The organism is Cyclobacterium sp. SOCE241 (assembly GCF_056867545.1).
This window is the reverse complement of the sequence record NZ_CP149779.1, coordinates 2710554-2941239: the sequence shown is the minus strand read 5'-3', so window position 1 is coordinate 2941239 and position 230686 is coordinate 2710554. Positions and strand designations below refer to the sequence as shown.

The window sequence follows — 230686 nt, the reverse complement described above, 5'->3', positions numbered from 1 at the left end:
AATACTATAGAGATATATAATGCCGGTATTACAAATTTCTCTATTGCCGCTACCAAGTAGTCATCGAAATTTGTCGATGTTTTTTCAGTCAGAGATTTAATTTTTGAAGTAATGTTTTCTTAAATATTCGGACGATTAAAATACCAATAACGATGATTCCCGTCGCTATTAAGTAATCTTTCGCCGTATTGTTCCAGAATTCGAGTTTGAGGTATTCTTCTAACATATTAAAATTAGTTTTAAAGTTTAAATCAAAAGAATTTTGGGCTCTTTGTAATGATTTTTAAATCGAGTTGTTTTGGGTTAATGTTATTGGGTTTTAGTAAAAATCCCTAAAGTTAAATTTGCTCTTTTTAGACAACCTTACTGTAATAGTTTTGTCCGGCCAAATTGTAACCATTCCAAATCAAGTGTTACCGCTTGTATTTGGATTTAAAAACATTTTTAAAGGTCGATTTTCTAATGAATAACTAACAAGTCAATAATTTCTGCTTAGAAAATCTTAAAACAAAAGGAGGCACAATAAATGTGCCTCCTTTTGTTTTAAGAAGATTTTTATTCTTAGGCAGGACTTACTGCCTCAGTTTTTTTAGAATTCTTTTGCCAGAAGAAGAAGATGGTAAACAATACTATTAATAATATTGGGAAAAATGCCATATTCTGAAGAGTTGCTTGGCCGGCTGCCAGCTCTAATGCATCTCCTGATAATCCTTCAGCACTTTTCTCGGCTCGTGAAGAATCAATCCACCCACCAATGATAGGTTGGAAAATAGCGGTAGAAAACATACCAATCCCCCCGATAATGGACATGCCTAGAGCCCCACTTAAAGGGACTCTTTGAGCTACTGCCCCAACCATAACTGGCCAGAAGTAAGCAACGCCCAAGGCGAAAATAATAGCCACAACATATGCTATAGGACCTGTAACCACACTAAAGAGCAATATTCCTATCGTGGCTAGGCAGGCTCCGGTTAACAATACACCTGTTTGTCCCAGTTTTTCAACTACAGGACCTGCAAAGAATCTGGCAACAGCCATTACTCCTGTGGTCATTGCCAATATGATCATTGCATCAGCACCACTGCTTGCTAAGATAATATTTACCCACTGCTGTGGACCAAACTCTGATATAGCAGTAAATGCCATACAAACAAAAAGAAATATAAAGACTGGGCTAAACAATGCTTTGAAATTGTTAAGCAAAGAAGTTGCTCCTTCCACTTTGGCTTTTGGAAACGTTTTGCCAAAAAATAACACCGCATAAATTACTGTTGGAATCATTGTAACCCACATCTGTGCTTCCCAACCTAGATTCAATCCTGTCATAAAGCTAGAGATCAGTGCTCCAACCATAATTCCTCCCGGAAACCACATATGAAACCTGTTCAACATTTTATTCATTTTTACTCCGGAGTACATGTCCGCAATCATCGGATTACATGCAGCTTCAGTACAACCGTTACCAAATCCAATAAATAAAGTTGAAATGAGTAATGTAGTATAACCTCCGGCATATATTGTTAACAAAATGCCAAGAGTATGGGCTACAAATGCAACCCTCATAATATTTTTTGGGCCAAATGAGTGGTAAACGATGCCTCCAATTATCATTGAAATTGGAAAACCTAAAAACCACATAGAGTTAATGAAACCTAATTGAGCTGCAGAAAGACCGAAATCTTCTCCTAGCTGTGGTAGAATTCCAGCACGAATACTAAAGGTAAAAGCGGTGGTAATCAGTGCGAAACAGCTCCCATTAAAGAGCGCACTTTTGTTAATGTTTTCGTTCATTGAATTTGGGTTTAGAAGTTTTATACTTTTTTCAGATGGTTGATCAATTTAATTGGACAATATATAAAAAATGAATTTACCTTTTGCCCTTTTATGTAAATTATCCTTAAAAGTTTGGTATATATCCCTTTAATAGCTTGAATTTATGTTCTTTAGGGTACTTTGTCAATTTTTACTTCGGAGGGCATTTATTAATTGTCTTGCTGAGTAATAGCTTCATTAGCGTAGATTTTCTTGTTTATTTTTAGCCCAATAGATTGATTGCCAAATATTTTAAAAAATAATTGACCCTAAATAATGCTAATCCGGTATTTTTTTATAGATTTGAAATGATATCAAAATAATATTAAAATAATATGGAAAAGACAATCAAACCCCAATCCGGCTACTTTATGGTATTCGTGGCCTTCTGCCTCTTGGCTCTTATTGCTTTTAGTGTATTTGGCAAAGTTGTGTTTCTGCTAATTCCAGCTGTGCTGATTTTTGCCTTTATTATTTCCGGTTTTTTTATAGTTGAGCCTAACAAAGCCATGGTGCTTCTTTTGTTTGGTTCTTACAAAGGAACAGTAAAAGACGATGGGTTCTTTTGGGTGATTCCTTTTATGACTAAGAAAAAATATCATTAAGGGTCCGAAATTTTGAAAATAAACCCTTAAAGGTCAATGATAAAATAGGTAATCCGGTGATGGTAGGAACGATTGTGGTTTGGCAGGTAGCAGATACTTTCAAAGCCTCCTTTGATGTGGATGATTATGAGAATTTTGTTCATTTACAAGCCGATGCGGCCGTTCGTAAGATGGCAGGTACTTATCCTTACGATAATTTTGAAGATGAGCATGCGGAAATAACGCTTCGTTCCGGGGTGGAGGATGTGAATAAATCTCTTGAAGATGAGATAAGTGATCGGTTACAGCATGCGGGAATTAAGGTTATTGAAGCTAGAATTTCGCATTTGGCCTATTCTTCTGAAATAGCTTCTGCCATGTTGCAAAGACAGCAAGCGACTGCAATCGTTGCTGCCAGAAGAATGATCGTTGACGGTGCTGTGGGAATGGTGGAAATGGCCTTAGAAGATTTAAAGATAAAAGGGATTATCGATTTTGAAGATGAAAAGAAGGCAGCCATGGTTAGTAACTTGATGGTGGTCCTTTGTTCAGATAAAAATGCCAGCCCTGTAGTGAATGTTGGTACCTTAAATCAATAAGTATGGTATATAATGAGTCACAAACATTGAAAGATTCCTGGTTTGTACCAGTATTTTTTGGCATTCAGTTGTTGGCGACTGCTGTTGCATTGGTTTATGGTGTGGTAGATGTAGAGGGATTTACTAGCACAGGACTACTCGGGTTAGTTTTGTTTATTTCTTTTCTGATTGGTTGGTTGATGGTAAGTATGAAGCTTCAGATTAGGTTGGACGCTACTGGGCTTTCATACAAAAGTCCTCCATTCATTAATTCTTGGAGAAAACACAAATGGGAAGAAGTGAAACATATACAGCAAATTAAGAGGAGATCGATTTTGAGTGGGGGAGGATTAGGAATACGATACGACCTAAAAGGGGAGTGGAAATACCTATTCAGTACATGCCATGTAGTGAGAGTTTCATTGAAAGATAGTAGTTTTGTTTGGAGTACCCGCAATCCGAAGAAAATTTTGGAAGCTTGGGAAGAATGGGGAAGTGAAAGGTAATATTTATGGCACAGAAAAAACCTTTTGCCTTGCGAATAGATGAGCGACTGATGAAAGCCGTGGAGAAGTGGGCTGAAGATGAGTTCAGAAGCACCAATGGACAGCTGGAATGGTTGATTCATGATGCGTTAAAGAAAGCAGGCAGGTTACCAAAATCAAAGGATGAAAAAAATAAGTAAGATTGCTAAGCTTAACTCCGACGTGTTGGAGAGCGCTTAATTGGGCTTAATTTTTAGGTAGTAATAAAGGCCAAATACGAAGAGAACAAAGAAAATTTTGCTTAATTTGTTTCGTTAAAATGATAAAACAGAAGATTAACTTAAAATATGGACAGTACCGAAAAAAGTCATATAGATCGATTAATTGAAAAATTACTCGACAAATCAAATGAGGATCCGATGAAATTTGGGGATCAGTTGGTACGAATTGGAGGAGAGGAAATTCAAGAAAAGTTGATCCAAGTACTTAAATCAGGAGAAATGGATGATGCCTTTTTGGCAACTAAGGTGCTTTCCATGATGGATAATAAAGAACTTGCCTTAGATGCCTTATTTGAGGTGATTCACCGGCCTGCAAACCAACATCAAAATGGTGGCTTGGTCTCACTTGTGGAAGAGTTTGACATTATTGATAAATTTGTTGATTTGTTTAGGGTTTACCTTTTTGGGAATTTCAAATCGTCTACACTGGCGAAGGTTCATCTGGATTACGCAGAATTTGACATTACGCCAAGAACACTCAAGAAAGCCCAGAAACATTGGAATCATTTTCTCAATAATTCGTCTAACGGAGACGATTTTGAATTGAAAAAAGCTGAAGCAGGGACGATTTTGGCAGAATTAAAAGAATTGCTTGATGATGAGGAATGAAATTGAAAATTAAATATATATTTTAAACCTAAATTCAGTTATAAAATACAAATCTGAATTTCTAATCATAATAATTAAATGAACCCATTCAAGACCAAATTTTACATTTTTTCACTTCTAATATTATTTGGATATCAATCTTCTTTTGCCCAGCAAAGCTGGAAAGAAATTAGCACGATTAAAGAGTTATACAAGGCCTATCCGGATTTGGTAAAAGGTGTTTTTGATCATATCGATTTAGAACACAAAGGGTTGGAAAAGGTAAAGTTAGCCGCTTCAGAAGAAGATTGGGTGCTTGCTGCCAATGAATTGCTGGCTTATTATAGAATTTCCGAAAATGCCAAGGGTCTAAGGAAAACTTTACCCCGGGCTTCATCAGAAACGGTAGCAGTTGCTGATACCATCCTAATGGATGTATTTACCATTCAAAATGTAAAAGGGAAAGTTCCCTTACTAGAAAATGGTCACAGAGATTGGTATTATAAGGGGCCAAATAATGACAGGGAATGGGCTTGGCTCTCAAATCGACATAGCCAACTTTCTTATGTGATGGGGGCTTATTTTCAAACTGGAAATCCAAAATATGCTCAATATATGGACCTGTTTTTAAGGGATTTTATTCTTGCAAGCATGCCTTATCCGGCTGAAAAGAAATCAGAATCAATTTGGAGAGGACTTGAGGTAGCAGCAAGGGTTAAAACTTGGACCAGGGTTTTTTATGGCATGTTGGAAAGTGAATATATCTCACCGGCTACCCGGTTTTTGATTTTGAGTAGTTTACCGGATCATGCTCATTACAATAAAAACTTTCATGGTGGTAACAATTGGTTGACGATGGAAATATCATCTTTGGCCACCGTAGTGGCTTATTTCCCGGAATTCAAAGCTACTGATGAATGGATGGATTATGCAGTTACCGCCATGACAGAGAGCATGCGAGGCCAGGTCTATCCGGATGGAGTCCAAACCGAATTGTCCTCCCATTACCATAATGTTTCATTGAATAACTTTGAACTTTTTAAGGCTTTATGTGATGAAGCAGGTCGAGAACTTCCCGAATATTTTACCCAAACCATAGAAAATATGTATGGCTATATTGCCAAAGCAATAAGGCCTGATGGACATAGGATTTTGAACAATGATGGAGACCGAGGCAGTGATAGGGATTACATTTTAAAAGCTGCAAAAAAATACAATAAGCCGGAGTGGGCCTATTTAGCCAGTAATGGGAGCGAAGGAACAAAGCCTTCTGATGGTCCTTCCTACTTTATCCCTTGGGCCGGACAATTGATTTCCAGAAGTGGTTATGATGCCATGGCCCATTGGTCCTTTTTTGATATTGGTCCTTGGGGAAGTGGTCACCAACACAATGATAAATTGCACTTGTCTCTTTCCGCATTTGGAAAGGACTTTCTTGTAGATGCAGGTAGATATGCTTATACAGGAGAGGTTGCAGAGAAGTTTAGACCTTATGCCCTAAGTAGCAAAGGTCATAATTTGGTACTAATTGATGGCAAAGTTCAGGAGGATGGTCCTAGATTGGCGGAAAAGCCCGTAGATAACAAAAGGGTACAACTGACAGCTGACTTTGACTTTGCTTCTTCCTCCTTTGATGATTTCATTGATTTAGAGGGACAGGCAAGTCACAATAGAAGCCTATTTTATGTTAGAGGAGAGTTTTGGGTGGTGGTAGATCGAATTAACACAAATCAGCCTAGGACAATAAGCACGTTGTGGCATTGGCATCCTGAGGCAGATGTCAAGCAATATGGGGATGCTACAGTGGGGAGTTACCCCGAAGGTAGTCTGGAAATTGTGCCTGTTGGTGATGCTTCTTTTGATATTCAAATGATCAAAGGGCAAGAGAATCCTGAAATTCAAGGTTGGTACAGTCCTGAGTATAATTTATATGAAGCTAACGTTGCAAGTATTTACAATAGTGATATAAAGGATACTACTACATTTGTTTGGTTGTTAATTCCATCAAAGGGTAATGCTGAAAGGCAAATAAGTCGTGCTAAAATTATTAGAGAAAATCAAAATGCCATTGAACTTGAAGTATATCACAATGGAAAAAATTATGAGTTATCCATCCCTTTTGAGGACAATAGTTTTGTTAAATTTAATAAAAAATAAGGGATTTGTAGATCCGTATTTTTCCACGAAGTATTTTCAATAAACCTTAAGATTCAATTGTATAAAAAGAGGCATGTTACTTTTCAGGAACATGCCTCTTTTATCGTAGTAATATACAATTTATACCCAAAATAGATGCTCTAATTCGGAATGAAATCACTTCAAAATTAGCCGCTTCTTTTCTGTTTTTACACTGCCTATCTTTAGGTTGGTTCACCTGATACTATGCTAAAATCACCATAGTAACAGATTCTCTCGCAATAAAATCATCATTACGAATCTTGGTACATAATCAGGATTAACCTATTTTTTCTTTAGCTACTCTAAAGCCTAAAGTGACCTTAGATCAAAGACCTGTATAATTAAAAGGAGTAATTTTCTTTAATTCCTTTTTTATGTCCTCAGCCACATCGAGGTTATTGATGAATTCACCGATTGAGTTTTCAGTGATTTTTTCATTTGTTCTGGTAAGTGCTTTCAGTGCTTCATAAGGTTTAGGGAAACCTTCTCTTCTAAGTACTGTTTGAATGGCTTCAGCCACGACGGCCCAGTTTTCATCAAGGTCTTTTTCTATCGCAGCTTTATTTAATTCCAGCTTATCTATTCCTTTATCCAATGAAAGGAAGGCAATTTGCATATGGGCCAATGGAACACCTATCACACGTAAAACAGTACTGTCAGTCAAATCCCTTTGAAGTCGACTGATAGGGAGTTTTGCCGCTAAATGTTCCAATAAAGCATTGGCTATACCCAAGTTTCCTTCTGCATTTTCAAAATCTATTGGATTGACCTTATGTGGCATTGCTGATGAACCTACCTCACCTGCTTTGATTTTTTGCTTGAAATAATTCATGGCTACATACTGCCAAATATCCTTACTGAAATCAAGTAAAATGGTGTTAATCCTTTTTAGTCCATCGAAATGCGCAGCAAAATGATCGTAGTGTTCAATTTGGGTCGTTGGATAACTTCTGCTTAGTCCTAGATTTTTAGAAACCAGATTGTTGGCAAAGGTGTTCCAGTCAATTGCCGGAAATGCCACATAGTGGGCATTCATGTTTCCTGTTGCTCCTCCGAATTTAGCTGCAAATGGAATGTTGCTTAATAAATCCAGTTGGGAAGAAAGACGGCTTACAAAAACATCAAACTCTTTACCCAAGCGAGTAGGGGAAGCAGGCTGTCCATGTGTTTTTGCCAACATAGGTACTGTAGACCACTCCTCAGCCCTGGATTTGATTTTATCAAGTACTTGATTTAAGGCAGGGAGGATTACTTCATTGATGCCATCTCTGTACATCATTGGAACGGCGGTATTGTTAATATCCTGTGAGGTTAATCCAAAATGGATAAACTCTACTACCTGTTCTAGCCCTAAAGCGGTAAATTTATCTTTCAAAAAATATTCAACAGCCTTTACATCATGGTTGGTGGTTTTTTCAATGTCTTTAATTGCCTGAGCATCATCCTCAGTAAAATTTCTTTCTATCGATCGGATAGCCTCAAATTTTTCCGGTTTTACGCTGCGTAATTGAGGAAGAGGTAATTCGCACAAGGCAATGAAATATTCAATCTCCACTTTAACCCTATACCGAATCAATGCATATTCAGAAAAATAGGCCATTAAGGGGCTAGTTTTAGAGGCATATCTGCCATCTACGGAAGAGATTGCGGTAAGCGGATTAAGTTTCATCATTAGTCTGTAAATCAATTGAGGCACAAAAATAATTGTTATTATTCAAAAGACGAGCCCAAGATTGAAATAATATAAAATAAAAGGGGACTCTGTTTCCAGAATCCCCTTAAAAATAAACATTGTTAAGTTAAATTAATAGTTGGGATAATTTCTTATCAATTGTAGGCGAAGTGCATCAGCAGAGTTGCTATCAGCTCCTAATTTTCCTCTGATGACAACAGTATATATTCTGCCTTCTCTAAGATGAATATCATTTAAACGTACGAGTTCATTTTGGTTATCCGAGACAGCTTTAAGGATAAAGTCTGTTTCACCTATGTCTACATTGACAAAATCTGTAGCTTCTAAAAAGGAAAGACTTTCCAAAACTGCATCTTCATGATTTCTTTGAAATAAATTTACTTCAGGCCCATCAGAAGCCAAATGCACCAACCTTACCAAAGCTTTCCCATTCACAGGGTTCTCCAAACTATCTTCTATAAATAAGGTAGTGTAATCATCTCCAGTCTCCGTAAGGAAAAACGAGTAGGCTTTTTCAACCCCTAAAGTTACAGCCGTGTCCAGTAGGGACTGATCTGATCCATTATCAACAAATGAAAAATTTCTTTCACCTGTGTAGAAATACCAATAATCTATGAATTCACCGAAATCGAATGATTTCCGATCATACACCGTGCTGTCTACCTCAATTTGGATATCCGATGATTCATTCGTTCCATTATAGAAAGAAACATAGGCGGTTGGTTCATACGGCGAATTGTTTGGCCCCTCATCATCCAAACAAGAAAAAGTAAAAGGAAGGAGCATTAAAATAAATAAGTACTTTCCTTTTTCCGAAGCTTTTTCTTTAAATAATTGATTTTAGTATTCATGATATTATAGTTGTTTTGTTTTCTAATGCCAGTACGAATGGATTCACCTAAGTGCTACAATGGGGTATAGAAATCTTTTGAATTTGGAGGAAATTGAGGATTTTAAGCTAAAGTTTGCTAACTATTTTTTCACGCAATAGGTAATTGAGAAAGAGTATGTTAATTTTGTGTGAATTGCTCATCAAACTATTCCTTTTATTGTAATGCTGTTTAAACTATTTAAGAAGAAAAAAGATGATCTCGAAAAGGATGATCATTACCTTACCCTTAGAATTAGGGAAACTGTCCAAGAAACTTCTGATACTGTAACCATATATTTTGACCAGCCGGATCCCATTATGGATTACCTTCCGGGTCAATTCCTAACCATAATTGTTGAAATAAACGGAAAACAAGAGAGAAGAGCCTATAGCTTGTCGACTTCACCTTTTGTGGATCCTTTTCCGGGTATCACCGTGAAGCGCTTAGAAGGAGGATTGGTATCAAATTTCATTAATGATACTTTTGTTCCAGGTAAGCGGGTAACTGTCATGAAACCTTTAGGTAATTTTACCGCTGACTACCATTCTCATAACAAGAGGAAGTATGGTATGTTTGCCGGTGGAAGTGGTATTACTCCAATTATGGGGATTATCAAGTCCATATTAATTAATGAGCCTAAGTCTGAAGTGAATTTGCTTTATTGCAGTCGCTCCCAAGACATGATCATTTTCGAAAAGACACTCAAAGAATTGGCCGATAAGTACCCGGGTAGACTAAATGTGACCCATAACCTTACCCAACCCAAAGCCGGATGGGAAGGGGCTTCTGGGAGATTAAACCACGAAAAAGTCAGCGAGTTTTTTGCTAATTATTTTAATCATTTTGCTGAAAACCAACGGTTTTTTGTATGTGGGCCTGAGGGAATGATGGAAACTGCTCAAGAAAGTTTGGGTAGATTGGATGTCAAAAAAGAATTTATTCATAGTGAAAGTTTTTATCTTGAAAAAGATGAAAATCAAGAAGATGATCCTATAGAAGGGGTTATTAACAGACCTGTGAAAATTTTATTGGAGGGAGAAGAGTATTCCTTTGACGTCGGACCGAGTAAAACAATATTGGAGGCCGGATTGGATGAAGGGTTAAACATGCCTTATTCTTGTCAAAGTGGACTTTGTACCGCATGCCGAGGAAAGCTACTTTCAGGAACAGTGGAGATGGAAGAAGATGCAGGTTTAAGTGAAAACGAAATAAAGGCCGGATATATTCTTTGTTGTTCTGCAAAGCCCACCAGCGCGGAGGTTAAGATTCAGATCGACTAATGGCTGCAGACAATCAAATTAAGGAAATGAAGAAAGATTTTCGCTTATTAGAGCGAAATGTATTGCTATTGATTGCAATCCCTTTACCCATTTTTTCTTTTGCCTATTTATATGTGACAAGTGGGAATTTGGATTTTAACTTGCCTGCCTTACCGGAAATGTTTAACTATATTCTCCTAGGCTTGGTAAGTGCAATGCTTGTATTCCAACAATTTGCTTTTACCAAACGCATTAAGGAAGTCAAAAAACCGGAGCTCCAGTCAATCAAAAATTAAAAGGTTATGCCAAGGCCACCTTTTTGAGGTATTGGCAATTGTTTTGGATAGGGGTTTTGTGTGCATTTGGTTTGTTTTTCTATGATAATCAGGGTTTTACAATTGTGTATGCTGTCACTTTACTGTTTGTCTCTTTGGCTAAACCAATGCCGGCTAGGATAGTAAGTGCCTTGCGCCTTAAAGGGGAAGAAAAAGACCAAGTAATGGAAATTCAAAAAAGAGTAATAAGCTTTGCACTAATAAGCAACCACCAACCTTTTGGGTAAATTATCTGCAAGGGTTGGTGGCTGAGTTCTTTTTATAGAGGTTGAATAGAAATATTCCCTGAACCAACCTTTCCGACGACCGTTCCGTTTTTACCATTGTCTATATAAACGGTGCTTTTACCCGATTGCGTTCCTACCCTAATATTTCCACTTCCTGCTTTCAAATCAAAATTATAATCCGATAAATTACTGCCGGTATAAATTTGAATATTCCCTGAAGAGGCGTTCATGTTGGTGTTCAAGCCAAGACCTGCATTATCTGCCCTGATATTTCCGGAGCTTACCTCCAGACTCCTAATTCCCCCACTTGATTTAATTTTATATTTCCTGATGTGAGTTTTGCATTTAATAAGCCTGATAAGGAATTGATTTTTAGTTGTCCACTTGTAGCCTTAAAATTCATGTTTCCGATTACATCTTCAATTGTAGCGTTCCCTGAAGTAACTTTGCAGTCTAGATTACCTGTTAAGCCTGCCAGTTGAATATTTCCTGATGATGCTTGTAAAGTTAAGTTCCCTTTGATGTCATAGGCCTTGATCTGTCCTGAGCTTGCCTCAATCTGATGGGAGTTTGCATTTATTCCGGAGATGTAAATTGCCCCGGAACTTGATTTTATTAGCAATTGAATATTCGATGGGCCCGTTAATCTAAGGTATCTTATGTTTTTAGGATTTGAATTGGTTCTACCATTAACAGCAATTTTTAAGGTGTTACCTAATGTAACCATGACAAGGTCATTGTCGGCATTTTCTTCATTTCCTAAAAATGCTTCTAAAGCTACTTCGGTTAAATTACTTTGTCCCTCATATTGGATTTCTACTGCTCCGGATTTAATTTCAAGGATTTCGATACCGGAAAATGATTTGTTGATGCCTTGTTGCCCTTTGGAGGATGATAGTCCTGCAAAAATCAGGACCATAAGGAGTAGCGCGTGTTTTAAATTGTATTTCATAGTTAATTGGGTTATATATTGTTAGAAAACCAATCCGAAAGAAAATGGGCTAAGGCTTGGACTAAGGGGTTTCTGGAAAAATGGGTTGAAATCATAAGTGCTATAAAAAGTAACACTTCTGAAACCAATTTCACCTCTAATACCATACCTGAAATTACTGAGGTAGCCCCCTGCAGAAGTTTTGTCTTTTTTCTTCCTGATCCGCCGATCTCTCTATACACAAACTTGCTTCGGCCACCCAACCTGTATCCAGCATAAGGACCGATAGCAGCTCTTAAGCCGTTTTTCCCACTGTCATTTAGCTTACCAAAGTCTAGCTTATACATGGTTAAAACATTTAAATAGGAGGCAGAAACTTTGCTTTTAAAACCATTCACATCTGTTCTGTTTACAAAAGAAACTCCGTTTTCAGTTCCTAAAATTTGATAGTTGGCATTGTCCAATTTGAAATTGTACCAACTTATACCAAGCCCAAAATCCCAATACTTTCCCTTGGCGAGTTTTTGGCTGGCCATCCAGTTCCAACCTATGTTCCAACTTCCCCAACCTTTTGGGCTATGGGGCTTTATAGCTCCCGGGATATTTCCATTTTCAAAAAAGTGTTGATACCCAAGTCCATATTTATATAAGTCCTAAAATCAGGGTCTTTTTCTTTCTTGGGTCCGGTGATAAGTCGAACCTTGGTTTTTGAGCCTTTTTCATCAACAATTACTTTATATCTTCCTACGGTAACTTCTGTTTCCTCCTTGTCTTCATAGATGGTGACAATTTCTTTGTTTCCTTCTTTATGCTTGATTTCTACAACTGTGAGTTCACCATCTTTAGTTGTTTCAGGGAGGTCGAGCTCTTTGATGATTTGGTTGATGTCCATATTTCTCAATCTTTCAAAATCGTCCGGATTATCAATAACAAAAACCATCTTTCCTGAGTGGCCAAACTCGACAATGATGCTATCATTTAAGGGTTTTTCATTCGGGATTTCCGGATTTCCAAAAACCATTTGGGCAAGTGCCATAAGTAAAATGACAATAATGTACCTTTTCATATCATTAAATATCTAGTTAGTTTTTCTTTTTATCTCGCTTTGTGGTCAGTGAGGCAAAGAGGTTATTTTTTGCATCCCGAAGACCTCCAAAGCCTTCGTCCACTTTCGTGAAAAAGCCACCGATTTTATTTTCAAGCTCATCTACAAATTGCTCTTTTTCAGGTTGTATGGCAAATCCATTGGATATTATCCTCACTTTATAATCCTTATTAGGTTTTTCGGTTGTTTCATCTCCTTTTATAGAGGGGCTTAAAGTTATTGGTTTACTTAAATTCACCATTAATTCATCATTATTAATCGGTTCAATTTGGGCCAATGCTTGAGGTAATTGTTCTATGACTCTTTTTTATCGGACCAATTTACTTGTGGTTGATGCTTGTCCGATTTTTCTTTAGTCAACTCTCTACTTTCTCCAATTAGTTCCTTAGGGGTGTTTTTTGTTGGACTTTTAATTTTTTCTTTTCCGATAAAAGGGCTGGTGGGTGGAATGCTGAAAGGATTTATTTCTAATAGCTGAGTGTCTTGGACAGCCAAGGAAGTATCCTGAACCGCTACATCAAATAATAGATGGAATAGCCCAAATGCAACCAAAACTACAGCTACCCCTGCTACCCACCTCCAAGGAATAAATAGTGTCCCTTTGTTATTATTGTCCAAAGTAGCCGACAGTTTATCCCAAACTTCCGGATCCGGATTTGAGCTATGGTTGCTTAAGGCATTTTTGAACAATTTGTCCAATTCATCTATATTATCTGCCATTGCTTTTTTGTTTAATTGTATAAGGGGCAATTTGCTTTTGCAAAAGTGATCTGGCCCTGCTCAGTTGGGACTTTGAGGTGTTTTCTGCAATGCCTAGCAAATTGCTAATTTCACTGTGGCTATAACCTTCTATGGCATATAAGTTAAAAACGGTTCTATATCCTACAGGCAAGGAGGCCACTAATTTCAACAATTCATCCGCTTCTATTTTACCAAAAACTAAGTTTGGAGAAGTAATATGATCCTGATCATCCCAATCCACTTCCATTAATAATTTCTTATTTTTTCTGAGCGTTTGTAAAGCTTGGGTTACCATGATTTTTTCATCCAACCTTCAAAACTTCCTTCTTGCCTATAAGTGTCTAGTTTTTCAAATATTTTCATAAAACCCTCTACCAATACATCCTGAGCCAAGTCTTGATCTTTGATATACCGCAAACAAATGCTTAGAAATTTACCCGAATAAAGCTCATACAAACCTCTTTGGCTTTTTCTGTCTCCTGCGAGGCAACCCTTGATTAGGCCGAGCACTATTCCAGTATGGTTTTCTTTGATTGGCATTTATTATAAGTCTTCGATAAGGTAGATACCCAAAATATAAAAATGGTTGCATGCCAAAGTTAAAAAAATTAACAAATATTAATATGTGTTTTTAATTTATTGTAATTCAGAGGATTGTGATTAAAATGTAGCTTCGTAATTGATGGTTATTGTTACCTTATTCCATTCACCTTTTTTCACCTCTACAGGGTGAATATAGCTGTCAAGATCAAAGACGCTTGCGAAATAACCATTTTCTTCAACTGTGAAAATGGAATATTTTCCCGGAGGAAGTTCAATAGAAAATTCTCCCTCTTCATTGGTTTCTATGGATGCAACGAGGGGAGTCTCTATGCTTCCGAAAAGGTAATCCCCTAGGCTTGCCTGGTTAATATGGGTCAATTGATGGATATGTATGGTTCGTTTAACGGCCTTTTCAGCTTTGGGAAAAAGGCTTGAAGCTTCTTTTTCCGATGCTTGGGGCATTTGATTTCCTTCAATCCAATATACATTCCCTTGAATTCCTTGATTATTCATTTTTTGAGGTTTGCAAGAGGCAAAAAGTATCAATCCGAGTAAAAATACATAGGTCAATTTAAGCAAGGTATTCATTGATATTTGATTTGGTTTAGTTTTGCATTTGATCCAATGAAATACGCCCTCTATATGCCTGAAAATAATAAGAAAGATTCCATATAATGTGGGCTGATTGTATTCCATTTTAGTTTGTCTTTCAAAATTCCGGCCAATTCCTCTCTGGCCTCAGGTTCTCCATGTATTAGAAAGGTGAATTTTGGTTTTGAAATAAAATTGTCACACCAATCCACAAGCTCAGTCTGGTCGGCATGGGCAGACAAGCCATCTATATAGTAAGGCTTAGCTTTTACCGGAACATCTATCCCGTAAATTCTACAAGTCTCTTCGCCTTCGAGGATCCTTCGTCCCCTTGTTCCTTCAGCTTGATACCCCACAAAGAGGATGCTGTCCTCTTTATTCGGCAGCCTGTTGTAAAGGTGGTGTAATATTCGTCCTCCTGTAGCCATTCCACTTGCCGAAATAATAATGGCATTGTTTTTTATAGTATTTAGGCTGATTGATGATTCCTGATCTCTATAATAATGTAGGTTTTTATGAAAAAACGGGTTGGCATTTGTGTTTTCTAATGAAGGGCCTAAATGATGGCATTCGGGGAAGTCTTTGTATAGACCAGTCACATCAATTGCCATGGGGCTGTCTACATAAATAGGGATTTGAGGGATAAATCCCTTCTGTTGAAGTCGGTGCAAATAAAACAATATCATTTGAGTCCTGCCAACAGCAAAAGAAGGAATTAAGGAAACACCTCCATTGTAATAGGTGTCCCGAATTACCTTTCCTAACTTTCTGTCAATTCCGGTAGCCTCATTGACCCTGTCTCCATAAGTGGTCTCTAAAAACAAAACATCTGCAAAAGGAATTTCTGCCGGCGGGTTTAAAATGGGGTCTTTAGTCCTACCTAGATCTCCGGAAAATACAATGCTTTTTCTTGATTGTCCCCTTTGATCTGTAATTTTAATATCGCAGCACCGAGAATGTGCCCAGCGTTGTATGCTGTGATACTTAGCTGATCATTAATTTTAAATGCTTGGTCAAAGGATATGGGTTTGAGTTGAGGGAATACGTTTTCTGCATCCTCCCGTGAAAACAAAGGTTGTGGGTTAGAATGTTTCGAATAACCTTTCTTTCTGGCAAACTTTGCCTCCTCTTCTTGCAGTTTTCCAGCATCCAATAATAAAATTTTCACTAATTCTAAAGAAGCTTCAGTCAAATAGATGGGGCCTTGAAATCCTTCTTTTACTAACTTAGGCAAATATCCTGAATGGTCTATATGGGCATGAGTCAGTAAAACAATGTCAATTGATTCAGGTTCAATAGGAAATGGATCCCAGTTTCTTAGTCGGTTTTCTTTAAGGCCTTGAAATAGGCCACAATCAACAAGAACCCTGAGGGATCCGATTTCTAAAAAACCGAGAACCGGTAACTGTTCCTGCAGCACCTAAAAATTTAACTTTTACATCCATAGTGGTAATATTTGGGAGTAATTGAAATTGTTTAACCTTGTAAAATTCAGTTGAACTTATATTCAGTTAAAGTATTGCTTTACATACTATAAACCTAAAATTTATATGGGATTTTTTTTCAATTTTAGCCATGGAATGACCGTTTTCGCAGATTGGATGCCATTGTTTGGAGCATCTAATAGGGGAGAGCTTGAGGATAGGTTATGTATACCCGATCCTTCCCTAGAAAGCTGATTGGGATGAATCTGATGGAAGGTGTCATTTATTTCTATTAGGAAGTATTGAGGTGGTAAAAAAAATACCCCCGCCTATTTTAATTATTGAATAAGCAGAGGTATTTCCATAAACAGTTGAATAAGTAATTACTAGCTTATCCTTTTATTATTTCATGATATAACTTTCACTGAACAATGATCTGGAAAGGCTGTCGGTCGAAGATTGTTTATGGTCATCGATGCAATTCAAGCAAAGCAAACCATTTTCATTGTACACCCAATAGTTTTGACTGTTGATATCCCTGTTTTTATAGCCGTCTTTTCCCAAAGTGTTTCTTAAGATGGAAAGTAATTTCCGGTCCATTACAAAAGCTTTATTATAGGGGATAAATAAAGTCTGCTCTAAGTGTTGCATCCTAAACTTTGCAGTGTCGGGAAAGGTCAAGGATTTGTCAAAAATCAAGAGGCTGTCAGTAAGTTGTAATTCATAAGCTACCTCCGAAGCATTTTCTATGGCATCACTTCTATTTGATCCTTTGGAAATAAAATTTTGCTTCACAATCAAGTCATCTTTTTCATGCCCTTTCAGTTGTAGCTTTACAAACCCTAGTTCACCTTCATCTATGCCATTATTATCAGCGCTTATTATAAGTGTGCTTTCAGGAACCTCAAGTTTTTGGTCAACCGTGAAACTTCCTTCACTTTTAAATTGACCAATTTTTGGGTGCCTGGAAGGCGCCTAAAAGAATGCACATGATCCAGATGCCGAAGATAACAAGGCCAAACCTTCCATCTATCAGGTTCCTTTTGATCAATACACTGATACCCAAGAGAACCAATACTATACTTGGTATAAAAACGATCACAGATAGAGCAATTGCCAACCACACGGGTAACAGCTCAGCAATGGTATTGATAGGAAAACCATCCCACATATATGCCCAATCATTGTTAATGATCAATTCACTGTAAAGCCCTAAGAATGCGAGAGGGATAATAAGGATTACCAGTCCTAAAGTGAAAATAAGGAGTCCGAAAAACACCCTGATTACTGCCAATAAAAATGCACCGAATGGGCCAAGTGCTTTCCCTATAGCATTAATTGCTTTTCCCAAGAACCTAAAAGGAGCGAGCACTATTCTTTTTGAAGTAGATTCTACCTTGGAGCTCTCTGTAGTTAGATTTTGTTGAATAGTGGTCTCAATATTGCTTAAAGTAATTGCTCCCCCTTTCATCTCAATCCTTTCCGTAATGGATTTGGCCATAGGGGTTATGATCCATAAGATAAAGTACAATACAAACCCTGAACCTCCGGCAAAAGTAAGGCCGAAAAAGCCAAGCGTACCCAAATGACATCTATGTCAAAATAAGCCGACAAGCCACTGCCTACACCACCCAATACCCGGTCATCAGGATTTCTGTAAAGTTTCTTGATATTTTTATCTTCCGGTTTGTCATAGGAGACCGGTAAAATAATCCATAGTAAGGCATAGGCAATTACCGTCCACCAGCCGATGGCAGTATTTAAATGAAAGCCTTCAGAAAGGAAAGGTAAGCTCAGCGCATTTAAATTTAAGCCACCGCTAAACAGCATTAAAATGGTAATAAGCCTGGTCCAAAGCGGGTCAATGGAGAAATAGTTTGCAAATCCGGCACACACCCCTCCGAGTATTTTTCCGTGAACAAGGCGGGTTAGTTTTTTGTATCCTTTACCTGAGTTTTGATTTGGAGGAGTTACATATTTATAAAAATCATTGTTTGCATCCTCTGCAGGTTTTTCTTCATCCAAGTCTTGTTCCACAGCTTTAAAATCTGCTATGGTACCCATTTTTGGATTAGGTTAGAAACATTGTCCGCCGTAATAACCTGTTTGTTGTTTTTCAAGTTACTAAGAAAAATTTCAGCGATCCTATTCTCAATGTCGGTAATAATTTCTTGATTATCTTCGTAATGAGAGAAATGCTGATTGATGGCATCCAGATAATTTTTTAATGCGGTATATCCATCCTCCTCAATATGGAAGAGAATGCCACTGATATTTATGCTAATTGTCTTTTTCATGATTTAAATGACTAAGGTCAAGAAAATATATATTAATAACTTGATCGTTCCTATTCGTTTTTGCTTTCGCTATTATTTGATTGACGGATGTATCCAGGTTCTCCCATGTTTGCTGTAGGTCGTTTAAGAAATCCAGCCCTTGAGGAGTTATAGAATAATATTTTCTTGGTGGACCTGCTTCCGATTCCACCCATTTGTAAGAAGCCAGTTTGGCATTTTTCAGCCTGTTCAAAAGTGGATATAAGGTGCCTTCTACAATGATCATCTCCGCACTTTGCAACTCTTCTATCAGGTCGGTTGCATAGACTTCTCCTCTGGAGATGATATGTAATATGCAGAATTCCAAAATCCCTTTCCGCATTTGGGTTTGGGTGTTTGAAGCTTTCATGTTTTGTTGTTCAAAGAAATATACTAATTCACAAATATTTTTTACGATTGAAAATACCTATTGGAAAAACAATACCAACTTTTTGCCTACTAGTAGGTATTACCTAATTCCATGGTATGCAAAGATCGAAGTAATGCCTAATTTTGTTCTAAAATGCGTTATTTTTTGTTTTAAAAGCAGATTATGGTGGGGCTAATAAAATATTAAATTTTTGCGTTTTTTTATTCCGGAAAGAACCATCATCAAGCTACTTTTTTTGATGTCACCGTACAGTTTATTGTTCACATGTGAACAATTCCGAACAAAGCATTCAATATTTTTTTAATTTCAGAATATTTACAATGGTATTTTCTTTTTACTTTGCGTTAGAATTATTATTTAAACTCATGTTTAGTAGGGTAAATTTTTATGTGTTGGTGGGGATTTTGCTATCGGGAGCCGTCAGAGCTCAAGGGATAGCCCCTAAATATTCCAACGAGTTTATGAACATTGGTATTGGAGCTAGAGCATTAGGAATGGCAGGTGCTCAAGTGTCAGCAGTCAATGATGTTACCGCCGCGTATTGGAACCCTGCAGGTTTGTTAGGAATTAAGCATGAGCATGAATTCTCTCTAATGCATGCCGAGTATTTTGCAGGAATTGCAAAATTTGATTATGCAGGTTATTCTACCAACATACAGGAAGACAATCAAATAGCCGTTTCTCTTATTCGATTTGGAGTAGATGATATCCCTGATACCCGATTCTTATACGATGCCAATGGGGCTTTGAATTATGACAATATTCAGTTTTTTAATGCAGCGGATTATGCATTGCTATTGTCTTTTGCCCGAGATGTAAGTGATTATTTAAAAATAGGAGTAAATGCAAAGGTTATTCACAGAAATGTAGGTAAGTTTGCTAAAGCATGGGGTTTTGGATTGGATTTTGGCGCTATCTATATGGAAAATGGTTGGCGAATAGGCTTAATGGCAAGGGATATTACCACCACTTTCAATGCTTGGTCTCACAATGCTGATTTGGTTAGGGACATTTATGCCCAAACCCAAAATCAAATTCCAATTAATAGTATCGAGCTAACCCTCCCAAGGGCTACCCTGAGTTTTTCTAGAAATTTCGAGCTTACAGAAGAGATTGATTTTTTGACGGTTTTGGATTTAGACCTAACCTTTGACGGAGAAAGAAACGCATTGTATGGAAGTGATCTGTTTAATGTTTCCCCCAAAATTGGTATGGAGTTGGGATATCGACAGAGTGCATTTTTAGGATTGGGGCGGGAAATATGCAAACATTGAAAGATTTTGATGGTTCAAAGTACACCTCTTTTCAGCCCGGATTTGGCTTGGGATTTAAAGTCAGTGAGGCCGTCTTAGTGGATTATGCACTTACTGATATCGGTAGTATTTCTGAAACACCTTATTCACATGTGTTCAGTGTTAAAGTTTCTCTTAACCCATTAAAGTCTGGTTTTAGATTATATGATGGATTATAAAATATATTATTTTAAAGCCTTGCGTTTAGCCTTCCTTTTTGGGGCATACTGCTGCACTTTTTTGTTTGTGGGCAGTCAAATGATTGGATAAATTATGACAGAGATTATTATAAAATACCAACAAATTCCGATGGCGTTTATCGGATAAGCTATACCACACTCTCTGCTTCAGGCTTGGCGGTTGATGATTTGGATCCACGTGAAATCAAAGTTTACCACCGGGGAGAAGAGGTGTCTGTGTACATTAGTGGGCAAGAAGATGGCTCATTTGATCAAAATGATTACCTGGAATTTATTGGGAAAAGGAATGATGGAACATTGGACAAATTATTGTATGAAGATGAATCTTGGATGACCAATCCTCATTACAATACGCACAATGATACCACAGCTTTCTTTTTTACAGTGGATAGCGGTAGTTTTGGTAAAAGAATTTCAGCCCCCACTGCAGGAGAAGGTCAGGAAGAGATTGAGACTTATACGTTAGAATCCCTTCAGCATTTTGCTGAACAATATGCCTTAGGAAGGGAATATTTCCCAGCGGTGCATTTATCCTTATATGACCAAGGTCAAGGCTGGACTTCTGCCACTATTTCTAGGGGAAGAAGTAGGACATTAACCTTTGAAGGTTTAGGAGAGGTAGTGGAGGGAAATGGTAGCCCCGGACTGGAGCTTAGCATAGCCGGGAGGTCAGAAACTTCACATAAAATGTCGGTCGAGATAGGACCTACCGTCAATAACTTAAGAGAACTGGGGCAATATACTTTTGAAGAATTTGAGATCTTTATACTATCAGAACAAATTGAACTGTCTGACTTTTCAGCCGGAGGAGAATGTTATATCCGAGTAACTTCCATGGGGGTTGACAACAACCTTGACAATATATCTATAAATTATGCACAGTTAAATTATAGTAGCAAAGGTGTTTCAGGTGATTTTGAGGCGCAAACTTTTACTTTTAATGATGAGGATAAAACTTTAGTTATAAATGATGTCAATGAGGATTACATAGCTTATAATATAACAGATATTACTAACCCGGTAAGACTGGATGTAAAAAAATCCGGTACTGATCTTTACCTTCCCACCGGGACAGCAGGTCGTGTAATGATTCAAAATCAAACAAATATTGTTGAATTAAATGTTTTAGAGAAGGTTAGGTTTAGGGATTTACTCAATCAACCGGCAAATTTTATCATTATATCCCACGAATTATTGAGGGAGCCTGCTGACAACTACGGCGACCCCGTAGGAGCATATGCTGCTTATAGAGCCACACCACTAGGAGGAGGATATGATACCTTAACAGTAAATGTTCAGGATTTATACAATCAATTCTCTTTCGGGGAAAAATCCCCTTTGAGTATCAGAAGGTTTCTATCCCTTTATCAAGAGCATTATGTTCCTGAAAATGTCCTTTTGGTAGGTAGGGCTTACGGTATTTTCAATACAAAAAGATCTTCAGGGGTAACCTATTTTTATAGAAATAACCCAGCGGTTTTTAGTTTTCAAGAGTTGGTTCCCACTTTTGGGTATCCATATTCAGACAACCGATTTGTAATTGGGTTAGATCCATCAAAGCCCTTAGAAAGAAATATAAGCGTTGGCCGAATTCCTGCCAGAACACCTAATGATGTTGCAGCTTATTTAGATAAAATTAAGGAAAAAGATGCCTTGGGAGTGTCAGAAACCTGGCAGAAAAATTTGATACACCTGAGTGGAGGGAGATCGGCTTTTGAGTTAGAGAGGTTTTATAATTTTCTAAATGGGTTTAAGGTGATCGCTGAGGACGTATATCTTGGAGGGAATGTGGAGACAGTAAGAAAAAGATCAAATGAAACGACTGAATTAATAAATATTTCAGATCAAGTGAATGAAGGCTTGAGTTTGGTAACCTTTTTTGGTCATGCAGCGCCTTCCACTACTGACATAGATATTGGTTTTGCCAGTGTCAATGAGATGGGATATAGAAATAAGGGCAAATATCCCGTTTTACTTTTAAATGGCTGCGACGCAGGAAATGCTTTTGGTGATGCTTATACTTTTGGTGAGGATTGGATCATAACACCTGATCGAGGAGCTTCAAATTTTTTGGCCCATGCAGATGTGGGTATAGATGTGTATTTAAGGAGATTTAGCGAATCCTTTTATGCCACAGCCTTTTCAGATTCCAGTATGATTTACCAAAATCTAGGAAGAGTTAAACTTCAAGCGGAAAAGTTGTTTTTTTCCAGGTATGGAGATTCTGAAGTAAATCAATCTCATGCCAATCAAATCATTATGCTAGGGGATCCGGCAGTTAGAATTTTCCCGGCCAATAAAGCAGATTATGCGCTATATGCAGATAATATTGAGTTGGGAGGGATTAATGGCCAAGTTTTAAATTCGCTTTCCGACACGTTGGAGTTAACCATACCTATTAGGAATTTAGGGATTGTAGACCTTGATGAAGTTGACGTGGATGTCAGCCGACAACTACCGGATGGGACTGTAATTTCATTACCTACAAGCACAATACCTCCTGTATTCAGGTTAGATACTTTGATACTTTCTATACCTAACTCGGGTATAAATTCTTTTGGAGACAACTTGTTTACCATTACTGTAAATAAAGGCAAAGAGATAGAAGAAATGACCTATGCTAACAATACAGTATCGGTTTCATTCTTTGTGCCTTTAAGCGGGACCCTAAATTTATTTCCTCTAGATTTTGGGATTGTTAATGAAAGAGAAGTGGAGTTAATTGCACAGATTCCAGGATTGGCCACAGAGCAAAGAAACCTAACCATCCAACTTGATACTGCTTCAGATTTTTCAAGTCCCAGAAGGAAAGAAGTAAGAATAACAACGAGTAATTTGGCTAGGTGGAAAGTGGATTTATTTGAAGATATTCCTCAAGTAGATTCCTTGACCTTTTATTGGAGGACTAAATTTTCTTCCCCAAGGGAAGGGGAAGATGTAAGTTGGAAAGGGAGCAGCTTTTCCTATATAGAAAATGGACCGGAGGGCTGGACCCAAAGGAAAATGCCTCAATTTTTAGAGAATCAGCTTTCCAATATCAGTATTTCAGCTTCTGATCAACATTGGCAATTTCAGGAGACTGCCTTAAATATCGATGTATTTACTTTTGGTTCAGAAAATGAAGATTATAGCGTGGAAAACACACAGATAATGTTGAATGGTGTAGCATATATCTTAGATACTTTCAATCGATTTTGCAGCAATGGAACCCTTGGTTTAATGGCATTTGACCATCAAACCCTGGAGCCATACTTGCCGGTCCCCTTGGTTACGATTGATGTATTGGACTCTAGGTCATGTGGCAGAGTTCCTCAGGTTATACAGAGTATATCTAATGCCAACATAACCGGAGAAGGAAATACCATGTTATTGGACTTTGTAGATGGCATGAAAGAAGATGATTATGTAATTATTTTTTCGGTCGGGCGGGTGACATTTTCTGATTGGCCGGACGAAGCTTATATCAAACTAAAAGAATTAGGAGCAAATGAGGCCACATTAAGAAACTTAGAGACCGGAGACCCTTATATACTTTTTGGTAAAAAAGGAATGCGTCCGGGCGAAGCCATTGAGTTGGTACCTTCAGTAGATGATGAGATTGAAAGAGATTCCCAAGTTATTTCTTTTGAAACAGATATTCAGGGATATTTTCCAACTGGTAATATACTCTCTCCAAAAGTAGGACCTGCATCAGATTGGATTAGTTTTTTTAATGAAGTGAGAGGTAAAGATTTATTTCAGCCGGAAAATAGTTCCATGGATGTAATAGGGGTGACTCCTGATGGGGGAGGTGTCTTTGTTACAAGATGTGACATTGGAAACAATGGATCTTACCGGTTTTGATGCCGGCAGCTATCCTTACCTTAGATTGCGCTATTCTTTGGAAGATTTGCCTGATCAAGAATTGCCACAATTGGCCAAATGGCAGGTAGATTATACCGGGGTACCTGAGGGAGTGTTGATCTTAAATGATCAACGAAGCGAAGTAATTTTAGATGAAGGGGAAGAGGATCAATTGACTTTTGAATTTATAAATATTTCAAAACATGATTTTCTCGACTCCATTCAGGTAGATTATTCATTTCTGAATGTAGACCAAAGGAAAGTCACAGAGCATACGATTAAAATACCGGCTGTGAAAGGTGGGGAATCAGCAACTTTTACCATTCCTTTTGATTCCAAAGGTAATGGAGGTGATAATTCCTTAAATGTGTTTGTAAATCCAAGAATATTAACGGAACAAGTTTATAGAAATAATGTAATGGATTTGCCTGAATACTTTAAAGTAAATGGTGATAATTTAAACCCGGTCTTAGATGTTAATTTTGATGGTAAATACATTATGAATGGAGATATTGTTTCTCCTACAGTGATTGTTTCTGCAAAGGTGAAGGATGAAAATAAGATTGCTCTCAAGCAAGATACGACGGGGATGGAATTGATGCTAAGAGCACCATGTGAAACTTGTGATTTTGAAAAAATCAGTTTCAGCAATGAAAGGGTAAAGTGGTTTCCTGCCACCGAAAATGCAGATTTTACCATAGAATTTCAGCCGGGACCATTGGATGATGGGGTCTATACTTTGAAAATAAATGCAAGTGATGCGGCAGGGAATATGGCAGGAACCGTTCCTTATGAAGTTAGCTTTGAAGTGGTCAATGAAAGTCAGATTACTAATTTTTATCCCTATCCCAACCCGTTTAGTAGTAGTGTGAGGTTTGTGTTTACGGTTACAGGAGCAGAGATTCCTGACGAAATTAAAATCCAGATCATGACCATTACAGGGAAAGTGGTTAAAGAAATTTTTCAGGATGAATTGGGACCTATATCAATAGGGAACAATATTACAGAATATGCTTGGGATGGTAAAGATGAATTTGGCGACCAACTGGCCAATGGCGTCTATATTTACAGGGTTTTGGTAAGGAAAAATGGACAATTTATGGAGCATAGAAACACCGCCGGAGATAAAGCCTTTAAAAAAGGATATGGTAAAATGTATTTATTGCGATAAAGAATCCAAATAATATATTACCAGTCCATTTTCTTTGTGCACACGTACATAAGGCCTGCTATCCAAACCATCGATTTCCATTAAGTGAAAAAGGACAATAATTCCTGAACCATTTAATAATGCTTCTATACTTCTCTTACGCGCTAACAGGCTTTCCTCCTCACTTAACAGATAGTTTTTTCCTTCAATAAATCGGGTTCTTGGGTCGATTTGGTTGACCTCATTGTATAAAAAGGAAAGCATGATTTTTTCGGGAGCATCAGTATAAATTTGCTGTTGTTTTCCATTTAGTAAATTGTCAATGGTTTGCTTTTTGTCACTGTTATGAAAGCTTTTTGCTGCAAATAAAGAATAAACATCATTTCTCTGCCATGTTAAGTAATGGCCTATTAGAGTATGACCGGTAATAAGAAAGACAAGTGTTACTAGAGCCACTATTTTTCTTTTTTGAATGAGGACTAGCCAAAGTGCCAATGACAACACCAGAAGGTGTGGGAATAAAGTTCTGAAGTTGATTTCTTTGTATCCGATCCACTGTTGAAAGCCAAGGAAAAAAATGCTATATACCAAGCTAACTAAGACTAGTTTATAAATTGGATCATTGTATTTTAGACGGAATTTGACAATATGTTTACTTAACAGAACAAAACCTAAGCAGCCGAGGACAAAGGCTAATGGTAATGGGATATATTGAGTGATGAAGTCAGAAAATATTAACCCTAAGCTTACCTGTGCCCAGGTAGCTAAATTTTCGTAAAAATGCTTAAAAGGATTTGTTGGAGTCATTTCTAACACCACCTGATTGGAGAGGTGAATTTCGAGTATATTTTCCGGGAGTACGACTTGGTACACAGCCCATGAGCAAAGGATGGATCCTATCACGATTAGCCATTGCTTTTCTTTACTAAGCAATATCCAGACAACCAAAAGAGGCACTAAAAATAAGGTGTTCAGTTTAGACCATATCATCACAGCCGAAAGAAAACTCATCAGAATAATATTCCATTTCTCATCTGCCTTTTTCCATACAAATAGATATAACCATAGCAGTAACAAGACATAAAAATGACTGTCTGCATGTGCCCTCCCTAAAATGCGGAAGGACCACCATGAAAGTAAACTGCAGCCCAAAGCATAAAATAAACTTATGTTTTGATTTTTTAATTGCTGGCAGAACTTAAAATTGAAAAGCATTGCAAGTAAAAATACTGCTATTGACGAAACAGTTGCTCGATCAAAAATGGAAAGAAAATTAAATGGTGGTAAGGAAAGGACAAAAGAATAAAAGGGTGACAATACACCAAGATCCTCATAATTCCCGTGAATCATTTTAAAATATCCAACTGTATCAGGTGTGAAATATGGGCCATATTTCCAAAAATCCAATATGGTACCCGTCAGAACAGCTAAAAAAAGTAATGTTAAAACAGTAATGACAGTGAATTTACTGATGGATAAATTTTGACCATATATCTTTCTAAAAGAATTAAACATAAACATCATTTATTTTGAAAGAATACAGAAACTTCAAAAGAGAGAGCAGTGTGTCAGGTTTGATTGACTTGTAAAGTAAAAATCTAATTCCATAGAATGGTTAAAGGTAAAAATATTATTTAGCGATTTGAAGAGCAGATGTATTAAAGAAGTTTATGTCAACATGGTCTAAGCTACCTAACCTTGGGTTGTCTTCCATTAATCGAAGTGAAAATATTTATATTTTAGGTGTATTCTTATTAGGTCAATAAAAAAAATGACCCCTATTATTCCCTTAAATTTGCCATTAATTTTTGTAGTTTTATGGGGTTAGACGGTTTTTAAACCAAAATATGCAATAGATTTTCTTGGGAGAAATCACTACGAAACACATTGCAAATTTCGGATTGTACTGATTATTTGACCGTAATATTAGATACCAATAAATAAGAAGTGAATAAATGGAGGTTAATAGAAGAAATGTTCTCAAAACAATGGGGTTAGGTACTTTGGCTGCTATCCAGCCAATGACTACATTCGCTGCACCCAAAAAGAAAGGTAAATTCACTTATTGTTTAAATACCAGCACCATTAGGGGCAAAACCCTGGATTAGCCAAGTACATTGAAATTGCAGCTGAGGCAGGATATGACGGGATTGAAATCTGGATTCAGGATTTACAAAAGTACCTCGCTGATGGTAACAGCACTTCTGATTTGGCCTCGATGATTAAAGAAAGTGGGTTGAAAGTAGAGAATGCAATTGGTTTTGCTCCTTGGATGGCAACTGATGAAGAAAAAAGTAAGCAAGGATTTAAGCAAATGGAAGAGGAAATGAATTTACTTGCAGCCATAGGCTGTCATAGAGTGGCTGCTCCTGGAATAGGTGCAGAAGCTCCGGTAGATCTTTTTTCTGCCGGCCAGAAATTTAAAGAATTAATTAAATTAGGTAGAAAAACTGGTGTCATGCCTCAATTGGAATTTTGGGGTGCTTTCAAGCCTTTTCATCATTTAGGGCAAATCCTAATGGTGGCGGCAATAGCGAATGATCCGGATGCTCGTTTGTTGCCGGATATTTATCATTTATTCAGAGGTGGTTCGGACTTTGAAGGATTGAAATTGATTGCAGGAAATGCCATAGAGATTTTTCACATGAATGATTTTACAGCAAATATACCTAGGGAAGAACAAGCAGATAAAGATAGGGTTTACCCGGGAGATGGTGTAGGTCCTTTGGTCCAGGTGGTCAAAGATTTGCAAAATATGGGAGGAGATAAAGTATTGTCGCTTGAATTATTTAACCCTGAATATTGGAAACAAGATCCCTTACTAGTAGCTAAAACGGGACTTTCTAAAATGAAGTCCATAGTAAAAGAGGCTTCTTAAATTCAGAATAGGTATTTACCAACAATTAGGTGATGGAATCATTTTAAATCAAGTGTTTTTTTCCGGCTGTTAACCTCAATAATGCGATGACCCATCCTTCAAAAAGCTAGATTTCATGTGATTACACTATCACTACAAATCTTATTGCAGGGTTCAGGTTAAAAAGTAATTTATGGAATAAAAAAAAGTGCAGCTTGAATTTTAAGCTGCACTTTTTTCTGTTTAATATAAGTTGTCGTGACAAATTCATCCCTTAAGTGACTTTATCTTCTTTAAAGTATTTAAGGTTTAATTACCTCTTGTAGACCTACTACTGGACCTTGTAGCTGAAGAAGAACTTCTAGAACTTCTGGAAGAACTACCTACGGTACTTCTGGTCTGGGATCGGCTACTATTGTTGGAGGACCTTACCCTTGAGTTTGTTGATCGCTGCGGTGCTTTTTGAACACGGCTGTTATTTCTTGTAGAAGGAGTAACAGTACGTGAATTTGAGTTATTTCTAGGTGTGTTTCTTATTTCCCTTCTCTGCGTAGGAGCACTTGGCTTTTTTATGCTTGGTTGGTTGATAACACCACTAGATCTACTACTTGAAGATGATGGTGAAGTTCTATTTTGAATCACCTTATTCCTATTGGTAGCAGCATTACCACTACTTCTACTTGCATTGGGGGTTCCAATTGACCTGTTCGTTCTATTAGGAGAAACTGTCCTTTGATTGGTGTTGCCACTACTAGGACTAACAGTACTTCTCGCAGATCTCGAAGCCGGACTGTTGCTGTTTTTTAAAGCTTCAGACCTTACATTATTGCTTCTTGAATTTGTTACAGAAGAAGATCTCCTATTTGAAGGACTTGCCATAGTTGATCTTGCATTACTATATTCTCTTGCACTCACATACTTTTTTGGTCTAACGTTATTTGAACTTCTAGATGAAGATCTTGGAGAAACTTGAGGTTTATATAGATTGATGCTATTATTTCCTACCGAAGCTCTACCGGGCCTTCTACCTTGTTTTACAGTAAAAACAGGTACATTTCTATTGGTAGCTCTTTGCAATTCAGCCCTGCTTGGGCCTGCATTGAATCTTACATTATTGTGAACATAAGTATTGTTGATTATAGTAGTTTGATTATAAATTACATTGACATTTCGCCCATGCATAAAATACCTATGGATTTTTCTACTTAATAATCTACGTCTTGGGACAAAAATCCAATGTGAATATCCATAATGTCTTGCTGTGCGGTAAAAATGCCTTTGTGGACCCAATGGAACCCATCCGTAATAACCTCTACCTGATCTCCAACTAACCCATGCAGGGCCCCATTCGTATCCGGGGATCCAAGCCCAACCATAGAAATCACTAAAAAACCATCTACCGTAATGAAAAGGTGCCCATCCCCAATTGTATTGAGACACCCATGTATTGCCATAAGTGGACATTACCCAGTGGCCATTCGTACTGTATGGTTGAAATGATTGATCTACATAAGGCACCCATATGAATCCGTAATTAGGATCTTCAATCCAGTCTCCATATGGACTTAACTCATCATAAAATACTTGAAATGAAATAGAAATTGGGGTTGCATTGACATTTTGCCTACTACCCACAAGGAATAATAGTAAACCTAAACTAATAATTTTAAGGGATGCTATATACCTTGACCAGTTGCTTTTTGAATTCTTCATGGCACATAATTATTGGTGACAGTAATCTGTATTACAATAAATGTTCCAAGTTTTGTTTCAGGTAAAAAACAGAATCCCTCTCGTGTTTATGAGGCTATGTTAATTTTGAACTTGTAGATTTACAATTAATAAAACAACCTTTTGTATTGCACAACTAAGATTGCTGAATTTTTATTTTGTCAATCTTTTTGGCAATTTCTTCTGCTTCAGCCATTAATTGATCTGAAAGTTTCCGGTCGTGATGAGAAGCTTTGTGCGCTTTTTCAAGAAAAGATTGATATTGTTCCTGAAGTTTTTCTAAGGGTGATTTCTTTTTAAATAGACCAAACATCGCTTTTATTTAAATAATATAAAAATGATCAATTGGTTTTAAGATTACTCAAAATTTTGAAATAAGTCACTTTCTTCAGGGATTTCATCAGGTAATACTTCATCATCATCAAATTGAATAATGTCTTCGAGATTTCCTGAGCGGGTATAATATTTCCACGCTCCTTCTTTTTACCTTCCACCATTTTGCCTTCAGAGGCTAACCTTCCGTTGTCATGATAATATTTCCAAATCCCTTCAGGCTTACCGGATTGATAGTTACCTTCTGATTCTTTGGCCCCATTGATATAATAAGTTATTCGGGTGCCATTTCCATCCTTTAAAGTACCCGGATTTAAAGTTTTACTGCCATTGTAATTATTGTATTGGCTAACATTTAACAATCTGCCAAAATCCCAAGTTTCTTCCTGAGTCAGCTGCTTGTTGTCATAAAAAAGACCCCAAATGCCATCTTCCTGACCAAGTAAGTAACTTCCTACAGACTTCAATTGTCCGCCATCGTAATAATAGAACCATTGTCCATGTTCATTGCCCAATTGGTATTTACCTTCGGCAACAAGGATTCCTATTTTATTAAAGTATTTCCAAAGTCCTGATTTCAAGTCATTTTTATATTCACCTATTGAATATAGATTGCCTTCAGGATAGTAACTTTTCCAAACTCCGGATCGAAAACCATTTTCATACTGTCCTCGTACTGAGGGTTTTCCGTTACTATGATTTTCAATGTATTTACCGGTGGGTACCCCTAGGTCATAAATAACTTGTTTGGATAATGATTTATCTGTGAAGAATTCTTCCCATTTCCCAACGGGGATATCATTTTCGTATCTTTCTATCCTTGCAGTTCTTTTGTTCTCATAGAAATAGGTCCAAGTACCGGTTTTGTGCCCCGATTTATCATAGAATTTTTCCGATTCCACAATATTGGAATTTGGGAAATAACTTGTCCATTTCCCAACCCTTCTACCGGATTTGTATGCTCCCGATTCCTGAATCCGACCATTGGGTGAGAATCTCTTGAATTCACCATCCGGTTGGTTATTGGTGTAATTTGTCTCAACGATCAATTGCCCAAAGGGGTCATATTCTTTATAGGCGCCAACTTTTAATCCATCTTTGTAATTAATTTCAACCGCCTTTTTTCCATTGTCATAGTAAAAAACCATTCACCTGTCTTTTTACCATTGATGTAATTGCCCTCAGTTTTAACTTGTTTGGGATTGGCATAGCCTGACCTACTTTGGTTTCCATAGTATTCTTTGTAAGGCCCTACTAAAACACTATCCTGATAGACTGCGTTTTTGATCAATGCACCTCCTAAATCATACTCTAAAAATGAACCATTTCTTTTATTGTCCTTATATTCTGCTACAATATGTTTTTGCTGGTTAGAAAAATAAATGGTCCATATTCCATCTTTAAGGCCATTCTTAAAATTCCCTTGTTGAATTAGACGGTTGGTTTTGGGGTTGATGAATTTCCATAGGCCATCCATCTTGCTGTTAATCATGACTCCATTACCCATAAGGGTGGAGTCTTGGTTATATAGGTTTACTACTTGGCCTTGTCCAAAAGAAGAAGACACATAAAAAATCATCAAAAGCCAGGTAAATGTATATTTCATGAGTTTTTTATCGATTTAGTAAAGTCATACGAAATGCATACAATCTTGGTTCCAATTTACATTATATAGTTAAAAAATTATATTTAGTTCGCTTAAAGTTTAACAATATTTCTATAAATAACCTATGTCGTCTTAGTTCGAACCTGGAAACTAAATTTTATTTTCAAGATGAAATGCATACAATTCTTCCCATTCTGCTATTAATTTGTAATGGAGAGAGTTATAGTTTTCGAATGAGATCGGTTTAATTATTTGAAATGACAATTCCCCTCAAGGTGGTTTTTCATCAGTTCTAATGTTAAACTATTGTTTGAAATTATTTTTTTTTGGTCGATTATTCCTTGGTAGTCCCAAAGTCCCGTATTACACAAATCAAAAGATTTTACCTTTAACCATTTGAATAGTTTACTTTGGTTTGCCAGCAATGGATGGTTTGTACCGTAAAAGACAAGTAAATAGGCTCCTCGTCCCCACCAATATAGGACCCTTATATTTAATCCGGTGTTGAGGTCAAAGTCCCTAACAATGTCTAGAACCTGATAGGGGCAACTTTGCAGTTCATTGCCTTGGCTTATTTTTATGCCTTTGTGTGGACCATGGATATTCTCAATTTTATCATAAGCAATGCTGTTTCCTACCAGAGAAAATATATGAATAAAATCTCTTTTTGCACGGCTTATCTTTTCAAACAACTCCCGTTCTTGAGTGATTTTTATTAAAGTGGAAATTGAATCAATATCGTCATTTTCGTTTACCATTTGATCAGGGCTGATGCCCACGAAAAGCCACTGCCAAAGGCTGCCAAACAAACCAGATCACCGGAATTAACTTTTCCTTGCTGCATAACTTCGCTAATAGCGATTGGAATAGTGGCGGCAGTAGTATTTCCATAATGCATGATGTTATTAAAGACTTGCGCATCGCTTAATCCCATTTTATCTTGAATATATTGACTAATTCTCAAGTTTGCCTGGTGAGGTATTAGCAAATCAATATCAGTGCTTTGGTAGTTGTTGGCATTTAACGCTTCCTCAATCACCTCTTTAAACCTTAATACCGCATGCTTAAAAACTGTATTTCCATTCATTGATAAGTTGAAGGAGCCACTTTCGATTAACGGGGTAGAAAGTCTAACCTCTCTGCTACTTCCGGGGTCTTTTACGTATAATTCCTCTGCATAATCTCCATCTGCATGCAAGTGTGTGGAAAGGATACCTCTGTTTTCATCCTCCGTAGCACTACAAACTACTGCTCCGGCACCATCAGCAAAGATGACTGCACTGGACCTTCCTTCATCATTTTTACTTAATGCTGAAGACTGTATTTCTGCCCCTACAACAAGAATATTTTTATACATGCCAGTCTTAATAAATTGATCAGCAATGGAGAGGGCATAAATAAAACCTGAGCAAGCATTTCTCACATCCAATGCACCGATACCTTGTAAACCAAGTTCCCTTTGTAGTAATACTCCATTTCCAGGAATAAAATAATCTGGAGTAACAGTGGCAAAGATGATAAAATCAATAGCTTTGGTTTCAATTCCGGCGTTTTGAATGGCCATAATAGAAGCATTTTTTGCCAAGCTTGTAACAGTGTCTACACCAGGTGTAAACCACCTTCTCTCTCGAATACCAGTTCTCTCTACAATCCACTCATCATTGGTATTCATCATTTTAGAAAGGTCATCGTTTGTTACGACTCTTTCCGGCAAGCAATGCCCGGCGCCTGCGATAATCGATTTCAGCATTTTACTATTGATATTAGTTGGACAACAAATATGTTGAATTTAATTGAAAAATCAATTTTAGGTCTTTTGAGGATTTCGGAGGACTCAAAGTTGCACAATTAATAGATGAGTGAAAAAATATTGCCTAGTTGAATTGTAGGCACAGCCATAGGTAGATCCCATGTTTAGGTATCTTCCTGTTTGAAAATTAACTCGTTTAATGAATTTCAGGTACTTAATCTTCAATAATTATTTTCTTTTTCATGACTAAAGTGGTTCCTGTGCCAATCAGTCAAAACTTTAGAAATAACTCCATAAACATGGGTCCATATTAATGTATTTTGAAAACAAGAAAACTTATTATGATATCTAGTTTATTGCGCATTTTTGGATGTATGTAAATCAAAAGAGTAGGTGTAAAAATACCAAATGCGATATGTCATATGTGAATAAGATAAATTTATATATAAATTTATTTATCTATTCAATATATATCTTATATAAATTGAATTAGGAAATTAAGTTGTAGTTGAAATTTTGATGTTATATACTTCTAAAATATTGTTGGGAAACGCATTTAAGTGGTGCGTAATTCTTGTCTTTGTTGTGGTTGTTTTTCAATCATTTCTCGGTGCTTGATCGCAATATTTTGGCATAATTAACGCTTGTTCAGTAGTGGAATATTGTGATTGGTTAATTGGGTTTTCTTTCTGGAATTTCTATTTTGAGTGGAATAAAAACCTTATTAAAGGCTTTATATCCGTATTTGTTAGTGATAAAAGGGACTAAGTGATTTAATCGATACTTCTATTTTTGACAAATACAACCTTGATTTTTCTCCAACTTCCTGATGCTGGTAGTGCTTATAATAAGTGTTTAAGACACACTTGATTTCGCCTGTCTTTCAGGGTTAGGTTTGCTATAAATTTGCTCGATTTTTTTAATTAGTATTATTAGTTATATATATGTTAAATATAATGTATTTATTAATTTAATTACAGAGATTTTATAGCAAAATGAATTTGTTGAAAATCAAGAAAAATGAATTTAGTATAATATTTACTTTGCTAAAATTGTATTTTAAATTAACCAAAATGCCTTGTACATTAAAAATTTTTTATTCTAATTTTTAAGGATAATATTTGTTCAAAATCAATGATAAAATTACTGTTCGAAACAAAAAGTAATGAGTTGTTGATTTCTGAATATTTAAGATTTAGTTACCCAAATTTCTCTAAATATTTGACAAGGACGATTTAATTAATCTGACTTGTTATTAATTATTTAGGTCAACATCTAGGGTGTTGGTCAATGGAATTTCTATGTCTTTAGTTTTTAGGGGTCAGCCATTCTCAATCTTCTGTTTCGGAATACTTTTCAATTATTTAAAGTGTTGTGGATATGGAAAATGTCATAATTAAAACTGCTAAAGCCTATGGCTTATTTTTATTGTTAGTAGGTCTTCCCTACTTTTTAAACGTCAATGTGGCAATTGCATTTCAGGAAGGTTTCAGTTCGAAAAACCTTACCGTGGAAGAAACTTTTGAAAATGGGGATGCTTGGACAGGTGATTCTTATGCCTACCAACAATTTGCTGAAGATCACTCTTTCAAGGTTGTTAAAGACCCGGTGTTTGATGGTGATTATATAGGTAAATTTGAATTACAGTATGGAGACCCCATGGTTACTAAAAATGGAGGGCCCAGATCCGAAGTTCTATTTGGAGAGGCAGAAAGCAGCGAAATGTGGTATTCATTTGCTGTATATTTTCCTTCCTATGGCTGGAAAACAGATAATGATGATGAAATTATTTCACAATGGCATGCAAGTAATGGTACCCCTCCTTTATCATTGAGGGTTAAAAATGGTAAATTAAGATTGAGGGTGGGGAGAACAGAAGGAACTTCTGTGAAATTCACTTATTTGGAATTCGGAGATGTTCCAAAAGATGAATGGAATGAATTTGTTTTCCATGTGGTTCATTCCAAGGATTCAGATGGCTTAGTAGAGGTATGGAAAAACGGTGAAAAATTTGCTACCCATAAAGGTCCCAACCTATACAGTGATGGTAAACATACCCGATGGAAAATAGGGATTTATAAATCTACCTGGGGGAAAAAGTCTACAGATATCAATTTAAGGGTTACTTATTTTGATAATGTGCGAATAGGGGAGAAAATGCCTCTCTTAATGACATGATTACTTCTACGAAAAGCACTTACACACCAATTCCGGTTACCGGCATTTCTTCTACACCCAATGAGATTACCCTACAGAAAGATGATAAAATAAAGATTAGCGCAAATATATCCCCTGCAGATGCAGATAATAAAAATGTAAGCTGGTCATCCTCCAATACCAGTGTAGCAACAGTCAATAGTGCAGGTGAAGTTACTGCAGTAAAGGCTGGTGATGCAGTTATCACAGTTAAAACAGAGGATGGTAATTTTTCCTCAAAAACCTCCGTTACAGTTTCTGACGACGCTCAACAACTAAGTATTGGAAGTTTTGCCCTGGTAGATGCAAGTACAAACAACAATATTCAAACTTTGTCTGACGGGGATCAATTGGATTATGATAAATTTAAAGATATGAGCCTGAATTTTCGGGCGATTACAAGTCCTACGGTGTTAGGCAGTGTGTCCATATCATTGTCAGGACCTGTTAGCTCTGCTAGGACTGATAATGGTTCTTCCTATGATTTATTAAATAAAGAAGGACTTCAACTTAGCCCAGGAAAATATTTACTTCAAGCCACTCCTTATTCAGAAAGGGATAAAGGTGGTGTTGAAGGTAAGGAATTAGCTATTGAATTTGAGCTTGTAGAGGAAGTTAAATTGGCCATTCCTGCAAGTCCGACACCTATAAGCCCGGATAATGGGTCCAATGGTGTTGTATCGAAAGTAAGCCTTCAATGGAGTGCTCCTGAAAATACTGAAGAATTTGAGATACAGGTTTCGGAGGATAAGGATTTTAGTGAAAAGCATGTTGTTTTAGAAGGAGTATCTTCCGACCATACTGAGGTGGATGAACTCAGCGCGGGGAAAACATATTTTTGGAGAGTAAAGGCAATGAACAATAGCGGGGCTAGTGATTTTTCTGAACCTTGGTCTTTCTTAACCAATAAAGAAGTGGTGGCAGTTACAGCTTTGGATTTAGATTATTCAACGCTTCAACTGGAACAAGATAGCACCTCAATTCTAAAGGCTACAGTTTTCCCTACTAATGCAGATAATAAAAAATTATTCTGGGCGACCTCTGATGCAAGTATTGCAAATGTAGATGAGAATGGAAAAGTTATACGCAGTTGGTGAGGGAACAGCCAGCATCATTGCAAAATCTGAAAATGGCGGTTTTACAGCCGAAACAAAAGTGACTGTCAGTGCAAAGGCAGAATTATCAGTTCAGAGCTTTGTGATGGTGGATGCAAGTACTAATAAAGAGTTGGGGAAATCTCAGATGGAGATCAACTGGAACTCAGTGAGATTGAAGGTTTAAGTGTGAATTTTCAGAGCCCTTACTTCACCGGAAACAATAGGCAGTGTATCCTTTTCTTTGGAAGGTCCAGGTTAGTTCTTCTCGTACAGACAATGAAGTTTTGCTTATGAGTTGTTAAGTAATAAAGGCTTAGGTTATTGGAAGGTGATTACAAACTATCGGCGACACCTTGCAGTAAGAAAAGGGAGGAGATAAAGGATCAATACGATTGTTCTCTATTGTAGCACAAAACCAGTGATTCTAGGAGCACCTCAAATGATAAGTCCTTCCAATGAAAGTGTAGAAATTCCTACAGAAGTTGTATTAACTTGGGGAAAAGTTGACCTGGCTAAAACATATGAGTTACAGGTGGCAACTGATAGTGCATTTACTGATTCAACAATTATTAAACAAGGTATTGAAGGAACCGGCTGGTCAATTAGTGGCCTTGAAGAAGGTACAGCGTATTTTTGGAGAGTAAGATCCACAGGAGAAGCAGGGCAAAGTGCTTGGTCTAGTATGTTCTTTTGAAACTTTGTTACCCGTTCCGGAAGTTATTTCGGTAACTGGTTTAGAAATAAATTCTTCAACGCTTCAATTGGAAATAGATAGTACATCAATTCTGAAGGCATCAATTTCTCCTTTCAATGCAGACAATAAAAAAGTATTTTGGGCGACCTCTGATGCAAGTATTGCAAATGTAGATGAAATGGAAAAGTTACCGCAGTTGGTGAGGGAACAGCCAGCATCATTGCAAAAACTGAAGATGGTGGTTTTACAGCCGAAACAAAAGTGACTGTCAGTGCAAAAGAAGTAGAATTATCAGTTCAGAGCTTTGTGATGGTGGATGCAAGTACTAATAAAGAGTTAGGGAAATCTCAGATGGAGATCAACTGGAACTTATTGAGATTGAAGGTTTAAGTGTGAATTTCAGAGCCCTTACTTCACCGGAAACAATAGGTAGTGTGTCCTTTTCTTTGGAAGGTCCGGTTAGTTCTTCTCGTACCGACAATGGTTTTGCTTATGAGTTGTTAAGTAACAAAGGGCTTTCGTTATTTGGAAGGTGATTACAAGTTATCGGCGACACCTTATACAGTAAGAGAAAAGGGAGGAGATAAAGGATCAACCACTTGATAAGTTTTCTCTATTGTAGCACCAAAACCAGTGATTCTAGGAGCACCTCAAATGATAAGTCCTTCCAATGAAAGTGTAGAAATTCCTACAGAAGTTGTATTAACTTGGGGAAAAGTTGACCTGGCTAAAACATATGAGTTACAGGTGGCAACTGATAGTACATTTACTAAATCAGTAATATCAGAACAAGGTATAGAAGGAACTGAATGGGCGAAATCCGGTCTTGAAGAAGGTACAGCGTATTTTTGGAGTAAGATCACAGGAGAAGCAGGGCAAAGTACTTGGTCTGAAGTATTTTTCTTTTGAAACTTTGTTACCCGTTCCGGAGATTATTTCGGTAACTGGTTTAGAAATAAATTCTTCAACGCTTCAATTGGAAATAGATAGTACATCAATTCTGAAGGCATCTATTTCTCCTTTCCAATGCGAAGACAATAAAAGTATTTTGGGCGACCTCTGATGCAAGTATTGCAAATGGTAGATGAGAATGGAAAAGTTACCGCAGTTGGTGAGGGAACAGCCAGCATCATTGCAAAAACTGAAGATGGTGGTTTTACAGCCGAAACAAAAGTGACTGTCAGTGCAAAAGAAGTAGAATTATCAGTTCAGAGCTTTGTGATGGTGGATGCAAGTACAAATAAAGAGTTAGGGGAAAATCTCAGATGGAGATCAACTGGAACTCAGTGAGATTGAAGGTTTAAGTGTGAATTTCAGAGCCTTACTTCACCAGAAACACTGTTCAGGCAGTGTGTCTTTTCTTTGGAAGGTCGGTTAGTTCTTCTCGTACCGACAATGGTTTTGCTTATGAGTTGTTAAGTAACAAAGGGCTTTCGTTATTGGAAAGGTGATTACAAGTTATCGGCGACACCTTATACAGTAAGAGAAAGAGAGGGAGGAGATAAGAGGATCAACCCATACGATAAGTTTCTCTATTGTAGCACCAAAACCAGTGATTCCAGAGCACCTCAAATGATAAGCCCTTCCAATGAAAGTGTAGAAATTTCCTACAGAAGTTGTGATAACTTGAGGAAAAGTTGACCTGGCTAAAACATATGGTGAATTGGCAACTGATAGTACATTTACTAAATCAGTAATATCAGAACAAGACATAGAAGGAACTGAATGGGCGAAATCCGGTCTTGAAGAAGGTACAGCGTATTTTTGGAAGTAAGATCCACAGGAGAAGCAGGGCAAAGTACTTGGTCTGAAGCATGGTCTTTTTATACTGAAAGCATTCCAGTGGATGAGCTAACTGAGGCTACGATGAAAATTGCTATCACCTTAGAGGTTGGGAATAAATTATCACTTTCTACTTTAGTTTCTGAAGATGCTTCCATGGAACAATCCATAAATTGGAGCTCATCTAATGAAGAAATCGTTTCTGTAAATTCGGTAGGAAAAATCGTTGCCTTGAAACCTGGTGAAGCTTATGTTACAGCGAAGAATTTGGATACTGGAGTTAGTTCTTCCATTAAAATAGATGTAGCAGATGTAACCACTTCCTTAGAAATCAAAAACATCCAGATGATTGACCTTGGTACCGATAAGGCGATCCATACAATTACGGATGGTGAAGTGATTAATATCAACCAAGCTAGCAAATTGGATTTAAACTTTAGGGCCACAATTTCTTCAATGGAAGTGAAAAGTGTATTTTTCGTTTTGTCAGGACCTATTTATTCATCTCGTACAGATAATGGTGCTGAGTTTGAGTTACTGTATAAAGAAGGGTTAAATTTACCTGCGGGTAATTATTCTTTAACAGCCATTCCGTATAGCGAAAAGAATAATGGCGGACAAAAGGGAGAAGTCTTAAATGTTCAGTTTACTATTTCCGGTGAGAATTTACGATTAGCAAACACTAGTCCCAATTTAATAAGTCCAATCAATACGGATACGGTTTCACAAAATGCTATTCAATTTTTGTGGATTGATGAAACCAGTGCTGACCTTTATGAATTAGAAATTTCTAAGAATGCTGATTTCAGTGGTAGTGATTTGATTAAGTCTGAGGCTATCAAAACCAACCAATTCGAGTTGGTGGGATTGGAAAATGGAACGGAATATTTTTGGAGAGTTAGAGCCCAGAATGGGGGTGTATGGGGGGAGTATTCTTCAGTATGGACATTTCAAACAACTGGGGAATTAAATACTGATCTTAAAAATACACTAATGGAAGAAACTCAAGTAGTGGAACCTACTAAATTAAATGAAGTATCTGAAGTTTTAGCAAATTTTAGGAGTGGTGAAAAAGAGTTGACTGTTTCCATGTTTCCTAATCCCTCTCAGGATATAGTTAACTTAAAACTAGGGAATGTTTCTGATGATATGGTTCAGGTTTCTCTATCAGACTTAAACGGAAATACCCTCTTTTCAAATGTATTGGAAAATTATGATGGGATGACTACTTTGAATCTTTCAAGTATTAAGCCTGGGATATATTTGATTTCTGTTTTAGCTGATCGACAACGTAAGGTTATGAAATTAGTGAAAAACTGATTTTCAAATTAACATTCATATATTAGACCTGTTATCTGTTAGGTGAATCTATCATCTTCAGATAACAGGTTTGTTTTTTTAGGTGGATGTGGTTTTTTGCAAGTTTATTCATTTTGACTTTTATCCTTAATTTAGGAGAGCTAATATTGATGGATTTCAATGAAAATTAACCTCTTTAAATCTTAGATTAACATTTTAACTACTATCAATGATGATTGCTAAGAAGGTGAAGAGTTACTTGAATAAATCGTTTTCTGATTTTCGTTTTTTTCATTTGTATTTAGGGAATAAGATTTTCCTAGCCTTGATTCTCAGCTTCACTGTTGGGCTGATGGATGGCTTAGGTTTTCCGGCTATGTTTATCCCTTGTAGATGGTTGATGGATCCACGGATTTCCAACCCAATGAACAGAACATAGGTAACCTTAAATACCTGCTGGAGACCTTGAATGCTGTTGGTTTGCCGCTAACACTGACGACTGTATTATTGATGATCCTATTTTTCTTTGGGATGAAAGGCTTACTTGTTTTGCGGAATCTTACTTCGGAGTCATATTGATGACCACCTTTATCAAAAAGATTCGTTTTGCAGGTGTGGAGAGCATTTCAGCGTCAATTACAAATACTTTGTTAAGGTTGATTCAGGCAAAATCCAGAATACACTTAGCGGAGAAGTGACCGGGTCAATGGGGCTTTTTAGAATTATATGGCCGGTGTGCAATCTTAATGGCTATCGTTGTTTACATTACTCCTGCTTTTCTCTCCAACCCACAATTTGCTCTTTGGTAGGGATTGGGGGAGGGATTTCCAATTTCTTTTATACCAAGCTGTATAGGAAAACCAAACAAACCTCACGCGTTTAGAAAAATAACCGCAGATGGCCATATTTTCATGGCTTGCAATGCAGCAGATCAATAACTTCAAATACCTTCGAGCGACTGGTCAGGCGAGTAAGTTTGGTGAAAACTCAAAAACCATCGTTAGCTCAAGGCAACCGTGCGATCGGTTTTTTTAACTCCCTCCTGATAGCGACCAAGGAGCCGATGTCGATATTTGTGGTGGTAGGGATCATATTTATTCAGATTTTCTATTTCAGCACCAATATAGGTCCGATAATTCTCAGCCTTCTTTTCTTTTACCGAGCCTTGAACGCTATCATTGTTTACCAGAATTACTGGAATACCTTCTTAAATGTTTCAGGTTCATTAGGAGAATTTTCAGGGATTTCTTCATGACATGAACAGCAACAGGGTGGACTACAATAGTGGAGAGGTGATAGAAACGATAGAAAGTATAGAACTCATAGATGCGAAATTTTCCTATGGACAGCAACCCCTACTGAAAAACATCAATCTGGAAATAACAAAGAACAAAATCGACTGCTCTAGTGGCCAAGTGGAAGTGGTAAAACCACCTTAATCAATATAATCACGGGCTTGCTTCCCATTGAGAAAGGATCATTTCGGATCAATGGGATAGAACAAAGTGAGCTCAATATGAATGAGTACCAATCCAAAATTGGTTACATTACCCAAGAGCCGGTCATCTTTAACGATACCTTGTTTAACAATGCGACCACTTGGGCAGAAAAGACACCTGAAAATCTCATAAAATTCAAGAACGCCTTAAAAAAAGCTTCACTATTGACATTTCTAGAAGGCTTTAGCAGAGAAGGAAGATGCTCCCCTGGGGAATGCCGGTATATTACAATATCCGGAGGACAAAGCAAGGATTGCGATTGCAAGGGAACTTACAAGGAGGTGGATCTACTGGTGTTGGATGAAGCGACATCTGCCCTAGACCTAGAGACGGAAAAAGAAATACAAGAATATTTTGATCAATTAAGAGGAGAATATACGATTATCGTTATTGCCCATAGGCTTTCAACCATAAAAATTCAGACATCATCTATTTGCTCAAAGATGGTCAAATCTTAAATCATGGCAATTTTGAATACCTTATGCATCAATCTGTCGATTTTAAAAAGATGGTAAATTCCAAAATTTTGACAGTTGATATTTAACAAGATCTTTAATTAGGATGCCTGGTTAATTTGAAATGTTGGGTAGCAATATTTAACAACTGCAAATGCATGAGTGAAAAGCCGTTTTCATCATTGAGCTTAATGAAGGCTAAAAGCATAAAAAGCTAACTCATTAACATCCAGAGTGCCTCTCCAGCGGCTGCTCCTAGCTAGCACAAGATTGGGCATGGTTGGGGTGTGGCATTGAATACTGTCATTTTGATTTCTGCATTTTAAAATGTTAATTCTCAGAATGACAATTTTTTCATGAATGTAAGTTGAACTCAGGTTATTACATAATCCCCGAGATTAAATAATTAAGCTTCTATTTTAATTCTTCTATGATGCACATGACTGATAAAGTATGGTCATAAATGGTTTAGGTGCCAGTAATTAAGAAACCACATTATAATCGTTTACATCAAACTATTGATTTAATTAAATAGCTATTGCTACTTTTTAAAGTTGAGTATTAGCTGTTTTGCCTAATTTGAGAGTCCATTGATCTATCAAATTTTCCTTTAAGAAAGACATTGAATGCTTTTGATTAACGGTTAAAGTTTTATTTACGGCTTCCCAGTCTATTTTTTTCTCTAGTTTTTCTTTTGTTAATTCTTCCTTTGATGTAATAATTCTGTCTGAAAGGTTAAATATATTAAGAATGGACTTAAACCTAACAGCCCCTCTGTTATAATTTAAAAGAACATAAAAGGGTTTATTGAATATAATAGAAAATACTGTTCCATGGAAAGAGTCAGTAATGACAAATTCCGCATCATGGAAACTACGGATCCAATCCTCTACTTTTGCGTTTGTACGCCATTCTAAAGGACAAGATTCATATCCATCAATGATATCCAATTGATAAGGTACTAAATTCTTTTTTCAGCTACTGCATCAATTAGTTCTTTCTTTTCTTTAGAAACGTCTAAAACGTACAAAAACAAACCGTTGTTTTTACGAGTAGAAGAATCTGGAAGTAATTTTAAATAGTCCTCAGTGCGTAATAACATGGTGGGATCCAAGACCATTGTGGCTTGGGCATCCAAATGGGATTTACAAAAATCAATTCCTACATCTTCTCTAACAGAAACGGCATCAAATTCTTTGATTAATTCTTTGCAATTACGGGTTTGTTCTTCGTTATATTTCCAAACATCAGCCCCAAATGAAGGGGCATAGGCTATTTTGATAACTTCTTTTCCTTTTAAGAAGGAGAAAAAAGCTGCTTCTATATGCTTATAATATTTGGCATTCCAAATTTGATCAGAGCCAACAACATAGGCTTCAAAATTATATTTTTCTGTTACTTTTTTCAAATCCTCAATAGAAGTGAAGGTTTTTGTAATCTTAGGTATATTCTGGTCTATAAAAGGTTTAGTATAATTCAAATAAGCTCGATCTCTTAATTTTTTTGCATTGATCATTGGAACATCACCTTTAAGGTAGGCAATTGTTTCTTTCGTAAGCCTCCATATTTTTCTTGGAAAAGAAACTTGGTTTAATTTGGTGTCAATTAGCCAAACATCATGGCCCATTTTTTCAAGAACTGTTTTGAGGGCATAGGCTTGAAGAATACCACCATAATTGGTGTGAAGAGATAAAGTCAATATTCCAATTTTCATATTTTTTTAATTAATTGGTAAATGTTTCCTAGCATTAATGGGTTCTCAGGATATTGAAATTTTTAACCCTTCCATATAAAGCTTTATTGAAGAAAATGTATTGGAGGCATAAGGTAACTTAAGTTTTATCATTCCTTTAAGAAATTAACTAGTTTCTTTCCTAATACCAAATGATCATGGTTGTTGTTTACGAATTGGATAGTATTGGAAGATATTTTTATATATTCATCTACTGTTAATTTATTAAAAGAACTTTTAAGATCAGTTGCATTTTGATAGGTAATTCCTAAATCAAAACGATCAATGATTCCATCAGGGTTGACTAAAGTTGGAGTCAAAATAGGTGTGCCTACAACCATTGCTTCAAGAAATGTATTGCTAAAACCTTCGTACCTAGATGTGCTTAATAGGAATTTCGCCTTGGATAAAAAATTAAATATCTCTTCACGAGGAACCTTGCCAACAAACTCAACATTTGATAATTCCTTTAGTTTCTCCAGATATTCTTTGGTTTCATCATCCATGTTTTTTAGTGGAATGCCTGCTATTTTTATCTTTTCATCCGGAAATGTGCTGGCGATTTCAAATAATTGTTTTAAGTTTTTTTGGTATCTGAAATTGGCAACCCAAGCAAGATATCCTTTCATTTCTTTCTTTACGATATTTTTACTTTTATCAATTTTAATAGGGTTATATATTTTTAGAATTTTTTTGTCCGGAAATTGTTTTTTAAAGTTTGATATTGGAATTCATTTTGAACGGAAATAAAGTCAGCCAATTTAAACGCTTTAGCTATAAAAATCTGATCAAATTTTGAATGTGTGATTTTAATTCTTTCATCTAACATATTGTCATTGGCCACCCTTAATATCATTTTTACGCCAAGTTTTCTACAAAAAAGTGCAATATAATAAGAAGCCCATCCAGGGATTGAAGCATATAAATAATCCGGCTTACTCCTTTTAATCGCTTTGTATATGTTTGGGAGTCGGTATAGTGGCCATCTAAGCCATCTAATACCTTTGGTTGGATGATAAACCGGAAAAAGTTTTATAAAACCATAATTGGAAAGCTTGACTCTTTTGTCATTTGCATATTTAAACTGGTCAATTTCATGTCCGTTTTCATGAAGAGAATTGATCCAAACCATTGTTTCCACCACTGCTCCTCCTATAGGATTTCCATTTTCAACAATTAGCTCAACATTTTGAAATTGGGTAAATAAAAATCTTGCCATATGGTTTGTGTTGTGTTTGGTGGTTAAAATGAAATTTAATCTTAGTGAATTTAGAATTCACCTAATAATAGTAATTTTTTGTTCTAAATGCATTAATTATGATGTTAAAAGCAATTTTAATGTTTTATACGTATTATTACAAATAAATTTATAGGTTTAATATTCAAATATTTTGCGAGTAATATGGTTTTATTGGTGAAATATTAAAAAGGTTATAATTCTAGCGTTCATGAATTAATAAATTTGAAATAGTTTTATTTCGAAAATTGGTGGCTAAATGAATGTCTAAACCATTAAGAAGTTGTGATCCGGTTCATTTCTTAATAGTAGAAGTGATGTTCTCACTTCAGAAATAATTTAATTAGACCTATTTAAAAAAAAATGACTAAATGATATCCTCCATAACATATATTTGTTTATTTCTTCTAAATTTCCATTTTACAATACTCCCTTTCAATTCATTTAGTTTTCATGCAAAGCTAACTGAGAAGGATTTATTAATAGGTCAAGATAGTTTAATTTTAACGGAGAATTTTGAGAATGATTTGAGTTGGAAGAAGAACTCCAATGGTTACCCGCAGTTCGCTGAAGACCATGCCTTCGAGGTAGTCGATTCTCCAGTGTTTTCAGGTAAAAGATCCGGAAAATTTGAATTGCGATACGGGGATAAAATGGCTACTAAAAATGGTGGACCTAGAGCTGAAGTTCTTTTTTCAAAGCAAGATCATTTTGAGAGGTGGTATTCTTTTGCAGTATTTTTCCCCTCCATTGGTTGGGAAAGAGATAGGGACGATGAATTGATTTCACAATGGCATAGTGGCAAAGGTACTCCGACCCTTGCATTGAGGGTAATAAGTGGTAGTTTAAAATTAAGAATTGGTTATGATTCTCAAATTCCATCTTCCCAATGGAGTTACTATGATTTTGGAAACATACCTAAAGACCAATGGAATGAATTCGTTTTTCATGTGGTCCACTCTTATGGTAAGGATGGATTGGTCGAAGTCTGGAGAAATGGTGAAAAATTGGTAACCCATAATGGTCCTAATATGTATCTGGTAGGGGATCTTCCGAGATGGAAAATAGGAATTTATAAATCTACATGGAGGAAAAGAAAAACTGATGTAGATCTTAGGGTTATTTATTTTGATAATATTAAATTGGCAGACCAAAACGCCGACCTTAACCTGATGATGTCCAGAGAGGTATTGTAATTATTCCTTTTGTTTTACATATAAATTGATGTGCCTTGTTTTCAATAGTTATTCCCTTATATAATAAAATTGGATTTATATCCAGAGCGTTAGATTCTGTTGTTAGCCAGACATACAAAGATTATGAAATAATAGTAGTAAATGATGGCTCTACTGATGGGAGTGAGAAGATTGTGGAAAATAATTTTGGCGAAAAAGTTAGAATTATTAATCAAAAGAATCAGGGGGTCTCTACTGCGAGAAATACAGGGATTGCGCATGCCAAATTTCCCTATATAGCTTTTCTGGATGCAGACGATATATGGCATCCTGACTATTTGAATTATGCGAATAAAGCCATAAAGGCACATAATTACCCAGGTATTTTAGGAGCAGATTTCATTAGATTTAAATCTTTTGAAGAACTTGAATTACCAAATTATCCGGATGTAGATGTTGTTCCTGTCAGGAACTATTCAATAAGTGAATTTTTCAATAAAACCATCAACCATACCCTTATTTTTACTTCTTGTATAGTAATGAAAAAGAGTTTTTGAAACAAATGCCGGTTTCGATGCTCCTTTAAAGTTTGGTGAAGATTTAGATGTATGGTTTAGAGCAATTTTGTTGTATGGTAAACTTGTTTACTTGCAGAAAAAGTTGGTTTATTATAGTAGGGAAGATTTATCTGCGGCTACTAAAAAGGATTATTTACTAGAGCAAACCTTAATCCCAAAGATCTTAAGCGATGATTTTTTTCCCTTGAGTAAAATCGAAAATCCAAAGGATGTTAAAGCTTTCAAAACCTACCGGTCTAAATGGATTTGCCTTGGGATGCCTCCAATATATCGTTTAAAAGAAAATGAAGCTTCCATTAATCAAATAATTCCTCAAATTGGGGCCAAATTCTTTATTTATAAGTGGCTTTACCTTTTTCCATTTAAATTTACGCACAAGACTTTTAAGAGTAAGTATCCACATAAAATGTGGGTAAAGTATTTAAAATTTTGCTATAGGTGTTTTTAAATTTTTTTAGGAGCTATAGCATTAGTTGTTTTCAGTGGGCTTGAATTTGCTTTTTTGTTTTTAAATCCAAAAGATACATTGCCGAAAAATTTCGATAAATGCGATTAATAGTGAGGTGAATTTTCACAAAACGTGGTGGATCTTCCCAAAAAGAAAACAATTAACCTTTTATTATTTGATCAATTTTTTATTGATTAATTTAATTTAAAAGTTTTGTAAATTAGTATTTAATTTTATGTAGACGGGTGATTAAATTAAGCCAAAATTTGGTATTTTTAGATTGAGTTAACTAGCTAAATCGTATTTCGGGATGTTTAAATAGAAGGAATTTAGATTGGGATATGTTAAGATCAATAACTTTGATGATAGGATCTTTTTTACACAGCTTAAAATATGTATTAAACACCCACTTAAATGTTTCTTGCCATTCAAATCACGAATTGGGAATCAACAAATTTAGAATCTTTAAATAATAGGTATTTAGTTTTTTTTCATAAATACTGAATTAATCTGTTTGATAATCTTTTAGTTTGAATTAGATGCGCTCTTTTATTATATATAGTGTCATTGTTTATTGTAATTGAAAAAAAATTGCTTGGTATAAAAATTGTCTAGTACTGAGAAATTGAATTGGGTTTGTTTTTAGGTATTTAATCATCCAAACATTTTTATACCTGTTTAAAGCTTCATTATGGCCCAAGTTTAAACATGTAAATAATTATATTAATTCAACCACCAAACAAATTATTAGTTATGATCATTTTACGACAATCTTATAGGTGGCTTATCGCCACCTCGATGAGCTTGCTATGTTTTTCATGTCAAATGGATGAGGATGTTCTTTCTCCTAATGAAAATCTATTAGGGGAGGATATTGACGATTTATTACTTCTACAAGCTTATGCTTCCGACGGAGAATTAGGGGACTGGAACATTGTTTATGAAGAAACATTTGAGAGTGAGAATCCATTTTATGCATATGTTACCAAACAATTTTCTGAAGATCATTCATTTAAGGTTTCTAGTTCACCGTCGTTTAAAGGTGATCATGTAGGAAGGTTTGAGCTACGCAAAACTGATGCAAAAGCAACTCGCACAGGGAAAAGAGCTGAGATCCTTGTTGAGACGCCTACGGGAGCCGAAAACTGGTATAGTTTCGCAGTTTATTTTCCTTCTAATGGATTTGAAAAAGATAATGATGATGAGGTAATTTCTCAATGGCATAATGCTGGAACACCTACACTATCCTTAAGGGTAGTTAAAGACGATTTGATATTCAGGGTAGGACACGATTCCAATTTAAAAACATCATTATGGGACCATTACGATTTTGGTAGCGTTCCTAAAGATGAATGGGTTGATTTTGTTTTTCATATAGTACATTCCGATAATAGCGATGGATTGGTAGAAGTATGGCGAAATGACGACAAAATTCTTACCCATTCGGGACCTAATAAATACAAGGGTGAGCGGCTTCCAAGGTGGAAAGTAGGGATTTATAAAGATGCTTGGGATGGAAAGACCACTGACACGGATAAAAGGATTCTTTATTTTGATAATATTAGAATTGGAAATGAAAAGGCTTCCTATGAAGAAATGGATCCCAAAAAAGATAATAACAAAGGATGGGGACCTAAAGTACCAGAAATCGAATCGTTCTCTCTTATTAACACGATTACGGACAAGGTATTAGGGGTAGTTCCGAACGATGGGATTATTAATCTTAAACCTATCGGCGATAATAGAATTTCTTTACGGGCAAATTTTGAAGAAGAATTTGAAGGTAGTGTGGAGTTTGAGTTAGAGGGGCCTAAAAGTTTTACTGTTGTAAGAAATGAAGCAGAATATTGCATTTATGGTTATGACAAAGGGAATTACCACAACGGTGGAGGAACCCCTAAAGGAGTATACACACTTACTGCAACACCTTATATAGGTCACAATAAAAGTGGGAAAATTGGAAAGCAAGTAGTTTTTAACTTTACTATAGATGAATTAAATAGTGGAGGAGTTATCCAAGGAGGAAGCGGAGATTTATTAGAAAATAATTTAATTAACATCACGGATGATTCACAGGATTTAGGTGAAACAAATTCAGGAACTGAAAATAATGAGATTGATGTAAACCCTAATTTGGTTGGGCACTGGAATATGGATGAGGGAAATGGAAGAACACTGTATGATGAATCGGGAATGGGTAATCACGCAACAATCGAAAACGATTCCGATGTTTCATGGGTAAATGGGAAATTAGGCAAGGCTTTGGAGATGAATGGAAGGACAGGTAGGTATGCTTATGTATCTCATAATTCTAGTTTGAATATTACGGAGTCTATTACTATATCCGCTTGGATAAGACCTTCTAAAAAGGCAAGGAAGCAAATTCTCTCCAAAGGAAATGTATATGAGTTCAGTATATTTGAAAATGGTAAAGTGGAGTTTAGAATCAATAGAGATACCAATGCGAAAGATTTTATGATACAATCAGTAAAAAGTTATCCTACTGATGGGGATACTTGGATGCATGTGGCTGCTACTTTTGACGGTCGAAACTCCGTAATCTATATTAACGGAGAAAAAGACCATTCTTCTACCTATAATTCTACAAAAATTAACTCCAACAGTACGGCTGTACAAATAGGTGCCAAGTATGGGAATAACCGCTGGACCGGTGCATTAGATGATTTGCGACTCTATAATACTGCATTAAGTGCTTCACAGATAAAAAGTATTTATAATTAATTTTTGCTTTCGAGCTGTAGAAAATAAATAAAATCCAATATTTAAGCTTTGTAACGGTAGCATGTTACAAAGCTTTTTTTATTCTAATCTAATTTTTTATTCAGAATGAATCTTAATTATGTAAAAGAATTGGCAAGTTGTGTTGGGATGTTTTGAGAATCAAGTTGATTTTAGATTAGCATAACATCTCTATTTTGAAATTGAAAATAACATCGAAGATAATTATTTTTTAAGTTTTTTCGGTACCAAATTGAAGGTGCATTGCTTATTTCGGGTTGAATTATGATAATTCAATTGCTGATCAGATAGATTTTCAAACTGTCTAAAAAAGATTGTTTTTTTGCTTTTTGTCTTCTAGATTTCTGTATATAAGCTCAATACCGGAGTTTTATTTGATTTTTATGTCTAATTTTTCAACGATACATCTTTCAGCGTCTACTTTATTTAATTGAATGATTTTAAGTTTATATTAAAAATACTTCTTTTAATCCTGATAAATGTTTTTTTAACACTTATTTATTTTATCATATATTTTTATTGTTGTAGTTAGAACTTACGCGTAGTAATTTTTTTATAAAATATTTGGATATATGCTCATAAAATACCTGCTTCTTAATATATACGGTTTTATGTATTTATAGGTAGTATTTTTGTATTTGTTATATATATTGTTAACTTTACAATATTGGAATTATCTATGATTAGTGACCAATATATTATTTAGGAGAAGTTAATTTTTATTAGTTTTTATATTAAATTATTTAGGTATGTCCGGTTTGCCAAACTCCCTCTCAAAGGCAAAGTACCCGCTAATCTTTGCTATTATTATGTTTATTGGTCAGTCCTTGTTTGCTCAGGATGTACCATTTGATATTTCTACGCTTCAGTTTAATGGAGCTCCAAAGCCGAATAAAGGTACTGCCTTGGAATTTGGGCCTGATGGAAGATTGTATCTAGCTGATCTTAAAGGAGAAATTAGAATTTACACCATAGAAAAAACGGGACAGAACATTTACTCCGTAACTGACTATGAGACCTTGTTAGGAGTTCAAAGTATTCCTAATCACGATGATATAGGTATCCTCTCAAGAGATGCAAGGAGTACAAGGCAATTGACAGGGATAACTGTTGAAGGCACAGCATCCAACCCTGTTATTTATATCGGGTCAAGTGATCCAAAGTGGGGAGGTCCCTCAGGTGACAAGGCCATAGATACTAACTCAGGTGTTATTACTAGACTAACGTGGACGGGGTCAAATTGGGATGTCGTCGATTTGGTTAGGGGCTACCTAGGTCGGAAGAAAACCATTCTACAAATGGATTGGTTTTAAGTACAATCAATGGAAAGCCTTACCTTTTGGTTGCGAGTGGTGGTAACACCAATGCAGGTTCTCCCAGCATTAATTTTGCTTGGACTACTGAATATGCACTTTCTGCTGCCATATTATCCATTGACTTGAATGCTATAAATGCCTTACCTACTAAAACTGACGTTATTTCCGGGAGGAAATTCAAATATGATATACCAACATTAGATGATCCTTTTAGAGAAAATGTAAATGGGATTTATGATCCTAATGACCCTAATTATGATGGGATTGATGTAGGAGATCCGTTTGGCGGAAATGATGGTTTGAATATGGGGATGCAGGTTGTTGGAGGGCCTGTACAAGTGTTTTCAGGTGGTTATAGAAACACCTATGATGTACTAGTAACCGAAGCCGGGCAGGTTTTTGTTACAGATAATGGTCCCAACGAAAACTGGGGAGGCTTGCCTGAGAATGAAGGTAATTCCGGAAATGTAACTAATAATTATGTGCCGGGCGAATTAGGAAATAACCCTACAAATCCGGCCATATCCGGAGAATATGTTACCAACAGAGATCATCTTATGATGGTTACTAATGATGTTGATAACTATCAATTTGGCTCTTATTATGGAGGACACCCTTCACCCATACGTGCAAATCCTGGCAATCCTTACACTTTAGGTGCCTCATTTCCTTTTAACCCTGGTGGAGCAGGACTATTTACCAAAAGTTTAGACGATTATTATAGCTGGGAATACGTATACCCTTCCTATTCCCAAAACGAAGTGTTTAGAACTCAGATTTTAGCACCTGTTGCTCCGAATGAAACAGGATTTTTAGACTATGTGGCGACTACCTTGCCAGCCAACTGGCCTCCGGTTCCTCTGAGCCTTGCAAATCCGGCGCATGGTGATTACAGGGCGCCTGACTTGAATAATCCTAATGGCCCACAGCCCGAAATCGTCACAATGTGGCCAATCAATACCAATGCTATAGCAGAATATACTTCGTCGGCGTTCGGAGGTGCGATTAAGGGTGCTATAATTGCCGGAAGAAATGGAGGAAGACTTCACTTGGTAACTCTAAACCCTGATGGGTCATTAGATGACCTTTATGAAAATAAATGGAATCTTAATGGTGGTAATGCTTTAGGGATTACTGCAAATGGGGATGATGAAATTTTCCCGGGAACCATTTGGGTGGCCACATTTGATGATCGGATTAGTATTTTTACCCCTGCCGATTTGGCTTTCTGCCCCGGCTCAAGTGATCCATTATTTGACCCTGATGCAGATTATGACAATGATGGATTTACCAATCAAGATGAAATTGACAATGGGACAGACTATTGTTCAGGAGCTTCCATTCCTACAGATTTTGACGGTGACCTTATTTCTGATCTTAATGACATGGATGATGATGATGATGGTGTTATGGATGAAGCTGATCCCTTCCAATTGGGGAACCCTACCAATCTTCCAATTGATAACGAATTGTTTTCAGACAATACAGATGAACTAGGTAGGCCATTTGGTTATTTAGGGTTAGGCTTAACAGGTTTGATGAATAATGGCGAAGCCAATCCCAATTGGCTAAATTGGTTGGATGTTTTAGGTGAAGGCCCATTACCAAATGATATCTATGGTGGAGCTGCCGGTGCCATCCAAATTGCAGTTACAGGTGGCACAGCCAACGGGTCTTCAAACAATCAGGACAAGGGCTTTCAAATGGGGGCTAATGTGAGTTTAGAAACCGGTGAGTTTTTGATCAAGGCAGGCCTTCTTGGTTTAGATGGGCCTCAAATGTTTTACAATATCGATCATAATGGAGAATTAGGAATTCAAATAGGAGATGGTACGCAAGAGAACTTTTTGAAATTTGTGTTTACCAAAACCCATATTGTGGCGGCGCTGGAAGTTGATGATGTTCCGGACCCCAATCCGCTTATGCTTCAGATAGAGGAGGGAGATAGGCCTAATTCAAATGAAAAGGTTGAATTTATTTTAAGAGTTTCTTCGGTATTTGGAGTGGTAGAACCAATCATCCAGATAGGAAATCGTCCATCTATTAGTCTAGGAACCAAAGTTCTTAGTGAACCTTTATTAAATATAGTGACAGACAATTCTCTTCCTTTGGCCATTGGGGTATTTGGGACATCAGCTCAACAAGGTGTAGAATTTATGGCAACTTATGATTATTTTAAGGTAACTGCAGATCAACCTTACCCAATTAATAACTTTTTGAATCTTACAAAACAGGTTGGGGCAGCGGATAAAATATACGATTTAACAGACTATTTTAATGATAATAATGGGGTTGAAAATCTCAACTTTAGCCTAACAAATAGCAATTCTGCCTTTGGAGCTACTATTTCAGGAAGTCAACTTACATTGACTTTTGCGAACCAACCAGACTCTACGGAGATTGTTCTTCGCGCTACTGATCAGGATGGCTATTTTGCGGAGCAATCTTTTATGGTAAAAGTTATACCTGCAGAACAGATTTTGTATAGGGTAAATGCTGGGGGTGAAGCTGTTTCCGGAGAGGGTGCATCGCCTAATTGGAATGAAAATATTATGGATGGAGCCTATGAAGGCGAAGGGTATACTGTCAATGTGGGTACAGCTAAATCTACTGTTTTTGATTATCAAAATAAGCATTCATCGATTCCTTCTTATATCAACAGTAATACGTATTCCGAAATATTTGGTAGTGCACGAGAAAATTCAAGTTCTGAAAATATGGTTTATAGCATTCCTGTGACCAATGGGGAATATAATGTTAATTTATATATGGGAAATGGCTCCAATGAAAGTTCTACTGTTGGGGCAAGAGTTTTTGATGTTAAAATTGAAGATGCACTAGCGTTAGATGACCTTGACTTGGTTGTCCAATTTGGTCATGGAGTTGGTGGGATGGAGCAAATCCCTGTCACTGTTACAGATGGTGTACTGGATATTGAATTTGTTAAACAAACAGGGAATCCAATTGTTCATGCCATTGAAATTTCGGGGACGCAGGTATCCGACCCGATAATTATCATTCAAGAAATAGAAGATCAGTTGAGTAGTGTAGGAGAGGTATTGGATGGGACTTTAAGAATCATGGCGGAAGGTGGAGTAGGGGCTCTATATTACACTGCTTCCAACTTACCACCAGGAATCGACATAGAAGAGGTTAATGGTAGGATTTATGGTACCGTAGATGAAAGTGCTGTTGCGGGTTCTCCTTATCAAATAACAATACAAATAGAAGACTCCAATTATCCCGTTCAAAACGTTGAATTATTTAACTTCACTTGGACAATTGAACAACAAAATTGGAAAATCTTAAATGAAAACCAAAATTATACTGCAAGACATGAAAATGCCTTTGTTCAAGTAGGGAAGTTCTTTTATTTATTAGGTGGAAGAGAAAATTCTAAAAAAATTGATAAGTATGATTTTGAAGCGGATTCATGGAGTTTTTGGATTCTGTAGCTCCCCATAGCTTCAACCATTTTCAAGGCATTAGTTATATGGGGTATATCTGGGTTATAGGAGCTTTTGTGGATAATGCTTACCCTAATGAAAACCCGGCTTCAAATATCTGGATATTTGATCCTGTAAACGAAGAATATATCAAGGGACCTGAAATACCCCAGGGAAGAAGACGTGGGTCAGCAGGCTTGGTCATGTATAATGATAAATTTTATTTAATCGGTGGCAATACATCCGGTCATAACGACGGGTATGTTCCATATTTTGATGAATACGACCCTGCTACGGGTACTTGGACTATTCTTCCAAATGCTCCAAGGCCGAGGGATCATTTTCATGGGGTAGTGATTGGTGATAAATTATACGCAGCTGGGGAGATTAACCGGAGGAGTTGAAGGAGTATTTGCTCCTTTGGTCCCAGAAGTGGATGTTTTTGATTTTGATACCCAAACCTGGTCCACTTTACCAAGTTCTCTAAATATCCCAACACCTAGGGGGCAGCCTTTGCAGCGAATTTTAATGAACAACTGGTTATTGCCGGAGGCGAGCTATCTAATTCAACTGACGCTTTAACTACTACTGAAATCTTTAACCCAACTACCCAATCCTGGTCCAATGGGTTGGAATTGAACTTCCTAGGCATGGCACTCAAATGATTGTTTCAGGAAATGGATTATTTGTCACAGGAGGTTCCCCGGTAAGAGGAGGAGGAAATCAGAAAAATATGGAATATTTAGGAATAAATAATCCAAAAGGCCAGTCTTTGTCAGGAAGTACAATAGCTACTGCAGAAAATTTAAAAGTCAATAGTGAGGGGCAAATAGTGACAACTCTAAATGTTTCGGGAGGAAATCAAGCAATTTATATTAGGGAAATGCATGTGGAAGGAGCTGATGCTTCCGATTTTGAATTCGTAACTGAACCATTTATTCACTCAATATTGATAGCCAATAGCTCCAACCCGATCCACTTAGACTATAATGGGTCCAAAGAAAACATTGATGCTAAATTGGTGGTGGAGTATGGCGAGGGTGCAATTGTTGAGTTTCCTATCGAAGGGTATATCCCGGGAGTTATTCCAAATGCACCGTCAATAATTTCACCTGAAAATCAAGCTACTAATATTGATAATATTTCGGAATTAAGTTGGCAAAGTGAAACTTTAGCGACTGAATACCGAGTGCAGATTTCGATTAATTCAAACTTTGCTACCACCATTACTGATGCTCAAGGTATAACAGAAACCTCTTTTATTACGCCCGAACTTCAAGATCTAACGACTTATTATTGGAGAGTTGCTGCTTCCAATGAAGAAGGTGAATCAATTTGGTCAGAGGTAAGAAGTTTTACAACCAAAGAAACAGCAATAGGTGTGCCTGCTGCTCCTGTGCATGTAAGCCCGGCAAATGGATCTATCGATCATTCAAGAATTTTAGTACTGAGTTGGGAAGAAGAAGCTTTTGCCTCAACCTATAAAGTACAAATTTCATTGGATTCAGATTTCTCTACGACCGTAGTCAATGACCAAAATATTTCAGGAACAAACTTTACTACTCCCACACTGCTTTCAAACACTGAATATTATTGGAGAGTAGCAGCTACCAATACTGCAGAAGAAGATTCACCTTGGTCTTCAGAATGGTCCTTTACAACTGCTCCTGACCAGTTGTCTTCCTCTGAATTGGTTGGATACTGGAAAATGGAAGAAGGAGGTGGGAATACCCTGCTTGATTATTCAGGGAAAAATAATAATGCTACGATCCAAAATAATTCTGGGATTTCATGGGTGACCGGAGTCGATGGATTGGCCCTAAGAATGACAGGTTCTTTAAATAGATATGCATCGGTAGCTCACAATTCCACTCTGGATATCACAGAAGCCATTACTATCGCAGCTTGGATAAAACCTAATGGAATAAATAGAAAACGGATACTGTCCAAATCAGGACCTGATGGATATGAATTTTCAATTTCTGAAAATGGTAAATTGGAATTTCGGTTCAATAGGGAAAGCAGTGGTACAGAGTATATGCTCTATTCTAGTTCTGATTATTCCTCAGATGGCGAAACATGGATGCATGTGGCAGTAACATTTGACGGAACCACATCTAAAATTTATGTCGATGGAATGGAAGATAATTCAACATCTTATTTCCCTGTTACAATTAATTCAAATACAACAGAGCTTCAGATTGGTGCTAAATATGGGAATAATAGATGGGATGGTGATCTTGACGAAGTGAGGCTTTATAATGGAGCGTTAAATGACCAGGAAATCTTTTCTTTATACAATGGAGAAACCCTTGTCACAGAAGCCCCGCCAACACCTGTACTTGCCTTACCAGAAAACAATACTGATAATTTGTCTAATTTAAACTTAAATTTAAGTTGGACAGCTTCAGGATCCGCAAGTGAATACAATATTCAGGTTTCTCAAAACTCTCAATTTACAGCTTTACAGGTCGACGAGGTTGGGGTTTCAGCTGTTTCATACACTGTAGATGAGCTACAACCCAATACAACCTATTACTGGAGAGTGGCAGCTACCAATCAAAATGGTAGTTCTCCTTGGTCTGAGATTTGGAGCTTTAAAACAGCAGAGGTAATATCCGGAAGTGCGGAACTTGTAGGTTATTGGAAAATGGAAGAAGGGAGCGGTAGTACATTAACAGACCATTCAGGAAATGGGAATAATGCCAATCTTCAATCCACCTCTGGAATTTCATGGGTAAGTGGAATAGATGGATTAGCCTTAAGGATGAATGGTTCATTAAACAGGTACGCATCTGTTCCTCATAACCCTACTTTGGATATTACAGAAGCGATTACTATTGCGGCTTGGATTAAGCCTGAAGGGGTTTATAGAAAGCGTATTCTTTCCAAGTCCGGTCCTGATGGTTACGAATTTAGCATTGTTGAAAATGGTAAAGTGGAGTTTAGGTTTAACAGGGAAAGTAGTGGGACCAACTATAGGATTTATTCCAATACAGACTATCCCAGCGATGGTGAGACATGGATGCATGTTGTCGCGACCTTTGACGGTACTACTTCAAAAATCTATATCAATGGGGTAGAAGATAATTCTGATTCCTACCCCCAGTCACAAATTAATTCTAACACTACTGAATTACAGATAGGAGCCAAATATGGAAACAATCGATGGATAGGTGATCTTGATGAAGTCCGACTGTATCGAGGAGCTTTGAATAATCAAGAAGTAAATGATCTTTTCAATGGTACCTCCAGCGTTCCAAATGAACCTACAGCACCACTTCTTGTTTTTCCTGAGAATTTTTCTACAGGTGTTTCCAATCTAAATCTCAATTTGAATTGGGAAGCACCTGCTTCAGCAGATGAATTTTGGATTCAAGTTTCTGAATATCCGGATTTCTCAGGATCATTGATAGAGCAAACTAATCTTTCTAATGATTCATTTAACTTGCCGGAATTGAAATCGAATACTACTTATTTCTGGAGAGTAATTGCCTCAAATGAAGAGGGGTATTCTCCTTGGTCACAAGTATGGAGTTTTACTACCGAAGAGGTTGTTAAGCTGGTAGGTTATTGGAAAATGGAGGAGGGGTCAGGTAATATGCTTATTGATCATTCAGGTTTAGGAAACAATGCCACCTTAGGCAATCCCTCCGGAATCACATGGGTGACAGGCAAGGAAGGATTAGCTTTAAGTTTGACAGGGCTGGTTGACAGGTATGGAGCGGTGCCGGATAACTCCTCTCTAAACATTACAGAAGGAATTACGATAGCTGCATGGATTAGGCCGTCAGGACTAGGGAATGCACGCATTTTAACCAAAGCTTTGCCTGATGGGTATGAGTTGAGTATTCTAGAAAATGGTAAGATCGAATTTAGCATAAATAGGGAAAGTGGAGGTAATAATTATACTTTGCTTTCTAATACTGATTATCCAACAGATGGCCAAACATGGATGCATGTTGCTGCCAGCTTTGACGGGACCAATTCCAGAATTTATGTTAATGGGCTAGAGGATATTTCAGTGGCCTACACCCCAACTCAAATAATATCCAATTCATCCCAATTGCAGATTGGTGCCAAAAATGGGGAAGAAAGATGGGAAGGAGAATTGGATGAAATTAGAGTTTATAATGAAGCCTTAACAGGTCCGGAAATATTTGATATTTTCGAAGGGTCTCCTGAATTGCCAATTTCTCCTCAGTTAACCATGCCTATCAGTGGGATTAGTGGTCTTGAACCATCAGGGATAATTCTAGCCTGGGACCCTGTAGATTTTGCAGATAGCTATACTGTACAATTCGCAGAGGATCTTACTTTCTCTATAGGTGAGACAACAATATCTAATATAGTGGAGACTTCCTACTCCATGCCTCAGTTGGATTATAATACTACCTATTACTGGAGAGTCTCTGCTTCCAATAGTGCAGGAGATTCCCCATGGTCACAGGTATGGGATTTTACTACAATAACTGAGGCCATTGACGAAGATTTAGTTGGTCATTGGACCATGGAGAATGGTAGCGGTAATACCTTGATAGATTATTCCGGTAAGGGCAATGATGCAACCATACAAAATACCTCAGGAATAAGCTTGGTGCCAGGGAAGGTGGGACAAGCATTAAGGTTGCCTGGGTCTATTAATAGGTATGCATCTGTTCCACATAATTCAACCCTTGATATCAATGAGGCAATCACAATAGCAGCTTGGATTAAACCTACAGCGATTCAAAGAAAACAAATCCTTTCAAAGTCAGGACCGGATGGGTATGAGCTTAGTATCTATGAAACAGGAAAGCTTGAGTTTAGAATTAACAGAGAAAGCAGTGGTTCAGACTATAGGATTAATTCAAATGGAAATTATATTGCAGATGGTCAAACATGGTCTCATGTGGCTGTCACATTTGACGGAACCACGTCTAAGATTTATATCAATGGCGTGGAAGATAATTCAGCTACCTATTCTCCCCTACAGATTAATTCCAACACCACAGAATTGCAAATAGGTGCCAAATATGGTAATAATAGGTGGGAGGGTGATCTCGATGAGATTAGACTTTATAAAAGGGCTCTTAGTGGAAGTGAAATTGCAAACCTTGCAAATCCAAGTCAAAATCTTCGAGTAATGCCGAATTTCAATGCAATTTCTGAGAATGAAATAGGCTTAGATGAAATGTCTAATCAAGTAGATATGGGGTGGTCTACCCGCATTTATCCTAACCCTGTAGATGAAGTGATTAACCTTGTAATGCCTGGTGAGTTGGAAGGTAAAGTGCAGATTTATCTTTTTGATATGAAGGGTGTACAAATGATGAATGGAGAATTTGAAATTAAAAATGAAGTTCTATCAATTAATATTTCTAAATATTACCTGTCGCAGGGAATTCATCTACTATTGATTAATAGAGATGGCAGGCAATCTTTATTCAAATTCTTCAAAGAGTAATAGAAGAATTGATTTTAACAATAATAACATCAAAGACCGTCTCTTGGAGTAATTTAGAGGCGGTCTTTGTGAATTTTCCTGAGGTCAACTAATTAGTTTGGGGATTTATGAAGCGAAGAAAATGTGCTATGCCACGCCCGAAGTAAACCAATAGTAAGAAATACAATATGAATGGTTTTTACTGTAATGGTATGATAGGTAGTGGCTAAGTTGTTTTTGTGGTTCAGTGCATTTAATGGGAGAAATTTATATATTAAACCCGAATCTATGCAATAGATAACCTATTGAGTTATTTTGTGCTTAAATCATTTCAAAATCACCCATTTTATCGCCTTTACTAATGTTATTAATTCTTGCGATGCTTATTTCTCCAAATAATCTGATTTTATTATGCTTGCAAAATGTTTCTCAAATTCTATTAACTTATCCGTGTAAAGATTCATTGATTAAGGTTCCATAAATTAACCCAACTTAGGTGGTGGGGTTTTAAGAAGTTTCAATAGTTAAGGTTGGTGCTCATAGGGAGTTTACGTGACCAGATTTTATAAAGTAATAGAAAATCTATTGCTTTTCGGGTTAAATCAAAACAGTATTATTTATGAAGAGAATTTTATTTTTCATTGGAGCCCTTGTGGCAGGAGGTAAAGAAAGAAGATTTATGGAACTTCTCACTTTCCTGAAAAACTCCGGAAAATATGAAATGATAGTAGTTACCACAGGAGATAATATACATTTCCCGGCATTCAAACAACTTGAAATACCCCTAAAAGTCATTAAGAAAAAAGTTCTTGGGCGTAATTAGCTTTCCCTACGCTTTATTGGAAATAGCCTCTGAATTCCAGCCGGACCTTATCCATACTTGGGGTCGCATGCAAACACTCTATGTCTTGCCAACTAGAATGATAAAAAATATTCCCTTGATAAATGGCCAGATTACTAATGCCTCTCCTAATATTTCTTTAAAGAATAGATTTATTGATAAACTAAATTTTTGGCAATCAAGTATTATTTTATCCAATTCCTTTGCTGGCATAGCATCATATAAACCACCAAAGGGAAAGTACAGAGTGATTTACAATGGGGTAAACTTAAATCGCTTTAAAAACTTGACTGATCAATCAGTAACAAAAGAAAAATACAATATAAATACACCCTTAGCAGTAGTTATGGTAGCTACTTTTTCTAAAAATAAAGATTATGAAAGGTTTTTTAGAATTGCAAAAAAAATACTTACCATTCGAAATGACGTTAGTTTTATCGGAGCCGGTTACTATCATAAAGGAAAGAATAGCCTATACCAACGATGTCTGGAATTGGCCGATGGACATCCAAATTTAATTATGACAGGACTTATTTATAATGTAGAAGATTTAGTGAATGCTTGTGATATTGGCGTCTTGATCTCAAATAAGAAAGTGCATGGGGAGGGAATTTCTAATGCTTTAATAGAATACATGGCCTTAGGATTGCCGGTAATCGCCAATGATGCCGGTGGAACCAAGGAATTAATAGTTCCTGGTGAAAATGGTGTTTTAATTACCCAAGAAACAGATGAAGAAATAGCTATGTCTATTACTGAATTATTGGATCATCCTGAAAAAAGGATGAAATATGGAGAGGCAGGAGAAAGGAAAATAAAGGATTGTTTTACTATTCAAAAAATGGGGGAGAACTTTTTGAAGTTATATGAAGAAGTATTAAATCCATAAAAAAATTCCATTAAACCAAAGTTAGCAAAAGATGTATTAGTATGCTTGAATTTGATTTATTATTGGTATTTGTGCTCCCTATGAAGACAAGTAAACTAAAACACATAAGAACGGAAGTGTAATATTGTTCCTTTATAATGCCATAATCTAAATGCAAGTAATGAATCAAGAAAACATACGACTAGTTAAAGGGCAACAGGTTTTAAATTTATTAGAAGATCCAGCTTTTATAGAAAGGCTCACTATCCTGTTTGAGGAAAGCGTCGGGACCACTGTTTTCCAAAATCCTATTTTTATTAAATCCTGGTATCAAACTAAATACTCAGAATATCTTCCATTGATTGCAATCGATGAAGCAGGTTTTAATTTAAATGCCGTTGTTTTTCTAGCAGTTAAAAAAGAGCCAAATGGAACCATAAAAAGACATCAAGCCAAGATTGTAGGCGTGGGCGAATACGATGCGGAGTACCAAACATGGCTTGTAAAAGAAGGCGATGATGAACGATTTTTGACTGAAGCATGGAGTCTTATTCTTAAAGATTATCCTAACTGTAAAATAATTTTTCGGTTTGTTCCCTCATTTAATAGCTTATCCTGGATTTATAAAAATAGCCAATGGAAAAAGGTCAGTGTGATTCAAGAGTATCATAGGCCTTTATTACAAATGTCGCATCCAAAATTTAAGGATGTTATGAAAAAAAGACATTTAAAAGCAAAGTACAATCGGTTTAGGAGGGCAGGAAAGATGGATTTTGAAGAAATTAATGAAATCAATAGGTTCATTGAGGTGTATGATGAAGTTATGGTTCTATATGATTTTAGACAAGGTGCATTGTTTAATAAAACACCTTCAGAGTCTAACCCGTTAAGGCGTTCCCTTTTTATATCCCTTTTTAGGCAAGATTTACTTCATGTATCGGTGTTAAAATTAGATGATGTTATCACTTCTTGCATTATAGGTATGAAATCAAAATTGTGGATGCACTTATCAGGCTTAATTACTTATTCTCCTTTTTATTCCAAACATTCACCCGGATTAGTTCACCTTTTTGTATTGGGAAAATACTTAGAAGAGCAAGGTTTTGAATATTTTGACCTTTCACCGGGAGGAGATGGATACAAAGAGAGAATGGCCTCCAATGCTGATAAAGTTTATGAACTTACGATAAGTCAGGATCCATTTTTTAAAACTAAAATAGACATTCGAAAAAAGTTTCATGCCTTGTTATTGTCTAGAGGAGTTCGATCCATGGATTTCAATTTAAAGGTAAAACGTTCAAAGCACTTCATTAAATTGAAGGCGAAAGATTTCAAAAATAGGATAGTTGGAAAAAAGGTAAAACTGTTACAGGAATCTAAAAAGCCTATGGATTTGGAGACCAATAATATCAAGCATTTGTTATTGTATAACGATGATTTGGGTACCTCTAGGTGGGACTTTCTTTCAAATGCTTTTAAAAAAGTGGAAGCTGGGGAAAAATTTATTTCTTGGGCTGATGATAACAAATTATTATTCTGTCTTTGGTTTCATGAGACTATTGGCAATTCACCAGACAATGAAACAGCTCTTGTAATTAATGAAGATTATTACAGTCATCCTGTGGTAGCAGCATATAAGGAAGAGGTTTTAAAAACTGGTACATCTATTCTCCATTCATTAAACAGATAATTTGCGATGGCTATGAAAATTGAAAGGATATTTAAACTTCACGAAAACTTCATAAAAAATTCTAATCGTTTTAATAAATAAGTAGGAAAAATTTCACCCAATGTATCTAAAATTTAGAGGTATAGATTGGTAAAACTAGCTGCTTTTCATTAAACTTAAGCAAATAACGAATTGGGATGAAAATTTTCTTAGGTGAGAAGGCAAACGATTTATTTAAAGATGAAAAATTTTTAGAAGCGTGGGACCGACTCTTAGGTCTTTGCCCTTGGGCTACGGTATTTCAAAGTAAGGAATTTGTTTTAACATGGTATACCATATATAATAAATACACTCCAATCTTATTAACAGATTGGGATGGGTATAAACTTAATGGGTTGTTTACCTTAACAATTAATAACAAAGGGGAGATTACCGCAGCGGGGACCAATCAGGCGGAGTATCAGGTTTGGCTTTCGACTACAGAAGATAGTTATTTTATTCTCAAATCTTCATTAAAGCTTATTAAAAGGGTTTTTCCGAATAAGCCATTTGTTTTAAAATATTTACCGCCGAGATCTCCTGTTGAGCAATTTAACAAGGAGTCAAAGTGGAAAAAAGAAGTAATTTTAAAAACCCATCTCCAACCTTTAATGGTGAGTAATGAAAAATTATTGGCCCAAGAATTGAAGAAAAAAATCGCAAGGAGAAGGTTAATAGGCTGAAAAGAAAAGGAGTCTAAATTTTGCAGTTATTTCTACTATTGATGAATTCTTGAAAATCTTTGATGATTTAATCATACAAAGTGATTTCAGAAAAGGAGCCATGTATGATAAAGTAACATTTCAATACGAAATTGAAAGAAAAGATTTTCTTATTCGGCTTTTTGAATTGGGACTTTTACACGTGAGTATATTAAAATTGGATGATGAGATAATTGCTTCGAACGCTGGCATTGCAGGAAAGGAAATGGTTCATTTACAGGGAATTAATTCACATTCCCCCTTTTATGCCAAATATTCTCCTGGGATATTGCATTTTCTAATGCTTGGAATCGAATTGGGAAAATCAGGGATTGAATATTTTGATTTAACTCCGGGAGGAGTAAAAGGTTATAAGGAAATATTATCCAACTGTTCACAGGTGGCTTATGAATTTAAGTATTTGTCTCCCATAAAAGTGAAGAAAGAATTACTTAACGAAGCGATAAAGGATAAATTAAAAAGCTTATTTGAAGGTCTTTTGAAACAGAATTATCAGTCTTTTAAAATTGCTCAACAATTTCAAAACGGTAAAAAAAAGTATAACTTATTGTCAAAAAAAGGTTTGAAATTTTTTGAATTCGATGGTATGAATCGGGTTTTTAGTTCTCGGTCTAAGACTTACCTTACCCTAAGTTCTATAGGTAAAGAAGGATTGCAAAAATGGTTTAAATTTAGCGAAAACAAAATGGCTGATTTATTGAATTTTGATGAGTCTATGGGGATCATTACAAGAAAGGAATTTTTATTTGATTGCATGAAAAGGATAGAATTAGGGCATAGTTTTTTCTGTCTTATGAGTGGTAATTCTTTATGCGCCGTTCTTTGGTACATTCCTACCAATGTAAGCTTAGGGGAACTTTCCTCCCCACAAGGCAAAAGTTTAAATACCGGGGTAATGGCTTTTTCTTACTACCAAAGCCAATACCTTTCAGTAACACATTGTTTATTGTATTCAGTAATAAAAAAAGTTGATGTGCCATTTCCTGTTCAACTTCAGTTATGTTCTAGCCAAACAAAGTTGAAAAACCACCTTAAATTAAGGTTAAATGTATAGTTTTATATTAAGATTAACATAATGAAATTTAAATTTAGAAATGTTTTAGCCTATTTTGTAGCCCAGTTTTTCATTTTGATTGGTTTAGTTAATCGAGCGAAAAAGAAAGCTTTAAAAGGAGATTTTATTTTATCAATTTATTTTCATAATCCCTCTAAGAAGGAATTTGAATTTATTATTAAATGGTTTAATAGGAATGGATTTAAGTTTATTGGGGTGGATGACCTAAAGAAAATAATAAATGGATCAATGTCCTTTCCCAAAGGAGCAGTTCTATTAACCGCAGATGATGGGTGGGCCTCTAACTATGAGAATGTTGCAGAGGTGGCCATTAATAATAAAATACCAATCACAATCTTTGTTCCTACAGAAGCCATTGAAACGGGGAATTATTGGTTTAGTTATGCGAAGAAAGCTAAAAAATTAGGTTTGGGTTATCTCTCATCTAAAATGTTGAAAAACGTCCCCAATGCAGAAAGAATGGCGGTGATTACTGAAATTAAAACGCAAATAAAAATGCCTAGAGAAGCCATGACTGTTTCTCAAATTCAATCAATCGCTGCTTCTCCTTGGATTAACATAGGAGGACACAGTCATACTCATCCTATTTTACCCAAATGTAGCGATGAGGAATTGGAATTGGAAATTTCGATAAATAGGAGAAATATATTCACTTGGATAAATTATCAAATAGATACTTTTGCATATCCTAACGGAGATTATGGTGTCCGTGAAATTAATGCTTTGGAAAAAGAAAATTTTGAAATTGGTTTTTCCAATAAACCTGAGTATTTGAGCGCTCAAAGCCTAAATTCGAAGTTTGAATTGCCTAGAATAGGGATATTGGAAGGAGCGTCAAAAGCTGAAAACATATGCCGAATGGTAGGTGTCTGGCATAAAAATACCCTTAAAGTTTTTTAACACAATTTGGTTTTATTTTATCCAGTTGAAAATTTATTTATTAGGCATTAAGCTGTATTAACTTTGTCAGCGGTTAAAACTCCTGCTTTATTTCTACTAAAAATGCTAGATTTATTGGAACTAATAAATGGTTAGCTCAGAATTTAATTTTAGGAGAAAGTTGAATTCCTAGAGATATTAGGCTACATACCGATACATTAAAGCTTTTGGAAGCGCTGGGAATTTAATATTTGGCAAGGAGTTTATAATTCTATGGTTAATTTAATTTTTGGAAAAGAATAGCAAAATTACAAAATCAGTATTTTGTTACGGTTTTCGAATGACATTTTTACTAAGTTTCCATCCATTATGGCTATTTAAATATAATTTGGATTAAAATTATACGACTTTGGATAATAATACCAAAAATTGTATTAATTTTAGAAAAGCTTCAGTGCTTAGGTTCAATTGATTACCTGACAAAAGGATAGAATCTGACTAAAAGTACGAGTCCTTTTTACGGAAACTTGACTTTAAAGAATAATGCTTTGGTTAATAAGTGCCCCTGCAAAACAAAAGCATGAAAGTGTGCGTTATTTTATGTAGAAAGATTGATTGTACTATAATATTCTTTTAGGATTAATTGATAGGTGAACTGATTCAAAATAAACAAGCCAACTAATTTAAGTTATAATTTACCGAAAATTAATTATCGTTTATTAGAACATAAATTTAAAGTGTTAATACTAAAAGTTAGAAGGTTAAGGTGAAATTATAGTGGAATGGTTGATAATATTTACTTCTGATGAAAAATTTTTTTAATGATTTAAATTTAATTGGAGATCAAGTTACATCTTCCTCAACTGATATCAATTCTGAACCAATTAATCATGATAATAAAGAAAAATTGTTAGAGGTGCTTTTTGTTTCTTCGGGGAACATGAAAAAATTGGACATTGCTCCTTTTATAAAAATACAAGGCGAATCCTTAAAATCAGAAAATATTAATGTCACTTATTTTAAAATAAGAGGTAAGGGGATAGTCGGATATTTAAGAAATATTTCAGAACTTAAGAAGTTTTTAATAAATAAAAAGTTTGATCTAATCCATGCACACTTCACTTTATCAGCATGGGTAGTAGTCCTATCTTTCCCCAAATCCCCAATTGTATTATCGATAATGGGAACAGATGCTTTTGGCAGGTTGAAAAAATTTAGTAAGGTTAAAATCTATAACAAATACCTGACATTTTTAACAATTATGATTCAACCTTTTGTTTCCTTCATTATTTCAAAATCCCCAAATATTGAGCGACATGTATGGAGAAAGAATAAGAGCACTATTTTACCTAATGGTGTGAATTTGAGTAAATTTGATGGAGAGAGGATAAGTTTTGCAAAAGAACTAGGGCTTAATCCTAATAAGAAGTATGTCTTGTTTTTAGGTAATCCCAATGATGTTAATAAGAACTTTAAACTGTTGGAGGGGCTAAAGGAAAAATTAGAGCAATTTGAAATTGAAATAATTAATCCTTATCCCGTGAGTCATGAAGTAGTTGTGAAATTACTCTCCACAGTTGATGTTTTGGTAATGTGTTCTGTAAAAGAAGGTTCTCCTAATGTAGTTAAAGAAGCACTGGCATCGAATTGTAAGGGTGTATTTACTGATGTAGGTGATGTGAAAAAATTGTAGAAGGTGTAAAAGGATATGCAGTAATAAATCTTGATCAGGCGGAATTAGAAAATGCAATTCATCATGTGATTGCAATGAAATCATGCCTTGGCAGGCATAGGATTAAAGAGTTGGATCTGGATTCAAAAATTGTTGCTAAAAAGATTAGAAAAATTTATGATAATTTATTAAATAAATAGATTGATTAAATTGTATAATTAATATAGTTAGTTTTTGTTATGTTTTTTAAGTAAAGATCGTTTTAATAGTGATTTATAATATATAGTTAATGTGTATTTTTAGTGAAATGAATTGTAAATATAATTAGAATTTATTTGTATGGTATTTTATATTTCAATTATAGTTTTTATATTATTGAATAAAAAGTAGAGTGTTAATTTAGCCTTGTAAAGAATGATCTTGATGAAAAATAAAGATTCGATTGTAGACAAAAAACTTAAGGTATTATTTGTCTCCTCGGGGAATCTCAAAAATTTTGATGTTGCCCCTTTTATTAAGGTTCAGGGAGATTCTTTGAATAATGAAAATGTTGAAGTTGATTATTTTAAAGTTTCGGGAAAGGGATTGAAAGGTTATATTTCAAATATTGGCCCATTAAAGAAACTATTGAAGGACTCTGATTATGATTTAATTCATGCTCACTTTACCTTATCGGCTTGGGTGGCCGTACTATCTTTCCCCAATATTCCAATCATTTTATCATTGATGGGAACTGATGCCTATGGAAGAATTCGTGATTTCAAAAAAACGGCTTTATTTCAATTATTTCACCTTATTAACTTTATTAATTCAGCCTTTTACAAAAAGAATTGTTTCAAAATCCCCTAATATTGAAAAGTTTGTTTGGCAAAAAAAGAAATCAAAAGTTTTGCCGAATGGAGTAGATATTAATAAGTTTTATCCTGTAGATCATGATTTTAGAAAAGAGCTAGGCTTGATCGAAAATCAGAAATATGCATTGTTTTTAGGAAATCATAATGATCCCAGAAAAAATTATCAACTTTTGGAAAAGGCAAGAGGGGAATTAAATAAAGCCAATATTGAAATTATTGCTCCGTATCCGATTCCACATCATCAAGTATTTCAGTACTTAAATTCTGTGGATGTATTAGTGATGTGTTCTTATGAAGAGGGATCCCCTAATGTGGTGAAAGAAGGGATGGCATGCAATTGCAAAGGAGTATTCACGGATGTAGGGGATGTACGGTATTTATTGGAAGACACTGAAGGTTATGCAATTACTGGGTTTGATCATGTTGAGCTTGCTGAAAAAATCAAAACCGTGGTTGAGATGAAAGAGTGCAAGGGAAGGGAAAGGCTTATTAATCTAAAATTAGACCTCCCTTTAGTTGCAGAAAAATTGAAAAAGATCTATTTATCGACCCTTGCCTAACTTTGATAAGTTGCAAATATTAAATTGATAAGGAAATGACATTTGCTTCACAATCATATTGGAAGCAAATGTCTAGAAACGAATTTTAATTAAATTATTTTTTAGTCCTAGTAATTTACCAACACAATCCTACATAATTAGGGAGAGTTTCCAATTCTGGAATCCTTACTAAATCTATCAATATATCCTTTTTAGATAAAAGGTCCATATAAGGTTTTGGATCAAAATTCTTGTGATTTATTAATACAATGTCAGCGTCTTCCAATGCCAATTTAGGGTCATTAGTTATCAATTCAGAAAGGTGGGGTAAGTGTTGATCTATAAATTGTTTATTAGCGCCAACTAGTTTAGACATATGTACATTATTGTCATAAATAGAAAGTTTAAAACCTTTTCCAATTAATTTCTCAGAAATATCGACAGAAGGGCTATACCTTAAATCATCTGTTCCCTCTTTAAAGGACAGTCCCATTAGTGCAATATTTCTTTTTCCTGTTCTATTGATTAATTCAAATGCAATTCTTTTTTGATTTTCATTGGATTCATGGATAGCATTAAGGACTGGTGTGGATAAATATTGATCATGGGCCAAAGTTACCAATCCTTTTAAATCTTTCGGTAAACAAGACCCTCCATAGGCGAAACCGGGTTTAAAATAGACTGGAGATATATTAAGATGTGTGTCTTTACAAAAGATCTCCATTACATTGTGGGAATCAATATTTAAAGATTTGCAAATATTTCCAACTTCATTGGCGAAGGAAATTTTCAATGCATGAAAAGAATTATTAACGTATTTGATGATTTCTGCTTCTTCTATTCCCGTTATCTCAATTGGGCTGCCTAGATCTTTATACAGGGATGAAACTGTTTCTAAAGCTTCGTTATGGTCACCTCCTATTACCGTTACAGCTGGGGAATAATAATCTTTTACGGCAGATCCTTCTCTAAGAAATTCAGGGTTTGAAACCACTGAAAAACCTTCACCTCTTTTCTTTCCGGAAAAAGATTCTATTATTTCTCCAATTTTTTGATTGGTACCGGGTAATACGGTACTTCTGATTACTACCACATGAAAATCTTCTTTTTCCTTTAAGGCTTCACCTATTTGTTCGGCTGTCTTGTAAATGAAATTAAGATTAAGGTGCCCATGTGGTGAAGAAGGGGTGCCTACGCAAATAATGCTTAGTGTTGTAGCTTTGATGGCCTCAGAAGCAGAAACTGTTGCAGATATTTTCCCCTTGTTAAACTCCTGCTTAATGATTTGATCAATGTCTTTTTCAACAATTGTGGGTAAACCCCTATTAATAAGATCCACCTTTAAAGGGTTAATGTCTACACCAATTACTTCATGTCCATTTTTTGAAAGACATCCTAGACTTACACAGCCAACATAGCCTAATCCGAAAACTGAAATCTTCATATTTTTATTTTTTATATTTTAAAATTTGTGACATCATGAACTGATTCATATCAACCCATTCTTTAAGTAGGTTTTCCCTGATTTTAATCTGTTTTTCTTGGTCAAATTCAGAAGAAATATAATCATTAAAGGGTTTTACTGCCTTTTCTACCGGGCAATGTTCTAAGATTCCTTTGTCAATTAATAATTGATTCGCTTTCATTTCCCTAATCCCACAATAGATGCTTGGAATACCTAACATAGCCCCTTCCCTTGCCATACTATCCCCGGAAGAAACCATCAATTTTGAGAAATAAATTAGTGAATGGATGTCGGCAATAGGCTCTTCCAAAATGGTCCAATTGCCAGGAAATTTATCCTTAATGCTTTTATCCTCTAAGGAAAGTAAAACAGGAATGTCCTTATTAATTTGACCGGAAATACTACAAATAATAGCATCTTCCTGGTTATAATAATTAAAGGATTTATTGCTTACTTCTCTTACAAATACATATTCATTAGGTTTGAGTCCGTATTTTTCTAATACAGTTTTATCTGGTTTAAAATAGGATGGGCTTAAGTAACTCCACTCTTTTAGGCAATCGAATATTTCCACATGCTTATTTTGTTCTACTATCGGAGGGAAAAATATTTTCGTGGAGAGATTTGCATTGATCTTGTTGATGGTTTTCCTTTCTGGATCATCATAAAATTGAAGCAGTGGTGTCCCTGTAATTTTACATGCTAAGGCCAGTGGAGCACTGCTAGCTGAGATACAAATATTGAACTTCTCTTGATTTATCATTTTTAAAAAAGAGGTGGTTCGCATAACATTCCCATTCCAAAATATGGACCATTTAGTACCTTTACTGCTTCCTACTTTTATTCGATTAAATTCCGCATATTCCCTATCAATAATTTTTGGAAGTTTACCTCGATCTAGGTAACAGATTATCACTGTCCATCCTGAGATCACAAGCTCCTTTGCCAAGCCTTTAAACAAATTGAGTTGGGCGGGATGTTTGATGTCGATTAATATTTTCATAGGAGGAATTTAATTAGAATAGTATTTTAGTTTTTGACTAAAAACGATACTTTTTTTAATAGAAGTTGGCTCATCTTTTATTGGCATGTAGTTTACTGTAATAGGAAACCCCCTTCAAGACGCCTTTATTTTTTACATGAAATCGTAAGGAGTGTAGACCATCCATGACTGATGCGTATTTAAGGTAAATTGGGTTCAGGTTAATGCTTTTGCCTTGATAATTAATAGAATATCCCATAGACTCCATGCCCTCTTTACCTATCCCCTCCAATTTGTTGATGGTTTTCGGATTAAATGCTTTAATGTATTTATCTTTATTTCCCTTGATTACTGTGGGTTTGCCTTTTGTCGACCCTATGTTTTCGACAGTTTTTTGTAGGTTTTCCAAGCCTGGTGGATATTCTATATTAAGAAATTCACATATTTTTTCTAATTGTTGGATTGGGGAATCGATTAGGTCTTCGTATTTGATATTGATACAATTGATCGATAATTCATTGACTAATTTGGAATAATAATTAATTTCAAGATTCCATCGATGAACCGATCTGAACACATTTTTTCCCCAAGCGTTTTTTGCAGACAAGCAATAATCCCTAGGGTCTCGCACAATATGAACAACGTAGGCATTTGGGAATATTTGATGTATATACTTTAATTGGGAAAACGAACCCGGAGATTTATCGCCCCATAAATATTTATGGTTTGAACCCTTAGGTCCATAATAATTAAAAATTAATTTAAATACATGTTGCCAATCATATACAGATAGCAATTTATCAAATTCTTCGAAGGTGAAATGAAGTCCGTCTGCCTTACATTTGTCGTAAAATTTAGTTGTTGTTAGGAATTCAAAGTATTTAATCCTGTTTTTTAAAACACTAAAATCATAGGCTTCACCAAATTTCCGAATGGAATTATGGATTAGGTAACTTTCGTTATCAGGTATGTTGATTTTAGGGTGCTGATTTAAAAAGGAACGTAATAGTTTAGTCCCACTTCTAGGCATTCCGAGTAAAATAACAGGTTTCATATAAATAGTTTATAATCAGTTTTTAACTAAATAAAAAAGCGGGAGGTCTATGGGCTATTGAGAAATTCAAGAGAAGCTAAATTTTGCCATTATTTTATTAGCACATGGTTATTAGGAGCCAATTTCAATGATGGAACCTTAATGAAATTTAAATTAGGTGGTTTTTTGGGGTTTTTTCCCAAAGGAATGTATAGTAATCCATACATGAGGGCCATTGATGAGATTGTGTGCCACCTTCCAGACATGAAAAAAATCACGAAGGCCATTGAGATAAATAAAATACGGAGATAATCTTCCCTAGTTTTAGTACGTTTCCAAACTGAATAAAAGGCTGTAAAAACCATTAGCAGATACAATGTGAATCCAATGATCCCACTCGCATGCATGATAGTTCCGAAATCTGTGTGCAAACTTCTCGTGCCTAGTTTGCCTTTTCCATAATTCCCATGTGAGGCAAAAAGCTCATAGCCAAACCATGGGCTGTAATCGTAATATACAAACATGTCCTTGTATATCATCTCAAATTCCATGAGCCGAGGTTCTTTTTCAAGTCCTCTTTCATCTAATTTACGATTTTCATACCGCTCCCAAAAAGCATCTAAAAAGCCTGTTTGATAAATTACCAGGCTGCTAACTATGGTAATGATAAATCCATATTTGAGAAATTCGAAAAATTGGCGAAAGTTTAATAATTCCACCATCACAAACATGGGAGCCAATACGACTAATAGCATTACTGTTCTTCTAAAAGTGAGAAGGATGAAAAATGCGGCCACCAAATAAACCATGAGGAATATTAAATTTTTGTCTTTAACTCCTCTGCGAACGACAATATAGCCTGCAAATGGGAGGATGTTAAGGTTGTCTAATGAAAGTGATCCATATAAAAGTCCCGAAGTAGTGCCATAGTAACCTGTGCCGGTAGGCATGTACCTAAATATGGTTGAAAGAATTACATTGATAATAAAAAGAATTAGAACGATGAGTGCCGATTCACTTAATGCTCCGAAAAGTTGTTCTCTTGAATATTTTCTTGAGACCTCAGATAATAATGGCACAAAAAAGAATACCAATATGGCTCCAAAGAATATCGGCCTAACTTCCGCTAAATCCCTTGAATTAGGTAATAAAAAGAAAAAATATAAGATAAGTATGACAGCAAAAATATTTCGTTTTATGAATAATGGATTATTGAAAATAAAAAAACCAATAATAACGGCATATATCAAATAGCTTATGGCAGCAGATAAATTCCTGTCTATGAATGCATAGCAAAAAAATATTACAGGCATATATAATATAGAAAGCTGTCCTTTTTTCCAGATTATATAACCTAAAAATAAAGGGATAGCCAATTCAATTAAAAGAAAAAATGCCTTCATTCCAAATAAAATTTTAATGGTTTCTTTGTAATAAACATTTGAAATTTTAAATGATTTAAAACCCAAACTTTAACCTATAATTAAGGTTATAGTGCGGCATTGTTTCTTCCAAAGAGTTTTTTAAACTTATGTTGTTTGCTCCCCGATTCTTCGTAGTATCCGTAATTCAACCCTTTATAAGTTAGGTGTTTATCTGATACATCATTGAGAACTGCAAAAATATTATTAACGCCTTTTTTCATTTTAATCTCATTAATGTCGTTAATGTATTCTTTCTTACTAAAGTTGTACCTCAACACATAAAGGGTCAAGTCTACCTGTTTCAAAAGTTCAAAAGATTGGCTGATCAATCCGACAGGAGGGGTATCTAATATGATAACGTCATACTTATTTTTCAACTCTTCCATTAGAAGGCCAAATCTTCTGGAAGCTAAAAGGTCCGAAGGGTTTGGTGGGGTTTCTCCTGAAGTAATGATGCTAAATAATGGAAATTTGGTGGGCTGTATGATATCATCTACATTGTTTACTTGCTCACTCAGAAAATTCGAAAGACCTTTTTTACCTTTTAATTTAAAATCCTTTAAAGTGCTAGGTTTAAACATGTCGCAACTTATTAAAAGGGTGTTTTTTAAATTCAGTGAATAAATTGAGGCCAGATTAATCGCTGTAAATGTTTTTCCTTCACCGGATATTGTAGAAGAAATCGCCATTGTTATTTGCTTATCTTTAGGGATAACGAAGCTGATATTGGTTTTCAATGATCTAAAAGTTTCTGAAACTACAGATCGTGGTTGTTCCAATACAGTTAATTGCCCCAATGTTTTACTTTTGCAAATTTTTCCCAATAATGGAACTGCCAATTCTTCATCCAATTCAGCCGGGTCTTTTATCTTTGTCTCCATTAGGATAAATGTGCTGAAAATTGCAATTGGAAAAGCTAAACCGACAAATAAAGCTATGATGTATATAGCTATTTTTTTACAATTATGGGTTGGTCAGATGGCTGTGCAAATTCTACAATCCTACTTGAAGGTGTATTTGAAGCCATTGCAAGGGCTGATTCAGCTCTTCTTTGTAACAGAAAAGTGTAAATGCTTTCATTTAGTGTAAATCCTCTTTCTATTTTAATTAAATCTTGTTGGGTGGTTGGTAACCGGGTAAATTGATTTTCTGCAGTCTGTATTCTGTTTTCTAAATCTTCAATCAGGTTTTGAGTGTTATTATTAATATTCCTTAATACCTCTAACAGCAAGGTAGTGTTGTCTTCAATTTTCTTGGTAACACCACTTACCAAAGGAGAAGCTTCGGTTAATGTGCTCAAGTAATAAGACCTTTCTTCCTGAAGAGTTATTAAATTTTGGATAAGATTATTTAATACCGGATCTTCTATTCCGATTCCTGACGGTATTATGATTTGATCATAGCTCTCTCTTACTAGATAGGTTTGTAAATTTGTGAAATATTGTCTTTTCCATTTTTCTTGAGAGAGTTGTCTTTCTAGTTCGGTTATTTCTTTATAAACAGAACTTCCTTCCGCTTCAATGTTATAAGTTTTATTCCTACTTCTAAAAGATTCTAAGCTGGTCTCAAAATAATTTAAGGAATCAGCCACACCTGAAATTTGTTTGTCGATAAAGTCCACAGTGTTTTTTGAAACCCTGTTTTTTCTTCAAGCTCCATTCCCATATATACCTCCATTAAATTATTGAGGTATTCCGCTCCTTTTACTGGGTGAGATGTGTTTAAGGTTAAGCCAAGAATAGAAGACGTTTGATCTATTGGCCAAACTTGAAGGTTTTCACCTGCATATTTCCCAAGTAGGGTTTGTTTTGTATTTAATTGAATTAGAATTTCTCCTTCTGATACATTTTCAATAAGGCCAATTTGAATTTTAGCTAAAGGAAAATCAATCCATTCACCAAATTTATATTTTTTGATTCGTAATTATCTAGCTCAATTTTTTCGCTTGGTAACCCTGGAAGAAATTTAAAATAGGATTCTCCTGGAAAATTTAGAGAGAAAGACTCTGATCTGTCCAGGTTACTTTTATTTTATCTCCCAAAATTTGTGGATGGTTCCAGTCAACCTGTACGAAAATTGGAGAGCTTTTATACAATTCCCTATCTACTAATACGCCTGGTTCAAAATAATCTACACTCAAATCCATCAATTCTAATACTTTCTCAGCTACAGGCTTTGATTTCATTAGTATGGATTGATTTGATACGTTTTGACCGGGAGGTTGATAACTTGAGCCTTGCGGCATACCAGTAAGATCAATTAAATTTGAATTCATATTGTCGGTGACCATGAATTTTCCCCCAACCTGGTATACAGAAGGTGTGGACTGGTTATAATAATGTGCCAAGCCCATCGCGATCACCATAGATGCTAATATAAATGGCCAATAACTAAGAACTTTTTTTATAAATTTTATTGGATCAATTTGATTTTTATCTTCCATATATAAAAGTTGGTTGTCATTTTGAATGGATCTCATATTGGTTTGGTTCTATACTGTAAGCTGTTTATTTAATATGCTTCCTCATTTCAGACCGATAAACCTGGCTTCAATAAAGTTGTTTTGGAACATGATAAAAATTCCCTAATAACTTACCTTTGGCTTCATTCCTATAACTGAGATTGTTGTCCAGGTATTGAATGAAAGGCATTTTTGGGTCCAATTGTAAATAGAATGACTAAGATAATGTATTTTACAATTAATAAAACGTATTTAATGCATTTTTTTGAATTTCAAATCAGAAACACCTAGTTATCCCTTTGGGTGACTTGTTTTTTACTAATTTCCTTAGTTAAATTTTAATTAAAAAATCAAAATATAAAGAACTAAAGGTTTATGCTAGACCATTAATTGGAAAAAAAATTTATATAAAATTTAGGAGAATTCGTAGCTTTTTTATCTAAATTTATTTTAGTTAAATTGTATAATTTAGGGTTTCTCTCCTTTGTTTTTTAGTCAAAACGATTTTCGAATTGGAAAATTTTAAGAATGCCCGAAAACCAATTTGAAAGGCACTTTAATGTTTTTTAATGTATTTTTATTGCATTTTATTTTTTTATTGAAATCCAATTATTTACCTTACGTATGATTTAGCGCTCGGTAAGTTTGTTGATAATGGTTTATATATAACCCAAAAAACCCTAATTAGTATAAAATCTACCAAAAATCTGCCAGAAATCTACCAAAAATCTTAGAAACAAACTGTTTATTGTTAGCGAAGTTCTTGCTATTGCAAAACATCGCTTTCATGCATTTATGTATCGTGTTATTTTATACCCTTTTACCAACTTTGAGCAATGACACATTTCCAAAAAAGAAACGTTCCAATTTTAGTTTGCGGAGACCTAGTTAATTTATCTTTGGCATTTTTCATTTCTCTCTATTACGTGGAAATAAATGATGCTTTTCTCCAAAGAATGCAGTTATTAATATTACCTACACTTTTAATACTATGGTTAGTGATTGGAAATTTTAATAAATTGTATGAGAATTTAGGGAATAGGCATTTTTTAAAATTAAGAATAGGTAAATTCCTTAAAACATATCTTGTTCTTACAGGAATAATCGTATTTGTCTTTTTAATATTTTCTTTCCCAGACGAGGTTAGAAATTTACACGCATCTATTCTTCTTGGGATTCCTGCTTTTGGAGTTTTTACCAACCTTCTGCTTTTTCAAGGTCTCAGGATCAATCAAGATAGGAGTAGTAAAATAAATAATATATTAGTAGCAGGTTATGGGAATCAAGCTCAAAAAGTAGAATCATTTTTGACTGCTAATCCTTTTTCCAAGTCTTCATTACAAGGTTTTATAGACTGTAATTTAGAGAATAGTCATGGGTTTAATGCTGATAGAGCAGTTACTAATCTTGATAATTTGAATAGCTATCTTAGTGAAAATAATGTAAACGAAATTATTATAGCACTTCCCTTTCATGAAATGAACTCAATTAAATCTATCGTTAAAATAGCAGATTATCATGGGACCAGGGTTCATTTTATTCCTGATTATAAAGAAGTTTTTGGTGAAAAATATAAGACGAACCAGTTCGGGAATATTGAAGTTGTTAATACTAGACAATTGCCCTTGGATAATGCCTACTTTAACCTCTTGAAAAATTTGTTTGATGTTGCTTTTTCTTTTATAATGTTGATTTTATTGAGTCCGATATTTTTAATTATTGGAGTACTGGTCAAGTTGGATTCTCCTGGACCTGTTCTATACTTGCCTGAAAGAATTGGGAAAAATAGCAAACCATTTCGCCTACATAAATTTAGGACGATGAGTTGCTGCGATGACCCCAAAAATGGAATAAAATCAACCACTTTAAACGATCCAAGGATCACTAAGATTGGAAAGGTCCTTCGTAAATATAGCCTTGATGAATTGCCTCAGTTTATAAATGTCCTTTTAGGGGATATGAGTGTTGTTGGACCTAGACCTCATAGAGTTCATTTGAACCAAATGATGCAAGCAAGCGAAGATAAATACATGGTGAGGCATTATTATAAACCTGGGATTACAGGATGGGCTCAGGTAAATGGGTGGAGAGGTCCTTTGGAAACCTCTGAACAGAAAAAACAAAGGACTAATCATGACCTTTGGTATTTGGAAAACTGGTCTTTCTGGTTGGATATTAAAATTATCTTTTTGACTATTTTTAGTTCCAAGACGCATAAGTCTAGTTTTTAGTTCAAATGGTCTTCTTTCATTGATGAATATAATTAGTTAAAATCACTACCACTATTAAAATGACACTTAACAAATTTAGTAGTGATTTTAACTTTAATGCGATTACTTTATTTCCATGATTTCATTCCCTACCAACCCAAAAATTAACCTCTTTAAATCTTAGATTAACATTTTAACTACTATCAATGATGATTGCTAAGAAGGTGAAGAGTTACTTGAATAAATCGTTTTCTGATTTTCGTTTTTTTCATTTGTATTTAGGGAATAAGATTTTCCTAGCCTTGATTCTCAGCTTCACTGTTGTCATTGATGGCTTAGGTTTGGCTATGTTTATCCCTTTGCTTCAGATGGTTGATGGATCCCATTTACTTCCAACCCAAATGAACAGAACATAGGTAACCTTAAATACCTGCTGGAGACCTTGAATGCTGTTGGTTTGCCGCTAACACTGACGACTGTATTATTGATGATCCTATTTTTCTTTGGGATAGAAAGGCTTGTTTCGTTTTGCGGAATCTTACTTCGAGTCATATTGATGACCACCTTTATCAAAAAGATTCGTTTTGCAGGTGTGGAGAGCATTTCCAGCGTCAATTACAAATACTTGCTAAGGTTGATTCAGGCAAATCCAGAATACACTTAGCGGAGAAGTGGACCGGGTCACATGGGCTTATAGGAATTATATGGCCGGTGTGCAATCTTTAATGGCTATCGTTGTTTACATTACCCTTGCTTTTCTCTCCAACCCACAATTTGCTCTTGGTAGGGATTGGGGGAGGGATTTCCAATTTTTTATACCAAGCTGTATAGGAAAACCAACAAACCTCTAGAAAAATAACCGCAGATGGCCATATTTTTCATGGCTTGGTAATGCAGCAGATCAATAACTTCAAATACCTTTCGAGCGACTGGTCAGGCGAGTAAGTTTGGTGAAAAACTCAAAAAACCATCGTTACACTAGCTCAAGGCAACCGTAAGATCGGTTTTTTTAACTCCCTCCTGATAGCGACCAAGGAGCCGATGTCGATATTTGTGGTGTAGGGATCATATTTATTCAGATTTTCATTTCAGCACCAATATAGGTCCGATAACTTTCAGCCTTCTTTTCTTTTACCGAGCCTTGAACGCTATCATTGTTTACCAGAATTACTGGAATACCTTCTTAAATGTTTCAGGTTCATTAGAGAATTTTCAGGGATTTCTTCATGACATGAACAGCAACAGGGTGGACTACAATAGTGGAGAGGTGATATAAACGATAGAAAGTATAGAACTCATAGATGCGAAATTTTCTCTATGGACAGCAACCCTACTGAAAAACATCAATCTGGAAATAACAAAAGAACAAAACGATCGCTCTAGTGGGGCTAAGTGGAAGTGGTAAAACCACCTTAATCAATATAATCATTTTGGGTTTACTTCCCATTGAGAAAGGATCATTTCGGATCAATGGGATAGAACAAAAGTGAGCTCAATATGAATGAGTACCAATCCAAAAATTGGTTACATTACCCAAGAGCCGGTCATCTTAACGATATTCGTTTCACGCAATGTGACCACTTGGGCAGAAAAGACACCTGAAAATCTCAAAATTCAAGAACGCCTTTAAAAAAGCTTCACTATTGACATTTCTAGAAGGCTTAGCAGAGAAGAAGACGTTCTCTGGGGAATGCCGGTATATTAATATCCGGAGGACAAAAGGATTGCGATTGCAAGGGAACTCTACAAGGAGGTGGATCTACTGGTGTTGGATGGTTTATTGATTCCGTTCTAGACTCAGAGACGGAAAAAGAAATACAAGAATATTTTGATCAATTAAGAGTGAGAATATACGATTATTCGTTATTGCCCATAGGCTTTCAACCATAAAAAATTCAGACATCATCTATTTGCTCAAAGATGGTCAAATCTTAAATCATGGCAATTTTGAATCGCTTACAAATGAGTCTTTCAAATTTTTAAAAGATGGTACCTTGCAGAATTTTGACAATTAATTTAATAATTTATTGAATTTTAGCTCCCTGTTAGATTGAATGATGTGTAAAGATTCGTTATATTATTTGATCATTTTTCTATAGAAAGTATCATTGGGCTATAATAAAGGATACGTTTTAGAGAATAAAGTGATAAAATTTTTGAATAAAGGATTATTTGCTAAACAAAAAATAAAACCTTAGTATAATTTTCAATTTTAAGATTTTAATTAAGCATTTAGGTATGAAAAAATTACTTTTCCTTTGACGTACGAGTATTTGCAGGAAATAAGAATGGCTCAAGCTGTAATGGAAACTGATTTCACATTGTGTGTTGAGCCATGGCAAGATAATCGGTTTAAAATACTTAAAGATTTTTTTCCAGTTAAATACGAATTGATTCAGCCAGATAGTGAGGATGTTACTGTTATTTCAGATATTCTTGTTTCTCATAAAACCATTACTCCAGAGACCAAAATTGGAACGCTTTCTCGACCATTGATCCTTCCACATGAAATGCTTACCTATTGCAGGAAATTATGGCCGGAAAAAGGAAATACAAATTTGCCTTTATTGGTAAAATCAACAAAGCTCGAAAAATATGGTTGCAGACATTTCTAACAGCTAAGGTGAAAGGATATATGGGATTATCCGGTAGAGTTTTTATTGATTACCCTATTTTTAAAAATTTAAGTAAAATTTTTAAAAATTTTGATAAGCTAATAATTACAGAATCTTTGAGAGGTAGAAAATTCCCAGGGAAAGCATGGGATGATGAATATTTTCGAATTCAATCTCAAGCAGAATTTATACTATGTCCCTCGGGTGATGTTGGGTGTCCATGGACCTATCGTTTTTTTGAGGCCATGATTTGTGGAGCGATTCCTATTATTGAAGCAGAGTCACCTTGCTACGAGCCTTTTAAATTTTACAGAGCGGAGCAAAGCCCTGATTCATTCATTTATGACCCTGAAATTGTTGAATATAATTTTAAGCAATGTGAGAAATATCTCACTATAGATGTTAATGAATTAAATAGTGAACTATCTAAAATTTATGATAAATTAAATGCTCTTTCAGATAAATAGATGGTATGGTTTTGATATAGAAATAAAATATATTGAGTAAATCTACACTTAATATAGCTCATTGTAATGAAAGAGAATTTTTCTTATAAAGTTTGTCATCTTTTTCTTGAAAACTTGACCATACCAAGCTTTACTGTGACAGGAAATCAGGGAGTGCATTTAACAGTTTGGTGGAGGGAGATCCCGCTTGGTGATTTGGAACTGGCTCCAAATACTAAGATTTCCTCTAATATTTTTTATCAAAAAGTAGTTGACTCCATTAAAGTTACTCTTGGGTTTTATATACAAAACCAAGATGCGCTGCAAAGGGTAGATTGGAAGAGAATGATCTTAGAGGGAAGAGGTGATGATTTAAGGATTTTTCTTGAAAAAGCATTTTTAAAATTCACCCATATTGAACATCCAAAAGAATTACCCATTTCCATAATAATCTGTACCCGTAATAGGGCTAAGGATTTAAAGCGATGCCTAGATTCAATTATGGGGATGGATAGTTTACCGGCTGAGGTTATAGTTATAGACAATGCACCTCATGATGATCAAACCAAGGATTTGGTGAGTGTCTATAATAAAGTCAAATATTTTAAGGAGGCCAGACCAGGACTATCTATTGCTAGGAATAGGGGAGTGGTTGAAAGCTCTCAAATGATAGTTTCATTCACTGATGACGATGTTGAAGTTCATAAAGATTGGGCCTATAGGGTATGGGAAGCATTTGCCAACAATAAAAAATTATATGCCATTACAGGGCTCGTACTACCAAAGGAACTAAATTCCGCCGCACAAGTGCTTTTTGAGAAATCGTGGAGCTTTAATAAAGGCTATGTAAATACTGAATATAATGCTAAGTATTGGGGAGAATATCTTTCCTTAGGTCCTCCTGTTTGGGATATAGGAGCTGGTGCCAATATGGCTTTTAGGAAAGAAGTGTTCAATACACTTGGGTATTTTGATGAAAAATTAGGAGCCGGAGCATCTGGATGCAGTGAAGATTCTGAAATGTGGTTTAGAATATTAAACAATAATTATGAAATGGAATACAGGCCATTGGCTGTGGTTTTTCACAAACATCGTTATAAAATTTCAGAACTAAAATCTCAGATTTTTCAATATATGAAAGGACATGTGGTTGCTGCATTAGTCCAACAAACCCAAAATAAGAATGCTGGATACAGAAAGTATGTTTTTTAAAACTTCCAAAGTATTATTTAAAAAAGTCATGAAAATTTGGAGAGGTAAAGGACGGAATTTTAAGTTTATCCCTAATGAAATTATGGGGATTTTTGCAGGTGTTTTCTTTTATTATAAAAAATATGGTAATTAAAATTCACCTTTTAAGGGATGCAGGATCATGACATCCATTTTGATAATTGCTGTTTAAATTCTTTACCTGTCCAATTGTTTACCTGATACCTACCAATTAATAAGGGGTCTGTTGTAGGCTTGACTAGTCTTGGGTTAGTTGTGAAAGCAGTCTTAAATCCCTGTGATTTCAATATTTCTAAAGTGTTTTGATCAAATTTTCCTGATGGGTAAGCAAATGAATCAATTGATAAGTTGCTCATTGATTCAAGAAATTGTTTGCTTTCATAAATTTCTTTTTCTGTTCTTCCTTATTTAATCGAGGTAATAACGGATGGCTATTTGTATGTGCTCCTATTTGAAATAATGGATTGAAAGATAAAGATTGAAGTTGTGATTTTTCCATGGAAATATTATTCATTTCAAAATCTTTACTGTATTTCCCGGCCCATTCCCTTAGTTGTCCCATTATTTGTTGTTGCTCATGGTATTCCAAGTTACTCAGATATCCCCAGAGGTTTACATATAACTGAGCTCTTAAACTTGGGGGAGGTAAGGTAGCATTCCAAGTTTTGTGTAAATTCCTTAATTTCTCAGTTAATATCCTATCATTTTTAAGGTCAAACGAAAAAAAGAATGTGTAAAGTTTAAATCCAAATCCTTGGGTAATACGTGGCTATTAAGTATTAAATCTGTAAGCTCATCCCACCAGAAGGTTTGGCTTGTTCCTATTTGCTTGGTAGAAATAAAAAATGTTGCTGGTAAATCGTATGCTTCAAGAATTGGTTTGGCATTTAAAAAATTATCCATATACCCATCATCAAACGTGATAAATAGGCTTGGATGAGTATTGTTTTTGTTTTGAATGATTTTATTAATGTGAGAAAGAGGACGAACTAATTTATTGGCTTTTAAAATTTCTAAATGTTGCTCAAAATTCTGAGGACTTACAGCTAAATTCCACGGGTCTAACTCAAGGTTAATAACTCTATGGTACATTAAAACCAATACTGGAGGAGAAGAGTTAAATTGCTTCCACTGCCTTTTTATCCATTTTTTTATTTTCATTATTTTTCTTTTATAGCCTTGACAGTTACAATTACTTGCATTCTAGGGTCATGGAAATCCAACATTTCCTTTTTGATTTCGGGTAGTCCCATGCCGTAAAGAAAGGCGGTTGCAGCATATACATTCCCATAAGTGTTTATTTTTGAATGACTTTTTGAGAAATACTCAGCCATCATTTTTTTCATTGCCTGTCCCGTAAAAGACCAATACCACGTGTAACCCCATTCCCCATAATCAATTGGTGTAATCCCCGGGACAGTCAATAATAAGGCTCCTCCCGGTTTTAATATTCTATGACATGTTTTAATTACCGCTTGATAATCGTAAACTAAATGAAGGGTTTGTGTTAACAAGATACAATCAAAGCTATTGTCTTCGATTTGCGGGGCGTCACTTAAGTCTCCGATGATGGTGGCCTTGGGGTTTGATTCATTAATGTGAAGAATTTCACTAGTTTTGACCTTCTCTTTTCCAAAGCGTAGGGTATAATCATTGTCTCCGATTTCTAGGATTCTCCCATAGATCATATCAGAAGCTTCTTCCAAAAATTTCTCTATATAATATCGATCAATTGGACCTCCTCTATCATAGCCGAAATTTTTACTAAATGGACTTAATCGCTCAAAATCACCTGATTTCACTTTTTTTATTGGTGGCAGAAACCCTTTGTGAAAACCCAAATTGAATAATATGCGTTTACCTTTTAGGGGTATTATATTTTTTAAGAATTTGTAGTTTTTAAATCTACCCATGAGTTTCACTTTAAATCTTTTATAAATTATTTTAATGAAATTGGTGTCAAATAAAAATAATATATACTTGAATGGATTGGTGCAGTTTTTATATTGATCAAAAAGTAATTTGTGGTAATATTTTGTGAAGTTTTGCTTACCTTCTTGTAAAGCCAAAAGGTCATCTTTTTTGATAAATTGTGCTTTTGCCGGTTTAAAACTTTCAAAACAGTTGAAAGCATAAAAGGTATATTATTGGACATGTTCTCTTGATGCCTCCTATAAACAGACAATACTTTATTGTGGTGTGCGATTGGGTGTTTTTTCGCTATTTTTAAATAAATGTCATAATCTTCACATGCTTTTAAAGTGGTGTCGTACAAGACTTCATCAAAGGCCTCCCTTCTGAACATTACTGTGGCATGCATCCCAATATAATTCTTTCTTAATAGGGTTTGGAAGTGATCGAATACAACACTTTCATTGACTGTTTTTATTTTTATATTATCTATTGTACTGACTTGATGAGCTCCTGAAACAAATGCCAGTTTGGTCTGTTTTTTCAAGTATTCAATATTATAGGCGATGGCATCGTGCAAAAGTAAATCATCTGCGTCCAAAAAAACTAAAAATGCCCCATTACTGTGCTTTATTCCCGTGTTTCTGGCTGATGACAAACCTTGATTTTTTTGGTATAGGTAAGTTACACTAGGATAACTTTTTGTAACCTCACAGGTATTATCAGTTGATCCATCATCTACAATAATAATTTCAATCTCCGAATAAGTTTGGTTCAAACAACTATCTATTGCATCAGGAAGATATTTTCCATGATTAAAACATGGGATAATTATTGTAACCAAGGATGAATTCATTTTTATAAAGTTTTCATATGTTACTGTGGTGAAATTTGGTTAAGGAACCGAGGCTATTTCAATTTTTTTAACATTTGATTGAATATCTCTAAACCTCCTTTGTTTATTAGCTTTACTATCCTTTTTCTACACCTTTTAAAATAGGTTGTTTGTTGATGTAAAACGGGGTATTTTACATGGAATTTTGCCCGCTTAATACTTTGGCCTAATTTTACTGGGGGGTTCGGAATTGATTTTTGGTATTTTTCTAACCAAATAAGAAAAGAATACCTGTGTATAGGGTAGGTGCCTTGAGTGTGAGAGGTATTGACCATAGAGTCTTGCCTTTGGCGATATACATTGTTACAGTTTGAAGAGATGTAGACCTTTTCATTAAGGTAAAATTTCGACAAAAAAATTTGATCCTCATACATCCCTCTGAAGTTTTTGTCAAATCCTCCATGTTTTATTAAAGTATTTTTGTCAACTAATATACTACACATGCAAGGGGCAGCACCTGTACCTAATGGGTACAATTTAAAAATTAAATTTGGCGGCTCATGTAAATGGTCCTGATTGGCCCCTACCGGAATGGTAATGTCTTTGGAGTTAGAATGATCCCAACTCTTCCAATAATTAGTGGCTTCACAATATAAGGGGATCGAATTATTTGTTTTGATGCGAACACTTGTAGCTAAAAAATCAGGTAGCCATACATCATCACCATCTAAAAATGCAATTAATTCCCCCTTTGCTAAACTGATTCCTAAATTTCTACTAGCACTTAAGCCTTTATTGCTATGTCCGGGGTGTTCATGATATTTTATCTGTGAATAATTTTGGGCAAAGACCTTAGCTATTAATGTACTATTATCTGTTGATCCATCATCAACTAATATTAGTTCCCAGTTGCTGTATTTTTGGCATAATACACTTTTAATAGCTTCTTCAAGGTGATTTTCTTCGTTTAAAAAACAAGTAATCACAGTTACAAGCAATTTGTTCGCATGCCATTCTGATTTTTTATTATCGGGAAAAGGATTTTTAGCTAACATTTTTCTATACCAATTAAATGCATATTTGTTTAATTAGTTTCTAGTAATTCAGTGTTCCATTCGAACTTTGGACGAACTACCCCCCTATATAATCGGTATATTCTTTTCTCATATTTCCAGAATCGACAATAGTGAAAGAAACAGCTTCTTCTATAAATGCAATACTTGTAGCTGCTTCCCGATTGATTAAAGCATTGATATAATACCCGCCTTCATTTAAAAAGTACTTTGGAATTTTGACTCTTGACCGGTAAGTTCCTACGTTCAGATTTACATTTGAAAATTTGTCTACACCCAAGGTGGTAGATGGCCAGTTTCCTGAGGATAGGATCAATATTCCACTTTCGGAAAATAACTGAATATTACTCGTAAGTTGATTGCCGTGTTGGTTGGTTTGAAATTCTATTTCAATGTAAAACGGATTATTATCATTTAAAATATTACATACTTGATGAAACTGATCTAATACCCTTACAGCCTTTATTCTGACACCATATTTCCCAATTACTGCTTCTTCAGGCTCATACATCCACACTGCTTTCGATTGATTATAAGCGATCTCACTATAGGTAGATATTGTTGCATTTGTGGGACCATCCATTGTCAAATTTCCGTCTTGTAATAATATGGCTCTGTTACATAGAGCTTGAACAGCCCCCATGTTATGACTAACAAAAAGGATTGTTCTTCCTTCTTTGCTTACTTGTCCTAGTTTTCCTAAACATTTTTTTTGAAATTCAGCATCTCCAACAGCTAATACTTCATCCACAATAAGAATTTCAGGTTCCAAATGAGCCGCTACAGCGAAAGCTAACCGAACATACATTCCGCTACTATATCGCTTTACTGGGGTGTCGATGTGTTTTTCAACCCCTGAGAAGCTAATTATTTCATCGATTTTTCCTCTAATTTCAGCTTTGGTCATTCCCAATATCGCACCATTCAGATAAATATTTTCTCTTCCGGTTAATTCAGGATGAAAACCTGTGCCTACTTCCAATAAACTAGCTATTCTACCCTTTGCTTTTATTATACCAGTTGTAGGGGAAGTTACCCTTGAAAGGATCTTCAGAAGCGTTGATTTTCCTGCTCCATTTTTCCCTATAATTCCTAAGACTTCTCCTCGTTTAACATTAAAGCAAATGTCCTTTAGTGCCCAAAAGTCTCCAAATTGGGTGGGTTTAAAGTTTTCTTGTTCAACACTTTTAAAAGGATCTTCCTTCCCCCTTATTTTTGCCCACCATTGAGTTAAATCCTGACTAAGCCTTCCGGTGCCAATAACACCTAATCTGTACTTTTTACCTAAACCCTCTATACTTATAACAGTGTCTGACATACAATAAAATTAAACGACGTCCATAAAGCTTTTTTCAATTCTATTGAAAATTAATACGCCAATAAGAAGTGATAAGAAAGTAATCGAAGTACTGTAAAGTAAGTGCCATAGGTGGAACTCCCCGACCCCCAAAAGTGAATATCGAAATAACTCAATAATTGGAGTCAAGGGATTAGCCAGAATAAATAGCCTATACTTGCCCTCAAAAAATGATAATGGATAAATTACGGGGGTTGCATACATTAATAGTTGAGTTCCAAAAGTAACGAGGTGAATCATGTCTCTGTATTTGGTAGTCAATGAAGATATAATAATTCCAACACCTAACCCCAATGCGGCTACCAATAATAGTAAAAATGGAATAAATATCAGGTAGGTATTTAATTGGATATTACTGTCTAAAAACCAAACATAATAAGCAATAAGAATAAGAAGTAGTAATAGTTGGATTGCAAAACCGATCAAGGCTGACACAACATTGGATAATGGTATAATTAACCTAGGGAAATAAACCTTCCCAAATATGCCAGCGTTTGCAGTGAAGGTTACAGAGGTTTTGTTTAAACAAGATGAAAAATAGTTCCAAATTACAAGACCAGATAGGTAAAACAAGGCTGGAGGAGCACTGTCAGTAGGTATATTAGCTACTTTATCAAATACCAAAATGAACATTATGGTAGTAAGTAGAGGTTGAATAAGAAACCACAAAGGGCCAAGTATTGTTTGTTTATAAACCGCAATAAAATCTCTTTTTACAAACATTAGTAATAAATCACGATAAGTCCATATGTCCTTAAGATGGAGATCAAACCAAGAGGTTTTAGGTTTTATTATTAAAGTCCACTTTTCCATTATCGTCTGTTTATTTTCGGAATTACTCGAAAGGTAGGCCTTTTAATTGGCAGCACTTGAGTCGGATTAAAGTTTTGGGGGACTAATTTTCTTTGAAAAATAATTTGAATGGACCACATTTTTTTCTTTATATTAAATATAACTTTTAGGTAAAACTTGAATAGTAAAAAATAGAAATTGCGGTCACTAGTTTTAATTGATATGGCTTTTTTTATTAGTTGATTCGCTTTTTTTCTATCACTGATTTGTTGCCAAATTAGGTTAGCACTTTTTATAAAGGATTTTTTGCAGGCTAGTTTTTGATCCCTCATTATGTGCCTCATGTCTTCAGGAAGTTGTTTCTCAATATTCAAAATAGTAATGCCGAGGTCAATTACATTTTGTCCAGTTTCTTTTTCTGGATAGGATATAGAACCAATATGTCTTCTATAGTCCGCTAATATGGAAGGAGTATAGGCAATAGGATAATTTTTTGCAATTCTAACCCACATTTCCCAATCTTCTCCGAAAACTACTCCATAAAAACTTCCTAATTTTTCATAAACTTCTCGTTTAACCACCGTTGCAACATATTGGGTAGGTTGTTCGGCTGACATTACGAATAATGCATCCTTTAATAACCCTTCTCTATTATGGTTATATTTTCCTTCTTTCTTAATTTCTCCATTTTCGTCAATAAAATGGTATCGACAAAAGGCAGCCCCTGCTTCTGGGTGGATTTTAAATAAATTTGAAATTTTATCATAAAACCCTGACTTTACCCGATCGTCTCCGTGAAGAATGTGAACCAATTTTCCTTTTGCCCTATTGATACATGTTTCAAAGTTCCTCAAACTACCAACATTTTTTTGTTGCCTGTAATACATCACCCTCTCTCCTCCAACTTTTTTAACCAAGCTTTCGACGTCTGCATCTGTGCTGCAATCGTCAATAACTTCAATTTGCATAAGATTTTCTCCTAAATCTTGGATCAAAACACTGTTTAATGCGTCTGTTATGAATTCAGAACAGTTATAAACCGGGATCATTACCGACCAAAGTGGTCGATCAATATTGAGGGGATTGGTTGAATTTTAGGGGGTGATTGGGGGATTCGTTCCATTTACAAATTCTTATTAGTAGCTATTGAAAACAATGAGGAATTATACTTACCGTTATCAATCAATAATTTTATAAATAAAATTTTCAGGTTTAATTAAATTTGGAAGAAACAGAAGTGTAAGATTAAAGTTTTAATTTCATTTAAAATTACATTTATTTAAATAATAAAGCAAGAAAAATACATTAAAAGCCATTTTGAATAGTTAAAAATGTTGTTTATTTTTATACAGAATTCTGTTTTTAAACAGAAAAAGAAATTCACTTTACCCTTAAATAAATTTTTACCGACATTGTTTTAGCCCAGATTATGTAATAGGATTTCCCCTCCCTGACAATAGTCAGGGGTGAAGCTTGAACCGTGATTAAAGGAAGTCTTGCAATTGCAAGAAAATCATGTTGTTTGGGGATATTAACGTAGCTCCGCTTTGGTTAAATTGAAAGCTACCATAAAGTGGCTGAATTTGAAGCAATTTCAGCATGTAATAGATTGTCTATTACATATTTCGGGTTTAACAAATTCATTTACCTAAAATTTAGATTATGGTTAATACAATTTGGTGAAGTTTTTAATCCCTAGTAAATCAATTAGTAGGAAGGACTTTGAAAGATTTTGAGCTAGTTCCTTTGTAAGATACGCTTGGTGTTAGCCAGAATGGTGAGTTATTTTATATTGAATAAGCTTCTTATTTTGAGGAAAAGGTATTAGTGTTTTTTTATTGGGAAGCGATTAAGTGATCCTTAGTCCATTAAAGCTGATAAATATTAAAGCCTTCCTTCAGTCTTTAGCTTCCAGTATCTCAGTAAGCCTCCCACCGACATCCAACTGGGGTTGGCGAGCTCATACAACTTTTGAAGGTCTTTGCCGGCCCCTTTATTTTCCAATTGCTTGGCCGTATAATTCATGAATTCAGGAGTGATTTCTTCAGCTAGCTCATTCTGATCAAATTTCCTTTTTATCCAAATTGCCCAGTCATCAAGAACTGAAATCAACTGGGAAAGATGTTCTTGTGGGTTTGAGATTTTACCAAAATGGGTTAAGTACAATTCTTTGGGGTGACAATCTGAAATTTTTTCTATAGAGGATTTCCAAGCCTCGATATGAATGTCAGGGGTGGACAAGGAGGTACTACAGGACCATTTTTTATTTTTACTCCGCCCACATCACCTGTAAATACCGACTCCCCCAATTGCCATGCAATATGATGACTGGCGTGGCCTGGGCTGTGAATGGAAGTAAATGTTAAACCTTCAATCGAAACATCTTCCATATCGTCCACAGAAACCAAAAAGTTTGGGTCAATACTTTCCATTGGTCCCCATAAGGTGTCCATTTTCTCATCTCCATAAATTTTAGCTGCAGAGTTCCAAAGCTTAATAGGGTTAGACAAGTGAGTTATACCTTTGGGGTGGAGGTATACTTTAACCCCAGCTTTAGCAAATTCCCATGCTGCTCCGGCATGATCAAAATGTATGTGAGTTAATAGAACTGCAGCTAAATCTTTGGGTTTAAAACCAAGATGTTGTAAGCTTGATTTCAACTGATTCCATGTACTGTGGGGGCCGGTTTCAATTAATACGGGTTTACCCATGCCTTGAATAAGAAAACTGGCGATGGTTTTTTCAACTTTTTGAAACGTCAGGTCAATAGTATGGATTGTATGCATTATCCAAAAAGGGTATAGTTACCAAATTGATCCATTGGGAGTGTTTTCCTGATTACAAAAGGGCTGTCATTTGTTACTTGGTTCACCATAGGAGAAACGGTGTATTTGGTCATTAGCTCATCCGGGTAGGGGGACAGCATACTAAGTAACTCCTCTTCGCTGGTATTTAGATTCAACCACTTTTCTTCATTTTCAATTTTTAGGATTACCGGCATTCTATCATGTATTTCAGCGGTTAGACCGTTTGGTCTGGTCGTTAATATAGTAAAGGTGTGAGCAATTTCCCCTTTTTCAGTTTCAAATTCCTCCCATATTCCTGCAAATGAAAACAAAGATTCATCAAGGAAGACAAATCTATAAGGGACCTTGGTTTTTTTTCCTACCTTCTTCCATTCAAAGAAGCCGTCTGCCGGTACCAAGCAGCGGCTCTTTTTAAAGGCGTTCTTAAAAGATACTTTTTCTGTTATGGTTTCTGACCTAGCATTGATAAGTCTATTGGCCACAGGCTTGTTCTTGGCAAAAGCCGGCGTAATTCCCCAGTAAAAATGAGAAAAGCCTTTTGGGCTGTCGGAAGTGATGACAGGAACAAGTTGAGAAGGTGCAATATTGTACCGGGGTTTGAAGTCTTCCAGCATTTCTGCCTGGAATCGTTCTTCTAGTTCCATTTTTGATTTTGCGAGCGAATATCTTCCACACATATTATTTTTATCAAAATCCTAATTAATGTTTTCATTTTGGATAAATTCCAAAGCCCTTGTTTCTGACCAGAACCTTTCCTTTACCGTTCTTGGGCTAAATCCAACATGGCCTCCATGCTTAGGGTACTCTAAGTACAATGTTGCCTTATATTTTCCTGCATTGGTTGGAAAACAATTCCTACTTAAAAAAGGGTCGTTTTTTGCATTCAAAACCAAAGTTGGATGTTTAATTTGAGGTAGAAAATAAAGGGATGAGCATTGCTGGTAATAATCGGTGGCATCTTTAAACCCATGCAGAGGGGCTGTAAATTCATTGTCAAAATCCCTAAGTGAATGTATATTGGAGAGTTTATCGATTGATAATTTTTCCGGAAAGTGTAAAGCTTTTTTCTTATTTTCTCCTTTAAGGAATATAGAAAGTTATAGGCATATAATTTATTTCCAAATTCGTCTATTTTATCACAGGAACCTCCCAAATCCAAAGGGACGGATATGGCAACGGCTTTTTTAATATGAATTTTACTTTTCCAAGAGGTCTCACCGAGGTATTTTAGTGTAAGATTAGCCCCCAAACTAAAACCGATAAGGTGGATGTTGGAATAGTTTTTGGCAGCATGAGATATTACCAGGTCTAAATCATAAGTAGCTCCTGAATGATAAAAGATTGGTAAAGCATTCATTGATTCACTACAGCCTCTAAAATTCCAATTCAGAACATCATAACCTGATTCAAAAAACATTTTTGCCATTCCTGTCATATATGGTCTTTGGCTATTTCCTTCCAGGCCATGACTCAAAATCACCAAAGTGTCTTTGCCATTTCTTAACCAGTCAAGATCCAAGAAATCCCCGTCAGAAGTGCTAATTCTCTCCCTTTCAAATGGTAATACAACTTTTTTCTGAAAATGGCAGGATATATGGTTTGTAAATGACCATTAAAAAGAAGTTGATTTCGGAGATATTTTGATGTTTTAACTACTGGCATTCTATGACTTTACACGATTCACTTTTCTATCTTACGTGAAAATACTATTATTAAATTTGAATAAACATATTTTAAGAACTATTTTTGGATTGCTGAAAATATGAATTCGAATAATTTAACTTATGGCCGAAATAATACGAATGCCCAAAATGAGCGACACCATGGAAGAAGGGGTGATTGCTCAATGGTTGAAAAAGGTAGGTGATAAAGTAAAACCCGGAGATATTCTGGCAGAAGTGGAAACTGATAAAGCGACCATGGAACTAGAATCATACGATGAGGGTACCTTGCTTCACATTGGCGTAAAGGAAAAAGATGCTGTTCCTGTCAATGGTGTAATTGCCATTCTGGGTGAAGAAGGTGAGAATATAGACGATCTCTTGAAAGATGTGGACTCAGGAGGAAGCTCGGAAAGCGCCTCTACTGAAACTAAGGAAGATGCAGCTGAAGAAAAGTCTGAAGATAAAGCTAAAGAAACTACTTCTGAAATAGATGTGTCAGGAATTGCTGCAACGGTAATTACCATGCCTAAGATGAGCGACACCATGCAAGAAGGTACCATCGCTAGTTGGTTGAAAAAGGAGGGAGATGAAGTCAAGTCAGGTGATGTCTTGGCCGAAGTGGAAACTGATAAAGCAACCATGGAACTGGAGTCGTATGACGATGGAACCCTACTATATATTGGCGTGTCTGAGGGTGAGTCAGTTGAAGTAAATGGAGTCATTGCCATTATTGGTGAAAAAGATGCCGATTATAAAACCTTACTTAAAGCCCATCAACAAAAATCATCGGGTGCTGAAGAAGTAAAAGCTGAACCGGATAAAGAGGAGAAATCTGCTCCAAAAGCTGAGGAAGGTAAGCCGTCAAATGCAGTGGCTGATTCTTCAACCAGTACAACGGACAAAGGAAGAATAAAAGCCTCTCCTCTTGCCAAGAAAATGGCAAGTGAAAAAGGTATTGATATCTCACTTGTGAAAGGTACAGGTGATAATGGCAGAATAATTAAAAAGGACATTGAGAATTTTGATCCTTCAAAAGTTACTGCTGCCAGTTCATCAAGTAGTGATGCACCAAGTGGTGTTGCTATAGGTCAAGAGTCCTATACCGATGTTAAAGTCTCTCAAATGAGGAAGGTGATTGCCAAGCGACTCGCCGAAAGTAAATTTACTGCTCCTCATTTTTATTTGACCATGGAAATCAACATGGACAAAGCCATTGAGGCTAGAAAAAGCATGAATGAAGTGGCTCCTGTGAAAATATCTTTTAATGATATGGTTATTAAAGCCGCCGCTGCCTCGCTTAAACAACACCCGTCAGTTAACTCTGCTTGGATGGAGGACAAAATCAGATACAATGACCATGTACATATTGGTATGGCTGTAGCTATTGATGATGGTTTATTGGTTCCTGTAATTAGATTTACAGATAGTAAGTCCCTTTCGCAGATTTCACAAGAAGCCAAATCTTTGGCAGGAAAAGCTAAAAACAAAGAATTGCAACCAAAAGATTGGGAAGGTAATACTTTCACTGTGTCTAATTTGGGGATGTTTGGTATAGAAGAGTTTACTGCTATTATTAACCCACCTGATGCATGTATCCTGGCAATTGGCGGAATCAAACAAACGCCAATTGTAAAAGATGGAGAAATCAAAATAGGCAATGTTATGAAAGTTACCTTATCTTGTGACCACAGAGTGGTGGATGGAGCTGTAGGGTCAGCCTTCCTTAAAACTTTGAAAAGTTTATTAGAAGATCCGGTTAGGTTGTTAATCTGACATATCCAATCATTAAATAATGTCAAAAAGTCCTAGAAATAGGACTTTTTGTTTTAAGTATGGTTTTTGAGAAGTAGATTAAAAACAAAAATGGAAAGAATCAAATCGACTACCGTAGTTGCCATAAAACATGAAGGTAAAGTAGCAATTGGTGCTGATGGACAAGCAACCATGGGAAATACCATTGCCAAAAGCAGTGTGAATAAGATCAGAAAGCTGCAGGGAGGTAAAATTGTAACCGGTTTTGCAGGTTCAACAGCTGATGCATTTACGCTCTTAGAAAAATTTGAAGAGAAATTGGGTGCTTATAGCAATAATATGAAAAGAGCTGCAGTGGAATTGGCCAAGGAATGGAGAACGGATAGGATGTTAAGTAAGTTGGAGGCCATGATGATCGTGGCAGACGCAGAGGATATATTGATCATTTCCGGAACAGGTGATGTCATTGAGCCCGATATGGGTATAGCCACTATTGGTTCCGGTAGTATGTATGCCCAATCTGCGGCTAGGGCATTAAAGAAATTTGCCACCAACCTAACAGCAAAGGAAATGGTGGAAGAAAGCCTCACCATAGCAGCTGATATCTGTATTTACACCAACCACAATACGATAATCGAAGAAGTGAATAATTAAAAATAAATGAGGCTTTCTTGGTAAAAGAAAGCCTCATTTATTAAACTTCGAAATCATAAATCTTGACAGAAGCCCATTTTTCTTTGTGGTCTTTTATAAATTTAAGGTGAATGGGATCTACTTGATATTGGTCGTGATCCTCAATGCTTTCAAAATTAACCATTAGGGCAATATCGTAGCTATCATCTATTACTTCTCTTTTTTCCGTAGCAGCCGGTTTGCCTATGGCGTAACTTTTTACACTAACTGCCTGTGCAATTGCTTTGCAACCTTCAAGCACTGCGTTTAAATCTTTTTCAGGCTGGTGAAGCCAAAAGAATACTTGGTGTACAATCATATTATTTTTTTATCGGGTTTTATGAAACCATATTGCCTCCAAAAGAGACTGGGATTTGTTGGGATTAGCTATTTTAATTAACCTAAACCAATAATTAATAAAGGTAAAAAGATAAGTTTAAAAAAGATAAAAACTGGAGGATTATGAAAACCTAAATCAAAGAAGAAATAATTTGGATGAGATACTATTATATCGAATAAATAATAGCTGCTATCTATAGTGTTTGTGCCTATCGTTTGGTTCAAACTGCTGGGTATAAGATATTAGAATCAAGAAAAAATCCTAGACGATAGCAAATGCTTTCTAAATCTAGGATTTTTGTTTGGTTGAATCAGGCCTTGGACTTATCTCCCATAAGCAATACATCGTTAATCTGGACTTCTGTTATGTATTTTTTTTGTCCATCCTTGTCTTCATAAGACCTATTGACCAGTTTTCCCTGAATGCATATTTCAGAACCTTTGTCGGTGTATTTATTAATAATTTCAGCCGTTTTTCCAAAGGCAACCAAGTTGTGCCAGTAGGTTTCCTCCACTTTTTCGCCTTTGTTGTTTTTATAAAACTCGTTAGTGGCAAGGTTTAGTTTCACCATGGGAGTGTCTCCTTTTACTGTTTTGTAATCCGCTTTAGCACCTAACCTTCCAATCAATTGTACATTGTTTCTAATACTGTTCATGATAATATTATTTAGTGTGAAAAGATAAATTTGTTTCCGATTTTGGAACAGTACAAAGTTGGGGGAGTAGCAGTATTTAGCCCGATGATAAACGTTTATTTCCGTTTGTAAACGTTTGTAAACGTTTACAAACGTTTTTTTAAATTTATTTTATGCTTATATTAAGTTTAAATAAGCGTTTTTATTGAAGATGTCTCCTCGAATTCAAAATTGTATAGATTGTGGGGCCCCTCTAAACGGAAGGGCTGACAAACGGTTTTGTGATGATTATTGTAGAATTCATTACAACAATAAAATGAAATCCGGTAGCAATAATTTGATTCGAAACATAAACAATGCCTTGAAAAAAAACAGAAATATTCTTGCAGGCTTTCTTAAAGAGGATGAAGAGACGGCTAAAATTTCAAGAGAAAAATTATTGGGCAACGGTTTTATCTTTAAATATGGAACCCATTCTTATACAACAAAAAAAGGCAGTAAATACATTTACTGCTATGATTATGGGTACCTCAAACTTGAACATGATTTGTTTTTGGTGGTCCGATTGAAAACTGAACATTTGGACAAGCCAAATTTTATCAAAGGATAAAATTTGGCTTGTCTAGTTTTTTGTCAATTCTGTAGGCTGCATTCAAAAGTCCTACATGACTGTAGGTTTGAGGGAAATTACCCCATTGACTACCCGTATGTTGATCCACATCCTCCGAAAATAATTGCAAGTGGTTGCAATATTTACTTAGTGTTTCAAAGCCTTCCATGGCTTCATCCAAACGGTTAACACAAGCTAATGCTTCGATATACCAAAAGGCACATATTAAGAAGGTGGTTTCAGGAGCGCCAAAATCATCTTGATGTTTGTACCTATAAAACAAATAATTTTTCGCCAAAAGGTCCTCCTCTAAAGCCTTTAGGTGATTGTTGGCCTTTTCTATGTCGTCTCCGAAATAGCCCATAGTTATTAATTGCAAAGTGCTTGCATCCATATGTTTGGATCCGATGGCCTGCGCATATGCTTTTCTTTCAGGAAGATAACATGCTTCTATTTTTTGAATTGATTTGTTTTTTAGATCAATTGCTTTTTCCATCATTTCTGTGTCATTCATCCTTTCGGCTATTTTGATGGCTGCACATGATCCTGCCCAGTGGAAAAGAAATGTATAGCAGTGTTCTTGCTGTAGGTTCCTAAATTCCCATAGACCTGCATCTTTTTCATCCATAGTTTCCTCAATTTTATCCAATAGATTATTGATAAAAGGTTTTGAATGACTTTTTTCAGATTCTACAAATCTTTTGTCAGCATAAAGTGGGAGTAAGGTAACCAACACTTGGCCATAAAGGTCATTTTGAATGTGGGTATAAGCATCGTTTCCGAACCTTACGGGTTTTTCTCCTTTGTATCCATCAAGGTCGGATATTATTTCAATAAGCTTGGATGAACCTGTAATGGCATACAAAGGCTGATACCTGCCTCTATTGTCAGTTGGGAGATTTTGTAGGTATTCGAAATACCTTTCCAATTCCTCAAAATGGCCAAGATGATTGAATACATTCAGGGTATAATAGGCATCCCGCATCCAACAGTATCGGTAGTCCCAATTTCTTGTGGAACCTGGGGATTCCGGAAGGCTGGAAGTGGAAGAGGCAATAATTCCACCAGTATCTTCATATTGATGGATTTTCAGAATCAGAGAAGAGCGGACGACCAATCTCTGGTGAAAATTAGGGATACTCGTGGATTTTACCCAATTTCTCCAATATTTAAGTGTGGCTATTAAAAATTTTTCAACCGTGCTTTCTATAGGAGCTTCCAGAGGACTGCCATAAGTTAGTACCAAGTAAACAGTTTTTTGAAGGTGGAATGCCTCCTCTTCCATAATATATGTAATGGAACAGTTGGTGGTAAGCCTTACTTCTTGATCTCTACCTGAGTATTGGATGTGATTGCTTTCGGGAATCGCTTTTAATTTATTTTTACCATAATCCGAAACGGGGTGGCAATTGATTTTGATCTTAGGCTCACCTTTAATAGGCTCGATTTTACGGATAACCATTGAAGGTTTAAAATACCTCTCATAATTGAAAAACCTTGGAGCAAAATCTGTTACTTTATATGCTTCTCCGTCAGCTGTTTCAATAAATGTATCCAATATGTTTGAATTTTCACGGTACTCTTGACGAGAAGTGAAGTTATTGTCAGGGGGTAGGATGGTAAATTCCCCACCTTTCTGCTTATCAAGCATGCTGCCAAATAAAAAATCGCTATCGAATCTTGGCATGCAAAGCCAACTTATATTTGTGTTTTTTTCGATATGAGCGATATAGCTACAATTGCCAATTAGTCCGGTGCCGTAGGTATGCTTTTCCATAAAAATAAGGATGTGTTTAAAATGATTAGGTAAGTGGTTTTTTTAACAATTTGAAACCCAAAAACCGCCATCGGAGGTACAAGTTATTAAAAATATTGTGCTTTATTAGTGATTTGATAATATTTATTGGGTGATTTTCAAAAATTTTCTCGGAACATTCACGAGCATACTTTGATTGATGCTAGGAATACGGATGATAAAGTAATCTTGATTGGATTTTTTAATGCATTCTCCGTGTAAGCCTTGCAAAGGCCCTCCAAGAATTTCTACCGTTTCTCCTTTCTCAATATTATCAATGTCTAGTGTCTACTTCAACAGACACACCTGTTTCAATGATACGCTGAATGGTATCAATTTCTTCTTGTTGTATATAGGAGTGTTCCCCTGAAAAGTTAATAAACTTTACAGCTCCCGCAACTTGTAGAGATTCCCATAACCTTTCTTTGCTTGTATGAACAAAAACATAACCGTTGAATAAAGGTTTTTGAATTTTTTCTTCCGATCACTCCACTGTCTAATTTCCTCAATCATAGGGAGATAAACTTCCGTACCTTTTTCTTTGAGTCTTTCAGCTACTTTCTTTTCTGCTCTTGGGGCGGTATACATCACGTACCAATTAAGCTTTTCAGTCATATTTGTATTAAGGGTTAAAATCCGAAAGTACCAAAAATATTGCCTATACTTCAAATAAGAAATGATAAAAAATAATATTCATTAAGATTTAGAAGGTTAATTATTGTAAAATGATTTTTAGATACTTAACAAAAGTAAATTATTGAAAAATTTACACAAGTTGCATTTTTATTTACTTTTGTGCTAGGCATTGAATACGTACTCTGGGAATATAAATAAAGCAAAAAGCCTCTAATTTTGTTAGGTATTTTTATTGTTGCCACCTATTTTTGAAAAATATTAAAGAACCTATTTTAAAAATTAATTGATTATATTTTGTGGAGAGGTAGTGAAATTGGTGATGAACTACCAATAACAGTGAAAATGTAAATACATGAAAATCGTTAATGTAATATTATCAGGGGAGTAGGCAGTAGATTGTGGCCCCTTTCCCGAAAAAGCAGGCCCAAACAATATTTGCCCATTTTTGAAGAGCAATCACTTTTTGAGAAAACTGTTATTAGAAATTCAAAGGTTTGCAACCAAGTAATGGTAGTTGGGGAGTAGACAACTACCAACTCTCAAGAGAAATATTAAATAAAGAGGAAAGCACCAATTATTTGGAACTGGTGGAAGCTGCCCCTAGAAATACTGCTGCTGCAATAGCATTTGCCGCATTTTCTTTACCCGAAGATGCGATCATGCTGGTCACCCCTTCAGATCATTTGATTGGAGATCAGGATGTTTATGACACATCAATTAATCAGGCGATTGAAATGGCTAAAAAAGGTTTTTTGGTTACTTTCGGCCTTATTCCCACCAAGCCTGAAACCGGATTTGGATACATTGAGCATGAGGGGAATGACGTACTTGGTTTTAGAGAAAAACCGGGATTGATTCAAGCTCAGTCTTATCTGAAGCAAGGTAACTTTCTTTGGAATAGTGGCATGTTCTGTTTTGAGGCAGGAACTTATTTAAGTGAATTAGAAAAACATGAGCCTGAAGTATTTAAAACTTCGAAAGTCGCTTTAGAAAATGCTAAAGATGGCTTTTTACCACTAGATTTAAGTATGGAAATCCCGTCAATTAGTGTGGATTATGCGGTGATGGAGAAATCGGACAAAATTAAAGTTGTACCTTCCAGCTTCTCTTGGTCAGATATGGGATCCTTTGAAGCGTTGTTTGATTACTACCCGGAGGGAAGCAAGGAAAAGGTAGATGGGAATTTAGTATTGGGCTCCGGAAAGCATGTTGAATTTGTGGGCTTGGAAGACGTTGTATTGGTGGAGACAAAGGATGCCATTCTTGTGCTGAACCGGAGTAATGCGCAAGATGTTAAAAAAGTATATGAACGTTTAGAAAAAGAAAATCCGGGATTACTAAGTTAAGGAAATGGTAGATAAAAACACTAAAATTTATATTGCAGGGCACAGAGGAATGGTAGGTTCTGCTATACAAAGGTCTCTTGAAAGCAAGGGGTACACAAATATTATAGGCTTTAGTAGTAAAGAATTGGATTTGACCAATCAGCTAGCAGTTAAGGGTTTTTGAAAAAGAAAAGCCCCAAATTGTAATTGACGCTGCAGCAAGAGTAGGGGGATCCTCGCCAATAATAATTACCCATATACTTTTCTTATGGAGAATATGTTGATTCAAAATAATTTGATCAACTATTCCCACCAATTTGGAGTTGAAAAGTTTATCTTTTTGGGTAGCTCTTGTATTTATCCTAAATTGGCACCACAGCCTTTGAAAGAGGATAGTTTACTTACCTCATCATTGGAGCCAACTAATGAATGGTATGCTTTAGCAAAAATCACAGGAGTGAAGGCCTGCGATGCAATTCGTAAACAATTTGGTAAAGATTTTATTAGTTTAATGCCTACCAATTTATATGGCCCTTACGATAATTTTGACTTGGAGACTTCACATGTGCTGCCTGCCATGATTAGAAAATTTCATGAGGCCAAAGAAAATGGAAATAGCCCGGTTACCCTCTGGGGTTCAGGCTCTCCCATGAGGGAGTTTTTACACGTAAATGATATGGCAGATGCTGTAGTATTTGCTGTTGAAAACAGCTTTAAAGATAATCTTTACAATGTTGGTACAGGGAAGGATTTAACTATAAAATCCCTTGCTGAACTGATTCAGAAAATTACAGGACATACTGGTGAAATTGAGTGGGATAGTGAAAAGCCGGACGGTACTCCTCGTAAATTAATGGATGTGAGTAAAATGTCGGATGCCGGATGGCAAGCAAAGATTGGCCTTGAAGAAGGTGTGAAAGAAACCTACGAATGGTTTTTGAATAACATCGGCCAGTACAAACAAGTGAAACTTTAACTATAAAATTTATTAATTTAACAGCTCATTAATTTAGATGTCTATGAAAACGGCGTTAATAACAGGTATAACAGGACAGGATGGTGCTTATCTTGCAGAACTCTTATTGTCAAAAGGATATATTGTTCACGGAATAAAAAGGAGAGCCTCTTTGTTTAATACAGATAGGATAGATCACTTGTATCAAGATCCCCATGAAGATGACAAGCGCTTATTCCTTCATTATGGTGATTTGACAGATTCAATGAACTTGACAAGAATCATTCAGGAAACCAAACCGGATGAAATTTACAATTTGGCAGCAATGAGTCATGTAAAAGTGAGCTTTGATACCCCTGAATATACGGCAAATGCTGATGGAATAGGTACCTTAAGAATATTGGAAGCTGTGCGTCTTTTGGGAATGGAAAAAACCACCAAAATCTATCAAGCATCTACTTCCGAGCTTTATGGTTTGGTTCAGGCAGTTCCTCAATCAGAGACTACACCATTCTATCCTAGATCCCCTTACGCCGTTGCGAAACTTTACGGTTATTGGATTACGGTGAATTACAGAGAAGCTTATGGTATGTATGCTTGTAATGGTATCCTATTCAACCACGAATCTCCATTAAGAGGTGAAACTTTTGTTACCAGAAAAATCACCAGAGCTGTTGCCAAAATTGCATTGGGTTTTCAGAAAAACCTTTACATGGGTAATTTGGATGCCAAAAGGGACTGGGGCCATGCTAAGGATTATGTTGATGCCATGTGGAGGATTCTTCAACAAGACGAACCTGAAGATTATGTCATTGCTACAGGAGTAACTACTAAAGTAAGAGACTTTATTAAAATGGCTTTTGAATTAGTAGGCTTTACTTTAAAATTTGAAGGTGAAGGGTTGGAAGAAAAAGGGATTTTGGAATCCATTGACAAAGAAAAAGCCTTTGAAGTTTTGGGGACTTCAACTTTCAATGTAAAAGTCGGAGATGTCTTGGTGAATGTCGATCCTGCCTATTTTAGACCTACCGAGGTAGATTTATTAATTGGAGATCCTAATAAGGCGATGACCAAACTAGACTGGAAACCAAAATATGATCTTAAACTTTTGGTTGAAGATATGGTGCTTTCTGACGTTAGTTTGTTTAAAAGAGATGTACACTTAATGAAAGGCGGTCACAAGGTCTTGAATCAGGCTGAATAATCAGTTTAAAATAATTGTGTTTATTGAGGAGCAAAACATTTATTTGTTTTGCTCCTTTATATTTTACAGTTGTCTTTTTTTATTATGGGACTTTTTACTTCAGTGTTTGAATTAGATATAGTTTAATTTTTTACCGTGCCTTCCATTTATGAAATTATAGGAAACTTTCACTTTTTTACCAACCTTAAAAAAAGAGATTCCGTATTTACCAATGTTTTAATTTGTGTTCCCTTTCATTCGTGAAAAGTTCAATTAAATTTCGATCAGCAAGACTATGGATTTAAAAATTCCATGTTATGTTAATTCCATAGGTATTGCTTACTTTTGTGGTGTAATTGGAATAGGGCCAATTTTTTGTACAATTGGGCCATTTCATAGATGGAATGCTCTATTACTAAATGTAACTGAGGTGGCGAAGCTGTAGGTTTTTGTTAGCAAAATCTCCAAAAATCATCAGTTTTTATACTTCCTTTTAAATTAAAGAATCCTTAAAATGATCAGTAAATTCATCCATTACTTTAGATTTTCATCGATAATAATTCTGCTTTTTATTGTTTCAATAGGTTATAGCCAATCTATTCAGGATATACAAAACCTTAAAGTAGATGAGTTGTCCGATGCACAGATTGAACAATTAATAAAACGCGCAGAATCTTCCGGTATGAATGAAATGCAATTGGAGGCTATGGCTAGAGAGAGGTATGCCTGCATCTGAAGTTGCTAAACTGCGACAAAGAATAGAATCCTTGAAATCCGGAAATAGTGAAGTCACTGCAGGAAAAAGTACTGGAAGAAATAATCAGAGAGAGGTTGTGGACGCAGAAATGCAACAAAATGTTTTTGATAGCCTTAGGCAGTCTGATCCTTATTATGATCTTAGTCCTCAACAAAAAAGATTTTTGGCTATACTTTGTTTCACAATCAAGAATTAAATTTCAATCCTAATTTAAATATCCCTACTCCGGAAAATTATATTCTCGGGACAGGCGATCAAGTGCTAGTAGATGTCTATGGTGCTTCGCAGGCGGCCTTTGACATGACAGTTTCTCCTGAGGGAAAAATCTTAATTCCGAATATTGGTCCAATAAATATTGGTGGTGCAAGTGTGGAAAGTGCTAGGTTAAGGGTGAAAAATGCCTTGGGACAGATTTATTCAGGACTGAAAGGACCAAATCCAAATACATTTTTACAATTGAGGGTTGGAAATATAAGAAGCATTCAAGTGACCATGGCTGGAGAATTAAATAAGCCGGGAACTTATACTTTGCCCTCCTTTGCCAATGTTTTTAATGCTCTTTATTTGGCTGGCGGACCAAATGAAATAGGGTCGTTTAGAAATATTCAGGTTTATAGAGATAGCAAATCAGTTGGACAAGTGGATGTCTATGATTTCTTGGTGAATGGTAATCAGAAGGGGAATATTGTCTTACAAGACAATGATGTAGTGATCGTTCCTCCCATCCAGACAAGAGTCGAATTGGAAGGCCCTGTTCGTAGACCGGGGCTATTTGAAGTTAAGGGAGATGAAAATATCCATGATTTATTGGCATTTGCAGGAGGATTTAAAAGTGAGGCCTACAAAGAGCTTGTAACAGTCAAAAGAACTACAGACCAAAATTTGAGAGTAGATAATATTTTCAATAAAGATTTTGATTCCTTTTCTATAAAGGATGGGGATTTATTTGTAGTTGGTAGTATCCTTGAAAGGTATGACAATCGGGTTCAAGTTTCAGGTGCTGTTTTTAGACCGGGAGAATTTGCAATTTCTGATGAGATGACTGTTCAGTCGCTTATTGAGCTTGCCGGTGGTCTTCGTGGTGATGCTTTTTCAGAAAGGGCTACTTTATACAGAACCAATCCTGATTTTACAATGGAAGTGTTAACCCTTGACTTGGGGGCTATTATTTCCGGGAATGCTGTAGATGTACCACTTATGCGTGAAGATATATTAAGTATTCCAAGTAAGTATGACCTGAAAGAAGAGTATTATGTGCAGATTTCAGGGGAGGTAAATAGAACAGGAGTCTTCCAATATGCAAAAAACATGACCGTTGGGGACTTGATTACAAAGGCCAGTGGTTTTAAAGAGTCAGCATCTAGCGCTAATATTGAAATAGCAAGGAGAGTGAAAGGTGAAGTTGGGGGAGATTGCAAAAATCTTTACGGTCTCCATTGATGAAGATTTAAAAATCACAGAGGCTGAAAGAGAAATAATTTTAGAACCCTTTGACCATGTTTTTGTTAGAAAAAGCCCGGGTTTTCAAGAAGAAAAAATTGTTTATGTTGAAGGGGAAGTTTTTTATCCTGGAGGTTTTACCCTTGAAAAGAGAGATGAAAGGATTTCAGATGTGTTAAAGAGGGCTGGGGGGCTTAATAATTATGCCTATCCTAAAGGAGCGACCTTAATTCGGAGAACGGAGTTTTTTAAAACGAAGACAGAGGAAAATATTAAACTTGAACAATTGGAATCATTACATAGGAACATCATCCGTGAAGATGAAATTGAAAATGCGGAAGCGGAAGGTAAACTATTAGAAAGGATTGATGACAGGATGGCTTTGCTTTTGCATGAAGAGAGAAAAACCAATGAGGAATTAAAGCAGTCTGATAGTATTTCCGAAGACAAGTATCAATTTCTAGGTGAGGAAGACAGTACGGTGATGGAGGTAGCCACCAGAGACAAGGAACTTATTGGTATTGATCTGATGAAAATTCTTTCTCAGCCTGGTTCCAAATATGACTTGATATTGCAAGAGGGGGATGTGATTAGTATTCCAAAAGAACTGCAAACTGTAAGAATGAGGGGAGAAGTACTTTATCCAACAACAGCTAGGTATGACATGTCCCGTGGATTTAGAAATTATATATCTAGAGCCGGAGGTTTTACAGAACAGGCTAGAAAATCCAGGGCATATGTCGTTTATGCCAATGGAGATGTTCATCGGACGAATAAGTTTTTGTTTTTTAACTTTTTCCCTAAAATAGAACCGGGAGCAGAGATCATCGTTCCACAAAAGCCAAAGCGTGAACCAATGTCTGTTCAAGCATGGATAGGAATTGCATCTAGCCTTGCAACTTTAGGGATTTTGATAGATCGAATATCCAATTAAAATGTCTTGATTAATTTTAAGCTTTAGATTTATAAAAAATACTATTTAAAGTATTATTTCTATTTAAGCTATAAAATCTTAAACCATTGATTATAAAGATTGGCTAATCAAACCTTCCTTATAAATCACATAAAAACTAGCGATAAGAGGGACAATTAATGTCTAGAATTGAATACTTAGAGTGAAAGTCAAAGAATCAGATAATAGTGGAGAATCATTAATAGATGTTTCAGTAATTATCCCTACCTATAGAGATTGGGAAAGGTTAAATCTTTGTTTACTTGGACTAAAAAACAGAACTTTCCTTCAAGTAAGTTTGAAATTATAGTAGTCAATAATGATCCTTATGATCCGAAACCCGACTTTGTAGAAGCGAGTGGATGTAAAATAATTGAGGAAAAAAACCCCGGATCTTACGCTGCTAGAAATGCAGGCATGAAGATAGCAAATGGAGATATATATGCCTTTACAGATTCGGATTGTATTCCAGACCCAAATTGGATTAAAGAGGGGTTAAAGGAAATGAAAAATTCCAAGGTTTCAAGGGTTGGAGGAAAGATAAAATTGTTTCGTCCTGAAAACGGAAGTTATTTTGCATTTGTTTACGAAAAATATTTGGCCTTTCAGCAAGAACGTAATGTCAAGGTCTTTAAAAAGTCAGTAACAGGTAATTTTTTTGCAAAAAAGCATCTTTTTGAACAATTTGGTGCTTTTGATGAAAAGTTGATGTCAGGAGGAGATTTTTATTGGAACCTTCGTTTAAGTGAGTTTGGAGAAAAGATTTCTTTTGCCGAAATGGCTGTTATAAATCACCCTTCACGTACGTCTTTGTCTGAGATAGCCTTTAAGAAAAAGCGGACAATTTCAGGTTATTACAGAGAAACATTTACAAGATTAAAATTCGGAAAGAAGTTACTCACTCTTTTAAAGCGATTAATGCCACCAATTAATAGGATAAATCACATAGAATTTGAATCTACAAAGGATTATTTCCAAGTGCTAATAATTCGCTGGTATGTGGAATCAGTAGGTGTCATGCACTTAATTAAACTGCAGTGGGCGAGTATTAGAAACAAAAACATTTAAAATTGCAATTAATGAAAAAAACATTTCCCACTTGGATCAATTTATTAAGAAATCTCTTCGTGCAGAAGAAATCCTTATTAAAGACTTGATCAATGAAATCATAGCTTTTAAGAAGTGGATCATGATCGTTGCCATGACGGTGTTTACATTGGGCTTGGTTTATATTTTCACCTCATCTGATGAATATACAACTACCTCCAAATTATTAATGGAGCAGTCAAATGGAATCAACTCCAAAGCTTTAGGAGGTTTAGCCTCTATTTCTGGTTTGGGTAACTTAGGAATAGGAAACCAAAACACTGAAGCCTTACCTCCAGAATTGATTCCTGAGCTCGTGCTAGAAAGTGACTTTTTAAAACGCCTAATGTATGAAAAAGTATATTTTGAGGAGGCTCAAGATAGCATTACTTTATTGGAATTTGTGAATGAGTATGAAAAACACAATTTATATTATCACTTGGCTAAGTTACCAAGTAAAGTAAAATCTATGCTATTATCCAATACTACCGCAAAAGGTATTGATTTTAATATAGAAGAAAAACAAGGAGAAGAAACTATTTTGGCATTTGATACCAAAGAAAGGAAAACGATAGCTCAACTTAGAACACGAATTGAAGTAGAGAAAGAAGACCGGCTATTGGTAATTCAAACAAAAATGCCGGAACCATTGGCCAGTGCACAGTTCAATGAGGTTTTAAGTAGATTCCTTAAAGAGTACCTAACCAATATAATACTGGATAAAGAAGTCAAGAACTTTGAGTTTATTAAGGAACGTACCAATGAAGCTAAAAGCAGAGTAGAACAAACTCAAATGAAATTGGCAAATTTTAGGGACAGTAATCGAGGGATAAACTCCCAGTTGTTGAAAACTGAAGAAGATAGGCTTCAGGCGGATTTCAATCTTGAGTTTAGCCTTTATAACTCATTAGCCCAACAGATGGAACAATCAAGGATCAAGGTTCAAAATGCTACTCCTGTCATGACTGTTTTTCAAAAACCTCAATTACCTACCTCAGCCAGTGAGCCAAAGGTTATATTATTAAGCTTAGTTTTTTGATATTGGGTGGGATTATCGGAATACTGTTCTTTTTTGGACTTTTGGTAATGAGAATGCTAACGATACATTTTACAAATGTTTAGTGTAATAATTCCCGTATACAATAAATATCCTCATTTAGACCGTTCGATTACTTCGGTCTTGAAACAAAAATTTGAAGAATGGGAGCTATTGCTAGTGGATGATGGTTCTACTGATGGAAGCTTAGAGAAGGCGAGATCTTATTCGGATAAAAGAATAAAGGTTTTCCAAAGAAATGAACCGGGTCCGGGGGATATGCTGCAAGAAATCTAGGTATTGCTAAGGCCAAATACAATTGGGTAGTCTTCTTAGATGCTGATGATGAATGGTTAGACAATCATTTAGTTACTTTTTTGAGTTAATCAATTATCAGCCGAATGCAAAAATTGTTTCCAACTCTTGGAAGGATAATTTCGAAGACAATAAGGAAGAAAGAAGCTTTCCTAATAGTTATCACAAAAAGCACCAGGCTAAAGGAATACACGAAATTGAACTCAAGGCTTTTTTAAAAAATAGTATTTATGGTGCTCCACCATTTTGGACGGGAGCGGTTGGTTTTCGGAAGGATCTACTTTTAGAAATAGGAGGTTTTCCGGAAGGAAGGTGTAAAAGGGGAGGTGACGTAGATACTTGGTTAAGAGCAATTTTTTATGGCAAATTAGCTATCTGGTCTCCAAGATTAACTGTTGTTTATCACAGAGATTCTGTCAATATGGTGACCAAAGTAGAAGGATTTGAAGTTGGCTGTGAAGCGACTACCGTTAAACAGTTGGCCTCCATTACTGAAGATAAACAAATAATACGGCTTCTATTCCAATTTCTAAACGCAAGGGTTGTGAGTAGATGGTTGCAAACATTAAGAGTTGGGAAAAAACCGAGCCTTTGTGGGGTAAAGTGAAATGGAAGTACCTTACCAAAAAGGGATTTGCTATCACATTTTGGTCTATTCTACCTACTGCTATTACAAAGCAATTGTATCGGTTGGCAAGTAAAGCTAAATATGATTAACTAATTTCAATTGAAGTTTAAAATACCAAATAGTATTAACCTAAAAGAATTCCAGCAATGGGATTTTTTTTCTGTTTTGATAATGATACTGCTCTTTTTGAGAGTTCTTGTAGATAGAGCGGGATTTGGGGCAGTTATTGGTCTTGCTTTGCTTGGTTGTTTTTTATTATTATTAGTTTTTAAGTTAAGGTTGCCCAAATACCTATTGTTTTTTTCTTCCATATTTTTTTTATTAATAGGATATGCTTTTATAAACGCGGCTGTGATTCATGGTGAGCCTTTGTATACTATAAGAGGTGTGATTCGCTATTTCTCCTATTTTGCCATGTTTATATTGGTATATTACAGTAAAGTTTCTTTTAAACAAATTTTCTTGTTGTATACAATCATAGTTTTAATTGAGAGTGCTTTGGCATTCTTTCAGTTTCTATTTATGGGTATGCCAAGGCCAAGTGGAACATTTATAAATTCAAATCACTTTAGTTATTTTCTAGTACCCTATTTCTCTATTTTACTGATCGTTTATAAGAGGTACCTTCCGGCATTTTTTGTCTTCCTCCTGTCGGCTTTTCTTGGAGGAATGGGAGGAGTTATAAGTTTATTATTGGTCCTCTTTCTTTTTTTATCTCATTATGCCAGAAAATGGCAAAAGGTAATCGCCATCCTTATTTTTCCGATTTTCATTGCAGGGGCAGGTCTATTGATGCAAAATAGAGTAAAGGAATTGACTGATGTAACTGCCATCTCGGAAAGACTAGCTGAAAATAAAGCCGGAGGAGGTAGTTCTCTTGTCTGGAGAATAGTTACATGGAAGCTTATGTACGATGAGCTTGTTGAAAAAGATGGATTATATACCGGAATGGGGTTAGAGTACGCCTCTTTAATCAGTCCTTACTTTTTAGAAAGTAGTATAAGGGAGCCTCACAATGATTATTTGCGTATATTGTTGGAATTTGGGTTGTTTGGTTTTGTTCTTTTTTTATATGGGATGTACTATGGTCTCTTTAAATTAAGAAAAAATGCCATTGAACAAAGTTCCTCCTATTACTACGCCCTATATGTTGCATTGGCAGCGATTTATTTAGGAATGATTGTTGGTAATATTGTAGTCTTGAGCACCCTGTGGTGGCTATTTTTGACAATAATAGCTATCATGCATAAAGAAGAAAAGCAAATAAAATCAAAAGCGTTCGTATAAAATGACAGGAAAACTTGCTATTGTAACTCCGGCAAAAAATGAGGCCAAAAATATCCCCAAGTTAGTGGGAAGTATGGCTGAACAAACTAAAAGGCCGGATTTATGGATATTTATTAATGATGGAAGTACAGACAATACCGTTGAAGTATTTGAGGAGGAAATAAAGAAACACGGAGCTGCTTTTAAAAATACCAGGATTCAGCTGGTCAATTATGAGGATGTGGATCAGTCTTATGCCTTGGGGCCAAAATACAGTCGAATCATAAAGTTTGGATTAAATAAGATCTTATCCCTTGAGAAGGACTTTAAATATGAGTATGTAGGAATCCTTGATAGTGATGTATTTCCTGAAAATGTCTATTACGAGGTGCTACTTAAAAATTTGAGAATAACCCTAAACTAGGAATAGCTTCGGCTTCTAAGCAACAAGAGGATTATGGTAATGAAATCATTACGAGCTATGTAAACAAAAGCTTTGCCCCAAGCGGTTTTAGGGTTTGGCGAAGGGCTTGTTTAGATCAAACTGATTATTCAATCTCCATTTCACAGGACTCTGTATCTGCAGCCAGAGCGATTATGCTAGGATGGAAAGTACAATCTTTTCCTGAACTAGAAGTTAGTCTAAGGCAACGTGGTGCGAAATTTGGGTTTGAGTACTATGGTAAGTCTGCCTATATGCGGCATGTCCCCTATTTATATGTTCTAGCCGGAGCTGCAAGAATGTACTTGTTAGGGAAAAAGGATGATGCAAGGCAATATATCAATGGTTATAAGGAATCAGCTAAAAATAATATAGATAGAATTGAAGATCCCTTGGCAATAAAATACTATAAAAACAGGTTCTTTTATAAATTACTTGGTAAATAATGAAACCTAAGGTTATACTTTTGATTTACGGATCAGGAGGGCATAAAGCCCAAATGGAGAAGTTGTTAACTGGGATTAACAAGGAGTTCGGGAACGTTAGCTTTATAGGGATTTCCGAAAGTGAAGCATCAATCATTCATCCGAGTATTATTGAGACCTTCGAACAGCCGCCGTTTAGAAACAAGTATTTTTCGTTTATGAATCTCTTTAGTATTCCAAGGAAGTATTATAATTTTATTTCTTGTTTTTCTAAGATCAATAAGAATTACAAAGTTCTCTCAGTGATTTCAACCGGGCCGGGTTTGGCAATTCCTTTTTCTATTTTATTTAAATTAAAGAAAACGAAAATTGTTTTTATTGAAACTTGGTCACGCTTTGAAACCCAGTCCTACGCTGGAAAAGTGATGTACAGAATTGCCGACAAATTCTATATTCAAAACAGGTCTTTATTTAAGTTTTACCCTAAAGCCATTTACTCAGGATTACTATGAAAATTTTGGTTACTGTCGGGACAACTAGGTTTGACTCTTTAATTAAGTATTTGGATGAAGAATGTATTGGGCTGGGTCACGAAATTACTTTCCAAATTGCCGATGGAAAATACAAGCCGGTAAACTTCCCTTTTTTAGATTTAACTCTGAAATCAATACCTATTACATAGCCTCTGATTTGGTCATTTGCCATGCAGGAGCAGGTACTATTTATAAATTATTGGAGTTAAAAAAGAAGATAATAATTGTTCCAAATACCGAGAGAGTTGATAACCATCAATTAGACATTGCAGAATTTATGGCAACCAATGGTTATGCCATTTCTATAAATGATTTTTCTGAATTACCTGAAGGAATACTAAGTGCTTCTAAATCTGACATGAGGGTTTTTGAAAAACATGATTTTGATAAGACTCGAGAAATAATATCTTTTTGTTTGGAAGATCTTGAAAACAAGTAAAATCAGCATTAATTACATGACAAAGAAATACCAATTGAAAAACTGGCTGATTATTCTGCTTTTATTTTTTGGGATAAACAAGTCTTTTTCCCAAAACTTGGCCCCAGGAACACCTATAGTAGAAGAGTATGGCAGAAGAAAATTACTATTTTCAGATGAATTAGATTCACTTAATCAAGATGGTTTAAGGCCTAATCTTTCTGTTCAATCTCTTTTCTTATCTCCAAATAAGGAAGAAAATAAGATTAGTTATACAGTATTCCCGGTACAATCAACCATGCTATATAATAGCAAGAGACCTTATGGGTATGGCGGGTTTGGCATGCACAATGGAAGGGGATATGAACAATACATTAGCGCGGGGGGTACGGAAGACTAGGTTTCTTATATCTTCAGTTACAACCAGAATTTGTCTTTGCCCAAAATAAAAATTATCAAGGGTTTGGGAGTGATTTTTCCCGTCAAGTTTTAAATGATAGATTTCATTATTGGAATAGAAATGACCGGCCGGAATTACTTGCAAATGGGAATTCCAGCAGGTTATGGTGGGGCCAATCCAGCCTAACTGCAAGGTTTGGGGGTTTTGAAACAGGGATTTCCACCCGTACTTTATGGTGGGGGCCGGGGCAATGGAGTTCCTTGACATTCTCCGGTAATGCAGAAAGTTTTCCTCACCTTACCTTAAACTCTCATCGGCCCCTAAAAACCTTTATGGGACATTTTGAAGGACAATTGATCGTAGGGAGATTGGAGAGTTCGGGAATGCCTGCCTCGCAAGATGACACGCTTAATGAATTGTATTTCCTCCCACTAGACGATGATTGGAGGTACCTAAACGCCATCAATATAAGTTATCAGCCTAAATGGGTTCCAGGTTTATATTTAGGTTTTATTCGAACATTTCAGCAGTATAGCGCCAAGCAAGGGGACCAGTTTCGAGATTATTTCCCAATCTTTGATGCCTTTCAAAAAAAGGAATTTTTCAAGATGGAAACTCTGTGGCCTTTGATAGTGAGGCTCGAGACCAACAAGCAACTCTGTTTTTTAAATTCTTAAGCAAAAAGGCAAAATTTGAAATATATGGAGAGTATGGCAGGAGAGACCATGCCTTGACTTGGAGGGATGCCATACTGAACCCAGAACATTCCCGAGCCTATTTAATGGGTTTTCAAAAATTAATCTCCCTTGGCAAGAAAAACACCTATCTTCAAATTCGAAGTGAAATTGTTCATCAGCAGGAATCTGTTAATAGATACATTCGATATGAAGGTCTTGGTGGAAGAACTTCTTGGTCTACGCATTATCAAGTAAGGGGCTTTACAAATAGGGGAAAGCACTGGGCTCAGGCATTGGTACGGGTAGTAATGGCCAAACTTTTGAAGTGGCAGTTGTTGGAGGATTCAACAAACTGGGGATAATGGTAGAACGAATAGCCAATCACCAAGACTTTTATTACAGGGCTTTTGGTCAGGATAGTGAGATGCTCCCTTGGGTGGATTTTACTGTTGGGATTCTGGCAAATAGGAAATGGAATGACTTTTTACTAGGCTCTCAATTTCAATTGGTGAATGGCACAAATTACCAATGGCAAAGTGATCCATCTACCAACGAATTTTTCCCGAAAGGAAAAAACATGCTTTCTTTTCACGGTAAAATCCATTTGGTGTATCTAATAGGTACAAACAGATAATAATCTTACTGTAGACTTTTCTCACAAGGGCTTTTGATTTATAGGGATGGACTTGGATGAAGTATGTAAGGTAAAAGTATAGAAAATTGTAGGGGAAATAATGTCAATGGTTTATGTTATATTCTTTAAAATAAATCAAACTAGGATTCAGAATTGGTCCAATTTATATGAGTTACAGATCAGTTCTTAAATTTGTCTTTTCAAAATTACATTTTTTCCAAATTGAATTTATATGCTAAAGAAGGTGTATATAATATTTTTAAAAAATATTGTATTATAAGGTATTGGCGTTTGCTGATAAATTTGTTTGTTCATTCCGAGTCAAATACAGAAGTAGATGGGATAATTTTAGGACCCTTTATACAAATAATTTAAGGTTTTTAACTTAAGTTTACTTTTGTTATGTTTATTTTCTTAACGTTCTTTTCATCAACCTGAATATAAATTTTTGAGTAGCTGGTGCTTCTGATTTTTCAAGCACAATAATAATCCATTCTTGTGCAATTGTTATTTGGTTGTATACCAGCTGTTTATGTGTTTTCCTTGTAAGTGAGTCTCCAGAAGGAGAATATATGGCACTATTTCTGTTTACTATAGCTGAAATTGAGGGAAAAACCAGTAGAGGCTATTATCATGATAGGGTTACCGGAAGGTTTATTGAGGGCAGGCTTGTAACGTGTTTATAATAAGTTTCAAATGAACCTGAAAAATTAAATTTGGAGATTTGGTATCTGTGAAAATATTAAACCTTAAGGTCCTAATAGTTTTACTTATTATTGTTCCCTCAAGTTTTATTCTTTTTAACCTTATATGTTATTTAGAATTGTCTTGAAATGAAATCCAATTTAATTTTACTTCCTTTGCAACCTAGAAACTTTCCCTTAAGCTGTTCAGATAAGAGAATAATAGCGAAAGAATTAGGTTATATGCCACATACACAGTTAAATAATGATAAAACTCAATTTATAGAATGGTATAGCATCTAGTATAAAGGGTGAGGTTAAATAATTTTTTTATGAAATTTTATAGAGTAATTATAATATTGTAAGATGCTTATGTGTATTTTTGTCAAAATCCTTTTACTATGAACATTTTTCTGGCAACAGTAACTTCATTTTTCTTTGGTTTTTTAATGACTCCTGTACTGATTTTGATTCTTAAGAAAATCAATTTTACTGAGTCGCCTGGCGGAAGGAGAATTCATGCAGGCAAGATCCCGTCGATGGGTGGAATTGCTATTGTTTTTGCTACTTTCGTCGGTTTGTTTGCATGGTTAAGTTTTGATCAGATTGTTGAAACCCGGTATTTTTTAGTTGCATTAGCGATTATGTTTTCGGTTGGATTAAGAGATGATCTAATTGAGTTAACAGCTGTTCAAAAGCTAATAGGACAATCAATACCTGCCTTTTTCGTAATCGTGATGGCAGATATTCGTATCTCCGGTTTGTATGGTTTTATGGGGATATATGAAATCCCATATCTTGTAAGTGTTGGTGTGACTTTTTTCGCAATTTTAGCACTGACCAATTCTTTTAATTTAATTGATGGTGCAGACGGATTAGCCGGTTCTTTAAGTTTAGTGACTTTAAGTATTCTAGGATTTTGGTTTTATACTGCCGGAATGATCTCATATAGTCTGATCTCTTTTACATTAGTGGGAGGGATATTGGCTTTTCTGGTGTTTAATTGGCATCCAGCTAAAATCTTTATGGGCGATACCGGATCCTTAAGTGTTGGGTTTTGCCTTACCGTATTGGTAATTTTATTTGTTGACAAAACAGGTCTCATGGCTCCTTGGGAAGGGCTGAAATTAAATGCCCCTTTTTCAGCCGGCTTAGCTTTCTTGATCATCCCGATTTATGATACAGTTAGAATATTTATTAAGAGAACCAAAAATGGAAAATCACCATTGAAGCCTGATAAAAGCCACGTTCATCACTTTTTACTAAGGATGGGATTACAGCATGACCAAGTTTCATTGATTTTAGTAGTAGTGAAGTTGACCTTTATATCAATTGTGTTTTTTGGCTATGCTTTAAATGATCATGTCTTACTTCCGGTTCTCATATTAATTGCTACATCTCTAGGAATATGGATGGACAAGAAAACACTACAAAAAGTCAAAGATAATTGCAAGAAAGCTCCCCTTGTATCAGGGGAAAATTATACGCGGAAAAAAGGAAGCAAACCAAAAGAAAACCTTCCATTGCTAAAAATATATTTACAGACAATAAAATCAATATGAACTGAGGCATATTTCTTAAGACAAAAAAAGGCGTTGTTTAACAACGCCTTTTTTTGTCTTTAATTTTTAATCCTCAGTGATCAGAGGGTTAGCTAGATATTATGGGTTAAAATTAAGTGCTATTTTTAAATCTCCTGAATTTTTAAAAACATCCATCTATCGGAATTTTTACTAATTGGTGGTTTTTGAAAATATCTTAATGTGATTGATAACAGGTTCATTATCTTGAACATGAAAATTACATTTAAACATCGCAGATTTCTACTCCTTGTTGTAATGAAGCCAGTTTATCAGGCCTTTTTGGGATAAATTCTTGGCCGATATAACCTGAATAGCCTGTGGCCAATATGGCTTTTACAATTGCCGGGTAATATAGCTCCTGACTTTCATCAATTTCATTGCGACCCGGAACTCCGCCTGTATGGTAATGAGAAATATAGGTGTGATGTGCTTTAATGGTAGCTATTACATCACCTTCCATAATTTGCATATGGTAGATGTCATACAGTAATTTCATTTTATCACTACCCACTTCTTTACATAAGGCAACTCCCCAGGCTGTGTGATCTGCCTGATAATCCTTATGGTCTACTTTGCTGTTAAGTAGTTCCATACACATCGTTACACCATGTTTTTCTGCGATTGGCATCACTTTTTTAAGCCCATCGCACAATTTTTTATACCCATTTCATCATCCAAACCATTTCTGTTGCCGGAAAAACAGATAATTTGTTTATATCCTGCCTTTGCCACCTTAGGTATGACTTTTTTATAACTTTCTATTAATTCTTCATGTAGTTCCGGATTGTTCCATCCTTTTTCAATACCCAAACCTGCTCCCCAAGGCATTGCACAGTCCAGGCCATATTTTGATAGTATTGGCCACTCCTCAGGACCGGCCAATTCAATAGATTTTAATCCGATTTCTACTGCTGCTTTACAAAGGTCTTCAAATGCAATGTCATTGTAACACCATCTGCATACAGAATGATTGACATTGCCCTTTAAACCTTCCGGTAAGCTTGATTCAGCTGCGGCCAGCCTGTTTGATATCGATGGTACAAGCAAACCTGCAAGCCCCGTTCCTGCCATTTTTTTAGCACACTTCTTCTTGGGTTAGTTTCTTTCATGGGTTCAATTGGTTTATTGTAAAGCAATTTAGAAGGATTAATGCTAAGAATTAAAATTTTTGGTCATCTTTCTTTAATCTATTATCTCTAGCCTATAATTGAATTGGAGTTTTGTTACCATTTTTATTTTAATTCAAAGTAAAGTAAGTGGTTCAATTTTTTTACATAAATTTAAAAATCAACAGGGTGATAAGCACTATCAATTAAAGTCTTGGTTCTAGATGGATATCACCTAATATACAAATTTTTTTATTGACAGTTTTATCCTTTATTTGCCGTTTATGCAATATGTTGTTTGGATTTATCCGTAGTTTGCTATTTTTAAAGTTTAGTATTTATTAAGGTTTCAATACTTAATTGATGACCAGTGCCAATATAAGAGTGGCCAATTATTAATTTTATTTTATTTATCGTTTGATACCGTGAAAAGAAGACAGTTTATCCAGAAATCCAGCCTTATTACCGGCCTAGTAGGCCTAAGTCCATTGTATTCATTTTCTACCGATCTTTTAGCATCTAAAAAGGTTAGGATAGGAATAGTAGGAGGAAGGTTTGGCGCCTCATTTCAATTTCATGAACACCCAAATTGCATTGTAGAAGCTGTCAGTGACCTCCGAGAGGATAGGAGAAATAACTTAATGAAAACTTACGGTTGTGATAAGTCATACACTTCTCTTGATTTACTTTTAAAGGACTCCAAAATAGATGCAGTCTTTTTGGCAACTCCTGCTCCTGACCATGCCAAACATACCCTCGCTAGTCTAAAGGCCGGGAAACATGTTATGTGTGCTGTGCCTTTGGGGATGACTATTGAGGAGTGCCAAGAAATAAGGGAAGCTGTTTTAAGTACAGGGAAAAACTTTATGATGGCGGAAACCAGTGTATACATGCAAGGGACCATTACCGCTAGAAAACTCTATGAAGAAGGCCGTTTTGGGGAGATCTTTAGTGCTGCGGCAGAATACAACCACCCTGGATTGGAAGTTCTATGGTTTGAAGATGGAAAGCCTACTTGGCGACATGGTTTGGCACCAATGAATTATCCTACCCATTGCACAGCATTATTGGTAAGTGTTACGGGAGAAAGATTGAAAAAGGTTAGTTGCCTTGGTTATGGAAATGGGGAGGGCTTGTTGGAAAATAATCCCTATAACAACCCGTTTTGGAATGAAACGGCTTTCTTTCAAACCAATCAAGGGCATCCTTTTAGGGTAGAAGTTAACTGGAAGGGAGCCCTAAGAAATGCCGAGCGTGGTGAATGGAGAGGTGAGAAGATGAGCTTTTATTTACCTACAGGTCATTCCAACGAGCCTACAATGGTTACCAATGCATCGGAAATGGCAAAGGATGATGCCGGTTTTGAACATACTAGAAATAAAGTAGCACCTTATGAAATTACCAAATGGTGGGAAACGGATATGCTTCCTGAAAGAATGAGGCACAACAGTGGTCATGATGGTTCTCATACTTTTCTTACCCATGAGTTTATCCAATCCATTGTGGAAGACCGTATGCCCAGAATCAATATATATGAAGCCATGGCATATACTGTTCCCGGCATTGTGGCACATCAGTCTGCCTTAAGAGGAGGAGAACTATTGACAATACCGGATTTTGATGATTGATCCAATTGAAGAAGGAATTGATTTGAGAATTCTTCTAAATTGGTCGTTAGTTGGGGTAAATGCAAGTGATTGCCTATCCTCTTGTAAATTTCTTCTTTTTTTGTCCCGGCTTTAATCATTTGACGAATAGCATAACTTCCATTGGATTTGGATAGCTTTTTCCTTCTTCTTTATACAATTGATGGTGGTAGAAAACCGCCTGATTAAATGTCTGCTGCATTGGCAACTGGCTAGAAAGGTAAACTTGTGCAAGTGTTGAAGGCCACAGGTCTATACCTCTGACAATAAAATCTACGTTAAAATAAATGTCATCTGCCATAGATGCCAATTGATAACTTGGGTAGGTATCTTTTTTTTGCACTATAAAAAAATTCATAGCATCTGTAAGGTGATGAGGTTTATTTACTTCATTATAAAGGTTGATATTAATCGTATGCGTTAAGTCAGTAATTATTCTAAGTGCAGTTTGTTTTTTGTCTAGAGGTAAGTTTCTATCAAGGCAAGTGCCTGTGTACCACCTTTTGGGATGTTTGTTTAAAAGGGTTTTTCTGGAACATTCGCAGGCGAAAACTTTATTTTTTTCTTTTAATTCGTCAATAAATTCTTTGTAAATTGAAAGACGATTTCGTTGAGAATAATCTTGAAGAAACTCCTTTGTGCTTTTAGGACCTTCATCATAGGGTATTTCCAAAAAGTCTAGCGTATCAAAAATATCTTGAATATACTCGGTTTTGACGCGCTTGTGATCCAAATCATCGATTCGAAGTAGGATTTTTGCACCATGCTTTTTGGCTAAGCTTACAGTAATAAGAAATGAAAGTACATTCCCCAAATGAAGGTAACCACTAGGGGTTGGTGCCAATCTGGTTTTGGTGATTTTCATTGCTTCTAATCTGGGGTTTCGTTGATATCGATGGGGATAAACCTAGCAAAAAGTTCCTCCTTGTACCAATTTTCTTTTTTTACTCTTTTGATTACCTCTTTATGTGCAAGGCCATAGGCATAGTCTTCCATTTGTTCTTGACTCTTCCAATAACTGAAAGTTGCTTGTTCGATAATGGGCCATTCTCCTATCCCTTTAGTAAAAATTAATCCATTTGCTTTTTCTACGGATTTGCTAGTATTTGGGACGTATTTTAGAAATCGTAAAACTTTGTGAAGTTTTACTCGGGCTCTGGTGATTACCATAATCGGACCCTTGGCTTTTTCTTGGCTGGGATTAAAAGGCTTTTCACCATACCAAGTTCCATGGCTTTGAATACACCGCATCCAGTAGGTGAAATTGTTTATACATTGTTGGTTGAACCTAAGATATACATCAGATAAATTAAAATTTTTGGCAGCCTCAATGTCCTCCCATACCATAAGTAAAGCGTAGGTAGAAAAGTCCGGTTTGAGAGAAAAACCAAAACCTCCTCCGGTACCCATTAGTTTAAAGAATTTCTTCCCTGGTACTCTCTCCAATGGGGATATGGCCAACTGCATTTGATTAAATGCCCACCAACGATTTCTTTTGGGGTATTGGAAAAAGGTAATGGAAACAACTTCCTTGTTTTTATTCATGCCCAAAAAGATTGGTTATTTCATTGGTTAATCTCTATTAACAATTATAAGTATGTTGTAATGAATAGCAATAGCCATCAATCGAAAACTTTTTGATAATTATTCTTATTAACAATATGGCAAGTGCGATTGTGGTTCCTGCAATTACGAATTCCATATTAAATATGTCTTTTTATTTGGGAATAGACAACAATTGAAAGTCGTGGGAATAATCTCAGCAATTCAATAGAATGTCATTTAGTTTTACCATTAACTCTGAAGTAGCCATTTTAGTTTGTAGAATTGTTCACAAAAAGTTAAAAATGACTTTTGTTATTACTAGGCTTTCTGTCTTACCTTTGTGAATTATTTAAAATCCAATGGTACAATTAAAAACAAGAAGAATTTCAGCCGGTGCTTTCTTTTTCCTTACGGGATTGTGTTTTTCATCATGGGCTTCTAGAATACCTGATTTTCAACAGAAATTTGGGTTAAGTGAAGGACAGTTAGGATCAGTTTTGCTGGGTCTTCCTCTAGGCTCATTACTCGCTTTGCCTCTAGCGACTTGGGCTGTAATTAAATTTGGGAGTAAATCGGTGATAATGGTTGGCCTTTCCCTATACATATTTGTATTGGTAGGTATTGGGATTTCTATGGATGCCTTCTTTCTAACCATTATGGTTTTCATCTTTGGTATGTTAGGTAATATGATGAATATTTCTTTAAATACACAAGCATTAAATTTAGAGAAAGATTATGGGAGAAATATATTAGGTTCTTTACATGGCTTGTGGAGCTTGGCCGGCTTTGCCGGAGCAGGAGTTGGTGGGCTTATGGTTTATTTGTCCTTATCACCTTTTCAACATTATACAATTATATTTTTGTTTGGGATTATAGTGGTTTTTTCTTTTAAGAAAGGCTTTGTTCAGGAGGAAAAAGACAATTCAAGTTCCGTAAAAGGGATGGTGTGGAAGAAACCTGATCCAGCGTTACTAAAATTAGGAATGATTGGTTTTTGTGGGATGATGTGCGAAGGGTGTATGTTTGACTGGTCAGGTGTGTACATGAACAAAGTGGTGCAAGCACCGGCTTATTTGGTGCCTACAGGATATATTTCCTATATGGGGGCCATGGCATTAGGTAGGTTTGCTGCAGATAAATTGGCGCATCGATTTGGCATGATGAATGTCTTGCAAGGGTCAGGTGTTTTAATATTTACGGGGCTGATTTTGTCAATTGCATTTGCACAGGTTGGAGTGGTTATTTTAGGGTTCTTGATGGTTGGTTTAGGTACGGCAGCCATTGTTCCACTGTGTTTTAGCCTTGCGGCAAATGCTACTTCTTTGCCTACCGGTATGGCCATTGCTATGGTTTCTACCATTTCTTTTTTTGGTTTCTTATTAGGGCCTCCATTAATTGGTTTTATTGCTGAATGGACAGATTTGAAAATGTCTTTCGCCTTGATGTCATTCGTTGGTTTGATGGTAACCTTTCTTGTTTGGATAAGTAAAAAAGTTTTGCTTTAAAGATTGCCTCCTAGTGCATTTTGGTATAAAAAAGTAAGGTTATTGTTTTTTAGATATTAATCACTATTTTTACGAAAATTTAATACCATACCAAATTGGTAGGTTTTGTAGAATAATAAAAAAACACCTGGCATGCAGGAATCCGCTATATCAAAAAAAGTTTATTCAAAGGAAGAGATTAAAGCCCTTAATGAAAAATACAGGGATTTAACAGTAGAAGAACGCGTAAAGCAATTGTATAAGGATTTTGCTCCCGGAGAAGTGATGCTGACAAGTTCCTTTGCGGCTACTTCCGCTTTGTTGTTAAGTGTATTTTCAAAAAGCAATTCAGCGCAAAAAATTTATTTTATTGATACAGGCTATCATTTTCCTGAAACTTTAGAGTATCGGGAAAAATTAACCGAACTATATGGATTGAATGTGGAATCTGTGAGTGCCGGAAAAGAAGATCATGCCTTTACCAGTAAAAACCAAACATGGAAGACTGACCCTGAATTGTGTTGCTCCATTAATAAAGTGAAGCCGCTCGAGTTAATCAAGCAAAGGTTTTCTGTTTGGGTTTCAGGCCTAATGAGTTGGCAAAGTGACCACAGGGCTACCCTGGATATCTTTGAAGAGCGAGGAGGGATTCTTAAATTTTACCCTTTATTGGATGTAACCGAGGAGGAGAGAGATGAGTACATCAATAAACATAAACTACCTTTCCATCCCTTGATAGCCTTTGGCTACCATTCTATAGGGTGTAAGCACTGTACAGTTCCTGGAGAGGATAGAAGTGGAAGATGGAACAATAGTCCAAAGACAGAGTGTGGTCTGCACCTTTAACGCTGCCATGCGGTTCTAGCGGAATTAAGACTTTAAATGTATTTTTAACACAAAGCCCATTCATTCTATTGGATGGGTTTTGCTTTTTATATAATTTTACTTTTTATACAAAATCTAACCCAATGAAAAAAACCTGTTCTTAATACCATTACTTCTTACTTTTTAGCCTGCAAGCCAGAAAAAAAGTTGAGACTATTGAGTCCCAAACATCTCCATCGTTGAACTCTCTGAGTCAATCATTAGAATGGCCGGAGGATTTAGCAGTCCAAGCATTTTCAGGACCGGAATTAACCCCAAGTCCAGCTTGTCTTGCAGTTTCTCCTTATGGAGAGGTTTATGTGGGGGTAGACGCCATAGGTTCTCTAGGGAAAACCCCTGGTAAAGGAAGGATAGTAAAATTAATAGATCATGACAACGATGGGAAAGCAGATTCTCATACCATTTTTGCAGAGGTGGATAATCCAAGAGGGATTATTTCTTTGGGGGATAAACTATATGTTTTACATACAGTGTTTTCTGAAGCAGACAGTTTGGCCACCGGTATGGATCTCGTTGTTTTTGAAGACAAGGATGGAGACGGTGTAGCAGATGGCCCTTCTCAGCCTTTAATTCAACATATTAGCTCACCTAAATTTCTTCAAAGCAGAGGAACAGATCATGCAACTAATGGGATTCGTTTAGGTATAGATGGATGGATATATATTGCAGTAGGGGATTTTGGATTCCATGGAGCCGTAGATAGAGAAGGAACAGAATTGACAATGCTCGGAGGAGGGATTCTCAGGGTACGTCCGGATGGTACCGAAATGGAAGTATATACCCATGGGTTAAGAAATATCTATGATGTAGCCATTGATCCCTACATGAATATGTTTACACGTGGCAATACCAATGATGGTGGAGGCTGGAACATACGTTTTATTCATCAAATCCAGTCCGGTGAATATGGCTATCCGGTCTTGTTTAAAAATTTCACTGAAGAGATTATTCCTGCATTAATAGATGTAGGAGGTGGTTCAGGAACAGGTGCTTTGTATTTGCAGGACGAGCGCTGGCCGGCTCATTACGACAATAATCCTTTGATGGCGGATTGGGGTAGGAGCCAAGTGTTTATTCACAAAGTGACTGAAGAGGGTCCATCATATACTCAAGAACAAATACCGTTTTTTAAATTACCCCAAGTTACTGACCTGGACATAGATGGTTCCGGAAGAATGTTTATGGCAGCGTGGGATGGAGCCGGATACTCGGGAAATGAAAGCAAGGGATATGTAGTAAGGATAGTTCCAAAAGTTTTGGAATACAGTGAAATGCCTGACCTTTCTTCAGCTGACATTGATGACTTAGTGGATTTGTTATTGGAAAATAGCGCCACCATTAGAATTTATGCTCAGCAAGAGTTGATCCAAAGAGGAAGTCAAGATGCAGCTTCTGAAGTCTGGGGTTTAGTTACTGATGCTGAAGCACCGGATTATTCCAGAGTAGCAGCCATGTATGCTTATAGCCAGATTTTGGGTAAAGAGGCGGTTCCACAATTATTAAAACTTATGGGAGACCCTGCCATTAAGGAATATGTGATCCGAGCAATTACTGACCGTAAAGCATTTTTAAGCAGTTTGTCAGTAAATCCTTTTGTGGAGGCTTTGGATGATCCTTCAGTGAGGGTAAAAGCCGCGGCACTTATTGCATTGGGAAGGATAGGAGACAAAGCTGCCATTCCTCATTTATTAAGCATTGAGGTGCCTGATTCATTTCGCGCACCATCTTTTGGAGAAGAAGGACCACATGCCACACCAAACTCAGAAATTATTTTACCACATTTAGCGGTGAGAGCTTTGGTAGCTTTAGAGGCAGATAAAGAGAGTTTGAATGCAGTCGGAAAAGAGAATTCTAAAATAGGCTTATGGGCTTTGCGCTACATGCACTCAAAAGCTGCAGTGGAAGGTTTGATTGCTAAGTATAATGGATCCGGAACCGAAGATTTAGAATTAAAGCAAGGTATACTCACCACCCTGGCGAGACTTTACACCAAAGAAGCACCTTATGATGGTTCTTGGTGGTGGGGCACAAGGCCTGATACACATGGTCCCTATTATAAATCCGTTTTATGGGCCGGTTCGGCACAAATCAAAGAGTTGTTTGAAAATATTTGGGACAATGGAACCATCGGCGAGAGAGATTTAATTGCAATGCTTAATGAAAAAAACCGGATGGGGATTACAGCATTTGGAGGAGATTTTTCAGTCACGGAAACTATTGAGGAGCCTGAAGTAAATTTGGAAAAAATTAAAAACCAGAAAGGTCAGGTGGGAGAATCATCAATAGAGGACATTCTTTTGGCCATGCAGGAGGTGAAAGGTGACCCTTTGAAAGGGAAAGCTATTTTCCAAAAACAAGGTTGCAAAGCCTGTCATAGTATTTCAGCCGATGAAGCAATGAAAGGGCCTTTTATGGGCCAAATTGGTAGCATCATGAGTAGAGAGCAAATAGCTGAATCTATTTTAAAGCCTAATGCTTCTATATCTCAAGGTTTTGCAACTGTAATGGTGGATACCAAAGATGATAAATCCTATGTTGGATTTGTTACAGCTGAAAGTGCCGAGAGGATTGTTATCCGAAATATTGCCGGACAAGCCTTTACCATTTTGACAGAAAACATTAAAGATCGAAAGGAACTGGAAAATTCTATGATGCCGGAAGGTTTAGCCAACGCATTGTCATATGAGGAATTTGCGTCGTTGATTACTTACCTCTCTGAGCAAAAATAAACAGCCATAGACATATGGCTGGTAAAAATAACTCAATCAAAAAACCTATCGGAATTTGATTGAGTTATTTTTTCTTTAGATTTAAATTTTATTGGTGTTAAAACATTTCCTTCACCTATTTAAACCAAGAACTGGAATTCTTTTCTTTTTCATTGAACTGGTCATCCCCAAGTAACATGCCAAAGGGTTTAAGTGGTTCGTAATGATCACAAACCACTTTTAGCATGGCAGCAAAAGGCAAAAATAATATCATCCCTGCCACGCCCCATACTGTTGCCCCAACTATTAAACTTAGAATGGCTGCAAGGGCGTTAATATTAACACTGTTCCCTACCACTTTAGGGCTTAGAAAATTACTTTCGATAACCTGAATAAGCCAAAACATTAAGCCTACTGCCAATGGCACCCAAAGTTCATCCTTAGACATAAAAGCATAGAGTACAGGAATACTTGCACCCAATGTGGTTCCCACGTAAGGTATAATGGAGAGAGAGGCTGCTAAGAAACCAAAAAGGAAGGGGTTGTCAAGACCGATGATCCATAATCCAATGCTATTGGCAAAGCCAAGAATAAGGATTAAGGTAAGCATTCCTGATAGGTATTTTTGGCCTACAAGCTGGATCTTTTTGAGCATTTGAAGGTACTCGGGCTCCTTGTCCTCGGGTGCAAATTGTGTAAATGCAGATACCAATCCTTCTTTATAAATTAAAAATAAAAAACAGTAAATAATCGTAGTGAAAAGGCCTGTAAAAAAACTGGTGGTACTGCTGAAGGTTGTGCCTATAAGATCTGTTGCTCCACTTTTGGCCCAAGATTTAGCATCTGATAATATTTTTTCTTTCTCTAGATTGCCTAAAAAACTTACGTTTTCATTAAGGTAAACGATGGAATCTGTAAACAGGGTCATCAACTTATCTCTGAAATTGCTTAATTCATCTGATAATGAGATTATTTCTGCGGAAAAGAATGTGAATACTCCTATTATGATTAAGAAAAAGGTTATCAGCACCAAAAATGCGGCTAAAATGATTGGAACACCTTTTCGCATCAAAAAATTATGCAGTGGATGCAGGATAAATGACAGCAATAAGGCAAAGCATAAAGATATCAGCACACTCTTTGCCATGACCATGGCAAACAATAGGAGAAATACGAAAGCAAGTGCGTAAAATGACTTTTGAAAGGAGAGTTGCATATGTATCTTTATTACAATTTTAAATTAAATAGTTAATACTTTTAATAAAATAGAATTTTAAATTGAAGAAGAATATTTTTTGGCACTATGTTTTCTGAAATCGACACATTTCCCTAAATTTACTTTTAGACACAATGTTAACATGGGTTTTAGTAAATGTTTAAATAATATTTGAAATGAATAATTGTTAAAGATTTTTTAATTTTTAAATGAATTAATTAACCTTTTCGATATCAAATTCTTTTCATTTCACGTCGCCCAATTGCCTACATAAGTGTACGTCAATATTAGATTTTTTAGCTGAACTTTAAACATAATGTTATTTAATTCTTTTGAATTTCTACTAGGGTTTCTACCTGTAACCCTATTTGTTTTTTATTTTTCGGGCCAAAGCTAAAATCTCCTTTCACAGGTCTATGGCTCCTTGTCTGCTCTTTATTTTTCTATGGTTGGTGGAATCCCGCTTATTTGGCATTGATTCTATTTTCCATAGGGTTCAATTATTTTATATCTAAAAGGATTTATCCCGGGAAGAAAAAACACTTGCATTTGGTATAACTGTGAATTTACTAGGTATTGTGTTTTTTAAATACACCGATTTCCTCATTTATAACCTCAACTTTATTCCCGATCTCTCTTTTGGCTACCTAAACCTTGTACTTCCCTTAGGGATCTCCTTTTATACTTTTCAGCAAATAGCCTATTTGGTGGACAGCTATAAAGGAACGCAAAAGGAAAAAGTTTATTTTCCTATGGCTTATTTGTCTCATTTTTTCCCCAATTGATAGCAGGGCCAATAGTGCACCATTCTGAAATGATGGGGCAGTTCAGGGAACCCAACCTTACTAAACCTAATTACGACAACCTTTCAAGAGGTTTGTTTATTTTCATGATGGGGTTGGCAAAGAAGATTGTAATAGCAGATAGTTTTGCTATTATAGCTAACAAAGGATATGCCAATATCAATTCCTTGGGTTCAGTGGAAGCTTGGGCCTCTTCTTTGGCTTATTCCTTACAATTATATTTTGATTTTAGTGGTTACTCAGCCATGGCCATTGGTTTAGGACTTTTATTTAATATTCGACTTCCCCAAAATTTTAATTCACCCTATAAATCATTGAGCATAAAGGAGTTTTGGAGGAATTGGCACATGACCTTAAGCCGGTTTTTAAGGGATTATGTTTATATCCCATTGGGAGGGAATAAAAATGGGAACTTCAGGACAAGCATCAACCTAGTGGTAACCTTTTTGCTTGGAGGGATCTGGCATGGTGCCGGATGGACTTTTATATTTTGGGGGTTTTTGCATGGAATAGCACTAGTGATTCACCGAGAGTGGACCAAGTTAGGATTGAATCTTCCTAAAGTTTTGGCCCTTTTGCTCACCTTTATGTTTGTGAACATTACCTGGGTGTTTTTAGGGCGGAATCTTGGAGTGGCTCACTTGAAATGTTACAACGGATGTTTTTTAAGGTACCGGGTGAGGAGGGTTTTTACCTCGTAAGTAATTTTTACGACCTACCTGTCTGGATAGCCGGAGTGGTACTGCTCTTTATGCCCAATGCAATAGAATTAGGTAGGAGACTGAAACCTACGTTCACTTATTTAATATTAAATATCCTGTTGTTTTTGCTCAATGTCATTTACCTTAACTCCATTGTTAAGAATGACTTTTTGTATTTTGACTTTTAATCAATGGAAAAACAATTCAAGAAATACCTTCAGGTTTTAATTCTTTGTTTTGCAGCAGCTATGTTGGGCTTCGGGCTTATCAATGTGTTTTTAGATGTATTTGGCTTGTTTGGTTTTAAGAACAAAGATCAGGTTCGAGTTTATGGTGAAGAGAGATTTTCAAAGTATTTGATGACTTTTGAGTTTGTGCCCCAAAATTTTGAAGGCATGATTTTGGGTCCTTCACTTTCGGCCAACCTAAACCCGGATCATATTCAGAACAAAAATTATTTCAATCTTAGCCTTATGGGGGCTAGAATCAACAATGTTTTGTCCTTGGCCACCAATGTGATCGAAAACAATGGAAACATCAAGGAAGCTATTGTGTGTATCCATCCTTATGTCACCTCAGATACAGGCACAGACACGTCAGACTTTATGAATCCTGATACCTATTGGAAAGCCTTTGGTTCAGTAAACTTATTAAGGGTGTATGGATTGGGTATTATCAGGAATTTTAACCTTTGGCCAAACAAATATCCTAAAAACCAGTATAACACCAATGGGAGCAATTCTTTTGAACCACTTTTTAAAGTGGAGAATGTGTCCAATAGAATTTTGGAAGAAGTGAACAATGTGAAGGTTAATGAGTTTGATATTGGTGAGGATCAAAGAAAGGATTTTGAGGAGCTATTGACCCTATTGCAAACCAATAACATACGTACTTTCGTTTATTATCACCCGGTGCCTTACCCTATTTTCGATGCCTATAAGGAGGAAATAGATCAATATTGGAAAGATATTCTTTCAATGGCCAAAAATAATCAAGGGAGCCAGTTGAGTTTTTATAATTTCAATAATCCTGAATTTTACGATTTCTCTCAAGATGTGTCCAATTACATAGATCACGGGCATTTAAGTAAAAAAGGACAAGGGATTCTGATTCAAAAATATTGACTCAGTGGGAGCATCGAAATCATTAAATTCTCAGTATTCAAGGCAATACTCGCTATAAAAAACAGCCTTAACCAAAATTAACCTTTTCCCCAAATACCCACCTTCTAAATTTGAAGGATTGTCAATATATTTGAAAAATATTTAATTAAAATAAATAAAAATGAGGTTTTTATCTAAAACATTCTTTGCACTACTAGTATTTTCAATGGTGGGCTGTACAGCAGCAGAAGTGAATAAATTTCTTGCAGCAGCCAGCGAATCGTCGCTCACAGAAAGTGAGGTAGGAAATGGACTTAAAGAAGCATTGATCAAAGGGGTGACTGAAGGAGCTGATTTGGCATCTTCTACAGATGGGTTTTTAAAAAATGATTTAATAAAAATAGCATTGCCTGAAGATGTTCAAAGAGTGGAGTCCACCCTGAGGAAGATAGGGCTTGGTTCACAAGTAGATCAGGTAATAACCACCATCAACCGCGGAGCAGAAAATGCCGCCCAAGAGGCAAAACCAATATTTATCGCCGCCATTAAGAAAATGACCATAACAGATGCTTGGAATATCTTGAAGGGAGAGGATGATGCTGCCACCCAGTATTTGCAAAGGACCACTACAGAGGAACTAACCACTTTGTTTCAACCTCATGTGCAAGAATCCCTTGATCAGGTAGGCGCAACCCGTTATTATGGAGACTTGGTCAATAAATACAATTCCTTTCCAACTACCTCACGCAAGTTAGATCCGGATTTAAATGCTTATGTGACTCAAATGGCTATTCAAGGATTATTTAAGCTGGTAGCCCAAGAAGAGAAAGCCATTCGAGAAAACCCGGCAGAAAGGACTAGTGCATTATTGAAAAGGGTGTTTTCTGCGCAAGATAGCTCCGCAGAGTAATTTTAGGAATTTAGAAATTGGGATGCTAAGTGCCGCAAAGGCAAAGGATTTTGCTAGGGTATTTGTTCACTCCTTGCTGTTGAATCTATCATCCAAAAGCTTTAACCGGGTCAGGGTTTTGTCACCATATTCATGAATTTTCGATGTAAAAGTAATTTTACCCCAGTTATTTTCAATTTTCTTGACTATCGAAGCATACTGTCTCCCCTTCCCAGGCAATTTGAAGCTCACCGCTACTGCTGTCAAATGACCAATTGCCTCTCAGTCGGGAATCGGGTTTACCATTGATGAGGGCATATACGGTACCTTCCGGTTTAAATTGGAAGTCAATATTGCTCCCATACCTGCTTTGCCAGAAAAATTCCGGGGCGGTTAATTCGGATTCAAAATTAACCAGTTCCTCAGAAGATACCCCGATAGGGCCATTGCAGCTCCATATTGTTAATAATAATAAAAGAAGTGAAAATTGAATTATTGGCTTCATGCTTCATTTTCATTTAATTGATGAGGAATCCGTTCCTCATGCAATATTGAAAGAAAATCACAAAACTTCGGTTTTTCCGGAGGTAAAAATTATTAGGGTTATTTTCAGGTAATTGAAAACCTATATAAGCATGATGTTTTTTTGGTAGGTTAATAAACCGAAAATTTTGGTAAGGAGGATAGTTCTGAGCTGTGAAAGATCTAACCATTTTCAATGAAATTGGAATATAGAATATTTCTCTGTTTCTTTGTATTAACAGTACAGACCACGCTACCCGTTGAACAGCGTCCCAGGGTGTGTCTTTTGCTTTTATGGGGTAAGGGATTTTTAAATTATAATAAGTTTTTTAGTAAAGCCCTATTCCCCGTAGTCTAACTACCCGTCCGGAAAGTACTAAGTAGTTACTTTTATTATGAAATGGGGCTAAAATTAGGTCTCAGGGTTGTTATAAATGATGGAGACTTTTATCATTTTAATATTGAAATCCTAACAGAGAGCAAGACTTTATTGAAATTATGACTTTCCATCATATTCACCTTAATCCAGTTGACATTCCTAATTTTAATTTCAACTTATTAAAATATTCTTTAGTTTTAGGTGGTTGAAGGTTTTGGCTGGGCTAATGCTATTGCATTTTGCTATCTTCACCACTTTCAATTCGATTTTGTAAATTTAATATTTTTCATTGGGCTTGATTTTCACCGTGTAAATCATGGATGAAATAGACCCTAAAATTACCAAATGATTACCGGAGATTTAAAATCACAAGTAGACAAAATATGGAACTCCTTCCGGACAGGAGGAGTAGCCAACCCTCTGACTGTTATCGAACAGTTGACATAAAATTCCTTTCCTCTAAAAAAATTTGCCAAAAAACGCAAAAACCCCTTCAGATTTGCATCTAAAGGGGTTTCGTGTACCCAGGGCCGGTACATTTTTTGTTTTGTAAGCCTTTTATTTTCATTGTGATATATTTTTTGTGTGAAAAAAAGGAATTAATCTTCTTTCATTTTGTCCATTAAAAGCTTGTTGTGGGTTTCTAATAGCTCTATGTATTTTTTTGCCACAGCTCCTTTTCTGCTATGCATTGAGCCAGATCTGAATATTTATAATTGTTTTTTTCTTCAGAAGAGAATCCATACTCTGTTAACATCTCCGGAAATTCTTGGGTAAAGTCATGTCCGATTGCCCTCCCATATTTGTGAATTATGCTATAACTGAGATCATCTTTTATGAAATGCCTATATGCACTTGATTGATGATATCCGGCCTTTTTTGCAATAGAAAGAATGCTTACAGCATGCTCCCTGGCATACTCATCTAGTCTTTTTCTTACAATTTCTCCTCGGTGAACTTTCATGATTTCAAAGTTCTTTAAAAAATAATTCCTATTTCGAGACGATTTTAATTGCATAGTATTCTTAAATGACGCATATTTGACGCATAGTTAATGCATAATAAGAATTAACGCAATACCAAAATATAAGTATGCTGACCCAACAAGAACTTAAAGACCTGAAAAATTCACTGCCTTATGGGTATTTTTCAAAGGTGGAAAAAAGGGTAAATGTGTCAAAAAGGACTGTTTCTAACTTTTTTTCTGAAAAAAATCACAGATACAATACTGAGGTACATAAGGCAGCTCTAGATGTAATTGAAGAAAGCAAAGAATTGATTAATCGTCTTAAAATGAGACAAAATAAGATTGTAAATGCGAAATAAACCCATCAAAACCCAAATGATCAACTTCAGCAGTGGCAAATTACCTGCAGGTATAGCAGATAAGAACGTTGAATTTTTCGCAAAAGACGAAAAAATATTCGCATTGATAGATGGTAATATCGCACCTCCAAATGAATGGCCAGACTGGCTATATGAAGGAGTTTTTAGCGACATGGAGAAACATCCGGAGGCAGTCGAAGCACTTGTGAAAGCTGGCTTCATCACGGATGCTGAAATGGTCTCGCAATATATTAAGTGCCGGTATTCCGCTTTGGACAATGATCCTGATATGGTAGAAGGAAAGCTCCAGGATAGTGAATACATAGATTGCAATCTTAGAGGAACCTGTCCTTATGAAGGAAGGATTTGTTCACTACTCAAAGCTAAGTATGGAACCTTAACTCCTCGCGAAATAGAAGTGCTGAAATTAATACCTGAAGGCCTTTTGGATAAAGAAATAGCTACAAAAATGGGTATTTCTGTTCTCACGGTTGGGGTATTTATGAAGAATATTAGAGAAAAAACAGGCTATAAAAACAAGGCTGAACTGGTCAGATTTGCCTTTGAAAAAAACCTTATATGACATTGCCGGATGTTCTATCCACGTTTGATCGACAATCAACTTTCCCGGGGCCATGCCGGCATTGGTCCCGGGATTAACTCAAAACACCATGGACAACTCAAGAATTGAAAAATTATTAATCGACCATGAATTTGCAATGAAAAAGAAAAATTTCTGGCAAGAAAAAGCTCATGGATTAGGTGGTATCCTCAGGCCAATGAATAACCTGAGTGCTCATAACTGGATACGAGTAGAAGTTAAGCTTCGGATGAATATTTATCAGGTAGCCGATGAAATCATAAGCAACAACAAACTCTATAACGACCTGGACAATGGATCAAAAAAGACAGCTTGAGGATTATTTGTCTTTGCTAGAATTTGCAAGGCAAGAGTTAAAGTTAGACCAAAAGAAGTTGGTCGAAACTAGAGATGTTTTAGGTCCTGATGAGTTAGATCGCCTGGAAAAGGATATAGAAACCTTGAAAATGGGGATTGATAGGTATCAAAAGAACATCAAAACATTAAAATTAATAATCAATGATAGTGACTGTTAATAAAAAACTAAGACATGAAAACGTTCCATGCACTTCAGCCTATTTTGAAACAAACATCAAAACCCAGCCCCTTAGAGTTGTTTGCCAAAACGACGATTACTACCGGGTCCGAGACTCAAGAGGTGAAGAGTGGGGCTTCTTCGAAAGTCAGCTCGACCTCCAAGAAGCGACGCAAACAAAAGACATACAAGAGACGGTATTATCTGGCAAGCAGGCTGAAGGATAAATTTCATGTAGACTTGAAATCTCTTACCATTAATACACCTTACAGTTCAGTTGAAGATATCCCCAGTCCTGAAAGATACTATGTCCGACAGGCTCTTAAATCAGGCTTCCAACATCAATTATCGATTTTTTAAATGTTTATAAACCAAGCAGACATATTTGAAGCGACCGATGGTGGTCTCAATATTATCCTTTATTATTTTCCACAAGCTCAAAATTGTGTAGGAGTTAAGGGAAAGAAATTTAAAGTTCGTGAAAGTGAGAAAACGGCCAGTGCCACACTAAAGCAGCTGGAGGATGGCAATTGGGTGGTAACGGATTTTGGGGGAGATCAAAAACCAAAAAATGGTATTCATGTCTGCATGGAAGAAGAAGGGCTTGATTTTAAAGAAGCTCTCGAAGTACTGGCCGAAAGGTATAATGTTTCAGGAGAAACCGCCTTTGAAATTTTAAAACCAGAAATTACAAGTAGGGATGCAAGGGCAGAGGAGAATGACGGAGAATGGTATTTTGAAGTAAGGAATGAGTTTACAGATTTTGAGATAAGAACTGTTCTGGCAGAGAAGGTCATCCCTGTGATGAGAGATAAGGAAGGGAAAGTAATCCGGGACAGTTCTGGAATTGCAGCAATAAATACCGATAAGGTTTATAAAATTTTTCGTAGGTATCATTTTTACTCCCTTATTTCTTACTCCATAGTGAAAAACCGGAAGGTGATCACGATTGAGGCCACAGATAATTACCCAATTTTCATGTGGGATGAAGGGGATTTCAAGAAAATTTATCAACCGCTCAGTCCTGATAAAAGTCGTAGGTTTATGTACTACGGCAAACGCAAAAGTGACTTTTTACATGGACTATCTGTTTGCAACGCTGCCTATGAGGAAATTCAAGAGGATGACAATTTTGAAGAGCAGGAAGAAGGGAGTAAGCCTAGAAAGAAAAAAATGCTACCTGAAATCATATACTGCAGTGGTGGTTCTGATGCTTTGAACTTGGCCATGATCAGTTATCAGGTAGTCTGGCCAAATTCCGAAACTGCAAAGCTTACTGATAAACTTTTTAAAAAGCTGCAGGCCATTGCTGAAAAAGTAATGAACATGCCTGATATAGATTTTACAGGCAAAAGAGAAGCTCATAGGCTGGCCATGGAGCACCTGGACCTGCACACAATTACACTGCCCGAAAAATTAAAAGAATTTCCCGACAAAAGGGGTAATCCTTCCAAGGATGTAAGGGATTACCTGAAGCGCTTCAGTGCCTACGATTTTAAGCAATTGGTACGCACTGCTATACCTTATAGGTTCTGGGATGAAGTTTATTGGGTAGACAAAGCAGGTAATTGGAAATCTAAGTTCCAGGAAAAAAACACCAGGCTTTATAATTTCCTTACCAAAAATGGATTCTATAGGCTTGAAAATAAGAATGAAAAGCAAGGGTATATTTTCATTCAGATCAAGGATAATATAGTCCGTGAAATTGAGGTGAATGAAGTAAAAACGTATGTAAATAAGTTTCTTGAGGAACGGCATTTAGATGAAGGATTAAGGGATGTTTTCTACAGAAGCAGTCAACTTAAAGAAGCCTCCATGTCCAATTTACCAATGACAGAAGTGGACTTTACTGATTTTGACCGGGAGTCTCAATTTTTCTTTTTTGGCAACAAGACAGTGGAAGTCAATAAAGATCATGTGAAGGTTCATAAGCTTGGAGAAGTGCAAAAATATGTCTGGCATGATGAGGTAATAGACCATCGATTTAAAGTACAAGATCCACATTTTAAAGTTTCCCAAACTAAAGATGGCCGCTGGGACATAGAGGTATTGAAGAAAGACAACACCTTTTTTAATTTTTTGATCAATACTAGTCGAACTCACTGGAGAAAAGAACTAGAAGAAAGACTTGCCGGTAAATCGGCTGAGGAGATTAAAAAATACAAGCAGGAAAATTTGTTCAATATCGCAGGACCTAATTTGAATCATGACGAAATAATGGAACAGAAGCACCATTTGGTTAATAAAATGTATGTGCTAGGCTATCTATTACACAGGTATAAAGATCCTTCCCGTCCCTGGGCTATTTGGACTATGGATCATCGGATATCTGATGAGGGAGAATCTCATGGAGGATCGGGTAAATCTATAGCCATGGGATCTGTGTCACGCTTTATGAAGTCGGTGACGTTACGTGGCCGGGATCCTAAAATGACAGAAAATCCACACATGTATGACCGGGTCACTATTCATACAGATTATATCTTGGTGGATGATGCCAACCAGTATTTGAAGTTTGATGTGTTTTTCTCTGACATTACCGGAAATATGATCGTCAACCCCAAGAATAACAAGTCCTATGAGATTCCTTATGAAGAGTCACCAAAGTTTGCTTTCAGCTCAAATTTTCCCTTAAGGAACATAGATAGTTCTGTGCTCCGTAGGGTGTTGTACTGTGTGTTTTCGGATTATTACCATCAAAATAAGGATGGTTATTTCAATGAAAGCAGGAATCCCAGGGAGGAGTTTGGAAAGAATATCCTAGGGCCGGACTATACAGAAAAGGAATGGAATGACTTTTACAATTTTATGATTCAATGCTGTCAGCTGTACATGCAACATGGCAAAATAGATCCACCTATGGAGAATGTGGAGAAAAGGAATCTACTAAGTGAAATGGGACCGGCCTTTCATGAATGGGCTGACACCTATTTTACCGATCGACTGAATGATTTTGTGGTTAAGAAATATGCCTTTGAGGATTATACCAAAACCACTGCAAGTAAATGGACCTCACAGAAATTTACCAAAGCGCTAAAAGCTTGGGCCAGATTCTATGGCTACGAGCTGGACCCCGAGGAATTCAAAAACTCATCCGGAAGAATAATTCGGAAAGAACAGATTAATGGTGTGGCCACCTCTGTGGAAATGATATATGTCAGCAGTTCAGGAAATAGTCCGGACGCGAATCATAGGGCTGTCAATCAGGTAGTGATGCCACCTTCTCCGAATGAGGGTTTGGCACCAGGAGATGAAGAAGATTTAGCTACTTTTTAAGATGGAAATAACTTTAAAACTAAAACCGGTGAAATCGATAAAGGAGTTTGTCGACAAACAAACCAAAACTAGGAAAATGGGGCTGGTGTACTTCCAGCTCTTGGAGGGTGAGTCTGCTGTAATTACGCGAGTCATATCAGATCAGACAGACAGACTCTGGCTGATCAGGATGATAAAGCAGCGGAAAATTTATTTGCAAACTTCTCAGAATATAGCCGAAAGCTTCTAATCACCTGTGCATTTCAAACCAGAAAAACAATAAAATATCCGTAACCCTGTAACCCATAAAGAAATGAAAAAAGAAGATAAAGAGCTTACCAGGAATGAAAGAAGAATCTTGGGCCTAGCCATTGTTACAAGCTTTGCGATCATTCAGGCTGTTTTAATGGTGGTTATTGTTCTTATTGCAGTTTTTCGATTTTCTGAATGAGTTTAAATGCTTTTGAAGAAAGCTTGATTCCTTATAACTGAAATTCAAACAGTCTTGAATTGAAGTCCTCCAAGATGAAAATCCGGTTGAATCCACATTTTATTTCAAGATTTTTATCAAATTTTTGGAGAATTTCGTATGAGCTTTTTGTGCGCTACCTATAACAATTAATAACCATTGTTGATTCAGACCTGTGTTTTTGATGTATTTTAGACGTTTACTTTCTTTTTTAAGTATTGCAGTTATCAAATGTTCAGGTTTTAAGGATTTCTTAGACCCTCCAGATGGAAGGCTATTAAACGTTAAATTTGAATCTTCTTGGCAAGTGATTCTATGTACTAAGTCGTTTCTCTCAAATTTGCCATGGATTAAGTGTTTTTCAACGATGGTTACTATAGAGTCTGCGTAAAATATCTTATTTTTTTATTGAGTTTTTTTAGTATTCATCCTGATGTTTACTAAATACTTTAATGTAGGAAATTGCTCTTTAAATTTATTTTCAGCAATTTTAACAATATCTTCAAAGCTTCCTTCAATTTTCTTTTGCGAGTGATCTAGAAGAATTTCGTGTTCCAATCCAATATAATTATTGGTTGTAGATTTAATTATAAAATCAGGCTGTTCACCTACTGAATCGATCCGAAAATTAGCATTAAATAACATTAAGAATTTACCAACATGACAAATCTCTAAAGTTTTTTTGGAGTATTTGGATCTAACTCATCTAGCTCTTTTAAAAAACTACTTATTAAATTGTCAAGGTTTTTTGCCTCATTAGGAGACGCTTGTCTTTTTACAATCTGTAGCATAACTCTTAGGTTTTAATCCGCATAGTTAATATCTTCTAAAGAAGTGTTTAACTTATTAGAGTTTGTCTAAAAATTAACAAATTTCACTTTGTCAATCTCCTTCATCAGTCTATCCTTTTCCATTAGAGTCACAATGATTTTTTGATAGTGTAGGATGTCTTTTAACCCTAGATCACAACCTTTTCGGTCTTATGCCTATTAAATTGTGACTTGAATAATTACACTGTCACGCCTGAGAAGAAATAGATATGAATTCTTGCTTTCCTATAACCTCAAAACGCAACCCATAATCCGATGAACCGCCGTATACGAGACCCGTACGTCCGGTGGTGTGTGAAGCGATCCCTGTCAGAGGAATCTGGCGGAGCCGTCTACACGATTAGTGGTTTTTAATTATATCGTCTTTGAGCACTCTTAAGTCCGCGACTCATTTGTTCTTTAACTGTCATTTTTACGCTTTCAAGATGCTTAAAAATCAGAATTACTAAGCATACTCAAAGTATAATTTTCAATATCGAATAGGTAATCTAAAAAGATGTTTATTCTATCAATCCGTAATTCTAGCCTTCTGGGAATATCATTTTCCTGCTCAATTTGCTGTGACAATTCTACTAATTCGGCCCAAATCTTTGAATCAAAAATGGCTGTGTCGTGAAGTATTGATTCTAAATAGACAAATCTTTTTGAAAGAAAGACTACATAATAACCTCCAGAAGCAGTTATATAAATAATGGAATTTCGGTGTATTTTAGATGAGTCCTTGCTATTAATCAAACCTGCTCTATTTAATTCAGCAAGTGACTGAATTATAGCATTTTCAGAGGCTCCCTGACTTGAGAATTTTTCAATTAATTCTACACTCTCAACTTCTACAGTTTTTTCGTCCAAAGCTTTTAAGTGCAGATACTTAAGAAGGAATAATCTAAGGAGCAATAGATTTCTCGATCCAAATCTTGCGTCATAAATATTAATAGCCTCTGATCGTTCTTCTTTGAAATGTTTCCATTGTCCAAGCATTGCACCTTTGAAAAGCTCGTGATATGGAAACTTGAAGCTTGCATCTCCATTTATGTAGTTCTTAATTCCTTTGTCTGCTTGAATGTGTCCCGAAGTAAGGAAATTTCTAACTAAAGTTATGCCTTTTCTAATGTTTCTATCACTTAGTGATTCCAAGAATTTTCCGTTTTGTGGATTTAGAATACTGCTTTGTACTATATCGAAAAATATACCTAAATCAGGAATGTTGAGAACAGCCGAATTTGGCAATTGTAGTTTCGCTCTTTTGTTTGTTAAAATGTGTCTAGAATATGATAAACGTTTAGACAATACATCTTTAAATGGGGGTGGATCTAGCCATAGTTTTTTCAATTCAAAAGCGTTAAAAATTGAGTCGTTTCTATGTTTTACAAAGGTTGTATCCCTTATTGAGACAAGGATATTGCACCCTATTTTTTTGAAATGGCTACCGCCTCTGAAAACACTGAGGTTTCTAATTCATCATCTTCATATAAATCCACGTTATCTAAGACAATTACACAAAGGTTTTTTGTACCTATATATTTAAATACCTTTTCGACGTACGGTTCTCTATCGGTAAAATCTTTATGAATTAGATCGCCTATTTTTTCATTAAATTTAGACTTGTCAGTAAAGATCTTTGCGTAGGGTCCTCTTGCCAGTGCATTGATTTCAGTCTCATATGCTGGCTCAATTACTGATTTATAATCAGTTGGATTATCAGGGTGTTCATCTAAGAGATATGAATTTAACTTATCGTACAAGAATTTTCGAGGATTACCCTCTTTTCCCATTTCCTCAAAATCAATATAGACCCAATGGGATTTTTCTTTGGAGATGAGGTTTTTTCCTTTTATCAACTCAAAGTGCTTTAAATAGGTGGTTTTACCAGCACCTACTGGGCCTATCACCAATGTAACTGGGCTTGATTTAAAACTTTTTGATTGTTTAATTACCTCTTCTATTCCTCCAGAATCTTTTCCTTTTTTAATGCGCTTGGCAGGTTGGACTGTAATAGGTTTAGAATCAGCTAAGTGCATATTCAAAATTGTATCAAACTTAGTTCGACCTTCTGTCGTGACGAAGCATCTTTCGAGCTTTTCAGAATCTTTTAATAAGGTTTCAGAATATAACGCATTATCCAGTGCAGGTGCAATCAAATCTGCAATATTGTTTCTATCAATTCTAGCGTCTGCATCCTGAACAGTCTCAAGTATTCTGTTTTCATGAGCAAATGGCTTTTCTGAGGTGAGTTCTAAAAGACTATCATTTTCAACATTATGACAAGCAAAATAATCAAATAGTAATTCTGCATCTTTTGCATCATCAAATGGAAATAAAATAGAAGCATAGATTTCATTTCTATCTTGATTACTGACTGGGTAAAAACACCAAAAACTACCATTAGTGGCAACAACAATATCAGCATTTTTATTAATAGCATATTCCTCAGCTTGTATTAGTGCATCTGCTATTTCACCAGTTCCGAGTACAGGCCCAGTTAGTTTTAGTTTTTGGACTTTGTAGGAGAAGGGAAGGACACACCCACTTTTTTCGCTTCGATAATTATTGTATAGTCAGCTGAAATAAGTTTATAATCAATAAAGCCCGTCTTTTCTCCCTTACTAAATTCTTCAACACTAATCTGTCCGTGGTTCCACTGGAGAATTTCTCTTATTATTCGATCAATTACATCAAATCTTGTCTGTGCTTCAGACTCATTTGCAAGCTTCCTATTAAAAGCAGTCTTTTGAATTTCAATGTATTTTTCAGATACTTCTCCCCAGTCCTTATATGATATGTTTTCCATAGTTGAGATATTGCCCCTAACGGCCAAGTATAAGCGTAGTGCGGAATTAGAAGCACTTTACTTTCAGTTTACCGATTTGTTTGTTTTTGGTCAATCCGTTTAAATTTAGAGCTTTCGCCCGCATTACGCTTATACAATGTTGGGCACAGTTTTTATTCTTTAGTTAAAGTCTTAAATAGTTCAACCCACTTTTTATAAGTGTCTTCAGGAATTGATTTCATAATGTTGTCGAATCTATTTAGAGCAATTCTTGCTATTTCAACTTTCCAACCTTCTTCAAGTTCAATTGAATTGTTTGTAGCCCACTCCTCTATTTGGTCAACTATGGGCTCGTCCTTCTTGTAAACATCTTCAAAGTATTGGTCAGACCTGTAACGTCTATCAATAATTGATATTAAGGAATCTGCATGCAGTAGGTCTTCTATTTCCCACTCTTTATCTCCTAGGAAATCTCCAACACCAAGAACTTTATCTTTTTCATCACGGTATCTTCCTTTCTTTAGCTGTTTTTGATAATCCTTTCCAACATTATCAGAATCTAACAAAACATATGGAAGGGACTCATCTCTTGAAGAAACGAGCTTAGTTACTGGTCCCATTCCTCGAACACCACCGGTTGGTATGAAAACAATCTCTTTAGAGTTTTTTAAGTCACCCTTACCAATTAAATGTCTCTTGATTAAATTAAGATAGATTTGGTCACTTGGTCCTTCTACTAAAATTGGAAGGCAGCCAAGAAGTAAAGTATCCGAGACTGTCAGTCCTAAAGCCGCATGAACTGGGAATATGGATTTTTCAGCATCAGCTTCATTGTATCTTAAATTTGATGATACCAATGTTCTTCCTGTCTTGGTGTCTACGTAAACTGCCTTAACATTTGCAAGGTTTTCCATGTCAACCAAGAAAGGTGAATGTGAAGTGTATAGTAATTGATTCTCCTCTGAAAGCTTACGAAAGAACTTCGCTAAATCATATTGAGCAATTGGGTGCAGTGACAAGCCTGGTTCGTCTAAAAGCAAAACCGTGTTTGAGTGGCCTTCTTTGGTTTCAACAAGAAAAACTAGAAAGAAGCTAAAAAACCACTGAAGACCTCTACTTCTACCTTCAAGTTCGATTTGTTCAGGTCGAAGAGAATCAGAGACATTAATTCTGAAGTGTCTTCCGTCCGCTTCAAAATCAAAGATATAATCTCCTTGAAGCCACCATTTCTTAAAGTCCTGAGTTAATTGTGTTGCAGCTGACCGCAAAAGAATTCCTCTTTCTCGTTTTTTGTCAGCCCATTCTTGGATTTCCTCTTCCGAAATTTCCTGTTCTTCAGTGCTTACTACTTGGTTATTATTGTTGACTTTTTTGATTATAGTCTTACTTTCATTACCAAGTTCATAAATTTCAGTTGGTGAGAGTTTAACGAACTTAAACAATACGTCAAGTGTACGAGCTTTTGCTCTTGCAGATTCTGATAAATCTTTTCTTTCAAAATCTTCTATTACTCTTGGTAGGTAAATTTCACTATCAAGATTTCCATAATCTGAATAGTAAACAAACTTTGGAATTAATTTAAGCACTTTCTGTCTAATCTCCGTAGTTGTTTTAACAGGTTCTCCATCAAATGCTTCAATCATCTTTTGAAGTTGATTTAACAGATGGCTATGGAATATTTCGGGTAAATTCTTCTTTTTGCCAAAGTTAGCATGTATGAAATCTTCTATTGACTTCTTGAATTGAGTCGTTTCTTCCTTCTTGAATATTTCCTTCGGAAATTTGGCTTTTTCTTCATTTAAGAAAGATTTGACGCTGTTTTGAAGCTCTGTAGCCTCTTTGGTGAATGCCTCTGATTCAAATAGAGTATCTTCAAAGTCATCAACTAGAATTTTAAGTCTATCTACAGGGTAGAAATCTACTTTTGAATACGGAAATGAAATGTAATACTTTCTATCATAATTTCTTCTTACAAAAGCTACTGATACCTGTTCTTTATCACACTTCAGTTCATTTGAAATTTCATCTTGAATATCTTCACTTAACTGAAAATCAGCTGCAATAAATACATCTTCTGAATGGTTGTCTGCTTTGTACTTACTATACAGATGTCGAGGAAAATCATCTAATGGAACGATAGGCTCATCGTTTGCTGGATTCAATTTCCAAAGAGCAATCAATAGGTTAGTCTTTCCTGCCTCGTTGGTGCCTATTAAACAAGAATTATCTGATACTTCAATCCAATCACTTTCTTCGATTGAGCGAAAGTTGTAAACTTTAAATCTATTAAGTTTCGTTTTCATTAGTGGTTCTTTTTTAATTCTGACTAACGAGCAAATAAAGTGATTAACTAATATCGTTGAATAAAGTGCACTAGATTTCCCCATTCCCCTCCCAGTCGCACTGATTATCGCTGGTCCTGGACGGCTCATAGTCGGTTACAATTTAGTTTAGCCTTTACGACATCTTTAATCTTTACATCCTGATCAGTGCCTGTCCATGGAGCCGGGAGGGACGCCATTTATAGGGCAAGGACCAAGTATGATCGCCCTTTCTGCCTTTCCTTCCCCTATTAAAATCTTAATTTACATTAAATTTTTGTAACTCTGTAACTAAAGAATGAAAACTATATAAATACCCCTGAAAATCAACAAAATATTTGGTTACAAACAATGATTATTTTTAGTAACAAAAAGCGATAGGTTACAAAAATGTTTGTAACCAAAAAATACCAAATTTTAGGTTACAATAATCTGTAACCGCCACATCTTTTTATGATTCAAAATGTAACTTGGTAAGTTCCTGAAAAATAAGATAATAGAATCAAAAGGCTACATGGATACAGGGTTACATATTTTTCTAGCTTAATTTATATTAGTCTGTTTAGAACTTTTTAATATTATTTTCTCAAAAAGAGATAGTATTGCGATAAATGGGAGAATTGATTAAATTGTTAAAAAAAACAATGGACATTCAGCTCACCATCTCCAAGCCTTTATTGCTGGCATATCTTGATTTTCTTTTTCCAAAAGATGATTCGGGAATATATACTGTGGGTCGTACCAGTGATTTTGGTAAGGTGCTTTGTAGTTTCGTGCGGTATACCAGCGAGAAACCTAATAACCTTCCTGATGCGGTTCAATTGGCTCTCCCTCGATCAGATGGCCTTAAAAACGCACCCAATTACTATTTATATTATTCCAGAGAAGATATTGTAAGGATCAATGACCTTTTAGATGTGTTTTTTCACATAGATTTTGATCGCTATTACCTGAAGGGAAAAAATTGGGGATGCTTCAAAAGGATGTCATTGAGTCCTTCATTGTAACCAGGAAGCTTGCCAATTTACTTCATGACCATGAGACCCTAAAAAGAAAGAATATAGGGATGAGATGAAGTTGCTAAAGCAGCGATGTAATATACTCGTGCGAAAAGCATACTACAGGAATGAGAAGATTGAAAGAGGAATGGAAGATATTCTTATTAATTAATCAAAAAATATTTCGTAAAAATCGGGGAATCGCCAAAAAAATAATTTCATGTTAGGACCAATCAACCATATATGTAGGGTGCGCTATGCTTCCATCAATGAAGTAGCGCAGTATAGCTCCAGTCCTGCAGGTGGTGTAATGGTGTCTGCTGCATGGCAAGAACTGGCCATCAGTAAGCCTCCTAATCTTACCATCAGTGAAGAGCATAGCAAGGCAGGTCGAAGCTATACCAGTACTTTTCGGACCTGGTTGAAAGAGCGTCGAATGATAACAGCTCCGGTGATCATTCGAATGGATTTCAGTGATGGCAAACCTACGCTTATCATAGGCAGTATTGATCATCCTGTATTTATTACAGAGGATCACAGCCTTACACAGAAAAACCTTCAGTTCAGCCATAAATTTTGGGCATATCCGTTCAAGCTTGTCAATGTTAGCGGAACGGGGATTTTCACACCTGAATTTACACAAGAATTTACTTAAAAAGTCATGACAGTGCTATCCGACAATCAACTAATTGCTAAGGCTAATTCCATCGGTAATAAAACCGAAGAAAACACTATAGATCCTAATATGGTGGCCCAGATGTTTAGAGAATTAATTTTGAGCAAATACAATAAGGATCAACCCCTTCCGGTAGGACCACAAGGCCCACAAGGGGAACAAGGTCCTGCGGGTTCTCCTGATACAGGTGCCATGATAGTGAGCAAGCTTAAGGCCATAGATAATGAAGAGGAAAAGCTCCCTTCATCAGTATTACAAGGGACGCCAATGAATGACCTTCATTTTATTCATAATAAGGAAACTGGTGCCTGGGAAATCATTAGAGAGGGTGTACCAAGCAAGGAAGGTATGGGGTTTATGGCCGGGATAGACTTATGGAAATACGAGGCCTCTGCAATTCAAGGAAGGAAAGCAAAGGCATTTACTTTTTCTGAAACTGCGGACACAATGGAGGTGAGCTTTAGGAAAATTATTGGTAGGAATGGGTATTTCTATGCGGTAAGCAGCTCAGGTGGTAGTGGTAGGTTTTATATTTCTCCTGAGGGGAAGGTATTCCTGGAAGGAGGGAATACTGGTCACCTCGAGTATTATGGCTTTGATTTCTCAGACTGGGGAACCATCATTCTGGTAGGTAGATCCGGTGGTCCCGATAATATACGGCGCAGTGAAGATGGAGGACGTTCCTTTACCACCATTACTGCTCCCGGTACTTATGAATTTATTGATGTATCCTTTATCGCCAATGGAAGATGGGTAGCTTGTGCCCGAACAGGTGAGGCGGTTTACTCCATCGATGATGGGGTGACCTGGTTAGCTGCCACAGTAGATGGAGCGAATGCTTTCCGGGGAGTAGCCTATAATGAGGGCTTGGTGGTGTTGGTTTCCAGTGATGGAACAAATAGAGTACAACTTTCAAATGATTTAGGAGAAACCTATACTGCTACTTCACCTCCTACCAATAGGTATTTTTCAGGGGTAGCATTTTTTAAGGGGAAAATTATTCTACGGAGAGGTGGTACATCTTCCGGTGGATATGTGACGGTAAGTGCAGATAAAGGTTTGACATGGGAAGAGAAATTGCCTCCTGAGGAGAGTAATCAAGAAACCTCCGGAATGGCCGTCATAGGCGATTACCTGTACCTGTATGGTGCCAATGGTTTTATTATCCGTAGTTCTGATTTGGAATCCTATGAAGTGATACCTTCAGGGACTACCAATAAAATATCAGCTATGGGTTGGACCATGATCAATGGATTTCCCGTGGCCATGTTCGGTTGTGACACAGGGGACAATGAAGACCGTGTATTTAGCACCCTGTAATTATGAAATTTAAACATCCCATCACTCATACGGAGGATATTCGAACAGTAGCTGAAATTGCATCTGGCGCTTCTGAGTACAATCAATATTATATACTTCCGGACAATTGCGAAGACGATGACAATGTAGGGAAAGTGAATTTTCTGTGGTCGCACCAGAAATTTTACAACAGGAGATTTGGAACCTCTGTAATGGATGGTTCCTATACCTTTACTATTGTAGGAGGTAATGGAGACGGTGCATTCTCGATCGGGCATAACAGTGGGGAACTTTATATTGATAATGCTTCGCTTTTTACATCATCAAGGTTACTCACCGTTAGGGTAAGGCTCTTTGAATCCTATTATCAGGATACAATTTGCAAGATTGATAGAATAGCAGCAACAGATTGTGTTTTCTTCGATACCGGGGTGGCCGGTACCTCCGGTTTGGGAACCAGGACAGATCCTTACTCCGGATGGTCGGCACATTTTTACGGAGGGGACTTAATAGAATGGGGAACTGCCGGTAAATATTATTTATGGAAGCGCGGACAAACCTTTGAAGACTGGACGAAGATAAGAAACCCATTAATTGGAGGGGGAAGGCCTGACTATATTACGCTTGGTGCCTATGGTAAAGGTGACAGACCCAAAATAGATGGAAGTAATAACGCTACAAGCGAGCGGTTTTGTGATGTTTCGGATTCCAGGTTAAACGGAACTAGTTATACAGCTACTAGTAACCCTGAGATGGTTGCCTATAATGTCCGGATAATGGATATTGAAACCACCTTTGACGGAAATGGAAATTGGTATCCTTATCAGGTGGGAATGTATGGGAAAGGTTTGAGGTTTCACAGGCTTAAATGCTCCATGGTAACGACCTGGGAAGATGGATTTTTCTGGGTGAAAAACAATCCGGGTTCTGTAGGGGCCGGGAATATTGAGGCTCTTTTTCAAGATATAGAAACGTATGACAGTAAATACCGGGGGATTAAATTTGAATCGGGCGGTATCATTGGAAGGAATTTTCGCTGTTATACTTCATTGTCAGATACAGAAACCCCATTAAGTCCTGCCAACGCTCCTTACGTTGATTTGAAATTTATTGATCAGCAAGTAAGGGATAATCAACGTGGCTTGGGCATGCAGATCAGGGCCACCCAACATGTCATCCAGTGGGCTTATCTAAAAGGTTACCGTGATGCCATGAATCCTTTTCGTCACGAGGCCCATAACGGTCTTGATGATAGTTACCGGTTAAAGAATTCAGGCTTTAAGCATATCCTAATTGACGGTTGTACCCGAAATATTGGTCAGTTTGTAAGTAATGGAGGGGATAAGGTGCCAAGAGATAATTTCTTTAGTCATATAGATGTGATCAATTCTGAGAAAGTGAGTTTTGGTCTGCATATTCATGAAGAAGCAGAGAATACTCTGATAGAAATGTGTAACCTTGGGAATACTCCTGGTATAGTTGTTTTTGGGGATGCTTCCGGAACCCAGATCCGTAATTGTACCATTCCAGGAGTTATAGACAGGCGTTCGCCTGTAACCATCATTAACTCGGTTTATGGTAATCTGGTAGGAGTTGGTGGTGGCTTCGTGATCAGTAGTATTTCTCCACTGCAAGAGGCGTTTTTTAAAAATATGCAAGCTAAGGACTACCGGCCAGCTGAAGGATCTGTTTTGATTGGAGCAGGGACGGATATTGATTTGGACTTTGACCTTGATGGGAATGATGTACCAGGCGCTCCTTCTATTGGTGCTTATGAATACATGGAAACAGATCCGGACCCAGACCCTGATCCCGACCCTATCCCAGATCCTGAGCCGGTACCTGGTAAGGTGTTTTACAGAGGAGTTAGGTTCGTAAAATTAAGTGATAGGTTTGGAGAGGTAATGTTCAATACTTATAAACGGGTCAAGATTACAGGTGCCAAAATGGGTGCTAGGCTTACAGACGTAAAGCCAATAGTGGATAAAATATTGGCTTTTGGCTGGGATATGATAAATGTACCCTTTGCAAATAAAGGAAATCAGCTTTATAGTCTTATCGGTCCTGACCTAACCGTGACCGGTGGCGGTGGTGGAAGCCGCTTTGACTGGGATAGATTATTACAGACCCAACTACCCGACAATCAGCCAAGGTTTACTTTTAATCCGGACACAGGGATTTTCGAAGGAGTTTATGTGGAAAGGAGTTCAAGTAATCTAATCACAAGATCAAATGAGTTTGATCTTTGGAATACAGGGACAGGTTTAATTTCAGGTGAGACAGTAGGGCTGAAGGGAGATATTATAGATACATGGGATATCTACAATTCATACATCTATAGAGATTCATTAGCTGAGAAAGAGGATGGTATGGTTTATACTAATTCAATATGGGTTAAAGGTAGTTACGAAGCAACATTAGGCCTAAGAGTTGGAGGAGGTGGTCAAGATTCTTCGGAAAATGGATTGATCGAAATAACAACTAATTGGAAAAGGTTTTCATTTTTAGGGCCACCTGTGTCCTTACCTAGCACATATCCATTAAGGCTACTGATTGATGATAGATTAACAGAAAACCAAGGTCTCAAGATTGCAGTGGTAAATGGGCAAATTGAGAAGGGAAAGCATACCTCAGATATTGAAACAAAGAATTTAACAATTTCTCGTCCTGCTGATCAGTACACTTTGTCAGGGCTTATCGACACATCCGGCCCTTATTCTATATTCGAAATTAGGAATGGGTCATGTATTTTGAAATATGTCATTCCGGCCTCGGGAGTAATGAAAATTTACCAAGATGGAGTTTACATAGGGGAAGAGTCTTTTCTCCAACTGAAGATTATGAAATTCTATCCGAGGGTTCAGATAAAGTGCTTGCCTTTGGCTACCACTCCGGAGTTCTTTCTGAGTCAGACAGGTTACATAGGTCTAATTTGATGGGCTAGGGCTGTCCTTTGCCCTGAAATTGTATGTTGGTAAACTTGTGTCAAACAAGCATGTAATGACTAAACTAGCAGCTAACTGGCAATTCCTTCTAATGAATCAGATCCTACGGGGCAAGTATTTTATGCGTCCGGAGATCGCTCTGGGCTTGGGAATGCAGGCTACTGAGGTACTCAATAAGGTGGATGGAGATTCGCAAAAAAGGTCTATCAACCTCACCACCATGAGCATTTCAGGTGTGGAAAGTTCTCACCTGATGATGGATTTGGATGATGAGGAGGAAGAGGATAAGGACTCCGGAAATATCTATGATGGTGCTCCTGAAGGCTCCGTGGCCATGGTTCCCATAAAGGGGAACATGATGAAATACGGCACCATGTGCGAATATGGCATGGTGGAAATAGCCGAATACATTAAAGCAGCTGCGGTTCATAAGAATATTGGCGCCATCGTCCTAGACATAGATACTGGAGGTGGTGGTGTGGATGCCATAGCACCCATCGTGGACGCTGTTAATCTCGCTAGAGCCAACGGAAAACCTATAGTCGCTTCTGTAGACATGGCTTGTTCGGCTGGCTATTGGGCTGCATCTGTTTGCGACTACATCGTCGCTGATAACAATATCAGCTCGGAAGTAGGATCCATTGGCGTGATGTGTACCTTTCAAGATTTGCAGGGATACTACGAAAAGGAAGGCATCAAGGTACATCACATTTACAGCTCAGAGAGCGAAAACAAGAATGAAGCCTTTCACCTGGCACTTGAGGGAAAATACGAACTCATCAAGGAAACCGAACTGGATCCACTTGCTAGGAGCTTCCAAAATGCCATCAAAGAAAACAGGTCCGGTAAGCTAGACCTCTCTGCAAAGGGAGTGCTTAACGGCAAGACCTACTTCGCACAGGAGGCTCTGAGTATAGGGCTTATCGACAGGGTAGGCAGTAAATCAACGGCTATTGATATAGCCCTGGCAAAGTCTCACGTAAAGCAATACCTATAAATTTTTAAAGCATGTTTAAAAAAATGAAAGCCATTGTGCTCGGCTTATTGGGAGTCAAGGAATTCTCAAAAGATGAGTCCGGTAACCTTACACTTTCTGAAGAGGAAAGCAATGTGATTGCCGATGTGCTTGGTCAGCCATTTGTTGACAAATTCAGGGAGGCCATGGCTCAGGAAAGCGTGGATCCGCAACCGCTCCTAGATGCGATAACGGATCACAATGCCACCCAGAACAGTGAGCAACTTACTGCACTACAAACACAGCTGGACCAGGCAAATAAAGACAAAGAAAGGCTACAAGCCAGTATCCTACAGCTAAGTAATGATCCGGAACCAGAAACACCGGAATTGGTAACAAATATGCCTAGAAAACAAGGGGTAAAGTCCATTATGAAAGTGGATATGAGCAAACCCCACTATCAGGCACTTTCAGGTTTCTTGAAGAGCGGATACATGGCTGCAGGGGCCACAATAAATGTGGATGATTTGATGTCTGAGTTTGGTGCTTACCTGAGTCAAGGGTCGAATAATTTTGCGATGCTTGATAGTATCTTCAATGGGTTTACTTCCTCAAAACTATTCACTGAAGAGCCGGCTGTTACTGAATTTAGATCTGTTATGCCATTGATCACTTCTGTTTCGCAGCAGTTTGTGAACAAATGGACACCTAGCGGCGAATCCAAATTTGAGCCAATGAAGATCCAAAACCGAAGGCATAAGCTCAATGTGCCGATTATTCCTTCAAATGTTTTGACTTCCTACATTTTTAAGTTGTACAGAGAAAATCTGGCAGTAGACCAAATGCCAATTTTTTACTACATCTGGCAAAACTTGATTTATCCTCAATTGATGCAAGACATTGAATTAAGGATGATTTGGAAAGGGAGATTTGAGGAATTGCCTTGGAGTGGGGTTTCCGAAGGGGACCCAGGACAAGCTCCTGAAAAATCCATGGATGGAGCCGAGACCATTGTGGCTGACAATTTTGAAGCAGGTAACCCTAACAAAATGAACTACTTTGACGGAGGTAACTTCGATTGGTTTACAGCTACCGATGAGGAAGTACTGGAATTTGTTGCTGAGTATGATGCTTGGATGGCACCTATCTTTCAGTCAATGGTTTTCCCTGTATTGTGCTCTAAGGACGTATGGAGAAGGTATCGAAGGGCTTACAAAAACATTTGGGGTGAAAAGTCTGGTACTGAAAACCACAACTTTGGATCAAATGCTATTGATTTCTCTAATAAGTACTTGGTACCTGTGGATGGCATGTATGGTTCTCCGGATCTAATTGCAACGCCTCCTGTTAATTTGGTGAAGTTGAGACACATCAACGGGGTGCCTGCCGTGGTGAATGATGTCCAGAAAAAGGATTATGAAGCCAGAATATTTGGAGAGTACTGGATGGGTGCAGGGTATCAATATGGGCCAATGGTATTTGCATACCATAAGCCTGGATACGACCCGCATGCTTTGGTAACCTCTGTATATGGAGATCATGATGATTTTCAGCAATTCAAGGGGACTGATCCTAATAAGACAATAAACAACTTTGGTAGTGGATCTGCAGGAGCAGGCATTTAAAAGAAAGGAGGAATTATGACTTATGTAAAAGTATCAGTACCAAAAAATAGAGTGGGGGGGGGGCGGTTCCCCAAGCCAAAGGAGCCTAATGTGGTGTTTATGCTTTCTGAGGATGTGGAATCCATGCCAACCAAAAATGGCGTGGTCTCCACCTCATCGATAGTAATGAAGGATGGTAAGAAAGGGATGGCTGTATACCTCAATCCAAAATCCATCAATCGGTTTGATTCATCTGAAGGGGAAGCCAGTGAGGAAATGGCAGGTTGGATTAGCAATTTTGAAGGTAAGCGGCCTGGTGATGATGAACACTTTGCAGCATGGCTTCAGGAGCATCTAAATGAAGGTTTCTTGATCCTTAGCAAAGAATGTGGAGATGCTAAAGGTGTAAGGCTTCAAGGGACTCCTTGTAATCCCCTCTTCATGTCCGTAACAGGTCAGGACAACACCGAAGGGATAAACAGTACACTAACTTTCGCCTCCGGACAGCAATCCTTCAATAAGATGATCCATTACAGGCATGATGATCCTCCTGTATATGATCCTCCCTCAGATGGCAGTGGATCCGTTGGATCAGGAATCTAATTTAAATCAATCAGGCGTAGCCCTCCGGCCCGGACATCCGGACGGAGGGCTTTTTACTTTAATCCAATACATATCATGAATACCAAAAATCAAAAAAAAGATACAGATGTAAAGAAAAAGGGAGCATCTGTAGATGAAATTGTAATTAGTGAGCAGGAGAAAAATGAAAATCCTCCCAAGTCCAAAGCCAGTACAAAGAAATCTACACCAAAAAAAAGACTGTGGACAATGCGCAGAATGCTGCTGCAGTAAAAAAGAGTAATGCAACAAGTATAGTGATTCCCTATCTGGCAGGGAAGGCAAAAGGTGAAGAACTTCTATATGCTGTTCGCGCCTGGGCAAAGTATTTTCCTGAGGGGAATGTGGTGATCATCGGAGACAAGCCACCTTGGGCAGGTAAGGGATTGGTTCACATTCCGCACAGTCCACAAAGTAAAAATCCTCAAATAGATGTGGCTCATAAAATGATAGCAGCAATCGCTTCTGATCAAGTAAGTGATGTATTTATCTGGAGCAATGATGACATCTATACCTTATGTCCGGTTGAGCTTGCAGATATTATCACACTTAAAGCTCACGGCAAACTTCTAAAACGTGGTGCTGCCAATGGGGTTTATGCAGAAAACTGCCAAAACACCGTCAAAGCACTTAAGAAAGAAAGAATTCATGATCCCTTTGACTATGCTACCCATATGCCGGTGGTGATGGAGAAAAGTAGTTTGGCAAAGGTGATCGCACACTATGGTTGCGATAAAGAGGGGCATCTGATTTATTCACTTTATGCCAATTCGATTTTTCTGATTACAGACCAATCATTACCAAAAATGATGGCAGTGGGTCTATATGTGCAAGTGTTTACCGGGGCAATCCAGATCCTAAAATACTTAAGCGAGTAATAGCTACAAGGAAGTGGTTAAATAACAATGATGCTGGTTGGAAAGCAGTGGAGCCTCAATTGAAAGTTTTGTTTTCAGACAAATGTAGGTTTGAAAAGTAATGGAAAAGGCTAAAGTATACCAATGGCTTAAGGCCGGAGCTCCTCTGAGTGAGGGGCTTCGGCTTTTGCTGAGGATGCTGGAGAAAGACATCCATTCACAAGTCTTATCAGACACAACCATCAAGTGGCCTACCCCATCTTAATTCGTGAGTTGGCCTTTCGTTCTGGAATCAGCCTAAGCGAAGTCGGACGCATTCGGCAGGAGAAAGGAACCTTCCGAGAAAACTGGCCCTTTCTTTCTGATCCAGCCTGTCCTCCTGAACTTAAAGTCCTAGCTGCTGACAAGATCACTGCTTATTGGAGCTATGTTCGAGCTCATGAGCAGCTTTTCGACTGCGTTAGTCGTGAGGAGCAACTGGCCACGGTGAAAATGCTAATGGATAACTACAAGGAAAACAAAGCGATTATAGCGGAATTTGTCCACTACAAGGAGCATGGTATCGTCTTGGGTAAACATCCGGTTTTTAAGGAAATGAAAGCTTTGGAAAAACTTCGGGAATTGGGACCGGTAGACCTTATTAAAATGGAAGAACGCTTGGAGCATAACCTGTGGCGTATAGAAAATGAATTGAAAAAAAACAGAAAACCCCATCTCCGGGCGGAGAGAGAAAGGAGAATACGGATAAAAAAACGTCAATTGGAAGAAGTAAGGAGATTGATCAAACAATTTTAATGAAATTATTTAATGTCAATGAACTGGTTCCGTCCAGGACAAAAGAAGGCAAGGAAGAAAAGGCCATGTTGCATGCTTCAAAATTTGAAAGCAAACACCTATCCAAAATAGCCTCTCTCAAGCAGCTAATTGGTAATTTGCCAAGAAGTGGGGAAGCCTATTTTTTATACACACTTAAAAGCTTCAATGCTTTCACATTTATCACTTATGTCATCAAGCACTGTGGCAAAATAGATCATTTGACATTTAGTACTTACTCGATAAATGAACGGATTCTTTCTAGTTTATTAAGGTGGTATGATAAAGGGAGTATAAGGAAGATTAGTATGTCCATATCTGACTCTATCAAACATAGGATGCCAAAGGTGTATGACTTGATAGAATTGCAAAAAAGAGAAAGGGACTTTGAAGTAAATTATTGCTGGAACCACAGTAAAATAACACTCATTGCCAGTCGGGGGAATTATTTTGTGATTGAGGGAAGTGGGAATTTTTCAGAAAATGCTATGCACGAACAATACGTTTTTATTAATGATAAGGGGGTTTATATGTTTAGAATGAGCTGTATAATGAGTATTGAATTGTGAATTGTATTAGTTAATCATCTAAAAATTTAATAATTAAATAATTCAATTAATTTAATAAAAGATCATGTTAAATTTATTTTATATAAAAAAAATGCAAAATATATACACTAAAATGTTGTTTAAAGATTAATGGTTGGTTAATTTTGGTTTATATTTTATAGAAGAGAGTAGGCGGTTAAAAAGGACTAAAAAAATTGCCCAAAATATCCTCATAATTTCCGTCTCCTAGATATTGCGGGCTTATAACAGCAATTTGATATGGCAGAAAAAAGGCGTAAGCGTTTGGTTCGATTAGGAGAACAGGTTGAATTATTACACATGTTTGAGCGAGATTTTCTCCCCTATGTCTTGACCCTGGGGAAGATTTGTGTTTTGATTCGCTCTATTCCGATTTTGAATAGATATGTGAGCAAAGATGAGTTGCAGCATATCTTGGTCATCAAAGATTTTTTAGAAAGTGTAGGGAATTAAAAAATCAAAAGGCAGATTAATCGGATGTCCTTCCTTTACCAAGGGAGGACATTTATTTTTGAATATGAGTTTTTCGTTTCCATTGGATGATGAGCGTATTGCCGAACTGGAAAACCTGGCTTCCTTAGGGTATAGCCTGGAACAAATGTCGCTTTACTTTGACGTAGACAAATACTTTTTATTGAAACGGCACAAGATGTAAACAGTAAAGTCTATTACCATATCCAACGAGGCCAGCTGATGTCAGTGGCTAAAGAGCAGATGGCTCTTTTAGGCGATGCGGAGAAAGGAAATGTAACAGCCTCTCAGCAGCTTGGCAAGATTCGAAGGTCTAGGGGATGGAATATTTCCAAAATGGATATTTTTGGCGGATCCATAGATAAAAACAGACTCCGTAAACTGGAAAATTATATTCAGGGAGGCAGTGTAAATGATCTGAAAAATGAAGAGCAAATTTACCTTGAGGCTCTGACATTAATAAACTCCCTGAGCCGGAAATATGGTCGTAGGAATACGATAAAGTTTTTTACCAGGGCTCCTTGGAATTTACAACATAGAAGGGCTTCTGAAATGTACGATGAGGCCGTTACGCTTTTTTATACCAACAGGAATGTAGAGAAGAAAGCACTGCGGAATATGTATGCAGACCAAATGGATGAGGCGGCACTGATTGTTAGAGATAACGCTGAATCTGCCAAAGACTGGGAAGTTTATGGAAACTTGACGGAGAAAGCGTACAAGATGCGAGGATTAGATAAGGAGGATCCTAAAAAGCTGGATAAAGGCGTGTATCTCAAGCCTCTCAGGTATTATTCCCTTGACTCAGCGGTGGTAGGGCTTCCCGAGATCAACCGACAGGAGTTGGCCAGCCAGATTGAAGCCCTAGAAATCCCTGAACGAGAAAAGTCCCGATTAAGAATGGAAGCCAATATGGAGCAAATCAAAATAGAAGAAAGACTTAATGAGCTGGAGAAGGAAGCCCAAGGCGGAGAGTAAAGGAGTTGACCGGGTATTTGCTAACTGGCTCAGTCAGTTGTGCATGATGATACTGCCTAAGAGCTTGGCTATGGTGGCCGGTCGAGGATCTTCCAAGACTACTGATATTCAAGTCGAGCGTTTAATTGAAATGGTCTATGATATGCCTGGGGCTCCGGTTGCCTGGGTGGCTGATACCTATGCCAACCTGCAAAAGAACGTACTCAGAACTGTAAAAGAAGGCCTAAAGGCAAAAGGATTAATCGAGGATGTACACTATGTAATAGGAAAACGACCTCCAGAAGTGAATCCCGAAGAATTGACAGATTTGCCAGAAAACATCAAAGAGCATTTCTGGAAACCTTACAATGAACTGGCCAGCTACAATCATACCTTTACCTTTTTTACCGGTTTTAATATCACCTTTGGTTCCCTAGATCGTCCTGCGTCATTGGCCGGTGGTAACTATGTGCATGTCTTTGGGGATGAGGTAAAGTACTTCCGAAAGGAAAGGATTTTGAACCTGCAGAAAGCAATTCGTGGGATGCGTGTAAAATATGGTAACTCTGTATTCTATCGGGGTCATACCTTCACCACAGATATGCCAAATGTAGATCACGTAGGAGAGTATGACTGGATTCTGGAAAGAGGGACTCGAATGAATGCTTCTGCCTTGCTCAGAGTGCTTAAAACAGCGATCGTAGTCAATGAATCCCTTGGAGAATATTTTGCTGCTTGTGAGTCCGGGGATACTGAAGAAATCATCAAAAAGAAAAGGGTCTGGCAGCGGTGGACAGAAAGATGGGTGGCCACCCGCCTGGTAAAAGAAGCTCAACACATGTTCTATATTGCAAGCTCCTATGTCAATGTAGATATTCTGACGCCTGAGTGGTTTGAGGATGCCTTTAATGATGATTTTATAGACGCCAAGACAACAGTGTTGAGTTTGAAACCAAGCCCTGAGACAGGTGAATTGTTCTATGCCAATTTAGGAGAGCGGCATTTCTATATGGACGGTACCAGTCCTGACTGGGAATTACGCTTTGGGCTTCAGGATGAAGAAGATTGTAGAATCCTAAAGTATCATGATCGCCGGAAAGCCATAGACATGGGATTGGATTTTGGTAATATGAATTCTATGACCCTTGCTCAGGAATTAGGGAAGTTTTATCGGGTTCAGAAATTCATTTATACGCTTTCACCTGAGTGGATTCGGGAACTGGCAGACAAGTTTCTGGTCTTCTATAAACCGCACCGTGAAAAGACTATTCATTTGTATTATGATAGAGCCGCCAATAACTATAAAAAGGCGGGGCAGGATCTGGCTACTCAGTTGAAGAATGCCCTGGAAAAAGACAGTGAGGGGAAGCCTACCGGCTGGAAAGTAATCTTGATGAGTGAAGGGCAAGGAAATATCGGCCAGCCGGAAGAGTACAACTTTATGATGGAGCTTTTCCAAGGGCATAACCGTAAGTTGCCAAAAGTGATGATAGACTATTTTCACTGTAAACCATTAAGATCTTCCCTACAGCTGGCCAAAACCAAAAAGCGAACGGACCGAGGCCGTAATATCGTAGGCAAAGACAAAAAGAGCGAACAGCTCCCTATCCATCGCCTTCCTCTCGAGAGTACCAATCCTTCAGATAGCTTTAAATATCTGATGATGCGTAAAACCTGGAGAAGGCATGTAAGAGGAGCTAGGAAACCTGAAGTGGGTAATGCGAGTGTGAGGGGTTAGGTTTAAATTTTTTTGCCCCCTAGATTGAACTTTTTTCACATCAATTTGTATTTCATATGCCATTAAATATTGAATTATGATCTTGATGTGATACCAACAATGATAATTCTATGTTTATGTAGATTTTTTTCCAAAATTTTAATAAAATTTTTAACAACTAAAATTAAATTTATTATGATGAAGGCGTTTAAAATGTTGAAAAAAAGTAGTAATAGAATTTTAGATTATTTTGTTTATTATGTAGCTTCCAGTTTGGGGATAAATCGACCAGGTCAGGTCCTCAATTTGTAGTCAATTTTTGCAGGTTTTATTTAGTTTTGGAAGTATAAAATTGTTGGTAATCGTATGGATTTATCTCCATCTGGTCGACATTCGCCCCCATATTATATGGGGGCTCTTTTGTCTTTGGACAATAATGGTTGTTTTTTTGCCAATTTTCAGATATGGGTAAATTAAGGAAAATGATATTATCAGAAGGTTTAGGGAGCTATGGAGAGTAGTTAGCCAAGACTGTAATAACAAAGGCAAAGACAAAAAGAGCGAACAGCTCCCTATCCATATTTATTTTTTGAACGTACCAATTACTGATTGCATTATAAATATATTATGATGTAACCTACGGGAGCAGGCATGTTAGAGAAGGGAGGCTGATGTGGGTTTTGGTAGTTTGAGAAGTTAATCTAAAAATGAAATTTGGATGTCTTCACTTGATAAGGAGCTACCGACTTCATCCTTTATTATTATTCTAAAAGGATTTTTTGATGCAGTTTCAATTATTGATTTATTTTCTAATTCAAAGTTCAAAATATTTTTTGCTGGACTACCTGGATAAATAGTTTCTTCTAAAAAGGTAGCATCTTCTTTTAACAATAATATTTTATGTTCTGAAGGTATTCCCTTATCAAAAAATACGATTTTACCATATTTTATATGAATTGGTTTTTCAGAGATATTGAAAATTTCAACTGAAAAATACAATTCTATATGGCTTTGATTTATTGATGGATCAACCCCTTGTTGAACCAAGTAGAATTTTAGTTTTTTTTCTTTGACCTATTTCTTTCTTCATCTTCAATAGCATCTCTCCTTTTATTACGTTGGTATTGCTTCCAATTAAAAAAAGCGAGGTTAAAAGTCCGATAGCCAGTAATATTGTATCCCATTCTAAATGCTTCATTTTTAAATATAATAAAAAAATGTCCTTTCTAAACCCCACTTCCCTCACGAAATTAGCTTAATGAGTAAGTTAACGGTATATGAGGCCATCAATAGGATGAGAGAGCTTTCAAGAGAAGGCAAGACTTTTTCCTTTTCATTTATGTCCTATTCAGAGGATAAACAGACTACGGAGGGCATAGTGGAAGTACGCAATGGGAGACTAACCGCTAAATCCGCACAATCAGAAATCCAAAACGCAGATTTTCTTCAACCTTATACAGACCTAGATATTCTGGAGCCAAGGAGGTTCTACATTCCTACCCTTATGATTTTTAACGGTCAAAAGACCACATTAATATGACACAGAAAGCTGATAAAGTGCAAAAAGTAGGTAAGACCAGGCTGCTAAATACGGAAGCAGGAGCCTTTGTGATGGGGCAAAATCCATTTTCTGGTTTTGATGAGTTTGTAGGTTTGTCAAAAAACATAGACTGGGAAGCTGATCCCGCTATCATCAATGGCAGAAAGATAGTTCCTCACGGCGTAAATAATGATCTTCCGGTGATCATCCGGGATATTATGGATAAGAATAATCTGGCACCAGGCATACTCGAAAGAGAAATGGGTTTGCTATATGGTAATGGTCCCCAGCTGTACAAAGTCACCTATAAAGAAGGAAAAGTGAGCCGGGAATATGTGGAAGATAAAGAAATTCAGGCTTGGCTCGACAGTTGGAATTACAAACGCTATGTAGATATGGCCATGGTGGAATTTAAGTATATGAAAGGCATATACGTAAAACGCGTAAGAAATAAAGGCCCACGCATAGGAGGTGTAGGGAAAATTAAATACCTGGAAGTAATACCAGGAACTGATGCCCGTTTGGAATGGCCTGAAGTAGGACCTAAGCGACTGGAATCGGTAAAACAAATCCTTACCGGAGACTTTCAGAATCACTGCCTGCATACCGGTATTACGAGCTATCCTGTTCACGACCCCTGGAAACCTTTCAGGCATGGGATTTCCATAGGGTATCATAACAAATACAGCTTTGGCAGGAATTTTTATAGTGTGCCTAGTTACTATGGATCTCTTAACTGGATTATGCGCTCATCTGACATTCCTGAAGTACTCAAGTACCTCAGTGAAAACGGGATTACGTCGGCTTATCATATTCATAGTCCTGCAGGCTATTGGGAAGACAAGCTGGAGAAGCTGGAGAAAATGCATCCCGGTAGAACTGATGCACAGATAGACAAGCTTCTGGAAGAATTGAAAGATAAGACTTTCAGTAAAATGGCTCAAGTGCTTACCGGAAAAAGGAATGCAGGCAAGTTTATAGAAACGGTAGATTTTTATGATGAAGAAGGGAACAAGAATGAGTGGAAAGTAGAAGCCATAGACCAAAAAATCAAGGACTTTGTAGAGAGCCAGGTTAAAATTGGGGAAAAAGCAGATTCAGCTACAACCTCAGGTATGGGTTTGCATCCTTCACTCTCCAACATCATCGTAAATGGCCAGCTAAGCTCCGGTTCTCAGATGCTATATGCGCTAAATCTGTACATGGCTAGCGATACCTCAATACCTGAAGAAGTGGTATTTGAGCCCATTAATCAAGCCATTGCAGCTAACTTTCCTGGGAAAAAATTAAAGATGGGGTTTTACCATGATGCTGTGATGAAAGAGCAGGAAGTGAGCCCGGAAGACAGATTAATCAATAAAGAAACCCCTTGATTCATGTTATTTAATAAAGCCAATAATGGAGCAGTGGAGCTTAGGGATCGGACAGGATCCTACTACGCAAATAATAAATTTGATCGGATCGCTACAGATGTGATGCTGGCCGAGCATGCAATGATCAAGCTTATTGGTCAAGATGTATACGACAGGGCGCATGATCATTATATGAGTAATGATTACCAGACAACAAATCATAATGCAGCCCAGAAAATAAATGATGAACTGGTATTAATGTTGCAGATCCCCATTGCCTACAGAGCTACCTACAATTACTACCAGTCAAATATTGTTTCTCATGAGGATGCAGGCAGAAAACTAAAACTAGATCCGGAAAATGAAAAGGTGCCATGGGAGTGGATGTTAGATAGAGATGACCGTGCCCAAGTAAGCAAGGGGAATAAGACTACCGATATGTTGATTTCCTGGTTAGAAGAAAAAGGATTCCAGAATGGCTTGAAAGTCAAAATAGGAAGATAGCTAGGGAACTGTTTGTATGGAATGAGGAAATCTTTCAGGATGCTTACCCCATTGATCAAAGTCCAAGGTTTTTTTATACCACACTAGCTTGGAATAAAGAAGTTCAGGAGCGTGAAATTAAAAAGCCCTTGGCAATAAGTACACTGATCTTTTGGCTTACCATATTGAGTTAAATGAAGGGAGTGGATCAGGACTGGGAGGTATACCATCTGTAAATAATGGTGAATTGGAAGAGTTATTGAAATTGGTGCAAAAAGCAATTCCTCTTTTGGTGATGGTAAAAGCTGTAAAGCGTCTTTCCTTGCAAGTGCTTCCTGAAGGAGTGGTGCAGCAATTTATGAGTGAAACAGAGGGGAGAGGTGCTAGTCAGGCGGCTCTTCTGGATGTGATCAAATACCAGGTGAAGCGGTTGGAAGATGATGCGTCAGATGTTTTTGATGATGTAAAGCTTTGGCTACAGCAAGCAGATCCTTCGTCCGGAGAATTTAAATTGTTGCCGAATAACAATGAGACAGATAAATTCTTCCGGACATGAATATCATCGAATTACCAGAAAGAAATATTCGCCTTGAAATCCCTTCTCACTGGGACGAAATGGATTCGAAGCAACGTCAATATTGCCTGAAGCAGGCTATAATGTGTACTTCAGGTGTTATAAGTCTGGATGAAGCTAAGGTAAGGTGTTTTTATCATTTAGCAGGAATCAAAAGAAATGTGAGAGCTGTGGCTGTGGAAAGGGTGATGAGTAAGGAAATGTATGATGAGAAAAACAGTAAAGTGGTTTTGCTAGCAGAGCAGCTGTGCGGGTTTATGTTTAAAAAAAATGAGGATGGCCAAACTGAAATCTGTTATGAAACAATCTATAATCATTTTCCTGTATTACAAACCGGGAAGATCAAGCTTCATGGACCGCAAGATTTATTGGCAGATCTTAGTTTTGGAGAGTTCAGGGCTGCCTTGGAGGAAATGAAAGAGTTTTTCCGGACAAATGAGCCTAGTGACCTCAATAGAATGTTGGCATGTCTTTACCGTCCTGAGCGGATGGAATATGACTTAATCAAAAAAGAGATGATTTTGATGGAAGTATTAGAGAGCCTTTTAACAGGGCAAGAATAGAAATGAATGCAGTTTATTTCAAAGAAGTTTCTCAGGTATTGAAAACGGCTGTCTTGTTATGGTTCACTTTTATGATTAATTATATTCAAAAAGAAGAGTTAATACTAGGCGGTGAAGTGGTAAGCTTCTCAGGGCTCTTTTCCGGTGAAGAAACGGAAGGTCGTAGACCTGCAGGAAGTGGATGGGTAACTATACTACATCAAGTTGCCAAGGAGGGACCCTTTGGTGATGTTGAAAAAACAGACAAAATGGGACTATATGATGTGTTGCTATATATGAAGGATTGCCACGAACAAAATGAAGAGATCAAAAGGAAGTCAAAAAAATGATAAGCATTAAAGATTATAATTCCATTTGTAAAAACTGGGTGGATGAAATTCAGGAACTGGTGAGTCATCACCTAGTAGCACAAGATAATCATGCTGTGAATGCACTAAAGGACGAAAGAGGGATACAGCTGGTGGCCGTGATTCCATCAACAACAGCGTCTGGATCTGATCCCTCGAGCATTTCAGATAATCATAGTGCATTATTTTTTGTGCTTAGCAAAGGATGGACAGGTCAAACTAAAGTTGAGGAACTTGATCAATATGAAAAAACACAGGCAATTACCTTGGAAATTAGGAACAAAGTGCTTGAAAGCTTTGAAGAAGGGTGCGGCCCATTTTGGCAACTTAGCTCTGAAAATATACCGATCGATCCGGAATACAATATTTTCGGAGGTTGGAATGGCTGGTCCATGTCTTTGTTGTTTTAAGAAGAGAGAGAGGAGTCAATTTGATGGCAGGGTAATTGTAGAGATTTGTATTAATTGCGGTAAACTGAAGCGTTTTTATATTGAATAATTAAAGGGATTTACGAGGTTTTGATTAAATTATATACTAGAAGGAAGATTTGAAATTCTAAAATTGTATAAATATATGATTATATTTGTACATGGGTACATATAGAAATATTATCATAATTAAAACTGCCGGAAAAGAAGAATTTTGGTCAAATCTCAAGTTATTATGCGAAAACCATCCTGAGTTTTCTTACGATTATATCAAATCTAAAAAGTTTCCATTTGAGTATAAGGGTTGGGATTTTAGGAAAGTTGAAGTGAATAGGGTAACAAATGGTTTTCCAAAATAGAGTTAAGAAAGGTTTATGAGAGTAGAGGAAGATAATAGCAATGAAGAATTTAATCGGTTGGCATTTCATGTTTTGAAAGATCACCAGACAATTCACTTGGATATTCGGAGCGAAGTGATGAGTATGATGATTGCGGCTGAGAGATTAAATTCAGAAGTGAACCTTTTTAAGGTAACCAGAAAATCTTGCGTCATTATGTTCTTTACTCTAATTGAATTTGACTTGTATTTTTTGGGTAAAATTAGTAGGATTAATAGAAATACAAAAGTTGAAAATTTCGGAGAAGATAGTCGAGAAGTTTTTAAAAATTTCTTTAGAGCTAAAGGAAAACAAAAAATTATTGATGAATATTTTGATAAAGAGTGTGATTTTTTGAATAGGTTAAAAATCGCGAGGGATAAGTTTATCTGTCCTAGGGAATTGAAAGACCTAAAATTAAGTGAAAACTTTAATGAAAAATTGAGAATGCATTTTTTAGGTATTGTACCCTATTTGAAGGCCTTATGAATGAATTTTATAAAAATCACAATTACAATTCTTAATTAAATATTAAGAGTTATTATTACAATTTTAGGTTTTAGTAATAATTCATTCCATTAGCCTTTTTCCATTCAACATTTATTATAGCAGGTGCGGAGAAATGTTGAAGGGAAAAAGCAGACAAACACATCCATTTTTCCCCAGATCCTATACGGTAGTATTAATTTTTTGTAAAAAAATCCGACGCATGTCGTGGAACTGTGGAAAAATTCCGATTCCAGCGCGCGAAACTACCTACTTAGTAAGTAGTTCACGTTTAAGTAATAAAAGTAAATTAAATTAATCCATCATCGGCAAAAGAGTAATATCCACTATTGGTAAAAATTAGATGGTCCAAAACGGGCATTTCCAATTCCTTGCCTACATTTACAAGTTTTTTTGTGATAGCAATATCAGCCTGTGAAGGTTTTAAATTTTCGCTTGGGTGGTTGTGAATTAAAATAATGGCTTGTGAATAGTTTTCAATAGCAGATTTAAAAATTAGCTTGGAATCTACCACGGTTGCCGCTGTACCTCCGGAACTTATAAGCTTGTGATTTATTACCCTGTTTGCTCTGTTAAGCATTAAAATATAAAAATGCTCCTGTTGTTCATCTAAAAGAAACGGCCTAATGTATTCATAAGCATTATTTGAGCATTGAATTTTAAATGATTTTGCAGGATCTATTTTATATCTTCTTCTCCCTACTTCAAAGCTGGCCACAATTGAAGCCGCTTTATTTGCTCCTATGTTTTTAAACTTCATTAGGTCATGAAAGGAAAGTTTGGCAATATTTGCCAGTTCATTTTTTGCCATATCAAAAATTTCATTTACTGTTTGGTCTGGCAATTGAAAGGCTGTTGAAAATAGCATTTTGTCATTTAGTGCCATTTTTCCAGATGTTAATAAAGTTTGTGCAGGTTCTCTTAAAGTTTTCATTATAATACAATGTCTAGTTTAACGGAATTGAAAAATTTTTCAGCAGGTTCTTGGGCTTTTGAAACCTTTTCTTTTTGGGTTTCTTCTCGCTCCTGGCTTAGCTCTTCGGCCGTAATTACCTGCTTATCGGAAAACAAGTAGCAAAGCGGAAAATATTTATATTCTTCCTCAGGGTCATTTGGGTTTTCTTCTTCCTTATCCTCGTCATTTTTTTGTAAATGGGTTGACCCCATACTAAAAAAGCTTTGGATCCCTTTTTTACTGTTGCTCCTTGTTCTTTCCATTGTTTGAAGGTATTAAACTCTGTGGCTCCATGAGTATTATACATATGGTTTAGCAACATATAATTGATGGTTTTAGAAGCCCAAAAAAGGGCTTCATTTTCGGTTTCTGATGCTTCTTCCATCGTTTCCCTGAGTTCCTTGGCTTCGTTGCTTAAAGCTATTAATTCAGCTCTTTTTGGGTTTTGTGGTTTCTCCATTTTATGCATTGATTTGGTTTTGAATTTCTGTTCTTTTGTCCTGAATTTTACTAATGGCGAATCCTAGAACATCCCCAATTAATTTTGGGTGGGCAATGGTTAAAACATCTTTTGGGGAGCCATAAGAATTTTGTTTGTATTGGATTTTTAATTGAAAATGGTCTGATAAAAAGGCGTCATTTTCTTTTAATGATTCATTAATTTGTTCCTGAACATTCAAAAGGTTTTCAGCATAGTCATTTAGTAGCCTGAGGCGTTTTATCATTTCTTGTTTTTGTTGGAAAAATTTTATCTTTTCCTCTAAGCTTTCGGGTTGGTTGTCCAATTGGCTTTTCAATTTTTCGATTTCCTTTTTTAGCGTTTCTACTTCGTTGGTTTGTGTTAGCTTGCCTGACTTTTTAGGCTGTTCTTTTGTCTTGCTTACTTCCATCACTTTACTTTTAGTTTGATCTTTCATTTTTAGAAAATTTAAAGGTGTTGTTTCGTTTGATTTGATATATAAATATAAGCAAATAATTATATATTTCAAACATGTTAAAACCTGTCTATTAGCATGTTATGTTTAATTGTGCTTATAGTTAGGGTGTATTAAATGACTATAGGGTTAAATAAAATTTCACCTCTTTTTCTAATGAAAAGGCCAAATAGGCCGAAAAAAGGCTAAAAATGTGGTGTTTTTGACACTGTAAAATTATTTAAAAAAATGATTTTCAGTGGTTTATGGTTTTGGTTACTTTTTTTAAAAGTAATTCAGTCAGAATTGACCCCGACTCCGCCCCAACATTGGTTTGCAATTGCAAATCTTGGTTTTCAAAAGGATATATGATCCCCCGCCCCCTTATTAAAAAAATAGCCTTTTACAAACCTATTCAAATCCCACCATTAACACTTATAACCCACAAAATCCCACCATTAATTAAATTATACCCTAGGATTATGAATTAGATTTTGGCTTAAGGATAGCAATGGTTAGCCCACAGACTTCTTAAAAGTCGAGGACTATGAATGGATAGCCTGGTTCGGCAGAAAAGCCCCAATACATTGTCCTTTGTAAAGCTAATAGGGAAAGATAGTTTAGTGAAAAAAATAAAGGTTTGGAAGGGGTAATTATAAAAAAGGCATTCGTACAAAAAATTCTCAAAGAAGAGTCTCAGCGACTAGAAAGAAATCAAGGTTTAGAAATGAGGAAGCTTTTGCACTTCCATACTGGTATTCTGGAAAGAGAAAGGGACTTTAAAATAAGTACAGAGAGTGGAATGGATGGCCAATTAAGATTTAAGCACAAGGCTTATCAAAGGTTTCTAGACCTAAAGAAAAATCCAAAAATAAAAAATGGAAGGAGGATCAGAAAGCGTAATTATCCTATACATAACAGGTTTGTTTTTGGGCATTATTATGTGATTGCCAATAGATTGATGGTAGAGTTTACTAATGAGGTTAGGGACGGGATTAAACGTGAAATAGAAAATAACCATGGGTAAAAAACTTAGGGATGAGGATCTGGTCCTCAATATCGTAGTCAATGGTGATCGCGGCCAAAAAGAAATAGGGGAGCTTGAACGTGCAGTAAAGGACACAAATAAAGAATTACAAGCCCTAGAGCGTTCCGAAAAGAAGCTTCGAAGGTCAGGTAAATTGAATTCTGAACAGTACAAAGCTGTAACTCAAGCCATAGAAGATAAAAATAAAGCACTTAACCTGGCTCAAAGTAGATTGCAATCCTTGCGCTCTCAGGTTGATGTTAATAAGATGTCATTGGTGGATCTTAGAAGAGAAATGTACCGCATCCGGAGATTGCGGGATTTGGCGGTGCCATATACCAAACAATGGATTGAGCATGAAAAACGATTGAATCAGGTTAATACTAGATACCAGGAATTAAATGGACGTGCAAGGGAAACGGGTAGTTCACTTCAGAAAATGGCAGGTAGGTTTAATCATTACATTGGTGTAATGACTGCAGGTTTTGCTTCACTAATAGCTGCTATTAGTGGAATTAGGAAAACCATAAATGATTTTGCAGAATTTGATGATAAGCTAGCCGACGTAATGAAAACTACCAACCTTACCAAGATTGAGGTTCGTGAGTTGAATGAAGAATTAAAGAAAATTGATAGTAGAACATCACAGAATGATTTACTGGGCCTTGCTAGAGTGGCGGGAAAACTAGGTATACAAGGCAAAGAAGACATTTTAGGGTTTGTCAGAGCTGCTGATCAGATAGGTGTAGCCCTATCTGAAGATCTAGGAGGGGATGTTGAATCTGCCATTACTCAAGTAGGCAAATTAGTAGATATTTTCAAGGTTTCTGAGGATATATCTCTTGAACAAGCTTTATTAAAAGTGGGTTCTTCGATCAATCAGTTAGGAATGGCCACAACTGCGAACGAAGGCTATATTGTAGAGTTTACACGAAGAATGGCTGGTGTTGGACCATTGGCAGATATCAATATAACCAAATTAATGGGGATGGCTGCAACTTTAGATAGTCTTGGTCAAACCTCGGAAGTTAGCACAACAGCCCTATCCAAATTGTTTTTAGAAATGGCCAAAAATTCGGATGCCTTTGCCAAGTATGCATCGATGGATGTGAAAGCCTTTAAAGAGTTGTTGGATACGGATGCCAATGAAGCTTTTATCAGGGTATTGGAAGGTGTTAAAAGAAATAGTGATGGGCTAACCAGTTTGTCTGAAACACTTGGTGATTTAGGCCAAGATGGAGGCAGGGTGATTGGGGTTTTAGGTTCATTGGCTAATAATACTCAACTATTAAGAGAACAGCAGGAATTATCTAACCAGGCATTTGAAAAGGGTACTAGCCTAACAGAAGAGTTTGGATTAAAGAATGAGACAGCTCAGGCACAATTGGATAAGGCAAGAAAGGGCCTTCAAAACATGGTTGTTGAGTTAGGTGAAAAGCTATTGCCTGTGATGACAGTTAGTACCAATGGCTTTAGTTATTTTGTCAGGATCTTATCTGTACTTTTTGATTTCGTAAGTGATAATTGGAGAGTTCTTTCACTCTTAACTGTAGCCTTGGTAAGTTATAGCACTGCATTGCTTGTAAGTAATTCCTATACCAAAATTGCAATTATACAGGCTAAGCTAAAGGTATTTTGGGACAATGCCATGCTAGCATCTACTCAATTACTTGCCGCTGCGCAAATGGTATTAGCTGGAAATATCAAAGGAGCGACACAAGCCATAAGGGTTTTTAACTCAGTAGCAAAAATTAATCCTTGGGTGGCACTGGCTTCATTAATAGCTGTTGTAGGAGTGGCAGTTTATCAATATAGCAAAGGATTAACTTCAGCTGAAAAAGCACAGCGCGGAAATTGAATGATATTCAGGTAAGTGCTGAAAAATCCATAGTTCGGGAAAAACTTGAAATGGAAAGATTGCTTGCAGTAGCCCGAGACAAAACAAGGTCTGATGAAGATAGACTGAAGGCTATTCAAGCGCTTCAAAAATTATCTCCTCAATACCTGGGCAATCTTTCCCTGGAGACAATTAACACCAAGGAAGCTACAGAAGCTACTGACGCTTACATTGCTTCTCTGCTTAAGAAAGCATCAGTACAGGCTGCTGAAGATGAACTGGTAGAACTTCAAAAGAAACGAATCGAAGCATTAAAGACCGGGCAGGCTGAGGAGCTTAGCTTGTGGCAAAAAACAAAGTTAGCGGTATTGAGCTTCGGTAATGAAGAAACTTTGGTCAATGATGTTCGCGAGCAGTACAGGAAAGAGAACAGAGAAGCCATGGAGGCTGATTTTCAAGCGCAGGAAGAACTTCTAACTGGCTTCCTTGAGAAAAACATTGATTTAAACAAAAAATTAAATCCCGCCATCGAAGAGGATGATGCTACTACCACTACTACTACCGCTACAAATGGAGGATCAAATAAGCCCAAAACTAACGCCAAATCAAACCTAGAAAAACAACTCCAACAACAAGCTGAATACCGTCAAAAAATCATCGACGGCCAAAAATCACTCGTAGAACAGGAGAAGCTGGCTTATGTGGAAAGGCTTAAGCAAGCAGGGATCTATGGCAAAGATGTGACCGAACTTACAGCTGAGGAAAATACCGTCCGAGAAGCCTTGCAAGAGCAATATTACAACAACATCAACCAACTGGATTCTGAGGCGGTTGAAGGTTTCATCAATAACAATCAATCGAGATTTGAGAGGGAACTGCAGCAGCTCCGAACGCTTAACAATGTGAAATACAAGGAGATCAAAACCCTCGAAGATGCCAAAGGGCTCCTTCAGGATGATCTTTCCCAGGAAGCATTGGATGGGCTCAAGAATCTCCGTCAGGCGCAACAGGAAGTAGACAAGAAGTTTATCCGCGATGAGGAGCAGATGGTTAAGGAGCATTTGCAAGGTCTTATGGCTCAGCTCAACTCCCTTATGGCTGGTGGAGAGATCGAAGGTCTCGATCTTGCAGACAAGCTGCTCTCTGACGAGGAGCGTCAAGTTCTTGCTGATCGAATTGCAGATATCAAGGAACAGCTCAGCGAACTTGGGCTTAAGTCCGGTACTGAGATAGCAGAGGACGAAGGTCTGAGAAACACCGGTGTGGATGTGCTTGGTTTTTCTGCTGAGGATTGGGATGCTTTTTATACTAGGTTAGAAGGAGGAAAAGTTCGCATGGATGACATTGCCCAGGCAGCCAATTCACTCGGGCAGATTTGGACACAATACAATGAATTTAAATCCGCTAGTGAGCGAAAGGAACTGCAGGAATACAAGCAGATCAACGAACAAAAACAAGCAACGCTCAAGAAACGACTAGACCAGGGAGTCATCTCTCAGGACGAATACAACGAACAGATTGATGAACTCAATCTGCAATTAGACAAGAAGACGGCGGTTCATGAGCGTAATCAGGCGAAGCGTGAGCGCAATGTTGCGCTTATGGCCGCTATCGTCAACACTGCCCAGGCGGTCACTTCTGCACTTACAGCCGGCCCTGTCATGGGGCCAATTTTGGCCGGGGTTATCGGAGGTATGGGCTTATTGCAAATCGCCAAAATCCGAAATGAACCTCTTCCGGAGATTCCCGGGGCAGAAGATGGGGGTACATGGATGTGGTACGAAGCCAGGACAAAAAAATGTTCCGTTCTCGGGGTTTCATCAGGTCTGGTTTCGTTGACAAGCCAAAGGTTTTGGTGGGCGAAAATGGAACAGAATTCATCGCCAATAATGAAGCTTATCAAAATCCAACAATCCGTCCGGTTCTCAATGCCATCGACACGGCTCAGCGAAACGGTACTATTTCCTCTATCAATTTGGAAAAGGTAATGGCCAAACGCATGGAGCTCTTCACACTTCCGGGAAGACAACGGGGAGGTTATTCCAGGAAAAAGAGTCCGGTACCTGTTCCTTCTATACAGCCGGATCCTGAGGTAATGGATTTGATCAGGCGAAACAATGACCTGATGAACAGCCTTCAAAAGCAGATTAGCAAAGGCATCCGCGCAGATGTTAGCCTACTGGGTAAGCGGGGATTCTACGAAGCCGAAAAAGATTATAATGAAATCAAAAACAACACTGAACTGTAATGCTTAAGATGTTGCTCAAAGGTGTACCCGTTAATTACAACCCGGACATCGCTCTCAATCTCATATATGAGAATCCTTTCTTCTACAATGATCGGATTCCTTCCACCCATTCCCTTAACTTTGAGCTTCCGGCCACCAGGCACAACCTTAACCTATTCCTGCATCCAAACAGGATTAACACTTACGGAGCTTTCAAAGAATACGACGGGTTCGACATCTATTTCTCCACAGTCAAGATTCTCACAGGGGTACTTGTAGTTCAAAAGTTCGAGAAGAATATTAAGTGCTTTTTTCGTGGCTCTGTCATCACCGATGAAATGCGCAAATCCCTCCCCGATGTAGAGATGGAGCAGTTCAACTTTGGCGGAGAGAGGGATTCTCATGATTTTTATTCCACAGATTTTTACGGATATTTCTATAGAGAGACCATCCAAGGCACGCTATCCAATCCGGATGCCAAGTTCGTGGCGCCACCGGTAGCCGTCAAGGATATCAAGTGGCCAAGGCTCGAAAATCAAGCAATCGTCCCGGAATGGGGTGGAAATCTGGCGGCCAATCTTATGTACTTCAATTTCTTTAATGCCAGGGATGAGGAGTACATGCTTTTTGACGATGTCAATACATCTCACACCATTGTTTTCCCTGCTGTTAAGATATGGTACATCTTCGACCATTTCTTTGGGAATAGCCTGGACCAAAACCCTTTCGCTTCCGGAGACCTTAAGCGACTTACTCTCCTCAGTACCTTTCATCCACGCTGGAAGGAAAGAATGGGGTACAGCGGTTATCAGTCCATGTTGCTTGATGTGTACCCTAGCGATTTGTATGAAAATGAAGGGTATTTCTATCTCAATTCATTTCTCCCTCAGCTCCCTGCAAACGACCTTATCAAAGAATCACTCAAATTAATCTGTCATTCTCTCTATCCTGCCGGCAATCGCTTCAGGGTCCGGTCTAATGAGGCAGTACTTGCAGGTACCGATTCCGTAAACTGGTCAGGTAAACAGATAGGAAGGCTTACCCTCTCTGATCAGGAAGGCCAGACCTATACATACGGTTATGCGGAAGCTGTTCCGGATATTAATCCTTCAGACTATGACAATGTAGTCAGCACCATCCACCAGATGTTTCAGTATCCTATGGGTGGAGAGGAAGATCTGGAGATTTACGTCACATCCACCAAGGAGGCTTACAAGAAGATCCTTCGAGAGAAGGCAAATTCTGGGACTCCCGATAGATTTGATTATGAACTTATAGGCTCAGCCATGGGCAGGGGTGAGGGTACCTCAGGTTTCGAGATGAAATCAAACATGGTACCGGTCACCATGTCTATAAAAGAATACTGGGCAGATCATTATGATGATGCCGGTATCAAGTTTGGTTCCTGGTATGTACCTGTATGGGAGGGTGACAGACTCCTTCGTCCGGACCAGCTGCATATAGGTCTTTTTCACGGTCTGCAAGATACGCACACCGAACTTCCCGGAGGGTCTGAAAACAACCCTAACCGATACCCATTAATGGCTCCGCATAACTACAATGCTTATGGAGAGCGTCAGGGAGGACTCTCCCTGGAGTGGGAGGGACCATACGGCTTGATTAATTTGTACCATCGTGCCTATATGAACTATATGCAGGCAAAAAAGAAAAAGGTAAGCAGTCTTTTCACACTCAGTGCCCTAGATATCAAGAACATGGATATGAGCAAAAAGTCCACCTGCGGGGAGTCAACTTCCTTATCGAAAAGATCGAGCTTACAATCCGTCAGCGCAAGATGGAGCCTGCCTCCATAGATTTGATTGAGTCTGATATCGAGGGGATCTTTGATGGACATGAATCTGCCGACAGTTCCGGAGGTGGTATAGGTCCTGAACTTGGCGACTGCTACACCATAGAGATAGACACTGAAGTATTCGATACCGAATCCCAAACACTCACCATACAGCGGCAGAGACCTGGATCAGAGCAGGAAGAAAGGCCTTGGAATTCTTATTTTTACACCCAAGAAGGTTTTATCATCACTGTGGCCATTTGCTCTGTTTCAGCCCCGGTGCTAAAGGTAGATGGTATCCTAATAGACCCTATTCTGGGCGTAACTGTCACTACCGGCGGAACATGTTCTTCGGATGCTACTTGTTTGAGTTAAGCAGGGTAATGCTTTTTATTATTGTAATATTTAATAATTTTGTGGTGCTCACAAAAGTTAAATGTTTCCTATGTACAGAAGTCAATTTTATGCTAGAAATAGGATAAATCCCGGCGGAGCCGTTTGGAGCGGCATCAATCCTTCGTACAATACGTTTGGCTTTTGTTGAGCAGCCGCTGGGATCCTTTTAATTTTATTGTTATGCTCAACAAAAAGCCATTAAAAAAAGAAAAATCTCCAAAGGTGTTATTTTATTACCTATAGAATTGAAACACCCAATTTACAAGAGGTAAAGCAATTAAATCTGGAGGTAAAATCCATTACTGGATTGGAGCCTTTTAGTGTAAAAGATGAAAGTGGGCAACTTGTGTCACTCTCTTAATTTATCCAAAGAAATTTGAATAGAATTAGCTTCCCCTGGAATTCCAGGGGATTTTTTTGTCCTTTGGTTTCAACCCACTTCCGGCTACTTTAGAACTGAAATTAACAATATTCTATAATGGCTCAACAGGCTATCAATAAATCACACAGGCTAATGAATATCCACGTATTTCAACAAACGAGGGACATTCTGGTAGATTTACTGGATAAGGGAAAGTGGGCAATAATTACAATTCCCCTATTCACCTTTTTCCAGACCTATATTTTTAATGATTTCGATTACCTTATGTGGCTTGCAGTTCTAGTAAGCCTTGATACTGTTTTAGGGTTTGGCTTAGCCATATTTAAAAGGGAAGTGGAAAAAGAAAAATTTGGAGATATCCTCATTAAAATGATTGTTTATAGTTCTTGTCTTATAGTGGGGCATGTTTTAGAGAACTTCACTGTTTCGGGTCAAACCATGTCGGGCGGAGAATACCTCAAGTTCATCATATACATTGCCATACTTATCAAAGAAGCCATATCAGTACTTACCAATGCGGGTAAAGTATCCAAAAACTGGTCCCGGTCTTTATCCTAAAGCGGCTTAAGGGCTTCAATGAGACCGGTGATCTTACACACCTTACCCAGAATTTTACCAGCCAAGATGGAGAAAAATCAGTACAACACACTAATTCTGATCAGGAACCAGGTCTCTGATAAACAGATTATAGGCAAACTCTTGGTTAAGGATGAGTTTAATGCCATTCTTTTCACCTGTTTTACCTTAGAGCTTCCTTGGAAAGGAAACCAAAGGAATATTTCTTGTATTCCTGCAGGTATCTACAAGGCAAAGAAGAGAAAAAGCGAAACCTTCGGTAGGCACTTCCACATATTAGATGTTCCAAATCGTGATTACATCCTTATTCATGAAGCCAACCATGTGCATGAGCTCAGGGGATGCATAGCAGTAGGAAACAAGCTGATGGACATAGATGGAGACCATCTCCCGGACGTGATAAATTCCATCAAGACCAAAAACAAATTGATCAACTTACTTCCGGACCAGTTTAAAATCATAATCTCACAATGAGAATAATTTTTATCATATCGCTTATATACTGCTTCCTTTCTTGCACCAGCAAGAAGGGTATTACTAGGTCGAAAGATCACAGCGTTTCAACAAACCAATACCATCAAATCCAAGGCCATGAAAAAGCAAATCAAACCAAGGGGAGTCTCAATCAGGAACGTCTCCGACTCGACTACTTCGAATCCTTCATTGACATTGTTCCCAGGGGAACTTTCAGAATTTCACCTGATGGCAGCTTTGAGGGCGAAGCATCAGCGGTTAGCATCCTCCATCGGGATAGTTCCAGGCAGGAAGATCACACCAAAGTAGATTTTACCGCCTCAGACAGCACAGCATCTTTTTCACAACTAGACAGCGCCGCATCAGACGAAAGAGCTTCTGACAAGCTAGACAGGGAAGTCAATCGAAAGCCAAATTTTTGGCTATACATAGGCATTGCAGTAGCCTTACTTATAGTCATAGCAGGTCTCAGGATTTTATCAAAATTCAAATTATTTTAGCATGGCCATCACTGTCACACAGGTACCTTTAGCACTCTGCTTTGCCGGCAATATCCCTGATATTCTCCTCACGACCTCAGATCCGGGGCATGATGTCACCATATCAATGGACGGCACTGACATATTAGAGGAATACTACACTGCAGATGCAGATGGCAATATCAGCATCACGCTCAAGCATCTTATAGAAAAGCAACTCAGTGTTCGCATACCTGATGCAGACCTATACAATCAAGCCGACGCAGTGGCTGATATTGTATGTGATATAGACGGCACCGAGGTTACCTTCAGGGCTATTAAGGGAGGTGTGGATAGAAAAAATTTCACAACCTCAGATTTCCTCACACTCAACTGGCTCACTTGGCAGCCACAGATCAAGCAGGTCAAGTACTTTGATCCCGAGTATCTCAGCTATTACGCCCAGCAGGCACTAGAGGTGAAGGTAAAAGGCTATTTCCAGGACAATACCGACAGCACAGCCACGGCCTACACCCTCCCGGCAGATCAGCTCAGCACTATCAATGTATCCTTCGAAAAGATGCACGCCCTCTTTGAGGAGCAGCCCCTGTACTTCGACGTTTGGGTAGAAGATGGAGAAGGTGGAGAAAACACATGGTACCAGCGTTATGTACTTACAGACAATTTCTTTGAGCACAATGATCTTTTCGTTTTTGAAAATAGCCTTGGAGCCATTGATACCATCCGCTTCACAGGACAAAAGACCCTACTAAATAGTCAGCAGTTTGATTCAGGGCTTTTCTTTGACGAATACGAACATGAGTACGAGGTCAATCCGGACAAAGCTTATGAAAAGAACACCGGCTACTTCCGTAGCAGAAAGCAGCTTTTCTGGTCTCAGGATTTCTTTTCCAGTCTCCAAAAGTACCACTTGGACGGTGTAGAGCTTAAGCGAATACTCACCAGAGAGCCTAGCTTCGAGGCGTCTCAGTATGACCTTATCGCATTTGATTTCATTTATGTATATACGCGCCAAGTCATATACCTGGATTGGATAGAAGAGCAGCCTTCCAATGTGCTCGTTATCGTAGGGCCGGACCAGGAACTTTATTATTTGGTCCCACGAATGTGGCTCTTCCCAATACTCGAAGACCCAACAGACGCCATTTTTCCGGTACAGGTTGCCGGAAAGCAGGATTGGCATGGGCTTTCGTTTTCTGTTATTTTGGATTTTCTCAGAAATGAATTAGAAATACCGAATGGAGACAGGGTAATTACTCCTGGTAGCCTTGAAATCAATAGCCCTACCTCAGGTACAATAAACGGGGCTTCCTGGGTAAGGAATGGAATTGTTTATAATTATTCAGGACCTGTAATACTTAATGATGCTCCTGATGATCCGTATAGTAGGTTTGATATAATATACACCCAACCATCCAGTACAGTTGGGTATCAAGCCGGTGCTCCAGATGAGGACCCTGTCATTCCAAACCCGCCCAATGGTGAAATGGCTCTCCATGTTATTTTAAGATTAAATACTGGCGAAGCTATTATCACACCAGTGGATGAGGTGGATCCTGAGACTAAAAACCAAACTGGGAGAACAAATGAGTTTGCCTTGATATGGAGGCAGAAGTTAAGTCAGAACACCTATTATGACTTTAAACTTTCTTTTGTCGGTTGGGCATCAAGCTATTCAGAATTTGATGCTAGGCCACTTAATGGAATGTTAATGGTTGATTTTGTTACTGGTGCAAATAATACACAGATTGATCCGAATAGGATAAGTTTTCAAACCAGAGATATTTCTACTAAATCAGGAGATTTTGTTATCGTCCAGACTTCCTCAAATCAGGCATCAATATATGTGAAGAAAACTGCCTATTTTCAGACGGTAACTTTCAACTATCTAGGAGTAAAAACCCAAACAGTAAAAGATAACAGTTTGGTTAATAATTCAGGTTATAGTTCCCTGCCTGCAGGGACATCGTTTTATTCCTGGAATGGTAGGTCATATATTTCTTCAGTTGGTAGTACTATCCGTTTTGATAGGCCAAGAGCCTATGGACTATTAGGTACACCGGTTACTGGAAATATTACTGTAGCCACGGCTTATGCAGATGATAGTAATATGGTCAAATTACTTCATAATGATAGCTTAGAGCCAAGTATCTCAGTACCTTCCGGGGTTGCTAAACGATTGCTTTCTGGTGAGTACGTTGTAGATGAAGATAATTTTTTTCTGTTTATTATCGATAAGGATAGCTCAGGAGATGTAAAAGCTGTTAATTATACTATAAGTCAAAATGGTTTATGAGAACTGTTAATCAATTTTTTAAATCAACACTTTCCGATCAACAAAGTCCATTTATTTCTGAGTGGAATACTGAGCTTACAAGTAGTGGAAGTTCCCCGTATCCACAATTCAATTACCATTAAGAGATTCAGGGGAGGCTTATAATTTAAGGATCGACTGGGGGATGGTAGTTTTTCTAAAGTGACTTCTTTTAATGATGCAAATGCAACACATACCTATAGTTCAGGAGGAGTGTATACTGTAAAGATATATGGGAAAATACATGACTTTCGATTTGGTAATACAAGGGATCGGTTGAAATTATTAAATATTTTACAATGGGGTAATTGTTCATTTTTAGGGACTTCAGCATTTTATGGTTGTGAAAACCTTCAGTTGTCGGCCTCAGACGTGCCAGACTTGAGTAAACATAATTTAATTCTTGTAGATATGTTTAGAGGGTGTACTGCTTTTACAGGTGCTTCCTCTATAAATGACTGGGATGTTTCTAACCAAACTTCGGCATTAAGGTGTTTTTTTGTCTGCGAAAACTTCAATACTTCCATTAACAATTGGGACACATCCTTATTCACCTCATTCGTGAATATGCTCAATAGATGTTATGCCTTTAATCAAGATATTTCCGGACTTTCATTCCAAAGTGCTACCTCTTGCTTAGGGTTTATGAATAATACGACTTCTTTTTCTACGACAAATTACGATTTACTCCTTAATTCTCTTGCTGGACAATTGCTTAATAACGGAGTGAAATTAACGATGGGAGACGTAAAGTATTCTGCAACGGCAACAACTTCTAGAGCTTTAATAATATCTAATTATAACTGGACAATCACCGACGGAGGACAAACACCATGAATTCACTATCCAACGCTACCAAAATAGAACACAGACACTCCAACTACCTAATCAAGCTAGTGCATGACAAGTTGGAAATAGAGAAAGACCTCGAGATGAGAGCATACATCAGGATTGAGTTCTGGACTAAAGACGAAAATGGTGATTTCGATAAGCCGGTTCTAGAGGTAATTGCCAATGATCCGTCATTATCAGAATCGCAAAAAAGAAATGATTCCGAGGTATTCAAAACCCGCATTTGGTCCAGTACCACCCGAGGTTCCATGGTTGATCCGGAGACGGGTTTTTTTGTACATCCTAATGAAAATGGAATTTATCCGGAAGGGAGTATTACGCAGCTGCAGTATTGGCAAAACCTTCCTGCATCAGCCTTTCAAGGTAATACACTCGCTGCTAAAGTGTACAGCGCACTTGTGGCTAATATGCAGGAAGTTTATGATTTGCAGAATATTTAGTCTTGCATTATGAGCATTTGGTCAAAAATTTCCTTTTCTTCCACATGGCCATAAATCATGGTAGTGCTCATTTTTGCATGACCAAGAAGTTTCTGTAAAACTTGGACTTTGCCACCCCTTCTCAAGAAATCTGTAGCAAATGTATGTCTGGCTACATGAGTTGTGAGGTTTTTTCGAACCTTACACTTAAATGCTATTTCTTTCAGTATTCTATTGGTTGGTTGCATGGCCATAGTATTGAAAAGCCTTCCTTTTTGGTTTTCAATATATTGAAAAGCATCTTCCACTATCCTAATGCTTACTCTTTTTTCAATATTCCTAGTCTTATAGGGTTCGAAAGTCAATACTTCTCCATCAATTTCTCTCCAGGTTACTCGTTCTATATCTGAAAACCTAAGCCCAGTTTTACACGAAAATAGAAATTGACCTAAAACTCGTTTTTCTGAAGGTTTGATTTCTGAGCTTTGGTAAAAATTCTTTACCCGTTCCAATTCTTCTGCAGTGAGGTATACGATTCTAGATTTCCCTGAAGGGAGTGAAAATTTTGATATACTATCAATATTAACAGCTATTCCTGATTCATGTGCGATTCTTGCATAAACCTTTAAGGTTTTAAGGATTGCACCAACTGTGTTAAGCTTATAACCTTTTACATTTTTCAACCAAGCCTGGAGGTTTTCAAGAAAGCCATAATCAATCTCTGAAAATTTTATTTCAGGTTTCCATTCCCTTATTTTTTAAGGTTGGAGAGTGAATTTTTCTTAGTTTGAAGGGCAATTTTATTTAATTCGAACCTCTCTTCTATTTCTAAATTAGCCCAATCTATAAAATTTTTCTTTGCTCCAAATCTTTCAAATTCCTTTAGAAATTGGTCAATCGTAAGTTCAAAATCAGAATGCCTGTAATACATGAAAATCTCATTTATTTTTGAGATTTCCTTTTTCACCAGCATGTTATAGTCATTTGCCTCCTGATCATTTCGTTTTCGATCAAGGAAAATTCCGGACTTATTATCAAAAAAATCAAGATTCCAACTAACTCCTAATGGGATAGTGGTTCTGCTTGAGTTGATGATTACTTGAAGGTATACTGGAGCTAATCCCTGTTTATTTGGTCTGTCAGACCGGATCCTGCATAAAACACTAGCCCGCATACTTCCTTTAAATTTCGTGTGAAAAAAGGAGACATGCGGGCTTGTGAAAGACCTCTTAAAGATGATTTGGACACTTTCTGTGAATTTTGTGTGAAACGAAAATCCATGTCCAATCGACAATCTGGCCATTTTTGGCCTTGTGGTGTACCCAGGGCCGGAATCGAACCGGCACGCCCGAAGGCATTGGTGTTTGAGACCAACGCGTCTACCAGTTCCGCCACCTGGGCAAGTGTGGTATTTCCCGTTCCTTGCTGAACGGGATGCAAATATGTGCAAAGAATTTTTCACAAACAAATATTTTGACTCTCTGAAACCTCGTTTTTTTATCTTTTTTGTACTTCAACCAAACAAGGCCTATACAGCCAATGGTTTAATCCTTTAATTATCAAAAAATTAAACTTCAAAATTGATAAATATTGGACTGTCGTACCTTAAGCCTAATAATTCGGCCCCATGTCCATGATTAATGCCAATTTCCAATAAATTCAAGCTATTGAAGAATGCCCAACAATCTCCGGGTTCTACTTCATCGTAATTGGTTTGAAGTTGCTGAAGGGATTCCCTGCCGAATACAATCTCAAATTTCCCAGGATTTAGTTTCTCAAAGACCTCTTTTGGGATATTGGTGATCAAATTGCCATAGATGTCTACCCGAAGTACATACCCTACAATTTGTTTCTTGCTTGCCTTAAAGTGTCTCCCCATCATTTTTTTGATGGCTTGTAAAGGACCTCCGAAATCATGAATGGCCGCACCACTAGCCACCTTAGCTGCTATCGGAGCAAGAATATCCTTCGCAGGGAAGGAACTGTTTTTAATATGAATATCAGAAAATTTGACAATGATGCCGGGGTCATGATCTGCCAGCATGCTCAATACCCCATTGTTTGGCCCAATAAATATATGCTCGTTAAGTTTGATGCCAATATAGCCGTCTGTAATGCTACTTGTAGTATTCAAAGCGACCAGGTGAACAGTACCCTTAGGAAAATCGTTATAAATGGAACGCAATAAAAATGCGGCATGGGCGATGTCATACAAAGCAATTTCATGGCTAATGTCAACAATGGTTAACTGGGGATTGATGGATAGCATTTTGGCCTTGACTGCTGGTACATAGTAGTCTGAGTTGCCAAAATCTGAAATGAATGTTACCAAAGCCATATAAGTAAGTCAATTAAAAATTCGTACTTTTGCGTTAAGGATGCACAAAAATAGGTATTTTTAATTTGTTTTTAGAATTAGGTAAACAGAAGAAAATATATTGGTAGAAAAAGTCATTACATTGGAAAACGTTTCCCTCCTAGACTTCCTGGGCTCGGAAAACGAAAATATCAGGCAGATTTCTGCCGCTTTTCCCCAGAGTAAAATTGTTTCTAGGGGCAATGAAATCAGAATCAAAGGGCAAGCGCCGGAAATTCTCAAAATCAATGATATTTTAAACATGCTTTTGGAGCATTTTAACCGCTATGGTCTGGTTACTCCTGAAAATGTGAAGGAATACATTGATTTGGAAGGCACCCCTCAAAAAAATCTGAAAACATTAATGCAGTTATTCTCTATGGAAATAAAGGGGTAATCGTTCGTCCCAAATCCCCCAACCAGAAAAAACTAGTTGATGCTTCTTATAAAAATGACCTTGTTTTTGCTTTAGGCCCTGCCGGTACGGGTAAAACCTATATAGCTGTGGCATTAGCTGTTAGGGCTTTAAAAAACAGAGAGGTAAAAAGGATTATCATCACAAGGCCTGCTGTGGAAGCGGGAGAAAACCTTGGCTTTCTTCCCGGAGATCTTCAGGAAAAGTTAGACCCTTACCTAAGGCCCATTTATGATGCCTTAAGTGATATGGTGCCTACCGAAAAGCTAAGGTTCTATCAGGAAAATAGGGTGATTGAAATTGCTCCCCTTGCCTATATGAGGGGGAGGACCTTGCACGATGCCTTCGTGTTGCTGGATGAAGCTCAAAACACCACCTCAGAACAAATCAAAATGTTCCTCACTAGAATGGGGCCTAATTCCAAAGTGATCATCACTGGGGACCAATCTCAGGTAGATCTTCCTACCCGGCAAAAATCAGGTTTGAGGGAATCACTGCGAATTTTAAAAGGAGTAAAAGGTATCGGTGTGGTGAACCTTTCAGGAAGTGATGTGGTAAGGCATAAACTCGTAAAATCGATTATCGAAGCCTACGAGAAAAACGAAGTGGAAACGAAACCTTCCAAATGACCTTTGTAGTAAAAAAATCACAGAGGAAAGCTTGCTGGAAAAGGCTTTTTATATTCGTGAACAAGTTTTTGTTAAAGAACAAAATGTAGCTCCGGAAGAGGAATATGATTCCTTCGAAAACTTGGCGACCCATTTTCTTGTTATGGATGGTGACTTGGGTGTTGGTACTGCCCGGTGGAGGTTTACAAAATCTGGCATTAAACTTGAAAGATTTGCCGTGTTAAAAGCCTTTAGAGGGCTTGGTGTGGGAGGAATGTTGGTGAAAGCAGTGTTGGAAGATGTATTGAAAATTCCTTCAAGTAAGGATAAAACAATATATTTGCACGGCCAAGTTACAGCCTTGGGATTGTATGAAAAGCATGGTTTTGAAAAAGTGGGAGAGCGCTTTATGGAATGTGATATCGCACACTACCTCATGAATTATAGACCAAAAGAATAATAAACAGAGTATTTTAATTAACAGTTTTTTTATGAAAAATTTTATAGGCGCATTGTTGTTGGTAGTGTTTTTGGGAGTATTCAAGTAAAGGCACAAACTCTGGAAAGTCCGGGACTTCCTCAGAATGAAGTGAAATTGAATATTTTCAACACGATAATTAATGGTTCCCTTGAGCTTGGTTACGAGCATTTTCTAGATCAAAATCAATCCCTTGGTTTTGGAATGACATTTATGGATCGTTTTGCATATGTTTCTGATAGAGGGGAGGGGCAGGATTTTAAAGCGACCAGTGTAACTTTGTCTTACAATTATTATTTTGTAACAGAATCAAACCCATCAGGGATATATGTATTTCCATTCTTGAAATACAGAGGAGGATCGTTTACTGAGGTATTAGAGGACAATAGCACAGTTGAAACTTCTTTGAATAGTTTTATCGTAGGATTCGGTGCCGGCTATAAATGGGTACATAATGATAAGTTTGCCTTGGGGCCATACATTAGTTTGGCCAGAGGTTTTAACGATGAAGTAAGTGACCGCTTTGAGCCTGTAGAGTTCAATGGAGGATTTACCATTGGTTTTAGATTTTAAGGGAATATTTCAATACACTCTTTATAAAAGCCCATCAAATCTGCTGATTTGATGGGCTTTTTCGTGTTCAAAATTTCGTTCTAAACCATTGTTGAATAAAAGCTTACTGTTATTCCCACAGTTGATTTTATCCTTAAAGTTAACTAAATTCTACTTTGAAAGTCTTTAGGTCTATTGATGCCAAAGGAAAAGGTATTAAGTGTGTGGTTTTGTGGAGCTTTATTGTCCGGATTATATGCCTTATCTCTAATTGTTAGTTTGCTGGACAGTTTACCTTAAGGACCAAATGTAAGGTGTCAGCTTAAGTGGCCAGGTGCTTCTGAAAAATAGCTCAGAAGAAAACAAAGCGTTAAAGTTTCGGGTAATTTTACCGTCCATTCATGAAATTCAATGAATTTCCATTTGTTCGTTATACCATTTTCTTTGTTGCCGGGGTTTTGCTCTACCCAATAACAAAGCAATTTCTTGGTGATGCAATATTGGCCGGTTTGCTTTCTTGTTTAATTGGCTATATAGGGATAACATTTGCCTATAATCCTAACTGGAGAGTCTATTTTAAGATAATACTCCCCTTATTGGCCTACTTTTGCTTACTTTTTCAGGAATGTATGTGGCTTCATTAAGGGATGTGAGTTTTATGCCTGATCACCTCATTCATTTTTCTAAAATTAATAGTTACCTGGCAGAGGTGAAGGAGGTTGATCAAATCAAACCAAATAGTCGTGGAAATAGGCTTTCTGTAAAAGCTGTTGAAACTGAGGATGGTTGGCTCCCTGCACAAGGAGAGGTTCAAATTTACCATCAAAGTGCCTTGCCTTTAGAGCCGGGAGCTGTGATTCACGTAAATGGCCCACCCCATATAATCGCTCCTCCTTCCAACCCGGCCATGTTTGATTATTCGGAATACATGGCGAGGAAAGGGATTTATTTCCGTCATTTTATAGGGCAGCAGTTCAAGCTGGTGTCAAGGCCCGAGAAGGGGCTTGGTCATCAGTGATTCTTGCCTATCGGCAATATTTAGAAGAAAGGATCAATACATATATTCGTGATCCAAACGCCAAACAAATAGCATTGGCATTGTTGTTAGGGCAAAAGCAAGACTTGGAAAAGGGACTGAGAGAAGCTTATGCTACAGCAGGCGCCATGCATATTTTGGCAGTTTCAGGTTTGCATGTGGGCATTGTCTATGGCTTTTTTTCCTGCTGTTTAAACCCTCAAAAATGAAAGGATTAAAAAGAGCTGCCTACCTTGGTGTAATTGTAGGGGTAATCTGGTTTTATGCTATCTTAACCGGCCTTTCTCCTTCAGTACTTAGGTCTGCGACCATGTTTACATTTATATGCATGGCACAAATGAATTCGAGAAACCCTTCGATTTTTAACCCCTTGGCCCTTTCTGCTTTATTGCTTTTGGTATATGATCCTTTTCTGATCTATACTGTAGGGTTTCAACTAAGTTATATAGCCTTATTAGGGATCTTATTATTTCAACCGATTATTAGTAAAATTTGGCATCCAAAAAGCAAATGGCTCCGTTACCTATGGGATATTACCAGCGTTGGTCTGGCAGCACAGTTGGCCACTTTTCCCCTTGCAGTTCATTATTTCCATGTATTCCCAACCTACTTTATTTTAACCAACCTACTAGCAATTCCTGCAGCCTTTGTGATCATGTCCATAGGTGTTCCTTTCTTATTGTTTGGGGCCATTCCCGGTATGGCCCAAGCGCTAGGTTGGTTGTTGGATTATACCATACAATTTCTTAACCTTGGGATATTTGGTTTGCAGAAACTCCCCTTTGCTCGAATGGACGGCTTGTATATGGATTGGCCTGAAATGATTTTGTTTTGGGCCCTCCTTTTTTGTCTTTACCACTGGATTGTAGACAAGAAGAGGCATCAGTTTATTGCGATGTTTGTCATGGTTTTTATGTTGGGGTTTTATCGATTGGTTGTAAGTTTAGAGATGGGGGCCGAGGAGTACATGGTCATCTACAAACTAAAACAAGGAGTGGTTATGGATTATAGCCACAAAGGCCAGTTTTATACCATTGAATGGGAGGTTGATTCTACAGAAATGAATTTTAATATTCTGCCTCACCGGATTAAAGAAATGGGATTATCACCAAAGCCTCTTGCTTTTTGGGTAAAGGATGGGTTGTGTAGCATCTCGCTGCCGGGAAATAAGGAATTGCTACTGGACGCCGATACATTTACACCAGCTGCTCCACAAGGAGTAACTTTGTTTTTTGGGAAAAAGGAAATTGGTGGCCCCACCAAGAAACTAGCCTTCATGATCCCTTTTCCAAAAGTGCCATTAAAATAAGTTTCAACAAATAAGAGCAGGCCTTGTGAATGGAGCCGATGAAGCGTAATTTGGATAAAAATTGTATGCAATCAGCAGTTCAATTGCCATTCTATGGATAAACAAGATACTTCAGCTTTGGCCATCCTAAAGAAATTCTTTGGGTACCAAGATTTCCGTCCCCTTCAGGGAGAGATAGTTAAAGCTATTTCTGAAGGGGAGGATTCCTTGGTGTTACTGCCTACAGGTGGAGGGAAGTCCATTTGTTTTCAGGTACCCGCCCTGATGAAAGAAGGATTATGTTTAGTGGTTAGTCCATTAATTGCCCTAATGAAGGATCAGGTAGATCAATTGAAAAGTAGAGGGGTCAAAGCCATGGTGATACATTCCGGGTTAAGGAAAAGAGAGATTGATACCCTCTTAGACAATTGCGTATATGGAGACTATAAATTTTTATATGTTTCTCCGGAAAGGCTCAAAACTGAAATATTCCTAGAGCGTTTCAAAAAAATGAATATTAGCCTTATTGCAGTGGATGAAGCCCATTGCATTTCTCAATGGGGTTATGATTTTAGACCATCCTATCTTGAGATTGTCAAAATAAGGGATCATTTTCCAAAAGTGCCGATGGTGGCTCTTACCGCATCTGCGACCCTTAAAGTGAGAGCTGATATTGTCGAAAAATTAGCACTAAAGGCGCCCTCCATATTCGTAAAATCATTTAGGAGAGAAAATTTATCTTATGCGGTTCGATGGGTAGAAAACAAGCTTGAAAAGGCTGTGGAGATTCTACAAAAGGTACCAGGTAGTGCCATAATCTATACTAGAAGCAGGAAAGGTACCAAAGCTGCAGCACAGCATCTCAATCAGTTAGGGATTGCTGCCACTTTTTACCATGCAGGCTTGGATCAAAAAGTTAGGAATGAAAGACAAGGAAGCTGGATTCGGGGGGACATCCGTGTGATGGTGGCTACCAATGCCTTTGGGATGGGGATAGATAAGGCAGATGTCCGATTGGTTTTGCATCTTGATCTTCCTGAAAACCTTGAGAATTATTACCAAGAAGCCGGAAGAGCAGGGCGTGATGGCATCAGGGCTTATGCTGTGCTTTTGGTACGAGAAAAAGACTGTATCGCTTTAAAGGAAATGGCCGAGATAGCTTATCCTCCGGAGGAGATGCTAAAAAAGTTTATCAGTGTTTGGCAAATTATTATCGGTTGGCCGTTGGGAGTGCCAATATGGTAAGCTTTGATTTTGATTTTCTTGACTTTGTTAGTTCCTATAATTTGGATATTTCGCTCACCTATAATTCTATAAAAGTATTGCAAGAGGAGGCATTATTCTTTTTCAGAAAGCGTATTCCTGCCTTCTTCACTGCATTTTCTGGTTTCCCAAAGTAAGGTGTATGAGGCACAGATTGCCTACGCTAAATTAGACCCATTGATTAAATTATTATTGAGATTGTATGGAGGAGAACTTTTTGTAAACTATATTCATATTAATGAAAGTAAAATTGCCCAGCTCTTGAATGTTTCTGATCAAGAAGTTTTGCGGATGTTAAAGAGGATGGATGAGCTTGGGTTGGTAGACTATTCAGGAAGAAAGGATCAGCCCCAAATTACCTTTGTAACGCCAAGATTAGACGCAGGAGCTTTGCCATTAAATAAGGCAAGAATTCGGGAGAGAAGAACAGAGGCAGTAAGCAAAGCAGCGAAAATCATAGAATATGTGAAAAATAATAAAATTTGTCGTACAGGGCAAATTGTAAATTATTTTGGAGAGAAAAGTGATTTTACCTGTGGTATTTGTGACAATTGTATTCAGAATAAGAAAGATAATAATAAGGCGATTTTAAAGAAAGAATTAATAGATCAAATACTCAAAACTTTAAAGTCAGGAGTGGCGTTTTCATTAAAGGAGTTATTTGCAGAGATAGGCGAAACCCCAGATGATTTTTCTGTAGGTTTGATTCGGGAAATGGAGGATGAAGGATTAATATTCACTGAAAAGAATGGAAAAATTAAATTAAAATGAAGTTTATAGATTCTTTGTTAGGTAACCTGTTTTCCGGAAAAAGTAACCGGGAAGTCATAAGGGAGAATTTCAGCCGCTCAAAACAAGATGAGCAGGAAGTTACCTTATGGTTGGAAGGGGAAGAAGGAGCAGAAACCTTGAAAATGGTCTATGATAATTACCATTTGTTGCAGGCAGGAGTAAATAAAAAGCCTGAAATTCATCTATTTCAATCCTCCTATGCCAATGGGTTTGCTGTGATTTACAGTGATCCATTTACAATGGAAAGTTTTTCTAAATTGTTTTTTGGCCTGGGGCAAAGGATGTTGCAATTAGGGTACAGAAAAGTAAGTATGGATCGTAAAATTGACGAATTAAATGATCAAGTAAGGACAACTGAAAAATTGTACTTTAAGCCTCTAACTTCTGGTGATAACTATTCAGAAAAAATTGATCAGCTATTTGGAAATGTGAGTTTAGAAAAGATATATTTAGACAATAAGCCCGACTATCTGAAAGTTCTGGTGACATTGTATTCCGATAGGCAATACCATGAAGCCAAGCCTTTTGACCAGTTTATGGATAAATTATTCAAAGCAGATTAGTATATGGACAGAGAAAATCTAAAGTGCTTGTTTGAAAATTACAGGACCCCATTTGAAGAGGAAAAAGCCATGGTACCCGGTTTTTTGGAACTTCTAGATGATCCTGACGCATTCAAAAGAGAGAAAAAGCCGGGCATTTCACAGCTTCTGCATGGATTGTCAATAAAAGGCGTACTCATGCGTTACTTACACTCCACAGGAAACTTCAGCGTTGGCTCCAATTGGGAGGCCATGCCGATGGAAATGAGAACCTTCTGGAAGTGGCCTTAACAGAAGCCCGGGAGGAAAGTGGTTTGCAATCCATCCGATTAGTGGACAAATCAATCTTTGATTTGGATAGGCATGTGATTCCTGCGAATGATAAGGAAGAAAGACATTTTCATTATGATGTAAGGTTCTTAATAGAAGCAGAAATGGATGAGCCGCTGATTATAAGCCCTGAGAGTAAAGACCTTGCATGGGTGGGCTTTGACCTAACTGCAGAATTGGTTGGTTTCAATGACTCTGTATTGAGGATGTTAGAGAAAACCAGTAAATCTGAAATTCTATTGTAAGACTTTTCTTAGTACTTGTTTTTTGTTCAAACCTTAAGTGGATTGTGCATCAAGTATTCTTATCTTTGCAAAAAAATGAAATGCGTAAAAATATATGGAGTAGCTTCATTGTTCTCTTTTTCCTGATTTCCTGTCAACCTTCTTCAGAGGAACTGTTTGAAGCCGGAATAGTGGCTTTGGATAAACAGGATTTTGAGACAGCAATCGGGCATTTAAATAGACTGGTGGAAAATGACACAAGCCATGCTCCGGCATGGAATGCCAGAGGGGTAATATTTTTCCAAACGGGAAAATGGGATGACGCCATAGATTCTTTTTCCCGATCCATTGACCTGGATGAAAGTAATTACAAACCCTTTTTTAACAGAGGGAATGTTTACATGGAAAAAGAGGAATATAAAATGGCTTTGGTTGATTATAATCGAGCAAATGGCCTTGATATTAATCAAGTGGACATTTATTATAACCGTGGCTTAGCCCTTTTGGGACTTGAAATGTATGAAGATGCTTTAATAGATTTCGACAAGGCACTGCATGCTAATCCGGAACAACCACAGGTTTTATTCAATAAAGCAAAAGCCCACTTGGGGAATAACGACCCATTAACAGCTATAGCTACTTTAGAAGAGTTGACCAGAATAGATAAGCGAAATGGTGCTGCTTTTTACCTTTTAGGGGTAACAGAAATGAGTGCGCTAGGTAAAAAAGAGAAAGGCTGCGAGTATCTTCAAACGGCCTTGTCCTTGGGGTACACACAAGCAAAAGATTGGATTGATGAATTTTGCGCGGAATAATGGCTGAGATTGGTAAAGACATTAAAAAATCGGCAGCATTATTGACCGAAGGGCAATTGGTGGCAATTCCCACAGAAACGGTTTATGGATTGGCAGGCAATGCTTTGGATGAAAATGCAGTTTTGCAAATCTTTAAAGCCAAAAATAGACCAAAATTTGATCCCTTAATTGTACATCTGCCGGGCATAGAACAAATACACAACTATGTTGAATTCATCCCCGACGAATTAAAGGCTTTGGCGGAGGCTTTTTGGCCAGGCCCTCTTACTTTATTGCTTCCTAAGAAGTCAATTATTCCTGACTTGGTCACTAGTGGTTTAGGTAAAGTTGGTGTAAGGGTGCCGAATCATCCCTTGACCCGAAGCTTATTGGATTTGGTCGATTTTCCACTGGCAGCCCCCAGTGCCAATCCTTTTGGTTACATCAGCCCTACAAGTGCCAGCCATGTGGCACATCACCTTGGCGACAAGCTATCTTATATTCTGGATGGAGGCTCATGTGATGTAGGCTTGGAAAGCACGATTGTAGGCATGGAACAAGGGCAAGTGATTATATACAGACTTGGAGGGATATCAGTCAGTGAAATAGAAAAGTTGGTAGGGAATGTATTGATATTACCCCAATCAAGTAGCAATCCGCAATCTCCAGGAATGCTAAAAAGTCATTATGCACCTAGAAAGCCAATGGTTTTGGGAAATTTAGATGAGCTGATGCAGCAATACCAAAATGAAAAAGAAACTCTAGCGGTGCTTTCTTTTAAACGGTTTTTCCTGAATTAAAAGCAGCAAATCAAATAGTATTAAGTGAATCAGGTGATTTTGATGAAGCCGCAAGAAACCTGTTTTCTGCCATGCGTTCCTTGGATGATACCGCAGCCTCTATAATTTTAGCTGAGGAATTACCGGAAATACATTTGGGTAAAGCGATAAATGATCGGTTAAGAAGGGCTGCTGCCAAATAAAATGTTTATTTTTGACGTATATATTAAACCTACAAAACATGAACAATCGAATCAAAACAGTAGATAACGTTGATTTCAGTGGAAAAAAGGCACTTGTAAGGGTGGATTTTAACGTTCCTTTGGATGATCAGCATACCATTACAGACAATACGAGGATCGTTTCTGCAGTTCCGACCATAAAGAAAATCCTTAATGATGGTGGATCTGTAGTCCTAATGTCTCACCTCGGAAGGCCCAAATCAGGTCCGGAGGATAAGTTTTCTCTTAGGCACCTTATCACCGAATTGAACAAAGAACTTGAAGTATCGGTGAAATTTGCCAAAGACTGTATTGGAACTGAAGCGACTCAGCTGTCTACAAGTCTTAATCCGGGAGAAGTTTTGCTATTGGAAAACTTAAGGTTTCACAAAGAAGAGACGAAAGGTGACAAGGACTTTGCAAAAAAATTAGCTCAACACGGGGATATTTATGTAAATGATGCTTTCGGTACTGCCCACAGGGCACATGCCTCTACAGCTATAGTCGCTGAGTTTTTTAATGACAAAGTTGCCGGATATCTTATGCAGGCAGAACTTGAAAACGCAGAGAAAGTTTTGGGGTCCCCAGAAAGACCATTTACAGCCATTATGGGTGGTGCAAAAATTTCCGATAAAATATTGCTCATAGACAAGTTGTTAGACAAGGTCGATAACTTGATTATTGGTGGTGGGATGTCTTATACTTTTGCCAAAGCACAAGGAGGAACCATTGGTGACTCATTGCTTGAAGAAGATAAGATGCCTCTTGCATTGGAGCTTTTGGAAAAGGCCAAGCAAAAAAATGTGAACCTTATCCTACCTGATGATGCTGTTACTAGTACCGACTTTGCGAATGATGCAGAACAAAGCACAGCTAAAAAAGGACAAATCCCTGATGGTTGGATGGGATTGGATATTGGTCCTGAAACGAGGGTGAAATTTGCAGAAATTCTGAAAGACTCGAAGACAATTCTATGGAATGGGCCTATGGGAGTTTTTGAAATGAGTAGTTTTGAAAAAGGTACCAAAGCAGTAGCAGAAGCTGTTGTGGCAGCTACCGAAAATGGATCTTTTACTCTAATTGGTGGTGGAGATTCAGCTGCTGCTGTTAATAAGTTTGGCTTTGGTGAAAAAGTTTCCTTTGTATCTACCGGTGGAGGTGCATTGTTAGAGTTGATGGAAGGAAAAGTTTTACCAGGTGTAAAAGCTTTAGAACCATAAAATTGGACTTAATCCCACAAGTAAGTTGATTTAAAAGCAGTAATTGAAAGTTATTTAGATTTTTTAATTAAACTTTCATTTCTGTGCTTCTTATATATGAATATTAGTCAGACACCGTTATCTTTATAACGGTGTCTGCTTTTTTACATGCGTTTTTATTGCTGAAACAAATTTAATTACCCGTTGTTCAGTGAATAATTATTGGAGAAAAGTGGAAATTAAAGGCTGAGTATAATAGATTATTTACTCAATAAAATAAAGAAATATAGCCTGAAACAGTAGTGAAGGCCTCTGCTTCTGGATTGATTTTCATTTGAACTATGTCCATAGAAATTAATCATCTTTCAAAAGTTTCGGGGAGCAAAAAGTGCTCAATGATATAAGCTTTCAAGCAAGCCCTGGTCAAGTTTTAGGGTTTTTGGGACCCAATGGTGCCGGCAAATCCACCACCATGAAAATCATTACCGGCTATTTACAAGCGGATGAAGGAGAAGCTCTGGTTAATGGGATTTCTGTTAAAAAACACCCCATAGCCGTGAGTAAATTAATTGGTTACCTCCCAGAACACAACCCCTTGTATGATGAAATGTATATTCCTGAGTTTTTATCTTTTATTGGTGGTCTTTACCAGATGAAGGAAAAACAACGATTGGAAAGGGTGGAGATGGTGATGGATCAGTGCGGGTTGACAGAAGAAAGACACAAAAGAATAGGAAATTTGTCCAAGGGGTATAGGCAAAGGGTAGGCTTGGCGAAAAGCCTTGTGCATGATCCGGAGATTATTATCCTAGACGAGCCTACCACAGGTCTGGATCCCAATCAATTGGTTGAAATAAGACAACTTATTAAAGCCATTAGTAAAGACAAAACATTGATTCTGAGTACCCATATCATGCAAGAAGTTGAGATTCTATGTGACAAAGTAGTGATTATTAAAAAGGGAAAAGTGGTGGCACAAGATGCCCTTCAAAGCCTTAAAGCCAAAGCAGGAAAATCCATCGTTCTATTAGAAACAGAGGAAAGCATTGAAAGTGAATGGCTCGATGGGCTTACCTATAATAGTGTAGAAATAAAACAGCCCGGCCTAATGGCTTTCACTTGTAAAGACCCTAAAAAATTGAGAGCCGAAATCATTGAATTGGTGCAAAGCCGGGGACTTAATCTAGTGAGCATTCGACAAGAAGAGAAGAACCTGGAATCCGTTTTTCAAAGCTTAACCCAAAATTAGTAGTATGCTAAGTCTGTTTAAAAAAGAGGTCAATGCTTTTTTAGTAATTTATCAGCCTATTTAATCACTGCTGTTTTCTTAGTTTCATTGGGTTTGATTGTATGGGTATTCCCCGGAACCAGTGTTTTAGATTATGGTTATGCAGACCTGGAACCTCTGTTTAGTTATACTCCATTTGTTTTTATATTTCTTTTGCCTGCAATTACAATGAGGATGGTTGCCGAAGAAAAGAAATCCGGAACTTGGGAATTACTAAAGACCTCCCTCTTAAAAATTACCAGATAGTATTGGCCAAATACTTGGCTGCCATAGTGCTTTTGGTTTTTTCTTTAATTCCAACCTTGGTTTATTATTTTAGCATTTTTCAGCTAGGTGATACCATTGGGAATATAGACAGTGCCGGATTTTTCGGAGCTTATATTGGTTTGTTTTTGGTGGGGGCTTTATTTGCTTCTGTGGGTTTGTTTAGTTCCTCCATTTCTTCCAATCAAATTGTTTCTTTCGTGATTGCTGTTTTTTTGTCTTTCTTGTTATACGGGGGATTGGCGCTTTGGCCACCCTGGCCACGGGAGACCAGGCAGTATTGCTACAGGGACTGGGAGCAGACTTTCATTATGAACAAATGGGAAGAGGGGTAATCGTCTCAGAAAATATTTATTATTTCATTGGAATGATACTTACCTTTTTGGTATGTTCTTGGGTTATGATCAATAAAGATGAATAGAAAATATAGCGCTTTACTTTTCGGAATCCTAACCATATCATTGATTTGGTTTTTGGTCATCAATTTGGATAATTGGTGGTCTTTTAGACTCGATATGACTGAAGAGGGGAAATATAGCATTGGTCAAGCAACCTTAGATGTGCTGGAAGACATGGATGGGCCATTGGAGGTTGATATTTTATTGATGGGAGATCTACCTCCTGGAATGAAGCGATTTCAAAGGAATATAGAGCAAATCCTAAAAACTTTTCGCTCGTACAGCCCCGAGGAAATTAGTATTAATTATGTGGATCCTTTAGCTGTTGCAACCGATAGTAGTGAACAGTATATTATCAAATTGGCAGAGTATGGCATTAATCCTACCAATTTACATTCCAACCGAAATGGAACACAAGCTACACAACTGATTTTTCCGGGGATTGTATTAAGGTCTCCGTCCAAAGAAACCGGGGTTTTACTGCTGAAGGGCGAATTGGGGATGGGACCTGAGGAAACCTTAAACTTGTCTATTGAAAATTTAGAATTTGAAATTGGACAAGCTATCAAAAGGTTATATACCATAAATAAGAGGGCTATTGGTGTAATAATTGGCCAGGGAGAAATGGAAGAAGATGAAGGTTATGGCATGGTGGAAGCTCTCAATGAAGATTTCGAAGTTTATAAAGTTCCTTTTGAGCAAGCCAAAAGCGTGGCGGACCTTTTGACATTTGAGGTGTTAATTGTGGCCGGTCCTAAAGAAGCCTATGGAGAAAGAGAGAAATATTTATTGGATCAATTTCTCATGTATGGTGGCAATATCCTTTTTATGATGGACCAAATGGCCATAAATCTTGAAGAAGCAGGAGGAAAAGGAACAGTGGCCATGCCTTTTGACTCGGGAATTGATGATTTGCTTTTTCGATATGGAGTACGTATTAACAAGGATTTAATTAAGGATTTGAATTTTGGTTATTATCCCGTAGTCTCAGGTGAGTTTGGCAATCAACCACAAATAGTTCCTTTGCCATGGCCATTTTATGTGCAAGCGGGAAAGATGGCAAGCCATCCGATCACCAAAGGCTTAGATTTGGTACAGTTTCGCTTTGTAAGTTCTATTGATACCGTAAAAGCCGATCAGGTAAAAAAGACACCTTTAATTTTTTCCAGCAATTATAGCCGAAGAGAAAGTGCCCCGGTAAGGGTGGCTTTTAAAGATATGTCTAAAGAACCTGACATAAAAACATTCAACAGCGGTAGTTTACCCTTGGCTTACCTTTTGGAAGGTAAATTTACTTCCTTTTTTAAAAACCGTTTTGTGCCCGATGAATTTGATAAAAGCAAATTCTTGCCCGAAAGCAACGGAGGTAAGATTCTGGTAGCAGGTGATGCGGATGTATTTAAAAGTTGGGTAAGTCCTCAGGATAAAATACCTCTGCCTTTAGGGAATAACCCTTTCTCCGAAAATTTAACTGCAAACAGAACATTTTTGCAAAATACGGTGAACTATATGGTTTACCCTGAGGGAATAATTGCCAGTAAAAATAAAGAGTTTGAAATACGTCCACTGAATAAAGTGAAAATTAAACAACAACGATCCATGTGGCAGGTGATAAATGTTGTTTTGCCGGTTTTGTTGGTGGTATTTATTGGATGGTTCAAACAATATCTTAGGAAGCGAAAATATTCAAAATGAAAAGGGTTTTAAACTTGATTTAAAAAATCAATTTAATTTTATCGGATCAAATTAAAACCATATGAGGGCATTTATAATTTTATTTATAACTTTACCCTGTTAAATCCACCGGAATTTAAATTTACGTCTCTATTGCTAAGAAGCATTGACTAAAAAGCTTAAATTTGAAGTGTCCGAGCAATAATTTGGATTTGCGATAATTTTTATTGTGACTGAATTAAAAAAAACAAACATATGAAATTTATTGTTTCTTCTTCTTCACTTTTGAAGCATCTCTCTGCAATAAATGGGGTGGTAACAACCAACCCTGTTGTGCCTATATTAGAGAACTTCCTTTTCGAAATATTGGACAGCAAGCTTACAGTTACAGCTTCCGATTTGCAAACATCAATGACTACGGAAATTGAGGTGGAGGCAAAAGAGGACGGTAATATTGCAGTTCCTGCAAAAATTCTAATTGAGACACTTAAAAATCTTCCCGAACAACCTGTAACATTTAGTATTGATAAGGAAACCTATAGTGTTGAAATCAGTTCAGACAATGGACGCTATAAATTGGCAGGTGAAAACGCTACGGATTTTCCAAGAATTCCAAGTGTAACCAATGCTTCTACTGTAGAGATGTCAACAGATGTTTTGAGCAGTGCCATTGCCAATACCATTTTTGCAACTAGCAATGATGAGTTGAGGCCTGCAATGACAGGGGTATTTATTAACCTAAGCAGTACCAGTACTACTTTTGTAGCGACTGACGGGCATCGATTGATTCGTTACAGAAGGGTTGATATAGCCTCTCCGGAAGCTTCAAGTATAATAGTGCCAAGGAAAGCCCTTAACTTATTAAAATCTACTCTTCCGGCCGAGAATGTGCCTGTGACGGTTGAGTTTAATAGTAGCAATGCCTACTTTAAATTCAATAATATCAAAATGATTTGTAGGTTAATTGATGAGAGATTCCCTGATTATGAAAATGTAATTCCAGCAGACAATAACAATGACATGGTCATCAATAGGCAAGAATTTTTGGGTTCCTTATAAAGAATTGCCATTTATGCCAATAAAACGACCCATCAAGTAAGGTTGAAATTAACAGGAAGTGAATTACAAATTTCCGCCGAAGATCTGGACTTTTCTAATGAAGCAAATGAGCGACTGTCTTGTGAGCATGAAGGAGAAGACATAGAAATTGGGTTTAATGCTAAGTTCTTAGTGGAAATGTTGAACAACATTTCAGCCAAGGAAGTGACCTTGAAGTTTAGCGCTCCAAATAGAGCAGGCCTGATTTTACCTTCTGATCTTAATGAAAATGAAGACATTTTAATGCTTGTTATGCCGGTTATGTTGAGCAATTACGTTTAAAATAGTAACCATACATTTAAAAATTTTTAAAAGCCCTGATATCAGGGCTTTTTTTGTTCTATTTTTAGCTTGATAGCACTTTCAGCTTTTGACTCAGAATTTAGAATAGCAAATGTAGGGTTATAGTCACCATAAAGTCAGGTTACTATAGCATTGCTATTATGAAATTGAAAACGCCAATGAAGTGGCTAATTTTGAAGAAATTTCAGCAAGTATTGCCAATTCCGAGATTATACCGATCTCTATTTTTTTAACAACTTCACAATTTTTCCCTACTTCTAATTTAAGATAATGGGAAGGCAAGCCTCATTTATTTATAGTACTACTGGATTAATCAGTGCTGTTAATCGAATTTCTACCTAAAAAAAATTAATAATAAAAAGTTTAGCATGGAATTTGAATTATACCTTTAAAAAATTGACTGAAATTAAACCAATTGTAAAGATGAGTAAATTAAAAGGTAAAAAAATAGCTTTAATTACAGAGAATGGATTTGAAGAGGTGGAGTTTACTTCCCCAAAATCAGCATTGGAGGAACAAGGGGCTTTTGTGGAGGTAATTTCCCCAAATGAAGGAACCATTAAATCATGGGATAAGGTGGACTGGGGCAAAGATTTTAAAGTGGATAAGACTTTGGAAGAAGCCAAACCCGAAGATTATGATGCTGTATTGATTCCGGGAGGAGTTTTGAATCCGGATAAGCTACGTACCAATGAAGATGCCGTGGCATTTATTAAACATTTCTTCTCTTTAGGCAAGCCGGTGGCTTCCATTTGTCATGGCCCTCAAGTATTAATTGAAACAGGTGAGCTGGCAGGTAGGAAAATGACATCATTTCCTTCAATTAAGCAAGATATTATCAATGCCGGCGCGGAATGGTTTGATCAAGAATGTGTATGTGATCAGGGACTGGTTACTTCACGGTCACCAAAAGATCTTGAAGCATTCAATAAAAAAATGGTAGAAGAAATAGCCGAAGGTAAACATGAGTTTCAAAGTTCACATTGATCAAAAAGTATTAGGAAATCAAAAAATAATAAAAGGGCTTTATACGTATTTCTTTTATGGAAAGGAGGCGATAAAGCCCTTTTTTCAACATCCCTTATGGTGTGTATGGTTATTTGTTTTGTTCAGTGCTTGCCAAGCAGAAAAACTTTTTAAAAACCCTAATCCCTATCAAAACTATCTCAACACCTTGAATAAATCGGGTTTAGAGAATTATGGAATCGGACAAAAGTGGATCAATAACGGAAAGCTGAGACATGCGTCTAATTTACCTACACTTCAATTACCTTATAATGAGATGACTTACTTTGACCCCTCAAAGGCGGAAGCTGTTTTTTTGCAATATGGGGTAAAAGAAGGAAATAATGTAATCATCAAGGCTGATGTTTTAACGGATTCCTCAACAGTGTATTTTATCGATGTGTTTAAAAGAGAGGTAGATAAATTCACTCAACTTCACTATTCAGAAGAACAGCAAAAAATTGAATATACCGTCACACAGGATGCTGAACATGTGCTAAGGGTTCAGCCTGAATTGCTTGGAGGAGGTGCCGTAGTCTTAAGTATTGAAATTTCCGGATCCCTTGCCTTTCCGTTACCGGATATGCAATCCGGTCAGATTGCCAGTTTTTGGGGAGATGCGAGAAGTGGTGGTGCTAGAAAGCATGAAGGGGTGGATGTGTTTGCCAAAAGAGGTACACCAGTAAGGGCTGTAGTAAACGGGATGGTAAGAAGAACCGGGCAAAACCGATTGGGAGGTAATGTCGTTTGGGTGAATTCAGGTAAGTACAATTATTATTATGCCCACTTAGATAGCCAGCACGTTAAGGCAGGGAATCGTGTAAGTATAGGTGATACTTTGGGTACAGTTGGCAATACCGGAAATGCCATTACTACTGCTCCCCATTTGCATTTCGGAATATACCGAAGGGGAAAAGGTGCAGTTGACCCCTTCCCGTTTATTCAAGTTGCTGAGAAACCCAAAGAAATAGTTCTTTCCGACAGTGTATTTCTTAAAGATTATGGGGTTTTTTCTGTCAATAATGGAAATTTTCGTGCATTGCCAGATTTAAAGTCAAAAGTACTAGGGAAACATCCCAAGCTTACTTATTTCGAAATTTTGGCAAAGAGAGGAGATTGGTTTAGGATTCAATTTCCTGATGAATCAATTGGCTTTGCCCATCAATCTATAGTTGACGTCTCAAGTCCTAAAACCCAAGCAATAGAATTGCTTCCTACTGATACACTATTTGAATATTTTGATCGTGGATTACTTTCAGCATCTAACTTTGTTGGTCAAGGTAAGGTGCTTGGGTATTTCAAAGACATGGTTCATGTGCAATTAAATTCCGGGATAAAATTATGGATGAAGGAAAGATGAAGACTTAAGGTCTTCCTAGTTCCTAACATTGGAAAGAGTGTCGATCTAGCCTATTTCTTATTTACCTTAACATTTGTAAACCAAATTACTTTATTTCCGTCTTTCATTCGGTGATCCAAAGCAATTTTCACCCCTCCAAAATCTTTTTCATTTTCCCAAGTAAAGGCTCTGCCTTCGGCAGCATTTCCTTTTCTAAATACCCATTCTTTAATCAAATTGTTGTCATCTACATAAAGGTCATAGGCATCTCCCGGGGTATAACCATCTTCATTGTTGTAAATAATAGTAAGTTTGGTTGTCGGATCACTATTAATTGGAGAGTTTTGATTTTCAGTAATTTCTGTAGTATATCCTTTGTCCCAAGCCAATTGGAAAGGATAGAGTAACCAATATTTATCATTAATGAATTTATGGTCAACCTCTTTCAATTGATCAGTCTTTTCAGCAATAAGGTAAGTGACACTAGTGTCGGCATCTGAATAGGAAACTTCACCTTTAACAAGGTCCCACTTCCAATCTCTCACCATTACTGTTGCGCTGTCCCTTCTTACGTTCCATGTATAAGAAATGGACTGTACCTCATCTAATTGATCATAGCCATATGCTTTTGCAATTTTCATAGGTAAAGTATCGGGAGTATTGTTTACTTGGCTTTGGCAACCGATCAATACAACTAGACAGGATATGAAAGAGAGGAATGAAAGTTTCATAATATTATGTTTAGATCAGAATGATTCAATGTAATCAAAAAAGACGATTGGGCCATACAGTTAAGCCATTTATTGTTTGCTATGGAGCCATTGATACCTTTTTCCCGGAAAGGCTTTCACAAAACCCAGAAATTCTAAATTGAGTAGTTTTACTGCTAAGGTGCTGATTGGGACATTTAAATCATGACTCAGCCAATTTACTTCGACCTCTTTTTTATCAAAAATCCTTTCCAGAATTTTGTTCTCTAAGGGGTCTAGCAAAGAGGTGTCCGGAAAAACCTTTAGAGTTCTCTTGATTCCATATCCCAGGATAAGGAGTTCACAATCTCTTTGGAACTCATGTAAATCCCTGCTTTCATTTTTCTTATTAGGTCGTTGCAGCCTTCGCTGTATTTAGATTGGAGATTTCCTGGTACAGCAAATACTTCACGGTTATAACTGTAGGCTATTTCTGCTGTGATCAGTGCGCCTCCTTTTTTTGCTGCTTCAACCACAATCAAAGCATCTGATAGCCCTGCAATGATTCGATTTCTTTGTGGGAAGTTACTGGGACTCATTTCAGAGCCTAATTTGTATTCGGTAAGTAGCCCCCCACAATCCATCATTTGCTCGGCTATTTTCTTATGTGTGGAAGGGTATATGGTATTGAGATCAGAGCCCATTACCCCAATGGTTGATAAGTTTCGAGACAAGGAAGCACGGTGTGCCTCTATGTCTATACCATAAGCCAAGCCGCTGATAATGCAAGGCTGAAATCTGGATAATTCCTCAGTGATTTGATGGGTAATGTTTTTGCCATATTGCGTTGCTTTCCTAGTGCCAACTATCCCCAATGTTTTTTTTGGGTTTAGCTCCAAGTTTCCTTTGCTATATAATACAGGAGGAGCATCGGAAATAGACTTTAATCGATTGGGATAGTTATTAGCATGAAAACTATGGATCTGAATTTGATTTCGGTTGGCAGCTTCTACAATTTGTTCTGCCTCTTTGAGGAGATTTAGTTTTTTCTTTCTGAAGGCCAGTAATTTTGGGCCTATGCCTTGGATTCTTTCCAACTTACCTAAAGGTAAATTAAAAAATGATGCTGCAGAACCGCAGTGTAAAATGATTTTTTTATAGGTTCCCGGGCCTAATTTGGGAATCAAACTGAGGGCTATAGAATATAAAAAGTCATTATCCGGCTTGCTTGTCATTCAGATTGTCTTTGATTTCTGTCAAAAAACCTCTGATTTCATGTAGTCTTTGGATCATAGCTGCTTTGTCCTGAACCTTATGCATGTCCCTTTTGATAATATCTTGGGCACCTGTGAGCGTATAGCCTTTTTCTTTTACCAGATGGAAAATCAATTGAATCTTTTCAATATCATCGATGGTAAATCTACGATTCCCTTTTTTGTCTTTTTTAGGCTTGATGATATCAAATTCACCTTCCCAATACCTAATCAAGGACGTGGCAACCTTAAACTTATCGGCAACTTCGCCAATCGAATAATACTTTTTTCAATATCTTTTTCTTTGTAAGGCAATTCTCTGGTGTTTTTTTAATCAAAAATATAAAAATTATCCATTATATAGAAAGCAATTGCTGCTATTAATTTTTTAAGTTTCCACGATGTTGAATAGTAGCAAAAAAAGGCCCTTTCTTCATTTTCTAAAGAAAAGGCCTATAATTTTTTTAAATGCCTGCTTTAAGATAGCGATTGATTTTCTCTGGAAGCTAATTCAAGAATTTTATCAAACTCTGTTGGTTCAAGGTCTTTGAAGAAATAATTGACAGGATTTACATATTTATCGTCCTTAATCACTTCATAATGCACGTGGGGAGCTGTAGATGAGCCGGTATTTCCTACAGTGCCTATTTTGTCACCTCTTTTTATTTTGTCTCCGACTTTCACATTGAAGTCATTCATATGGGCATACCTGGTTTTGAAACCAAACCCATGATCTATAACAACAGATTTGCCGTAACCTCCAAATTCAGTCCTTACTCGCTCAACTACACCGTCGCCTGTTGAGTAAATTGGTGTACCTTTAGGAGCAGAGAAATCGATACCTGTATGCATTTTTTTCCCTTAAGTATCGGATGTAGGCGAATACCATAACCTGAAGCCAACCTATTTAACTCCTCATTGTGAATGGGCTGGATGGCAGGGATAGACGCCCAATACTCTTCTTTGTTGAGGGCAGTTTCTGAAAGCTCATTATAAGATTCCCATTGAATATACAACTGTTTTTTAAGTGTTTCCACTTTGTTGGCAACAGATATAATCATCTTGCCTTGATTAAGGCCTTTTTCTTTGATGTCTTTAAATCGATCAGATCCGCCATAGCCTGCATTTCTAACTGAATTTGGGATTGGTTCAGATTCAAAAATAACCCTGTATAGGTTATCATCCCGTTCTTGCAGGTCAGCCATCATGGTATTCAATTGAGCGACCTCCTGTTCCAATAGTTCGTAGTAAAGATTAAGTTCTTTATTTTCCCTTTTTAGAATCAATTCTTTGGGGCTGTCAAAGTAATAATGGAACACAAGGAGTATTCCAACAGCTAATATTGAAGACAAGGATAAAAATCCTAAAACATTTAAGGTGACATCCCATTTGCTCTTAACATACCTTTCGTATTTACAAGTTTTGGGATCGTAATAATATTTTATTCTACTCATTTAACAAATAGTACGTTAAAACTTCTAATTTTGTAATCCAAAAAACCCAGTAGATTAAGCTACTTTGTAGGGAAGTAGATAGTTGGGTGTTTGGTTACAAAGATAATTCAAAAACTTTAAATATTCCAAGTAATTCATTCTAAGGTAAATAAACATGAATTCCAAACAAATAAGAAGCCATTTCATTGATTTTTTCAATCTAAAGCGCATCAGTTTGTTCCATCTGCACCAATAGTTGTGAAAAACGATCCCACATTGATGTTTACCAATGCTGGAATGAATCAATTTAAGGATTATTTTTTAGGTAATGAAAATCCTGAACATATTCGCGTTACTAACAGTCAAAAGTGCCTCAGAGTTTCAGGAAAGCACAATGATTTAGAGGAAGTAGGAGTTGATACCTACCACCATACCATGTTTGAAATGATGGGCAACTGGTCATTTGGAGACTATTTCAAGAAGGATGCCATCAATTGGGCATGGGAACTACTCACTGAAGTCTACCAATTGCCTAAAGATAGGTTATACATCACCGTTTTTGGAGGAGACCATGTCGATCAATTGGAGCAGGACGATGAGGCTTTTGATTATTGGGCGGAATTGGTTGAAAAAGACCGTTTTTTTTTGCTCTAAAAAAGATAACTTCTGGGAAATGGGAGAAACAGGCCCTTGTGGTCCTTGTTCAGAGATTCATTTTGACATGAGGCCTCTGGAAGAAATCAAACAAATTCCCGGTAGGGAGTTGGTAAATGAAGATCATCCCCAAGTAATTGAAATTTGGAACTTGGTGTTCATGCAGTTCAATCGCTTTGCTGACGGACATCTTAAAGAATTGCCGGCCAAACATGTAGATACAGGGTTGGGTCTAGAAAGACTGGTGAGGGTCATTCAAAATAAATCATCCAATTACGATACAGATTTATTTACACCATTTATTGCTAAAATGGAAGCCATATCCGGCTTTACCTACGGTGAGTCTGAGAAAATAGACATTGCTTTTCGGGTAATAGTGGATCATATCAGAGCCATTTCTTTTACCATTGCAGACGGGCAGTTGCCCTCCAATAACAAGGCAGGATATGTTATTCGAAGAATCCTAAGGAGGGCAGTACGTTATGGATATACCTTTTTAGACCTGAAAAAGCCTTTCTTGTTTAATTTGGTGGCTGTATTGGCAGAGAAATTTGGCGAATTTTACCCTGAAATTAATTCACAACAAGACTTTATCACTAAAGTGATTCAGGAAGAAGAGTTGGCATTTTTAAGAACTTTAGACAAAGGCTTAAAAAATCTTGAATCCATCCAAAAGGGATTGGCAGATAAAAATGAGAATACCATCCCCGGAGAGGTAGCTTTTGAATTGTACGATACATATGGGTTTCCTTTGGATTTAACTTCTCTAATAGCGCGTGAGAATGGACTTAGTGTAGATGAAAAGGGCTTCTCAGCAGCTATGAAAGCACAGAAAGAGAGATCCAGATCTGCTTCAAAGCTTGAAACCGGAGACTGGATTATGGTAAACGAGGAGGAGAGTTCTGTATTTGTTGGCTACGATACCTTGGAAGCTACTGCCCAAATTATCAAATACAGGAAAATTAAAGATAAAAAGAAAGACCGCTTTCAGTTGGTGTTGACAGCAACACCTTTTTATGCAGAGAGTGGGGGACAGGTGGGAGATACAGGAACACTTTCTAATGATGAAGAACGCATTACTGTATTAGATACAACCAAAGAAAATGACTTGATTGTTCATTGGGTAAGTGCATTGCCTAAAAATCCGGAAGCAGATTTTAAAGGACAAGTTGATGCAGAAAAAGACGGTTGATTAAGAGCAATCATACAGCTACACATTTATTGCAGTCGGCTTTGAAGCAAGTGCTCGGCGAGCATGTGCAACAAAAAGGATCTCTGGTCAATGAAAAGATATTAAGGTTTGATTTTTCGCATTTTGCCAAGTTGAGCCCTGAAGAGATTCTTCAGGTTGAAGACATCGTCAATGGGAAGATTAGAGAAAATATTGCACTGGATGAGAAAAGAAATGTGCCCATCAATGAGGCAAAGGCTATGGGAGCAACGGCACTCTTTGGTGAGAAATATGGTGAGCAGGTTCGTGTAATTACTTTCAACCCTTCCTATTCAGTGGAATTGTGCGGAGGAACTCATGTGGCGGCAACAGGAGAAATAGGATTGTTTAAAATAACTTCTGAAAGTTCTATCTCGGCAGGGGTAAGAAGAATTGAGGCAGTTACAGCCCGGGGAGCAGAAGATTATGTGAAAAAGCAATTTGCCTTACTTGAAGAAATTCAAGAAACACTGAAACATCCCCGAGATCTTGTGGCTGCGATAGAAGGAATGATGACCGAAAGGGCTGCTTTAAGGAAAGAAATTGAGGTTTTGAACCAAAAAGCTACTGAAAAAATTAAAGAAACGTTAAAAAGTGAGGTAAAATCCTTCAACGGTTATAACTTAATATTAGGATTGATTAAATTGCCTAATGCTGAAGCCTTGAAGAAGCTTTCTTTTGAATTAAAAAATGAAATAGAGAACTTGGTAGCTGTTTTAGCTGCTGACATTAATGGCAAGCCGCAACTGGCAATTGTGGTAAATGATTTGCTTGTAAAAGACAAGGGGCTTCATGCCGGAAATATGGTAAGGGAGCTTGCAAGAGAAATCAAAGGAGGGGAGGAGGCCAACCCTTTTTCGCCACAGCCGGGGGAAAGATTCTTCGGGTTTACCTACCGCCTTGGAAAAAGCTGAAACTTTGCTTCAGCAGGCATTGAAATAATTTAGCTGAATCCAAATGTCTTCGCTTATGGCTGACACTTTGGAACAAAAACTGTAACAATTTTAAAATGATTGAAGATAAGTCCACTACATTAACGGCAGAAAATATTAAGGAGAAGTATGAATTGGTGATTGGCTTGGAAGTCCATGCCCAATTACTTACCGAAAGCAAGATGTACACTGCTGATGCCAATAGCTATGGGAAAATGCCCAATACCAATATCTCAGTGATTACATTAGGGCACCCGGGAACTTTACCTAAAGTGAATAGGAAAGCAGTTGAATATGCAGTGAAGATGGGCTTGGCATGTAATTCTTCTATTACGAGAAGAAATGTTTTTGCCCGAAAAAATTATTTTTATCCGGATTTACCTAAAGGATATCAGTTGACTCAGGATAAAAACCCTATCTGTGTTGGAGGCTTTGTGCCCATTACGCTTGATAGCGGCGAGAAAAAGGAGGTAGCCCTCACTCGAATCCACATGGAAGAGGATGCAGGGAAGTCCATGCACTTGGCGGGTGAAGTGGACACATTGGTAGATTTTAACAGGGCAGGTGTTCCACTTATAGAAATCGTAACAGAGCCTGACATGCGGTCCTCTGAAGAAGCATATAAAGTGCTTGCAGAAATCAAGAAGTTGGTGGTTTATCTGGATGTGTGTGATGGCAATATGGAAGAGGGGTCTTTGAGGTGTGATGCCAATGTGTCTGTAAGGCTTAAAGGTGACCAAGAACTAGGAAAAAAAGTAGAAGTGAAAAATATGAACTCATTTAGAAATGTGGCCCGTGCCATTGAACATGAGTTTGAACGTCAAATAACTTTACTTGAAAAAGGCGAGGAAATCATTTCTGAAACTAGGACATTTGATGCTGCTACCGGTTTGACGGCAAGTATGCGAACCAAGGAAGATCTGAATGATTACAGGTATTTCCCTGAGCCTGATTTGAGTCCTGTTGTTATTTCCGAAGAGTGGCTTTCGTCCATTAAGGCGGAATTACCTGTTCTTCCAAGGGAATTGTTCGATAAGTTTGTAAATACTTATGGGCTACCTGAATATGATGCAGGAGTTTTAACAGACCAAAAAGATATTGCTTTATGGTTTGAGTCGTTATGTAAACATACGAACAATTATAAGGCAGCCTCCAACTGGATGATGGGGCCTATCAAGTCTTATTTAAATGAATTGACATTAAAAATTGAAGATTTTCCTTTAAAGGTATCACAAATTGCGGCCCTAATAGCCTTAATTGATGAGGGTAAGGTAAGTTTTACTGTAGGATCTCAAAAGATTTATCCGCAATTGATAGCCAACCCGGAAAAAACACCTTTGGAGATTGCTCAAGAATTAAATTTAATTCAAGACAGCAACGAAGACTCTATTAAACCGTTGATAGAGGAAGTTCTGTCACAGAATGCGGCCAAAGTCAAAGAGTACAAGGCAGGTAAGAAAGGGCTTATGGGCATGTTTATGGGGCAGGTGATGAAAAAATCTAAAGGCAAAGCTGACCCTAAGGTGGCTAGCAAAATTTTAACAGAATTATTGGATAATTAATTGTATGAACGTCTTAACTAAAAGTATGCTTTCAATGGGCTTAACAGCGATGCTGTTGTCCGCATGTGGGGGAGAAAAGAAAGAGGTATTCGATGGAAGTGTTACCATTTCCGGAGAATTAAAACAAATTCCTGAAGGAGAGGTTGTGTTGTCTGTCTACGAAGCAGACAAAATTACTGTTCTGGATACACTTGAAGTTAAAGGAGGTTCATTTAGTTACGACTTGGATATAGACAAACCAAACTTTTATGATTTGGACCTATATGGTGAAAAAACCGTACGTTTGGCTTTGTACCAAGAAGATGTTCAAATTAAATACCATTTTGGAACCGAGGAATTAGCAGTAGAAGGTTCTGCAGACAGTCGTTTATTATTCAGAATAGACGAGTTGACTGCTGAATACCAAGAAGAGGCCAATGCTTTAAATTCTGCATTTTATGAAGCAATGACAGAAAAAGATCAGGAAAAGGTGCAGAAAATACGCGAACAAGCCGTAGAAATGGGCATGAACCAAGCTGAACGTGTCAAAGGAGTGATAGCAGAAGCTGAGGGTAGTTTTGCGGCATTGGCAGGAATTGGAATGCTAGACCCAGGCAAGGATTTTAACTTTATGGATAGTATAGTAACCTCCTTAGGTGAGCAATATCCTGATATGAAATTAATCAATACTTGGAAACAGGAATTGAATGAAATGAGGGCACTTTCCATTGGGCAGCCGGCACCGGAAATATCGTTGCCAAATCCTGAGGGGGAGATTGTCAATCTTTCTGATTTACGAGGAAAATATGTGATGGTGGATTTTTGGGCAGGTTGGTGTAAACCTTGTCGTGATGAAAATCCAAATGTGGTTAGGCTGTATGAGAAATACAAAGACGAGGGGTTTGAGGTATTTGGAGTATCACTAGATAGAACAAGAGAAATGTGGACAAATGCCATAGAAGAAGATGGTTTAACTTGGACCCAAGTTTCCGACTTAAAATATTTTAATTCCACGGCCGCTGCTACCTACCAGATCAATGCAATACCGGCTACCTATATGATAGATCCTGAAGGAAACATTATGGCAAAAGATTTGAGGGGTAAATCCTTAGAAAGAAAGCTTGCCGAAATATTCGATTAAATGAAGAAATTACCGTTAAAATAAACATTCTTAAATTTCGGTATATAATGATATATTAGTGTTTAATTCGAATATAAAATCAATTATTAGCTAATAGTGTGTTTTGTAAAATTATTCGCTTTAATTGGAGGGCTTTACTTAATAAAATTAATTGAAAACATTTTAAACTTAGCAAATTCAAACCAATAATAATGCCGTTCATTGCTTAAATTGTGCAGAATAAAATTGAGGCAATTTTAAAAAAAATACTTAAAACAATCATCTACCAAAAGTAATCGCCTTGGAGTTTGTGGAATCAAACTACAATTATTCCCCAATCTGATAGGCCTTTACCATTAACTTAAAAACCATTCAATTCTTATGAAAAAAAGGAACCTTAAATTCCCCTTGACGCGGTCATTGACTGTTATGCTATTCGTTTTATTAGCTATGGGAGCTTGTAAAAGCAAGAAAAAAGTGGTTGAGGCTGCGCCTGAACCGGTACCGGTGGAAGAGCCTGCCCCTCAACCGGAACCAGAACCTCAGCCCTCAGCCGAAGAAGTTGCAGTTGGGAAATTAGAAAATTATTTCAATGCAGTAGCGAATGCTTCAAATGTTCAAGGAGCTAATAATACCATCAGAGAAGCTTTAGGGATGTTTTCAAATCAGAATACTCCTGTTTTAATTGTAATTCACGAAGAGTCAGGTACAAAAGACTATGATGAGCCTACGACCATAGAGAGGTACCTAAACTATCTTAAAGACACCAAGAAAAATCTAAACTTTATCAGCGATATCAGAATGGATGGATCAGGAAAAGTCACAGAATTAGAATTAAGAAGAAGATAATTTTTAAAAAAAATAGAAAGTAAGTTATTATGAAAAAATACATTCCATCCCTGCTTATCTTTTTCCTGGCAACAAGCATCTCAGTTTTCGCCCAGGATGAAAGCATCAGTCCCCAAAGAAAGCAAGCAATTGACTCTCTTGCATTAGAAAAAGTAAAAGATTTAAGTAAATATATCAGTATCATCGGAAGTAAAGAAACACAGTTTTCTGAAGCTACGAGGGTAATGGATAGAGCAGAAGAACTTTTTGCTCCTGATGCTGAAATGGGCGTTTCCTCTGTCAATACCAATGAAGTAGCCTACTACAAAATCAGAAGGTATTTTGAAAGGCTTATGGCCCTGAATTATGATCGAGTGAATATCAGCTGGTATGATATCCACTATATTTCTGACCTTGAAAGACAGCCTGACGGTAGGTATGTAGGAGTTATCACTATATACCAAAGATTTGAAGGTACTTCTCAAGAGGCAGGGTTGAACTATAGAGATACTACCAAGAAGGATATAACCATCTATGTAGAGAAAAAGCAAACCCAGATCTCAGGTAGAACCATTGAGTTTTGGGATGTGTTGTTGGGAGATGTGAGAGTGACTGAAACATCAGCATGAGAATAGTATTTGCAACATTAATTACAATAATCTTATCAATTTTTTCCGCGCCGGGGCAGACTTTCAATAGCTCCGGCCGGATAGTTGATGATGGCAGGTTTGCTGCCGCTACCAAACAAGTCAATCAATTTTTCAGACGATTTAATGCAGAGGAAAGCAAAGAAGGAGATGTAAGGTATAACCCTGGCGATGAGAAATACCACGATATTGCCTTAAGAAAATCTTTTATAAATATCCTTTTTGACAATGAAACCTCAGGAATTAGCAATGAGCTTAAAAGAGAGTTTATAGGCCATGTTACTTCCGAAACTTATCCCCAATATCTCAATTTTCATGGAGGAGATTGGTTCGCAGAACTCAATACTGTTTTCACTTATAATGGCAAAAGACAAGATGTGGTATTGTTTTTGAAGTTACAGCCTCAAGGTTTGGGATACGAGTGGGTCATAGAAAATGTGAATTTCCCTCCATTTACAGCAGTATTTGATAAACCCAAAGGCGATGAGAAAAAATTTCTTCACCCTTTAAGCCATGAATTGGGTTTTATGAACCTTAGAAAGGCTATCGTAGACAATCCAAAGCCGGAGTCGTATACCCCGGATGGTTTTCAGCCAGATTACCTTACTTTATTTCTCTATGAAATAAAAAATAAAAGGTTGAAATTTGAAACAGTTAAGGATACCAAATTCCACTTTTTTCAAATTGACAAATGGTATTTTGAACTAGGTCAGTTTAACCGACCCGGATTTAATACCGGATGGTTGATCGCTAATTTGATGAAGTTGGAGGAAGGTGACAAAGAAATTATATTGAACTATATCTATGACAGGGATTAAAGTAAATGCATTTATCCTGATTTATTTTTTTGTAATGCCCCATTGATCCTAGCTCAGGATCTTGGTGGATATACCAAACAGGAAATTAAAGAATTTAGCCAGCAGGCCGAAGATCAGGTTCGTTTCTTACAGTATTTTCTAAACACGGTAGGCAGCGGAGAAACCTCAGCCAGAGATAAAGATGTTATTATAAGAGAAAGTTATAGGAAAATTTTTAGGGATGAAAATGTTCAGATTGAGGATGATCTTCTCCTTGATCGACAGGTAATTACCAATAAAAGCATAGTTTCTTACCTGAAAGACATTGAATTCTTTTTAAAGACGCTGCCTTTGAGTTTAAAATTAAAGAGGTAAAACCAAAATTGAATGACAACGATGAGTTGTTTTTTGAAATATCTTTGGACAGAACCTTGACAGGCCTAGGGCTCGAGAATGAAAACATTGAAAACACAAAACCTCGGTATGTAGAAATTAATCTGGACCGGGATTCCAATGAGCTGAAAATAGCAAGTATTTACACTACCAAGCTGAGTAGAGACGAAGAGCTTTTGGAGTGGTGGAGCACCCTTTCTTTAGAATGGGAGACCTTGCTTAGGGAAAAATTTGATATCACTGAGGATTCTGTACAGCTTGATATGTTGTATAAAATTTCTGCTTTAGATACTTTAGACCTTTCAGGCAATAAGCTTTTGGTAGATATTGCACCTATTCATGTGTTTAGGGACTTAAAGTACGTGGACATTAGCCGAACTCAGATCAAAGAACTGAGTCCTATTAGTAACATTACTTTCCTCTCTTACCTAGACATCTCCAATACCCCCACAGATGATATTCAATTCATAAAGTATTCTGACAAACTAACCTACTTAAATATTTCCGGGACCAAGGTGACCAATATTGATGAATTGACGAGCCTTAAAAATCTCAAAACATTTAAAGCAGCCAAGACACCCTTAATGGGATTTGGTGTTTTGGATAATTTCAAAAATATTGAAACCCTAGATCTGGAGGAAAGCGGTTTCAATAATATTGAAAACCTTAAAAATTTATCACAACTTAAGGTGCTAAACATTAAAGGTAACTATCTGATAAACTTTGGATTTTTGTCGGAACTAAAAAAATTAGAGGAAATAAATCTGGAAGAAACAAACATTTTGGACTTGTCTCCTTTAGCTTCTCTGCCATCCCTCTGGTGGGTTAATATCAATGGTACGGAAGTAAGTCAACTGGATCCTATCAATGGTTCGGGGTCAATTAAAAGAATTTATGCAGATAGAACGAGTATCTCAGAGAATGCTGCAGAGATCTTTATAAGGGCTAATAGAGGTATTTTACTGATCCATAACGTGGAAAACCTCCAAACTTGGTGGCAAACCCTTCCTGATGGATGGAATCAGGTGCTGGTAGAAAAATTACCTGCCCTAGGGCAGAAAAACCTACCATTGAAACCCTTTCCTCTTTGGTAAACATGGATTCCTTGAATTTAAGCAATAGCAAGATTAAAAACCTAAGACCTGCCCTTAAGTTTAAAAGCATTACATTCTTGTCTCTAGAAAACACCATGATAGAAGATCTTTCTCCTTTAGCAGAAATGAAAAATCTTTTGCACATAAATGGAGATTATAGTGCTGTAAATAATCTCAACGCCCTTCAGGAACTTACAGGGCTTAAACGCCTGTCATTTGTGGGAACAAGTGTTGAGTCAGTTGAACCGCTTAAAAGCCTTCCTTCACTTGAATACATAAATTTGGATAATACCAAAGTACCGGAATGGGATGTACAAGAATTGGCGAGTTTGTTGCCCCAGACCAATGTGATTTTTAGATCTGAAGCCTTAGAATCTTGGTGGAGCGGCCTTAATCAGGATTGGAAGCAATTGATTTCCGACAATTATAGCTTAAAAGATAATCCCGACACTTGGGCATTGCATAAAGCTACAGCCAGTTCAAAAATGGAAATACTTGGGGCCAATGTTATTAATTTAGAACCCCTTCTTGTTTTCTTTAACTTGAAGGAACTAATCATTAAGAACGTTCCTCTTCAAGATCCTTCTGCGATCTCTAGGTTAGAAATGCTCCAAGAACTTCAAATTACGGAGTCCCCTTTTAGAGATTTAAATGTGGTGGCGCCTTTGGTTAACCTGGAAACCCTCAATGTGTCCAATACAGCAGTAAGTGAATTGGAACCCCTCAATGCTCTTGAAAGATTAAAACACTTGAATTTGTCCGGAACAAATATTTCAAACCTTAAAGGCTTGGAAATGCTTTATGATTTGCGGACTTTAGATATTGCCAGTACAGGAGTGAGAAGCCTGAAACCAATTACCCACCTGATAAATTTAGAAAGTTTGGTTTGCTTTAATACTAGATTGAGCAATCGTAATGTAGAAAAGTTTAAAGCTGAATTACCAAACTGTGATGTGAGGTATTACTAATAATAGAATCCGAAAAAAAATAAAATAATATAAAAAAAATCCCCGATTTTCTCGGGGATTTTTTTAGTCCTTGATAAAAGAAGTCAGCATCCAATGGTGCAATTCTACACTCTTTATAAAGGCTATCAGCATATCTTCTGTAGCACTATCACCCAAGTCTGCCACTTTTACAGCACAATCATTCATGTTGTCTACTAGTATTTGAAAGTCTTTAAGAACTTCATTTACCATTTCTTTGGAACTAAGGTCAGTGCCTACTTCTTTGATGTCAGCATACTTTAAGTAATCTTTCATCAAGCTATAAGGGGTCATTCCAAAAACCCTGATTCTCTCTGCAATCAAATCAATGTTTGCAAAAGACTCTGTGTATAACTCTTCAAATTTCTCATGTAGATCAAAGAAATCACCTCCGGTTACATTCCAGTGAAAATTCCTTAATTTTTGATAGTGGACGTGATAATTGGCCAATAACTGGTTCAATGAAGCTACTATTTTTTCTGATTCGTTCTTATTGTATCCGAGTTTTTTAAATACTCTTTTTCTGATTTGGTGCTCATAATATTCAATTTATCTTTAAAAATAATTTGATCTTTGGCATATACATGTCCATAAACTATGCCAATCCAATAAAATCATTCTAGCAAATTATAATTAACATTAAAAATTTATATTGATTTTAATCCAAATTCCTAATTTTAGAAAAATGCATTTAGCTGTTTAGCTAAAAATCGAAATTTCAGAACTATTTTTGTCTTATCATTTTACAGCACGGCTGGGTAAACGATAGCAAAATTTCCATACCTTATTTCATCGTGAGATAAAAAGTTAGAAATAGTCGGCTAATATTAATATGGTGAATTCTGTAGTATGCAGTATTGGCTAAAAAGGGAATTGAAAGTGGATTTGGCTAGTTTTTAATACTATTTTTGAAGATAGAAAACCAAAAACCTGAGAATTAAATTTATTTACCCAGCAAAGCTTAAAAATTACCTATAAATTAAAATATTTTTTTCATGGCTAAATTCGATAAAATGAAACATTCACTTTTGTTAGTAAGTCTATTAACCTTGATCGCTTGTAAGGAGACCGAAGAGCCGATTCAAAACATTATTTTTGAGGGGAATATTTATATTACTTCTCTTTCAGAACTTCAGGATTTTAGCGATGAAGGTTACACCTCTATTGATGGTAATTTATTCATAGTTGGTTCCAATGATTTTGAAGATTTGTCTCAATTGAAAAGTCTTAGGGAAGTAAAAAATATTACCATTCAGGAAAATGAAAATTTACAATCATTAAGAGGTTTGGAAAATATCAAAGAAATTGGTTCTTTAAGAATTGATTATAACCCTCAATTGAAGGCTTTAACCGGTCTTGATAATTTAGAAACTGTATCCAGGGACTTATTAATTGGGAACAATGATAACCTGATTTCTTTATCGGGTTTAACTAGCTTGAAAACAGTCGAGAATAGAATGTTTGTAATATTTAATAGTTCCCTTAGCAGTTTAAATGGATTAGAGAGTTTAAATGAAGCAAAGGAATTTGCTATTTCCTATAACACAATTTTAGATAATATTTCCGGCCTAGAGAACTTCATTAAATCCTTTGGATTACAGATTAATTCTAACCCCTTACTGAAAGATTTTTGCCCTTTGCTGAATTTTGCTAAAAATGGAGGCAGTTGGAATGATTTTTACGCCGTATATAATCTATACAACCCTACGATGGAAGATTTAAAGAATAATGAATGTACCAACCTTCCCTAGTTTGCGAGCCGAAATACATTCCACTTCAATTATACATTTATTCAGACTAGTTCATAAACAGTGAGATTTTTTCTACCACTATTTGTGAATCAATTGATTCAAGCTCATACGCAAAATCGCCCCCATATTTTTACAGCGGAGAAAATCAGCGTTTTTGTAGTGTTTTGCCAATTCATTTTTTAGGCTTTCAATATTGGACTCCTTGGATAGTACATCTTTTTCCATGCTATTTAGAATATCAGTGATTTCCTTAGGAGAGCTTTTAAGCCGAGTAGCGATCAAAGCTCTTTCCTCTTTCTGATATTGATTCATGGATTCCTGTGTTATGTGTTTAATTCCTAACTGAATCAATGCGTTGTTCTGTTTAAAAAATTGAGGTAAATAGATGGTTTTTTTGCCTTCATAAGATTGTTGGTCAAAGTCTATTGACCTTATTCTATAATGGGTTTCTTCAAAATCAGGGGTTACATCAATCACGAAATTTGAAGAGTGCATGTCCCCAAGAAGTCTTACAAAACATCTTTCGTTAAACTTAACAAATTCTTTAGAAAGCCGAATGGGGTTAAGCAAAGGGTCATAAAGCTGCTGCTTCATGAATTGTTCCCCCGGAATGCCGGCAATATGTTCTTCTATCAAGGTGTTTCTATAAACAAGATACCCAATTCTATTAGGAGACAATAAATGTTCTAAACCCAGACCATATACCCTTGATGCATCTGCATTTTTGATATAGAAATAGTCGAAATTATCATTGATACGATTGACGATTCTTACCCTAAAGGGTTGGGTATTGCCATAGGTACAAAGATCTATCCTGTCTACATACAAATGCTGCATGACAGACATGTCTCCATCAGCTTTTAGGAGTGCATATATTTTTTGACCTTATAATGAATCTCACTTCTATCCGACTCGTCATAAAATACCGTTTCCCACAAAGTGTCATTGCCTTTGAAATCATATAGTGCAATGGAATTTGTAAATCTAAGCAATTCCTTATAGTGAATAGGTATATCTACTTCTCTGCCATACTTAATCAAGTATTTCCTTAGATTATCACTTATAGGATATACAATCTTTTTTACTGATAACTGCCATACGCCGATGTTTTTTATGGCCTTAAGTCCTCTCTTCAATGATTTTTTCTTGCTTTCTTAATTTACGATCGAACAGAAATGGTCCAAAAGGTAGAACTGAGGCTATCAAGCCTAGTAGGGCGGTTCTGAAATGCCATCTTAATTTTCTGGATGTTGGAAACATCACCAAAATATAAAGCATGAAAAGTAAACCATGAATCCAACCAACATAAGTCACCATGGCAGGTAAATCAAAAATGTATTTCAAAGGCATGGCAATAAAAACCAAGACCAACATGGAAATACCCTCTGTGATACTTACGATTCTAAACCGGTGCAATATGGCTAACCGCTCTTCATTTGTCATTTTATTATTTTTTAATATTGAAAAACACTTGTAATGTATCCCATAGTTTTCTTTTCAGGGGTACGTTCTTTTCTAAAGTATCTAGATCATCTGCAAAGAAATAACTTATGGTTTCTTGTGTAATTTGATAATTCTCTTTTTTCATTTTCATCAAGGGATGATAAATGGTCCCAAAAAGGATCATTTTTTCAGGATCAAATTGCTCCAGAGGGTTCTCATTGCTTCCTTTCAAGGATAACTCTGAAACCAATGCGATGTCCTTTAAAGAAAGATTAACGGCATTGAATATTTTAAATAAGAAGGCCCTGCTGCTTTCCTTTAGCTCTTCTCCCTGATAAACGACCAGAATTGATTGTTTAAACTCCCCTTCATATGGAATGGGTTCCGGGTCATGTTCCTTTACTATCGCCGGAGCTTCCGGCTCATTGACTGCTTCGGGGCTTGGAGATGATCCCAAATCTAGCCTTGAAGCAATCTTATTTACCGCGAGTTTTTCTTTGACCTCCTCCTGGAGAACAAAGATTTCATCAGTTAGAAATAATGACAGTTCTTTTAAATTCATCTTATTGGGATAAGCTTATGAAAGTACAAAATTTATTCCTTTTGACCGATTCCCTCGCTATCAAAAAGAGCCAATAATTCTGTGGCATCCTTTGGATCCATCCTTTTGGCTAGAATAAGCCGAAGTTGTCTTCTCCTTAACGCCCCTTTATATAGTTCTTCTTCTTTCCCATTAACAGGTTTTAACTCGGGTACCTTTACAGGCTTCCCCTCACTGTCAACGGCCACAAAGGTGAAGAATGCTTTGTGCGAGGCATACTTGCTATTTGCCGGTATGTCCTCCGCAAAAACTTCTATATAAACCTCCATTGAGGTATTAAATGCTCGAGTAACCTGAGCATTTAAAGTGACAACGTTTCCAAGTGCGATAGGGTTTTTGAATGAAATATTATCTACCGAAGCGGTGACGACAATTGAGTTGGAATGTCGTTGGGCGGCGATGGCTGCAACCACATCCATCCAATGCATCAATTTACCTCCCATTAAGTTGTTTAGGGTATTGGTGTCATTCGGAAGGACCATTTCTGTCATGGTAACCACCGAATCTTTTACATGCTTGAATGATTCTTTCATAACCTAGTGTTTTATTCCCAACCTTCATCTCCCCTTAAGGGAACAAATGAAAAGTTGTCAAAAGATTCTTTTAGAATCTGTTTATTGGTTTGCTTTGTTAATTTTAACATTTGCTGCTTTTTGCGATCACCTACTGGAATTACCAAGATCCCACCTATTTTCAATTGCAAAAGCAGGGTTTTAGGAACCACAGGAGCACCTGCAGTTACAATGATTTTATCGAAAGGAGCCTGATTTGGTAAACCCAAGCTGCCATCCCCATGATAATGTTTTATTTTAACCCCAATCTTGGGTAAAAACTTCTTGGTGCGTTCATACAATACTTTATTGTATTCAATGGAATGCACATTTGCTCCTAAACAGTACAAAATCCCTGCCTGATATCCCGACCCTGTACCTATTTCCAATACTTTATCACCTGGGTTTATGCTTAATAACTCTGTCTGAAAAGCAACAGTGTAAGGCTGAGATATGGTTTGACCTTCTCCTATCGGGAAGGCTTTGTCTTCATAGGCATGGCTCAAGAGGGCAGAGTCAAAGAAAAAATGTCTTGGGACATTGTTAAACGCCTCCAGAATGGCTTCATTTCGAATGCCCTTGTTTCTTAATGTTCTAATTAACTCTCTCCTTTTTCCTTTATGTAAGTAACTATCTTCCAGTTTAAACATGGTTTTGAATGCTTCATATTCTGATTGGATTGCTAAGTTAATGCTAAAAATGCCTTACTTTGTCATTGAATCAGGAATATATACCAAGGTTTTAGGGTTTAGATTGAAATTAGTCATTTCATTGGGTATAGGCTATGACTTAAAATTGAACCTCCCTTATTGAGCAATCGTTTTGAAATAATATTTAAAAAGAAGGAGATATCTGAAAGTACTGAATACAGATGAGCGCTTTCTTTTAAACTGGAATTTGGATAGCAAAGGGCAAAAATATAGAATAATGTTTACAGGAATAATAGAAGCTTTAGGCAAGGTAAAAGGTATAACTGAAGAAGGTAGTAATATACATTTTGACATCGAAAGCCCTCTCGCCTCAACCTTAAAAATAGACCAATCCCTTAGCCATAATGGGGTTTGTTTAACGGTGGTAGCGGTCAATACCAATGAGTATAGGGTCACAGCCATTGATGAAACCTTACAGAAAACCAACCTTGGCAAATTAGAGGTAGGGGATTTAGTGAATCTGGAAAGATGTATGCCTTCAAACGGTAGGTTTGATGGGCATATTGTACAGGGGCATGTCGATCAGGTAGCAGAGCTATTATCTGTAGACTCGGTGGATGGAAGCTGGGTGTACACTTTTTCTTATAAAACTGATGAAGGGAATATAACAGTAGAAAAAGGGTCAATCTGTGTCAATGGCACCAGCCTTACCTGCTTTAACTCTCAAGAGGGGTTATTTAGCGTTGCGATTATTCCCTATACCTATGAAAATACCAATTTTCACTTGTTGGAGCCCGGAGATTCAGTCAATTTAGAGTTTGATATTATTGGAAAATACATCCAAAGGGTGCTTAAAGGGTATTGATTCGGCTATTATTATTTATGCGCTGTCCAAAATACTTTCAGTTTTATAATTAGCCAATAAACTAGCCAACCAGAGAGAAGGCCAACCAGAGCTCCGACCAGCACATCACCCGGATAGTGTACGCCTAAATATATTCTGGTGTAGGATACTAAGGTAGCCCATAAAAATAACCAGCTAAAACTTGGGAGTTTTTTAGCTCCTACTTTTTGCAAATAGGCAGCCATCCCGAAAGTATTGGCTGCATGAGATGAGGCAAAACCGTACTTACCACCACAACCTGAATAATTCATAATTATGCCTTGCCAGCGAGGGTCATGGCAAGGGCGTAGTCTCTCAAAAAAAGGTTTCATAAAGCCGGAAGTAAATTGATCAGCCAATACTATCACCAAAACCAGACCGACGATAAACCAAATACTTTCCATTTTGTATTCTCTTATGAGAAGGAATAATAAGAAAATATAGAAAGGAATCCATATGTATTTTCCGGTAATAAGGAGCATTACCGGGTCTAGCCATGAAGCATGGATTTGGTTCAAGTAAAGAAAAAGCTGTTCGTCCCAGTGTGCGATGCTATCAATCATTTGCTAATCCTTTATCCAATTGATTCCCTTTTTCAAAAGTTCTAGTGTTTTTAAAGCCTCACTTCCTTCTTCTGGAGTTTGGTTGTAAACCCAGTTGGCTTCCGGGGGCATACTCATCAAAATACTTTCTGTGCGTCCATTGGTATCCAATCCAAATTTGGTCCCTGCATCCCAAACCAAGTTAAACTCCACATACCTGCCTCTCCTCAATGCCTGCCACTTGAGCTCTTGGTCACCATAGGGGAGCTTATGGTTATTGGCCATAAAATGACAATAGATTTTAGGGAATAAATAGCCTAGGCCTTCAACAAAAGAAAGCAACTTAGGAAAAGGCATTTTTTCATTCGCGCTCAGCCTATCAAAGAAGATGCCTCCTATTCCCCTGGTTTCCTTTCGGTGAGGGATATAAAAATAATCATCTGCCCATTGCTTAAACTTTTCATAATATGAATCATCATAAGCATCACAATGTGCTTTAAGCTGCTTATGAAAATAACTGGCATCTTCAACGTCTACAAAGTGTGGTGTTAAATCAATTCCCCCTCCAAACCAATAGGTGCCATTGCTCATCTCAAAATAACGGATATTCATGTGAATGATCGGAACCATGGGGTTTATAGGATGGATAACAATAGAAACTCCGGTAGCAAAAAAATCAGCCTCTTCCAGAGAAAGCTTTTTAGTATTTTTTCAGGTGTTGGGCCATGAACGGCAGAAAATGCCACACCTCCCTTAGCGATAATCTTTCCGTTAGCTAATACTTTGGTAGCCCCACCACCACCTTGTGGCCTTTCCCATAGGTCGGTTTTAAATTTCCCTATACCATCTTCTTTTTCTAAAGCTTCGCAAATATGTTGTTGTATTTTTTGAAATCTTTCTGCGATGATTTCTTTGTTTATTTTTTCCATGCTAAATGGGTAAATTAATGCGGTTAAAAAGGATAGCCTATTCCTATATTAAATACTTGTTGCCCTTTCTCACCCAGAGGATTTTTGAGAGACAGTTTATCAAGAATAAATCTTTCATTTTCAGGCCTGGCAGGATCATATGCTTTGATTCCCATATCCAGTCGCAATACCAAAAATTCAAAGTCCATTCTTAACCCCACTCCGGTTCCTACGGCAATTTCTTTGTAAAAACGATTGACTTTAAAATCAGTTCCTTCTCGTGAAGGGTCTACAGCAAAGGTCCAGGTATTTCCGGCATCCACAAATATGGCTCCGTCAAAATAACCAAATAATTTTCTTCGGTATTCAAACATCGCCTCAAATAGTATTTCACCGGGTTGTTCAAATCGATAATCAAATGTTCCTTCTTCATCTAAGTCCGGGGTAAAGCTACCCGGGCCCAGTCTTCGAGGTTGCCAGGCCCTGATACTTGTACTTCCCCGGCGAAGAAATACTTTTCATAGGGCAAAACGCCACCACTGATACCATAAGGCTTGGCCAAGCCTAAATTAAGCCGGTAAGCAAAGGTGCTTTTGTTGGTCAGGGGAATGTATTTTCTGAAATCAGACTGAAATTTTAAAAATTGAAAGTAATTTAAACTATTGTCTCCAAATTTTTCAGGGTCAATCCAGTTGAAAGTGGTGCCGCCACTCTCCACAAAAATCCGCCACATAGAAGCTTCATTTTTCTGAAACAATCCATATTGATTAAAATTGATAATTACCTGACCCGAGATGCTACTTACATAGGAGGGGAGAAAGGAATTGATCAGATTATTGCCTTGATCTTGAAGTTCTTCTAAACGTACCCTGAAAACCGAATCCAAATCAGACCGAATAAGGTTGGCATCCAAAAGGTTGAAAGTAAACTGCTGTTTTAAGTTCCTGGTTCCCCAGGTGTATGCTAAAATGGTATTTAAAGCCTCCCTCATATACTCAGGACGGTTTACAAAGCTGTACCCCAATAAGGTTCTGGTTCTGGGGTTATACCTACCAAATTTCTCAAGAGTTCCAAAATTAAAGGGAATCAAAAACTGGGGGAAAATTATAGAAGCAGAAGTTGAAAGTTCTCGGCTTCTGTATACTCCTCCCTCTGTGGTTGCAGAAGCAACCCCTCTAGGCCGGCTCTGAAATTAAACTCGAATATTTCCAAACCTTTGAAAATATTTCGGTTTTGCAGAGAGTGACTAAAAAATGGTCCTGGAAGTTGTTCGGTAACACTGGCTCCAAGTTGATTGGTTATTTGAAACTTTTGATTGGGTCTGGTATAAATATTGGTGTTGATAACATTACCTAGCGTGTCAAAAGATATGTTTACAAACCGAAACATATCAAGGTTGGCCAATTGTCGCTGGGTTTCTATAACTGCATTTTTATTGTATAATTTACCTTTTTGAAGAAAAATCCTAGAGCTGATTATTTTTTCCGAATAGTTGTCTTGGTACATAGAAAACTTAATGTCATTCCAGAAAGTTTGTTCTTTTTCATCTGCAATAAGATCACTTGGCGGTGCGATGGAAAAATTGATCGAGTCTAGTGTGTAGATCTCGTGATCTTTTCCTGAGTCTGGTTTGTTGATGATTTGTTCGATTACCACATGCTTCTCTACCGTGTCTTTGTAAACGTTGTATTCGATATAGGACTTAGAAAAAGCATAGTAACCATTTGCTTTCAAGACATCTTCTATTCTTTGTCTTTCTTTAGTAATATTCGATTGGCTATATCTTGCCTTGTTTTTTAAGAGAGAATGCTTTTGATTAGCCTTTAGCACATCATTCAATGTGGTGTCAGCATTTGTATTGAAAAGGCTATCTATTACGTATGGGCTATTTTCTGTGATTAAATAAGTAAGCTTAGCTTTTTGTTTGTTGCTGTCAATTTTGGTTTTCACTCGGGCGTCAAAAAACCATTGTTTTTTAAGTAAATATCGATTTGTTGTGCGGAGACAGCTGTTTTAACACTGTCTAATACGACTTTAGCATTGCCCGTTCGCATAAACCAATTGCCGTACTCCAGTTTTTTTCCAAGCCATTTATTTTATTATTTAGCTTGTTGAACCTTTTTTCTACTTTAGTTGAAGTGTTACCCTGCTTTATTTTTTCAGCGGAACTTTGCAAGGATTGCTGAGCTTCCTGAAGTTTGTTGGCGATTTTGCTGCTGTCATAGAGTGCATTGCCCAAATTGTAAACCATTACCCCCGGAGATATATTTATTAATGGTATCCTGGTGTTAGGCTTTTGCTGAATTAGATTTTTAATGGCCTCTCCATCACTTTTATCTATGCCTTGAGTGCTAACATCAGTGAGCAAAAATTCGTCCTCATGGAGTCCTCTAGTCAGGGAACAGCTCCACAACAAATGGATCAAAAAAGAAAATTTATATATTTGGTCTTCTTCACTACAACACTCATGGCTAATGCTAAGCAAAAATACAGTTAAGTTTATTAAATCCTTGCACCAGAAAAAATTCCGTAAACAAGAAAGTGCTTTTTTTGTGGAAGGGGCTAAAAATGTAACGGAATTATTGCTTTCCAATTATACAGTTAGTCATCTACTTTGTACTGAAAAATTTCAGGAAGAAAATACCTTATTGGTTAATGGTTTTTCCGGAATAAAGATTGAAGTTAATCCTAAAGAATTGTCTGCATTGGGTACTTTTTCGACCAATGATCAAGCACTTGCAGTGGCCAAAATAAAGGAGAACAAACCTTTGACTTTTGGAAAAGAGCAATTGATTCTTGCCCTGGATGATGTTAGGGACCCTGGGAATTTGGGGACCATTATCCGAATAGCAGACTGGTATGGAATCGAAAAAATTTTGATGTCAAAAAATACTGCCGATATCTATAATCCAAAAGTTTTAAACGCCAGTATGGGATCGTTTACAAGGTTAAGCTTTGAATACGTAGACTTGCTTGAAAAATTAACAGCATCTAATTTGCCTGTTTATGGAGCTTTCTTGGAAGGCATGAATGTGCATCACTTAGGAAAAGCGGCCAACGGTATTTTACTGATGGGAAATGAGTCCAATGGTATTTCCCGGCAACTTGAAGAAATTGTCACTCAAAAATTGACCATTCCTGCGTTTGGTAATGCTGAATCTTTAAACGTTGCAATTGCCACTGCTGTCCTTTGTGACAACTTAACCCGGATTATGTAATAAGATTTCTCCGCCCTGACAAAGGCTGTTTGTAACTTTTAGCATAACACTGCTATGCTGAAATTGAAAGCAATTTCAGTACATAATAAATTGTCTAATGGATATTTTGGTTTTAAAAAGAAATAGGTAATAACAATGTCTTAATCCATCCATGCCCTGCAATTACTATGCATCGTTCAGAAACTGCAATTTTTTTAACAATTAGTATGCCTGCTATCGAAATAAAGGGGAAATCTATTGAATACTAAAACGTTATTATAATTTTAATCAGGAAATGTTGGAATAATTTATTCTCTTTGAATGGCTCATTGCAAAAGGATTAACCATTGCATAGCTTTTACCGTACATTGATTAACTATAATCAAAAATGCAATGATGAAAAAACTGTTTATAATGTTTTTTCTCTCAGCCATTATGGTGGCTTGTCAGAAAAACACTGAAACACAAGAGCAAAACAACTATCCTTCAGATTTTGCCAAAGTACTCGAAGCTCATGGAGGGATGGATCAATGGCAAAAAGGGAAAACTTTAAAGTTTACTATTGGAGATCCTACAGACGGGCAAAAACACACCGTTGACCTGCACCGTCGAATGGATAAAATAGTAACATCTGATTATGAAATTGGTTTTGATGGAAATAAGGCTTGGGTTTTAAACAAAGAAGGGGAATATGATAGGAACCCGACTTTCATGCATGACCTAATGTTTTATTTTTATGCCATGCCATTTGTTCTTGGAGATGAAGGGTTGAACTATGAAAAAACAGCAGACAAGGAAATACTAGGGAAAAACTATCAGGGTATTAAAATTACCTTTGATTCTGGTATTGGGAACTCTTCCAGCGATGAATATTTTTTATACTACGATCCTGCAACCTATCAAATGGCTTGGCTCGCCTATAAAGCAACTTTTGGCTCGGATAAAAAACCTGAATGGCCTAATTTTATCAGTTATGACAAATGGTCTGAAGTAGGTGGAGTTCTTCTTCCAACCTCTATTGCTTGGTACACAGCCGAAGAGGGTGAGGTAGGGGAAGAAAGAAACAGGGTTGATTTTAATACAATCAGTTTGTCTCAAGAGCCACAGCCGGAAGCTTTTTATGCAAAACCAGACAATGCTGTTTTTGGCAAAGAAGAATAAATTGTACCGCTTTATTTAAAACCGTTTAGCGGAGGCACCCTTGCTAGCGGGTATTATTACCCTTTTCCGGTGCATCAGAATTTACATTATAAGCCATTTCTACGGTCGATATCCTTCCGGAGAAGTGGCTTTTTTTATGGCCTATTTACTTATCTGGGGAAATCACTATGCCGTTTTAAGCTAGTTTTTTTAAAAACAAGTATTCAATTCATCTGCAGAATTTTGGAATTCACCTATCAAAAGATGCTGTCTAACGAGTTTTTCACTTCTCAAGTACTAATTATTATAGTTTTGTATCATTCAATTTTGCGAAACTTTTAAAACTTATAGATATGAAAAACAATAGCTTACTTCTGATCTTTGGATTTGCGGCCTCATTATTTGCCTGCGACCCCATCAATGAAATCTCTGAAACAGTGACTCAGAATGATCAACTCGGATTAAATACCCCTTCAGGTTTTGATTTTTCTACTACTACATCAGTTAATGTTGATCTTTCTGCAACGGGGAGTGATAACTCACCCTTATCAAATGTGGTGTATAAAATATATAAAGGGAACCCTCATAAAGAGGGGACATTATTGCAAACTGTTCAATTGGACGAACTAGGTAACGCCTCTATCACCATAGACCTTCCAAGTTACCTGAAGGAAGTTTTTATAGCCTCCGATTATATAGGGGTAGAACCAATGGCAATCGTACCGGTTTCAGGTGGAAGAATTAGTTATAGTTTTGATGCAACAAACCCTTCTGTGTTGGCAGACGAATATTTTGAAACAAATGCAATAAACGCCAATGAAAGAATTTCTGCCAGTAGTGAAGAATTTATGACCCTTGGATCTTGGTCTTCAGAGGGAAAACCTAAGTATTTGGTTGAATCAGACAAAATAAGTGATCAACTCTTGAAAAACATCAATTATAGTCTTCCTGAAAATGAAGATCTTAGAAAAAGCAACCCTGAGGCGATAAGTGATAAATATAAAAGAGAACTATTCGTAAGTGAAGATGCGGAGGTTTGGGTGACTTATGTGCATACAGGTGGAAGTTATAGAAATGCCATTGGTTATTATTGGTACAAGGAAGGGGAAGCGCCCAAAACTGCGGATGAAATCAAGAACAAAACAATAATATTCCCAAATGCTCAGTCAGGAGTGTTACGCTCGGGTAATAAAGTGAAACTTGTAGGACCTAAAGATGGAGCTTTTGAAAAAGATACCTATATCGGCTGGTTCTTGATTTCCAATGGTTGGCAAGGTGGTAAATTGACTTACGGGAATGGCGTTTTTTATGCAGACAAAAATTTAAACACATTCAATGAAAAAGAAGAGCTTAGAGATCAAATGGTGTTTTTATACGATGCCACTGAGCAAATTCTTTTAATGGGCTGGGAAGATATCCGAAGAGATTACAGCAGTTGTGACCATGATTTTAATGATGTGATGTTTTATGCTTCTTGGAACCCTATTACAAGTGTGGATTTGACAGATTATGTGCCTATAGATACGGATGTGAAAGATAAGGATGAGGATGGTGTAGCTGATAGTGAAGATGAATATCCTGAAGATCCTGAAAGAGCTTTCAATAACTATTCTCCGGGAGAAAATACTTTTGGCACCCTTTTGTTCGAAGATTTATGGCCTAGCTTTGGTGATTATGACATGAATGATTTGGTAATCGATTACAATGTAAATGAAATTTCAAATGGTAATAATCGTATCAAAGAAATTAAATTGACTACAGTAGTTAGGGCCACAGGAGCTGGTTACCGCAATGGTTTTGGAATTCAATTGCCGGTATCTTCAGATCAAGTATTGAGTGTGGAAGGTACTCGATTGAGTACTGGTAGCATCAAGACTTTGTCAAGTGGTGTGGAACAAGGACAGAAATTGGCCACAATCATTGTAATGGATGACGTGAATGATAAACTTCCTGTCATGGCCAATGTGTTTACCGGAAACACTCAACACGGTACGGATACAGTAACGGTTAAGATTGTATTCAAGGAATCTGTGAGAAAAGCTGACCTTGGAGCTGCTCCTTACAACCCATTTATGATTATTAATCAGGACAGGGGTAGAGAAGTACACTTGATGAATATGGAACCTACAGACCTTATGGACACCGAGTGGTTTAGTACTGCAGACGATATCAGTTCAATAGGTGAAGGAACTTATTTTACAAGCAATAAAGGATTCAACTGGGCATTGCATATCCCACAAAGCATCTCTTATGCTCAAGAAAAAGTGGACTTCACAAAAGCATATACCAAATTTTCTGAATGGGCTAAATCCGGAGGACTTTCTTACGAAGATTGGTACCTTAATATAGACGGGCAAGTTAATTCAGATGCCATTTATAAATAAGGATACTTTAAATAACATTTTTTGGCCTTCCCTCCGCTTGGGAAGGCCTTTTTTTGGCTTCATTTTCCCTGATTAAGTTTTGATTAACCATCGTAATTTTTTATAGGGCAGCTTAATGAAATTTTAAACCTTTTTCCGGAATCGTGTTTTTACTATCGGTCACAAAAATTAAAAACCTGATTGATTCGGTTTAAACCGTCATTTTGGACAATTTTTTAACCTAATTAAAAATTAATCTAAATAAGTATTGCATAAAAAAATGGGTATCCGTAATATTGCATTCAATTAGACTAAATCTAAATAGAATAAAAATTAAAGAGCTCCATATTTCCATTTAGGAAAGGGGATTTGTCAGAAATGACACGCTAATAAGATTTTAGTTGGATAACATCAAGTAAGTACGTATCAGTTTGAAAAATTGATCGCTTAACAATTCGAATAAAAAGGCATGAAGATAACTTTACTATCAGAATATTTACGATTAGGGTTGATTACCGTTCTGATTTTTTCGGGTCTTGGTATTGGGGCACAATCCCTTCATGCGGCAACTGTTAAAGGTAAAATTCTTGATTCAAAATCTAATCCAATACCCGGAGTAATCATTAGAATTAAAGACAGTCCATACAATGCCATCTCATCGATTGATGGTAGTTATCAAATCCAAAATGTCCCTAAGGGTAATTTCGAGCTATTGCTTTCTTGCTTGGGCTACCAGGAGCATTCTAAAAATGTAGTGGTTGATGTAGAGGAAGCTGTTGTTCAGTTGGACTTTTTATTAGAAGAATCTACCACCGATCTAGCGGGAGTTGTCGTACAAGGACTATCTGTTAAAAGTGAAATTGAAACCAAAGGTTTCGCTGTGGAGGTCGTGGAAACCCAAAAAGCTGCCCTGCAATCCATACAAACCAATGACTTGCTTAACCGAACTGCCGGAATTAGGGTTAGACAAAATGGTGGAATAGGATCGCGCGTGGATTACAATTTGAATGGAATGTCCGGTAATTCAGTGAAAATCTTTATCGATGGTCTGTCTATATCAACCTACGGTTCCTCTTTTAGCTTAAACAGTATTCCTCCTGCATTAATTGACCGGATCGAAGTTTATAAAGGGGTAATCCCTGCGCATCTGGCAGACGATGCTTTAGGTGGTGCCATCAATGTGATTTTGAAAAAGGGCGTGGTGAATAATCTTTCAGCCTCCCTGTCTTACGGTTCTTTCAATACCATTCAGAGCAATGTAAATGCAGCCTATAGAGATGAAGCCACCGGTTTTACGACTAAAGTCTCTGCATTTTATAATTCTTCAGACAATGACTATGAGGTATGGGGGAAATTTGTGAGAAACATCCTTGCCAATGGAAGGTACGATTATGTAAGGGCAAAGCGCTTCAATGATGCTTATCGTTCTGTAGGAGGAAAGATTGACTTGGGATATACCAATGTTAAATGGGCAGATCAATTTTTCTTAAGCTATACAGGGTCTGACGATTATAACGAAATCCAACACGGTACTTATATGTCCATTCCCTATAAAGGGCGCTTTGGTACCTCGCAATCCCATGTTTTGGGCTTGACATACATTAAAGAAGATGTAGGGATTAAAGGTTTGGATATCAATTTTAACGGCTCTCTGAGTAAAAGAAATGAGGTGGTCACAGATACTGTGAAATGGAATTACAATTGGTTTGGCGAGTTGAGCTTGGGGTTGGATGGCAATCCGATTTTGACTTCATCCGTGCACAGCAAGGAGCCCCCACGATGAATCATATTGATAGAAATGTGGCTACTTTTAGGGCAGGGGCTACTTATGAAATCAGCACAAATCACAGAATATTTTTAGGTCAATCTTTCTACTCTATAGATAGGGAGGAACAGGATTTTATGAAAAGTGCCGTTGAAAGAGAATTTATAGGTACCAGAGACCTTCAAAAATCAATAACATCACTTAGCTATGAATTGGATATGTTTCAGTCTAAGCTAAAAGGCAGTGTTTTTGGAAAGTATTATTACCAAGGCATTGATAAGATGGATCCTTTGTTGGTGGAAGAAAATGGGGTCTCCACTCGGATAGAAGAGCGAACACAGAGTAGTAGAAATACAACCGGCTATGGAGCGGCCTTTTCCTTTAGGGTTTTCAGACCTTTGACGTTGCTTGCATCAGCCGAAAAGGCTGTAAGAATGCCTTCTGAGGGCGAAATATTTGGTAGTCCGGGTGAAAATATTGTGGAAAATCTTGGGATTCGACCTGAGTTAAGCAACAACCTTAATCTTGGATTTATTCTAGGAGACTTTGAAAACAGATCTCATACCTTTTCTATCTCCGGTACAGGTTTTATCAGAGATACCCAAGACAAAATTATTCAACAAATAAACCCAAGGATCAATGATGCCGTACAGACCAACCCATATGAAAATTTGGGTAAAACCAAATCCATTGGTTTTGAAGGACAAGTGAAATATTCCTATGGAAATTCATTAAGGGCCATAGTGAACGTATCCAAATTCAACTCGCAATTCAACACCAAGTTTGATTCCAATGGAAATGTTTATACTAATTATGGACAACAGATTCCTAATGAGCCATTCTTTACCATCAATAGTTCTATTGATTATACTTTTAGAGATGTTGTGAAATCAGGTTCTCTATTGAGATTGTCACACTATTTTGGCTTTGTAGATAGGTTTTATACCACCTGGTTAGAGATTGAAGATTTCAGAACTCCTCGCCAGTACATCAATGATATAGGTGCTACCTATACTTTTCCTGACCGAAAGCTGGCAGTAAGCGTGGATTTGCGAAATGTATTTGACAAGCAGGTCTATGATAACTTTGCCGTCCAAAAACCGGGCAGAGCATTTTATGTCAAACTTAATTATACCATTGGAAATTTTAGATAAACCATGTTAAATATAAATACATACAGAATAATGTTCAAAAATTTCAACTTAAGTAA

228 protein-coding genes, 1 tRNA gene and 17 pseudogenes (2 of these 246 only partly in view) are annotated in these 230686 nt (G+C 37.0%); 155 read left to right on the top strand and 91 right to left on the bottom strand.

The genetic code is table 11. The features are described from left to right. On the bottom strand, positions 1-56 hold the 5' portion of the coding sequence (locus WG932_RS14695) for a mechanosensitive ion channel family protein (protein WP_483088459.1). Its footprint begins 910 nt before the window's first position; only the first 56 of its 966 coding nucleotides appear in the window; its start codon is at positions 54-56; the stop codon falls past the left edge of the window. 505 nt (positions 57-561) lie between these two features. After that, positions 562-1791, bottom strand: coding sequence for an MFS transporter (locus tag WG932_RS14690; RefSeq protein WP_149393922.1), 1230 nt, complete (start codon positions 1789-1791; stop codon positions 562-564). A gap of 356 nt (positions 1792-2147) precedes the next feature. Here WG932_RS14690 and WG932_RS14685 point away from each other — a divergent pair. From WG932_RS14685 to WG932_RS14665, 5 genes and pseudogenes are all read left to right on the top strand, one after another. Further along, positions 2148-2995 (top strand): annotated as a pseudogene (locus WG932_RS14685) (SPFH domain-containing protein). A gap of 2 nt (positions 2996-2997) precedes the next feature. Continuing rightward, positions 2998-3480: a hypothetical protein gene (locus WG932_RS14680; protein ID WP_149393921.1), complete on the top strand. Its 483-nt coding sequence runs from the start codon at positions 2998-3000 to the stop codon at positions 3478-3480. A gap of 5 nt (positions 3481-3485) precedes the next feature. Then, positions 3486-3659 carry a type II toxin-antitoxin system antitoxin gene (locus tag WG932_RS14675; protein ID WP_014018831.1) on the top strand — a complete coding sequence of 58 codons (174 nt, stop codon included), beginning with the start codon at positions 3486-3488 and terminating at the stop codon, positions 3657-3659. 147 nt (positions 3660-3806) lie between these two features. Continuing rightward, positions 3807-4349 carry a HEAT repeat domain-containing protein gene (locus WG932_RS14670; RefSeq protein WP_483088458.1) on the top strand — a complete coding sequence of 181 codons (543 nt, stop codon included), beginning with the start codon at positions 3807-3809 and terminating at the stop codon, positions 4347-4349. A 78-nt stretch (positions 4350-4427) separates the two neighbouring features. Beyond that, positions 4428-6485: an alginate lyase family protein gene (locus tag WG932_RS14665; protein WP_483088457.1), complete on the top strand. Its 2058-nt coding sequence runs from the start codon at positions 4428-4430 to the stop codon at positions 6483-6485. 346 nt (positions 6486-6831) lie between these two features. Here WG932_RS14665 and purB read toward each other — a convergent pair whose 3' ends face one another. Together purB and WG932_RS14655 are read right to left on the bottom strand one after the other, a co-directional pair. Next, complete coding sequence (gene purB / locus WG932_RS14660; protein WP_483088652.1) at positions 6832-8175, bottom strand: adenylosuccinate lyase; 1344 nt, start codon at positions 8173-8175, stop codon at positions 6832-6834. Between the two features lie 135 nt (positions 8176-8310). Next, a complete protein-coding gene (locus WG932_RS14655) occupies positions 8311-8958 on the bottom strand; it encodes a DUF4397 domain-containing protein (protein WP_483088456.1) in 648 nt (215 codons plus the stop codon). A gap of 295 nt (positions 8959-9253) precedes the next feature. Between WG932_RS14655 and WG932_RS14650 the strand changes: the two genes are divergently transcribed. The 3 genes from WG932_RS14650 to WG932_RS14640 are packed head-to-tail and all read left to right on the top strand — an operon-like array spanning position 9254 to position 10892. Then, positions 9254-10351, top strand: coding sequence for a ferredoxin--NADP reductase (locus WG932_RS14650; RefSeq protein WP_187770941.1), 1098 nt, complete (start codon positions 9254-9256; stop codon positions 10349-10351). After that, positions 10351-10626 carry a hypothetical protein gene (locus WG932_RS14645; protein WP_483088455.1) on the top strand — a complete coding sequence of 92 codons (276 nt, stop codon included), beginning with the start codon at positions 10351-10353 and terminating at the stop codon, positions 10624-10626. Before WG932_RS14650 ends, WG932_RS14645 begins: the two co-directional genes overlap by 1 nt. Positions 10627-10649: 23 nt before the next feature. Further along, positions 10650-10892, top strand: coding sequence for a hypothetical protein (locus WG932_RS14640; RefSeq protein WP_483088454.1), 243 nt, complete (start codon positions 10650-10652; stop codon positions 10890-10892). Positions 10893-10924: 32 nt separating this feature from the next. On the opposite strand, the gene WG932_RS14635 is transcribed toward WG932_RS14640, so the two are convergent. The 16 genes from WG932_RS14635 to WG932_RS14560 all read right to left on the bottom strand — a co-directional run bounded on the left by WG932_RS14635 (position 10925) and on the right by WG932_RS14560 (position 18912). Continuing rightward, positions 10925-11134, bottom strand: coding sequence for a hypothetical protein (locus WG932_RS14635; RefSeq protein WP_483088453.1), 210 nt, complete (start codon positions 11132-11134; stop codon positions 10925-10927). Between the two features lie 38 nt (positions 11135-11172). After that, positions 11173-11844, bottom strand: coding sequence for a DUF4097 family beta strand repeat-containing protein (locus tag WG932_RS14630; protein WP_483088452.1), 672 nt, complete (start codon positions 11842-11844; stop codon positions 11173-11175). An 11-nt stretch (positions 11845-11855) separates the two neighbouring features. Next, the gene (locus tag WG932_RS14625) at positions 11856-12359 is read right to left on the bottom strand and encodes a hypothetical protein (RefSeq protein WP_483088451.1); all 504 of its coding nucleotides are present in this window, start codon (positions 12357-12359) and stop codon (positions 11856-11858) included. Between the two features lie 50 nt (positions 12360-12409). Then, positions 12410-12889 (bottom strand): hypothetical protein, encoded by a 480-nt coding sequence (locus tag WG932_RS14620; RefSeq protein ID WP_483088450.1) that lies wholly within the window; start codon positions 12887-12889, stop codon positions 12410-12412. Between the two features lie 16 nt (positions 12890-12905). Beyond that, a complete protein-coding gene (locus WG932_RS14615) occupies positions 12906-13205 on the bottom strand; it encodes a hypothetical protein (protein WP_483088449.1) in 300 nt (99 codons plus the stop codon). 17 nt (positions 13206-13222) lie between these two features. Beyond that, positions 13223-13648, bottom strand: coding sequence for a hypothetical protein (locus tag WG932_RS14610; protein ID WP_483088448.1), 426 nt, complete (start codon positions 13646-13648; stop codon positions 13223-13225). Continuing rightward, on the bottom strand, positions 13638-13964 hold the full coding sequence (locus WG932_RS14605) for an RNA polymerase sigma factor (RefSeq protein WP_483088447.1): 327 nt from the start codon (positions 13962-13964) through the stop codon (positions 13638-13640). Before WG932_RS14605 ends, WG932_RS14610 begins: the two co-directional genes overlap by 11 nt. Then, the gene (locus tag WG932_RS14600; protein ID WP_483088446.1) at positions 13958-14209 is read right to left on the bottom strand and encodes an RNA polymerase sigma factor; all 252 of its coding nucleotides are present in this window, start codon (positions 14207-14209) and stop codon (positions 13958-13960) included. The genes WG932_RS14605 and WG932_RS14600 overlap by 7 nt, the downstream gene beginning before the upstream one ends. A 120-nt stretch (positions 14210-14329) precedes the next feature. Beyond that, entirely contained in the window at positions 14330-14725 is a 396-nt protein-coding gene (locus tag WG932_RS14595; RefSeq protein ID WP_242067778.1) for a carboxypeptidase-like regulatory domain-containing protein, read from the bottom strand. A 125-nt stretch (positions 14726-14850) separates the two neighbouring features. After that, positions 14851-15627, bottom strand: a complete 777-nt coding sequence (locus WG932_RS14590; protein ID WP_483088445.1) for an MBL fold metallo-hydrolase RNA specificity domain-containing protein — start codon at positions 15625-15627, stop codon at positions 14851-14853. A gap of 56 nt (positions 15628-15683) precedes the next feature. Beyond that, positions 15684-16223 (bottom strand): MBL fold metallo-hydrolase, encoded by a 540-nt coding sequence (locus tag WG932_RS14585; RefSeq protein ID WP_483088444.1) that lies wholly within the window; start codon positions 16221-16223, stop codon positions 15684-15686. Positions 16224-16629: 406 nt separating this feature from the next. Continuing rightward, complete coding sequence (locus tag WG932_RS14580) at positions 16630-17022, bottom strand: hypothetical protein (RefSeq protein ID WP_483088443.1); 393 nt, start codon at positions 17020-17022, stop codon at positions 16630-16632. A 145-nt stretch (positions 17023-17167) separates the two neighbouring features. After that, positions 17168-17728, bottom strand: a complete 561-nt coding sequence (locus WG932_RS14575; RefSeq protein WP_483088442.1) for a hypothetical protein — start codon at positions 17726-17728, stop codon at positions 17168-17170. A gap of 5 nt (positions 17729-17733) precedes the next feature. Then, positions 17734-18291, bottom strand: a complete 558-nt coding sequence (locus tag WG932_RS14570; RefSeq protein WP_483088441.1) for a PspC domain-containing protein — start codon at positions 18289-18291, stop codon at positions 17734-17736. Continuing rightward, entirely contained in the window at positions 18279-18524 is a 246-nt protein-coding gene (locus WG932_RS14565; RefSeq protein WP_483088440.1) for a hypothetical protein, read from the bottom strand. The genes WG932_RS14570 and WG932_RS14565 overlap by 13 nt, the downstream gene beginning before the upstream one ends. Then, positions 18508-18912 (bottom strand): PadR family transcriptional regulator, encoded by a 405-nt coding sequence (locus WG932_RS14560; RefSeq protein WP_483088439.1) that lies wholly within the window; start codon positions 18910-18912, stop codon positions 18508-18510. Before WG932_RS14560 ends, WG932_RS14565 begins: the two co-directional genes overlap by 17 nt. Before the next feature lie 386 nt (positions 18913-19298). On the opposite strand from WG932_RS14560, the pseudogene WG932_RS14555 reads away from it, so the two are divergent. From WG932_RS14555 to WG932_RS14545, 3 genes and pseudogenes are all read left to right on the top strand, one after another. Beyond that, positions 19299-20404: pseudogene (locus tag WG932_RS14555) on the top strand (putative type IX sorting system protein PorV2). 45 nt (positions 20405-20449) lie between these two features. Beyond that, positions 20450-24268, top strand: coding sequence for a putative type IX secretion system sortase PorU2 (porU2, locus tag WG932_RS14550; protein ID WP_483088651.1), 3819 nt, complete (start codon positions 20450-20452; stop codon positions 24266-24268). Beyond that, the gene (locus tag WG932_RS14545; RefSeq protein ID WP_483088438.1) at positions 24234-25439 is read left to right on the top strand and encodes a hypothetical protein; all 1206 of its coding nucleotides are present in this window, start codon (positions 24234-24236) and stop codon (positions 25437-25439) included. The genes porU2 and WG932_RS14545 overlap by 35 nt, the downstream gene beginning before the upstream one ends. Here WG932_RS14545 and WG932_RS14540 read toward each other — a convergent pair. After that, entirely contained in the window at positions 25428-26933 is a 1506-nt protein-coding gene (locus WG932_RS14540; protein WP_041934550.1) for a hypothetical protein, read from the bottom strand. The genes WG932_RS14545 and WG932_RS14540 overlap by 12 nt on opposite strands. Before the next feature lie 601 nt (positions 26934-27534). Here WG932_RS14540 and WG932_RS14535 point away from each other — a divergent pair. Beyond that, entirely contained in the window at positions 27535-28296 is a 762-nt protein-coding gene (locus WG932_RS14535; protein ID WP_483088650.1) for a sugar phosphate isomerase/epimerase family protein, read from the top strand. Positions 28297-28584: 288 nt separating this feature from the next. On the opposite strand, the gene WG932_RS14530 is transcribed toward WG932_RS14535, so the two are convergent. The 6 genes from WG932_RS14530 to WG932_RS14505 form a co-directional block, all read right to left on the bottom strand. After that, positions 28585-29988 (bottom strand): DUF6600 domain-containing protein, encoded by a 1404-nt coding sequence (locus WG932_RS14530; RefSeq protein WP_149393913.1) that lies wholly within the window; start codon positions 29986-29988, stop codon positions 28585-28587. Between the two features lie 154 nt (positions 29989-30142). Beyond that, positions 30143-30319 carry a Lacal_2735 family protein gene (locus tag WG932_RS14525; RefSeq protein WP_014018811.1) on the bottom strand — a complete coding sequence of 59 codons (177 nt, stop codon included), beginning with the start codon at positions 30317-30319 and terminating at the stop codon, positions 30143-30145. 28 nt (positions 30320-30347) lie between these two features. Next, positions 30348-31487 carry a toxin-antitoxin system YwqK family antitoxin gene (locus WG932_RS14520; RefSeq protein ID WP_483088437.1) on the bottom strand — a complete coding sequence of 380 codons (1140 nt, stop codon included), beginning with the start codon at positions 31485-31487 and terminating at the stop codon, positions 30348-30350. Continuing rightward, positions 31427-31945, bottom strand: coding sequence for a toxin-antitoxin system YwqK family antitoxin (locus WG932_RS14515; protein ID WP_483088436.1), 519 nt, complete (start codon positions 31943-31945; stop codon positions 31427-31429). Before WG932_RS14515 ends, WG932_RS14520 begins: the two co-directional genes overlap by 61 nt. A 248-nt stretch (positions 31946-32193) precedes the next feature. Then, positions 32194-32703, bottom strand: a complete 510-nt coding sequence (locus WG932_RS14510) for a hypothetical protein (RefSeq protein WP_483088435.1) — start codon at positions 32701-32703, stop codon at positions 32194-32196. Further along, entirely contained in the window at positions 32697-33695 is a 999-nt protein-coding gene (locus WG932_RS14505; RefSeq protein ID WP_014018808.1) for a 3-oxoacyl-ACP synthase III family protein, read from the bottom strand. The genes WG932_RS14510 and WG932_RS14505 overlap by 7 nt, the downstream gene beginning before the upstream one ends. Before the next feature lie 1380 nt (positions 33696-35075). Here WG932_RS14505 and WG932_RS14500 point away from each other — a divergent pair. The 12 genes from WG932_RS14500 to WG932_RS14445 all read left to right on the top strand — a co-directional run bounded on the left by WG932_RS14500 (position 35076) and on the right by WG932_RS14445 (position 42720). Beyond that, complete coding sequence (locus tag WG932_RS14500; RefSeq protein WP_483088434.1) at positions 35076-35873, top strand: polysaccharide lyase family 20 protein; 798 nt, start codon at positions 35076-35078, stop codon at positions 35871-35873. Then, on the top strand, positions 35870-36988 hold the full coding sequence (locus WG932_RS14495; RefSeq protein WP_483088433.1) for an Ig-like domain-containing protein: 1119 nt from the start codon (positions 35870-35872) through the stop codon (positions 36986-36988). The genes WG932_RS14500 and WG932_RS14495 overlap by 4 nt, the downstream gene beginning before the upstream one ends. Then, positions 36963-37172: a hypothetical protein gene (locus WG932_RS14490; RefSeq protein ID WP_483088432.1), complete on the top strand. Its 210-nt coding sequence runs from the start codon at positions 36963-36965 to the stop codon at positions 37170-37172. Before WG932_RS14495 ends, WG932_RS14490 begins: the two co-directional genes overlap by 26 nt. A gap of 234 nt (positions 37173-37406) precedes the next feature. Beyond that, a complete protein-coding gene (locus WG932_RS14485; RefSeq protein WP_483088431.1) occupies positions 37407-37682 on the top strand; it encodes a fibronectin type III domain-containing protein in 276 nt (91 codons plus the stop codon). Further along, on the top strand, positions 37657-37947 hold the full coding sequence (locus tag WG932_RS14480; protein WP_483088430.1) for an Ig-like domain-containing protein: 291 nt from the start codon (positions 37657-37659) through the stop codon (positions 37945-37947). The genes WG932_RS14485 and WG932_RS14480 overlap by 26 nt, the downstream gene beginning before the upstream one ends. Continuing rightward, a complete protein-coding gene (locus WG932_RS14475; protein WP_483088429.1) occupies positions 37944-38072 on the top strand; it encodes a hypothetical protein in 129 nt (42 codons plus the stop codon). The genes WG932_RS14480 and WG932_RS14475 overlap by 4 nt, the downstream gene beginning before the upstream one ends. A 2-nt stretch (positions 38073-38074) precedes the next feature. Continuing rightward, positions 38075-38218, top strand: coding sequence for a hypothetical protein (locus tag WG932_RS14470; protein WP_483088428.1), 144 nt, complete (start codon positions 38075-38077; stop codon positions 38216-38218). A gap of 97 nt (positions 38219-38315) precedes the next feature. Further along, complete coding sequence (locus tag WG932_RS14465; protein ID WP_483088427.1) at positions 38316-38591, top strand: hypothetical protein; 276 nt, start codon at positions 38316-38318, stop codon at positions 38589-38591. A gap of 153 nt (positions 38592-38744) precedes the next feature. After that, positions 38745-38972: a hypothetical protein gene (locus WG932_RS14460; RefSeq protein ID WP_483088426.1), complete on the top strand. Its 228-nt coding sequence runs from the start codon at positions 38745-38747 to the stop codon at positions 38970-38972. Positions 38973-39446: 474 nt separating this feature from the next. Then, the gene (locus tag WG932_RS14455) at positions 39447-40784 is read left to right on the top strand and encodes a T9SS type A sorting domain-containing protein (protein WP_483088425.1); all 1338 of its coding nucleotides are present in this window, start codon (positions 39447-39449) and stop codon (positions 40782-40784) included. A gap of 1235 nt (positions 40785-42019) precedes the next feature. After that, a complete protein-coding gene (locus WG932_RS14450; protein ID WP_483088424.1) occupies positions 42020-42202 on the top strand; it encodes a hypothetical protein in 183 nt (60 codons plus the stop codon). Positions 42203-42219: 17 nt separating this feature from the next. Then, complete coding sequence (locus WG932_RS14445) at positions 42220-42720, top strand: hypothetical protein (protein ID WP_483088423.1); 501 nt, start codon at positions 42220-42222, stop codon at positions 42718-42720. A gap of 545 nt (positions 42721-43265) precedes the next feature. Here WG932_RS14445 and WG932_RS14440 read toward each other — a convergent pair. From WG932_RS14440 to WG932_RS14425, 4 genes are all read right to left on the bottom strand, one after another. After that, positions 43266-43667 carry a polysaccharide pyruvyl transferase family protein gene (locus WG932_RS14440; RefSeq protein ID WP_483088422.1) on the bottom strand — a complete coding sequence of 134 codons (402 nt, stop codon included), beginning with the start codon at positions 43665-43667 and terminating at the stop codon, positions 43266-43268. Positions 43668-43678: 11 nt separating this feature from the next. Then, positions 43679-44431, bottom strand: a complete 753-nt coding sequence (locus tag WG932_RS14435; RefSeq protein WP_483088421.1) for a polysaccharide pyruvyl transferase family protein — start codon at positions 44429-44431, stop codon at positions 43679-43681. A gap of 128 nt (positions 44432-44559) precedes the next feature. Continuing rightward, on the bottom strand, positions 44560-45093 hold the full coding sequence (locus WG932_RS14430) for a glycosyltransferase (RefSeq protein ID WP_483088649.1): 534 nt from the start codon (positions 45091-45093) through the stop codon (positions 44560-44562). Positions 45094-45131: 38 nt separating this feature from the next. Next, complete coding sequence (locus tag WG932_RS14425) at positions 45132-45668, bottom strand: hypothetical protein (RefSeq protein ID WP_483088420.1); 537 nt, start codon at positions 45666-45668, stop codon at positions 45132-45134. A gap of 545 nt (positions 45669-46213) precedes the next feature. Between WG932_RS14425 and WG932_RS14420 the strand changes: the two genes are divergently transcribed. From WG932_RS14420 to WG932_RS14335, 18 genes are all read left to right on the top strand, one after another. Next, the gene (locus WG932_RS14420; protein WP_483088419.1) at positions 46214-46882 is read left to right on the top strand and encodes a polysaccharide lyase family 20 protein; all 669 of its coding nucleotides are present in this window, start codon (positions 46214-46216) and stop codon (positions 46880-46882) included. 35 nt (positions 46883-46917) lie between these two features. Then, complete coding sequence (locus WG932_RS14415) at positions 46918-47418, top strand: glycosyltransferase family 2 protein (RefSeq protein ID WP_483088418.1); 501 nt, start codon at positions 46918-46920, stop codon at positions 47416-47418. A gap of 1222 nt (positions 47419-48640) precedes the next feature. Then, positions 48641-50629 (top strand): heparin lyase I family protein, encoded by a 1989-nt coding sequence (locus WG932_RS14410; RefSeq protein WP_339675721.1) that lies wholly within the window; start codon positions 48641-48643, stop codon positions 50627-50629. A gap of 767 nt (positions 50630-51396) precedes the next feature. Continuing rightward, positions 51397-51960, top strand: a complete 564-nt coding sequence (locus WG932_RS14405) for a hypothetical protein (RefSeq protein ID WP_483088417.1) — start codon at positions 51397-51399, stop codon at positions 51958-51960. After that, complete coding sequence (locus WG932_RS14400; RefSeq protein WP_483088416.1) at positions 51951-55418, top strand: malectin domain-containing carbohydrate-binding protein; 3468 nt, start codon at positions 51951-51953, stop codon at positions 55416-55418. Before WG932_RS14405 ends, WG932_RS14400 begins: the two co-directional genes overlap by 10 nt. Continuing rightward, positions 55397-55813: a Kelch repeat-containing protein gene (locus WG932_RS14395; protein WP_483088415.1), complete on the top strand. Its 417-nt coding sequence runs from the start codon at positions 55397-55399 to the stop codon at positions 55811-55813. The genes WG932_RS14400 and WG932_RS14395 overlap by 22 nt, the downstream gene beginning before the upstream one ends. Continuing rightward, entirely contained in the window at positions 55770-55991 is a 222-nt protein-coding gene (locus WG932_RS14390; RefSeq protein ID WP_483088772.1) for a hypothetical protein, read from the top strand. Before WG932_RS14395 ends, WG932_RS14390 begins: the two co-directional genes overlap by 44 nt. Beyond that, positions 55946-56074, top strand: a complete 129-nt coding sequence (locus tag WG932_RS14385) for a kelch repeat-containing protein (protein WP_483088648.1) — start codon at positions 55946-55948, stop codon at positions 56072-56074. Before WG932_RS14390 ends, WG932_RS14385 begins: the two co-directional genes overlap by 46 nt. After that, positions 56071-60855: a LamG-like jellyroll fold domain-containing protein gene (locus WG932_RS14380; RefSeq protein WP_483088414.1), complete on the top strand. Its 4785-nt coding sequence runs from the start codon at positions 56071-56073 to the stop codon at positions 60853-60855. Before WG932_RS14385 ends, WG932_RS14380 begins: the two co-directional genes overlap by 4 nt. A 598-nt stretch (positions 60856-61453) precedes the next feature. After that, the gene (locus WG932_RS14375) at positions 61454-61657 is read left to right on the top strand and encodes a hypothetical protein (RefSeq protein ID WP_483088413.1); all 204 of its coding nucleotides are present in this window, start codon (positions 61454-61456) and stop codon (positions 61655-61657) included. A gap of 97 nt (positions 61658-61754) precedes the next feature. Then, a complete protein-coding gene (locus WG932_RS14370; protein ID WP_483088412.1) occupies positions 61755-62564 on the top strand; it encodes a glycosyltransferase family 4 protein in 810 nt (269 codons plus the stop codon). Between the two features lie 160 nt (positions 62565-62724). After that, positions 62725-64233, top strand: a complete 1509-nt coding sequence (locus WG932_RS14365) for a GNAT family N-acetyltransferase (protein ID WP_483088411.1) — start codon at positions 62725-62727, stop codon at positions 64231-64233. 176 nt (positions 64234-64409) lie between these two features. Continuing rightward, positions 64410-64934 carry a hypothetical protein gene (locus tag WG932_RS14360; RefSeq protein WP_483088410.1) on the top strand — a complete coding sequence of 175 codons (525 nt, stop codon included), beginning with the start codon at positions 64410-64412 and terminating at the stop codon, positions 64932-64934. 49 nt (positions 64935-64983) lie between these two features. Continuing rightward, complete coding sequence (locus WG932_RS14355; protein WP_483088409.1) at positions 64984-66027, top strand: GNAT family N-acetyltransferase; 1044 nt, start codon at positions 64984-64986, stop codon at positions 66025-66027. A gap of 21 nt (positions 66028-66048) precedes the next feature. Beyond that, positions 66049-66948 carry a polysaccharide deacetylase family protein gene (locus WG932_RS14350; protein ID WP_483088408.1) on the top strand — a complete coding sequence of 300 codons (900 nt, stop codon included), beginning with the start codon at positions 66049-66051 and terminating at the stop codon, positions 66946-66948. Between the two features lie 784 nt (positions 66949-67732). Next, positions 67733-68620, top strand: a complete 888-nt coding sequence (locus WG932_RS14345; protein WP_483088407.1) for a glycosyltransferase — start codon at positions 67733-67735, stop codon at positions 68618-68620. A 402-nt stretch (positions 68621-69022) separates the two neighbouring features. Continuing rightward, positions 69023-69448: a glycosyltransferase family 4 protein gene (locus WG932_RS14340; protein WP_483088406.1), complete on the top strand. Its 426-nt coding sequence runs from the start codon at positions 69023-69025 to the stop codon at positions 69446-69448. Between the two features lie 40 nt (positions 69449-69488). Continuing rightward, positions 69489-70013, top strand: coding sequence for a glycosyltransferase (locus tag WG932_RS14335; RefSeq protein WP_483088405.1), 525 nt, complete (start codon positions 69489-69491; stop codon positions 70011-70013). Positions 70014-70128: 115 nt separating this feature from the next. Here the strand turns inward: WG932_RS14335 and WG932_RS14330 are convergent, their stop codons facing one another. From WG932_RS14330 to WG932_RS14300, 7 genes are all read right to left on the bottom strand, one after another. Then, positions 70129-71436, bottom strand: coding sequence for a UDP-glucose dehydrogenase family protein (locus tag WG932_RS14330; RefSeq protein ID WP_014018792.1), 1308 nt, complete (start codon positions 71434-71436; stop codon positions 70129-70131). A gap of 4 nt (positions 71437-71440) precedes the next feature. Then, entirely contained in the window at positions 71441-72460 is a 1020-nt protein-coding gene (locus WG932_RS14325) for a DUF354 domain-containing protein (protein WP_483088404.1), read from the bottom strand. Between the two features lie 70 nt (positions 72461-72530). Next, on the bottom strand, positions 72531-73493 hold the full coding sequence (locus tag WG932_RS14320) for a sulfotransferase family protein (RefSeq protein WP_483088403.1): 963 nt from the start codon (positions 73491-73493) through the stop codon (positions 72531-72533). 89 nt (positions 73494-73582) lie between these two features. After that, positions 73583-74875 carry a hypothetical protein gene (locus WG932_RS14315; RefSeq protein WP_483088402.1) on the bottom strand — a complete coding sequence of 431 codons (1293 nt, stop codon included), beginning with the start codon at positions 74873-74875 and terminating at the stop codon, positions 73583-73585. An 86-nt stretch (positions 74876-74961) separates the two neighbouring features. Next, positions 74962-75777, bottom strand: a complete 816-nt coding sequence (locus WG932_RS14310) for a tyrosine-protein kinase family protein (RefSeq protein WP_483088401.1) — start codon at positions 75775-75777, stop codon at positions 74962-74964. A 68-nt stretch (positions 75778-75845) separates the two neighbouring features. After that, on the bottom strand, positions 75846-76517 hold the full coding sequence (locus WG932_RS14305; protein WP_483088400.1) for a hypothetical protein: 672 nt from the start codon (positions 76515-76517) through the stop codon (positions 75846-75848). 369 nt (positions 76518-76886) lie between these two features. Then, entirely contained in the window at positions 76887-77375 is a 489-nt protein-coding gene (locus WG932_RS14300) for a hypothetical protein (protein WP_483088399.1), read from the bottom strand. Between the two features lie 818 nt (positions 77376-78193). On the opposite strand from WG932_RS14300, the gene WG932_RS14295 reads away from it, so the two are divergent. The 5 genes from WG932_RS14295 to WG932_RS14275 all read left to right on the top strand — a co-directional run bounded on the left by WG932_RS14295 (position 78194) and on the right by WG932_RS14275 (position 83840). Next, positions 78194-79588 carry an exopolysaccharide biosynthesis polyprenyl glycosylphosphotransferase gene (locus tag WG932_RS14295; protein WP_149392710.1) on the top strand — a complete coding sequence of 465 codons (1395 nt, stop codon included), beginning with the start codon at positions 78194-78196 and terminating at the stop codon, positions 79586-79588. Positions 79589-80940: 1352 nt separating this feature from the next. Continuing rightward, positions 80941-81057 (top strand): ATP-binding cassette domain-containing protein, encoded by a 117-nt coding sequence (locus WG932_RS14290; RefSeq protein ID WP_483088647.1) that lies wholly within the window; start codon positions 80941-80943, stop codon positions 81055-81057. 768 nt (positions 81058-81825) lie between these two features. Then, entirely contained in the window at positions 81826-82182 is a 357-nt protein-coding gene (locus WG932_RS14285) for a hypothetical protein (protein WP_483088398.1), read from the top strand. After that, positions 82167-82649, top strand: a complete 483-nt coding sequence (locus WG932_RS14280) for a hypothetical protein (RefSeq protein ID WP_483088397.1) — start codon at positions 82167-82169, stop codon at positions 82647-82649. The genes WG932_RS14285 and WG932_RS14280 overlap by 16 nt, the downstream gene beginning before the upstream one ends. 66 nt (positions 82650-82715) lie before the next feature. Continuing rightward, positions 82716-83840 carry a glycosyltransferase family 2 protein gene (locus WG932_RS14275; RefSeq protein ID WP_483088396.1) on the top strand — a complete coding sequence of 375 codons (1125 nt, stop codon included), beginning with the start codon at positions 82716-82718 and terminating at the stop codon, positions 83838-83840. Positions 83841-83998: 158 nt separating this feature from the next. Here WG932_RS14275 and WG932_RS14270 read toward each other — a convergent pair whose 3' ends face one another. From WG932_RS14270 to WG932_RS14210, 13 genes are all read right to left on the bottom strand, one after another. Next, positions 83999-84214 carry a polysaccharide deacetylase family protein gene (locus tag WG932_RS14270; protein WP_483088395.1) on the bottom strand — a complete coding sequence of 72 codons (216 nt, stop codon included), beginning with the start codon at positions 84212-84214 and terminating at the stop codon, positions 83999-84001. Then, on the bottom strand, positions 84211-84420 hold the full coding sequence (locus tag WG932_RS14265; protein WP_483088394.1) for a polysaccharide deacetylase family protein: 210 nt from the start codon (positions 84418-84420) through the stop codon (positions 84211-84213). The genes WG932_RS14270 and WG932_RS14265 overlap by 4 nt, the downstream gene beginning before the upstream one ends. Positions 84421-84548: 128 nt before the next feature. Next, positions 84549-85019 carry a polysaccharide deacetylase family protein gene (locus WG932_RS14260; RefSeq protein ID WP_483088393.1) on the bottom strand — a complete coding sequence of 157 codons (471 nt, stop codon included), beginning with the start codon at positions 85017-85019 and terminating at the stop codon, positions 84549-84551. Then, on the bottom strand, positions 85019-85660 hold the full coding sequence (locus WG932_RS14255; RefSeq protein ID WP_483088392.1) for a class I SAM-dependent methyltransferase: 642 nt from the start codon (positions 85658-85660) through the stop codon (positions 85019-85021). Before WG932_RS14255 ends, WG932_RS14260 begins: the two co-directional genes overlap by 1 nt. Positions 85661-85797: 137 nt before the next feature. Continuing rightward, positions 85798-86625, bottom strand: a complete 828-nt coding sequence (locus tag WG932_RS14250; RefSeq protein WP_483088391.1) for a glycosyltransferase family 2 protein — start codon at positions 86623-86625, stop codon at positions 85798-85800. Positions 86626-86678: 53 nt separating this feature from the next. Continuing rightward, the gene (locus tag WG932_RS14245; RefSeq protein WP_339675692.1) at positions 86679-87659 is read right to left on the bottom strand and encodes a glycosyltransferase family 2 protein; all 981 of its coding nucleotides are present in this window, start codon (positions 87657-87659) and stop codon (positions 86679-86681) included. A gap of 76 nt (positions 87660-87735) precedes the next feature. After that, the gene (locus tag WG932_RS14240; protein WP_483088390.1) at positions 87736-88995 is read right to left on the bottom strand and encodes an ABC transporter ATP-binding protein; all 1260 of its coding nucleotides are present in this window, start codon (positions 88993-88995) and stop codon (positions 87736-87738) included. 9 nt (positions 88996-89004) lie between these two features. Beyond that, a complete protein-coding gene (locus WG932_RS14235; RefSeq protein WP_014018779.1) occupies positions 89005-89847 on the bottom strand; it encodes an ABC transporter permease in 843 nt (280 codons plus the stop codon). Next, positions 89847-90821 carry a glycosyltransferase family 2 protein gene (locus tag WG932_RS14230; protein ID WP_483088389.1) on the bottom strand — a complete coding sequence of 325 codons (975 nt, stop codon included), beginning with the start codon at positions 90819-90821 and terminating at the stop codon, positions 89847-89849. Before WG932_RS14230 ends, WG932_RS14235 begins: the two co-directional genes overlap by 1 nt. Positions 90822-91710: 889 nt before the next feature. Next, complete coding sequence (locus WG932_RS14225) at positions 91711-91992, bottom strand: hypothetical protein (RefSeq protein ID WP_483088388.1); 282 nt, start codon at positions 91990-91992, stop codon at positions 91711-91713. A 29-nt stretch (positions 91993-92021) separates the two neighbouring features. Next, positions 92022-92612 carry an MBL fold metallo-hydrolase gene (locus tag WG932_RS14220; protein WP_483088387.1) on the bottom strand — a complete coding sequence of 197 codons (591 nt, stop codon included), beginning with the start codon at positions 92610-92612 and terminating at the stop codon, positions 92022-92024. Beyond that, on the bottom strand, positions 92612-93310 hold the full coding sequence (locus tag WG932_RS14215; protein ID WP_483088386.1) for an SOS response-associated peptidase: 699 nt from the start codon (positions 93308-93310) through the stop codon (positions 92612-92614). The genes WG932_RS14220 and WG932_RS14215 overlap by 1 nt, the downstream gene beginning before the upstream one ends. Positions 93311-93516: 206 nt before the next feature. Then, a complete protein-coding gene (locus tag WG932_RS14210; protein WP_483088385.1) occupies positions 93517-94152 on the bottom strand; it encodes a YheT family hydrolase in 636 nt (211 codons plus the stop codon). Positions 94153-94417: 265 nt separating this feature from the next. Here WG932_RS14210 and WG932_RS14205 point away from each other — a divergent pair, with 265 nt between their 5' ends. Both WG932_RS14205 and hslV read left to right on the top strand, forming a co-directional pair. After that, a complete protein-coding gene (locus tag WG932_RS14205; protein WP_483088384.1) occupies positions 94418-96070 on the top strand; it encodes a pyruvate dehydrogenase complex dihydrolipoamide acetyltransferase in 1653 nt (550 codons plus the stop codon). A 90-nt stretch (positions 96071-96160) separates the two neighbouring features. Continuing rightward, positions 96161-96703 (top strand): ATP-dependent protease subunit HslV, encoded by a 543-nt coding sequence (gene hslV, locus WG932_RS14200; protein ID WP_014018773.1) that lies wholly within the window; start codon positions 96161-96163, stop codon positions 96701-96703. 40 nt (positions 96704-96743) lie between these two features. On the opposite strand, the gene WG932_RS14195 is transcribed toward hslV, so the two are convergent. Both WG932_RS14195 and WG932_RS14190 read right to left on the bottom strand, forming a co-directional pair. After that, positions 96744-97040 carry a Dabb family protein gene (locus WG932_RS14195; RefSeq protein ID WP_014018772.1) on the bottom strand — a complete coding sequence of 99 codons (297 nt, stop codon included), beginning with the start codon at positions 97038-97040 and terminating at the stop codon, positions 96744-96746. A 331-nt stretch (positions 97041-97371) separates the two neighbouring features. Continuing rightward, positions 97372-97716, bottom strand: a complete 345-nt coding sequence (locus WG932_RS14190) for a single-stranded DNA-binding protein (protein ID WP_014018771.1) — start codon at positions 97714-97716, stop codon at positions 97372-97374. Between the two features lie 190 nt (positions 97717-97906). Between WG932_RS14190 and WG932_RS14185 the strand changes: the two genes are divergently transcribed. Further along, a complete protein-coding gene (locus tag WG932_RS14185; RefSeq protein ID WP_014018770.1) occupies positions 97907-98305 on the top strand; it encodes a hypothetical protein in 399 nt (132 codons plus the stop codon). Here WG932_RS14185 and WG932_RS14180 read toward each other — a convergent pair. After that, positions 98295-100082 (bottom strand): glycoside hydrolase family 15 protein, encoded by a 1788-nt coding sequence (locus WG932_RS14180; RefSeq protein ID WP_014018769.1) that lies wholly within the window; start codon positions 100080-100082, stop codon positions 98295-98297. The two genes, WG932_RS14185 and WG932_RS14180, sit on opposite strands and share 11 nt — an antisense overlap. Before the next feature lie 292 nt (positions 100083-100374). Next, positions 100375-100688, bottom strand: a pseudogene (locus WG932_RS14175) (transcription termination/antitermination NusG family protein). 444 nt (positions 100689-101132) lie between these two features. Here WG932_RS14175 and WG932_RS14170 point away from each other — a divergent pair. The 20 genes and pseudogenes from WG932_RS14170 (at position 101133) to WG932_RS14075 (ending at position 117453) form a co-directional block, all read left to right on the top strand. Continuing rightward, a complete protein-coding gene (locus tag WG932_RS14170) occupies positions 101133-101261 on the top strand; it encodes a hypothetical protein (protein ID WP_483088383.1) in 129 nt (42 codons plus the stop codon). Then, positions 101231-102082, top strand: a complete 852-nt coding sequence (locus tag WG932_RS14165) for a mannose-1-phosphate guanylyltransferase (RefSeq protein WP_483088382.1) — start codon at positions 101231-101233, stop codon at positions 102080-102082. The genes WG932_RS14170 and WG932_RS14165 overlap by 31 nt, the downstream gene beginning before the upstream one ends. A gap of 4 nt (positions 102083-102086) precedes the next feature. Continuing rightward, a pseudogene (locus tag WG932_RS14160) lies at positions 102087-103037 on the top strand (GDP-L-fucose synthase family protein). Positions 103038-103080: 43 nt separating this feature from the next. Then, positions 103081-104220: a GDP-mannose 4,6-dehydratase gene (gene gmd, locus WG932_RS14155; RefSeq protein WP_014018765.1), complete on the top strand. Its 1140-nt coding sequence runs from the start codon at positions 103081-103083 to the stop codon at positions 104218-104220. 493 nt (positions 104221-104713) lie between these two features. Next, positions 104714-107330, top strand: a pseudogene (locus WG932_RS14150) (SLBB domain-containing protein). Between the two features lie 255 nt (positions 107331-107585). Next, positions 107586-108416 (top strand): glycosyltransferase family 2 protein, encoded by an 831-nt coding sequence (locus WG932_RS14145; protein WP_483088381.1) that lies wholly within the window; start codon positions 107586-107588, stop codon positions 108414-108416. 31 nt (positions 108417-108447) lie between these two features. Next, a complete protein-coding gene (locus WG932_RS14140) occupies positions 108448-109473 on the top strand; it encodes a Wzz/FepE/Etk N-terminal domain-containing protein (protein WP_483088380.1) in 1026 nt (341 codons plus the stop codon). Positions 109474-109548: 75 nt separating this feature from the next. Continuing rightward, positions 109549-109767 (top strand): glycosyltransferase family 2 protein, encoded by a 219-nt coding sequence (locus tag WG932_RS14135; RefSeq protein ID WP_483088379.1) that lies wholly within the window; start codon positions 109549-109551, stop codon positions 109765-109767. A gap of 2 nt (positions 109768-109769) precedes the next feature. Then, a complete protein-coding gene (locus WG932_RS14130; protein WP_483088646.1) occupies positions 109770-109856 on the top strand; it encodes a hypothetical protein in 87 nt (28 codons plus the stop codon). Further along, positions 109820-110392, top strand: a complete 573-nt coding sequence (locus WG932_RS14125) for a hypothetical protein (RefSeq protein WP_483088378.1) — start codon at positions 109820-109822, stop codon at positions 110390-110392. The genes WG932_RS14130 and WG932_RS14125 overlap by 37 nt, the downstream gene beginning before the upstream one ends. Positions 110393-110512: 120 nt before the next feature. Next, positions 110513-111700, top strand: coding sequence for an O-antigen ligase family protein (locus WG932_RS14120; protein WP_483088377.1), 1188 nt, complete (start codon positions 110513-110515; stop codon positions 111698-111700). Between the two features lies 1 nt (position 111701). Further along, entirely contained in the window at positions 111702-112103 is a 402-nt protein-coding gene (locus tag WG932_RS14115) for a glycosyltransferase family 2 protein (protein WP_483088376.1), read from the top strand. A gap of 173 nt (positions 112104-112276) precedes the next feature. Beyond that, positions 112277-112567 carry a hypothetical protein gene (locus tag WG932_RS14110; protein ID WP_483088375.1) on the top strand — a complete coding sequence of 97 codons (291 nt, stop codon included), beginning with the start codon at positions 112277-112279 and terminating at the stop codon, positions 112565-112567. Beyond that, positions 112567-113058, top strand: coding sequence for a PssD/Cps14F family polysaccharide biosynthesis glycosyltransferase (gene pssD / locus WG932_RS14105; RefSeq protein WP_149392696.1), 492 nt, complete (start codon positions 112567-112569; stop codon positions 113056-113058). Before WG932_RS14110 ends, pssD begins: the two co-directional genes overlap by 1 nt. A 61-nt stretch (positions 113059-113119) precedes the next feature. Continuing rightward, positions 113120-113518, top strand: a complete 399-nt coding sequence (gene pssE, locus WG932_RS14100) for a PssE/Cps14G family polysaccharide biosynthesis glycosyltransferase (RefSeq protein ID WP_483088374.1) — start codon at positions 113120-113122, stop codon at positions 113516-113518. 16 nt (positions 113519-113534) lie between these two features. Then, entirely contained in the window at positions 113535-113897 is a 363-nt protein-coding gene (locus WG932_RS14095) for a hypothetical protein (RefSeq protein ID WP_483088373.1), read from the top strand. Between the two features lie 209 nt (positions 113898-114106). Beyond that, a pseudogene (locus tag WG932_RS14090) lies at positions 114107-114574 on the top strand (capsule assembly Wzi family protein); the annotation flags it as partial. Then, complete coding sequence (locus tag WG932_RS14085; protein WP_483088372.1) at positions 114517-114936, top strand: hypothetical protein; 420 nt, start codon at positions 114517-114519, stop codon at positions 114934-114936. The pseudogene WG932_RS14090 and the gene WG932_RS14085, both read left to right, overlap by 58 nt. Next, positions 114936-115208, top strand: coding sequence for a hypothetical protein (locus WG932_RS14080; RefSeq protein ID WP_483088371.1), 273 nt, complete (start codon positions 114936-114938; stop codon positions 115206-115208). Before WG932_RS14085 ends, WG932_RS14080 begins: the two co-directional genes overlap by 1 nt. Positions 115209-116292: 1084 nt before the next feature. Next, positions 116293-117453, top strand: a complete 1161-nt coding sequence (locus tag WG932_RS14075; protein ID WP_483088370.1) for a glycosyltransferase family 4 protein — start codon at positions 116293-116295, stop codon at positions 117451-117453. A gap of 244 nt (positions 117454-117697) precedes the next feature. On the opposite strand, the pseudogene WG932_RS14070 reads toward WG932_RS14075, so the two are convergent. Further along, positions 117698-118545, bottom strand: a pseudogene (locus WG932_RS14070) (hydroxypyruvate isomerase family protein). 460 nt (positions 118546-119005) lie between these two features. On the opposite strand from WG932_RS14070, the gene WG932_RS14065 reads away from it, so the two are divergent. Then, complete coding sequence (locus WG932_RS14065) at positions 119006-120208, top strand: Gfo/Idh/MocA family protein (protein WP_483088369.1); 1203 nt, start codon at positions 119006-119008, stop codon at positions 120206-120208. Between the two features lie 115 nt (positions 120209-120323). Here WG932_RS14065 and WG932_RS14060 read toward each other — a convergent pair whose 3' ends face one another. Both WG932_RS14060 and WG932_RS14055 read right to left on the bottom strand, forming a co-directional pair. After that, complete coding sequence (locus WG932_RS14060; RefSeq protein WP_483088368.1) at positions 120324-121091, bottom strand: glutamate--tRNA ligase family protein; 768 nt, start codon at positions 121089-121091, stop codon at positions 120324-120326. Positions 121092-121096: 5 nt separating this feature from the next. Next, positions 121097-121771, bottom strand: coding sequence for a spheroidene monooxygenase (locus WG932_RS14055; protein WP_483088367.1), 675 nt, complete (start codon positions 121769-121771; stop codon positions 121097-121099). A gap of 359 nt (positions 121772-122130) precedes the next feature. Here WG932_RS14055 and WG932_RS14050 point away from each other — a divergent pair, with 359 nt between their 5' ends. From WG932_RS14050 to WG932_RS14040, 3 genes are all read left to right on the top strand, one after another. Continuing rightward, complete coding sequence (locus WG932_RS14050) at positions 122131-123276, top strand: MFS transporter (RefSeq protein ID WP_483088366.1); 1146 nt, start codon at positions 122131-122133, stop codon at positions 123274-123276. A 132-nt stretch (positions 123277-123408) separates the two neighbouring features. Then, positions 123409-124101 carry a phosphoadenylyl-sulfate reductase gene (locus tag WG932_RS14045; RefSeq protein ID WP_014018749.1) on the top strand — a complete coding sequence of 231 codons (693 nt, stop codon included), beginning with the start codon at positions 123409-123411 and terminating at the stop codon, positions 124099-124101. 218 nt (positions 124102-124319) lie between these two features. Further along, entirely contained in the window at positions 124320-126869 is a 2550-nt protein-coding gene (locus WG932_RS14040; protein WP_483088365.1) for a DUF7133 domain-containing protein, read from the top strand. A 115-nt stretch (positions 126870-126984) separates the two neighbouring features. Here WG932_RS14040 and WG932_RS14035 read toward each other — a convergent pair whose 3' ends face one another. Beyond that, a complete protein-coding gene (locus tag WG932_RS14035) occupies positions 126985-128064 on the bottom strand; it encodes an AI-2E family transporter (RefSeq protein WP_483088364.1) in 1080 nt (359 codons plus the stop codon). A gap of 560 nt (positions 128065-128624) precedes the next feature. On the opposite strand from WG932_RS14035, the gene WG932_RS14030 reads away from it, so the two are divergent. From WG932_RS14030 to WG932_RS14015, 4 genes are all read left to right on the top strand, one after another. After that, positions 128625-128849 carry a hypothetical protein gene (locus tag WG932_RS14030; RefSeq protein WP_483088363.1) on the top strand — a complete coding sequence of 75 codons (225 nt, stop codon included), beginning with the start codon at positions 128625-128627 and terminating at the stop codon, positions 128847-128849. Beyond that, the gene (locus WG932_RS14025; RefSeq protein WP_483088362.1) at positions 128846-129568 is read left to right on the top strand and encodes an MBOAT family O-acyltransferase; all 723 of its coding nucleotides are present in this window, start codon (positions 128846-128848) and stop codon (positions 129566-129568) included. The genes WG932_RS14030 and WG932_RS14025 overlap by 4 nt, the downstream gene beginning before the upstream one ends. A 191-nt stretch (positions 129569-129759) precedes the next feature. Beyond that, positions 129760-130692, top strand: a complete 933-nt coding sequence (locus WG932_RS14020) for a hypothetical protein (RefSeq protein ID WP_483088361.1) — start codon at positions 129760-129762, stop codon at positions 130690-130692. 160 nt (positions 130693-130852) lie between these two features. Beyond that, positions 130853-131581: a DUF4197 domain-containing protein gene (locus WG932_RS14015; RefSeq protein ID WP_149392684.1), complete on the top strand. Its 729-nt coding sequence runs from the start codon at positions 130853-130855 to the stop codon at positions 131579-131581. A 172-nt stretch (positions 131582-131753) separates the two neighbouring features. Here the strand turns inward: WG932_RS14015 and WG932_RS14010 are convergent, their stop codons facing one another. After that, positions 131754-132065: a hypothetical protein gene (locus WG932_RS14010; RefSeq protein ID WP_483088360.1), complete on the bottom strand. Its 312-nt coding sequence runs from the start codon at positions 132063-132065 to the stop codon at positions 131754-131756. Positions 132066-132806: 741 nt separating this feature from the next. Here WG932_RS14010 and WG932_RS14005 point away from each other — a divergent pair. Then, a complete protein-coding gene (locus WG932_RS14005; protein WP_483088359.1) occupies positions 132807-132908 on the top strand; it encodes an N-6 DNA methylase in 102 nt (33 codons plus the stop codon). A 205-nt stretch (positions 132909-133113) separates the two neighbouring features. Here the strand turns inward: WG932_RS14005 and WG932_RS14000 are convergent, their stop codons facing one another. Further along, positions 133114-133425, bottom strand: coding sequence for a hypothetical protein (locus WG932_RS14000; protein ID WP_483088358.1), 312 nt, complete (start codon positions 133423-133425; stop codon positions 133114-133116). A gap of 128 nt (positions 133426-133553) precedes the next feature. Here WG932_RS14000 and WG932_RS13995 point away from each other — a divergent pair, with 128 nt between their 5' ends. The 6 genes from WG932_RS13995 to WG932_RS13970 all read left to right on the top strand — a co-directional run bounded on the left by WG932_RS13995 (position 133554) and on the right by WG932_RS13970 (position 138608). Continuing rightward, positions 133554-133787, top strand: coding sequence for a hypothetical protein (locus WG932_RS13995; protein WP_483088357.1), 234 nt, complete (start codon positions 133554-133556; stop codon positions 133785-133787). Next, complete coding sequence (locus WG932_RS13990; RefSeq protein WP_483088356.1) at positions 133777-134370, top strand: response regulator transcription factor; 594 nt, start codon at positions 133777-133779, stop codon at positions 134368-134370. The genes WG932_RS13995 and WG932_RS13990 overlap by 11 nt, the downstream gene beginning before the upstream one ends. Before the next feature lie 52 nt (positions 134371-134422). Beyond that, positions 134423-134704, top strand: coding sequence for a hypothetical protein (locus WG932_RS13985; RefSeq protein ID WP_483088355.1), 282 nt, complete (start codon positions 134423-134425; stop codon positions 134702-134704). Then, on the top strand, positions 134682-134903 hold the full coding sequence (locus WG932_RS13980; RefSeq protein ID WP_483088354.1) for a hypothetical protein: 222 nt from the start codon (positions 134682-134684) through the stop codon (positions 134901-134903). The genes WG932_RS13985 and WG932_RS13980 overlap by 23 nt, the downstream gene beginning before the upstream one ends. A 359-nt stretch (positions 134904-135262) precedes the next feature. Then, on the top strand, positions 135263-138178 hold the full coding sequence (locus WG932_RS13975; protein ID WP_483088353.1) for a hypothetical protein: 2916 nt from the start codon (positions 135263-135265) through the stop codon (positions 138176-138178). A gap of 292 nt (positions 138179-138470) precedes the next feature. After that, the gene (locus tag WG932_RS13970) at positions 138471-138608 is read left to right on the top strand and encodes a hypothetical protein (protein ID WP_483088352.1); all 138 of its coding nucleotides are present in this window, start codon (positions 138471-138473) and stop codon (positions 138606-138608) included. A gap of 1277 nt (positions 138609-139885) precedes the next feature. On the opposite strand, the gene WG932_RS13965 is transcribed toward WG932_RS13970, so the two are convergent. The 4 genes from WG932_RS13965 to WG932_RS13950 form a co-directional block, all read right to left on the bottom strand. After that, positions 139886-140785, bottom strand: coding sequence for a hypothetical protein (locus WG932_RS13965; protein WP_483088351.1), 900 nt, complete (start codon positions 140783-140785; stop codon positions 139886-139888). A gap of 77 nt (positions 140786-140862) precedes the next feature. Beyond that, positions 140863-141594, bottom strand: a complete 732-nt coding sequence (locus WG932_RS13960; protein ID WP_483088350.1) for a hypothetical protein — start codon at positions 141592-141594, stop codon at positions 140863-140865. A 347-nt stretch (positions 141595-141941) separates the two neighbouring features. After that, positions 141942-142244: a hypothetical protein gene (locus WG932_RS13955; RefSeq protein WP_483088349.1), complete on the bottom strand. Its 303-nt coding sequence runs from the start codon at positions 142242-142244 to the stop codon at positions 141942-141944. A 152-nt stretch (positions 142245-142396) separates the two neighbouring features. Then, positions 142397-144526, bottom strand: a complete 2130-nt coding sequence (locus tag WG932_RS13950; RefSeq protein ID WP_483088348.1) for an AAA family ATPase — start codon at positions 144524-144526, stop codon at positions 142397-142399. Between the two features lie 662 nt (positions 144527-145188). Between WG932_RS13950 and WG932_RS13945 the strand changes: the two genes are divergently transcribed. The 16 genes from WG932_RS13945 to WG932_RS13870 all read left to right on the top strand — a co-directional run bounded on the left by WG932_RS13945 (position 145189) and on the right by WG932_RS13870 (position 159065). Further along, positions 145189-145551 (top strand): hypothetical protein, encoded by a 363-nt coding sequence (locus WG932_RS13945; RefSeq protein WP_483088347.1) that lies wholly within the window; start codon positions 145189-145191, stop codon positions 145549-145551. Between the two features lie 211 nt (positions 145552-145762). Next, positions 145763-146197, top strand: coding sequence for a hypothetical protein (locus WG932_RS13940; RefSeq protein ID WP_483088346.1), 435 nt, complete (start codon positions 145763-145765; stop codon positions 146195-146197). A 6-nt stretch (positions 146198-146203) separates the two neighbouring features. Continuing rightward, on the top strand, positions 146204-147538 hold the full coding sequence (locus tag WG932_RS13935; RefSeq protein ID WP_483088345.1) for a WD40/YVTN/BNR-like repeat-containing protein: 1335 nt from the start codon (positions 146204-146206) through the stop codon (positions 147536-147538). Between the two features lie 2 nt (positions 147539-147540). Next, positions 147541-150453: a phage head spike fiber domain-containing protein gene (locus WG932_RS13930; RefSeq protein WP_483088344.1), complete on the top strand. Its 2913-nt coding sequence runs from the start codon at positions 147541-147543 to the stop codon at positions 150451-150453. Between the two features lie 64 nt (positions 150454-150517). Beyond that, entirely contained in the window at positions 150518-151459 is a 942-nt protein-coding gene (locus tag WG932_RS13925) for a S49 family peptidase (protein ID WP_483088343.1), read from the top strand. A 23-nt stretch (positions 151460-151482) separates the two neighbouring features. Continuing rightward, positions 151483-153042: a hypothetical protein gene (locus tag WG932_RS13920; protein ID WP_483088342.1), complete on the top strand. Its 1560-nt coding sequence runs from the start codon at positions 151483-151485 to the stop codon at positions 153040-153042. Positions 153043-153093: 51 nt separating this feature from the next. After that, positions 153094-153624: a hypothetical protein gene (locus WG932_RS13915; protein WP_483088341.1), complete on the top strand. Its 531-nt coding sequence runs from the start codon at positions 153094-153096 to the stop codon at positions 153622-153624. Positions 153625-153699: 75 nt separating this feature from the next. Then, on the top strand, positions 153700-153876 hold the full coding sequence (locus WG932_RS13910) for a hypothetical protein (RefSeq protein WP_483088340.1): 177 nt from the start codon (positions 153700-153702) through the stop codon (positions 153874-153876). Further along, a complete protein-coding gene (locus tag WG932_RS13905; RefSeq protein ID WP_483088339.1) occupies positions 153846-154520 on the top strand; it encodes a hypothetical protein in 675 nt (224 codons plus the stop codon). The genes WG932_RS13910 and WG932_RS13905 overlap by 31 nt, the downstream gene beginning before the upstream one ends. 100 nt (positions 154521-154620) lie before the next feature. Next, a complete protein-coding gene (locus WG932_RS13900) occupies positions 154621-154764 on the top strand; it encodes a hypothetical protein (RefSeq protein ID WP_483088338.1) in 144 nt (47 codons plus the stop codon). Then, entirely contained in the window at positions 154746-155294 is a 549-nt protein-coding gene (locus tag WG932_RS13895; RefSeq protein WP_483088337.1) for a hypothetical protein, read from the top strand. The genes WG932_RS13900 and WG932_RS13895 overlap by 19 nt, the downstream gene beginning before the upstream one ends. Beyond that, the gene (locus WG932_RS13890; RefSeq protein ID WP_483088336.1) at positions 155294-155881 is read left to right on the top strand and encodes a hypothetical protein; all 588 of its coding nucleotides are present in this window, start codon (positions 155294-155296) and stop codon (positions 155879-155881) included. Before WG932_RS13895 ends, WG932_RS13890 begins: the two co-directional genes overlap by 1 nt. 258 nt (positions 155882-156139) lie before the next feature. After that, entirely contained in the window at positions 156140-156352 is a 213-nt protein-coding gene (locus WG932_RS13885; RefSeq protein WP_483088335.1) for a hypothetical protein, read from the top strand. A gap of 64 nt (positions 156353-156416) precedes the next feature. Next, positions 156417-156554 (top strand): hypothetical protein, encoded by a 138-nt coding sequence (locus WG932_RS13880; RefSeq protein WP_483088334.1) that lies wholly within the window; start codon positions 156417-156419, stop codon positions 156552-156554. A 38-nt stretch (positions 156555-156592) separates the two neighbouring features. Further along, a complete protein-coding gene (locus WG932_RS13875) occupies positions 156593-157348 on the top strand; it encodes a hypothetical protein (protein WP_483088333.1) in 756 nt (251 codons plus the stop codon). Beyond that, positions 157314-159065, top strand: a complete 1752-nt coding sequence (locus WG932_RS13870; protein WP_483088332.1) for a hypothetical protein — start codon at positions 157314-157316, stop codon at positions 159063-159065. Before WG932_RS13875 ends, WG932_RS13870 begins: the two co-directional genes overlap by 35 nt. Positions 159066-159740: 675 nt before the next feature. On the opposite strand, the gene WG932_RS13865 is transcribed toward WG932_RS13870, so the two are convergent. Further along, complete coding sequence (locus WG932_RS13865; protein WP_483088331.1) at positions 159741-160091, bottom strand: hypothetical protein; 351 nt, start codon at positions 160089-160091, stop codon at positions 159741-159743. 211 nt (positions 160092-160302) lie between these two features. Here WG932_RS13865 and WG932_RS13860 point away from each other — a divergent pair, with 211 nt between their 5' ends. The 8 genes from WG932_RS13860 to WG932_RS13825 all read left to right on the top strand — a co-directional run bounded on the left by WG932_RS13860 (position 160303) and on the right by WG932_RS13825 (position 165197). Beyond that, the gene (locus tag WG932_RS13860) at positions 160303-160584 is read left to right on the top strand and encodes a hypothetical protein (RefSeq protein WP_483088330.1); all 282 of its coding nucleotides are present in this window, start codon (positions 160303-160305) and stop codon (positions 160582-160584) included. Then, positions 160581-161957, top strand: coding sequence for a hypothetical protein (locus tag WG932_RS13855; RefSeq protein WP_483088329.1), 1377 nt, complete (start codon positions 160581-160583; stop codon positions 161955-161957). The genes WG932_RS13860 and WG932_RS13855 overlap by 4 nt, the downstream gene beginning before the upstream one ends. A gap of 3 nt (positions 161958-161960) precedes the next feature. Continuing rightward, positions 161961-162440 carry a hypothetical protein gene (locus WG932_RS13850; RefSeq protein WP_483088328.1) on the top strand — a complete coding sequence of 160 codons (480 nt, stop codon included), beginning with the start codon at positions 161961-161963 and terminating at the stop codon, positions 162438-162440. A gap of 151 nt (positions 162441-162591) precedes the next feature. Then, on the top strand, positions 162592-162975 hold the full coding sequence (locus tag WG932_RS13845) for a hypothetical protein (protein WP_483088327.1): 384 nt from the start codon (positions 162592-162594) through the stop codon (positions 162973-162975). Next, on the top strand, positions 162972-163556 hold the full coding sequence (locus WG932_RS13840; protein WP_483088325.1) for a hypothetical protein: 585 nt from the start codon (positions 162972-162974) through the stop codon (positions 163554-163556). The genes WG932_RS13845 and WG932_RS13840 overlap by 4 nt, the downstream gene beginning before the upstream one ends. Before the next feature lie 2 nt (positions 163557-163558). Further along, positions 163559-163885 (top strand): hypothetical protein, encoded by a 327-nt coding sequence (locus WG932_RS13835; protein WP_483088324.1) that lies wholly within the window; start codon positions 163559-163561, stop codon positions 163883-163885. Beyond that, on the top strand, positions 163882-164313 hold the full coding sequence (locus WG932_RS13830; protein ID WP_483088323.1) for a hypothetical protein: 432 nt from the start codon (positions 163882-163884) through the stop codon (positions 164311-164313). The genes WG932_RS13835 and WG932_RS13830 overlap by 4 nt, the downstream gene beginning before the upstream one ends. A gap of 392 nt (positions 164314-164705) precedes the next feature. Next, positions 164706-165197: a hypothetical protein gene (locus WG932_RS13825; protein ID WP_483088322.1), complete on the top strand. Its 492-nt coding sequence runs from the start codon at positions 164706-164708 to the stop codon at positions 165195-165197. Positions 165198-165504: 307 nt separating this feature from the next. Here the strand turns inward: WG932_RS13825 and WG932_RS13820 are convergent, their stop codons facing one another. The 3 genes from WG932_RS13820 to WG932_RS13810 all read right to left on the bottom strand — a co-directional run bounded on the left by WG932_RS13820 (position 165505) and on the right by WG932_RS13810 (position 167087). Beyond that, positions 165505-166149, bottom strand: a complete 645-nt coding sequence (locus WG932_RS13820; RefSeq protein WP_483088321.1) for a JAB domain-containing protein — start codon at positions 166147-166149, stop codon at positions 165505-165507. 115 nt (positions 166150-166264) lie between these two features. Next, positions 166265-166477 (bottom strand): ArdC-like ssDNA-binding domain-containing protein, encoded by a 213-nt coding sequence (locus WG932_RS13815; protein WP_483088645.1) that lies wholly within the window; start codon positions 166475-166477, stop codon positions 166265-166267. A 154-nt stretch (positions 166478-166631) separates the two neighbouring features. Beyond that, positions 166632-167087 carry a hypothetical protein gene (locus WG932_RS13810; RefSeq protein WP_483088320.1) on the bottom strand — a complete coding sequence of 152 codons (456 nt, stop codon included), beginning with the start codon at positions 167085-167087 and terminating at the stop codon, positions 166632-166634. A 637-nt stretch (positions 167088-167724) separates the two neighbouring features. On the opposite strand from WG932_RS13810, the gene WG932_RS13805 reads away from it, so the two are divergent. From WG932_RS13805 to WG932_RS13770, 8 genes are all read left to right on the top strand, one after another. Continuing rightward, positions 167725-168111, top strand: coding sequence for a hypothetical protein (locus WG932_RS13805; RefSeq protein WP_483088319.1), 387 nt, complete (start codon positions 167725-167727; stop codon positions 168109-168111). Then, entirely contained in the window at positions 168104-169969 is a 1866-nt protein-coding gene (locus tag WG932_RS13800; protein WP_483088318.1) for a phage tail tape measure protein, read from the top strand. The genes WG932_RS13805 and WG932_RS13800 overlap by 8 nt, the downstream gene beginning before the upstream one ends. After that, entirely contained in the window at positions 169966-171936 is a 1971-nt protein-coding gene (locus tag WG932_RS13795) for a coiled-coil domain-containing protein (protein WP_483088317.1), read from the top strand. Before WG932_RS13800 ends, WG932_RS13795 begins: the two co-directional genes overlap by 4 nt. Beyond that, complete coding sequence (locus WG932_RS13790; protein WP_483088316.1) at positions 171924-172196, top strand: hypothetical protein; 273 nt, start codon at positions 171924-171926, stop codon at positions 172194-172196. The genes WG932_RS13795 and WG932_RS13790 overlap by 13 nt, the downstream gene beginning before the upstream one ends. Continuing rightward, positions 172196-173989 carry a hypothetical protein gene (locus tag WG932_RS13785; RefSeq protein WP_483088315.1) on the top strand — a complete coding sequence of 598 codons (1794 nt, stop codon included), beginning with the start codon at positions 172196-172198 and terminating at the stop codon, positions 173987-173989. Before WG932_RS13790 ends, WG932_RS13785 begins: the two co-directional genes overlap by 1 nt. Further along, positions 173971-174342, top strand: coding sequence for a hypothetical protein (locus WG932_RS13780; RefSeq protein ID WP_483088314.1), 372 nt, complete (start codon positions 173971-173973; stop codon positions 174340-174342). The genes WG932_RS13785 and WG932_RS13780 overlap by 19 nt, the downstream gene beginning before the upstream one ends. Positions 174343-174877: 535 nt before the next feature. Continuing rightward, positions 174878-175303, top strand: coding sequence for a phage holin family protein (locus tag WG932_RS13775; protein ID WP_483088313.1), 426 nt, complete (start codon positions 174878-174880; stop codon positions 175301-175303). Between the two features lie 18 nt (positions 175304-175321). Continuing rightward, positions 175322-175795, top strand: a complete 474-nt coding sequence (locus WG932_RS13770; RefSeq protein ID WP_483088312.1) for a DUF5675 family protein — start codon at positions 175322-175324, stop codon at positions 175793-175795. A 295-nt stretch (positions 175796-176090) separates the two neighbouring features. Here the strand turns inward: WG932_RS13770 and WG932_RS13765 are convergent, their stop codons facing one another. After that, positions 176091-176255 carry a hypothetical protein gene (locus WG932_RS13765; RefSeq protein ID WP_483088311.1) on the bottom strand — a complete coding sequence of 55 codons (165 nt, stop codon included), beginning with the start codon at positions 176253-176255 and terminating at the stop codon, positions 176091-176093. A 41-nt stretch (positions 176256-176296) separates the two neighbouring features. Between WG932_RS13765 and WG932_RS13760 the strand changes: the two genes are divergently transcribed. From WG932_RS13760 to WG932_RS13750, 3 genes are all read left to right on the top strand, one after another. Continuing rightward, complete coding sequence (locus tag WG932_RS13760) at positions 176297-178570, top strand: hypothetical protein (protein ID WP_483088310.1); 2274 nt, start codon at positions 176297-176299, stop codon at positions 178568-178570. 180 nt (positions 178571-178750) lie between these two features. Beyond that, positions 178751-179425: a BspA family leucine-rich repeat surface protein gene (locus WG932_RS13755; protein WP_483088309.1), complete on the top strand. Its 675-nt coding sequence runs from the start codon at positions 178751-178753 to the stop codon at positions 179423-179425. After that, complete coding sequence (locus tag WG932_RS13750) at positions 179422-179880, top strand: hypothetical protein (protein WP_483088308.1); 459 nt, start codon at positions 179422-179424, stop codon at positions 179878-179880. The genes WG932_RS13755 and WG932_RS13750 overlap by 4 nt, the downstream gene beginning before the upstream one ends. Here the strand turns inward: WG932_RS13750 and WG932_RS13745 are convergent. The 4 genes from WG932_RS13745 to WG932_RS13730 all read right to left on the bottom strand — a co-directional run bounded on the left by WG932_RS13745 (position 179877) and on the right by WG932_RS13730 (position 182197). Further along, positions 179877-180593: a tyrosine-type recombinase/integrase gene (locus WG932_RS13745; protein WP_483088644.1), complete on the bottom strand. Its 717-nt coding sequence runs from the start codon at positions 180591-180593 to the stop codon at positions 179877-179879. The two genes, WG932_RS13750 and WG932_RS13745, sit on opposite strands and share 4 nt — an antisense overlap. A gap of 17 nt (positions 180594-180610) precedes the next feature. After that, complete coding sequence (locus WG932_RS13740) at positions 180611-181033, bottom strand: Arm DNA-binding domain-containing protein (RefSeq protein ID WP_483088307.1); 423 nt, start codon at positions 181031-181033, stop codon at positions 180611-180613. A 145-nt stretch (positions 181034-181178) separates the two neighbouring features. Beyond that, a tRNA-Leu gene (locus tag WG932_RS13735) sits at positions 181179-181260 on the bottom strand. Between the two features lie 166 nt (positions 181261-181426). Then, a complete protein-coding gene (locus WG932_RS13730) occupies positions 181427-182197 on the bottom strand; it encodes an SAM hydrolase/SAM-dependent halogenase family protein (RefSeq protein WP_014018739.1) in 771 nt (256 codons plus the stop codon). A 100-nt stretch (positions 182198-182297) separates the two neighbouring features. On the opposite strand from WG932_RS13730, the pseudogene WG932_RS13725 reads away from it, so the two are divergent. The 18 genes and pseudogenes from WG932_RS13725 to WG932_RS13640 all read left to right on the top strand — a co-directional run bounded on the left by WG932_RS13725 (position 182298) and on the right by WG932_RS13640 (position 200126). Next, positions 182298-183259 (top strand): annotated as a pseudogene (locus tag WG932_RS13725) (PhoH family protein). 31 nt (positions 183260-183290) lie between these two features. After that, positions 183291-183698 (top strand): GNAT family N-acetyltransferase, encoded by a 408-nt coding sequence (locus tag WG932_RS13720; RefSeq protein ID WP_483088306.1) that lies wholly within the window; start codon positions 183291-183293, stop codon positions 183696-183698. A 129-nt stretch (positions 183699-183827) separates the two neighbouring features. Continuing rightward, positions 183828-184289 (top strand): DUF3575 domain-containing protein, encoded by a 462-nt coding sequence (locus WG932_RS13715; RefSeq protein ID WP_483088305.1) that lies wholly within the window; start codon positions 183828-183830, stop codon positions 184287-184289. 574 nt (positions 184290-184863) lie between these two features. Further along, positions 184864-185286 (top strand): ComEC/Rec2 family competence protein, encoded by a 423-nt coding sequence (locus tag WG932_RS13710; protein ID WP_483088643.1) that lies wholly within the window; start codon positions 184864-184866, stop codon positions 185284-185286. Further along, positions 185283-186613 (top strand): annotated as a pseudogene (locus WG932_RS13705) (ComEC/Rec2 family competence protein). Before WG932_RS13710 ends, WG932_RS13705 begins: the two are co-directional and overlap by 4 nt. A 93-nt stretch (positions 186614-186706) precedes the next feature. Then, complete coding sequence (locus WG932_RS13700; RefSeq protein ID WP_483088304.1) at positions 186707-187837, top strand: RecQ family ATP-dependent DNA helicase; 1131 nt, start codon at positions 186707-186709, stop codon at positions 187835-187837. A gap of 156 nt (positions 187838-187993) precedes the next feature. Next, positions 187994-188626: a RecQ family zinc-binding domain-containing protein gene (locus tag WG932_RS13695; RefSeq protein ID WP_483088303.1), complete on the top strand. Its 633-nt coding sequence runs from the start codon at positions 187994-187996 to the stop codon at positions 188624-188626. Next, positions 188623-189210 carry a hypothetical protein gene (locus WG932_RS13690; protein ID WP_014018733.1) on the top strand — a complete coding sequence of 196 codons (588 nt, stop codon included), beginning with the start codon at positions 188623-188625 and terminating at the stop codon, positions 189208-189210. Before WG932_RS13695 ends, WG932_RS13690 begins: the two co-directional genes overlap by 4 nt. A gap of 3 nt (positions 189211-189213) precedes the next feature. Then, positions 189214-189764 (top strand): annotated as a pseudogene (locus tag WG932_RS13685) (NUDIX hydrolase). Between the two features lie 80 nt (positions 189765-189844). Next, the gene (locus tag WG932_RS13680) at positions 189845-190558 is read left to right on the top strand and encodes a tetratricopeptide repeat protein (RefSeq protein ID WP_014018731.1); all 714 of its coding nucleotides are present in this window, start codon (positions 189845-189847) and stop codon (positions 190556-190558) included. After that, positions 190558-191519 (top strand): annotated as a pseudogene (locus tag WG932_RS13675) (L-threonylcarbamoyladenylate synthase). The gene WG932_RS13680 and the pseudogene WG932_RS13675 overlap by 1 nt, the downstream one beginning before the upstream one ends. Positions 191520-191557: 38 nt before the next feature. After that, a complete protein-coding gene (locus WG932_RS13670) occupies positions 191558-192757 on the top strand; it encodes a phosphoglycerate kinase (RefSeq protein ID WP_014018729.1) in 1200 nt (399 codons plus the stop codon). Positions 192758-193124: 367 nt separating this feature from the next. Continuing rightward, on the top strand, positions 193125-193985 hold the full coding sequence (gldA, locus tag WG932_RS13665) for a gliding motility-associated ABC transporter ATP-binding subunit GldA (RefSeq protein WP_483088302.1): 861 nt from the start codon (positions 193125-193127) through the stop codon (positions 193983-193985). Positions 193986-194227: 242 nt separating this feature from the next. Further along, positions 194228-194623, top strand: a complete 396-nt coding sequence (locus WG932_RS13660; RefSeq protein ID WP_483088301.1) for an ABC transporter permease — start codon at positions 194228-194230, stop codon at positions 194621-194623. Positions 194624-194701: 78 nt separating this feature from the next. Next, positions 194702-196381 (top strand): gliding motility-associated ABC transporter substrate-binding protein GldG, encoded by a 1680-nt coding sequence (gene gldG, locus WG932_RS13655; protein ID WP_483088300.1) that lies wholly within the window; start codon positions 194702-194704, stop codon positions 196379-196381. A gap of 234 nt (positions 196382-196615) precedes the next feature. Then, positions 196616-197740, top strand: a pseudogene (gene dnaN, locus WG932_RS13650) (DNA polymerase III subunit beta). 444 nt (positions 197741-198184) lie between these two features. Then, positions 198185-198748, top strand: a complete 564-nt coding sequence (locus WG932_RS13645) for a type 1 glutamine amidotransferase domain-containing protein (protein WP_483088299.1) — start codon at positions 198185-198187, stop codon at positions 198746-198748. After that, positions 198726-200126 (top strand): peptidoglycan DD-metalloendopeptidase family protein, encoded by a 1401-nt coding sequence (locus WG932_RS13640; protein WP_483088298.1) that lies wholly within the window; start codon positions 198726-198728, stop codon positions 200124-200126. The genes WG932_RS13645 and WG932_RS13640 overlap by 23 nt, the downstream gene beginning before the upstream one ends. A gap of 50 nt (positions 200127-200176) precedes the next feature. Here WG932_RS13640 and WG932_RS13635 read toward each other — a convergent pair whose 3' ends face one another. The 5 genes and pseudogenes from WG932_RS13635 to WG932_RS13615 form a co-directional block, all read right to left on the bottom strand. Next, positions 200177-200836, bottom strand: a complete 660-nt coding sequence (locus tag WG932_RS13635) for a hypothetical protein (RefSeq protein ID WP_483088297.1) — start codon at positions 200834-200836, stop codon at positions 200177-200179. A 69-nt stretch (positions 200837-200905) separates the two neighbouring features. Continuing rightward, positions 200906-201097: a DprA-like winged helix domain-containing protein gene (locus WG932_RS13630; protein ID WP_483088296.1), complete on the bottom strand. Its 192-nt coding sequence runs from the start codon at positions 201095-201097 to the stop codon at positions 200906-200908. Positions 201098-201117: 20 nt separating this feature from the next. Further along, the gene (gene dprA / locus WG932_RS13625) at positions 201118-202029 is read right to left on the bottom strand and encodes a DNA-processing protein DprA (protein ID WP_483088295.1); all 912 of its coding nucleotides are present in this window, start codon (positions 202027-202029) and stop codon (positions 201118-201120) included. Then, positions 202010-202362, bottom strand: a pseudogene (locus tag WG932_RS13620) (MerR family transcriptional regulator). Before WG932_RS13620 ends, dprA begins: the two are co-directional and overlap by 20 nt. A gap of 162 nt (positions 202363-202524) precedes the next feature. Then, a pseudogene (locus tag WG932_RS13615) lies at positions 202525-203501 on the bottom strand (peptidoglycan DD-metalloendopeptidase family protein). 154 nt (positions 203502-203655) lie between these two features. On the opposite strand from WG932_RS13615, the pseudogene alaS reads away from it, so the two are divergent. From alaS to WG932_RS13570, 9 genes and pseudogenes are all read left to right on the top strand, one after another. Further along, positions 203656-206286 (top strand): annotated as a pseudogene (gene alaS / locus WG932_RS13610) (alanine--tRNA ligase). A gap of 67 nt (positions 206287-206353) precedes the next feature. Beyond that, the gene (gatB, locus tag WG932_RS13605; RefSeq protein ID WP_483088294.1) at positions 206354-207838 is read left to right on the top strand and encodes an Asp-tRNA(Asn)/Glu-tRNA(Gln) amidotransferase subunit GatB; all 1485 of its coding nucleotides are present in this window, start codon (positions 206354-206356) and stop codon (positions 207836-207838) included. Positions 207839-207842: 4 nt separating this feature from the next. Next, positions 207843-208958, top strand: a complete 1116-nt coding sequence (locus WG932_RS13600; RefSeq protein WP_423779193.1) for a redoxin domain-containing protein — start codon at positions 207843-207845, stop codon at positions 208956-208958. A gap of 360 nt (positions 208959-209318) precedes the next feature. Further along, positions 209319-209786: a nucleoid-structuring protein H-NS gene (locus WG932_RS13595; protein ID WP_149392664.1), complete on the top strand. Its 468-nt coding sequence runs from the start codon at positions 209319-209321 to the stop codon at positions 209784-209786. A gap of 29 nt (positions 209787-209815) precedes the next feature. Beyond that, complete coding sequence (locus WG932_RS13590) at positions 209816-210394, top strand: hypothetical protein (protein WP_014018714.1); 579 nt, start codon at positions 209816-209818, stop codon at positions 210392-210394. Then, a complete protein-coding gene (locus WG932_RS13585) occupies positions 210391-211230 on the top strand; it encodes a hypothetical protein (protein ID WP_014018713.1) in 840 nt (279 codons plus the stop codon). The genes WG932_RS13590 and WG932_RS13585 overlap by 4 nt, the downstream gene beginning before the upstream one ends. A 42-nt stretch (positions 211231-211272) precedes the next feature. Beyond that, complete coding sequence (locus WG932_RS13580) at positions 211273-211584, top strand: hypothetical protein (RefSeq protein ID WP_483088293.1); 312 nt, start codon at positions 211273-211275, stop codon at positions 211582-211584. Positions 211585-211592: 8 nt separating this feature from the next. Beyond that, positions 211593-212696 carry a leucine-rich repeat domain-containing protein gene (locus WG932_RS13575; RefSeq protein ID WP_483088292.1) on the top strand — a complete coding sequence of 368 codons (1104 nt, stop codon included), beginning with the start codon at positions 211593-211595 and terminating at the stop codon, positions 212694-212696. After that, the gene (locus tag WG932_RS13570; protein ID WP_483088291.1) at positions 212618-213664 is read left to right on the top strand and encodes a leucine-rich repeat domain-containing protein; all 1047 of its coding nucleotides are present in this window, start codon (positions 212618-212620) and stop codon (positions 213662-213664) included. The genes WG932_RS13575 and WG932_RS13570 overlap by 79 nt, the downstream gene beginning before the upstream one ends. A 63-nt stretch (positions 213665-213727) precedes the next feature. On the opposite strand, the gene WG932_RS13565 is transcribed toward WG932_RS13570, so the two are convergent. Continuing rightward, entirely contained in the window at positions 213728-214144 is a 417-nt protein-coding gene (locus tag WG932_RS13565; protein WP_483088290.1) for a Dps family protein, read from the bottom strand. A 533-nt stretch (positions 214145-214677) separates the two neighbouring features. On the opposite strand from WG932_RS13565, the gene WG932_RS13560 reads away from it, so the two are divergent. Further along, entirely contained in the window at positions 214678-215433 is a 756-nt protein-coding gene (locus WG932_RS13560; RefSeq protein WP_483088289.1) for a hypothetical protein, read from the top strand. Between the two features lie 78 nt (positions 215434-215511). Here WG932_RS13560 and WG932_RS13555 read toward each other — a convergent pair. From WG932_RS13555 to WG932_RS13535, 5 genes and pseudogenes are all read right to left on the bottom strand, one after another. Beyond that, positions 215512-216539: pseudogene (locus WG932_RS13555) on the bottom strand (hypothetical protein). Positions 216540-216552: 13 nt separating this feature from the next. Continuing rightward, positions 216553-216876, bottom strand: a complete 324-nt coding sequence (locus WG932_RS13550) for a DUF3817 domain-containing protein (protein WP_014018709.1) — start codon at positions 216874-216876, stop codon at positions 216553-216555. Between the two features lie 4 nt (positions 216877-216880). Further along, on the bottom strand, positions 216881-217438 hold the full coding sequence (locus WG932_RS13545) for a hypothetical protein (protein ID WP_014018708.1): 558 nt from the start codon (positions 217436-217438) through the stop codon (positions 216881-216883). A gap of 32 nt (positions 217439-217470) precedes the next feature. Beyond that, positions 217471-218010 (bottom strand): acyl-CoA thioesterase, encoded by a 540-nt coding sequence (locus tag WG932_RS13540; RefSeq protein WP_014018707.1) that lies wholly within the window; start codon positions 218008-218010, stop codon positions 217471-217473. Positions 218011-218021: 11 nt separating this feature from the next. Further along, entirely contained in the window at positions 218022-218678 is a 657-nt protein-coding gene (locus WG932_RS13535; RefSeq protein WP_014018706.1) for a protein-L-isoaspartate(D-aspartate) O-methyltransferase, read from the bottom strand. Positions 218679-218955: 277 nt separating this feature from the next. Here WG932_RS13535 and WG932_RS13530 point away from each other — a divergent pair, with 277 nt between their 5' ends. Beyond that, positions 218956-219543: a riboflavin synthase gene (locus WG932_RS13530; protein ID WP_041934542.1), complete on the top strand. Its 588-nt coding sequence runs from the start codon at positions 218956-218958 to the stop codon at positions 219541-219543. Between the two features lie 11 nt (positions 219544-219554). On the opposite strand, the gene WG932_RS13525 is transcribed toward WG932_RS13530, so the two are convergent. From WG932_RS13525 to WG932_RS13500, 6 genes and pseudogenes are all read right to left on the bottom strand, one after another. Beyond that, a complete protein-coding gene (locus tag WG932_RS13525) occupies positions 219555-220124 on the bottom strand; it encodes a phosphatase PAP2 family protein (RefSeq protein WP_483088288.1) in 570 nt (189 codons plus the stop codon). A gap of 3 nt (positions 220125-220127) precedes the next feature. Further along, positions 220128-221032: pseudogene (gene hemF / locus WG932_RS13520) on the bottom strand (oxygen-dependent coproporphyrinogen oxidase). Between the two features lie 23 nt (positions 221033-221055). Continuing rightward, positions 221056-221475, bottom strand: coding sequence for a BamA/TamA family outer membrane protein (locus WG932_RS13515; RefSeq protein WP_483088642.1), 420 nt, complete (start codon positions 221473-221475; stop codon positions 221056-221058). Continuing rightward, on the bottom strand, positions 221445-222101 hold the full coding sequence (locus tag WG932_RS13510; RefSeq protein WP_483088287.1) for a hypothetical protein: 657 nt from the start codon (positions 222099-222101) through the stop codon (positions 221445-221447). The genes WG932_RS13515 and WG932_RS13510 overlap by 31 nt, the downstream gene beginning before the upstream one ends. 14 nt (positions 222102-222115) lie before the next feature. After that, a complete protein-coding gene (locus WG932_RS13505) occupies positions 222116-222961 on the bottom strand; it encodes a hypothetical protein (RefSeq protein WP_483088286.1) in 846 nt (281 codons plus the stop codon). A 73-nt stretch (positions 222962-223034) separates the two neighbouring features. Beyond that, positions 223035-223436, bottom strand: coding sequence for a hypothetical protein (locus WG932_RS13500; protein WP_483088285.1), 402 nt, complete (start codon positions 223434-223436; stop codon positions 223035-223037). Between the two features lie 49 nt (positions 223437-223485). On the opposite strand from WG932_RS13500, the gene WG932_RS13495 reads away from it, so the two are divergent. The 6 genes from WG932_RS13495 to WG932_RS13470 all read left to right on the top strand — a co-directional run. Next, positions 223486-224229, top strand: a complete 744-nt coding sequence (locus WG932_RS13495; RefSeq protein ID WP_014018701.1) for a TrmH family RNA methyltransferase — start codon at positions 223486-223488, stop codon at positions 224227-224229. A gap of 372 nt (positions 224230-224601) precedes the next feature. Further along, positions 224602-225369 (top strand): DUF6503 family protein, encoded by a 768-nt coding sequence (locus WG932_RS13490; protein WP_483088284.1) that lies wholly within the window; start codon positions 224602-224604, stop codon positions 225367-225369. A 332-nt stretch (positions 225370-225701) separates the two neighbouring features. Next, positions 225702-227732 (top strand): LruC domain-containing protein, encoded by a 2031-nt coding sequence (locus WG932_RS13485; RefSeq protein ID WP_483088283.1) that lies wholly within the window; start codon positions 225702-225704, stop codon positions 227730-227732. A gap of 448 nt (positions 227733-228180) precedes the next feature. After that, positions 228181-229494, top strand: coding sequence for a TonB-dependent receptor plug domain-containing protein (locus WG932_RS13480; protein WP_483088282.1), 1314 nt, complete (start codon positions 228181-228183; stop codon positions 229492-229494). Beyond that, positions 229491-230630: a TonB-dependent receptor domain-containing protein gene (locus tag WG932_RS13475; RefSeq protein ID WP_483088281.1), complete on the top strand. Its 1140-nt coding sequence runs from the start codon at positions 229491-229493 to the stop codon at positions 230628-230630. Before WG932_RS13480 ends, WG932_RS13475 begins: the two co-directional genes overlap by 4 nt. Before the next feature lie 30 nt (positions 230631-230660). Then, positions 230661-230686 carry the 5' end (the start) of a hypothetical protein gene (locus WG932_RS13470; protein WP_041934926.1) on the top strand. The gene runs 1318 nt beyond the window's last position, so only the first 26 of its 1344 coding nucleotides appear in the window; the start codon lies at positions 230661-230663; the stop codon falls past the right edge of the window.

Coding starts and splice junctions, on each gene's coding strand:
- WG932_RS14690 (WP_149393922.1), bottom strand. CDS start 1,791: ATGAACGAAAACATTAACAAAAGTGCGCTCTTTAATGGGAGCTGTTTC.
- WG932_RS14680 (WP_149393921.1), top strand. CDS start 2,998: ATGGTATATAATGAGTCACAAACATTGAAAGATTCCTGGTTTGTACCA.
- WG932_RS14675 (WP_014018831.1), top strand. CDS start 3,486: ATGGCACAGAAAAAACCTTTTGCCTTGCGAATAGATGAGCGACTGATG.
- WG932_RS14670 (WP_483088458.1), top strand. CDS start 3,807: ATGGACAGTACCGAAAAAAGTCATATAGATCGATTAATTGAAAAATTA.
- WG932_RS14665 (WP_483088457.1), top strand. CDS start 4,428: ATGAACCCATTCAAGACCAAATTTTACATTTTTTCACTTCTAATATTA.
- purB (WP_483088652.1), bottom strand. CDS start 8,175: ATGAAACTTAATCCGCTTACCGCAATCTCTTCCGTAGATGGCAGATAT.
- WG932_RS14650 (WP_187770941.1), top strand. CDS start 9,254: ATGCTGTTTAAACTATTTAAGAAGAAAAAAGATGATCTCGAAAAGGAT.
- WG932_RS14645 (WP_483088455.1), top strand. CDS start 10,351: ATGGCTGCAGACAATCAAATTAAGGAAATGAAGAAAGATTTTCGCTTA.
- WG932_RS14630 (WP_483088452.1), bottom strand. CDS start 11,844: ATGAAATACAATTTAAAACACGCGCTACTCCTTATGGTCCTGATTTTT.
- WG932_RS14625 (WP_483088451.1), bottom strand. CDS start 12,359: ATGGCCAGCCAAAAACTCGCCAAGGGAAAGTATTGGGATTTTGGGCTT.
- WG932_RS14620 (WP_483088450.1), bottom strand. CDS start 12,889: ATGAAAAGGTACATTATTGTCATTTTACTTATGGCACTTGCCCAAATG.
- WG932_RS14610 (WP_483088448.1), bottom strand. CDS start 13,648: ATGGCAGATAATATAGATGAATTGGACAAATTGTTCAAAAATGCCTTA.
- WG932_RS14605 (WP_483088447.1), bottom strand. CDS start 13,964: ATGGTAACCCAAGCTTTACAAACGCTCAGAAAAAATAAGAAATTATTA.
- WG932_RS14600 (WP_483088446.1), bottom strand. CDS start 14,209: ATGCCAATCAAAGAAAACCATACTGGAATAGTGCTCGGCCTAATCAAG.
- WG932_RS14595 (WP_242067778.1), bottom strand. CDS start 14,725: ATGAATAATCAAGGAATTCAAGGGAATGTATATTGGATTGAAGGAAAT.
- WG932_RS14575 (WP_483088442.1), bottom strand. CDS start 17,728: ATGGCCAAATCCATTACGGAAAGGATTGAGATGAAAGGGGGAGCAATT.
- WG932_RS14570 (WP_483088441.1), bottom strand. CDS start 18,291: ATGGGTACCATAGCAGATTTTAAAGCTGTGGAACAAGACTTGGATGAA.
- WG932_RS14565 (WP_483088440.1), bottom strand. CDS start 18,524: ATGAAAAAGACAATTAGCATAAATATCAGTGGCATTCTCTTCCATATT.
- WG932_RS14560 (WP_483088439.1), bottom strand. CDS start 18,912: ATGAAAGCTTCAAACACCCAAACCCAAATGCGGAAAGGGATTTTGGAA.
- WG932_RS14540 (WP_041934550.1), bottom strand. CDS start 26,933: ATGTTTAATTCTTTTAGAAAGATATATGGTCAAAATTTATCCATCAGT.
- WG932_RS14530 (WP_149393913.1), bottom strand. CDS start 29,988: ATGAAGAATTCAAAAAGCAACTGGTCAAGGTATATAGCATCCCTTAAA.
- WG932_RS14525 (WP_014018811.1), bottom strand. CDS start 30,319: ATGTTTGGTCTATTTAAAAAGAAATCACCCTTAGAAAAACTTCAGGAA.
- WG932_RS14520 (WP_483088437.1), bottom strand. CDS start 31,487: ATGGTTTTTTACTATGACAATGGAAAAAAGGCGGTTGAAATTAATTAC.
- WG932_RS14515 (WP_483088436.1), bottom strand. CDS start 31,945: ATGAAATATACATTTACCTGGCTTTTGATGATTTTTTATGTGTCTTCT.
- WG932_RS14510 (WP_483088435.1), bottom strand. CDS start 32,703: ATGGTAAACGAAAATGACGATATTGATTCAATTTCCACTTTAATAAAA.
- WG932_RS14505 (WP_014018808.1), bottom strand. CDS start 33,695: ATGCTGAAATCGATTATCGCAGGCGCCGGGCATTGCTTGCCGGAAAGA.
- WG932_RS14500 (WP_483088434.1), top strand. CDS start 35,076: ATGGAAAATGTCATAATTAAAACTGCTAAAGCCTATGGCTTATTTTTA.
- WG932_RS14495 (WP_483088433.1), top strand. CDS start 35,870: ATGATTACTTCTACGAAAAGCACTTACACACCAATTCCGGTTACCGGC.
- WG932_RS14490 (WP_483088432.1), top strand. CDS start 36,963: ATGGAAAAGTTATACGCAGTTGGTGAGGGAACAGCCAGCATCATTGCA.
- WG932_RS14460 (WP_483088426.1), top strand. CDS start 38,745: ATGCAAGTATTGCAAATGGTAGATGAGAATGGAAAAGTTACCGCAGTT.
- WG932_RS14450 (WP_483088424.1), top strand. CDS start 42,020: ATGAACAGCAACAGGGTGGACTACAATAGTGGAGAGGTGATAGAAACG.
- WG932_RS14435 (WP_483088421.1), bottom strand. CDS start 44,431: ATGAAAATTGGAATATTGACTTTATCTCTTCACACCAATTATGGTGGT.
- WG932_RS14425 (WP_483088420.1), bottom strand. CDS start 45,668: ATGGCAAGATTTTTATTTACCCAATTTCAAAATGTTGAGCTAATTGTT.
- WG932_RS14410 (WP_339675721.1), top strand. CDS start 48,641: ATGATCATTTTACGACAATCTTATAGGTGGCTTATCGCCACCTCGATG.
- WG932_RS14405 (WP_483088417.1), top strand. CDS start 51,397: ATGTCCGGTTTGCCAAACTCCCTCTCAAAGGCAAAGTACCCGCTAATC.
- WG932_RS14395 (WP_483088415.1), top strand. CDS start 55,397: ATGGAGTTTTTGGATTCTGTAGCTCCCCATAGCTTCAACCATTTTCAA.
- WG932_RS14380 (WP_483088414.1), top strand. CDS start 56,071: ATGATTGTTTCAGGAAATGGATTATTTGTCACAGGAGGTTCCCCGGTA.
- WG932_RS14375 (WP_483088413.1), top strand. CDS start 61,454: ATGAAGAGAATTTTATTTTTCATTGGAGCCCTTGTGGCAGGAGGTAAA.
- WG932_RS14370 (WP_483088412.1), top strand. CDS start 61,755: ATGATAAAAAATATTCCCTTGATAAATGGCCAGATTACTAATGCCTCT.
- WG932_RS14365 (WP_483088411.1), top strand. CDS start 62,725: ATGAATCAAGAAAACATACGACTAGTTAAAGGGCAACAGGTTTTAAAT.
- WG932_RS14360 (WP_483088410.1), top strand. CDS start 64,410: ATGAAAATTTTCTTAGGTGAGAAGGCAAACGATTTATTTAAAGATGAA.
- WG932_RS14350 (WP_483088408.1), top strand. CDS start 66,049: ATGAAATTTAAATTTAGAAATGTTTTAGCCTATTTTGTAGCCCAGTTT.
- WG932_RS14345 (WP_483088407.1), top strand. CDS start 67,733: ATGAAAAATTTTTTTAATGATTTAAATTTAATTGGAGATCAAGTTACA.
- WG932_RS14340 (WP_483088406.1), top strand. CDS start 69,023: ATGAAAAATAAAGATTCGATTGTAGACAAAAAACTTAAGGTATTATTT.
- WG932_RS14330 (WP_014018792.1), bottom strand. CDS start 71,436: ATGAAGATTTCAGTTTTCGGATTAGGCTATGTTGGCTGTGTAAGTCTA.
- WG932_RS14325 (WP_483088404.1), bottom strand. CDS start 72,460: ATGAAAATATTAATCGACATCAAACATCCCGCCCAACTCAATTTGTTT.
- WG932_RS14320 (WP_483088403.1), bottom strand. CDS start 73,493: ATGAAACCTGTTATTTTACTCGGAATGCCTAGAAGTGGGACTAAACTA.
- WG932_RS14315 (WP_483088402.1), bottom strand. CDS start 74,875: ATGAAGGCATTTTTTCTTTTAATTGAATTGGCTATCCCTTTATTTTTA.
- WG932_RS14310 (WP_483088401.1), bottom strand. CDS start 75,777: ATGGAGACAAAGATAAAAGACCCGGCTGAATTGGATGAAGAATTGGCA.
- WG932_RS14300 (WP_483088399.1), bottom strand. CDS start 77,375: ATGAGATCCATTCAAAATGACAACCAACTTTTATATATGGAAGATAAA.
- WG932_RS14295 (WP_149392710.1), top strand. CDS start 78,194: ATGACACATTTCCAAAAAAGAAACGTTCCAATTTTAGTTTGCGGAGAC.
- WG932_RS14275 (WP_483088396.1), top strand. CDS start 82,716: ATGAAAGAGAATTTTTCTTATAAAGTTTGTCATCTTTTTCTTGAAAAC.
- WG932_RS14270 (WP_483088395.1), bottom strand. CDS start 84,214: ATGAGCAACTTATCAATTGATTCATTTGCTTACCCATCAGGAAAATTT.
- WG932_RS14265 (WP_483088394.1), bottom strand. CDS start 84,420: ATGGGACAACTAAGGGAATGGGCCGGGAAATACAGTAAAGATTTTGAA.
- WG932_RS14260 (WP_483088393.1), bottom strand. CDS start 85,019: ATGAAAATAAAAAAATGGATAAAAAGGCAGTGGAAGCAATTTAACTCT.
- WG932_RS14250 (WP_483088391.1), bottom strand. CDS start 86,625: ATGAATTCATCCTTGGTTACAATAATTATCCCATGTTTTAATCATGGA.
- WG932_RS14245 (WP_339675692.1), bottom strand. CDS start 87,659: ATGTTAGCTAAAAATCCTTTTCCCGATAATAAAAAATCAGAATGGCAT.
- WG932_RS14240 (WP_483088390.1), bottom strand. CDS start 88,995: ATGTCAGACACTGTTATAAGTATAGAGGGTTTAGGTAAAAAGTACAGA.
- WG932_RS14235 (WP_014018779.1), bottom strand. CDS start 89,847: ATGGAAAAGTGGACTTTAATAATAAAACCTAAAACCTCTTGGTTTGAT.
- WG932_RS14220 (WP_483088387.1), bottom strand. CDS start 92,612: ATGCATACAATCCATACTATTGACCTGACGTTTCAAAAAGTTGAAAAA.
- WG932_RS14215 (WP_483088386.1), bottom strand. CDS start 93,310: ATGTGTGGAAGATATTCGCTCGCAAAATCAAAAATGGAACTAGAAGAA.
- WG932_RS14205 (WP_483088384.1), top strand. CDS start 94,418: ATGGCCGAAATAATACGAATGCCCAAAATGAGCGACACCATGGAAGAA.
- hslV (WP_014018773.1), top strand. CDS start 96,161: ATGGAAAGAATCAAATCGACTACCGTAGTTGCCATAAAACATGAAGGT.
- WG932_RS14195 (WP_014018772.1), bottom strand. CDS start 97,040: ATGATTGTACACCAAGTATTCTTTTGGCTTCACCAGCCTGAAAAAGAT.
- WG932_RS14190 (WP_014018771.1), bottom strand. CDS start 97,716: ATGAACAGTATTAGAAACAATGTACAATTGATTGGAAGGTTAGGTGCT.
- WG932_RS14185 (WP_014018770.1), top strand. CDS start 97,907: ATGTCTCCTCGAATTCAAAATTGTATAGATTGTGGGGCCCCTCTAAAC.
- WG932_RS14180 (WP_014018769.1), bottom strand. CDS start 100,082: ATGGAAAAGCATACCTACGGCACCGGACTAATTGGCAATTGTAGCTAT.
- gmd (WP_014018765.1), top strand. CDS start 103,081: ATGAAAACGGCGTTAATAACAGGTATAACAGGACAGGATGGTGCTTAT.
- WG932_RS14135 (WP_483088379.1), top strand. CDS start 109,549: ATGTTTAGTGTAATAATTCCCGTATACAATAAATATCCTCATTTAGAC.
- WG932_RS14125 (WP_483088378.1), top strand. CDS start 109,820: ATGGTTAGACAATCATTTAGTTACTTTTTTGAGTTAATCAATTATCAG.
- WG932_RS14115 (WP_483088376.1), top strand. CDS start 111,702: ATGACAGGAAAACTTGCTATTGTAACTCCGGCAAAAAATGAGGCCAAA.
- WG932_RS14110 (WP_483088375.1), top strand. CDS start 112,277: ATGCTAGGATGGAAAGTACAATCTTTTCCTGAACTAGAAGTTAGTCTA.
- pssD (WP_149392696.1), top strand. CDS start 112,567: ATGAAACCTAAGGTTATACTTTTGATTTACGGATCAGGAGGGCATAAA.
- pssE (WP_483088374.1), top strand. CDS start 113,120: ATGTATTGGGCTGGGTCACGAAATTACTTTCCAAATTGCCGATGGAAA.
- WG932_RS14095 (WP_483088373.1), top strand. CDS start 113,535: ATGACAAAGAAATACCAATTGAAAAACTGGCTGATTATTCTGCTTTTA.
- WG932_RS14080 (WP_483088371.1), top strand. CDS start 114,936: ATGGTAGAACGAATAGCCAATCACCAAGACTTTTATTACAGGGCTTTT.
- WG932_RS14075 (WP_483088370.1), top strand. CDS start 116,293: ATGAACATTTTTCTGGCAACAGTAACTTCATTTTTCTTTGGTTTTTTA.
- WG932_RS14060 (WP_483088368.1), bottom strand. CDS start 121,091: ATGAAAATCACCAAAACCAGATTGGCACCAACCCCTAGTGGTTACCTT.
- WG932_RS14055 (WP_483088367.1), bottom strand. CDS start 121,771: ATGAATAAAAACAAGGAAGTTGTTTCCATTACCTTTTTCCAATACCCC.
- WG932_RS14050 (WP_483088366.1), top strand. CDS start 122,131: ATGGTACAATTAAAAACAAGAAGAATTTCAGCCGGTGCTTTCTTTTTC.
- WG932_RS14045 (WP_014018749.1), top strand. CDS start 123,409: ATGCAGGAATCCGCTATATCAAAAAAAGTTTATTCAAAGGAAGAGATT.
- WG932_RS14035 (WP_483088364.1), bottom strand. CDS start 128,064: ATGCAACTCTCCTTTCAAAAGTCATTTTACGCACTTGCTTTCGTATTT.
- WG932_RS14020 (WP_483088361.1), top strand. CDS start 129,760: ATGGAAAAACAATTCAAGAAATACCTTCAGGTTTTAATTCTTTGTTTT.
- WG932_RS14015 (WP_149392684.1), top strand. CDS start 130,853: ATGAGGTTTTTATCTAAAACATTCTTTGCACTACTAGTATTTTCAATG.
- WG932_RS14010 (WP_483088360.1), bottom strand. CDS start 132,065: ATGAAGCCAATAATTCAATTTTCACTTCTTTTATTATTATTAACAATA.
- WG932_RS14005 (WP_483088359.1), top strand. CDS start 132,807: ATGATTACCGGAGATTTAAAATCACAAGTAGACAAAATATGGAACTCC.
- WG932_RS14000 (WP_483088358.1), bottom strand. CDS start 133,425: ATGAAAGTTCACCGAGGAGAAATTGTAAGAAAAAGACTAGATGAGTAT.
- WG932_RS13995 (WP_483088357.1), top strand. CDS start 133,554: ATGCTGACCCAACAAGAACTTAAAGACCTGAAAAATTCACTGCCTTAT.
- WG932_RS13990 (WP_483088356.1), top strand. CDS start 133,777: ATGCGAAATAAACCCATCAAAACCCAAATGATCAACTTCAGCAGTGGC.
- WG932_RS13985 (WP_483088355.1), top strand. CDS start 134,423: ATGCCGGCATTGGTCCCGGGATTAACTCAAAACACCATGGACAACTCA.
- WG932_RS13980 (WP_483088354.1), top strand. CDS start 134,682: ATGGATCAAAAAAGACAGCTTGAGGATTATTTGTCTTTGCTAGAATTT.
- WG932_RS13975 (WP_483088353.1), top strand. CDS start 135,263: ATGTTTATAAACCAAGCAGACATATTTGAAGCGACCGATGGTGGTCTC.
- WG932_RS13970 (WP_483088352.1), top strand. CDS start 138,471: ATGAAAAAAGAAGATAAAGAGCTTACCAGGAATGAAAGAAGAATCTTG.
- WG932_RS13955 (WP_483088349.1), bottom strand. CDS start 142,244: ATGGAAAACATATCATATAAGGACTGGGGAGAAGTATCTGAAAAATAC.
- WG932_RS13950 (WP_483088348.1), bottom strand. CDS start 144,526: ATGAAAACGAAACTTAATAGATTTAAAGTTTACAACTTTCGCTCAATC.
- WG932_RS13945 (WP_483088347.1), top strand. CDS start 145,189: ATGGACATTCAGCTCACCATCTCCAAGCCTTTATTGCTGGCATATCTT.
- WG932_RS13940 (WP_483088346.1), top strand. CDS start 145,763: ATGTTAGGACCAATCAACCATATATGTAGGGTGCGCTATGCTTCCATC.
- WG932_RS13935 (WP_483088345.1), top strand. CDS start 146,204: ATGACAGTGCTATCCGACAATCAACTAATTGCTAAGGCTAATTCCATC.
- WG932_RS13930 (WP_483088344.1), top strand. CDS start 147,541: ATGAAATTTAAACATCCCATCACTCATACGGAGGATATTCGAACAGTA.
- WG932_RS13925 (WP_483088343.1), top strand. CDS start 150,518: ATGACTAAACTAGCAGCTAACTGGCAATTCCTTCTAATGAATCAGATC.
- WG932_RS13920 (WP_483088342.1), top strand. CDS start 151,483: ATGAAAGCCATTGTGCTCGGCTTATTGGGAGTCAAGGAATTCTCAAAA.
- WG932_RS13910 (WP_483088340.1), top strand. CDS start 153,700: ATGAATACCAAAAATCAAAAAAAAGATACAGATGTAAAGAAAAAGGGA.
- WG932_RS13900 (WP_483088338.1), top strand. CDS start 154,621: ATGGAAAAGGCTAAAGTATACCAATGGCTTAAGGCCGGAGCTCCTCTG.
- WG932_RS13890 (WP_483088336.1), top strand. CDS start 155,294: ATGAAATTATTTAATGTCAATGAACTGGTTCCGTCCAGGACAAAAGAA.
- WG932_RS13885 (WP_483088335.1), top strand. CDS start 156,140: ATGGCAGAAAAAAGGCGTAAGCGTTTGGTTCGATTAGGAGAACAGGTT.
- WG932_RS13880 (WP_483088334.1), top strand. CDS start 156,417: ATGAGTTTTTCGTTTCCATTGGATGATGAGCGTATTGCCGAACTGGAA.
- WG932_RS13875 (WP_483088333.1), top strand. CDS start 156,593: ATGTCAGTGGCTAAAGAGCAGATGGCTCTTTTAGGCGATGCGGAGAAA.
- WG932_RS13870 (WP_483088332.1), top strand. CDS start 157,314: ATGAGCTGGAGAAGGAAGCCCAAGGCGGAGAGTAAAGGAGTTGACCGG.
- WG932_RS13860 (WP_483088330.1), top strand. CDS start 160,303: ATGAGTAAGTTAACGGTATATGAGGCCATCAATAGGATGAGAGAGCTT.
- WG932_RS13855 (WP_483088329.1), top strand. CDS start 160,581: ATGACACAGAAAGCTGATAAAGTGCAAAAAGTAGGTAAGACCAGGCTG.
- WG932_RS13850 (WP_483088328.1), top strand. CDS start 161,961: ATGTTATTTAATAAAGCCAATAATGGAGCAGTGGAGCTTAGGGATCGG.
- WG932_RS13840 (WP_483088325.1), top strand. CDS start 162,972: ATGAATATCATCGAATTACCAGAAAGAAATATTCGCCTTGAAATCCCT.
- WG932_RS13835 (WP_483088324.1), top strand. CDS start 163,559: ATGAATGCAGTTTATTTCAAAGAAGTTTCTCAGGTATTGAAAACGGCT.
- WG932_RS13830 (WP_483088323.1), top strand. CDS start 163,882: ATGATAAGCATTAAAGATTATAATTCCATTTGTAAAAACTGGGTGGAT.
- WG932_RS13825 (WP_483088322.1), top strand. CDS start 164,706: ATGAGAGTAGAGGAAGATAATAGCAATGAAGAATTTAATCGGTTGGCA.
- WG932_RS13820 (WP_483088321.1), bottom strand. CDS start 166,149: ATGAAAACTTTAAGAGAACCTGCACAAACTTTATTAACATCTGGAAAA.
- WG932_RS13815 (WP_483088645.1), bottom strand. CDS start 166,477: ATGTATAATACTCATGGAGCCACAGAGTTTAATACCTTCAAACAATGG.
- WG932_RS13810 (WP_483088320.1), bottom strand. CDS start 167,087: ATGAAAGATCAAACTAAAAGTAAAGTGATGGAAGTAAGCAAGACAAAA.
- WG932_RS13800 (WP_483088318.1), top strand. CDS start 168,104: ATGGGTAAAAAACTTAGGGATGAGGATCTGGTCCTCAATATCGTAGTC.
- WG932_RS13785 (WP_483088315.1), top strand. CDS start 172,196: ATGCTTAAGATGTTGCTCAAAGGTGTACCCGTTAATTACAACCCGGAC.
- WG932_RS13780 (WP_483088314.1), top strand. CDS start 173,971: ATGGAGCCTGCCTCCATAGATTTGATTGAGTCTGATATCGAGGGGATC.
- WG932_RS13775 (WP_483088313.1), top strand. CDS start 174,878: ATGAATATCCACGTATTTCAACAAACGAGGGACATTCTGGTAGATTTA.
- WG932_RS13770 (WP_483088312.1), top strand. CDS start 175,322: ATGAGACCGGTGATCTTACACACCTTACCCAGAATTTTACCAGCCAAG.
- WG932_RS13765 (WP_483088311.1), bottom strand. CDS start 176,255: ATGACTATAAGTAAGGCTACTGCAATGCCTATGTATAGCCAAAAATTT.
- WG932_RS13760 (WP_483088310.1), top strand. CDS start 176,297: ATGGCCATCACTGTCACACAGGTACCTTTAGCACTCTGCTTTGCCGGC.
- WG932_RS13750 (WP_483088308.1), top strand. CDS start 179,422: ATGAATTCACTATCCAACGCTACCAAAATAGAACACAGACACTCCAAC.
- WG932_RS13740 (WP_483088307.1), bottom strand. CDS start 181,033: ATGCGGGCTAGTGTTTTATGCAGGATCCGGTCTGACAGACCAAATAAA.
- WG932_RS13730 (WP_014018739.1), bottom strand. CDS start 182,197: ATGGCTTTGGTAACATTCATTTCAGATTTTGGCAACTCAGACTACTAT.
- WG932_RS13700 (WP_483088304.1), top strand. CDS start 186,707: ATGGATAAACAAGATACTTCAGCTTTGGCCATCCTAAAGAAATTCTTT.
- WG932_RS13690 (WP_014018733.1), top strand. CDS start 188,623: ATGAAGTTTATAGATTCTTTGTTAGGTAACCTGTTTTCCGGAAAAAGT.
- WG932_RS13680 (WP_014018731.1), top strand. CDS start 189,845: ATGCGTAAAAATATATGGAGTAGCTTCATTGTTCTCTTTTTCCTGATT.
- WG932_RS13670 (WP_014018729.1), top strand. CDS start 191,558: ATGAACAATCGAATCAAAACAGTAGATAACGTTGATTTCAGTGGAAAA.
- gldG (WP_483088300.1), top strand. CDS start 194,702: ATGAATAGAAAATATAGCGCTTTACTTTTCGGAATCCTAACCATATCA.
- WG932_RS13645 (WP_483088299.1), top strand. CDS start 198,185: ATGAGTAAATTAAAAGGTAAAAAAATAGCTTTAATTACAGAGAATGGA.
- WG932_RS13640 (WP_483088298.1), top strand. CDS start 198,726: ATGAGTTTCAAAGTTCACATTGATCAAAAAGTATTAGGAAATCAAAAA.
- WG932_RS13635 (WP_483088297.1), bottom strand. CDS start 200,836: ATGAAACTTTCATTCCTCTCTTTCATATCCTGTCTAGTTGTATTGATC.
- dprA (WP_483088295.1), bottom strand. CDS start 202,029: ATGACAAGCAAGCCGGATAATGACTTTTTATATTCTATAGCCCTCAGT.
- gatB (WP_483088294.1), top strand. CDS start 206,354: ATGATTGAAGATAAGTCCACTACATTAACGGCAGAAAATATTAAGGAG.
- WG932_RS13600 (WP_423779193.1), top strand. CDS start 207,843: ATGAACGTCTTAACTAAAAGTATGCTTTCAATGGGCTTAACAGCGATG.
- WG932_RS13595 (WP_149392664.1), top strand. CDS start 209,319: ATGAAAAAAAGGAACCTTAAATTCCCCTTGACGCGGTCATTGACTGTT.
- WG932_RS13590 (WP_014018714.1), top strand. CDS start 209,816: ATGAAAAAATACATTCCATCCCTGCTTATCTTTTTCCTGGCAACAAGC.
- WG932_RS13585 (WP_014018713.1), top strand. CDS start 210,391: ATGAGAATAGTATTTGCAACATTAATTACAATAATCTTATCAATTTTT.
- WG932_RS13570 (WP_483088291.1), top strand. CDS start 212,618: ATGGAATCAGGTGCTGGTAGAAAAATTACCTGCCCTAGGGCAGAAAAA.
- WG932_RS13560 (WP_483088289.1), top strand. CDS start 214,678: ATGGCTAAATTCGATAAAATGAAACATTCACTTTTGTTAGTAAGTCTA.
- WG932_RS13550 (WP_014018709.1), bottom strand. CDS start 216,876: ATGACAAATGAAGAGCGGTTAGCCATATTGCACCGGTTTAGAATCGTA.
- WG932_RS13545 (WP_014018708.1), bottom strand. CDS start 217,438: ATGAATTTAAAAGAACTGTCATTATTTCTAACTGATGAAATCTTTGTT.
- WG932_RS13540 (WP_014018707.1), bottom strand. CDS start 218,010: ATGAAAGAATCATTCAAGCATGTAAAAGATTCGGTGGTTACCATGACA.
- WG932_RS13535 (WP_014018706.1), bottom strand. CDS start 218,678: ATGTTTAAACTGGAAGATAGTTACTTACATAAAGGAAAAAGGAGAGAG.
- WG932_RS13530 (WP_041934542.1), top strand. CDS start 218,956: ATGTTTACAGGAATAATAGAAGCTTTAGGCAAGGTAAAAGGTATAACT.
- WG932_RS13525 (WP_483088288.1), bottom strand. CDS start 220,124: ATGATTGATAGCATCGCACACTGGGACGAACAGCTTTTTCTTTACTTG.
- WG932_RS13495 (WP_014018701.1), top strand. CDS start 223,486: ATGCTAAGCAAAAATACAGTTAAGTTTATTAAATCCTTGCACCAGAAA.
- WG932_RS13490 (WP_483088284.1), top strand. CDS start 224,602: ATGATGAAAAAACTGTTTATAATGTTTTTTCTCTCAGCCATTATGGTG.
- WG932_RS13485 (WP_483088283.1), top strand. CDS start 225,702: ATGAAAAACAATAGCTTACTTCTGATCTTTGGATTTGCGGCCTCATTA.
- WG932_RS13480 (WP_483088282.1), top strand. CDS start 228,181: ATGAAGATAACTTTACTATCAGAATATTTACGATTAGGGTTGATTACC.
- WG932_RS13475 (WP_483088281.1), top strand. CDS start 229,491: ATGAATCATATTGATAGAAATGTGGCTACTTTTAGGGCAGGGGCTACT.